This is a genomic window from Couchioplanes caeruleus (assembly GCF_003751945.1).
In the GTDB taxonomy this organism is placed as follows: domain Bacteria; phylum Actinomycetota; class Actinomycetes; order Mycobacteriales; family Micromonosporaceae; genus Actinoplanes; species Actinoplanes caeruleus.
In genome coordinates this window covers 4221916-4452601 of the sequence record NZ_RJKL01000001.1, presented here as the reverse complement: position 1 = coordinate 4452601, position 230686 = coordinate 4221916, and the positions used below count along the sequence as shown (strand labels likewise).

The following is a 230686-nucleotide window of genomic DNA, read 5'->3' as shown; positions in this document are numbered from 1 at the left end:
GGTGGCGGGGCTGGACCTGGCCGGGGTGAACGATCTCGGTGGCGAGGCCGTGGGCGACGGCCCCGACTTCGAGCGGGCGCTCGGTGACCGGGATCCCGCGCGGCCGGTCGTCCTCATGGCGCACCAACCCATCGCCGCTAAGGACGCCGCTCCGTTCGGGGTCGATCTCCAGGTCTCCGGGCATACGCATGGCGGACAGATGGCTCCCTTCAACCTGCTGGTCAAGCTGGAACAGCCGGTGGTGAGCGGGCTCGGCAAGGTCGACGGGGTGCCGGTGTATGTGACCAACGGCGCCGGCTTCTGGGGGCCGCCGGTCCGGGTGGGGGCGCCGCCGCAGGTCACCGTCATCGAGCTCCGCACCCCCTAGATCCAGCCAAGCCGACAAGGCCAGCCACGCTCAGGCCAGCCACGCTCAGGCCAGCCACGCTCAGGCCAGCCGGGAAAGGGCCACCGGGAAAGGGCCAGCCGAGGAAGGCCGGACGAAGAGGACAGGGCGGAGAGGTCCGGACCGGCCTGAAGCCTGGCGCCGTTACTCAGTGCGACCGCCGTACCTCTTGGAAGTGAATCTCAGAACGATCCGCCGAGCCACAGCAGCGACCTCCCCAGGAATCAATCGTGGATCGGTTATGTCACTTCGCGCGTGGCGGCTTCTGACGCGCGGCGCGCCCATGACAGGATGCAGCGTGCCCTCGGACAGCGCAGGGTCCTCGGTTGCCGCGGACACGGACGTCGCGGACACGTACGTCGCGGATCTCCACATCCACTCTCGGTATTCGCGTGCCTGCAGCCGTGACCTCACCCTTCCCAACCTGGCCTGGTGGGCCCGCCGTAAGGGCATCGCCCTGCTGGGCACCGGTGACTTCACCCATCCCGCCTGGTTCGACCACCTGCGGGAGAACCTGCGTCCCGACACCGCTCCCGGCCTCTTCCGGCTGAGCCCCGAGGCCGAGCAGGACGTCACCCGCCGCCTTCCCGGCACGCTGCAGGGCACCAGCCCCGCCCGGTTCATGCTCAGTGTCGAGATCTCCACGATCTACAAGCGCGATGACCGTACGCGGAAGGTGCACCACCTCGTCTACCTGCCCGACCTCGACGCCGCCGCGCGCTTCAACGCCGCGCTGGGGCGGATCGGGAACCTGACCGCCGACGGCCGGCCCATTCTCGGGCTCGACTCGCGGGATCTGCTGGAGATCGTGCTGGAGGCCAGCCCGGACGGCTATCTGGTGCCGGCGCACATCTGGACGCCCTGGTTCTCGGCGCTCGGCTCCAAGTCCGGCTTCGACGCGATCGCCGACTGCTACGCCGACCTCGCCGAGCACATCACCGCCGTCGAGACCGGGCTCTCCTCCGACCCGGAGATGAACTTGCGGGTCTCCAGCCTCGACCGCTACCGGCTGGTCTCCAACTCGGATGCGCACTCGCCCGCCGCGCTCGCCCGGGAGGCCACGCTCTTCACCGGCACGCCGGACTACTTTGCGGTCAAGCAGGGAGAAAGCCTCGCCGGCACGATCGAGTTCTTCCCGGAGGAGGGCAAGTACCACGCCGACGGGCATCGGGCGTGCGGGGTGAACTGGGAGCCGGCGCGTACCCGCCAGGCCGGTGGCCGTTGCCCCGAGTGCGGCAAGCCGCTGACCGTCGGCGTGCTGAGCCGGGTCGAGGACCTGGCCGACCGCGACACCGCACCCGCCCGGCCGCAGACCGTCGAGCATCTCATCCAGCTCGCCGAGATCGTCGGCGAGATCAACGGTATGGGTCCGAAGTCCAAGACCGTCGAGGGGCAGTTGAACCACCTGGTGGCGGCCCTCGGTCCCGAGCTGGACATCCTGCGCAAGGTGCCGGTCGACGAGATCGGTCGGCACGGCGGGGAGAACCTGCGGGAGGCGATCACCCGGTTGCGGCGTGGCGACGTGCGGCGCATCGCGGGCTACGACGGCGAGTACGGCGTCATCACCCTCTTCGAGCCGGGTGAGCTGCGCACCAAGCAGAACGCCCCGCAGGCCGAGACCCTGTTCGACATGGTGCCGGTGCCGGTGCCGCAGCAGCGCAGGACCGAGCCGGCCATCGGGCGCGCGCCCGTGCCGAAGGCCGAGCCGGTCCGGAAGAAGGCGCCGCCGATCCAGCCGCCGGCGTCGCCGCACGAGCCGTTCGAGCCGATGCTCGCCGGCATGGAGGAGGTCGGCACCGGGCTGCTCGACCGGCTGGACGCGATGCAGCGGGTGGCCGCGTCGGCGCCCGGGGGACCGCTGCTCATCGTGGCGGGGCCGGGCACCGGCAAGACGCGGACGCTGACCCACCGGATCGCGTACCTGTGTGCCGAGATGAATGTCTTTCCGCACCGCTGCCTGGCGATCACCTTCACCCGGCGGGCGGCCGAGGAGATGCGGGCCCGGCTCGACGCGCTGATGGGCGATGTCGCCGAGGACATCACCGTCGGCACCTTCCACTCGGTCGGCCTGACCATCCTGCGGGAGAACGCGAAGGCGGCCGGGCTGGGCGCCGGGTGGCGGATCGCCGACGACGCCGAGCGGGCGGCGGCCCGGGAGCAGGCGGGGGACGACGACGCGGCGTACACGAAGCTGCTGCGTCAGCAGGATCTGGTCGATCTCGACGACCTGCTCACGGTGCCGGTGGCGCTGCTGCGCGACGATACCGCGCTGGTCGAGAAGTACCGGCGGCAGTGGCAGTGGATCTTCGTGGACGAGTACCAGGACGTCGACGACACCCAGTACGAGCTGCTGCGGCTGCTGAGCCCCGCGGACGGCAACCTGTGCGCGATCGGCGACCCCGACCAGGCGATCTACTCCTTCCGGGGCGCGGACGTCGGCTACTTCCTGCGCTTCGCCGAGGACTTCACCGATGCCCGGCTGGTGCGGCTCACCCGCAACTACCGCTCTTCCGCGCCGATCCTCGCCGCCGCGGTGCAGGCGATCGCGCCGACCTCGCTGGTCAGCGGCCGGCGGCTGGATCCGGCCCGGGTCAATCCGGAGTCGCCGCTGGTCGGGCGGTACTTCGCCGCCAGCGTGGCGGACGAGGCCGATTTCGTCGTGCGTACGGTGGACGAACTGGTCGGTGGGCTGTCGCACCGCTCGCTCGACTCGGGCCGGGTGGACTCGCGCGCGGTGACTCCGCAGACGCTGTCCTTCTCGGACATCGCGGTGCTCTACCGCACCGACTCGCAGGCCCAGGCCGTGGTGGACGCGCTGTCGCGTGCGGGCGTACCCGTGCAGAAGCGCTCGCACAACCGGCTGCGGGACCGCCCGGGGGTGCAGGTGATCGCGCGGGAGCTGCGTCACGCGGACGGCCCGGCCGGTTCGCTCGCGACGCGCGTCAGGGCCGGCGCGACGCTGCTGGCCCAGCGGTATGCCGCGCCGACGCTCGACGCCGAGCAGCTCGCCCCGGAGGACATCTGGACGGCGGCCGACCTGCTCATTCCGCTAGCCCAACGGCTCGGCGACGACCTGCCGCGCTTCCTGCAGGAGATCGCCACCGGCGCGGAGGTGGACGCCCTGGATCCGCGGGCGGAGGCGGTCAACCTGCTCACCCTGCACGCGGCGAAGGGCCTCGAGTTCCCGGTGGTGTTCCTCGTCGGTTGCGAGGACGGGCTGCTGCCACTGCGCTGGCCGGGCACGACGCCGTCGGACGACGACACCGCCGAGGAGCGCCGGCTCTTCTTCGTGGGCCTCACGCGGGCGCAGGACCGGCTCTACATCAGCCACGCGGCCCGGCGCTTCCGGCACGGCCGCGAGCGGGAGCAGTCGCCGACGCCGTTCCTGGACGCGATCGACGCGGGCCTGTTCGAGCGCATGGGCGACACCGTCCCGGCGCGCCCGAAGGACCGGCAGTTGCGCCTGCTCTAGGCGAGCGTCACGCCGATCAGGGCTCCGGCCAGGAGGGCCGGTCCGAACGGCAGCGCGGTGTCTCGGGTCGCGCGGCGGGTGAGCAGCAGGGCGAGCGCCACCGGGCCGTTGATGAGGTGCGCCGCCGCCAGGCCGGCCGCCACCGCCGGCCACCCGGCGAAGCCGAGGACGAAGCCCAGGACGGTCGCCAGCTTGACGTCGCCCAGGCCCAGGCCGCGGCCGGGCAGCAGAGCGATGATCAGGTACGCCGCCCCGCACAGCACCGCCGCCACCCCGGCCCGTCCGAGCCGCTCCGGCTCCCCGGCGATCAGCGCCCCGGCGCCGAGCGGGAGCGCCGTGCCGGCCGCGAGCGCGGCCACCAGCGGGTCGGGCAGGCGCCGGCAGCGTAGGTCGATCATCGCGAGCAGGAGGCCGAGGACCGCGGCCGGCAGCAGGACCGGCAGCAGCAAGGTCGGGCCGATCGTGACACCGAGGAGGGTAGCCGTCAGCGCACCGACGAGGACTGTCCAGACCGGTCGGCCGGCGCAGGCGCAGGTCGCTCCGGCGCGTACCCAATCGGGGTAGGGCTCGGCGCAGTCGGCGCAGGTGGACCGCGGCGGTGTGCCTCGCGGCACCGCGAGACGGTCCGCGACGCGGGGGAGGAAGGCGGCCGTGGCCGCGCCGAAGACGGCCGCGCAGACGGTCACCGCATCGGACATGGGGCGCAACGGTATCCGCGGTGAAGGCGGTCCCGCGCGTCTTGTTGCCGACAGTCGCGGACCGCGACCTCCTGCCCGGGCCGTTGAGCATGGGTAGGCGCGCTTGGCGCGGGAGGGAGCGCCACGACTGTCCACGCTACGGTGGCGTACAGCGAATCCCGCCTGGAGGAAATCCCGATGTCGCAGAACGGCCCGTACCCCGGCCAGGGCTGGCCGCCGACCGGCGGCTCGTCGGGGTCCGACGAGCCGTACACGGAACCGTCCGATCCCTGGGGTGAGGCGGAGACCGCCGCGTCGCCCGGTTGGGGTGAACAGTCGACGTCGGTGCCGTCCTACCCGCAGCCGTCCTACCCCGGCACGCCGCCGCCGGCCTGGCAGCAGCAGCAGCCGCCGCAGTTGCCGCTGCCGAAGAAGCGGCGTAACGCGCCGATCGTCGCTCTGGTCGTGGTGCTGGGCCTGCTGATCTGCGGTGGGCTGGGCACGACCGCCGTGCTCGTGTCCCGGGCCGAGAAGCCGGTTGTGGGGCAGAGTCCGACCGTGCCGGCCGCCACGGCGACCAGTCAGGTCGCGGCTCCGGAGCCGAAGACCAGTGAGGACGCCCGCTTCGTCCGCAAGGGCCAGTGCGTCCGCAACCAGGGCAACGCCGACGACCGTCCGGATCTGAAGATCGTCGAGTGTGCGAGCGGTACCTACGAGGTGCTCAAGCGGGTCGACGGCCGTACGACCGGCGAGGCGGACGCCGAGGACAAGTGCGGAAAGGTCGCCAAGTACACCAAGTGGTACTTCTACGACAGCGAGCTGGACAGCCTCGACTTCGTGCTCTGTCTCCGCGAGTATGGGGCCGACTAGCGCTTTCTAGCTAATTCGCTAGAGAGCTTGATACGGTGCTATCCGTGGATCCGGTCCGGAACCCGTACGCACCCGGCGCCGGCCAGCGCCCACCCGAACTGGCCGGACGCGGCCGCGAGCTGGACGCCTTCGACGTCGTCCTGGAACGGGTGGCCCGCGGCCGGCCCGAGCGCAGCCTCGTCCTCACCGGCCTGCGCGGCGTCGGCAAGACGGTGCTGCTCAACACCCTGCGGTCGGCGGCGATCGGCCGGCTCTGGGGCACCGGGAAGATCGAGGCACGGCCGGACCAGTCGCTGCGCCGTCCGGTCTCGGCCGCCCTGCACATGGCGATCCGGGAGCTGACCCCGCACCACCGCAATCCCGACCGGGTCGACGAGGTGCTCGCGGTACTCAAGGCGTTCGCCTTGCGCGCCAACGACGCGAACGCCAAGCTGCGCGACCGGTGGACGCCCGGCATCGACGTGCCGGCGGCGCGGGGCCGCGCCGACTCCGGCGACATCGAGATCGATCTGGTCGAGCTCTTCACCGACGCCGCGTCGCTGGCCACCGACGTCGGCACGGGCATCGCCCTGTTCATCGACGAGATGCAGGACCTCGGCCCGGCGGACGTGTCCGCGCTCTGCGCCGCCTGTCACGAGCTGTCGCAGCTCGGCGCGCCGCTGATCGTGGTCGGCGCCGGCCTGCCGCACCTGCCCGCCGTGCTGTCCGCCGCGAAGTCGTATTCCGAGCGGCTGTTCCGCTACCAGCGCATCGACCGGCTCGACCGCATCGCGGCGGACCTGGCGCTGTGCGCCCCGGCGGCACGCGAGGACGTCGATTACGACGCCGAGGCGCTGGACCTGCTCTACGAGAAGTCGGGCGGATATCCGTACTTCGTCCAGGCGTACGGAAAGGCGACGTGGGACCACGCGCCGACCTCCCCGGTGACCGCCGAGGACGTCCGGGTCGCCGCGCCGGAGGCCGAGGCCGAGCTCGCCGTGGGCTTCTTCGGCTCCCGCTTCGAGCGCGCGACCCCGGCGGAACGGGAGTACATGCGGGCGATGGCGGCGCTGTCCGGCGAGGGTGGCCACGACATGGACGCGGCGGTGCCCACCTCGGACATCGCGGCGTCGCTCTCCCGCCGACCGGCGAGCCTGTCACCCGCGCGGGACGCCTTGATCAAGAAGGGGCTCATCTACTCGGGAGAGCGCGGCACGGTCGCGTTCACGGTGCCGCACTTCGGCCGCTACCTGCGTACTCAGCCTTAGAGCTCGTGCCAGGGCGCCGGGTAGCGGGCCTCGACGTCCCTCAGGACCAGGAGCTGCCAGGCGTCGCCGAGGCCGGACCACGGGCTGTGGATTCCGTACGGCGCCGCCGGCACGAACCCGAAACGCCGGTAGTAGGCGGGATCGCCGAGCACTAGCACGAGCCGCTCGCCGGCGGCGGTAGCCAGCCGGAGTCCCTGGGAGATCACCGCCGCACCGAGGCCGCGCCGCTGCTCGCTCGGCAGCACGGCGACCGGTCCGAGGGCCAGCGCCGGCTCCGCGCCCACCGTGATCCGGCTGAGCAGGGCGTACGCGACAACCCGACCCTCCTCCTCGGCAAGCACGGACATGCCGGGCAGCCACGCGTCGGTGTCCCGGAGGCTGTCGACCAGCCGCGCTTCCGCGTCGGTCTCGAAGGCCGCGGTCAGCACCGCCCAGACGGGACCGGCGTCGCCCGGGCGCTCGACTCGAAGATTCATGTAGGCACCCTAGTCAGCCACGAGTTGGGCATCGGACAACGCGGGTATAACGGTGCTATGAAGCCCGTACGCGCCGCCGCCCGTGCCATGCTCGGTGCCATCTTCGTCGTCAGCGGAGCCCGCATCGTGCTCAACCCCGACTCCAAGGTCGCCACCGCCAAGCGGGTGACCGACAAGGTCGGACCGATGATCGAGAAGCTGGATCCGCGCCTGCCGAGCGACGCGCGCGCCCTGGTCCGGCTCAAGGCCGGCAGCGACGTCGCCGCCGGGCTGCTGCTGGCCACCGGACGGTTCACCCGCCCGGCCGCCGCGGTGCTCGCCGCCGGGCTGGTCCCGACCACCGTCGCGGGGCACTCGTTCTGGACCATGCCGCAGCCCGAGCGCGAGCAGCACCAGATCCACTTCCTCAAGAACCTGGGGCTGCTCGGCGGCCTGCTGCTCGCGGCGGTCGACACCCAGGGCAAGCCCGGCCTCAAGTACCGGACCACGCACGCGATCGGTCGCTCGCAGCGCTCGGTGAGTCACGCGGTCGAACGCTCGCAGCGGTCCGCGCGGCGGGCGATGCGGACGGCGAGGCGCGAGGCGAAGATCGCCGCCCTCTCTGCCACCGCCGCCCGCAAGCTGCCCGGATAGCCGCCTGCGGGGCCCGCCCGGCGGATGCATCCCACATCAAGAGCTCAATCACCAAACGGGCCGTCCCGGCGTTAAGCACGCAGAGCACCGAGCGGATGAGCCACGGGGGGTGGGGCATGCCCGCGATGACACCGGCGCGCCCCGCGACCTCCCGGTCCGTCATGGTCGCCCTCGCCTGCCTCGGCCTGCTGGCCGCGATGACCACGATCGCCCAACGGTACGGGTTCAGCGGACTCGCCCTCGACCGCGAGGCCGCGATGAGCTGGCTGGGCGACGACTGGCTGTACGCGTACCGCGCCGCCGGCAGCCACCTCGGCACCGCCCTGCCGCCGTTCGCCGCGCTGCTCGTCGCGCCCGCCGCGCTCCTGCCGCTCGCCGTCGCGGGGTGGTCGCTCGCCCTCGCCGGGGTCGCCGCACTCGCCCTGGCCCTGATCGTGCTGGCCGGCCCGGTCGCCCGCCGCTACGGCCGCCGGCCGTGGCCGGTGGTGCTCGCGGCCGGCGCCCTGGCGCTGACCGCCGAGCCGGTCCGTGCCGCGCTCGGCCTCGGCACGCTGGATCTGCTGGCCTTCGGTCTCCTCACCGCCGACATCGTGGCGCTGCGCCGCAGTGCGTGGGCCCGCAGCCGGGCGCGCTGGTGGCCCTCGGGAGCGGCACCGGAACCGTGGCCGCGCCGCATGTGGACCGATGGCGGCTGGGCCGGGGCGGGCGTGGGGCTCGCGACGGCGCTGACGGTGAGCCCGGTCCTCTTCCTCGCGTACCTCGCCGTCACCAGGCAGTGGCGGGCGGCGCTGACCGCCGTCGGCACGGCCGTCACGGCCGCGGTGACCGCCGCGCTGATCGCGCGGCATGAGACGGCGGCCTGGTTCGGCGAGGTGCTGTGGCGCATCGACCGGACCGGACCGGTGGATGCTCCGGCCAACCAGTCCCTGGCCGGCGTGCTCGCCCGGCTGTACGACTCGGCCACCACGCCGGTCCTGCTCTGGTTCTCGTTCTCGCTGCTGCTGGTCGCGGTCGGGCTGATCCGCGCCCGGTCGGCGCACGCCGACGGGGACGAGATCACGGCCTTCACCCTGGTCGGGCTGACCGCGGCGATCGTCGGCCCGGTCACCGACACGCACGAGCTGGTGTGGCTGTTGCCGGCCGTGCTGGTCCTCGTCGACGCGGCCGCCCGGCGGCGCGCCTCGGCGCGGCGCTCGCTGCCGGGCCGTCCGCGGCATCCCGGCGCCGGCCTGGCCGTGGCCGCCGGGTCGGTCTACCTGCTGGTGGTGCTCGCGCCGATGGGCAGCTTCGCCGACCCGGTGTCGCGCAACTCCTACGCGCTGGCCCTGATCCTGCTGGTCAACGCCCTGCCGTGGCGGCCCGGAGCGGCGCCGGCCGTGCCGGTCGACCGCTGGGAGCGCCGTCGCGCGAGCCGCCGGGCGATGACCATCCCCCCGCCACGGGAGCCCCTCGTCAGGGGCAGTTGACCCATTCCTCGGTGCCGTCGGTGAAGACCTGGCGCTTCCAGATCGGCAGCCGGGCCTTCGCCTCGTCGACCAGCCGGGCGCAGGCCGCGAACGCCGCCGCCCGATGCGCCGTACTCACCGCGGCCACCAGCGCCACGTCGCCGATCCGCAGGGTGCCCACCCGGTGGGAGACGGCGACCGCGTACACGTCCGGGTCGGCGGCGATCTCGTCCGCCACCTCGCGAAGCACCGCGGCGGCGCTCGGATGTCCCTCGTACTCGAGCAGCGTCACGCCCCGGCCGTGATCGTGGTCGCGGACGACGCCCTGGAAGGAGACGACCGCGCCCGCCCGGGGATCGGCGACGGCCCTCTCGTGCGCCGCCAGGTCCAGGGCGACGTCGCCGACCTCGGCGATCCGTACGGTGTCCAAACTGGTCATGGGCGTTCTCCGGGCGACAGCGGCAGGGGCAGGAACGGGACGAGGTCGCCGGCCGCGGCCCGCTGCTCCGGGCGGACGACGACGAAGCCGTGCGCCCGGGCCAGGCCCCGCAGCATGGCCGAGCCGGCATGCCCGACCGCCGTGGCCCGCCGGCCGTCGGCGTCCAGGACCGCGAGCGCCAGGTGGGTGAAGCCGCCACGACCCGGGACGTCCGCGGTCAGCTCCACCCGCGGGAGCGCCGGCAGCTCACGTCCGTGCAGGCCGGCGAGGAGCGGTGCCACCAGGGACACCAGCGCGATGACCGCGGACTGCGGGTTGCCCGGTAGCCCGGCGAGGAACCGCGGGCGTCCGTCGGGGCCGGTCAGGCGGGCGAGCAGCATCGGAAAACCCGGGCGCACGGCGACCGTGTTCACCACGTACTCGGCGCCGAGGGCGGCGAGGGCGGGATGAAGGTGATCGACGGGACCGTGCATGGTGCCGCCCGTGGTGCAGACCACGTCGGCGACGGACAGCCCGTGCCGGATCGCCTCGACGTGGGCGTCGAGGGTGTCGCGCACCGGGCCCTGGATCGCGCCGGGGTCCACTGTGGCCCCGGCGCGGCGCAACCAGGCCGGGACCAGGGGGCTCAACGAGTCACGGACCCGCCCCTCGCCCGGCGGTCCACTGGTCAACAGCTCGTCGCCGAAGACGAGAAGCGCGGCGCGGGGCGTCGGGCGTACGGGAACCGTGTCGTAGCCGCAGGTGGCCGCCATGCCGAGCACCGCGGGGTCGACCGGCGTGCCGGCCGGCAGCAGTTCCTCGCCCCTCCGCGCCTCCTCGCCGGGTAGGCGCCACTCCGGCTGGGGGCGCGGTGTCCCGGCGACCAGGCCTTCGGCGTCCCTCGTGGACTCCTCGACCCGGACCAGCGCCTCGGCACCCTGCGGGACCATGGCGCCGGTGGCGATCTCGACGCAGGTGCCGTCCTCGGCGAGCGGCCGAGGCGTGCCGCCGGCCAGGACCCGGCCGACCGGTCGCCACGGCGCACTGCCGCGCACCGCCCATCCGTCGATGCTCGAGGTCGGGAAGGCAGGCAGATCGGTGAGGGCCACCAGAGGCTCCGCGAGCGTACGACCGTCCGCGGCGCTCAGCGGCACCGACTCCGCCGGTCCCGCCGCCGCCCGGCCCGCCTCGTACACCAGGGTGCGAGCCTTGTCCCAGTCGATCGGCATGCTCTGCGCGCTCATCGGTGCAGCCTATGGTCGCCGCCGCGGATCTGCTCCACCGCATGGGCCAGGATCGGGCCCAGCACGGCCAGCCCGTCGCGGGCGCCGCCGGTGGACCCCGGCAGGTTGACGATCAGCGTGCGGCCGGAGACCCCGGCGAGCCCCCGGGACAGCGCGGCGGCCGGCACCTTGTCCCGGCTGTACGCGCGGATCGCCTCGGCGATGCCGGGAACCTCGAAGTCGAGCAGCGGACGGGTTGCCTCGGGCGTCCGGTCGGTGGGCGTGACGCCGGTACCGCCGCTGGTCAGCACGACGTCGATCCCGTCGGCGAGCGCCGCGCGCAGCGCCTCGGCGACCGGCGGTCCGTCGCTCACCACGACCGGCGCCGGATCGACCTGGCACCCGAGATCGGCGAGACCCGCGACGAGCAGAGGTCCGCTGGTGTCCTGGTAGACGCCGGCGGCGGCCCGGTTGGAGGCGACGATCACCCGGGCGCGGATCACGGGCGGTCCTCCGGGCGTACCCACTCTCCGGTCTTGCCGCCCTCTTTGCGCAGGACCCGGATGGCCTCGATGCTCGCCGCCGGGTCGACGGCCTTGACCATGTCGATCAGGGCGAGCCCGGCCGTGGCCACCGCGGTGAGCGCCTCCATCTCGACACCCGTGCGGTCGGCGGTCTTCGTGGTGGCGACGATGTCCACCCCGGTGTCGGTGATCGCGAGGTCCACCGTGACGCTGTGCAGCCCGATCGGGTGACACAGCGGCACCAGATCGGGTGTCCGTTTAGCGCCCAGGATTCCGGCGAGGCGGGCGACGGCGAGGGCGTCGCCCTTGGGGAGGCCGTCGCCGCGCAGCAGGGCTACGACCTCCGGCGTGGTGACCAGCCGGCCGGCGGCGACGGCCCGGCGGACGGTCACGGTTTTCGCCGATACGTCGACCATCCGGGCCGCCCCGTCGGCGTCGACATGAGTCATTTTCGCTGCGTTCGTCACAAGGGCCAGAGTATCCACCGACGGGATGGTCTTCACATTCGCCGCGCCCGGCATGGGCAGCCCGTCAGCGCACCTCTACTTTCCGTAGCCATTTGGTTTCGCAATCCGTTCTACGCGGTGAATTGGTCCATAGCACGCTTTAGGTTTTCGGCCCCTTCATCCGAAGAGTCGTAACATTCGTTACCGATAGCGACGCCGGCAGCAGGACATTCCAGGTGTTTGATAGTCGCTGAAACAGGGGACGCGCCGAATGCGGAGCGTCAGCATTCCGTCACAGATTTGGTATAAAGCGCTCCAACCTAGCAATTCATGAAACGACCGACAAATCATTCTTCCGCAAGCGCCGTTCGGTTCCTAATCTGTTGCCTACGAAACGGAACCGAGATGGAGCTGGATTCACTCGGAGTCGATCGCACGGGGGAACGGTTCTCCATTCCTGAAAACGGAGGTTCGCGATGCGTGAGTACGACTGGGGCTGAGCCAGACCCGCAAGATCGATACCGAGCGACAATCAGGCATTGACAGGTTGTGCGGGCAACGGGGGACCATGGGAGACATGGGGTGTCCGCAGTGAACGACGCGAAGACCGACAAGCAGCTCCGGCTGTATGTCGGTCTAGTCGCGTTTGCGGGTTCCGGCTGCCTGCTCGTCTCGGCGAGATCGGCGCCGGCGGTGCCGTCGGGCAAACTGCTCTTCCTCGCCGCGTTGACGGTCATCATCGCCGCCGCCAGCGGGCCGGTCATCAAACTGCGGGTACGGTCGGACAATCGGGTGTTCCCCGCGACCTCGGGCTCGATCCTGCTCGCCGTCGCGACCGTGCCCCTTCCCTGGGCGATCATTTGCACCGCGCTCGGCGCCCTCGCATCCAAAGTCTTTCTCCGGCAGCCCATAAAGGTCACCTTCAACGTCGCCAAGGACGTCGTCGCTGCGACGGCCGCAGCCTCGGTCGCTTTCGTGATCGGTATCCGGCCCGCCGCGGATCTCGAGATCCGCGCTTCCGGCGTTCCCATGTTGATCCTCGGCCTCGTCGGGGCGGCATTGGCGTATGCGATCGTGGACGATCTCCTCGGCAGCACGGTGATGCATCTGGCGACGCGTACCCCCTGGCGGCAGGCGCTTCGCCACAACCGGGACGTGGTGATGCGGATCCGGAGCGTCAATGTCGTGCTGGCGCTGGGCACTGTGCTGGTGGTGGAGCAGGAGGAGCTGCTCATCCTGACCATGGTGCCGACCGTGCTCGCGCTGCAGCTCGCGGCCAAGAACAGGATTCGCCAGCGGGCGGATCAGGAGGCGTGGCGCCGCCTCGCCGGGACCACCGACCGGCTCAACGTCACCGACCTGGCCGCCGTGCTGCACGCCGCGGTGACCCTCGCACCGGAGCTGTTCTCCGCCGACGAGGCCGAGATCGAGCTACGCGGCGAAGACCGCCTGGTCCGCGGTTCCGCCGGGCACCTTCGCTACGAGGGAACGGTGACCGGCGCGCCCGCCCGCGACGGGTCGATGATCGAGGCCGAGCTCGACGGACCGGACGGCCCGGCGGGAACCCTGCGCCTGCGGTTCCGCAAGCCCGTCAAGCTGAACGAGTCCGAGCGGTACAAGCTGCAGACCTTCGCTTCGTCGCTGTCCACCGCGGTCGGCAACGCCCGCGCCTACGCCGAGCTCAAGCGGATCAACGCGGAGAACGCGTACGCCGCCACCCACGACCCGCTGACCGGCCTGGCCAACCGCCGCGAGCTGCTCGACCAGGCGAACCAGATCTTCGCCCGGCGGGCACCCGAGGGCATGTTCGCCATGCTGCTCATCGACCTCAATCACTTCAAGGAGGTCAACGACACCCTCGGGCACACCGCCGGTGACGAGGTGCTGCGCGAGGTGGCCCGCCGGCTCGAGGACGCCACCCGCCCCGGCGACCTGGTCGCCCGGCTCGGCGGCGACGAGTTCGCCGTGCTGCTGACCGGCCTGCCCGCCCCGGCCGTCGCCACCCACCGCGCCGCCGACATGCTCGCGATCCTCGAGCAGCCCATCGAGGTCGACGGCATGCAGCTCACGGTCGAGGCGGCCGGCGGCATCGCCCTGGCGCCCGGCAGCGGAGGCGTGAGCGAATTGATGCGCCGCGCCGACGTCGCCATGTACCAGGCGAAACGCAGCGGGCAACGCACCGCGACCTACGCACACGCCCGCGACACCGCCGACGTCGGCCGGCTCGTGCTCGGCGGCGAGTTGACCCGGGCGGTGACCCACCGGGAATTCGTCGTCGACTACCAGCCGATCGTCGACCTGGGCAGCGGCGAGGTCGTCTCCGCGGAGACCCTCGCCCGCTGGCACCACCCCGAGCACGGCGACCTCACCCCGATGCAGTTCCTGGACACCGTCGAGCGCTCCGGGCAGCTCCCCGCGTTCGTCGACGCCGTACTGGAACAGGCGCTGACCTCGGTCGGCGCCTGGCGCGAGGCCGGCTTCGATCTGCCCGTGGCCGTCAACGTCTCGCCGCGCAGCCTGCTCGACCCGACGTTCCCGGCCGCGGTCCTGGCCCGGCTCGCGGCCCACGCCGTACCGGCCGACCGGCTCGTGCTGGAGCTCGCCGAGACACTGACCCTCAGCCAGCTCGAGGTGGTCGAGCGGGCGCTCACCGAGTTGCGCGACGCCGGCGTCCGGCTGGCCCTGGACGACTTCGGCACCGGCGTCTCGTCGCTGTCGGTGCTTTCCCGGATCCCGGTGCACCAGTTGAAGGTCGACCGGGAATTCGTGGTCGCCGTCGAGACCTCGCCCGAGGCGGCCGCGGTCGTCCGTTCCACCGTCGACCTCGCCCGCAGCCTGCACCTCACCGTGGTCGCCGAGGGTGTGGAGAGCGAGCCCCAGCGGCACGCGCTGTGGGAGCTGGGCTGCGTCGCGGGCCAGGGTCACCTCTTCGCCCGCCCGATGCGGGCCGGCCGGTTGCTGGCCACGCTGCAGCGCGGCTCGGACGGCAAGCCGGGGTTCCTCGCCAGTCCGCTGCACAAGACCGGCTCGGTCGTCCGGATGCCGCGCCGCCGAAACCCGAGATCGCCTCTGCCACACTTGCCTGCGTGAGTGTGCTCGCCCGCCTGAACCGGGCCGCCGACGGCCTCGCGGGCGACGTCCTGCTCTACGGGCTGTCCGCCGTGTTCGCCCTGGTCACCGCCCTCACCTCGACGCTGCTACCGCACCGCGCGTGGGGCGCCGTCGCGGCGTGGGGCTATCTCGCCGCGTTCCTGCTCGCCGTCGTCCAGCTCGTGCGGCGCCGGCCCGCCCTGCGGATGGCGCTGACCTGGGTCACCTGGGGCGCGGCGGCCCTGCTGCCACTGCTCGTGCAGGCGGTGCAACGCGCGGGCGGCCGCACCGACCGGGCCCAGGAAGAAGTGCTCGTGGCCGAGCACATGGGTGAGCGGCTCGCGCACACCGGCACGCCGTACCTCGGGCCGGAGGCGATCGGCGCGTTGCCGCCGGGGGAACAGTTGCTGGGCTATGCCCCGTACCAGCCGGGGATGGCCGTCTTCGGCCTGCCTCGGGCCGCCTTCGGCGACGCCTGGATCACCGACGCGCGGATCTGGTTCGCGCTGGTCACGGCGGCGGCGCTGGTGGCCGCGGTACGCCTGGCGGGCCCCGGCCCGGTCCGCGCGGTGCAGTTCGCGACCGTCCTGCCGATCTGTGCCCTGACCCTGGCCACCGGCGGCGACGACCTGCCTGTTCTCGCCCTCTGCCTGCTCGCGCTGGCCTGCTGCGCGGCCGGCCGGTTCGGTGCCGCCGGTCTCGCGGTCGGGGCGGCGGCCGCGCTCAAGCTCTTCGCCCTTCCGGTCGTGGCGGTGCTGCTCGTGCTCGCCTTCACCACGGGCAACCTCCGCCGGTTCCTGCCCGGTGCGCTCGGGCTGCCCGTCCTCGCGCTGGTGCCGGCCTTCCTGGTCGACGGCGACGCGTTCGTCGAAAACGTCATCCGCTTTCCGCTCGGGCACGGCATCGTGACGAGCCCGGCGCAGTCGCCGTTCCCCGGCTACCTGATCGCCCAGACGCTGCCGGGCGGACGGTACGTCGCGGCCGGCCTGCTGGTCGCGGCCGCGGTGACGATCGCCGTGCTGCTCGTACGGCGCCCGCCGGCGACGGCGGCGACCGCGGCGCTCTTCTGCGGGTGGGGCCTGCTGACCGCGATCCTGCTGATGCCGACCACCCGCTTCGGCTACCTGCTCTACCCGCTGGCCCTGCTCGCCTGGTCCTCCGCGCTGGTATTCAGCAGACCCACAGGAACAACGGCACCACGGAGTGACCCGGCCTTGTACCGTTTGTGAGATGCAGATGACCTGTCCCAAGTGTCACGGCGATATGCGGGTGTACGAGCGAAGCGGCGTCACCATCGACCAGTGCACCGAGTGCCGCGGCATCTTCCTCGACCGTGGCGAGCTGGAGAAGCTCTTCGAGGCCGAGGCCAACTGGAACAACCGCCAGGCGCCGGCAGGCGCCCCGCCGCGGCCGGCCCAGGCCCCCGGCGCGCCCGCCCCGGGCGGATACGCGGCCCCGCCGCCCCCGCCGGCTCCCGGCGGTGGCTACGCCGCGCCGCCCCCGCCGCCGCCCGGCTACGGCCACGGCCAGCCCGCCTACCCACCGGCCGCGGCGGCGTACGGCGCCCCGCAGTACGGACGCCCCGGCTATCACGGTCACTACCGGCAGGGCCACGGTCACCACGGCCACTACCGGCGCCGCAAGAGCTTCCTCAACGAGCTCTTCGACTGATCCACGCCGCGCGCGACGGCGGCCGGCGTGCCGGGCTCAAGCCTTTCGCCCCGGCCGCCACGCGCGACGCTGCCCGGTCCGGCATCACCGACCTGCTCGGCTGATCACCAGGTGCCGTCGTCGCGGACGCGCTCGGCGGGGCCGTCGCCGGTGAGCAGGCTGATCAGCCCCTCGTCCAGGTCCTCGCCGAGATACCACTCGCCGCCCTGATCCAGCGCGAACAGCCGGCCGCGCTCGTCGATCGCCACGATCGCGTCGCCCCTCGCCTCCACGCCGAGCGGGAACAGCGGCGCGCCGAGCACCTCGGCGAACTCCCCGAGCGTGTCCGCCGTGTGCGCCGCCGCGGACGGTTCGAGAGCCAGCCAGCGGACCTGGCGGCGGATCCCCGGAGTCCGCAGGCCGCAGAAGATCCCGGGGAAGTCCATGATCGCGGCGCGGGCCGCCGGAGACGGCCGGTGCCGGTGCCGGCGGCCGGTGATCGCGACGACGTCGGCGATGATGCCGTCGGCGAGCGCCTCCGCCACCATCCGGTGCGTCGGCCGCCAGCCGGCGTCCGCCAACGCACCGGCCATCCGGTCCGGGAAGCGGCCCGGTTGCGCCACATTCTCCGAGTACGGCCGGAGCGGCTCGATGAACGCCAGGTGCGGCCACGGCAGCACCGCGAGGTCGACCAGCGTGACCAGGCAGGACTCGCACGGACGGGCCGGCGTCCCCGCGAGCGGATCGCCCTGCTCCCGCACCAGGAACGCCTGGAACTCGGCCGCGCGAAGCCACTCGCGAGCCTCGTCCGGGGTCAAGGGCGCGGAGCGTGCGCGGTCCGCTTCGTAGAGCGCGTCCGACACCACGATCAGCTCGGCGTGCCGCTCGGTGCCGCGTACCCGTGCTCCCGGCTCGATCGCGCGCAGCCGGTCCGCGACCAGCGGATGGTGGTCGAGGCGTTGATCGCCCTTGGCGCCGCGGGCGATGAAGACCCGGCCGTCCACAGTGAGGTGTGCGGCCGTGGTGGGCGCCGGCCGGCGTCGCACCCCGCGGCGCAGCTCGACCTCGGGATCCGCGGTCCGGCGCCGGGCGGCCACATCGGGCCGCCGCTGCCGGTAGAGCTCGGCGACGACGGCGACGGACACACCCGGGTACGTCGACAGGGCACCGGTCTCGCGGTCGATCACCGTACGCACGCCGTCACCGGGAACCGGCAGGACGAACGACGGCTGCATCGTCCAGACCACGAAGCCCAGCTCGAACTCGCTGACCATGGGCTTGCACTCGTACCCGCGGCGCTCGGACTCGCCACGTGCCCACCCGGCGGCGATCTCCTCGGCCTCGGCCAGCGTGATCATCGCGCCTCCTCGTGTGCCAACCGAAATTACCGGACCACGTGGCGTCCCGTCTGCCGCTAAGGTCGAAGGTTGTCGATAGATGCGAGGAGGCACGACGGTGGCGCAGACTGCGGACCGCGACGGCAACCGAGCCCTGCGAGCGCGCCTCGACGACGTCTACGGCCAATACCAGCGGCTGCGGTCCGATCTGGACCAGATTCAGCGGCGCCTCACCGACCTGCGGGCCACCGCCGAATCGGCGGACGGATTGATCCGAGCGACCGTGGGCCCCCGCGGCCAGCTCGTCGACCTGCATCTCGACCGCCACATCCACCGCGACCTCGACCCCACCGAACTGAGCCGCGAGATCGTGGCAACCACGGCCGCCGCCGCGGCCAAGGCGACCGCCGAGATCGAACGCCTGATGGCCGGCTACCTGCCCGCCGACTCGGGACCGATGCGGTTCCTCCGCGACGACGACCTCGGTTCCCTGCTCAGCCGGCAGGACGCGGCAGTGCGGGAGGCGGGAAGGGACGGTGAATGAGCTGTGGCTGGATCCCGCGCAGGCGGCCGGAGGAGGCCGAGACCTGGCAGCGGCGGGACGGCACCTCGGCTCGCAGCACGCTGAGGCCGGGTCCGAGGTGGCGGAGATGAGCGCCGCCCGGCCATGGGGCACCGACGACATCGGTCGGGCCTTCGAGCGCAATTACCGCCCGATCGAGCAGCAGGTGCTGCAGGCCTGGGAAAGGCTCGGCGCCTACCTCGAGGGGCTCGGCGACGCGTCGGTCCAGGCCGTCCGCGAGTTGCGGCACACAGACGAGGCCGCATCGGTACGCGTGGAGCAGTCGTACGGGAAACGGTCGTGACTGTTCTTCCCAGCCCGGTTCCGCATCCGCTCGACTACTGCCCGTTCGATGTGCCCGGGTGGGCGTACGAAGCGCTCGAATGGGTCGTCGGCTTCGACTGGCCGGAGGGAGACGAGAAGGCGACCTGGGATGTCGCGGACCGGTGGTATGCCATCGCGGGCCTGCTCGCGATTCCACGGGAGGAGGCGTACGACGCGGCCGGCCGAGTGATCGCGGGCTTCGGCGGTGCCGGGGTGAGCGGGGTCGCGGAGGCCTTCATGGGTGCGTGGGGCCGGGTCGCGGCGGGGGAGGAGGCGCCCCTGGAGGGGCTGGTACAGATTGCGGACGAGCTGGGCAGGCTCGTCGAGGAGTGCGGCTGCGACATCGAGGGAGCGAAACTCGAAGCGTGGGTCGAGATCGGCCTGTTCCTCATCGAGCTGATCGGCATGGCGGTCGCGGTCACCCTGACGCTGGGCGCGGCCACCCCGGCCGCGGGCGGCCTGATCGCGGCGACCCGCCTCGCAATCCAGCAGATCTTCAGACGCCTCGTCGAGCGGCTCGGCCGAAAGACGATCAGGAAGACGCTCAAGGAGACGGCCGAGCGCGCGGTTACCCAGATGACGACCAAGGAAGGCCTTCGGCGGCTGGGCCGTGAGGGACTGACCGAGGGCCTCGACGAGATGCGTGAGGAGCTGGCGACCAACGCCGGCATCCAGCTCTACCAGAACACGACAGGGCGAGCGGACGGCCTGGATCTCCAGGATCTGAGCACGTCGGCGGCCGGAGGCTTCGCGGGCGGCTTCGCCGCCTCCGGCGCCGGGATCGGGCGCGGCTCCCGCACTGGCATCACGCGCGGAACGAGCGCGGAGGTGCTGGGCGAGTTCGGCGCGGCGGCGGTCAATGGAGAACTGCCGGACCTGGAGGGCCTGGCGAAGTCGGCCAGCTCAGGAGCGGCGGGGACGGCCATGGAGTCGGCGGGCTCCGGCTTGACCGCATCGCTGCAAGGTCGATTGGCCGGGATGGAAGCCCTGGATCTACCTCGACTGTCCGACACGGATCCGCTTCAGCTCTCTCAGTCCGTCAACCCGGCTACTTCACCGCCCTCCTCGTCACCGCCCTCCTCGTCACCGCCCTCCTCGTCAACGGCTTCCTCCTCGCCGCCGTCCTCGTTGCCGCCCCCACTACCCTCCGCCACGGAGTTTCCGTCCCCGTCCACTACTTCCGACGCACCGTCGCCCCCACCTTCGTCCGCCGTGGTGCCTTCACCTCCGCCACCGCCGGCCACGACACCGGCACCTCCCCCACCGCCGGCTACGACACCGGCACCTCCGCCACCGCCGGCCACGACACCCTCGCCTCCGCCACCGTCCCCCATGGAACCTTCTCCGCCCCCACCTCCGGGCACGGCACCTGTCTCTCCGCCACTTACGCAGTCCTCGCCGCTTCCGTTGGCATCGCCGGAAGGTTCGTCTTGGGACAATCCGGCCTCGTTGCCGGTCGCCGGTCCGACGTCGAGCGGTGTCCCCGAGGCGCGCAGCGGTCCAGAACTATCCGCGAGCACGCCGTCGACCTACTCGCCACTACCGCTGCGAGATCCTCATGGATCTCCCATACCTCCGGCAACAGACGGAGGTATCGGACCCCTCCCGCAGGACCGAACTGACGGATCTGCGAACGGAACCAATACGTCCCCCTTGCGGGCCGACACCAGCGCGTCTCCAACGCAGGCCGACACCAGCGCGTCTCCGTCGCGGGCCGACACCAGCGCGTCTGCGTCGCGGGACGGAAGCGGGGTTGGCACGCCGCGGCGGCCCGTCCCTCCGGGAGCGGCCTTCGGTTGGGCTCCCGGTTCGGACCGCCAGAGCTCAATGGACCGTGCTGTGGGCGTACCCGCAGATTTTGCCGCGGCCATGGGGCCCGGGGTGAGCGATCCGGGGGTACCTTCGCCGGAGGAGAGCCGTTACTTTGAGTTTGCACGACTGCAGCGGGCCGCCTACGCGCAGTTTCGTCGGCAGGATGCGATCGATGCGCTCGGCCAGAAGGCCGAGAGCGCCCGGCGCCGAGCCCGCCGCGCCCGGCGGTCCGCCCGGATCGCCAGATTCGTCAAGTTCGACTCCGGCCTGGCGCAGTTCTTCCATGCGGACTGGGCGGCGGCCACCATGGACGCCGACCGGGCCGAGGCGCAGCGCGAGGATCTGCGAAACGCTCGCCCTCCAGCGGCGGAGTCCGTCACCACCGTCGAGCCCCAGGACTGGCACCGAGCCAACCGTGACAGCGGCCATTTAGCACCCGGCGGCCTCTCGTTCGGTAACCGGTCCAGACTTACGGGCAGTGACCGTCCGCCCTCGATCGACCGCACGCGCCGCTACGGCGCATGGGCCGGCCTGCGGGCACCGCTCGCCCGCCACCAGCTCGATCTGGAGAACGCCGTTCCCCGCGACGTTGGCGGCGACCCGGTCCGAACCGCCGATCCGCGTACGCCGTACTTCCGCCTGATCAACGACGGCGGCCCGGCGGCCGACCCGACACGCGCAATCAACTGCCAGGACTGCGTGCTGTCCTTTTTCGACACCTACATGCACGGCCGTCCGCGAGTCTCGGCACCGCGCACCTTCGACGCATACCGGGACGGGGACCCGCAAAGGCCACAGTACGGCGAAGAGATCGGCTGCGAGCGCATCGAACACGCCACCGGCGGCCGGCTCCAGTCCGTGTGCCCGCCGGTCGACCCGCACGACCCACCGGCCGCGCGCCAGCAGGTGGAACAGGCACTGGTCGCCGTCTCCGCGCAACTACTCGCCGGCGGCCACGGCTCTTTCGCCTTCCTGATCAACGCCTGGGAAGGCGGCGCCGCCCACGCCTGGGCCGCGGTGAACCAAAACGGCGAAATCCTGTTCGTCGACCCGCAATCGGGCCTGATCGCCCCACCCGGCACCAGCTTGTACGGCCACTACGGCGCTCCCCACCCCGGCAATGTCATCGCCATCGACGCATTGGTAGTCAACGGCGCCGGAGCACCAATGCCCTTCCCCACCCACCCGGACGGCCTGTGGCGCCCGGGCCGGACAACGTTGGAACCGGCACCAATGCACCATCCGTCGGTCCCTCGCCCGCAATCGCGACCGGCCCCCGAGCCCTCACCGCGCCCGTCACCCGAACCTTCGCACCGCCCAGCGTCGCAGCCGCCACCCGAACCTTCGCACGGCCCGGCACCGCAGCCACCACCCGAACCTTCGCCGCAGCCTTCACCCGAACCCCCACCCCCGGAGCCCGGACCGTCGCTACCCACCCCGGCAACGCCCACGCCGGCACCGGACCCACCCACACCGGCTCCGGCGCCGATCGAGCCCCGCATCCCGGCCCCACGCCGCCCGGTCGACCACAGCACCGACGCCACAGACCTACCACCGCAGACAATCAATGCCCTGAACCCAACGGGCACTCCAGATCCCACAGCGCGAGCCGCCGAACACAAGCTCCTGGCCAGCCTCACACCGTCCCAGCGCGAAGCCTTGCAACACGCGGTCCGCGAAGCGGAGGCAGTAGCCCAGACAGAACTGACAAGAATGCACACCCTCGCCGACGAAGTGGGCGGCCAAGTGGTGGACGAGCAACACCGAGTCAAGTCGCTGCCATCCCTCGCCCGAAAGTTCGCGAAGCGCGAGGCCACCCGGGCCACCGACATTGAGCGGTTCCTCCGGACGTCGAACGATCGGGTGCGCTTCTCCATACAGATTCCCGAGCTCGATTACGCCCAGGCTCTCCGCCGCCTACTCACCCGCCTTGGCAGTCAGGGATACCAAATCCTCGAGGTGGCTAGCTTCTGGGGCGAAGGCCGAGGTCGCCACAATGGCCTGAATGTCACCATGACCAATCCGGACGGTTTCCGGATGGAACTCCAAGTTCCCACCGGGAAGTCACGTCGCGTCGGCAAGCTGACCCATGACCTCTACGAGATCGTGCGTCTCAGCTCGGAAGACGTCACGGGAATCGAGCGGGTCGAGGCTTTCTTGGCCATCCTAAGCATCAACAAGTTGCACGGGATGGCCGCACACCAACCCACCAGCCTCGACGTGGTGGAGGAGATCTTCCATGTCGACACGTCACTGGAGCGATGGGCGACGCGCAGCGCCGGCCGAGAACCATGGATCGAATACCGTAGGGCCCTAGCGTCAGACGACATGACACTCCATGAGGCATTGCACCATTGGAACCTCGACCCGCGAGACATACCGGGCATAGAAAGGTTGGATACAGCCGATGAGCGAGCCGACCTTCGCATACCGAGCATTCCTCGAGTCAGCAGGATCGAAGGAGGTGACGAGCCTCATCGCCTTTCGGAGCCGGGCGACGGAACCACTCAGAGCGGTGATGTGGCACGCAGCGCGGAAGCAGTGGATATACGCCCCCGCGCTGGCGGCGGGTCTCCTGTTCGACGATTCATACGCAGACGAGTCGACGAGTGTCGACCGGGCAGCGGCGGAGGATCTGGCGCGGGAGCAGTTGCACACGGAGCTTCCGAGTCCGGAGAGACTGGAAGCGATGTGTGAGGAAGGGGCACGGATGGGCTGGTCCTACGGCCCGCCCCGGGAGTAGCCACCGCACCGAGAAGCGTTCGATGCGCACGATCCGACAGGACGGCCAAAGGTAGGAAGCGCCTTAGACGATGGCCATGTCGACGAAGCGGGACAGGTGGAGTTGTGCTGCCACCGTCACCGTGTCTGTCGGTCCGTTACGGTGCTTTGCCACGATGAAGTCCGCTTCGCCGGCTCGCGGTGATTCCTTGTCGTAGTAGTCGTCGCGGTGCAGGAGCAGGACCACGTCCGCGTCCTGCTCGATGGAGCCAGATTCTCGCAGGTCGGACAACTGGGGGCGCTTGTCCGTACGTTGTTCGGGGCCTCGGTTCAGCTGGCTCACCGCGATCACCGGGCATTCGATCTCCTTGGCGAGGAGCTTCAGACCCCGGGACAGGTCGGCGACCTCCTGCTGGCGGCTTTCCGTGCGCTTGGGGGAGGTCATGAGCTGGAGATAGTCGATCACCAGGAGCTTCAGGTCATGGCGCTGCTTGAGGCGGCGGGCCTTGGCTCGGATCTCCATCAGGTTCATGCTCGGGGTGTCGTCGACGAAGATGGGTGCCTCGCTGATCTCGCCCATGCGGCGGGCGAGTTTGGTCCAGTCGTCGTCGGAGAGTTGGCCGGAGCGCAGGGTGTGCAGGGGCACCCGGGCCTCCGCGGACAGCAGGCGCATCACCATCTCGATCTTGCTCATTTCGAGGGAGAAGATGGCGCTGGCGCAGTTGCTGCGGATGGCCGCGTTGCGGGCGAAGTCCATGCTGACCGTCGACTTACCCAGACCGGGACGGCCCGCGACGATGATCAGCTGGCCGGGGTGGAGACCGTTGAGGAGCCGATCGAGATCGGAGAAGCCGGTGGGTACGCCGGTCATCACGCCGCCCTGGGCGCCCACGGCCTCGATCTCGTCGAGGGTGGGCTGGAGCATGTCGCCGAGCGCCGCGAAGTCCTCGCTGACCCGCTTCTCCGTGACGTCGTAGATGGCCTGCTGGGCGAGGTCGACGATGTCGTCGACGTCCCTGCCACCGTTGCCGCCGGTGCCGTACCCCAGTTGCACGATCTTGGTGCCCGCCTCGACGAGCCGGCGCAGCACGGCGCGCTCCGAGACGATGCGGGCGTAATACGACGCGTTGGCCGCGGTGGGCACACTCTCGATCAGGGTGTGCAGGTACGGCACTCCGCCGACGCGCTGCAGGTCACCGGAGTCGGCGAGCGCCGCCGCGACCGTGACGCCGTCAGCGGGTTCGCCCCTGCCGTACAGGTCGAGAATGATGTCGAAGATCGTGGCGTGCACCGGGCGGTAGAAGTCCGGGGTTTTGAGGATCTCCACGACGTCGGCGATGGCGTCCTTCGACAGCAACATGCCGCCGAGCACGCTCTGCTCGGCGGCGATGTCCTGGGGCGGCGTCTTGTCGAACCCGCCCTCGGCCGGTGGTGGGGCGCCGCCGCCGGGAGGCCTGCCGCCGGTGGACGGTCGCCCGCCGGCAGCCTGCGGGCGGGACTCGGGCCGTGCGTCATCGGTGATCGACACTCCGACCTCCCCCTCCTCGGTACCTCACGCCATTGCCACCCCGTCCGTGCCGGTCGGGGCGGTACTCCTGCCGGGCCGAGCTCGGCGCACCCCGCCGAGTCGGCGCGGCCGCCGCGGACCTCACGCCCATCCGAGCAATCCACCCACAAGCCATCCATCCGCCCGGAGCCGGCTAGTCCGCCGCCAAGCCGACCACCCCCACCCCAGAGCCGGCTAGTCGGCCGCCGAACCGACCAGCCCGCCCGAGCCGGACATCCCACCCGGGAGAAGGCCCGCCCGCTTAAGACCGCGGCCCGAAGCAGCCCGAACCACCCGAGCGGCTTCGATGCCGTTCAGCCCGTCGGAACCCCCAACCAGTCGATCAAACATCCTGGGTACGACACTTTCGGGTGAGCGCAGCCCCGGCCGGGTGACCCGATCACGGGCCCCGCCGGCGCCGGCAGTTTCCGGCCGAATCGGCCCGGGGACGCGGTCCGGCGCGGGTAACCATACGAACCCGCACGTCATCGGCCCAAGCAGCCCGGTGGACGAGCCTCGGGACAACCTGTGGACAACGCCTCCGGTTCTGTGTGCGGCCCTGTGCACAGCCTGTGTATAACGCCTGGGGAAGCCTCCGGACGTACCGTTCTGACCAGCACTTTTGCCATCCCCACCGTGTGGAGAGAACAAAAAGGTGCCGCTCGTGACGAAGCCATCGCCCCAGGGCGTTGCAGATCCGCTGAACGCACGTCACGCTTTTCAGGTGGACCAACGGGAGTGGGACTTCGGCGCCCGCCTGCCGCGCGAGAGGAGCGGTGCGGACCCTTGGTCAACCTCGAACGGCCCGGAAAGTCCTGATTCGTCCCAGCCTGTGGAACCCGGTGCGGTCGTCTGGGGCACGGGATCGGTCGCCGACACCGGCAGCATGCAGCCCATTCCCGAGGCAGTCGCCTGGTCGCTGCGCGCCGAGGCCTGGGCGCAGAACGAGGACCAAGCGGTCGAAAGGTCCAGTTCGGGCACGGTGAGCCGGTGGTCCGACGTCGCGGCGACCGGGCGTCCGGCGATTCCCGCCGATGGCGTCGGCTGGCGTACGTCGACCTCCGAGTGGCGTGCCACCAGCGACACCGCCCGCTGGAGGCAGACGACCGAGTGGCGATCCGCCTCGGGGACCCACGGCTGGCGCCAGACGACCGAAGCGTGGCAAGCCGGCGACAGCGAGAACTTCCGCCCGCCGGTCGACCCGCCGTCCTCCAGCTTGCCGGCCATCTCCGGCACCGCCTGGCCCACGCCGGAGACCATCGACCAGCCGTCCAGCACCCCGCCGACCTCGGCCGTTCCCGGCTGGCAGCAGTCCACGACCGACGCACCCCCGAGCTGGCAGCAGACATCCGCACCGGACACACCGTCCTGGCAGCAACGCCCCGCCGACGCCGCCCCCAACGGGCAGCAGCGCCCCGCCGACGCCGCGCCGAGCTGGCAGCAACGCCCCACCGACGCGCCGAGCTGGCAGCAACGCCCCGCCGACGCCGTGCCGAGCTGGCAGCAGCAGCAAGCCGGCGAGGCCTGGCAGCGCGGCGAGGACGGGCCCTCGTGGCAACAACGTCCCGCGGACGCCGCCCCGTCCTGGCAGCAAGGAGCGGATGCCGCCCCGTCCTGGCAGCAAGGACAGGCGCCGACCGAACCGGCAGCACCCTGGCAGCAGCGCCCCGCCGACGCCCCCCCGAGCCGGCAGCGCGACGACCGGCCCTCGTGGCAGCAGTTCGCCACGCCGTCGGCGGCTCCTCCGTGGGAAACCTCAGCGCCGTCCCCGCAGCCGGCCGACGCACCCCGGCCCCGCACGGGCCGCCCCTCCTGGGACAGCCCTCCAAGCTGGCAGCAGTTCGCCGGCTCCAGCCGGTCCGAGTCCATCGGGCCCCGCGAGACGGGCGACTGGCAAACCGGGTCCACCGGGCCGCGCGAGACGGGCGACTGGCAAACCGGCCGATCTGCGCGGAGCGGCGCCCCGGGCTGGGAGACGGACCCGCCGGGGAGCAACGGCGCGCCCCGGTGGCAGACTCCCGCCGATCGACCGGGAGAAAGCTCGCCCAACCGGCAAAACACGCAGCTTCCCGTGGAGCCGGTCTCGTACGCCGGTAGCTGGTCCGACGACGGCCGCCACCTTGTCCGCGAGGACGACCGCGCCCAATGGCGCCGCGAGTCGGCCGCCGGCCAAGCGGGCCACCGCCGGGCCGGCGAACCCGGATCCCGTACGAGCGGAGGTACGGGCTGGGCGGACCGCTCGGACGCCGACAACTGGGCCGGTCACACCGACACGGGCAGCATCCCGAGGTTCCCGGACCCCGCGACCGACAGTTGGCGCACCAGCTCGACCACGAACGGCTGGCAGGGCGCACCTACGACGGACAGTTGGCGCACCGCCAACCCGGCCGCCGACAACTGGCGCAGCGGCGACCAGGCCGGCGCTGGCACCTGGAGCGGCGACCAGGCCGGCGACAACACCTGGCGCAGCGGCGACCAAGCAGGCGGGGATAGCTGGCGCAGCGGCGACGAAGCGGGCGGGGATAGCTGGCGCAGCGGCGACCAGGGCACCGGTGACGGCCGGCGCAGGGACGACCGGACGAACGGCGCGGAGGCGCGCGACGGATGGCGGGACACCGGTTCCCGGCGTCGGGACGCCGAGATGCCGCCGCCGGCCGACCCGTGGGACCACGGCGCCGCCGAGACAGGTGTCATCCCGCTTCCGCTCCAGCCGCGTGAGGGCGACACGGGTGCCTGGCGGAACCGTACGGACACGGGCTCATGGCAGCGCGAGACCGACGCGGACCGGGAGCAGCGCGGCGACGGCCGGCGCAGCCGGGCGGATCGCAGCGACACCGGTTCCTGGCAGCGCGAGGCCGAATCAGGCCCCGGATCATGGCAGCGCGACGACCGGCGCTCCGACGCCGGCTCCCGTGCAAGACGGCGCGACCTCGACCCCAGCGAGGGCCGTGGCGACGCCGGGCCGGGCGAGAGGTGGCGTGGCGAGGGGCGGCGGGACGACGGTCCCGGCGACAACAGCGGGTCGTGGCGGCGTGACGCCGACAGCCGGGACGGCGGCGCACGGCGACGGGACGCCGACCCTGGCGATGGCACCGGCGGCTGGCGACGTGATCCCGAGGGCGGGCGCGGCCGCCGCTCTGGACGCCCGCGCGGCCCGGAAGCCCAGCGTGAGCCGCGCCGCGGCCTGGACGCCCAGCGAGGCGCGGGCATGCCTCGCCGCGAGGGCGGCGCGGCATACGCCCGCAGGCGCGAACCCGACACCAGTTGGCAGCGCGAGCTGGAGTCCGGCCAGTGGCACCGCGACCCGGAGTCGGACGTCTGGCTCCGGGACTCCGACACCGGTCAGTGGCACCGTGCCGAGGTCGACGAAGACGAAGACGACGAGGACGATCGGGACGACGAGAGGCCACGCCGGCGGTCCCGCAGTGGCGGCGTGCCGGGCGGGCCGCTGGCGATCGAGAGTGGAAAGCGCCGCGAGGACGAACCCGGCCGACGGCGCGGAGCCGCGGACAATGAGGACGACGACCCTCGTCGGCAGGGCGGCGGTCGCCGGCGGGCTTCCGAGGGCCCACTGCAGCTCGGCGCCCGCGCGGAAGCCCCGCTCGACCCGGAGGTGTACCGCCGCGACGACAACCGCCCGGTCTCGGCGCCCTCCGAACGCTGGGACGACGACCGCCCGACCTCGGGGCTTCCCGGACGCTCAGACGACCGTCCGACCTCGGCACCCCCCGGACGCTGGGACGACGACCGACGGGCCTCGGCACCTCCCGCGCCCGGAGACGACGACCGGCCGGTGTCGGCGGCCCCTGCGGCCTGGCATCGGGAAGCCGCGCCCTCGGACGACGATCCCGTTTCGGCGCCGCCGGCCGGCCGGCGACAGGGTGGCGGCCCGGGCGCGGCCCGTCCGGTGTCCGCCAGGCCCTCAGGCAGGCGCGGCCCGGACCACGACGACGAGCGCACCTCGGAGCCCGACGAGCGCAGCCCTCGCCCCGTCGACGAGCGCGGCCGCGACCGCGGCGGCGAGCGAGGATACGGCGGTGGGCAGCGCCGAGGGCTCGGCGCGGCTCCGGAACCTGGCGCGTGGCGTGCCGAGGCACAGGCGACGGCCCGCACCGACTCGTGGCGCAGCAAGCTGCGGGCGGAGCAGGGCGGCCAGGAGGCTTACGGCGAGGGACTGACGGAGATCCGGCAGTCCGAGCCGACAGCGTCATGGCGGGACCAGCCGGCACGCGGCGGGGCCAGCTACCGCGAGGGCAGCTCGGGGGACTGGCGGAGCGAACTCAAGGCCGAGAGCAACCTCGCCGACGGTGAGTCACGGCGCTTCGGGACGAGCGACTTCGTGCGGTTCCGGCCGCCGTCGAAAGACGGGGCCTCGGCGTCGGTCAAGGTGCCGGTCGCCAACTCGGCCTCCGAGGGCATCACCGAGGTCATCCAGCGTACGGGCGCAAACTGGCAGAACCCCCCGGACACCGAATGGCCGCCGCGAGGCGCGGTGATGGCCAGCTCCGCGGGGACGTACGAGCGGCGCCCCGTCAAGACGTTCGCGGCGACCACCGCCCGGCAGAGCGACCTGCTGGAGCCGGAGGAGGAGTTCGAGGAGGAAAGCGGCGGTCCGCTGGCGGCGGTCGGTTACACCGTCGTCTGGTACGGCGTGCCGGTCGTTCTCTTCGTGCTCTACATGCTGGTGCTCAACGGCAACCAGCGGGCGCACGCCCTGGGCACCCTCGCGGACGCGGCGCCGCAGTTCAGCCTGTCGCTGGTGCTGAGCATGCTGGTCGCGGTCGGCCTGCGCTGGGCGAGCGGCTCGTGGAAGGCGGCGAGCGTGGGCCTGGCGGCGGCGGTCGTGGGCGGCGGCCTCGCCACGGTGTTGACGTCGGCGATCACCGGCCAATCCCTCAGCTAACGAGCAAATCCCGACCCGCCACCAAGCAAGACCCGAAGCCCGGGCTCACAAACGGCCGGGCGGACGAGCAGCCCGCGCACAAGCCACCTAAGCGCACAGCCGCCGGGCAGACGAACAGCTCCCGCGCACAAAGCCGCCCAAGCCCCCAAGCAGCCAACCCACACGAGCCGCCGAGGGTGCACAAGCAGCCCAGGCGGACAGGCCCGGCGCCCCGGCACGATGCTGTCGTCACGACGGGCGGGTGGATCGAGTCCTGAGGCATCCGGCCACGGCTCGGGAGACGGGGTTGTGGCGCCGTACATGAAAAAAGCGCGTCACCCCCGGAGAGGGTGACGCGCTTTTCTAGAGCTGGTGTTACTTGGCGGCCACGACGTTCACGGGGAACTTCGCGGTCACCTCGGGGTGGAGCTTGACCTGGACCGTGTACGAGCCCGTGGTCTTGATGTGGCCGGGCAGCTCGAGGCGGCGCCGGTCGAGGGACGGACCGCCGGCGGCCTTGACCGCGTCGGCGATCTCGGTCGGGGTGATCGAGCCGAACAGGCGGCCGCCGTTGCCGGAGCGCGCGGTCAGCGTCACCTTGAGGCCCTCGAGCTGGCCCTTGACCTCGGTGGCCTGGCCCAGGTCGCGGATCTCGCGGGCCTCGCGGGCCCGCTTGATGACCGTGACCTGCTTCTCGGCGCCCTTGCTCCACTGGATCGCGAAGCCCTGCGGCAGCAGGTAGTTGCGGCCGTAGCCGTTCTTGACCTCGACGATGTCGCCGGGGGTGCCGAGGCCCGACACCTCGTGGGTGAGGATGATCTTCATCTCGGTGCCTCCCCTCAGCGCGCCGTGGCCGTGTACGGCAGGAGCGCCATCTCGCGGGCGTTCTTGACCGCGCGGGCGATCTGCCGCTGCTGCTGGGACGTCACACCGGTGACGCGGCGGGCACGGATCTTGCCGCGGTCGGAGATGAACTTCCGCAGCAGAGCGGTGTCCTTGTAATCGATGTAGGTGATCCCGTCCTTGTCGAGCGGGTTCACCTTCTTCTTCGGCTTGCGCAGTGCCGCAGCCTTCGCCATTGCTCTAACTCCTGAACTCAAGAAAGCCCGTTACGGGGCTCAGAAAGGTGGCTCGTCGTCGAAAGAGGAGCTGCCGCCGCCACCGCCGGAGCGGTTGCCGCCGGAGGCCGGGGCCGCCGTCGCCCACGGGTCGTCGAAGGAGGAGTTGTTGTTGCCGCCTCCGCCGCCACCGCTGGGCTGCCGGTTGCCACCACCGCCGCCGAAGCCGCCTCCGCCGCCACCGGACCGGCTCATCTTCTGCACCTTCGCCGTGGCGTAGCGCAGGGACGGGCCGATCTCGTCGACCTCGAGCTCGTAGACGGTGCGCTTCTCGCCCTCGCGGGTCTCGTAAGACCGCTGGCGCAGCCGGCCCTGCACGATCACCCGAGCGCCACGCTGCAGCGACTCGGCGACGTGCTCGGCGGCGTCACGCCAGATGTTGCACGCGAGGAAGAGTGGCTCGCCGTCTTTCCACTCGCCCGACTGCCGGTCCAAGGTCCGCGGCGTCGACGCGATGCGGAACTTGGCGACCGCCGCACCCGAAGGGGTGAAGCGCAGCTCAGGGTCGTCGGTCAGGTTGCCGACGACCGTGATGGTGGTTTCTCCTGCCATGATCTTCTCCTCGCCGCTTCTCTCGTTCGCAGAAGGCTCTCAGAGCCCTACGACAAAAACGAGGGTCAGCGGGTCTCCGGCCGGATGACCTTGGTACGCAGGACGGACTCGTTCAGCTTGAGCTGACGGTCCAGCTCCGCCACCGCCTCGGGCGTGGCCTGCAGGTCCGCGACGGCGTAGATGCCCTCGGACTTCTTGTTGATCTCGAACGCGAGCCGGCGCCGGCCCCACACGTCGAGCTTCTCCACCGAGCCACCCGCGTTGCGGATCACGTTCAGGAACGTCTCGAGCGACGGGGCGACGGTGCGCTCCTCGAGCGAGGGGTCGAGGATCACCATGAGTTCGTAATGACGCAAGACGTCTCACCTCCTATGGGCTGAACGGCCACGGTCTCTCCGTGGCAGGAGGTCTTGTGTCGATCGCAGAAAGAAACCGTGGGCGGTCGTCCCACGGCGGGCTACTGCGAACCGAGCCAGCATACCCGCGCCGAGCTGGGCAACCAAAAAGAGAGCCCCGTCCGTGGACGGGGCTCTCTTCACCGAAAGCCGCGGGGCGTCCGGTCCGCATTCGCTGGGTGGGACCTGGGGAGGAACGACCACACCGATGAGGTTGGAACGGCCGCCCCGCGGAGCTTGTGCCGATGAGTCTACGCGACAGTTGCCCGAGATGCACGTTGCGACACGATTGCCCGAATTGCCCCTACTGTGACGCCGAGCACTGCGATCGCCGCGACCAGCGCGAGCAGCCCGATCGGCCGCGAATCGGACATGGGTCGCATCGCCGCCACCGGCTCCGCCGCGGCGATCTCCGTCGCCGGCCCGGCCACGTGGGCAGGCACGGCCTCGGTCGTCGCCCCCAGATCCGCCGACGGTACGCCGGGAAGCAGCGTCTTGTCCCCACCCGGCGGCATTCCGGGCGCGGCGCCTCCCGCCGTGTCCTGCATGGTGGTGATCTTTGTCCGCGCCGCGTGACCGCCCAGGGGCATCGATCCGGCCTGGAAGCCGGCAGGACCGGTAGCCGCCGCCGGACGCGCGTCGGGCCGCAGGACGACCGGGCCGGCCGCGCCGGGCGCCGCCGGGTGCTCCGTGGCGGGGAAGCCGCCGCCCGGTTGCGACTGCCCGCCGCCGGAGGTGGGCGCCGAGCCCGGCCCGGACGGCGCCGCGGTGCTGCCGCCGGTGGCCCCGTCCGAAGGCGACGGAATCGGGTCGGGCGTCGCCGGGGAGGTGGACGGCGTGGCCGTGACCAGCACGGGTGTTGCCTGGTCGGTGATCGCACAGCTCGGGTCGAGCATCACCGCCGTCGTCCCGCGCCGGAACACCACCTCGGTGGAGCCCTCGTCCGGGATGGATCCCTGTTTTGCGCCGTTGAGTAGCAGGTTGGCGCCGTGACCGGTGCGGTTGACCATCCGTACGGTGCTCTCCGCCGGCACGGTCATCGAACCCACCGACGGCGTGGACTTGCAGGACAGACCCAGCACCCCACCGCCCTCGAAGACGACCTGCCGGCCGGTCTCGCCCGCCTGCTCGGCGTTCGCCGTACCCGTCGTGACGATCGCCGCGCCCAGCAGGAACCCGCCTAACACGCTCGCTGTCACCCGGTGTCGGACTTGCCGCGACATGCCACCATCCTCAAGCTTTCGGGTGCAATACCCTCGAATAACGACGCCTTGTTCGGCGCGGTGACGCACTCGGTGGCCGCTCCGCGACAATGGGTGAGCGTCATACCCGCGTCGTAGGCTCGTTTCCATGCGCATCGGAGCCCATGTCGACCCCACCGACCCCCTCGCCGCAGCCGCCGCCCGCGGCGCCGAGGCCGTCCAGTTCTTCCTGGCCGACCCGCAGGGTTGGAAGGCCCCGGCAGCCCGCGCCGACACCGAGGCGCTCAAGGCGTCCGACGTGGACATCTACGTCCACGCGCCCTACGTGATCAACGTGGCGACGCTGAACAACCGCATCCGCATCCCGAGCCGGAAGCTGCTGCTCACGCACGCCCGCGCGGCCGCCGAGATCGGTGCCCGCGCGCTGATCGTCCATGGTGGTCACGTCAACGCCGGCGACGACCTGGCCGTCGGTTTCGACAATTGGCGCAAAACCTTTGCGTACGCGGAGAAGGAAGGCGGCCTACCCCTCCCGGTCCTGATCGAGAACACCGCCGGTGGGGACAACGCGATGGCCCGCCGCTTCGACAACCTCGCCCGCCTCTGGGACGCGGTCGGCGAGTTCGGCGCGGGATTCTGCCTGGACACCTGCCACGCCCACGCCGGCGGCGAGGAGCTGCTGGACATCGTGGACAGGGTCAAGTCCATCACCGGCCGCATCGACCTGATCCACGCCAACGATTCCAAGGACGCTTTCGACTCGGGACGGGACCGCCACGACAACCTCGGAAATGGCAAGATCGACCCAGAGCTGGTCGTAGCGGCGATCCGGGCGGCGGGCGCCCCGGCAATCGTCGAGACCCCCGGAGGGGTCGAGGGCCAGTCCGCGGACATCGCTCTGTTGCGGGAACGGGCAGGCAGCTAACCAGCGGCACGAGGGAGCGGGATGACGACCGAGCGGTCGCGGGTCGAAGCCCCTGGGAAAGCAACATCTCCCAGGGACGGCGAACCCACCACACCCGACATCGAGAAGCCAGCCGCCCCCGACAGCGCCCCCGCAGGCGGAACTGGGAACCCGGCCGGGACTGGGGCAAGTGGAGCGGTGGCCGGCGGAGGAAGGCGTGGAACCGGGACCGGCGAGGCGGAGGCCGGGACCGGCGAGGCGGAGGCTGGAGTCGCCGGGGTCGAGGAGCGGATGGCGGATCGGCCCAGGCTCCGGCGGTGGGCCGGGTTGCGTCGCGGCCGCAGCGGGAGGGCGATCAACCCGGTGGAGATGGGACGAGGCCTCCGGCCCGCCGTGCCACCTCATTCCTCCGGCACCGCTGGTCAGGCGACCACCGCCGACGGGCACGTGACCATCTCTGACGGCGAGACCGTCGACAAGTCGGCGGCTGCCAACGCCACCGCCACCGCCGACGGCACCGCACCCGTTGACTCAGCCCTGCCCGCCGGCTCGACCACGCTCGCAGATTCGCCCGCATCCGGTGGCTCGGTCGCACTGGCCGAGCCGGCCACGCTCGGTGATTCGGCGCGGGGCGGGTCCGTCGCGCCGGGCGGGCGCTTCGGGCGCCGGAAGGGTGCGCTGCCGACGGCTCGTCCTCCCGGTGCACCGCCGGATCCTTGGACCGCCTTCGCTCAGACCCCCGACCGCCGGCCGGGCCGCATCCGTGGCGCCCTCCGCGCCGTCGGACGCGCGCTCATCCACGAGTACGCCCTGGTCATCTACGGTGGGCTGGTGCTGGCCGTGGTGCTGACCTGGCCGACACTGCGCTATCCGATGTACACCGTCCCGCAGGACGTCTGGGATCCGTCGCGGCAGGCGTGGCAAGTGTCCTGGGCAGGGCATGTGCTCCTCAACGAGCCCGCGCGCTTGTGGCAGGCCAACGCGTTCTTCCCGGAGCGCTACAGTTTCGCGTTCGGCGACAGCCTGCTGGGCTATGCGCCCGCCGGCATGCTCGGCAGCGGCCCGCTCGCCGCCGTACTGAGGTACAACATCCTGTTCGTGCTCGCCCACGCGCTGCTCGCGATCGGCGGGTATGCGCTGGTCCGGCAGCTCGGCGCCGGGCGGACGGGCGCGGTGGTCGGGGCGGTCGCCTTCGCCTACGCACCGTGGCGACTCGCCCAGGAGGGGCACCTCGACATCGTGTCCGCCGGTGGAATCCCGCTGGCCCTGGCGATGCTGGCGCGGGGACACGGCTGGTCCCTGCGGTACGGCTTCCGCCCCGCTCGGCGGCACGCCGGATGGGCGGCGGCCGGATGGATCGTCGCTACGTGGCAGATCAGCCTCGGGTTCTCGCTCGGACTGCCGTTCGCCTACGTGCTCGGCTGCCTCATCGTGATCGTCGCGTGCAGCGTGCTCCTGCGTCAGCTCGGACGACTACTACGCCGACTACGACTCCGCCGATCGCCGAAGCCAGAAGCTGCACCAGCCCCAGAACCGGGACCAGCACCAGCACCAGCGCCAGCGCCAGCGCCAGCGCCAGCGCCAGCGCCAGCGCCAGCGCCACAACCAGGATCAACGTCAACACCGACGCCGGTCGCCGCATCAGCGCCACAGCCGGAGCCGGCGTCGGCTCCGATCTCGGGATCGGTGGCGACCTCGGGATCGGTGCCGGAGCCGGCGGCCGTGCGCGGGTTCGGGTGGCGGTTGCTGGTCACCGACCTGCTCGGGGTTCTGATCCTCGCGGGCGTCGGGGCGCTCATCGCGATTCCCTACCTCCGGGTGGCGGACACCGCGCCGGCGGGCAGAGAGATCGCGTTCTTCTCGCCGCCGATCCACAGCCTGCTCATCGGACCGGCGGAGTCGCGGATCTGGGGTGCGCCGCACGCCGTCGCCCGGGAGGCCCTGGTGTGGCCCGCCGAGATGACCCTGCTGCCGGGCTTCGTGCTGTATGCCCTCGCCCTGGTGGGGCTGGTCTTCTCGGTCTGGCGCGTGTGGCAACGGCTGGTCCTGCTCGCCGCCGTGCTGGTCAGCGCCGCCCTCACTCTCGGCACGACATTCTTCGACGGGCGCTGGAGCTATCTGCCGCTCTTCGGGCAGCTTCCGGCGTCCTTCGGCGTTCGCATCCCCGGTCGGCTCATGCTCTGGGTCACGCTGTTCCTGGCGATCCTGGCCGCGGGGGCGGTGGCCGAGTTCGTCCGCCGTGCCGAGAACCTGGCGGCTTCCCGGGTGCCGCCTCGGCCGGGCCCGTGGCTTCGGCTGGCGACGCTCGTACCGTTGCTGCTGGTGCTGGTCGAGGGATGGAATGCGACCGCCCATCCGGTGGTTCCGGCCCAGCCCGCGGCGATGCGTACGGTGACCGGCCCGATGCTTGTCCTGCCTACCGCCGCGTTGACCGACCACACCGTCATGCTGTGGTCGACCAGCCGCTTCCAGGCGATCGCCAACGGTGGCGGCGGTTTCGCGCCGGGGCGCCAGGCGGAGCTGCGCCGTTCGGTGGCGAGCTTCCCGGATGCGACCAGCGTGCAATATCTCCGCTCGCTGGGCATCGGAACGGTGCTTCTGCTCCGGACCCAGGCCTCCGGCACACCGTGGGATCGCGCGGGCGACCGGACGGTGGACGCACTCGGCATCACCCGCGAGGACCTCGACGACAACTCGGTCCTGTTCCGCCTGAACTGAAGCGGGCAAGCGCCACCCCACAGGCATCAACGCCCGAAGCGAAGCCACCCCTGAAACAGGCGACCGTCACCCCCACACGCATCAACGCCCCAAGCGAAGCCACCCCTGAAACGGGCAAACGCCAGAGACAGCCGAATGGCACCTCCACGGAGGGCGGCCCAAGGAACGGGCGAACGTCATCCCACCGGCGTCGGTGCTGCGGGCGGCCGGTTCTCCGATGGAGACGGCTCGCGGGGATCCGCGATGAAGGTCTTGCGCAGAGTGGTGATCCACCAAGCGTCGGGCGCACCGGCGAAGACGCCGCCGTCCGGGTCGTCCGGGTAGGTGTGGCGGACCACGTCGAGTTCGGGCCGCCAGATCTCGCGGATCACCAGCGTGCACAGGACCACGAGTGTGATCAGCCGCAGGCTCGAGGCCAGCACGAACGTGCCCTCGGGGATCACCGGCTTGCCGCCCGCGCCGAGCAGTTCGGCGTAGAAGGCGGCGAAGTAGCCGATCTCCGCGACCGTCCAGGGAATGATCGCGCCCCAGCGCGGGCGGGCCAGCACGACCAGCGGCAGGAGCCAGAGGACGTACTGCTGCGACCACACCTTGCTGAAGATGAGGAAGGCGGCGACCACGAGGAAGACGAGCTGGGCCAGGCGGGGGCGGCGGGGGGGCGAGCAGGCAGAGGATTCCGATGCCGGCGCACGCGAGGATCGTCAGGGCGTACGACAGGTTGTTGAGGGCTGGGATGTTGTCGCTGAGCCACTGGAACGGGCCCTTGTCGCCCGCGCCGGTGTTCCATTTGCCGTCGAGGTAGCGGCCGATGTACCAGAGCGTGCCCCAGTCGATCGGCCGGGTGTCGTTGAGCTCGAAGAAGCGGCTCCAGCTCGTCGGGTAGAGGACGGCGACGGGCAGGTTGGTGGCCAGCCAGGCCAGCACCGCCGTGCCGGTGGCGTACAGGAAGGCTCGCATCCGCTGCGAGCGCAGGGCCAGGACGAACAGCGGCCCGAGGATGAACAGGGGCCAGAGTTTGGCGGCGCCGCCGAGGCCGAGCAGGAGTCCGGCGATCAGCGGCTGCCGCCGGGCCCAGGCGTAGAGGCCGAACATGGCCAGCGCGATGGCGAGCAGGTCCCAGTTGACCGTCGCGGTGACCAGCAGGATGGGGGAGAGGGCGAAGATCGCGGCGTCCCACGGCCGGCGGCGGCGCAGCGCGAGCAGCACCGCGGCGGACGCCACGGCGAGGATAGAGAGGACCAGCGCGTTGGCGTTGTAGAACCACCGGCCCTGGTTGATCTCCGGGAACCGGTCGCCCAGCGCGTGCACCGGCAGGCCGAGCGCGCCCATGAAGTAGCCGGTGACGACCGGATACTCGACCGGGTGGTCGCGGTAGGGGACCTTGCCCTCGTTCAGCCCTTCCGCGTAGTAGAGCGCCAGCACATCGGTGTAGCAGAAGCGCGTGTACTGGACGTTCTTCTGCCAGTCACCGTCCTGGCAGGGCGACTTCTGCACCCAACTTGCGGCCAGGGTCAGGCAGACCAGCGCGAGGATGATGCGCTGCGCCGTCCAGAAGCGGCCGCGGCGGGACAGCGGCGGGACGGCGTGCTCGCCGACCGGCCCGCCGATCGCCTGGGAGAGGCCGCGGATGAACCCGTCGGAAGCGGCGGGTAGATCAGTCCGGTCGGTCGCAGGCGTTGGCGCGCTCATGACTCCGCATCATGCCGCATCCACCCGTTCCGTGGTCTTTCAGCACAGCGACACACGTGGTCTTTCCGCACAGCGACGCACGTGGACTTTTCGGCGCAACGAGATCCAACGGGAAAGGCCCGTCGCCGGGCGACGGGCTTTCCCACCATGTCTCGGGCGACGGATCAGCCTCCGCCGTCCACCCGGTCCGCGTCGACCTGGCCTCCGCCGGTGCCGGTGTCATTCCCTTCCCCATCGGGGAAGGTGATGGTTCCACCGTTGCCCGGTCCGCCGTTGTCCTGGCCGTCGCCGTCGTTCTGGCCGTCGCCGTCGTTCTGGCCACCGCCGTTGTTCTGGCCACCGTTGCCCGGGCACAGCGCGGGCAGGGTCGTACAGATCGGGTTCTGGCCCTGGCCCGGGTTGGGCGGGAGGTTGATCTCCGGCGGCGCCACCGGCTTCTTGCCGTTGGCGGCTTCGTGGTTCGGGTCGCCGGTCTCGACGCGAGGCGGGAACCGCTCCTGATCCATGTCCTTGGCCTCGGCCACGGCGTTGATGAACTTCTCCCAGATCTTCGCCGGGGTGCCGGAGCCGAACATCTCGCCGCCGTTGGGCTCTTTGAGCTTCACCTTGTTGCCGGCGCCGCCGACCCACACGGTGGCGGCGAGCTGCGGGATGCCGCCGACGTACCAGCAGTCACCGCTGCCGCCGTCGAACTCCCAGGTGCCACTCTTGGCCATCGACTGACGGCCGCCGTCCAGGTTGTTCCCCGACTGACCGGGAATCTTCGCCATGACCGCCGAGAGGTTCGACATGTGGTCCGGCTCGAAGACCTTCTTCGGCTTGGCCTTCGCCTGCCAGACAGTCTCCTTCTTCCCCGTCTTCTGGCTGACGGCCTGCACCTTCTCGATGAAGTGGGCGTCGTTGCGCACACCCTGGTTGACGATCGTCGCCACGCCCTGGGCGTGCTCCAGCGGTGAGACGTGGTACTGGCCGAAGGCGACCTCGTTGTCGAAGTAGCCCTTCTGCTTCCAGGTCGAGGCGTCGGTCTTGGTCAGGTCGACGGGATCGCCTTCGTCCGGCCACAGGTGCTCGAGACCCGCGTCCCGGGCCGCCTCGATCACCTTGTCGCGGCCGATTTCGTCCGCGATCCAGTAGAACGGGAAGTTGTACGAGTTGATGGTCGAGGTCTCGAGATCGCAGGACTCGATTCTTCCGCGGCAGATATCGCCCGGCGTTCGGCCGGCATTACTGATCTCTGTCCCGTTCGCGCGCTTCTTCGTGCCGTCCCAGGTGGTCTTGAAGGAGATGTTCTCCCGGAGGGCGGCGGCGAGGGTGTAGATCTTCGCCGACGAGCCGGGCGACTGCCCGCGACCGCTGAAGCCGGTGCCGTCGCCGTTCACGTAGCTGCCGTAGTCGGTGCCGGTGGGGTTGTCGCCGCCGTAGTAGCCGAGCACGCGCCCCGTCTTCGGGTCGATGCCGATGACCGCGGCCTGGACCTTCTTCTTGTTCTGCTTGTTCATGGGGGACGACTCGCTGTCGTGCGAGCCGGCCTCCTCCGCGGCCTTCTGCACCTCGGGGTCGATCGTCGTGGTGACCGTGTAGCCGCCGCGCTTGAACTCGGTCTCGGAGATGCGCAGCGCCCGCAGCTCGGCCTTGACGTGGCGCATGATCATGCCGACCGGCTTGTCGTCGGCGCAGGTCTTGCACCGGGTGTCCTTCAACGGCTGGATCTTCGGGTACTTACGCGCGGCGGACACCTCGGGAGTGATCCACCCCTCCTCGAGCATGTTGTTCAGCGTGTAGTCCCAGCGGTCCTTGGCAGCCTGGAAGTTCTCTCTCGGGTTGTACCCCTTGTGACCCGTGTTGGGGTCTGCCTCCGGCTGCTTGATGATCGACGCCAGCACCGCGGCCTCGTACGGCGTGATCGCGTTCTTGCTGCCCGGAGCCGTCAGCACGGACTTTTTGAAGTAGTTCTGGGCCGCCGCCTCGATGCCGTAACTGCCGTCACCGAGGTAGATGTAGTTCAGGTACCTGCCCAGGATGTCCTCTTTTTCGTACCTGTCCTCGAGCTTGCGGGCGATGACCGCCTCGCGGAGCTTGCGGTTGACGTCGATGCCCTTGAGGTCCGCGGCATAGCGGGCGTACTGCTGGGTGATGGTCGACGCGCCCTGCAGATCGTCGCTGACGAAGTTGTTCCAGGCGGCGCGGACGATGCCCTTCATGTCGATGCCGTTGTGCCGGTAGAAGTTCTTGTCCTCGGCGGCGACCACGGCGTGCTTGACGATCGGGTTGATCTTCCCTTCCGGGACGATCGTGCGGTTCTGGTCGCCGAGCTGCGCCAGCGTCTTGCCGTTGGCAAAGAGGATGACGTTGTTCTGCACCTCTTGGCGATCGGCCGGCAGCTCGACGTCGTCGAAGAACCACGTCCCGCCGACGACGCCGACGCCGAGCAGGATGACCAGCACGGCCGCCGCGGCGGTCAGGATGTTCGTCCGGCGGCGCTTCTTGGCGACCTTGGTGAGGATCTTCTGGGCTTCGCCCCGGCGGCCGTGCGGCTCGTCGGGGCCCGCGCCGAGCGGGGAGGGAGACACCGGCCGGACCGCGGCCCGGGCGACGGAGGCCCGGCCCGGCGCACCGACGGATGCGGAGGCGCCCACCCGGGCGGAGCCCACGGGTGCGGCGCCCACGGAGGCGCGGCCACCCACCGAGGCCCGGCCGCTGCCCACCGAGGCGCGGCCGCCCACCGAGGCGGAGCCCACGGATGCGGCGCCGCTCACCGCGGCGCGTCCTCCTGCCTGGCGACGGTACGCGTCGGGCGGGGGTCGATCGTCGTAGCCGGACGGGTCGTCGTCAGGCGTGGAAGCAGCGGACGGCCCGGGCACTCTGGCCCGGGCTCGTGCAGACTGCGAGTCGCCGTACGAGTTCATTCGGTTACACCTACCGGTCGCGGTGGCGCGCCCGGAGAGCCCTGGAGGGGCTCCCGTCGGCAGTGCCACGAGCGGACATTTTGGGCTGCATCCCCGCAGCCGCCCTGACGGATGTCGAAAATGACCGATCGCGGCGCTGGATGCCCGTGTCGGTCGGGGTCGTCTCCACGTTATCGACGTTGAGAGCCATCACTGTCGACCCTCCCGGCGCAGCGACGACCCTGTCTCGCGGTGGCGGCCCGAGGCGGACGAGGCGGCGAGCGCCGCGCCCTGGAGTGGTTCGTCGGGGTTGAGCGCGTCCCTGCCGAGCAGATACTGCTCGGTCAGGTGGTTCCACGCGCAGGTCTGGCACACCTCGACCACGAAGACCTGGAACTCACGCAGTGTCATCGCCAGGACCGGCAGCTCGGCGAGCTTGCGGGCCTGGCCGGCGGACTGCTTCAGCTCGTCACCATAGATGTAGTGCACCAGGGTGAGGTTGTCGCGGCGGCACACCGGGCAGCGCTCGTCGGTCGGCTCGCCGTGGAACCTGGCTGCGTTTTTCAGGTACGGCGAGGCATCGCAGACTTCGAGCGTTCCGATCTTGCCGTTGTGCAGGTCACGCAGCAGCGCTCGCTTCTGTAGCGAGTAGTCGACGATCTGCCGCTGCGTGCGCATGGCGAAGAGAGTACGCGGTCGGCACCCGAACGGCGACCGCCACTACACAGCGTGGCGCAGCGACCGCGAGTCATCACCGGCCGCACCTCGGCGAAGCGGGGCCAGGCGGGCATCCCGGGCAAGCAGCGCCACACCGCCTTGCCATCCTTCGCGGCCCGATCTACGGTGACGATGTATCGGCCCGATACATCGTCTCAAAGGAGGTGGCCGCGATGCTCGAACTGGCGATCCTCGGCCTTCTCCAAGAGGCCCCGATGCACGGGTACGAGCTGCGCAAAGAGCTCGCCACCAAGCTCGGCACCATCCGTGCGGCCATCAGCTACGGCACTCTGTACCCGACGCTGAAGCGCCTGCACGCCGCCGGCTGGATCAGCGAACAGGCCACCGAGACCGACATCGTCCCGCCGATGACGAGCAAACGGGGCCGGGTTGTCTACAAGATCACTGCCGAGGGCAAAGAACGGTTCGCCGACCTGCTGGCCCAGGCCGGTCCCGAGACGTACGACGACGCGGGCTTCGGCGTGCACTTCACCTTCTTCTCCCGGACCGACCGGGCGACCCGGCTGCGCATCCTCGAGGGCCGCCGGCGTCGGATCGAGGAGCGCCGGGAGGGCCTGCGGGACATGCTGTCGCGCGCCGGGGACCGGCTCGACGCGTACACGCTGGAATTGCAGCGACACGGACTGGACGCCTGCGAGCGCGAGGTTCGCTGGCTGGAGGAGCTCATCACCAACGAGCGCTCCGGCCGTACTCCCTCCGCCGCCGAACAGGCGGCGGATGCACCCCCCGTAATACCGGCTCCGCACCAGGACCGGCCGTGATGAACAAGGAGGCAAACGCGATGGGCTCCGTCCGCGTCGCCATCGTCGGTGTGGGTAACTGCGCCTCGTCCCTCGTGCAGGGCGTGGAGTACTACCGGAACGCCGACCCCAACGACCGCGTTCCGGGTCTCATGCACGTGACCTTCGGCGACTACCACGTCTCCGACGTGAAGTTCGTCGCGGCGTTCGATGTGGACGCCAAGAAGGTCGGCATGGACCTGTCCGAGGCGATCGTCGCCAGCGAGAACAACACCATCAAGCTGACCGACGTGCCGCCGACCGGCGTCACCGTCCAGCGTGGACCGACGTTCGACGGCCTCGGCACGTACTACCGGGAGATCATCGAGGAGTCGTCGGCCGAGCCCGTCGACGTGGTCCAGGCGCTCAAGGACGCCCAGGTCGACGTCGTGGTGTGCTACCTGCCGGTGGGCTCCGAGGAGGCCGCCAAGTTCTACGCGCAGGCCGCGATCGACGCCGGCTGCGCGTTCGTCAACGCCCTGCCCGTCTTCATCGCCTCGGACCCGGCCTGGGCGCAGAAGTTCACCGACGCGGGCCTGCCGATCGTCGGCGACGACATCAAGAGCCAGGTCGGTGCGACGATCGTGCACCGCGCGCTCGCCAAGCTGTTCGAGGACCGCGGCGTCGAGCTGCTGCGCACGTACCAGCTCAACTTCGGCGGCAACATGGACTTCATGAACATGCTGGAGCGCAACCGCCTGGTCTCCAAGAAGATCTCGAAGACCCAGTCGGTCACCAGCCAGATCCCCCACGAGATGTCGAAGAGCGACGTGCACATCGGCCCGTCGGACCATGTGCCGTGGCTCGACGACCGCAAGTGGGCCTACATCCGGCTCGAGGGTCGCAGCTTCGGCGACACCCCGCTGAACGCCGAGCTCAAGCTCGAGGTGTGGGACTCGCCGAACTCGGCCGGCGTGATCATCGACGCGGTGCGCGCGGCGAAGATCGCCAAGGACCGCGGCATCGGCGGCCCGATCCTCTCGGCCAGCTCCTACTTCATGAAGAGCCCGCCGGTGCAGTACAACGACCACGACGCCCACGCGGCCGTCGAGGCCTTCATCAAGGGCGAGATCGAGCGCTGACCAGCTCGCTGGAATGAGAGGCCGGGCCGCCCAGCGGTCCGGCCTCTGTCAGCTCCAGGCCCGTTCGAGCGCCACGCGGGCCTCCAGCTCGAGCAGTTGCCGCTTGCGCGGCAACCCGCCCCCGAAGCCGACCAGCTTGCCGCCCGCACCGACCACCCGGTGGCACGGCACGATCACCGGCACGGGGTTGCGGTTGCACGCCGTCCCGACCGCCCGTGCCGCCCCCGGATCGCCGAGCGCCGTCGCGACAGCCCCATAGGTGCGCATCTCGCCGTACGGAATGCGGGCGATCTCGCCCCACACCGCGCGCTCGAACTCCGACCCGCCGCGCATCTCGACCGGCACGGTGAAGTCGGTCAGCGTCCCGGCGAAGTATGCGGCGAGCTCGGCCACGACCGGATGGGAGCCGCCCGTCCACGTGGAGGACGCGGCGAAGCGGACGCCGATCACCGTCCCGGCGTCGAGCTCCACGCCGAGCGGGCCGATGGGTGAGTCCACGAGAAGCCGCACCAGAGGATTGTGCTCCCCGGGTACGACAACTACGAGATGTGGCCGTGCTCCCGGGCCCAGCGCAGCAGCTCCGCCTCGGCCTCGTCGCGGTCGAGCGGGCCGCGGTCCAGCCGCAGCTCCTTCAGGTGCCGCCAGGCCTGACCCACGATCGGACCGGGTGGCACGCCGAGCAGCTCCATGATCGCGTTGCCGTCGAGGTCGGGCCGGACGCGGGCCAGATCCTCCTCGGCCTGGATGCGGGCGATCCGCTCCTCGAGCGCGTCGTAGTCCGCGGCCAGCGCCGCCGCCTTGCGCCGGTTGCGGGTGGTGCAGTCCGACCGGGTCAGCTTGTGCAGGCGGGGGAGCAGGTCGCCGGCGTCGGTCACGTAGCGCCGGACGGCGGAATCGGTCCACTCGCCCCGGCCGTACCCGTAGAAGCGCAGGTGCAGCGCGACCAGCTCGACCACCGCGGAGATCACGTCCTTGGGGTACCTCATGGCCTTCATCCGCTGCTTGGTCAGGCGCGCGCCGACCACCTCGTGGTGGTGGAAGCTGACCCGGCCGTCGCGGCCCACCGCCTTGGTCGCGGGCTTGCCGACGTCGTGCATGAGCGCCGCCATGCGCAGGATGAAGTCCGGGCCGCCGTCACCCTCGAGGCGCACGGCGTTGGAGACCACGATCAGCGTGTGCTCGTAGACGTCCTTGTGCTGGGCGTGCTCGTCGATCTCCAGCTTCAGGCCGGAGATCTCGGGGATGAAGCGGTCGGCGAGCCCGGTGTCGACCAGCAGGCGCAGGCCGCCCACGGGATCCTGACCGGACAGCAGCTTGGTGAACTCGTCGCGGATCCGCTCGGCGGTGATCCGGTCCAGATCCGCCGCCATAGCGCGCATAGCGGACAGAACGGCCGGATCCACAGTGAACCCCAGCTTCGCGGCGAATCGGGCGGCTCGCAGCATCCGAAGTGGATCGTCGCCGAACGACTCCTCGGGCCGCGCGGGCGTCCTGATCACGCCGGCGGCCAGATCCTCCAGGCCGCCGTGGGGGTCGGTGAAGACGTGCCCCGGCAGGCTCACCGCCATCGCGTTGATCGTGAAGTCGCGTCGGCGCAGGTCGTCGAGGAGGTTGTCGCCGTACTCGACGACCGGGTTGCGGGTGACGCCGTCGTACGCCTCGGCGCGGTACGTGGTGATCTCCAGCCGCAGGCCGTTCTTCTGGATGCCGATCGTGCCGAACTCGCGGCCGGTCTCCCAGATCGCGTCGGCCCAGCTCTTGACCAGCTCGAGCGTCTGCTCGGGGCGCGCGTCGGTGCAGAAGTCGAGGTCGTCGCCGAGGCGGCCGAGCAGCGCATCGCGCACCGATCCGCCGACGAGGTGCAGCTCATGGCCGGCGGCGCCGAAGCGGCGCCCCAGCTCGTCGGCGACGGGAGAGACCCGGAGCAACTCCTGGACGGCGTTGCGTTGGGCCGTATTCAAGACTGACATCAGGCGACCAGAGTATCCAGCCAGTCGGGCGGCGGTCGTGGCGGTCCCCAAGGGCAGCGGGCAGGATGGGCGTCGTGCCCGTTACCGAGGCGCTGCGCCGCCTCAGCGAGGACCCCGGATTCTGGGCGCTCCTGCGGGCCGAGACCGGCGCGGCCGAAGATCCCGAGCCCGCCGAGCTGCGCGTCTCGCTGCCGGTCACCGGCGGGTACGGCCTCGTGCTCGATCTCGACCTAGTCACCGGCGAGCAGACGCTGGGCCTGCGCGAACCGGCGACCAGCGAACCGGTGCAGCTCGGCTGGGCGGCGCCCGGCCGACCGTGGCCCGCGGCGCTGCGCTGGCACGAGCTCGAGCTCTGCGCCCGGGTGATCGCGCTGGAGGACCCGACGCTGCCGCACCCCGGCCTGGTCGTGGCGCTGCTGGGCCCGTTCGCGCCGGTCACCGCCGAGGATGACGGGACCACGGTTGCGGCGGTGCGCGAGGCGGCGTACCGGTCGCTGCGCCGCGACGTGCCGCCGCCCGCGCCGACCGGCCCGGAGCAGACACCGCTGCCGCTGTTCGCGGACGCCGACTGGTGGCCGCGCCCGCCCGCGCCCTCCCCGCAGGTCCTCGACGAGGCCGCGATCGCGGCCTACACGCTCCCGGCGCCCGCGCATCTCCAGGTCCGCGGCGGCGCGCGCTTCCCGCACGAAGGGCTTTCCGAGCTGGTACGCCGCGCAGCGGGCCGACTGTCCCGCCTCCCCGAGGAGCAGTGGTACGCCGGGGTCCGCCCGCTCGCCCGGAACATGGCCGACACCGGCGATCTGCGTCCCGTCGGCACGCTGCTCGGGAAGCTGACCGAGGCCGGCTGCGACCACCCCACCGTGCTGGACGCGCTGAGCGAGCCCCTCGTCCCGCTCGAGGCCTGCTGGATGGTCGAGACGCTCGCCGGGGTGGCACCCGGCACGCTGGTGCGCCACCACGTGTGACCGGCACCGTTCGCCGCGGGACCAGCCTGGCTAGGGTGGCTTCTGTGTCCGTACCCCTGGGGAGGTCTTGGTGAGCGGCGGCCTGTACCGCAGCGCCCACGCCGCGCCCGACGGTGAGCCGGAGCCGTCCGACGGCGCCAAGCTGATCTCCGTCGACGGCACGGGCGTCCTCCCCACCGCGGCCGCCGACCAGGCACTGCCCCCCGAAATCATCCCGCCCACGAACGCCGGACCGACCGGCGGCACTGTCTACGGCAGGGGTAGCAGTAACAGCGGCGGCAGCGGCAGCAGCAGCGGCACTGTCTACGGCAGCAGCGCGACCGCCCGGACCGAGGGCACCGCACCCGGTGCGGACCCGGCCGGCGCACCGCGGGAACGCCCCGCCGAGGAGAGCCGCAGCACGGCCGGCAACAGCGTCATCATGGCGGCCGGCAGCCTGGTCAGCCGCCTCATCGGCTTCGTCCGCAACATGCTCATCGGGATGACGCTCGGCAAGGCGATCGGCGACCCGTACACCAGCGCCCAGTTCCTGCCGATGCAGGTCTACGAGATGCTGCTCGGCGGCGTCCTGTCCAGCGTCCTGATCCCGCTGCTGGTACGCCGCAGCAAGGCCGACCCGGACGGCGGCGAGCTCTTCACCCAACGGCTGCTGACCCTGGCGGTGGTGGCGCTCGGCGCGGCGACGGCGCTGGTCACCGTGGCCGCCCCGGTGATCACCGCCGTCCAGTCCAGCTCCCGGGCGCCCGCCGGGTACCAGGACCTGGTCACCTCGCTGTCGTACCTCATGCTCCCGATCATCTTCTTCACCGGATTGTCGGCGCTGATCGGCGCGGTGCTCAACGTGCGCGGACACTTCGCCGCGCCGATGTGGGCGCCGATCCTCAACAACCTCGTCGTCATCGCCACCTGCGGCGCGTTCATCCTGTTCTTCGGTACGGCGGACGGCCTGACCCCGGAGGAGATGACGCCCGGGCGGATCGCCCTGATCGGTGGCGGGACCCTGCTCGGCATGGTGGTGCAGGCGGCCGGTCTGGTGCCCGCCCTGCGCAAGGTGGGCTTCACCTGGGGCTGGCGCTGGAACCCCCGGGCGCTCGGCCTCGGCGAGGTCGGCGGCCTGGCCGGCTGGATGCTGGTGTACGTCGGCGTCAACCAGATCTCGGTCTTCCTCGTCGCCCGGGTGCTGAGCGGCATCGGCGGCGACGGCAAGGCGAGCCTTCTGGCGTACAACAACGTCTTCCTGCTGACGATGATGGCGCACGGCATCATCGGCGTGTCCGTGATGACCGCCCTGCTGCCGAAGATGAGCGCAGCCGCCGCCGAGGGCCGGTACGCCGATGTCAGCGCCGACCTCAGCCGCGGCATCCGGCTCACCACGACCGCCCTGGCCCCGATCTGCGTCGTCTACGGCGTGCTCGGGGTGCCGATCTCGGTCACCCTGTTCCAGGGCGGCGCGCTCAGCTACGACCAGGCCTTCGCCACCGGCGGGGTGCTCGCCGTCGCGGCGTTCACGGTGATTCCGCTGTCGGTCAGCTACCTGTGCACCTATGCCTTCTATGCGCTGCAGGGCAACCGTACGGTCGCACTGATCAACGTGCCGGTGGTGGCGTTGCGGATCGTGGGCTACCTGATCGTCGCCGAGGCGCTCGGGCAGTCGCTCACGGCGGCGGGCATGACCGGCGCGAACGCGGTCTCCTACCTGGTCTCGGCGCTGATCTCGCTGACCGTGCTGCGCCGCCGGATCGGCCGGCTGAACCTCGGGTCCGTCGCCGCCGCCCTGCTGAAGGTGCTGGCCGCCGCGGCGGTCGCGACCGCGGCCGGCCTGCTGGTCGTCAAGGTGCTGCCGGGGGGCGACACGCCCGAACGCCCCGCGGCGGCGCTGCAGGTCGTGATCGGTGGTGGGGTGGTCATGCTGGCCTACCTCGGGGCGGCCCTGCTGCTCAAGGTCCGCGAGGTGCATCAGGTCATCGGGATGGTGCGTCGCAAAATCGGGCGCTGATCGCTGTGGACAACGCTGTGGATAACCCACTGAACAGCCGAATCCGCCACGCCGACCGGCCCGGACCACGCCCGTGTACGGCCTCGGACGGGTGCCCGGCGCGGGGATGACCTGTGGGACCTGGGGCGTGGGCGGGTAAGGTCGGGGGCAACACGTGCGGACCACCGAGGGAGGTCGGGTGACCCAGGTCGGCGAAGGCCACGAGACCGCGGCCGACGAGGCCGGACCGGTCATGACCTTCGGTGCGCCCACCGTCGGAGAGATCCTGGCCGAGCGCTACCAGCTCGAGGAGCACGTCAACAACGACAGTGCGGGACGCCAGGTCTGGCGGGGCATCGACGTCATCCTCCGGCGGCCTGTCGCGGTCGTGCTCCGGTATCCGGGCGGCGAGTCCGCCGCCGAGATGCTCCAGGCGGCGGTCGACGCGAGCCGCGTGATCCACCCCAATCTGGTCGGCGTCTACGACGCCATCGACGAGGGCACCCGAGCCTATGTGGTCCGCGAATGGGTCGACGGCGAGGCGCTGCGCGAGTTCGTCTCGCGGGAAGGCCCCCTCGACCCGGCGCGCGCCACGGCGATCGCGCACTCCATCGTCGATGCACTCGCCGCCGTGCACGCCACCGGCATGGTCCACGGCAACGTGCACCCCGGCACGACCCTGATCGCCGACGACGGCCGGGTGGTGCTGGCCGACGCCCGGGCCGACTCCGCCGACAGCATCGAGTCGGACATCCGCGCGGTCGGTGGCATCCTCTACTACTCGCTGACCGGGCGCTGGCCGCATGCGGAGGCCGGCACCTCGGCGCTGCCCGACGCCATGCGCGACGGCGACGGCGCCGCCTCCACGCCCCGGCAGATCCGCGCCGGCGTCCCGGCGTATCTCGACGATCTGACCATGGACCTGCTCGACAAGGGCATCACGGCCCCCGAGGCCGATGCGCTCACCGCCGAGCTGGCCCGCCTCGACGCCGCCGACGAGGAGTACGAGGAGGCCGGGCCGCTGCGCTTCACCCAGGGCACCGCGGCCGAGCCGGTCCGCAGCACCCGCCAGATCGTCGTGGGCGTCGCGGCTCTGGTCGTCATCGCGCTGATCGGCCTCGTCTTCGGCATCCGGGCGATCAGCAACTCCGGCAAGGAGCAGGCGCCCGGAAGCACCCAGGCCAACACCGCGCCGCAGGGCGGCACTCAGGGCAACGGTGACGGGGGCGGCCCGGGTTCCGGCCCGCAGGGTGCACTCAAGAAGATCGCGCTGACCGAGAGCATGGTCCGCATCGTCGACCCGCCCAACGGCGAGGGCAACGACTCCGGCGAGGCCAAGTTCACCGTCGACGAGGACAAGGAGACGGGCTGGGAGACGCAGCGCTTCCGGAGCTCCGACTTCGGCAACCTCAAGGACGGCATGGGCGTGCTGATCAACCTGGGCTCGCCGCGCCACGTCAGCGAGATCCGGGTCGAGGCCTCGGCGCCGGGCGTCGCCATGGACATCCGGACGGGCCCGAACGACCCCGGCGACACCAGGTCGGGCGACGACCAGATCGTCAAGACCTACAAGAAGATCGGCGACGAGGACACCCCCAAGACCACCGGCACCAAGGCGATCTTCCCCGTGTCCGACGGCACCCAGACCTTCCAGTACCTGCTGGTCTTCCTCAGCGACCTGCCGCCGGCCGACGACGGCGAGGGCGGCTTCAAGGTCGAGGTGACCGACATCCAGGTGTACGCCGCCGACTGATCCGAGCCGGATCGTCCACGAAGCCCTCCACCGGCATCCGCGGTGGAGGGCTTTTCCGTGCCGGCGCCCTCGCAGTGACCGCGACGCGGCGGGTATCGCCCCGGCGGGCAGCGCGAGGCCGACGCACCTCGGCTACATTGCTGGCGTGACTTCCGGCGACGCACTCGGTGCCGCGCACGGCTCTGCCCCGGCCGACGCCGAGCTGTTGCGTGCCCACGTCGACGGCGATCCCCACGCCTTCACCGAGCTGGTACGGCGCCACCGCGACCGCCTCTGGGCCGTCGCCCTGCGCACGATCGGTGACCGTGAGGAGGCCGCCGACGCCGTCCAGGACGCGTTGTTGTCCGCGCACCGGAGCGCGGCCCGCTTCCGGGGAGACTCCGCCGTCACCACGTGGCTGCACCGCATCGTGGTGAACGCGTGCCTCGACCGGATGCGGCGTCGCCAGGCCCACCCGACCGTGCCCTTGCCGGACGGTACGCACACCGACGACGGCGGGCTCGGCAGCCGCCCGGAACCGGCCGCGCCGGCGCAGGACCACGACACCGCGCTTGTGGTCCGGGCCGCGCTGGCCGCACTCCCGCCGGAGCAGCGCGCCGCGCTCGTGCTCGTCGACGTGCAGGGCTACCCGGTCGTCGAGGCGGCCGAGATCCTGGGCGTCGCGGAGGGCACGATCAAGAGCAGGTGCGCCCGCGGCCGAGCCCGCATGGCGCTGGCCCTGGGACACCTGCGAACGGGAGCCGAGCCGAATGCTTCCGGGAAGCGGGGATCGAGCGGTTCGATGAACAACTCGTTCTTCGAAAAGTCTGCGGGAGAAGACGGTCACGGTGGGAACCCCGGCAGTCCGGGGCGCGTCTCATCGGGGTCGGGTGCGACGGTGCCGCTCCCGGGTTCGAGGCCGCTTCCGGCCTCCGGTGACAGAGGAGAGCAGGCGTGACCGGGGCAGAGTTCAGCGAGGTCGACTTCGACCTGCTGGCCGACTATGTCGGTGGCGCGCTGGACGGCACCCCGGACGAGGCCGTGGTCTCCGCCCTGATCGTGGGGCATCCGGCCTGGCGCCGCGCGCACGCCGAGCTGTCCGGCGCCGCCGAGGCCATGACCGCCGCGCTCGGGGCGTGGGGCGCCGAGCCGGAGCCGATGCCGGCCGACGTCGCCACCCGACTGGACGTGGCGCTGGCCGCGGCGAACAGCAGCATCGAAGCAGGCGCGGCGGCCAACAGCATCAACGCAGGCACGGCGACGAACGGCGTCGACGCAAGCGCGGCGGACAGCAGCGTCGAGGCGAGCGCGACGGCCGGCGACGGCCTGATAGCCGTGGGTGCCGACGCCGGGTCCGGGGGCGCGGAGGTCGGCGGTGTCACTTCCGGGGCCGACCGCGTGGAGCCGGGTGGCGACGGTGTTGCTCCTGTCCGGCGCCTGGTCGCCGTACAAGATGGGGATGAGCGAGCCACGGCGACCCGGAAGCGGGCCCGGCGGATGAGGTGGGCCGCGCCGATCGGGATCGCCGCCGGTCTGGTGGCGTTCCTGGGGTTCGGCATCCCGCAGTTCGGTGGCGGGGAGACGCAGGAGGCGAGCACGTCGGCGGGTTCGGCGGCCGATCAGGCGGCGCCTCAGTCGGAGGCGTTCGGGTTGCCGGCCGGACCGGCTCGGATGCTGGCCAGCGGCATCGACTACACCGCGGCGACGCTCCCGCAGGCCGCGCCGTTGACCGGCCCGGAGGACGCCGCGGCAACCGTCGTGCCGCAACCTCCCGGCACACAGGGCGTCACGCCACCGTCCGGCGCGGCGCAGTCCGGTGCTTCACAGCCCGTCGGGCCGGCGGTCGACGCGTCGCAGAAAGTACGCGGCATGACGGAGGAGCCCCGGTCCGGCGTGATGATCAGCGGTGACGACCCGCTCCAGCGCCTGCGGGTGCAGGAGGCGCTGCTGGCCTGCATCGATGCGATCGGCGTGGCCAACCGGGCCGGGGCGATCACCGCGCAGGGCATCGACTATGCGCGCTTCGAGGGGGCCCCGGCGCTGGTCGTGCGGTTCACCGCGGGCAACGGGACGTGGGTCTGGGCAGCCGGGGCCGACTGCGGCACGCCCGGTTCCGGCGCCGACAAGCTCGGGGCCGTGAAGGTAGGCTGACCCGACGCCCGTCCGTCGTGAGGACCCCCACTATGCCGGGGCCCACAGGAGTATGACGTGCGGGAATGTTGCTCTCCTACGATGACGTTCTAGCGTGCGATGTCGCCGGGGCACCGGCGAACCCCAGACTGAGGAGTCGGCAGTGGACGAGGTCCGGAACCTGATCATCATCGGCTCGGGACCGTCCGGCTACACCGCGGCGCTGTATGCGGCCAGGGCGAACCTCAAGCCACTGGTCATCGAGGGTGTGCAGTCGGGCGGCGCGCTCATGACCACCACCGAGGTGGAGAACTTCCCCGGTCACCCCGAGGGCATCATGGGCCCGGAGCTCATGGACAACATGCGCAAGCAGGCCGAGCGGTTCGGCGCCGAGTTCATCACCGACGACGCGACCCGCGTCGAGCTGGGTGACAAGCCGACCGAGGCCGGCACCGAGGGCCTCAAGACGGTCTGGGTCGGCGACAAGCAGTACTTCGCCCGTGCGGTGATCCTGTCCACCGGTTCGGCGTGGCGGCCGCTGGGCGTGCCCGGCGAGCAGGAGCTGCTCGGTCACGGCGTCTCGTCGTGCGCGACCTGTGACGGTTTCTTCTTCCGCGGCCAGCACATCATCGTGGTCGGCGGCGGCGACTCCGCCATGGAGGAGGCGACGTTCCTGACCCGCTTCGCCGAGAGCGTCACGATCGTGCACCGGCGCGACTCGTTCCGGGCCAGCAAGGTCATGCAGAAGCGGGCCCTCGACAACCCGAAGATCAAGGTCGAGTGGAACTCCACGGTCGAGGAGATCCTCGGCGACGACGGCAAGGTCGTCGGCGCCCGCCTTCGCGATGTGAACACGGGGGAGACCAAGGTTCTCGACGTCACCGGCGTGTTCGTCGCCATCGGTCACGACCCCCGCAGCGAGCTGTTCAAGGGCCAGATCGAGCTGGACGACGAGGGCTACGTCAAGGTCGACCACCCGAGCACCCGGACGAACCTTCCCGGCGTGTTCGCCGCCGGTGACCTCGTCGACCACACCTACCGTCAGGCCATCACGGCGTCCGGGACCGGCTGCGCGGCCGCGCTGGACGCCGAGCGCTTCATCGCATCGTTCATCGAGCTGTAGTTCGTCAAGCTGTAGACCTGGAGGTCCTAGTGGGAGCAACCAAGGCCGTCACCGACGCCACCTTCGCGAGTGACGTGCTGCAGTCGGACAAGGTGGTGCTTGTCGACTTCTGGGCCGAATGGTGCGCACCGTGTAAGAAGGTCGACCCGCTGCTCGCCGAGATCGCCACCGAAATGGGTGACAAGGTGGAGATCGTCAAGCTCAACATCGACGAGAACCCGGAGACGGCCCGCGCCTACCGGGTGATGTCGGTGCCGACGCTGACCCTCTTCAAGGGCGGCGAACCGGTGAACTCCGTGGCCGGCGCCAAGCCCAAGGGCGCCCTGGTGAACTTCATCGAATCCGCCCTCTGAGCAGCAATTCCCCAACGCCCCGCGTCCCGGTCGGATGCGGGGCGTTGCCCGTCGGAGGACGACGCACGGAGCCGGCATCGACGCCGGGCCGCCCGGAACCCCGCGGGGTACGCTCCGGGGGTTGCCCTCTTCACCTTCCCCACTTCTAGGGAGCCGCGCGTGCGCTCGATCCGACGTGGAGACACCGGGCCGGCCGTCGAGGAGATCCGGTCGATCCTGGTGGGGCTCGACCTGCTGGAGATCGGCGGCACCGAGTTCGACGACGCGACCGAAACCGCCGTACGAGCCTTCCAGCAGAGCCGCGGGCTCAGCGCCGACGGCGTCGTCGACACCGAGACCTGGACGGCGCTGGACGGTGCGCGCTGGAAGCTCGGCGCACGCACGCTGTTCCACTCCGTGCCGACGTCACTGGTCGGCGAGGACGTCCGGGCCCTGCAGGAACGGTTGCTCGAGATGGGCTTCGACACCGGGCGGGCGGACGCCATCTACGGCCCGCGTACGGCCCGGGCGGTCGCCCAGTTCCAGCGGGAGGTCGGCCTGACGCCGGACGGCTCGTGCGGGCCGCAGACCATGAAGGCGCTGCGCCGGCTCGGCCGCAAGGTCGTCGGCGGGCGACCCAACTGGCTGCGGGAGGCCGAGGCGTTCCGGCAGTCCGGTTCCAGCCTCGTCGGCAAGACCATCGTCATCGACCCCGGCCACGGCGGCGAGAAGGACCCGGGGATCGTCGTGCCCGACGGGCAGTTGCGCTGGACCGAGGCCGACCTCGTGTTCGACATCGCCGCCCGCCTCGAGGGCCGGCTCGGCGCCGCCGGCATGCGCGTGCACCTGACCCGCGGCCCCAAGCCGGCCCAGACCATGTCCGGTCAGGAGCGGGCGACGCTGGCCAACAGCCTCGGCGCGGACCTGCTGATCTCCCTGCATCTCGAGGGGCAGGAGTCGCCGGCGGCGGACGGGGTCTCGACCTATCACTTCGGCACCGGCACGGGCGCCACCTCGACGGTGGGGGAGCGGCTGGCCAACCTGGTCCAGCGGGAGATCGTCGTCCGCACCGGCATGCGGGACTGCCGTACCCATGCCAAGACCTGGGAGCTGCTGCGGCTCACCCAGATGCCGGCCGTCCACGTCGAGATGGGTTACCTCACCTCCCCGGTGGACCGGGAGCGGCTGGTGGATCCCCTCTTCCGGGACCAGCTCGTCGAGGCGATCCTCGCGGCGGTGCAGCGGATGTACTACCCGGTCGAGGCGGACGTGCCCACGGGCTCGATCGACGTGCGGCAGCTCCGGCTCGCCCTGGCGTCCCGCAACAACCCCTAGCCCTCCGTGGAGGTCGTCGCGGTCACCGGGCGGACCGGGCGGAGCAGCGTTTCCGGGCTCATCGAGCCGAGCAGCTTCTCCAGCGCGTACTCGACGTCCGACTTCCACGACAGGGCCGTCCGCAACTCCAGTCGCAGCCGCGGATAGCGCGGATGCGGGCGCACGGTCTTGAAGCCCACCGACAGGAAGAAGTCGACCGGCGCGACGCAGCCTTCCTCGCCCTCGCCGGCCTCGCCGAACTTCGCGTCGCCGAAGGCCTCGATCGCCTTCACGCCCCGCTTCGTCAGATCGCGCGCCACGCCCTGCACGAGCATCCGGCCCAGCCCGCCTCCGGCGAACGCGGCGACCACGTGCGCGGTCATCAGCAGGGCCGCGTCGGCGCTGACCGGCGAGGTGGGGAAGGCCATCGACCGGGGCACGTACGCCGGCGGGGCGAACATGACGAACCCGGCCGGCATCCCGTCGACGTACGCGAGCTTGCCGCAGGATCCCCACTCCAACAGCGTCTGGGAAACCCACGCCTCCTTCTCGAGGCCGGGGTCGCCGGTGGCGCACGCCCGCTCGGCGGAGACCGGATCCAGCTCCCAGTAGACACAGCCCCGGCACGGCCGGGGCAGGTCTTCGAGCGTGTCGAGGGTCAGGTTGACCAGCCGTCGCGACATGGGCGGGACCCCTTGAGATCGGTGAGCTTTCCGGACTCGCGGCACGGTCCTGATCACGTGCTTGTCCGCGCCCCCGGTCGGATCCTACGCCGCAATCGCCTTGAACGGGAGCGGATCGGACTCCATCGGGTGTGCCACGCTCGAAGCATCACACATAACATTGACGCATGACTGGCACAACTCAAGACGACTACACAGATCGCTATGCGCGCCGCGTCCGAGGGATGACGACCTCGGAGATCCGCGCCCTCTTCGCCGTCGCCAGCCGTCCGGAGGTGGTGTCGCTCGCCGGCGGGTCGCCGTACATCGCCGCGCTGCCGCTCGACGCGGTCGGCGAGATGATGGGACGGCTCGCGTCCGAGCTCGGCACGACCAGCCTCCAGTACGGCATCGGCCAGGGGACGATCGAGCTCCGCGAACGCATCTGCGAGGTGATGGCGCTCTCCGGCATCGACGCCTCCACCGGCGCGTCCCCCGACGACGTGGTGGTGACCGTCGGCGGCCAGCAGGCGCTCGACCTGGTCGCACGGCTCTTCCTGGACCCGGGCGACGTGGTGCTCGCCGAAGGCCCGACGTACGTCGGCGCACTCGGCGTGTTCCAGGCCGCCCAGGCACAGGTGCGGCACATGGCCATGGATGCCGACGGCCTCATTCCCGAGGCACTCGAGGCGGCCATCGCGGAAGCGGGCGGCCGCGCCAAGTTCCTCTACACGATCCCGACCTTCCAGAACCCGGCCGGTGTCACCCTCACCGACGAGCGGCGCGAGCGGATCCTCGACATCTGCGAGCGGCACCGGCTGCTGGTGATCGAGGACGACCCGTACGGAACGCTCAGCTTCGAGGGTGAGGCGCCGCGGCCGCTGCGCGCCCGCCGTCGCGACGGCATCCTCTACCTCAGCACGTTCTCCAAGACCTTCGCGCCGGGGCTGCGGGTGGGCTGGATCCTGGCTCCCCATGCCGTACGGGAGAAGCTCGTCATGGCCAGCGAGGCGAACATCCTGTGCCCGAGCGCGTTCGCCCAGGGCGCCGTCACGCAGTATCTGTCGACCATGCCGTGGCGCCAGCAGATCAAGACGTACCGCGAGGTCTACCGTGAACGTCGCGACGCCCTGCTCGACGCCCTCGCCGATCTGATGCCGGCGGGCACCACCTGGACGCGCCCCGGCGGCGGCCTCTTCGTGTGGGCCACCCTCCCCGAGGGCCTCGACTCGAAGGCGATGATGCCGCGCGCGATCGCCGCCCGCGTGGCCTACGTGCCGGGCACCGGGTTCTATGCGGACGGCACCGGCGGCGGCAACATGCGGCTCAACTTCTCCTTCCCACCGCCTTCGCGGATCCGCGAAGGCGTCCGCCGGCTCGCGGGCGTGATGGAGCAAGAACTCGCCATGCGAGCCGTCTTCGGCCCGACCACCCCCCACCGCCGTCGTGGCCCGGCCGCCGCGGACGCTCCCGGCCCCGACTTGGCATGATCACTCCCATGGGTACGTCCACAGAACCGCACATCCTCGTCCTCGCCGGCGGCCTGTCCTACGAACGCGACGTGTCGCTGCGCTCGGGCCGCCGGGTCCTGGACGCATTGCGAGCCGTCGGCATGTCCGCGGAGATGCGCGACGCAGACGTGACCCTGCTGCCGACACTCCGGGACGACCCCCCGGACGCGGTGGTGATCGCCCTCCACGGGGCGACCGGTGAGGACGGGTCACTGCGAGGGGTCCTAGACCTGTGCGAGGTGCCGTACGTCGGTTGCACGGCGGCGGCATCCAGGCTCGCCTGGGACAAGCCGTCGGCCAAGTCGATGCTGCGCGAGCAAGGCATCCGCACCCCCGACTGGGTGGCGTTGCCGCACGACCGCTTCTCGGAGCTGGGTGCGGTCGCGGTCCTGGACCGGATCGCCGACCGCCTCGGCCTACCGCTGATGGTGAAGCCCGCCCAGGGCGGCTCGGGCCTCGGAGCCTCCGTCGTCCGCGAGGCAGCCGACCTCCCGGCGGCGATGGTGGGCTGCTTCGCGTACGACTCGACGGCGCTGGTCGAGAAGTACGTGTCGGGGATGGACGTGGCGGTGTCGGTGCTGGACCTGGGGGAGGGGCCGTTCGCCCTGCCGCCGGTCGAGATCGTGCCGAAGAACGGGGTGTACGACTATGCCGCGCGGTACACGGCCGGTCTGACCACGTGGCACACCCCGGCACGACTCCCGGAACCGGTAGCCGAGGCGGTGGCATCGACGGCGCTGGCGGCGCACCGGGCCTTGGGGCTGCGGGATCTTTCGCGGGTGGATCTCATCGTGGATGCGGAGGGTGTACCGCATGTCCTGGAGGTCAACGTGTCGCCGGGGATGACGGAGACGTCGCTGTTGCCGTTGGCTGTGCAAGCCGGCGGTTTGGATTTCGGGAAGGTGCTCGGGACGTTGGTGGGGCGGGCGGTTGCTCGCGGAAGCGGCTGACCCTGGCGCTTGCGCCTGACTCGCCGATCGTCACCGCGCCCTGTTCGCCGGGCGATGCCGGCTTGTCCTGCCCGGGGTCGTCTCTGGAGCCCTGACCCGTTGACCGCCGTGACGCCCTGCCCCTTATCCCTGCGAGTCACGGCCGCCTGTCGTTGACGACCATCGCGCCGGTTGCCCTCACCGACGCTTCACCGTCCCCGGCGCGGTCGACGCTCTCACTTCCCTTGCCCGTTGTCTGGGCCGCCTCCTCCTCATCCTCGGCACGGCCGCCCTCGTCATCTGTCCCGACCGCCAATTCATCATCCTCGGCGCGACCGTCGTTCCGACCGTCCTTGCTCTCGGTCTCGACATCCGCTTCCTCGCCTACGGCGCAGCCTTCGTTCCGAGCGAGACTGACCTCTGCGCCGACCACCGCTTCATCGCCTGCGGCGCAGCCGTCATTCCGGCCGGGCTCGGACTCAGTCCCCACCACCGCTTCATCGCCTGCGACCCTTCGCAGGCCCCTAGCGATGTCGTCTGCCGAATCGGCCGTCGGCTCAGCCTCGGGACCCTCCAGCGGAGAGGCGTTCACGGACTCGCTGAACGTGGCCGGCGACTGCCAATGGATGTGCGGAGGCTCGGCAATCGCGCGGCCGCCGAAGTCCGCAAGCCATGCCGCGACGAGGGCAAGGTCCTCCCGCCATCTCTCCTCTGGGACGACGGGCAGGATGTCGTTCCAGAGCGAGAGAAAGCCGCCCCGCAGTTGAAGACGCCCCTGGGGCCGCGCCAGGAACCGTACGTGGAGGTGCGCCGATCCGTCCCCAGACCACTCCACGCCCACCCGGGCGACTCCGTCGAGAGAGCGGATCGCCCGCTCGAGGCGGACGGTCATAACGCCGAGCTCGGCGGCGAGGAGATTGGGAAGGTCTCCGAGGTTGAGGTGCGACCTGCATTCAAGGACGAGGACCATCGGCAGTCCGGACGGTCGATCCGCGGTCCGAACACGCCAGCGCTCACTGACCCAGACGCAGGCCTCATCGGAGGTGTTGCAGGCGACGCAGTCGGCGGCATCCTCGCCGTCACGCGGATGCTCGAGGTCCACGGGCGGATCGAGCTGCTTGACCCACATGTCGCCCTCGAACGGGAAGGAGGGCCATGAAGTGAGGTCGGGAGGCCGGGAGGGGTTCTCTGACACGTGCCGACCCTAGTGCAGAGACGACACACTGTCCCGGGTCAATTTGTAGCCGATCCCGAAGCCCCGCCATCCCCAGAGTCAGGCAGGCCGCAGAAGTAGACATCCATCACCAGAAGCGCGGGGAGCGAAGTCCCCAAAGTTATCCACAGAAGTTATCCACAGCCCGCCCGGTTTCACGGGAAACGCCTTGTGACAGGCGTGCCGGCCCTGTGGATACCGCCGTGGACAACCAGCAGCCCATCGGCGTTGTTTCACGTGAAACGCCCAGCCCTGGATCGTCAACAAGTCCTGCACACACCTTGTGGATACTGCAGCCCACCAATCCCTCGCCTCCGCACGCCGCCTCCCCGCCGCTTGGCCCACCTGCGCGGCACATGCCATCAGAACACCGTCATCACGGCGGGGAGCCGGCCGATCAGCGGCTCCGAGAAGCTTCTGCTTCACACCGGGCCCGCCCCGCCGGCCCGTCTGAAACCAGCCCTTACCGGCCTGCCTGGGAAACCCAGCCGCCGCCTCCTGGCTCGGGCCCGTCGGCTCCGACTCTCCGTCCTTGGCCACGCGCTGCTGAGCCACCTTTGAGCCACCTCCCTGTCCCCGCGTCGACCCCTCGCCCTAGGTCTTGCCGTTCGACTCTTCCCGTTGAGACTCCGGTCAGGGCCTCTGGCGAGGAGGAGTGGTTGCGGTAGGCCCGTTCGACCGCGGCCGAGCTCGCCTTCGAACCGGACTAGGGTCCCGTCGCCGAGTCCTACCACCTCAACTCTCGAGGGATGATTCCGTCGACGGTTTCACGTGAAACCCGGCTCCCGGCTCCCGGCTCCCGGCTCCCGGCTCCCGGCTCCCGGCTCCCGGCTCCCGGCTCCCGGCTCCCGGCTCCCGGCTCCCGGCTCCCGGCTCCCGGCTCCCGGCTCCCGGCTCCCGGCTCCCGGCTCCCGGCTCCCGGCTCCCGGCTCCCGGCTCCCGGGCTCCCGGCTCCCGGCTCCCGGCTCCGATGGAGGATCCCTCGTTGGGCACGAGCGAGAAAGTGGCATCCCGGAGCTTGCCGCCGACACGGCGACGCCTTGGTCGTCGGTGCCGTTTCACGTGGAACACCGCCAGCAAGACGCAGTGCGCGAAGGCGCATAGCCGCGCCCCCTAGCCATCCCGGCCGGGAGCACCCAAGCCCACCACCTCCGCCGCCGAACCCGTGAAGAGTGGCTGCACCGAACATTCCGTTCTAAGCGCGTCGGTTTCACGTGAAACGAGATCCCCGGTCTCCGGTCTCCGGTCTCCGGTCTCCGGCCTCCGGCCTCCGGTTTCCGGTTTCCGGGAGAGGATGCCAGATCGGCGTTTCACGTGAAACGACCGCACCGCCGATTGCAGCGATCGCGGGACGCCCGGAACCCCCAAGTCACACGTACTTGGGGGTTGGGATTCACCCGTCCCACGCACTCAGGACCGGCGCCAGCACCGCGCCGCCGACCGCTCGACCCATTTCGACACGGTCAGGTAATAGCGCTGCGGCGCCAGCCGGATCGAATCCGGCTGGCGGCCGAGTCGGGGTCGGCGTTGATCCGGACCCGGCGGATGGCGGCCACGAGGGCGGCTCTCGGTACCCAGAGGCCGTGTTTGTTCTCCAGGGCGGGCGGCAGAGGAATCTTGCGAAGCACGGTCGAGTCTTCTGTGAGCGGCGAAGCTCAATGAGGCCCGCGGCACAGCCGCGAACCGCTGGACACCCACCCCTGCGCGGCACGGGCCAGGAAGGCTCCGCGCGGTACCGGCCGGAAGCGCACCCGCGGAAAGGGTTCGGCCCTTGCGCGGACAAAAGAGAGCTCGGCGCCAGGCACGGGCCCAAAGACGGCTCGGTGCGGAGTCGGCACAGAAGAGAGCTCGGCCCCGGGCACGGACTGAAAGCGGGCTCTGCGTGGATACCGGCTTGAAGAGGGCGCGGTGCCGGCATGGGCTGAAGCGAGCTCGTGCGGGGCTCAGTCTCCATGAAGGGTCAGCCGACCTACAACGCCGGCCGAATCTGGTGCCTACTCCGAACTAATGCGGCCGCGCATCCGCTTCAAAGACTGTCCGTACGGGATAGGGACATCGGCTTCGAGAACGCACCGCTGGGAACGCCAAGGGCATTCATCCCGCGCGTGGGCCGATCCCGTGGACACGGGCAAGGCAGGCGGTGCGACAGAGGTCGAGGGATCAAAGTCCCAAGCGGAGCGGCCGCTCACACACACTTCCTACGGCTGCAGCCTTACTCCGCCCTATGCCCACACCCCACACCCCACACCCCACACCCCACGCCAACGCCACCGCCACCGCCACCGCCACCGCCACCGCCAACGCGATCACTTCTCACGTTGCATCGCAAGTCAGGTCTGATTTCCGGGTCGGGCCCCAAAACAGGCCAATTCCGGCGTCGAGATTTCGGTCGTTCGAGAAATCTCGGTGGACTGAAATCCCAGGAGAATCGTTCTGACAGAACCGATTTAGGCGGAGCCCGCCCGGTCTGGCCGTCTCATGGAAGGTGGAGTCAGCTCTCGCAGCGAGCCTCGACCTTCGAGGGCAGACCTTCCACCCAAGTGAGCCGCTCGCTCAGGGCAACTCTTTGGTACTCCAAGATCGATTCACAGAGCGAGCGCGTCGACGGGCGACTGCCGGGAGATTGCTGGATATGAAGAAGGCACGTGATCCGCCGAATCACGTGCCTGTCCGTTCGTCATCGCGTAGCGCCGCCGACCGGCGGCTGATCGTCCTCGTTGCGCTTTCCGAGAAGTCCTCCTGATCGGTTCCGAACCGACCGGACTTCGTCAGTCCGCGGATCCAGCGCCGCCCTCGTCCTCGACGCCGATCATTCCGACGATTCGCTCCAGATCGTCCACCGTCGCGAACTCGATCGTGATCTTGCCCTTGTTGCGGCCGATGTCGACCTTCACCCGAGTATCGAATCGATCCGAGAGCCGGTCCGCGAGATCGTTCAGTGCCGGGGCGTGAACCTTGGCCCGGCGAGCCGGTGCGGACTTCTTCACCGGCCCGTCCGCGATGGCGAGCGACACCAGTTCTTCTGTGGCTCGTACGGAAAGACCCTCGGCCACGATGCGAAGCGCGAGTTGCTCCTGGGCGTCGCTGTCTTCCAGGCCCAGCAGTGCCCGGGCGTGGCCGGCCGACAGCACGCCGGCCGCGACGCGCCGCTGCACCGGTGCCGGGAGGTTGAGAAGCCGTATGGTGTTCGAGATCTGCGGACGGCTGCGTCCGATCCGGCGGGCGAGTTCCTCGTGAGTCGCGCCGAACTCGTCGAGGAGCTGCTGGTATGCCGCCGCTTCTTCCAGCGGGTTGAGGTTGGCGCGGTGGATGTTCTCGAGCAGCGCGTCCCGAAGCATCGCGTCGTCGCGGGTCTCGCGGACGATCGCGGGGATCGTTTCCTTACCCACCGCCTGGGCGGCGCGCCAGCGGCGCTCGCCCATGACCAGCTCGTAGCTGCCGTCGCCGATGTCGCGGACGACGATCGGCTGGAGGAAGCCGACCTCCTGGATCGAGGTCTTCAGCTCCTCGAGCGCCTCTTCATCGAAGACGTGACGCGGTTGCTTCGGGTTCGGCACGATCGCGGTGACGGCGAGCTCCGCGAAGCGCGCTCCCGGCACAGGGGCCAGGCCGTCGTCTACCGGCTCCGGCTCAGGTACGGCGGGAGCTGGCGTCGGCGTCGGATCCGAGGCCTGCACCTGCTCCGCGGATGCCGAAAACTGGGTTGGAGCCGGCGCGGCAGGTGGCGGCGGCGTGTCGTCGACAACCGCCGTACTGGCCGGCGGCGCAGTGGGGATCAGTGCCCCCAAGCCACGACCGAGGCCACCCCGTGGACGGTTCTTCATGCCGTGCCTCCCGTGTTGACCCCGCGCATAGCGATCTCCAGAGCAGCCTCGAAGTAGCTCGTGGCGCCCCGCGAACCCGGATCGTAGGTCATCACGGACTGGCCATAGCTCGGTGCCTCCGATACCCGTACGTTGCGGGGAATCACCGCCTCGAGCACCTTCGCACCAAAGTGGTTCCGCACGTCCTGCTCGACCGCGTCCGCCAGGCGCGTTCGACGGTCGTACATGGTCAGCAGAATCGTAGAAACGTCCAGGACCGGGTTGAGGTGCTGCCGGACCAGGTTGATGTTGTTGATGAGCTGGTTCAGGCCTTCCAGCGCGTAGTACTCGCACTGGATCGGAATGAGAACCTCCTGCGCCGCGCACAGAGCGTTGACCGTCAGAAGACCCAGCGACGGCGGGCAGTCGATGAAGACGTAGTCGAACTTCTCCGGATGCGCGGCGATCGCCCGAGCCAGCCGCGACTCACGGGCAACAACCGAAACGAGTTCGATCTCCGCGCCCGCCAGGTCGATGGTGGCGGGTACGCAGAACAGGTTGGGGATGCCCTCGACAGGCTGCGCCACCTCAGCGAGCGGCACGTTGTCGATCAAGCAGTCGTAGACGTCGGGCACACCGGCGTGGTGCGGCACGTTCAGGCCGGTGGAGGCGTTGCCCTGAGGGTCGAGGTCGACGACGAGCACCCGATTTCCGTGCAGCGCGAGGGCCACGGCCAGGTTCACCGTCGTGGTCGTCTTGCCGACGCCACCCTTCTGGTTCGCTACGCAGAGGACGCGCGGTTGGTCCGGCCGCGGCATGGTGATCTCGCCGCTCGGATTGAGGATCTGCACAGCTCGCAACGCTTCCATGGCGAGCGGCGGATCGTCCTCATCCCGACCCGGCGTTTCACGTGAAACATGCTCGCCTGGCGCAGCGTCGCCGGACTGGTGCTCCGTTGCCGCCGCGGCCGGAGCGCCCGAGGCGGGGGCGAAGGAAGGAGAGGCCGACGAGGTGGGGGCGAAGGAGGGAGCCGAGGTGGGGGAGGCCGGAGACGACGATCCCGGTTCACCCGAGCCAGCGGAGGTCACGTAAGGATCAGACGCCGGCTCACCCGACACCGACGTCGCGGGCGAACCAGATACCGATGTCGCGGGCGAACCAGATACCGGCGAGCCAGACATCGCAGCCGCTCCGGGCGATCCATACACCGGGGCACCAGAGACCGCCGCCGTTCCGGGCGATCCCGACACCGGAGCACCTGACGCCGTCGGCGTCCCGGGCGATCCGGCGGGCGCGCCCGACATCACGGGAGATCCCGATACCGGCGCATCCGACACAGACGCGGGACTCGGCGAAGAAGAGATGGGCCGCCCTGCGTAATCCTCACCGGACCTCACCGGCACCGCCGCAGCCGACGGTACGGACGCAGAGCCGGAGATCGGAGCGGCGGGCGGGCCGGATCGAGGCACGGGAGCGGGGCGTCGCGGCTCGGAGGAACCGGCTTCGGGGTTGCTCACGGGCGTGCCATAGACCTGCCCGCCGTTGCCGGTACGCGGCTGAGGCACGCCTTGATCCCCACTGTTGAAGCTCACACTCAGGCTTCCGCTCCGCTCAGGCCCGGCTTGTGGATCGGTTTCACGTGAAACACCGTCCCAGCCGGGGTCACCGTCAGGGCCCCTGCCATACTCATGCACCGTTTTATCCCTGCCTGGTTGGATTGAGTCGGCACCGCGAGCGTGCGGTCCGGCAGGAAACGGAGGCGCAACCGCGCTCACCGTCCGGTCCACACTATCGACGCGCGGCCAGCCTACGGCCGCCGGGCGAGCGTTGCCACGGTTGTCCGCCACTTGAGTCGAGACCGACAGGATTGGGGACGCCTCGAAGGTCATGAATCCGGGTGCGAGACATAGCTTGGCGCCGTACTCCCGGACTCGATCGGGCCAACCGAGTCCGGAAGGCGACCGACGAGCGGGGGACAGGGCCAGCTCCGAGGGCTGTTGATCGATGCGCGATGACACGAGCCCGGAGGAGGGACCGGGACCGATTTCGGACACGATCGCCGGCGAAGGCTGAGCGAGCTCATCACGTGAAACACGACGCTGCGCCGGCTCATCCCTCGGTCGGGAAGGTGACCCATCAGCCTCCATCAAAGGCCATCCTGTCGGCGCGGCCGATGACAGCGCACCCGCCGAGGAGGACGACGAACGCGACGCAGGCAGAACTACACCAAGCCCAGCACCGCCAGACCCGGCACCGCCAGACCCGGCACCGCCAGACCCGGCACCACCAGACCCGGCACCGCCAGACCCGGCACCACCAGACCCGGCACCACCAGGCCCACTGCCACCGGATGCAACACGAACCACGGAAGTAGCGACAGGCGGGGCATCGACCGGAGGCGCCTGCGGCTGGGAGGAAGCCGCCCGCGGTGACGGTCGTGGGAGTTTCCCGGATCGTTTCCGCGCGCCCCGCCTGGCCATCTATCTCCTCCGCGATCTCCTCTTCCCGGAGCCGCGCCCGCCGGCGTCGCCGGCGGAGCGGCCCGGGGCGGCCGCCCGCTTGGACGACCTCGGCCGTGATGCCACGACGTCGCGTTCCCGCACGATCTCCACGACCGTGGAGGGCGGGTCGATCAGACCGGCCCCGCAGAGCCGGACGACCGGCTCACCTCCGCCGAGACGGGCGACCGCCTCGCGGTGCTCCGCCACCTCTTCGTCGGCCGAGGCGCCCTTGAGCGCCAGCAGCCGGCCGCCGACGGCGGCGAGGGGCAGGCACCAACCGGCCAGCCGGTCCAGCGGCGCCACGGCGCGGGCGGTGACGACATCGGCGGGGGCGGGGGGTCCACCGGCGAGGTCTTCCGCTCGTCCCCGGACGACCGACACGGTCGCGTCGAGGCCGAGCGCTGTCACCGCTTCGGACAGGAAAGCGGTACGTCGTGCCAGCGGCTCGACCAGCGTGATCGTGAGATCGGGCCGGGCCACTGCCAGCACGATACCGGGCAAACCGGCACCAGACCCCAGGTCAATCACCGAAGCGCCGATAGGGATGATCTCCGACATGACACCGCAGTTGATCAGGTGTCGTTCCCACAGCCGTGGCGCTTCCCGGGGGCCGATCAAACCCCGGACCACGCCGTCGGTGGCGAGGAGCTCGGCAAACCGGCCCGCCAGTGCAAGCCTCTCGCCGAAGACGGCCTCGGCGGCAGCCCGATGCTCCGCCGGAGGATCCATCACGCCCTCCGCGACGGCACGACGCTCAGCCGGAGAATCGATCACGCTCTCGTCAGAAGAAGAAGAAGAAGAAGAAGAAGAAGCGGAAGACGAAAACGGCCCGGGCACCGAAGCACCCGAGCCGCCATCCCCCGCCTCGAAGCGGGACTCAGTCATGACGCCCGTTCACTCAGCCGGCCGGACGATGATGCGCCGATTCGGCTCCACGCCCTCCGACTCGCTCTCCACGCCCGCGATCGCGTTCACCACGTCATGTACGCACTTGCGCTCGAAGGCCGACATCGGCTCGAGCCGTACGGTCTCGCCGTGCTCCTTGACCTTCTCGACCGCGTTCCGGGCGACCGCCGTCAGCTCCTTGCGGCGGGTCGCGCGGTAACCGCCGATGTCCAGCAGCAGACGGCTGGGTGACCCGGTCGCGCGGAAGATGGCCAGGCGGGTCAGCTCCTGCAGCGCCTCCAGCGTCGCGCCGCGCTGGCCGACGAGCGGCTGTAGCCGGCCGCCGACGACCTCGACCATCGGCCGGCCGCCCGACACGAGCTCGTCGATGTCGCCGTCGTAGTCGAGGATGTCGAGCAGACCCTCCACGTAGTCGGCGGCGATCTCGCTCTGCCGGAACAGGTCGGAGTCGGAGGCTACGCTCTCCGACTTCTTGGTCTCCTCCGTACCGGTCGACTCCGCGGTGGCGGCGGTCGTCTCCTCGGCGCTGGGAGTGCTGGTGTCGGTCACGGTCTCATCTCCGTACTCTCGGGCCGGACCTGCTCGGTCCGCTGTTTCCCGTGCCGACGTCGTCCGTCGCCGGCACGGGGAGGTCTTTGTCGCCGCCCGCCGGGGCCGCGCGCGGGCAGGCCGGTGGCCAGGCCGCTGCTGCGTTCCGCCGGCGAGGGCGGAACGGCGAAGTCATCCCTTGGGTTTGCTGGCGGGCCTGGCGCCCTTCTTCGGGTTGACCGGCTTGGCGCCGGGCTTGGGTGCGAGCGCCTTGGTGTCGACGACCGGGCTCTGCGGCTCCGGCTCGGCCTGCTTGCGACCGAACAGGCCGCGGGTGGCGGGCTGCACCGGGTTCTTCGCACCGCTCTTGCCGGCGGCGCCGCTCGCGGGGCGCGCGGAGGAGCCGGTCTTGGCGTTCGCCATCGGCGGCGGCGGGAACTTGCGAAGCACCCACTGCTGCTGGGCCAGGCTGAACAGGTTGTTGACGACCCAGTAGATGACCACGCCGATGGGGAAGAGCGCGCCGGAGATGAGCAGCGACGCCGGAATGCCGTACAGCATCAGACGCTGGATCATCTTCTGCTGCGGGTCCTCGGCCCAGCCGGTCTTGAGGATCATCTGGCGGCTGGTGAGGTAGGTGGTCGCCATCATGATGAGGACCAGCACACCAGCGATGATCTTCACCGTGACGCCGTTGGAGGCGCCGAGCTGGGCCAGGTCGCTGTCGGAGTGACCGAACTGGCCCGGCAGCGGCGCTGTGAACAGCGCAGCCTCCGCCGCGCTCCTGAACTGTTCCTCGGTCCAGCCGTACAGGGTCTTCAGGTCGTTGTTCGGGCTGAGCCGGCGCAGGACGTGGAAGAGACCGAGGAAGACGGGGATCTGCAGGAACATCGGAAGGCAGCCCATGAGCGGGTTCGCCTTCTCGGTGCGGTACAGCTCCATCATTTCTTTCTGGAGCGTCTCGCGGTCACCCTTGTGCTTCTCCTGCAGTTCCTTGACCTTGGGCTGCAGCGCCTGCATCGCCCGCTGGGACTTGATCTGCTTGACGAAGACCGGGAACAGGATGACGCGCAGCGTCACCACCAGGAAGACGATCGCGAGAATCCACGACCAGTTGGTGCCCAGCACCCGGTCCTCGGAGATGCCGATGCTGTCCCACAGGGCATGCCAGCGCAGGAGGATCCACGAAATGGCGTAGTAGATCCAGTCGAGACTCAATTCATGCTCCAGTCACATCGGCAGGACGGTGACGGATCGGGTCGGGCACCGGGTCGAACCCGCCAGGGTGGAAAGGGTGGCAGCGCAGCAGCCGCCAGATCGCCAAGCCGGTCCCGTGGAGCGCGCCGTGCTTCGCGAGCGCCTCCTGGGCGTACGCGCTGCACGAGGGGTAGAACCGGCAGCGAGCCGGCAGAGCCGGGCTCACATACCGACGGTACGCGACGACCGCCGCCGTCAGCAGCCGGGCGAGCGGTGTCATCGCCGCCGCCGGGGTGAGCGCGCGGCGGCGAGGGCGGAGTCGAGGTCTGTGCCGAGGGTCTCGGACGAGGCGGTCGCGGCGGCCGGCAGCGCGCGCACGACGAGCGACGTCCCCGGGGGTAGCGCGCTCAGCCGCGGGCGGACCAGGTGACGCAGCCTCCGGCGGACCTTGTTGCGTACCACCGCGTTGCCCACCGCCTTGGACACGACAAAGCCGGCGCGCGCCTCGGAGGCTTGCGCCGGCTCATCGACGAGCAGATGGACGACCACGGTCCCGCGACCGGCGCGGCGGCCACCGCGAACCGCTGCGGCGAACTCGGTGCTACGCCGCAGCCGTTGCGAAGCGGCCAGCACGACTACCTGGCATCCGACCCGGCCCGCGTCGGCTCAGGCCGACAGCTTGCCGCGGCCCTTGGAACGGCGGGAGGCGAGGATGGCGCGGCCGGCCCGGGTGCGCATGCGCAGCCGGAAACCGTGGGTCTTGGCGCGCCGGCGGTTGTTCGGCTGGTAGGTGCGCTTGCTCACGTCAGAACTCCGTCTTCGTACTACGGCCAGGGGGCATCAGCTGCAAGACGCCACTCTAGCAGAGCGCGGCGGAGCAACCGCTCGACCCTACGCAGGGGCTCCGCGGCGGTCAACCATCCGACGGGCGGCGCGCCGACGCCGACGGCGACGCCCGTCACTCACGCCGGTCGTTGCGCGTACGGAATGAATCTTTTCGTGCCAGGACGGGCCCGAGGTGGGTACCGCCGGTTGATGCGGACCCAGCCGCGCTGTTAGCGTGCCCGTTTGCTGGTCTTCAGCGCTGTTCGCCAACCGCCTTCGCCGGGAACCCGAGAGGAACCGACGCGGCGGTGAATCGTTCGGCACGGTGAGCCTGTTTTCCCGCGCCAGCACAGGCTCCGGGAAGTCTGCCGACCATCCGGCCGGGGAGCGACCGCCGACGAGTGCACAGGTTGTGGATAACCTGTGGACAGCCGGTGGCGCCGTGCATGTTCAGCACGTTGAATGTGCTGGGTTGGGGGGAGCCGGTCCGTCGCCCGTACGGGTGACGGCGGGCAAGGGCGGAAGCCGAACAAGGCCACCGGGCCGGTGGCGATGGGGGTGGCGCGGCGGTGGCCGATACGGTCGACCTTGGCGGGGTCTGGGCTGCGGCGACGGACGAGCTGGCGGACGAGATCGCGTCCGCGCAGCAGCGTGCGTACCTGCGCCTGACCCGCCTGCGCGCCATCGTTGAGGACACCGCGCTGCTCTCCGTGCCGGACACCTATACCCGGGACGTGATCGAGTCCCGGCTGCGGCTCGCGATCACCGAGGCACTCTCGCGCCGGCTCGGCCGCCCGATCCAGGTCGCGGTGACCGTCCGCCCGCCCGAGGACGGCTCCGGCCGCCCCGGCACCGTCTACGGCAACCCGCCGCCCGAGCCGTCGACGCCGCCGCCGGCCCATTACTCCGAGGCCCCGCCCCCGCCGTACCCGGATCGTTATCCACAGCCCACCGCCTACAGCGACCCGTACGAGCAGGAGGAAGCCCCGACCGGGTCGGCGCAGGCGCCGTTCACCCGCGGCGTGCCGGCGGCGCGCGACGGTCAGGACGCGCTCTTCGCGGCGCCGCTGCCGATGGGGCAGCCCGAGCCGGCCAAATCCGCCCTCGCCGAGGAGAAGAAGGCGAAGGCCGAGCCGCCGCGGCAGCTTCCGCACTTCGGTGACGTCCCGAACGAGGCCGGCGGGCACCGGATGGCCACCGAGCCGGCTCAGTTACGCGAGAACCAGCGCCGCCCGGACGACCGCCCCGCCCTCGTGGGCCAGGACCGCCGCGACGACACCCTGCAGATGCGCCACGGCGGCGACAACGGCCCCGGCCGCACCCCGGTCGACATGCGCGGCGCCCAGCCCGGCGCCCGCCCCGGCGGCAACGACGGCAACCGGCTCAACCCGAAGTACATGTTCGAGACGTTCGTCATCGGATCGTCCAACCGCTTCGCCCACGCGGCGGCGGTCGCGGTCGCCGAGTCGCCGGCGAAGGCGTACAACCCGCTGTTCATCTACGGCAGCTCGGGGCTGGGCAAGACCCACCTGCTGCACGCGATCGGCCACTACGCGACGACGCTCGGGCACGCGCGCAGTGTGCGCTACGTCTCCACCGAGGAATTCACCAACGACTTCATCAACAGCCTGCGCGACGACAAGACCCAGGCCTTCCAGCGCCGCTACCGCGACGTCGACATCCTGCTGATCGACGACATCCAGTTCCTGGAGAACCGCGAGCGGACGCAGGAGGAGTTTTTCCACACCTTCAATACGCTGCACAACGCCAACAAGCAGATCGTGATCAGCTCGGACCGCTCCCCGCGCCAGCTCGCCACCCTCGAAGACCGCATGCGCACCCGCTTCGAGTGGGGCCTGCTCGCCGACATCCAGCCGCCCGACCTGGAGACGCGCATCGCGATCCTCCAGAAGAAGGCCGCCCAGGAGCGCATGTACGCCCCGGACGACGTTCTGGAATTCATCGCCAGCCGCGTCTCCAACTCCATCCGCGAACTCGAGGGCGCACTCATCCGGGTGACCGCGTTCGCCAGCCTCACCCGCAGCTCGGTCCAGCTCTCCCTCGCCGAGGAAGTCCTGCGCGACTTCATGCCCGACGGCGCCGGTCCGGAAATCACCGCCGACCAGATCATGGTCTCCACCGCGGACTACTTCGGCGTCAGCCTCGAAGACCTCCGCGGCCACTCCCGCTCCCGCGTCCTGGTCAACGCCCGCCAGGTCGCGATGTACCTCTGCCGCGAACTGACAGACCTGTCCCTACCCCGCATCGGCCAGGCCTTCGGCGGCCGCGACCACACTACGGTCATGCACGCCGACCGCAAGATCCGCCAACACATGGCAGAGCGGCGCTCCCTCTACAACCAGATCGCGGAACTGACAAACCGCATCAAACAAAACACCTGAACCGGGCGCCCGCAAACCGTCAGACCCGGGCCTTCTCCGTCAGACCAGGAAGCCTTCTCCGTCAGACCAGGAAGCCTTCTCCGTCAGACCAGGAGCATTCCTCGTCGGACCAAGCGCGGAACCTCTTCGCTAAACCCCGCTCCCAAGCCCTCGATGACGCCGTCGCCGGACCCGTCCGGCATCGCGACCTGTCCGCCACTGCGACCTTCCAGCCTCGCAAGCAGTGTGGGATCGCGAGCAATCTGGCGTTGCAGCGTGGGCCTGGGAGGGCAGCGACATCCGCGGCTCGCCCGGGCTTCGGAAGCCCGTCCGGGATCGACTTCTCCACAGGCCCGACACCTCGCCGACATCCTGAGCGTCCGGGCTCTTCCCTGGTCAGAGCCGTGCCGTTCCCGACCGGAGCATCAGTCATCCACAGGGCCACCGGGCGATACCCGGGCGAACCCCGGTCGGGTGCCCCGCCACGCCGCTCTGGGGTGCCGGTTCGGTCCGCACGCGTCGCTCATGCACAGGGCCGGTTTGTCAACGTCGGGACGTGACTGTTTCGTGCCAACGTTTTCCACACTAATCCACAGCTCTTCACAGGCTTCATCCCCAACAGTGGACAACCGGCGAGGGCGCTCCTCACAGATGTGGAGAAGTCCTGGGGAAATCGATGTGGACAGACACGGAGCGTCATAACTGTCCCCACACCCTGTGGACGAGTGTGGATTTCCTGTTGAAGGTTCTGGGGACGACGAGCCGGCGACGTCCCGACGTTATCCCCAGGCCGGGGGACAAACCCCGTGGATATCCGGTGGATAACCGGTGGACGACGGTGGACAACCGCCGCCGGCTCGGCGTCTGTGGACACAGACCGGGGTTTGTACCCCGGTTGCCCACATGTGAATCACCGGTGGATAACCCTCTGAGCTGCACAGACGTGAGTTCTCCACACTGTGCACAGGCCCGATGATTACGACTGATATCTCTCTCGGAAAATCTAAAAGGCAATCATCAGCGTTGGGGAAGGTGTGGACGAGCCGCTCGCGGCCCGATCCACCCCTGGCTCGGGCAACCCCGCACCGGGGGCCGGGCGGACGAGGCACCCACCCGCGCCATAGAGTTCAGTGGGCTCATCAGCACATCCGAAGTTTCCCCAACTGGTACGTCGAGGAAAGTGACGCGGAGGGCATGGCATGAAGTTCCGGGTGGAGCGAGACGCACTCGCCGACGCGGTGGCGTGGACGGCCAAGAGCCTCCCCAGTCGGCCGTCGGTGCCGGTTCTCGCCGGCGTCATGCTGCGCGTGACCGACGGCAGGCTGCACGTCTCCGGTTTCGACTACGAGGTCTCCAGCCAGGTGAGCGTGGAGGTGCAGGCCGACGCCGACGGCGCCGCGCTGGTCTCCGGCCGCCTGCTTGCCGAGATCACCAAGGCGCTGCCGGCCAAGCCGGTGGACATCGCCGCCGTCGGCTCGCACCTGGAGCTGGTCTGCGGCAGCGCCCGATTCACCCTTCCGGTGATGCCCGTGGAGGACTATCCGACGCTGCCGGAGATGCCGTCCAGCGCCGGCACCGTCGACGCGCAGGCCTTCGCCGTCGCCGTCGCCCAGGTGGCTGTCGCCGCGGGCCGTGACGAGACACTGCCGATGATGACCGGCGTACGGATCGAGCTGAACGGCTCGACGATGGCGATGCTGGCGACCGACCGCTACCGGCTGGCCATGCGCGAGCTGGAGTGGAACCCGGACGACCCGGAGATCAGCCTCAACGCGCTGGTGCCGGCGAAGACCCTCAACGACACGGCCAAGGCCCTCGGCCCGATCGGTGGCGCGGTCACCCTCGCGCTCGCCCAGGGCAACGCCGGCGAGGGCATGATCGGCTTCGCGGGCGGGACCCGGCGCACGACCAGCCGCCTGCTCGACGGTGCCAACTACCCGCCGGTCCGTTCCCTCTTCCCGGCGAGTCACAACGCCGAGGCCCGGGTCGGCGTGGCCGCGCTGGTCGAGGTGGTCCGCCGCGTCGCCCTGGTCGCCGAGCGCACCACGCCGGTGCTGCTCAGCTTCGGCGAGGACGGGCTGGTGGTCGAGGCCGGCGGCACCGAGGAGGCGCGCGCCAGCGAGGCCATGGAGGCCACCTTCACCGGCGAACCGCTGACGATCGGCTTCAACCCGCAGTACCTCATCGACGGCCTGCAGAATCTCGGTGCCCCCACCGCGGTCCTGTCGTTCGTCGACGCCTTCAAGCCCGCCGTGATCTCCCCCGCGACGGACGAGGGCGAAATCGTGCCCGGATACCGCTATCTGATCATGCCCATCCGGGTAACTCGCTGATACTGGGCTAAGAGACACACACCTAGGGGGAATCATGCAGCTCGGCCTTATCGGTCTAGGCCGGATGGGCGGCAACATGCGCGATCGCCTGCGCGCCGCCGGCCAGGAGGTGGTCGGCTACGACCACCACAAGGAGACCACCGACGTCGCCAGCCTCGACGAGCTTGTCGACAAGCTCGCCGCGCCCCGGGTGGTGTGGACGATGGTCCCCGCCGGCCAGATCACCGAGAAGACGATCGACGAGCTCGCCGAGCTGCTCTCCGAAGGCGACATCATCATCGACGGCGGCAACTCCAAGTTCACCGACGACGCGCCGCGGGCCGAGCGGCTCAAGGCCAAGGGCATCAACTATCTCGATGTCGGCGTCTCGGGCGGCATCTGGGGCAACACCAACGGGTACGCGCTCATGGTCGGCGGCGACGCCGAGATCGTGGCGCACTGCCAGCCGATCTTCGACGCCCTGAAGCCGGCCGGCCAGTTCGGCTTCGCGCACGCCGGCCCGCACGGCGCCGGCCACTACTCCAAGATGGTCCACAACGGCATCGAGTACGGCCTGATGCACGCGTACGCCGAGGGCTACGAGATCCTCGAGGCCTCGGAGCTGGTCCAGAACGTCCCCGCCGTGATCAAGAGCTGGCGCGAGGGCTCGGTCGTCAAGTCCTGGCTGCTCGACCTGCTGGACCGCGCGCTCGACGAGGACCCGCAGCTGGCCAACCTCAAGGGTTACGCCGAGGACACCGGCGAGGGCCGCTGGACGGTCGACGAGGCCGTGCGCCTGGCCGTACCCGCCAATGTGATCGCGGCGTCACTGTTCGCCCGTTTCCAGTCCCGCCAGGAGGACTCGCCGGCCATGAAGGCCGTCGCCGCGTTGCGCAACCAGTTCGGCGGCCACGCCGTCAAGCGCTGATTCATGTACGTGCGCCGGGTCGAGCTGACCGATTTCCGTTCGTACGAGCGGGTGGCGGTCGACCTCGACCCGGGCGTCGCGGTGCTCGTCGGCCAGAACGGCATGGGCAAGACCAACCTTGTCGAGGCCCTGGGGTACGTGGCCACTCTGGACAGTCATCGGGTGGCCACCGACGCGCCGCTGGTCCGCGCCGGCGCCACCGCGGCGGTGATCCGCTGCGCGATCGTCCACGAAGGACGCGAGCTGCTGGTCGAGCTGGAGATCGTCCCCGGCAAGGCGAACCGGGCGCGGCTCAACCGTTCCCCCGTACGCCGGTCCCGGGAGGTCCTGGGCGCTCTGCGCATGGTGCTCTTCGCGCCGGAGGATCTCGAGCTGGTGCGCGGTGACCCGTCCGAACGGCGCCGCTACCTCGACGAGCTGCTCGTGGCGCGCCAGCCGCGGTATGCCGGGGTCCGCGCCGACTACGACCGGGTGGTCAAGCAGCGCAACGCCCTGCTGCGTACGGCGTACCTGACGCGCAAGGTCGGCGGCACCCGTGGTCAGGACCTGTCGACGCTCGCGGTCTGGGACCAGCATCTCGCGCATCACGGGGCCGAGCTGCTGGCCGGCCGGCTCGAGCTGGTCGCGGCGCTCGGCCCGCACCTGACGAAGGCATACGACGCGGTGGCGGCCGGGCGGTCGTCGGCGACCATCGCGTACGCGTCGCGTCTCGGCGACGGCCTGGCCCCGGACCGCCCGGCGCTGGAGGCGGCCCTGCTCGCTTCGCTCGCCGACCGGCGTCAGGCGGAGACCGAGCGCGGGGTGACCCTCGTCGGCCCGCACCGCGACGACCTCACGCTGACGCTCGGCGACCTGCCGGCCAAGGGGTACGCGAGCCACGGCGAGTCCTGGTCGTTCGCGCTGGCGCTGCGGCTGGCGGCGTACGACCTGCTCCGCACCGACGGCATCGAACCCGTCCTGATCCTCGACGACGTCTTCGCCGAGCTGGACGCCGGCCGCCGTGAGCGTCTCGCCGCCCTGGTCTCGGACGCCACCCAGTTGCTGGTCACCTGCGCGGTGGCGCAGGATGTGCCGACGGCCCTCCAGGGCGCCCGCTACGACGTCGGAGCAGGAACGGTGACCCGTGTCTGAGGAAACCGCCGAGAAGGGCGCAGGGGCCGCCTCAGGGCCGGCGGAGGGTCAGACGGGTCCGCAGCTCGCCCGGGCGGTGCTCGACGCGGCCCTGGCGAAGCGCCGTTCCGCGCAACAGGCGCCGCGCCGCCGTACGGTCGCATCGGAGGGAGAGGGCCGACGACTGCGCGGCTATTCGGGCCCGGGCCCGGACCCGCGCGATCCGCAGCTCTTCGGCGCGGTCCTCGAACGGATCATGAAGCAGCGCGGCTGGCAGCAGCCCAAGGCGGAGGCCACCGTCTTCGGCGCCTGGGAGAAGGTCGTCGGCCCGGACATCGCCAAGCACAGCAATCCGGTCAAGCTCGACGGCGGCGTGCTGACGGTCGAGGCGGAGTCCACGGCCTGGGCCACCCAGTTGCGCCTGCTGGCCGCGACCCTGCTGCGCAGCATCGCCGCCGAGGTCGGCCACAACGTGGTCACCAGGCTCAACATCCACGGCCCGGCAGCACCCTCGTGGAACAGAGGCCCGCGTCGCGTCCAGGGACGAGGTCCCCGCGACACCTACGGGTGACTCCTAGTAATCGGCGAATACCGCATAGCCGCGGTCGGCGCAGCGGCGGTAGAAGCCGGCCAGGATCGCCAGTTCGGTGCGGGCGAAGCTCCAGTGCGGCGCGTTCCCCGCGTCGTCGCGCAGGGCCGCCAGGCGCTGCTCCAACCACCGGAGCTGCTGCTCGGCGAGGCGCCCCGCGGCCACCGCCGCCCGCATCACCTCGGCCACGCTGTCGAAGGTCACCAGGTCCCCGTACGGCTGGTGGCCCTCCACGAAACGCTCCAGGCCGCCGGCGATCCAGGCGCAGCCGTCGGGGTCGATGACCGGGTCCTCGTCCTCGGCCGCGGCGTCGGTCGCGTACAGGACGCCCTCGAGCCCGAGGAGCAGGTCGACGAGCTCGGTGTACGCGGTCGCCCGTACCGTGCCGGTCTTGGCGATGTGCAGGGCGAGCGCGCCGGTGGGCGCGGCGATGTCCGGCGCGTCCGCGACGGCGCCGAAGTCGACGAACTCCGCCGGGGCGACCGGGTCGTAGAACCGGTTCGTCCGCGGCCAGTGCACGGCGACGTTGTCCAGCCCCTTGTCGTGCGCCATGGGGCTCCCACCTCTCCTCGACTGCCGGCTGCGGATCCGCCCGGTGGGATCGCTGCCGCGCGGTTGCGGACCGCCCGGCCGTGCACCGGCCCGCGCGGGCGAGGTTACGACACTCCCGTCCGCCGGTGTGAGGCAGTGTCGCAGCGCGTGGCGCCGAGGCGGCGCCGACGCGCTCAGGCGGGTATCCGCCGGATGGTGCACCGTTGCACGGAGGGCTCCGGCCGTGTAGGGGGACTCGTGGGAACGGCCCTCCGGGGCGCTACGGCAATCTGAGGCGCCCGTACGAGGGTGCCGGACCCTCGATAACTCGCTCGGACGGAGTAGAATCGCCGGAGACCGGGAAAGTGCGACACGTGCCGAACTCCCCACCGCGGCGAGCCCTCGTCACGCTACGCGTTTTTCCAGCCGATCACGATCCGCGGGACGACCGCGGCGACCGGCGCGCTCGGCTCCACCGGTGGTCCGCCTCGTTCTCGCGGCTCGCTCGTCCGTGGTCCGCCGTGCCCGCCGGCTGCCCGTCCGTTCCCGCCAACCCCGTGACCGGGCCCGCGCGGGACCGGTGCGAGAAAGTGGCCGAGGGTGGCAGAGAAGAAGCAGGAATACGGTGCCGAGTCCATCACCGTGCTCGAAGGCCTCGAGGCGGTTCGCAAGCGTCCCGGTATGTACATCGGTTCGACCGGCGAGCGCGGCCTGCACCACCTGGTCTGGGAGGTTGTGGACAACGCGGTCGACGAGGCGCTCGCGGGCCACTGCGACACCATCGACGTGGTCCTGCTGGCCGATGGTGGCGTCTCGGTCACCGACAACGGCCGTGGCTTCCCGGTCGATCTGCACCCCAAGCTGAAGAAGCCGGGCGTCGAGGTCGCGCTCACCGTCCTGCACGCGGGCGGCAAGTTCGACGGCAAGGCGTACGCGGTCTCCGGCGGTCTGCACGGCGTCGGCGTCTCCGTGGTGAACGCGCTGTCCACCAGGATGGCCGTGGAGATCCACAAGTCCGGCAATGTCTACCGGCAGAAGTACAACGCCTCCAAGCCCGGCCCGCTGGAGAAGGGCGAGGCGACCGACACCACCGGCTCGACCGTCCAGTTCTGGCCGGACCCGACGATCTTCGAGACGGTCGAGTTCGACTTCCAGACGATCTACCGCCGGATCCAGGAGATGGCCTTCCTCAACAAGGGGCTGACCATCAACCTCGTCGACGAGCGGCCGGTGTCGCTCGACGAGGAGGGGAACCCCCGCCGGGTCACTTTCATGTACGAGAACGGCATCGCCGACTTCGTCCGTCACCTGAACCACACGAAGAGCCCGATCCACAAGTCCGTGATCGAGTTCGAGGCCGAGGCCAACGACGAGGGCATGGCTCTCGAGATCGCCATGCAGTGGAACGAGTCGTACGGCGAGTCGGTCTACACCTTCGCCAATACGATCAACACCCACGAGGGCGGCACCCACGAGGAGGGCTTCCGGGCCGCACTGACGAGCATCGTCAACCGGTACGGCGCGGAGAAGAAGTTCCTCAAGAGCGACGAGAAGCTCTCCGGCGAGGACATCCGCGAGGGCCTCGCCGCGATCATCTCGGTGAAGCTGGCGAACCCGCAGTTCGAGGGTCAGACCAAGACCAAGCTCGGCAACACCGACATGAAGGGCTTCGTGCAGAAGGTCGCCAACGAGCAGATCGCCGACTGGTTCGACCGGAACCCCGCGGACGCGAAGCAGATCATCACCAAGGCGTCGCAGGCGGCCCGGGCCCGGATCGCCGCGCAGCAGGCCCGCAAGCTGGCCCGGCGCAAGTCGCTGCTGGAGTCGGGTTCGATGCCGGGCAAGCTGGCGGACTGCCAGTCGACCGACCCGCGGGTCTCCGAGTTGTTCATCGTGGAGGGCGACTCGGCCGGCGGCTCGGCCAAGCAGGGCCGCGACAGCCAGATCCAGGCGATCCTGCCGATCCGCGGCAAGATCCTCAACGTGGAGAAGGCCCGGATCGACCGGGTGCTGAAGAACAACGAGGTGCAGTCGCTGATCACGGCGCTGGGCACCGGCATCCACGACGAGTTCGACATCGCCAAGCTGCGCTACCACAAGGTCGTGCTGATGGCCGACGCGGACGTGGACGGCCAGCACATCCAGACGCTGCTGCTGACCCTGCTGTTCCGTTTCATGCGGCCGCTGGTCGAGGTGGGCCACGTCTACCTGGCCGCCCCGCCGCTTTACAAGATCAAGTGGAACAAGCGCGGTGACGACGCCCAGTATGCGTACTCCGACCGGGAACGTGACGGTCTGATCGCGCTGCGCCAGCAGAAGAAGCCGAACGCCAAGCCGGACGACATCCAGCGCTTCAAGGGTCTCGGCGAGATGAACTTCCACGAGCTGTGGGACACGACCATGGACCCGGCCACCCGCACCCTGCGTCAGGTGACCCTCGACGACGCTGCGACGGCGGACGAGCTGTTCAGCGTCCTCATGGGTGAGGACGTGGAGGCCCGCCGCTCGTTCATCCAGCGCAACGCCAAGGACGTGCGCTTCCTGGACATCTGATCCGCCAGGTGAGCGGTGCCCACAAGTGCCGCTCACCTCGGGTTATGCACAGCGTTCCACTGCTTTCCACAGCGTTATCCACAGCGAAATGCGTAGCTCGGACCCGTTTGTCGGGTTTCGACCGTAAGTAAGGGTTAACTGTGACGGATACTCCCGAGATCCCCGCCGAGGAGCCGCAGGACGACACCGGCGGCGGCGTGGGCCAGCGCGTCGAACCGGTCGGCCTCGAGGTCGAGATGCAGCGGTCGTACCTCGACTACGCGATGAGCGTGATCGTCGGTCGCGCCCTGCCGGACGTGCGTGACGGCCTCAAGCCGGTGCACCGCAAGATCCTCTATGCGATGTACGACTCGGGCTTCCGCCCGGACCGCGGCTACGTCAAGTGCGCCCGCGTCGTCGGCGACGTCATGGGTAACTACCATCCGCACGGCGACTCGTCGATCTACGACGCCCTCGTCCGGATGGGGCAGCCATGGTCGCTGCGCTACCCGCTGATCGACGGCAACGGCAACTTCGGCTCGCCGGGTAACGACCCGCCGGCCGCCATGCGCTACACCGAGTCGAAGCTTTCGCCGCTCGCCATGGAGATGCTGCGGGACATCGACGAGGACACCGTCGACATGCAGGACAACTACGACGGCCGGGCCAAGGAGCCCACAATCCTGCCGGCGCGGTTCCCCAACCTGCTCGTCAACGGCTCTGAGGGCATCGCGGTCGGCATGGCGACCAAGATCCCGCCGCACAACCTGCGCGAGATCGCCGGGGCCGTGCAGTGGTGCCTCGACAACCCCGAGGTCGACGAGGCCACGACGCTCGATGCGCTGCTGGAGATCGTCAAGGGTCCCGACTTCCCGACCAAGGGCCTGATCGTCGGCCAGTCGGCGATCCAGGACGCCTACCGCACCGGCCGTGGCTCAATCCGCATGCGGGCCGTGGTCGAGGTCGAGGAGGATCAGCGCGGCCGACCCTGCCTGGTCGTCACCGAGCTGCCGTACCAGGTGAACCCGGATAATCTCGCCGAGCGCGTAGCGGAGCTGGTCAAAGAGGGCAAGCTCACCGGCATCGCCGACATCCGGGACGAATCTTCCGGGCGTACGGGCATGCGCCTGATCTTGGTATTGAAGCGTGACGCGGTCGCGAAGGTCGTGCTCAACAACCTCTACAAGCACACCCAGCTCCAGGAGACGTTCGGCGCCAACATGCTGGCGCTCGTCGACGGCGTGCCCCGGACCCTCAACCTGGCGCAGTTCATCCGCTACTACGTCGAGCACCAGATCGAGGTCATCCGCCGGCGGACCGCCTTCCGCCTGCGCAAGGCCGAGGAGCGCGCGCACATCCTGCGCGGCCTGGTCAAGGCCCTCGACGCGCTCGACGAGGTCATCGCCCTGATCCGTCGCTCGCCGACGGTCGAGGATGCCCGGCAGGGCCTCATCCAGCTTCTCGAGATCGACCAGGTGCAGTCGCAGGCGATCCTGGACATGCAGCTCCGGCGCCTCGCGGCCCTCGAACGGCAGAAGATCATCGACGAGCTCGCGAGCATCGAGATCGAGATCGCCGACCTCAAGGACATCCTCGCCAAGCCGGAGCGGCAGCGGGCGATCGTGTCCGAGGAGCTCGCCGAGATCGTCAGCCGCTTCGGCGACGACCGGCGTACCCAGATCATCCCGTTCGACGGCGAGGTCTCGATGGAGGACCTCATCGCGCGCGAGGACGTTGTGGTAACGATCACAAGGACCGGGTACGCCAAGCGCACCAAGGTCGACCTCTACCGCTCGCAGAAGCGTGGCGGCAAGGGCGTGAGCGGCGCATCGCTGCGTCAGGACGACATCGTCAGCCACTTCTTCGTGATCTCGACCCACTCGTGGATCCTGTTCTTCACGAACAAGGGTCGGGTCTACCGCGCGAAGGCCTACGAGCTGCCCGAGGCCAACCGCGTGGCCAAGGGCCAGCACGTCGCCAACCTGCTCGCCTTCCAGCCCGACGAGCACATCGCCCAGGTCATCCAGATTCCGAACTATCAGGTGGAGCCGTACCTTGTGCTCGCCACCAAGAATGGTCTCGTGAAGAAGACCCGGCTCGAGGAATTTGACTCCAACCGCAGCGGTGGCATCATCGCCATCAACCTGCGGGAGGATGACGAGTTGGTGGGTGCCGCGCTGGCCGCATCGGAGAACGACCTGCTCCTGGTGTCGAAGAAGGCCCAGGCGATCCGGTTCAACGCGACCGACGAGGCGCTGCGGCCGATGGGCCGGGCCACGTCCGGCGTGATCGGCATGCGCTTCGGCGACAACGACGAGCTGCTCGCGATGGAGGTGGTTCGTGAGGGCATGGACGTTTTGGTCGCTACCGACGGCGGGTATGCCAAGCGGACGCCGATCGAGGAGTACCCCGTACAGGGGCGGGGTGGTAAGGGCGTGCTGACCGCGAAAATCACGGAGCGTCGTGGTGGCCTGGTCGGAGCGCTCGTGATCAGCCCGGAGGATGAGCTGTTTGCCATCACCAGCAATGGTGGTGTCATCCGGACTCCCGTGAAGCCTGTACGGCGCACGCGGGATCGGAACACAATGGGGGTCAAGCTCATGGACCTCCCAGAAGGTGTAACCATCGTGGCGCTTGCTCGTAATGCCGACGAGCCTGACGAACAGGACTAGTTGATGCCGGAGACACAGGCGAAGTCGGGAGGTTCGGGGGCCTCGGCGACTCCCGTCGATGAGGAGCCGAAGAAGGACGGCGCCGCATCGAACGGGCGAGACGCCGCGGGCCGCGCCGCGGTCCCCGCGGAATCCCCGTCCCCGCCGAAGTTCACCCGCGCCCCGGGCATGGCCCCGCCGCCGGGGGAGCCGAGTGCCGACGACGACGGCCAGACCGACGGCAAGCGCCCGGCCGCCTCCGCGGCGGCCAAGGGCTCGGCGAAGGGCTCGGCCACTGTGCCCATCGTCACCAAGGGCAAGGGCGGCGGGGCTCCGGCACAGCCGGCCCAGTCCGGCCGCGCGGGAGTGACACCGCCCCCGGCCAAGCCCGCCACGGTCCCGCAGCGCCCCGGCACGACCGCCAAGGTCCCACCCGCCGCCGGTACCGGCACCGGCGCGGCGCCCGCGGCCGGCGCCGCTGCGGTCGGCGCGGCCCGGGTCTCCGAGGCCGTCCGCACGGCGCGTTCGCCCGTCACGTCGGCCGGCCGCGGCCCGCGTCGGGCCCGGCTGAACCTCAAGCGGATCGATCCGTGGTCCGTGATGAAGTTCGCCTTCGCCGTCTCCGTGGTCCTGTTCATCGTCGTGGTCGTGGCCACCTCGGTGCTGTACCTCGCCTTGGACGCCATGGGCGTGTGGAAAGAGGTGAACACCAGCCTGCAGAGCCTGGTGAACGCCAGCGGCGGCACCGGAGCCACCAGCGGCGGCTTCCGCATCACGGCCTGGGGCGTCATCGGCACGTCGATGCTCATCGGGGCGGTCAACGTGGTGCTCTTCACCGCACTGGCCACCCTCGGAGCGTTCATCTACAACGTCTGCGCCGACCTGGTGGGCGGCGTCGAGCTGACGCTCGCCGAACGGGATTGACCGGACACGTACGCAGGCAGCGGCCGCCACCCTCCGGGGAGGCGGCCGCTCTCTTTGTCCCGGAGATCCGCCGCCCTCAAGTGATCGGGACACGAGATCCGGCGCGGCGGGCGCCCCCGATTTGAGCCACCGGATGCGGGTGCGGTAACCTTCGTGTCGCTGTCATGGGGCTATAGCTCAGTCGGTTAGAGCGCAGAGCTGATAACTCTGAGGTCGCTGGTTCGATTCCAGCTAGCCCCACCGTGCACGTCCTCCGCCGCAGATCAAAAGGGGACCCGGCAATGCTGAAGAAGCTCCTGATCGTCGCCGGCATCGTCGGCGCAGCCGCCCTGGTCGTCAAGAGGGTCAAGGCCTCCAGCGACGAGCGCGCCCTCTGGCACGAGGCCACCACGGCGCCCGACCTGCGCTGACCCCTGTAGTTCCAGGGGCCCTAGCTCAACTGGCAGAGCACCGCCTTTGCAAGGCGGGGGTTAGGGGTTCAAGTCCCCTGGGCTCCACTCTTCTCACCTCTGACCTGCGCAAACGCAAGTCCAAGAGCGCCTGGCCCACTTCGGGCCCACATCAGCCGCAGCGCCACCGCCTGGCGGTCACTGACTTCAGCACCTCACCGACGACTCCACGGCGGCGCTCGAGCGTGGCCAGAAGTGCACGTAGGTCTCCAAGGTGATCCGAAGCGTGGAGTGCCGCAGCGCCCGCTGGACCTCCTTCGGGTCCGCATGGCTCGTGATCAGCGTGGTGCGAAGAAGTGGCGCAGCGCGGGGAATCCGCTGAGTGTCGAAGAGAACGGAACCCTGTCGCTGAGCCTTGAGGGGCAAGGAACCGCAACGCGGCCGGTGAGCCTTGCTGCGGGTCGCGTGAGGGGCCGTCTCAGCGGTGGAGCCAGGCCAGCAGGTCCGTGGAAGCCAGCTCGGACGCTCGTGTCTCGTAGCGCGCGAACTCCTCGTCGCTCAGCAACTCCCGCCCCGAGCCCAAGCCGCCCCGTCGGAAGAAGGCGGCGCGGTCCTTCAAGATGCCGACCGGGTCGGGGGCAAGCTGGTCCGCCCGGGCCCTCATCTGGGCGAACTCGGCGGCATCGACGAGGACCGGCCAGCGCTCCTCGGGCACCTCGACGCCGAGCCGGTCCGCGAGCCGACGCATCTCGCCGCCGAGATCGCTCACGAGGTCGGCGTAGTGCACCAGGACGACGGCGGGATCGTTGCGGCGCCGCCAAGCGTCGGAGAGATGCCACATCACGCCGGGCAGGGAATCCAGAGCGTCGGCCGGGGCCACGTCCCGTTCGATCCAGGCGATCAGGGAGTCGTGCAGCGAACGGGGTGACCCGGCCGGGGCGGGTCCGACGGAGGTGCCCAGAAGCTCGGCCATCCGGCCGCGGTCGAGGTTGTCGCCCTGGTGGAAGAGGGAAACCGCCATGTCGAGCGGATGCCTGGCCACCACGACGTAGGTGGCACGGGCATCCCGCGGGATGCCGTCCAAGGGAGTGTGGGTCTTGATGAAGCGCCGGTGCGGCTGGGCTTCCAGGCGTGCGAATACGTCGTCGCGAGGGAGGACGAGCCAGTCCAGCCAGGGGGAAAGCTCCGAGAGCGGGGCCGGCAGCTCGGGATCCTGGAACACGAGCAGGGCGCAGATCATCTGAGCCCAGGTCGTGCCGCTCTTCGACCTGGTGCTGATCACGATGTCGCCCTCACGGAACGGGAAGCCGTCCCAGCGGGCGCTGTCCTCGTCAGGGGAGCGGTAGCGCATTCGGGTCAACTTAGAAGAACCTGAACCGCGTTGCCATGGAATAAGGCACCTCGGAGATCGAGCGGGTTTCGTCGGTGGTTGCTGGCCCTTCGAGTGAAGTCGTGCCGGCGTGAGTAGCCTTCATTCGTGAGTGGACGGAGACGAGCCGCGGCCATCATCGTCCGGGATGGGCGCGTACTGATGGTGCATGAGCGGAGTCGGCGCGACGGGGGCCGGGAGTGGTGGACGCTGCCCGGCGGTGGGATCGACCCCGGCGAGACGGCGGAGGATGCGGTACGCCGCGAGGTGCTGGAAGAGGTGGGCCTCGTGGTGAAGGAGGCACGCTACCTGCAGGACTTCCCGTATCCCTCGGGGATGACCTCGGTCTTCGCCTGCACCGTGGGCGATGGAGAGCCGCAGTTGGGACCGCACGTGACCGGGCCGGAGCCGATCGGGCTGTACTGGGTGCCGCTGCCGGACGTCGGTCCCGGCGGCGCCGATCTCGTGCCCGTCTTTCCGATGATCGTGGCCGTGCGGTTGGAGTGAGAAGCCCGCCGAGGGCGGCTGCGCGGTGGAGTGAGAAGCCCGCCGAGGGTGCCGTGCCGTGGGAGTGGGAAGGCGCCGACAGTGGCCGTGCGGTGGGAGCGGGAAGCTGCGGGCGGTCGCGGTGACGCAGCTCAGCCGGGTTCAGCAGCCGCCGGGACTTCCGCGGTTGGTGTGGCGATGCGGGAGATCGTGCGGCGGCGTTCCGTGACGAAGTAGGCGGTGCTGAGCGCGTACCCGAGGGTTAGCAGGAGTCCGACGGCTCGGACCGGTAGTGGCACGGCGGCCAGGACCGTGCCGGTCAGGGCGAGCACCGACCAGGCCGTCAGCAGAATGGTGTTGATCGTGTCCGGGGCGGTCCAGCTCACGGTGTGCCGGCGCGCCTGGCGCTGGATCTCGGTCAGGAGGGCGTGGCCCAGCCCGGTCGCGAGCATGCCGAGCAGGATGGTGGAGAAGATCGAGTGGGCGCCGCCGGCGACGGCCGCGATCGCGGTGCCGCCGACGAGTACGGCGAGGCCGCTGACGGTGCCGACCCTTGCGCCGCGTCTCTCCCTCACATTCCCTGACGGTCGGCAAGATCGCGCCATGGCTGAGCGGACGGCGCTTTCACGATCCGGCGACGGCTTCGAGGTTCAGGATCGTGTCGGCGTGGACCGTGTGCGCGTCGCGTACCAACGGAGTCGTTGATGTTGGCAGCTTGCCCCGAACGAGGCGGTTGTTGCCGGTGATGTGGATGTCGCGGCGGGTGACTGCGGTTAGGCCGCGGCGATCGGGGGGAGGATGACGGCGTGATCGGAACTCTGAGACTCGAACCCGCGCTCTCCCGGCTCGATCTGCTCGCTCCACCCGTGGCGGCCGCGCTCGAGGTGTGGCCGGCGGAGGCGCCCATCGACGGCGACCAGGTGCTGGTCGCGCCGATCGATGCGGAGCTGGCGGATACCGCCGCGTTTTGCGAGGCGTACGCGGTGGGGCTCGAGCAGTCGGCCAACTGTGTGATCGTGGCAGGCCGGCGCGGCGACGTGACCCGCTATGCGGCGTGCGTCGTGCTGGCCACGACCCGGGCCGACGTCAACGGGATCGTGCGGCGGCAGTTGGACGTGCGCAAGGCCAGCTTCGCGCCCATGGCGGAGGCGGTGCGGCTGACCGGCATGGAGTACGGCGGAATCACCCCGATCGGGCTGCCGAAGGACTGGCCGGTGCTGGTCGATGCCCGCGTGGTCGCGATGCCCCATGTCATCGTCGGCTCGGGGGTGCGGCACAGCAAGATTGCCATCGCGGGTCCGGCGCTGGGGGCGTTGCCCGGAGCCGAGGTGATGGAAGGGTTGGCGCGGGAGGTCTAGCCGGTCCCCAAGGTGTTAATGGCTGGACGGCGACGGACGCGGCTGATTCCCTCGGTGGGTGGAGATTCGGGCGATGCGTGTCGATGATCTAGAGGGCGTCCGGGGAATCGAGTCACGGGCCGGCGCGCTGTTCCACGACGTCGGCATGCCCGACATCGCGGCGCATCCGGTGCCGCCGGCCGGTGCGCTGGCGCGGTTCGTGCACGCCGGCAGGAGCTGGGTCGTCGCCGGGGACGCCGATGCGCCGGTCGCCTTCGTGCTTGTCGAGCTGGTGGACGGGCTCGCGCACATCGAGCAGGTCAGTGTCGACCCTCCGTACGCTCGGAATGGTCTTGGTCGCGACCTGATCGACCACGTGGGTCGTTGGGCTGCCGCCCGCGATCTCCCCGCCTTGACCCTGACAACGTTTTGCAGCGTGCCGTGGAACGGGCCGTACTACTCGCGGCTGGGCTTCGTCGAGTTGACGGCGGAGGAGCGGGGTCCGGAGTTGGCGCGGCTGATGGAACGGGAGGCCGAGCACGGGCTGGATCCGGTGGAACGAATCTCCATGTGTCGACCCGTGGGGACGGGCGTGAGGCATGTTTCACGTGGAACGTCATTGAGTGGCGTCGACGCCCTCCCGGCGGGCGATCTCCTCCAGAGCTGACTGGAGAACCGACGCCTCCTGGGCTCCCTGCACCACGTACTTCCGGTCGATCACGAACGTCGGGACGCTGATGATGCCGAGGTCGCGCGCCTCCGCGAGGTCGGCGTTGACGGCATCCGTACCCGCCGGAGACGCCAGGTAGTCGAGCGCGGCCCGCTCATCCAGCCCGACGGATCCCGCCAGGCGTGCCAGGGTCGCGTGCGAGCCGATGTCCTCGCCCTCGGCGAAGTGTGCCCGCTGTAGCGTCTCGATCATCATCAGCTGCAGATCCTGCCCGGCGGCCCACGCGATGAGCCGATGCGCGTCGAAGGTGTTGGCGTTGACGGCGCGGGCGAAGTCGAGGGTCAGCCCGTCACCCGCGGCCACCGCGGTCACATGAGCGAACATCTCCTCGGCGCGCTGGACCCCGCCGAACTTGGCGGCAAGGGCCTGCTTGAGCGGCACCGGCTCGGGGACCGGCGACGCATCCAACTGGTACGCGCGGAAGGTCACGGTCACGTCGCCCCCGAAGCCCCGCATCGCCGCCTCGAGCCGGTGCTTGCCCAGGTAGCACCACGGGCAGATGACGTCGGACCAGACCTCGACGTTCACGCGCGGGTCCCCTCCTGCTCGCGGATCTGGCGTTTGAGCCTCGCCAGGATCGCCGTACCGCCTCGGATGCGCAGTGGGCTGATCGCCGTGGCGAGCCCCATCCGACTGTAGAGATCCTCCGGAACCGCAAGGATCTCCGAGGCCGACGCCCCTTCCAGGCCCTCCGCGAGAATGCCGGCGAACGCCCGCGTCGTCGGCGCCTCCGGCGGGCAGTCGAACCACGCCTTCACGGTGTCGTCTGGCTGCACCTCGGCACGCAGGAAGAACGGTGTCTGGCACTCCGGCACCTGCTCCATGCCCTCGTGCGCCTTGAGTCCTTCGGGCAGCGGCGGCACGGCATCGGAGAACTCCAACAGCATTTCGAGTACGACCTCACGCGGCGCGGAGGCGAACTCGTCGACGATGTCGGCCAGCTTCTCAGGCATGTCACTCACGGTTGCGACCCTACGCGCCGGAAACCGCTCCCGCCGGTTCCGCCGAGCTCATCCACCGTGCCTGGTGGTGGTGTGCTTCCGCTCGGTGGGGAATCGCGGCCGGATGTGCGGTGGGGCATCAGGCAAGGTGCGGGGTGAGGTCATCGCCGGACGCACGGATGGGGACGCTGCCGGATCGCGGGCGGGACTGCTGCTGCCGGGCGTCTGGGGGGGCCGGTCGCTCAGGCCGGTGCCGAGGTGGGCATGAGTGCTACGTCGCTGAGGCTGATGATGCCGACCACCTTGCGGTCGGCGTCGCAGACGAGCAGCCGGCGAACTCCACGTTCGCGCATCGCCTCGACCGCGTCCTCCACAGTGGTCGTCTGCTCCACCATGATGAGCTCGAGCGACGCGATGGTTGCCAAGGTCGTCGTGCGGGGTGGAAGACCTTCCGCAAGCGCGCGCACCACGATGTCGTGATCTGTGACCAGGCCGGCCATCGTCGGTCCGTTGGTCACCACCACATCGCCGATGCCTTGATCCCGCATGACCTGCGCGGCCTCGTCGAGCGTCGTGTCGCCCGGCAGGTAGACGACCTTCCGGGTCATCACGTCCGCCACTGCCGTCCTCGCCACGGCTGTACCTCCCCGCGTTCTTCCCCGCCCGTCACGCAGGCGGGTACCCGGCCGTCGCACCGATTACACCCGATGGCCCACGCCGCGAACACCCTGAACTCACCCTGATAGCGGCGCCGGACAGGCCTCATTCGCGCCGCGTCGGGGGATGAGCTCGAGGCCGTTAGGAAAGTGCCACGCGTTGACCTTCGTACGTGAGTTGTCGTCCCGGTCCGGGAAGCGAGCTCGATGCCATCGAGCTCACTTCCCGGGACGTCGGTCACCGGTTCATCAGTCACCCTCAGAGGGCGACACGGTGTGGCGGTCGCCGGGTTCGTCGGTCACCTCGGAGAGGGGACGGTGGGGGCGCCGGTTCGTCGGTCACCTCGGAGGAGGGAACGGTGGGGCGGTCAGCGGCTCATCGGTCACCTCGACGGGCGAGACGGTGCGGCGGTCACCAGTTCTCCGGTCACCTCCGCGAGCGGGAGGTCGCGGCGTTCGCCTGTGCGGCGGTTGCGGAGTTCCGCGTACCCGTCGGAGAGGCGGCGGCCGACCACGACGCAGCGGGGGATGCCGATCAGCTCGGCGTCGGTGAACTTCACGCCGGCCGAGACGTTGCGCCGGTCGTCGACCAGCACCCGCAGGCCCGCCCCGGCCAGCTCGGCGGCCAGCGTCAAAGCCGCCTCGATCTGGCCCTCCTTGCCCGCGCCGACGACGTGCACGTCCGCCGGTGCCACCTCGTCGGGCCAGACGATGCCACGGTCGTCGTGGTGCTGCTCCACGATCGAGGCGACGGCGCGGGAGACGCCGATGCCGTAGGAGCCCATGGTGGGACGTACCGGCTTGCCGTCGGCGCCGAGCACGTCGACCTTGAACACGTCCGTGTAGCGGCGGCCGAGCTGGAAGATGTGGGCGATCTCGATGCCGCGGCGCATGGTGAGCTCGCCGGTGCCGCATTCGGGGCAGGGATCGCCGGCGCGGACCTCGGCCGCCTCGATCGCGCCGTCGGGGGTGAAGTCGCGGCCGGCGACCACCGAGGTGGCGTGGCGGCCGGGCTCGTTGGCGCCGGTCAGCCAGGCCGTGCCGGGGGCGATGCGGGGGTCGGCAAGGTAGCGGACCTTGATGCCCTGGGGGCCGATGTAGCCGCGGACCAGGTCGGGGCGCGAGGCGAAGTCGTCGAACATGGTGGCGGTGGACGGGCTCAGCACCGCGTCCAACCGCTTGAGATCCACCTCGCGGTCGCCGGGAACGCCGATGACGAGGAGCTCGTCCTCCTTGCCCGGGTGGTGGACCGTGACCACGACGTTCTTGAGGGTGTCGGCGGCCGTCCAGTCCGTGCGGCCGTCGAAGGCGCGGGCGTTCGCAAGGTCGACCAGCGAGGCGATCGTCGGGGTGTCGGGAGTGTCGTGCACGGTCAGCGGGCCGTGCTCGCGGTCGTCGGCGGGAGGCACCGGGGTGACCACGGCCTCGGTGTTCGCCGCGTAGTCGCACCCGGTGCAGCCGACGAAGGTGTCCTCGCCCACCTCGGCCGCGGCCAGGAACTCCTCCGAGGCGGAGCCGCCCATGGCACCCGACATGGCGGACACGATGGTGTGCTCCAGGCCGAGGCGTTCGAAGATGCGCTGATAGGCCGCGCGATGCTTCCCGTACGCCTCGATCAGGCCTTCCTCCGAGAGGTCGAACGAGTAGGCGTCCTTCATCAGGAACTCGCGGCCCCGCAGCAGCCCGGCGCGCGGGCGTGCCTCGTCGCGGAACTTCGTCTGCACCTGGAAGAGGATCAGCGGGAAGTCACGATAGGAGCTGGTCATGTCCTGCACGAGCAGCGTGAACATCTCCTCGTGCGTGGGCGCGAGCAGGTGGTCCGCGCCGCGCCGGTCCTTCAGCGTGAAGATGCCGTCGCCGTATTCGGTCCAGCGGCCGCTGAGGTCGTAGGCCTCGCGCGTCAGGAGCGACGGGAAGCCGACCTCCTGGCCGCCGATGGCGGACATCTCCTCGCGGATGATCCGCGTCACCTGGTCGAGCACCAACTTGCCGAGCGGAAGCCACGTGTAACCGCCCGGCGCTGCGCGACGGATGTAACCGGCACGCAGGAGGAGCCGATGGCTCGGCACCTCCGCCTCGACCGGCTCCTCGCGAAGGGTCTTGAGCAGCATCGTGGACATTCGCAGCACCATGACCGTGATCGTAGGGAGCCGTTCCGACAGAAACACCCGGTTATCCACAGGCCCGTCGATGTCGTCATCGTCACGTCCCATCGGACAGCCCGCAGTGGAAAACTCGGGTGGGTCCGGCCAGGAAGCAGGCGTTCAGGAGGTGCCATGGCCTGGAAGAACTTCGTCGCGATGGGTGACAGCTTCACCGAGGGCATGGATGACAGCTATCCCGACGGCACCTATCGCGGGTGGGCCGACCTGGTGGCCGCGCGCCTGGCCGTCGAGGCCGGCCCCGATTTCGGGTACGCGAACCTCGCCGTGCGCGGCAAGCTCCTCGACCAGATCATCGGCGAGCAGCTCGAGCCCGCCCTCGCGATGCAACCGAGCCTCGTCAGCCTCGCCGCGGGCGGCAACGACGTGCTGCGGCGCAAGGTGGATCCCTGGGCCTTGGTGGAGAAGCTCGACTCCGTGGTCGGCCGGATGCGGGCGACCGGCGCCGACGTGATCCTCTTCCGGTTCGCCGACGTCACCGCGGTCCTGCCCGGCCAGCGCATCGTCGGCCCCCGCGCCGCCGCGCTCAACGACGGAGTCGGGCAGATCGCCGAGCGCCACGGCGCTCACTTGATCGATCTGTTCGCCGACAAGACCTTCCACAACCCGTTGATGTGGAGCGCCGACCGCCTGCACATGTCGGCCGCCGGGCATCGCCGCGTCGCCGGGCACGTGCTGAAGGCGCTCGGCGTCGGCGTCAAGGAGGAGTGGTTGCTCGTCCCGCCGATGCCTGCGCCCACCCCATGGCTCCTGGCCCGCGGCGCCGACCTGCGCTGGGCCGGGCAGCATCTGGCGCCCTGGATCAAGCGACGTCTGGCCGGTGCCTCGTCGGGCGACGCCGTCACGGCGAAGCGTCCCGAGCTCACCCCCGTCAAGGCGATAGCGTGAACGCCATGCCCGTTGCGAACGATCCGGCGCCGTCCCTACAGGCGTACGCCCATCCCGACAAACTGGTCACCACCGAGTGGCTCGCCGCCCACCTCGACACCCCCGGCCTCGTGATCGTCGAGTCGGACGAGGACGTGCTGCTCTACGACACCGGGCACATCCCGGGTGCGGTGAAGGTCGACTGGCATCTCGAGCTGAACGACCAGCTCACCCGCGACTATCTCGACCCGGAGGCCTTCGCGGCGCTCTGCGAGGCCAAGGGCATCGGCCGGGACGACACGGTCGTGTTCTACGGCGACAATTTCAACTGGTGGGCCGCGTACGCCCTCTGGGTCTTCAGCCTCTTCGGGCACCGCGACGTCCGGCTGCTCGACGGCGGCCGGCAGAAGTGGGTGGCCGAGGGCCGCGAGATCACCCGGGAGAAGACCGTACGCCCGCCGGCGACGTACCCGGTGCCGATTCGTGAGGACGGCCCGATCCGCGCGTTCCGCGACCAGGTCATGGGGCACATCTCGGCCGGGCGTCCCCTGGTCGACGTCCGGTCCCCGCAGGAGTACACCGGCGAGCTGACGCACATGGAGGCATACCCGCAGGAGGGTGCGCTGCGCGGTGGCCACATCCCGGGAGCCGTCAGCAAGCCGTGGAAGTCGGCTGCCAATGAGGACGGCTCCTTCAAGCCCGCCGACGAGCTCGCCAAGATCTACCGCGACGAGCTGGGTCTGGAGACCGGCGACGACATCATCGCCTACTGCCGGATCGGTGAGCGGTCCAGCCACACCTGGTTCGTGCTGCGCCATCTGCTCGGTTATCCACAGGTCCGCAACTACGACGGTTCGTGGACCGAATGGGGCAACCTGGTGCGCGCGCCGATCGTCAAGGGATCGGAGCCCGGCGGGCTCGCCTGACCTTCCGCCGCCCCCACCGGCCCTCGGCGGGTCGGCTCCGAGGGCGGCCGCGGCGGTCGAGCTCGGGAGCCGAGTTCCGGCGGGGCAGGTCTGAGGTTGGCCGCGGTGGTCGAGCTCGGGAGCCGAGCCGCGGCGGTCAGCTCGGTGCGCGAGCTCCGCGGGATGGGCCGTGCCGGCTGGCGGCGTGAAGGAACGCTGTCGGCTGGGCTGCGGTGGGGAACGTTGGGGGCCGGCCCGGGGGAGAAGGCCGGGTCAGCGGCAGAGCTATGCGTTGCGGCCGCGTCCGTCCCGGCGCGTCGCGGTCTCTCGGGCGTGTCCGCCAGCCGGGCGCGGGCGCCCGGTCGGAGGCGTTCACGCGACCGGTGGGTATCCGGAGCCGTGACGCTGTGTTTCTCAGCACAAACCGCGGAACGTCATACAAATCATCACCGCCCGGCGAGCCGCCCGGCGCGACCAGCGGGGACGCCGCTCAACCCCGGTGAAGCGAGCCGCGAGCCGACCGGCATCGGACGGAAGTGCCTGAACGGCCGTTAAGGGGAGGGCTTGACAGCGGGTTAGAGTTGCCAGGTGACGGTAGATCAGCAGCAGCGTCCCGGACCGCCGGCTCCGCGCCGGCGTTCGCGCCGGGACGAGATCCTGGAGATCGCGGTCGGCCTCTTCGCCGCCCGGGGATATCACGGTGTGTCGATGGATGACATCGGCTCGGCGGCAGGTGTCACCGGCCCGGCGCTCTACCACCACTTCGCGGGCAAAGAGGCCATGCTGGTGGCTGCCCTCATCCCGGTGAGCGAGAGCCTGCTGCACGGCGGCAAGGACCGCGTCGCCCGCCATCCGGACGATGCGCGGGCCGCGCTCGCCGACCTGATCGAGTTCCACGTCGAGTTCGCACTGGCCCACCCGGCGGTCATCGCTCTGCACCTGCATGAGCTGGACCGGCTGCCCGAGGAGCCGCGCCGGCAGATTCGCCGCCTCCAGCGCCTCTATGTCGAGGAGTGGGTCGCCGTGCTCGCCACGCTGCGCCCTGAGCTCGATGCGGCCGAGGCCCGCGTGCTCGCCCACTCCGCCTTCGGCCTGATGAATTCGACGCCATTCCTCGGCGGCGAGGTGGACCGGCGCCGGCGGGCGGTCCTGCTGCGAGAGGCCACCGTGCACGCCCTGATCGGCCGCTGACCAAGCCCAATCCCCGTGGGGTGAGTGGAACGGCCGAAGGCCCGGAACGCGAGAACGCCGAGCAAGGCCGGAACGCCAGCCGGGAACGCCAAGCAAGAGCAAGGCCGGGAACGCCAGCGCGGCCGGGAACGCCAAGCAAGAGCAAGGCGGAGAAGGCCGGGAACGGCGAGCACGGCCGAGGAAGGCCGAGGCGGAGCAAGGCCACGGAAGGCCGACCCACCTCGAGCTGTCACCAAGATTCCACCAGGTAGAGAGACCAAGAGAAAGAGCGAAATGATCGAGTCGCTGCTCATCGCCAACCGGGGCGAGATCGCCCGCCGGATCATCCGTACCGCCAAGCGGCTGGGGATCCGGTCGATCGCGGTCTACTCCGAGGCGGACGCGGGCATGCCGTTCGTCACCGAGGCGGACGAGGCGGTGTGCGTCGGACCGGCCAACCCGGCCGAGAGCTACCGCAACACCGAGGCCATCCTCGCCGCCGCGAAGTCCACCGGCGCGCAGGCCATCCACCCCGGCTACGGCTTCCTGAGCGAGAACGCCGACTTCGCCCGTACGGTCGAGGCCAACGGTCTGGTGTGGGTCGGACCGTCCGCCGATGCGATCACCGCGATGGGCGACAAGATCAATGCTCGGAACCTGATGGCCGCGGCCGGCGTGCCGGTCGCGCCCGGCACACAGGACCCGGCGGCCTCCGTGGAGGCGGCGATCGAGGCCGCGACCGGGATCGGCTACCCGGTGATGGTCAAGGCGGCCGCGGGCGGCGGTGGCATGGGCATGGCCGTCGCGAACGACGAGGCAGGCCTGCGCACCGAGTACGACAAGGTCCGCGGGTTCGCCGAGCGCATGTTCGGCGACGGCTCGGTGCTCATCGAGCGCTACTTCCCGCGGGTACGCCACGTCGAGGTGCAGATCCTGGGTCTGGCGGACGGCCGCGTGATCGCCCTCAGCGAGCGTGAGTGCTCGGTGCAGCGGCGCAACCAGAAGCTGGTCGAGGAGGCGCCGAGCCCGGCGGTCGGCCCCGAGCTGCGCGCGCGTTTCCTGGCCGCGGCGGTGAAGGCCGGTGAGGCCGTCAGCTACCGCAACGCCGGCACCGTCGAGTGCCTGCTCGACCCCTCTACCGGCGAGTTCTTCTTCCTGGAGATGAACACGCGGCTGCAGGTCGAGCACCCGATCACCGAGCTCATCCACGGCATCGACCTGGTCGAGCAGCAGTTGCGGATCGCCTCCGGCGAGGCGCCCACCTTCGACGTGGACGCGCTCACGACGACCGGGCACGCGATCGAGCTCCGGGTCAACGCCGAGGACCCCAAGCGGTTCCTGCCGGGTCCCGGCAAGGTCAGCGCCTGGGTGGAGCCGACCGGCGAGGGCGTCCGGGTGGACTCCGGCTACGCGGCCGACACCACGGTGACGCCGTTCTACGACTCGCTGATGGCGAAGCTGATCGTCTTCGGCGCCGACCGGGCGGACGCGATCGCCAAGGCGCGGACCGCGGTGGCCGGGTTCGAGATCGCCGGGCCCAAGAACAACCTGCCGTTCTTCGCCGAGCTGCTGGAGAACGACGAGTTCCTGTCCGGCGACTATGACACGGGCATCGTGTCCCGGATGCGCTGACGAGGGGGATACAGACATGACGACGGCGGTCTCGATCCGGGAAGTGGCTCCCCGCGACGGGCTCCAGAACGAGGAACCCATCCCGACCGACGACAAGGTGCGGCTGATCGACGCGCTCTCGCGGACGGGTGTGAAGCGGATCGAGGCCGTCTCTTTCGTCCACCCCAAGGCCATCCCGCAGATGGCCGACGCCGACGAGGTATGGGCGCGGGCCTGGCACAATCCGGACATTCGGTATTCCGCGCTCATCCCCAACACCCGCGGCGCCGAGCGGGCGATTAAGGCCGGTTTCGGGGAGATCGAGGTTGTGGTCTCCGCCAGCGACACGCACAACCGCCGCAACCTCAATCGCTCCACCGAGGAGTCGCTCGACGACATCGCCGGGCTCATTCCGCTGGTCCATGAGGCCGGGGCGACGCTCGAGGTGATCGTCGCCACCAGCTTCGGCTGTCCGTTCGAGGGGGACATCGACCCCGACCGGGTCGCGGCCATGGTCGAGCGGGTCCGCGCCGACGGCGCGGACCGCGTCGCGTTCGGCGACACCACCGGCATGGCGACCCCGCGCCGGGTCCGTGACCTGCTTTCGGCCGTACGCCCGGAGCTGCTCCACTTCCACAACACCCGGGGTACGGGGCTGGCGAACGTCCTGACCGCCCTGGAGCTCGGCGTGACCGAGTTCGACGCGAGCGTCGGCGGAATCGGCGGGTGCCCGTACGCGCCCGGCGCCTCCGGGAACATCGCGACCGAGGAGGTCGTGCACATGCTTGAGGACATGGGCATCGCCACCGGCATCGATCTGGAATCCCTGATCAACGTGGCCGAGATGGCCGAAGGTCTGCTGGGTCGCACGCTCCCGTCGGGCGTTCTTCGGGCCGGACCGCGTACCAGATTGGTTTGATCACCGGACCCATTCCTGAGAATCCGCCGGAAAACGTCCGATCGATTTTCTCCATTCGCCCGCGTGACCCTGACTGTGTCGCTTCGTTACCAATATCGAGTGGCCGATCAATCGGCCGCCGGTCACGAGTCGACGACGAGGGGCGGGACCAATGACGGGGTGGGGGGTCGAGCGCAGGCCGCGCCCGGCACGCCGTCCGTCGGCCGTCTTGTCCACCGGCTCCGCGCTCATGCCGCCCCACAGCCAGGGGGCGGAGCGGCGACGGGGACGGTCCGGATCCCGATGGGGTCTGCGCGCACTGGTCGTCGGCGGTCTCGCCGGCGCGGCCTGGTTGCTCTCCGGAGCCGCCGCCCACGCCACCGACCATGATCCGGCGACCGATGTGCTCTCGGCCGGTTCGTCGCTGCTCGGCGCCGTGGTTCACGGCGGCGGAGCGGACGCGCCGGTGGCCGACCGGATCCTCAAGACGGCCGTGAAGCCGTGGGAGTCCGGCGGCGATCGCACCGGGGCTCACTTCGGTGAGCTGCTCCCGCAGCCGGTGCGCGACCTCGGCACGGCGGCCACGATCCACGGGGTTGTGGGCGCGGTCGGCGAGGTCACCCAGGTCGGCAAGGACACGGGCTCCGCCCTGGGCGGGGTCGACCGTGTCGTCCGGGGCATCACCGCCCCAGTTCGCCTTACCGGCGAGGCGGTGGACACCGGTCCGCTCGCCCCGGTGACCGCTCCGGTGACCGATCTGCTGCATGACGTGGCGGAGCCGGAGCCGGCGGCACCGCAGCGGGAACGTCCGGAGCCGGGCGCGGGCACCACAAAGCCTGCCACCGTGCCCACGGATCCGGCCGTCACGGCACCGGCGTCCGGCAGGCCGGGCGCGGACGTGGCCGCGGGCGAGCAGAAGTCCGCACCGGTCCTCACGACGGACCTGGTGTGGCACAAGGTGGGAAAGACCGTCACGGCCGCTGTGCCGACGACGGTCCGCGAAACACCCGGTGGTGATGGACCCGCACCGCTGCGGGTCGACCCCGGGGCAGCGAACGGGATCCCGGCCTCCGGATCGGGAACCTTGACGGACGGTGGTCCCTCCGCGGCCGTCCTTCCGTCAGCGGTCGCGGACAGCACGACGGCTTGCCGCCGGCTGCCGATCGCGGCCGATGTCGAGGTCCGGCGCGATGACGCCGAGGCACCGACCGTCTCACCTGACTAGTGGCGGCACGCCGGGCGCAGGAGCGCCCCAGGCGATGAGGCCCGATTCCTGGAACCGTTTGCGAACAAGCGGCGAATCATCACCAGGCCCGGGCCGTCACATGACCGCGAGCGAAAGCGCCGGTACGCGGATGAGGGTTGTTCACGACCTCCCTCGAATTGCGCGAAAGCGTAATTCGGACGGATGTTCTCCACCGTCGTGAACCATTCTCACTGGGCGCATGTCGACGAGCGGGGTCAGGGCAGCCGATAAACAGCCAGGGCACCGCTGCGCCCGGAAGCACCATTCAACTGAATACGCGACTCACCATTTCTGACAATTTCCGAAAGGCTCTTCTCTCCATGAAGACTTGGGTTCGTAAGACTCTGAGCGTCGGTGTCCTGGCCGCGGGCGCCCTGCTGCTGGCCCCGGCCGCCGCGCACGCCGACCAGAACAGCTCCGGCAACGTCGGCGTCGCCAACGGCACGCAGGTGCTGACCAAGGTGGCCGTGCCGCTGAACGTGGTCGGCAACTCGATCGGTGTCGCCGGTGAGTCGAACGCCGCGGGCCAGGGCATCAACTGGGTCGAGAGCGGCAAGCACGGCAAGGGTGGCAAGTACTCCCAGAACAGCCACGGCAACGTGGGCGTGCTGAACGGTACGCAGATCCTCGTCCCGGTCACCGTGCCGGTGAACGTGGTGGGCAACGCGGTCTCCGTCCTCGGCGTGGCGAACGCGGCCGGCACCGGCGTCAACAAGACCGAGAGCACCAGGACCGAGCACACCAAGGTCGACCAGGACTCGTCCGGCAACGTCGGCATCGCCAACGGCACCCAGATCGCCGCGCCGATCGACGTGCCGATCAACGTCTGCGGCAACTCGCTGGCGGTCCTGGGCCTGGCCAACTCGCAGGCTGCCTGCATGAACGGCGGTCGGCACACCGAGGGCATCCGGCAGGACAGCTCCGGCAACATCGGTGCCCTCAACGGCACGCAGATCGCGCTCCCGATCCACGTCCCGCTGAACGTGACCGGCAACGCGGTCTCCGTCCTGGGCGTGGCGAACGCGGCCGGCGCCTCGCAGAACGAGTCGGGCCACCAGGGCGGCGGCATCAAGCAGGACAGCAACGGCAACGTCGGCCTGCTGAACGGCACGCAGATCGCCGCCCCGATCACCGTTCCGATCAACATCTGCGGCAACGCGCTCGCCGTGCTCGGTGTGGCCGACGCGGCGGCTGCCTGCTCGAACGGCACCGGCGGCAACAACGGCGGCCACCACGACGACGACGACAACGACGGTGACGGCGGCAACGACGGCGACAACGACGGCGGCTACCCCGGCGACGACGATGACGTCGCCGGCGACGGTGGCGCGGTGGGCAACGACGACGACGCCTACGGCGACGCGCCGCGCAAGGCCCACAAGGCCGAGGCCACGGCGGTCGACGGCCTCACCCAGAGCCTGAGCAACGCGGGTGGCGTCAACCTGGGCGGCCTCGAGGTCTCGAAGCTGCTCAAGTAACACCCGAGCGGGACCCGGGTCACGCCGGTCCCGGGCGTGGCCCGAGCGGCGCCATCCGGCGCCGAGCAGGGAAGAAACCGGTGCTCCTCCACAGCACCGGCACCATCGGACGGGAGTTCTCGCAGCCGCGGGGGCTCCCGTTCGCGTCTGGTCCCAGAGTCTGGAATGCGCTAGCCTAACGATCGTTCAGGACGCAACGAGGGGGCCACGTGGCATTCGACGAGGAAGCGCTGGCGCAGGCGCGCAAGCGGGCGGCCGCGGGCGGCGCGGAGAAGTACCACGCCGCGAACGCCGCGAAGGGCAAGCTCTTCGCCCGGGAGCGGATCGCCCTGCTCGTCGACGACGGCTCCTTCGTCGAGGACGGGCTCTTCGCCAACAGCCTGGCCGAAGGACTTCCGGCGGACGGCGTGATCACCGGAAATGCCCGGATCGACGGGCGCGATGTGTGCATCATGGCGAACGACTCGACCGTGAAGGCGGGGTCGTGGGGCGCCCGTACGGTCGAGAAGATCATCCGCATCATCGAGCGGGCGTACGCGACCGGCGTACCCATGGTCTATCTCGTCGACTCGGCGGGCGCGCGCATCACCGACCAGGTCGACCTCTTCCCGGGCCGGCGCGGAGCCGGCAAGATCTTCCACAACCAGGTCAAGGCCTCCGGGTCGATCCCGCAGGTGTGCGCCCTGTTCGGGCCGTCCGCCGCGGGCGGCGCCTACATCCCGGCCTTCTGCGACGTGGTCGCCATGGTCGAGGGCAACGCCAGCATGTACCTCGGCTCCGACCGCATGGTCGAGATGGTCACGGGGGAGAAGACGACCCTCGAGGCGATGGGCGGCGCGCGGGTGCACTGCGCCGAGTCGGGCGTCGGGCATTTCCTCTGCAAGACCGAGCAGGAGGCCCTGGACGCCGTCCGCTCGTACCTGTCGTATCTGCCGTCGAACTACACGCAGCAGCCGCCGGCCGCGGAGGCGGGCGCACCGGCCAAAGTGGATCTCGGCGCGCTGGTCCCGGAGAGTGAGCGGCAGGCGTTCGACATGCGCCGCTACATCAAGGGCATCGTCGACAAGGACTCGTTCTTCGAGATCCAGGCGCTGTGGGCCAAGGAGCTGACGGTCGGCTTCGCCCGGCTGGACGGCGAGGTCATCGGGGTCGTCGGCAACAACTCGATGTTCAAGGGCGGCGTGCTCTTCGTCGACTCGGCCGACAAGGCCAGCCGCTTCGTGCAGCTCTGCGACGCCTTCAACGTGCCGCTGCTCTTCCTTTCCGACGTGCCCGGCTTCATGGTCGGCTCGGCCGTGGAGAAGCAGGGCATCATCCGCCACGGCGCCAAGATGATCACCGCGATCTCCGAGGCGACCGTGCCCAAGATCTGCGTCGTGGTCCGTAAGGCGTACGGCGCCGGCCTGTACGCGATGGCCGGTCCCGGCTTCGAGCCGGACGCGACGATCGCCCTGCCCACCGCCAAGATCGCGGTGATGGGTGCGGAGGCGGCCGTGAACGCCGTCTACGCCAACAAGATCGCGGCGCTGCCCGAGGAGGACCGCGCCGCCTTCATCGCCGAGCGCCGCGCCGAGTACGAGCGCGACATCGACATTCTGCGGCTCGCCAGCGAGCTCGTGATCGACGCCATCGTCGAGCCGGGTGACCTGCGCGCCGAGCTCGTCCGGCGGTACAGCGCCGCCCGCGGCAAGGACCGCGCCTTCTCCCGTCGCCGCCACGGCGTCACCCCTGTCTAGTTCCACCGTCTCGAAGGGACACGCCATGGTCGACTTCCGGCTCAGCGAGGAGCAGGAGGCACTGCGCGACAGCGTCCGGGATTTCGCCCGCGAGCAGGTCGCGCCCGTGATCGCCGAGCACTATGAGCACAAGACCTTCCCGTACGACGTGATCCGGCAGATGGGCAAGATGGGCCTCTTCGGCCTGCCCTTCGCCGAGGAGCACGGCGGCATGGGCGGCGACTACTTCGCGCTCTGCCTGGCCCTCGAGGAGCTGGCGCGGGTCGACAGCAGCGTCGCGATCACCCTGGAGGCGGCCGTCTCGCTGGGTGCCATGCCGATCTACCGCTTCGGTACGGACGAACAGAAGGCCCGCTGGCTCCCGCAGCTCTGCAGCGGCGAGGCCCTGGCCGCGTTCGGTCTCACCGAGCCGGGAACGGGCTCGGACGCCGCCGGGACGACCACGCGCGCCGTGCTGGACGAGTCCACCGGCGAATGGGTGATCAACGGCTCGAAGGCCTTCATCACCAACTCGGGCACCGACATCACCAACCTGGTGACCGTCATGGCGGTGACCGGGACGCGGCCGGACGGCTCGAAGGAGCTGTCCACCATCATCGTGCCGTCGGGCACCCCCGGCTTCACGGTCGCGCCCGGATATTCCAAGGTCGGCTGGTGCGCGTCCGACACGCACGAGCTCGCGTTCGACGACGTCCGCGTGCCGGCGGCGAATCTGCTCGGCGAGCGGGGCCGGGGCTTCGCCCAGTTCCTGCGCATCCTCGACGAGGGACGGATCGCGATCGCGGCCCTCTCCACCGGCCTGGCCCAGGGCTGCGTCGACGAGTCGGTGAAGTACGCCAGGGAGCGCCACGCGTTCGGCCAGCCGATCGGCAACTACCAGGCCGTCCAGTTCATGATCGCGGACATGGAGATGCGGGCGTACACCGCGCGGCTCGGCTACTACGACGCGGCGGCCCGCATGCTCGCCGGCGAGGACTTCAAGCGGTACGCGGCCGCCGCCAAGCTGAACGCCAGCAACGCCGCCATGGAGAACAGCCGGTGGGCCACCCAGGTGCACGGCGGCTACGGCTTCATGAACGAGTCCGCGGTGGGACGCTTCTACCGCGACGCCAAGATCCTCGAAGTCGGCGAGGGCACCTCCGAGGTGCAGCGCATGCTGATCGCCCGGGGGCTCGGACTGTAGAACGTGGACTCCGCGGCAGAGCTTGGACTCCGCGGCAGAACCGCGGCAAAACCGGCGGCGGTTGCGTCGGTTTGTCGACAAACGGGGACGTGAACTCGGCATTCATCGCCATGTCTGCCTAGGTTCGTCTTCATGACGTCCGATCACGGGGCGGACCAGGAAGGTCCGGGATTCGACGCCGTGCTGCGCAGTTACCGGCTGCGGGCGACGTTGACCCAGGAGGAGCTCGCGGCCCGAGCGGCGGTCGGGGTGCGTACGGTCCGCGACCTGGAGCGTGGCCGGGCCTCCCGGCCGCAGCGCACCACGGCGGAGCTGCTCGCCGCCGCGCTGGGTCTGGCCGGTGCCGACCGGCTCGCCTTCCTCGCCGCCGCTCGCGGGCACTCCTCACGAACGCAACCTCCGCCGCGCTACGTGCGGCTGCCGCCGGCGAGCGACCTGATCGGCCGGGACGACGAAGTGACCCAGTTGGTCACCCGACTGTCCCGGCCGCCGGGCGACGGGTCCCGCGGCATCACGCTCGTCGGCCTGGCCGGGGTCGGCAAGACCAGCCTGGCACTGACCGTCTCGCATCGGGTGACGCAGGCCTATCCGGGCGGCGTCGCCGGCGTCGTGGTCACCGACGGGTCGACCGCGGGTGAGGTGCTCGGCGGCGTCGCCGCGGTCTTCGGGGTCGGCCGCCCCGACGACCTCGCTCCCCGCTTCGCCGGACGCTCGGCACTACTGCTCATCGACGCCGTCGACCGTGCGCCCGAGGCGCTCGCCGAGGCCCTCGGCCGGCTCCTGACCCAGCATCCGACGCTGCGCTTCCTCGCCACCGGGCGCCATCCCATCGGCCTGCCCTCCGAACGCGTCCAGCCGGTGGCTCCGCTGGTCGCTCCGCCCGAGGCCGCCGGGACAACCCTCGCGGAGGCGGCCGGTTACCCGGCCGTGGCGCTCTTCCTCGACCGGCTCGCCCAGGTCCGTGGCACACCCGTCGATCCGGACGAGGTGGGCCCGCTGGTCGCGCTCGTCCGCCGCCTCGGCGGTCTGCCCATCGCCCTCGAGCTGGCGGCGGCCCGCGGGCGGGTGCTGACCGTCGCGGAGATCCTCGATCGGTACGGCGACCGCGTGCTCGACCTCTCCGGCCGCCCGGCCGACGGTGGCGTGGTCGGCGCCCGCGACCTGGAGGGCCGCCCCACGGACACCGGCGTCGTCTCGGTCCGCGACGCGGTGGCGGCCAGTTACCGCCTGCTCTCGATCGCCGAGCGGAAGGCGCTGCACCGCCTCGCGACGTTCCGCAACCGGTGGTCGCTGGACCTGGCCGAGAAGATCATCGACCGCGACCCGACGGTCGACGTGGTGCATCTTCTGGACCGCTTCCTCGAGCTCGGCCTGCTCAGCGCCCGCGGCGCCCGCGCCTTCCGGTTCCGGCTGCTCGACGTGGTGGGGGACTACGCCTGCGAGCAGGCGGCGGCCCTGGGTGACCTCCCGTCGGCGCGCCGACGCCACGCCGAGGTGATGGCCGACCTGGCGCTGTCCATCGCCCCGGACCTCAAGGGCGCCCATCTCGCGGAGGCCGCCGCCCGCCTCGACGACGTCTCGGGCGATCTGGGTGCGGCTCTCACGTACGCGGCCAAGGAGGACCCGCACACGGCCCTGCACCTAGCGGCCTGCCTGCCGCGCTGGTGGCGGTTCCGCGGTCGGGACGTGACCGGCAGGCAGTGGCTGCGGCGGCTGCTGGCCGACCCGCGTACGGCGGACGCCGACCCGGCGATCCGGGCCTGGGCCAAGGTGGGGCTGGCACAACTCGCGCTGGAACACGGCTCCGGCGCCGAGGAGATCGGCTCGGCGCAGGCGGCCCTGACCGAGTTTGCCGCGCTCGGCGACGTGGCGGGCCAGCTCATGGCCCACACCCAGCTCGCCGCGCTGTGGATGACGGCGCACGGCTACGACCGGGCGCGTGCCCACGGCGAGGCGGCGCTCGAACTGGCCCGGCGCAGCGGCCGGATCCGCGACATGGCGGTCGCCGAGAACAATCTGACCTGGCACGAGATCCGCGAGGGAAACCTGCCTGCGGCCCGTGCCCGGCTGGCCGAGGTCGACAAGCTGGCCGGCCGCTGCGGCGAGCACCGGCTCCGGGCGGTCGCCGTGGCCAACCTCGCCGAGGTGGAGCGGCTAGACGGCCGGTGTGACGAGGCCGCCCGGCTGGGCCGGCACGCGATCGCGGAACTGGAGGACGTCGGTGACCCGGGTCACCGACGCCGCGTCCTGGCCACGATCGGGCTGGCCTTGGCGGAGGCCGGCCGCACGCGGGAGACCGAGGGCGTTCTGGCCGAGCTGCGGCCGGCGGACGCGGGCGCGCCGGCGGACGGCCCGGTGGCCGTGGTCGAGGGGGCGCTGGCTCTGCTGCGGGGAGACGAGCGGAAGGCGGCCGAGCTCTTCGAGGTCGCGGCGGCGGCGTACGAGGGCGGACACGACCCTCGCGACACGGTGGAGGCGGTGGTGGGTCTCATCCGGTGCACGCGGGAGGCCGAGAAGCGGGCCAAGATGGTGCACCGGCTGCATGAGATGTGCCGTACGAGTGGAATCGCCCTGCTGCCCCGGGACCTGAAGCTGATCGGCGCGTCGGCGGAGTGAGGGGTGTTCCGCGCCGCGGCCACCGTGGCGTGGACGACCGGCGCTTTCCGTGCCCCCCACAACGCCGGTCGTCGCATCGCCCCGGTAACGCGGCGTGAACGATGACTCCCCCGATGTTCCCGCCCTGCCTCGGCCGCGCCGCGTCCCCCTTGCGGAGATCACCCTAGCGGGATAGACCTGCGGAAATGCGTAGATAGACGGGTTTCGACCCCGGGTGGTGGCGGTTCTGCCGGTACTTCTGCCGGTTACCACCCGGTGTTCACAAGCAGGTAGTCAGCACCTCACCCTACGTAGCGCAGCCGCCTTTCAGTGGGCGGCTGGAGCCGGTTCGGGGTCGGTGGTGCCGGCCGTCGCGCACGGGTTCACCGCATCGCGGATGGTGCGCAGCGACTCGGTGAACTCGGTGAGCTGCGCGGGCGAGAGCTGGCCGATGAACCACCGCTGCATGAGCTCGAGGTGGCCCGGCAGGACCTCGTCCAGGCGGGCGAGACCGGCGTCGGTGATCACCGCGTACGAGCTGCGGCGGTCGCTGGGACAGGCCTCTCGCCGGACCAGGCCCTCGCGGTCCATGCGGTCCACGACGCGGGTGACGCCGCTGGTCGACAGGGAGGTCTGCCCGGCCAGGTCGGTCATCCGCAGCCGGTTCTGCGGGGAACGCGCGAGCCTCAGCAGCACCTCGAACTCGACCGAGGAGAGCCGGTGCTGCTCGAACTGGGCGGCGAAGCGGTTGGTCAGGCCGGTGAAGGCCTCGGCGAAGAGGCCGAAGGCCGTGAATCGGGGGTCGTCGAAGTTGATTCCCACGCCACCATGCTAACAGCGTTCGCTTGACAACGGGAATATTGCTGGGTTTATAGTTGCTCCGTCAGACAAATACTTGCTCAGCCTCCGAGAGGACACGTCATGACCGACACCGCCGCCACCGGTACCCGCGAGTTCCAGGGCCTCCAGATCCCCGCCGCCGGCACCTACGAGCTCGACGCCGCGCACAAGCGGGTCGGCTTCATGGTGCGCCACCTGATGGTCAGCAAGGTTCGCGGCAGCTTCGCCGAGGCCACCTCGACCATCACCATCGCCGAGAACCCGCTGGAGTCCTCGGTCTCCGCCTCCATCCAGACCGCCAGCGTGCACACCGGCCAGGCGGACCGTGACAACCACCTGCGCACGGGCGACTTCTTCGAGGCGGAGAAGTACCCGACCATGGACTTCCGCAGCACCGGCATCAAGTCGTTCGAGGGCAACGAGATCGTCCTCGACGGCGAGCTCACCATCAAGGACGTCACCAGGCCGGTCGAACTCCTCGTCGAGTTCGAGGGCGCGACCGTCAGCCCGTACGGTCAGCAGGTCTTCGGCTTCAGTGCCACCACCGAGATCGACCGCGAGGACTGGGGTCTGACCTACAACATGGCGCTGGAGTCCGGCGGCGTCATGATCGGCAAGAAGGTCAAGATCGAGATCGAGGGCGAGGCCATCCGGCAGGCCTGAGCCCCGCACCGGGGGCGGAAATGCCCGGAATTCTCCGCGCGGTTCCCGAACCTCCCGAGGCCTTTTCAGGAAAGCCTTCCGGGGAGGTCGGCACCTACGCGGATTCGCTGACGAGAGGCGCCACCGATGCGGGCGGCGCCTCTCGCGCGTCCGCGGCCCGGTTGATCGCTGCGTTGTGGCCGATGTGCGCCGCCCGGCGAGAGCATCCCGCCAGGTGGGCGATCGTCCGCGCCAGGCGGGTTCTCGGCGATGCGGGCCGTAACCGGTTTCGACGTCCCGGTGGTGTCCTGCTCCACCGCCGGACGCATCCGTTTCCTCGTGCACCGCCAACCCCTCCGACCAGCACTATCGCCTCCGCCGCACCACCCTGTGGCACTCCGCTGGCGATAGGAACCGGGGAGTGCGATGGTGGACCGAGCGCGTCCGCACGCTCACCCAGAGCTGATGAGTGTCCGTTTCGTCCCTGGCCACGGTTACCGGGCCCACATAACGTGAGAGCGTCACGCGAACGTGCCAGGAGGATCGATGGGTAAGGACCTCTCCGGTTCCGTCTTCTCCAACGAGGACCGGGTCCACTACCGGCAGAAGGTCCGACGTTGCCTGGACGTCCTCGCCCTGATGCTGGACCGCCGCGTCGCCTCCGCCGGCGAACGACCGCGCTCCCTCTGCGACGAACGACCCGGCCCGGTCCGGCACCAGTCCTCGGCCGAAGGCCTCCGCCCGGGCGGCGCCGATGGGCCGCGAGCCGGTGGCGACGCTGCGCATGCGGGATCACCGGGTCCGATCCCGTTCGACACCGACAGCCGGATGACCGGCCTCGAGATCGAGCTCAACCTCATGGACGCCGAGGCCGAACCGGCGATGCGCAACGCCGAGATCCTCGCCGACCTCGCCGACCCGATGTTCCAGACCGAACTGGGTCAGTTCAACCTCGAGCTCAACGCCCGGCCCCGGATGATCTGCGGCGACGGCTTCGCCGACTACGAGCGTGACCTGCTCGAAAGCCTCGCCCGCGCCGAGGAGCGGGCCCGCAAGTCCGACGCCACGATCGTGCTCATCGGCAGCCTGCCGACTCTCAAGCCGGACCATCTCGTCTTGGCGAACCTCTCGGCGAACGAGCGGTACCGCGCCCTCAACGACCAGATCGTCGGCGCCCGCGGCGAGCAGTTCAGTGTGGACATCCGCGGCGTCGAACGGCTGCAGACCGCCAACGACTCGATCGCACCCGAGGCGGCGTGCACGAGCGTGCAGTTCCACATGCAGGTTCCGCCGGACAGGTTCGCCGCGTACTGGAACGCCTCCCAGGCGGTGGCGGCGATCCAGGTCGCGATCGGGGCGAACTCCCCGTACCTGCATGGCCGTCGGCTCTGGGCCGAGACCCGGATCGCGCTGTTCGAGCAGGCCACCGACACCAGGCCGGAGGAGCTCAAGGCACAGGGAGTGCGCCCCCGCGTCTGGTTCGGCGAGCGATGGATCACCTCGGTGTTCGACCTTTTCGAGGAGAACGTCCGCTACTTTCCGCCGCTGCTGCCCATCCTCGACGAGGAGGACCCCATCGCGGCTCTTCAGCGCGGCGAGGTGCCGAGCCTCGGCGAACTGCGCCTGCACAATGGCACGGTCTACCGCTGGAACCGGCCGGTCTACGACGTCATGAACGGCCGCCCCCACCTCCGCGTCGAGAACAGGGTGCTGCCCGCCGGACCGACCGTCGTGGACATGCTGGCCAACGCGGCCTTCTACTACGGCCTGACCCGCCAGCTCGCCGAGGAGGAAAGGCCCATCTGGAGCCGCCTGCCGTTCCCGGCCGCCGAGGACAACTTCCACGCGGCGGCCCGCAGGGGGATGGAAACCACGATCCATTGGCCGGGTACGGGAGAACGCCCGGTAACCACCCTCGTCCGCGACATCCTCCTCCCCAAGGCACACCAGGGCCTGGCGAAGTTCGGCGTCGGCGCGGCGCACCGCGAACGCCTGCTCGGCATCATCGACGGCCGCTGCCGCACCGGCCGTAACGGCGCGACCTGGCAGACGGAGGCGGTGTGGCACGCCGAGCACCACAAGGGCCTCGACCGCTACGGCGCCCTCCACGACATGCTGCTGCGATACAGCACCCACCAGCAGACGAACGAGCCGGTCCACACCTGGCCGGCCGACTAGCCGAAATCGGCCGAGGGCTGTGACGCGAAGGCGGAAGCCCGCCTGTCACGTGCCTGGCCGGCTCTAAGCCGGACCGTCGTTCGGGTCCTCGGGCGCGGGCTTGGACCGTGACGCCGGCTTTGTTCCGCTCGCCCGCTTGGCGGGCGCCTTCCTGGCCGCCGAGGCCGACTTGCTCGGGCCCGCCGCGGGCCGCTTGGTATTCGCGGCCGGCGAAGGGGTGTCGCCGACGGTCGAGGGTGCGGTGCCGGGAACCGAGGGTGCGGCGCAGGATGCGCGAGGCGTCGGCCCCTCCGCCGTCGACGGATTGATCTTTACGACGTCGGGGCTGGCCGGCGGCCGAGCGACCGTTTCCCGCGAAGGTGCTGAGGCCCGCGAGGACGAAGGTGCTGAGGCCGGCGAGGGTGGAGCGCCCGAGGGCGGCGAAGGTGAAGGTGCGGTGGCCTGTGGGGACGATCGAGCGGACGCGGGCGCTTGTGCGCGCCCCGTCGCTACGGAAGCCGGGTCTCCGACCGGTCGCTCCGCCCCGTTTCGTCCGCGGCGCAGCCGACCCAGCAGCGACGGCTTCTGCCGCTCAGCAGACGGCCCGGCGATCTCCGCAGCGGCGGAGTCTTTGCCCGCCCGCGCGGCGATCTCAGATAAGGGCCCGCGCGATACTCCCGATTGTGCGGATTCCGCAGGCGCACCCGCCTGCGCGGACTTCGAAGGCGCGCCCGTACCTGCGGATCCCGGAGACGAGTCCGTCCGCGTGGATCCCGACGAGGTTCCCGTCTGTGCGGGACGGGCCGCGTCCCGGCCGGAGGTGAGTGCGGGGCGCTGCGCCGGAATGCCGGATGCAGCCGCGGTCCGGGCCGTGCGCCGGGTGGCGCGCCGCTGGGCGAGGGCGACCGTCGCCGCCGAGCCCGCGAGTCCGGCCAGGACGGCATACGGTGCCGTCAGGTAGGCGGAACCGAGCGGGCCGAGAGCCGGCGTGAACTGCGGTGCCAGGCAGAAGAAGGCGGCCGCGACCAACAGCGGGCCCACCGCGCCCGAGGAGGCCGCGCCCACGCCGAGGTTTCCGCGCCGGGCGGCGGGCCATGCCCCGGCGACGCCGAGGATGAAGGCCGCTAGCAGCGTGAGCAGCGCTTCTCGCCAATGGATGGTGCCACTGTCCGCCGCGACGAACTGCCAGCTCGACAGGTAGGTCGCCGTCGGCCGGTGCCAGAAGACGTCCGCCGCGACCGCCGCGACGGCCAAGGCCCAGAGCCAGCCGGCCGTGGCGATCAGGTTGGTCGCCGCCGGGTAGGAGACCACCGCCCAGTACGCGAGGACGAGTCCCACCAGAACCCCGATGACGGCGTACCCTCCGGCCACCGTCTCGGGGGAGAAGGTGTCCGCGCGTACGGAAGCTCGTGCGGGAAGCGCGATCAGCGCGACCGTCAGCAGGGCGCCGACCGCCGCGGACGCCGCCAGCGCGAAGCGCCAGGGTCCCCCGGCCGCCCGGCCGAGCCGTCCCGCGATGACCGCGCCGAACACGGTGGCGGTCGCCGCCGTCCAGGTCGCCCAGCCGAGGCTGCTCAGCCAGACGCTGCCGTCGGTTGTGACGCCCGTGGGCCAGACCACCACGCCCAGGCCGTATCCCAGACCGAGCTGGGCGGCGCCGGTCCCCGCGGCCACCCCGGCCGCGGCTCCCACCTGCGCTGTCCAGCCCCTAGCGGCCATGCGGGGCACTGTAGCCGTCGAGGACGATGCCTGCGAATCGATGAGCCAAGGCTTCAAGATTGGTTAAGTTGATTCTGAGGAACCGGCCGAGGGAAAGGTACGGCGATGTCCGACGACACCGGCGAGTTCTTCCCTTTCCGCGACGAAGCCTCCGGTGAGGGAGAAAAACACCCGGATGGGGGTCCCCGAAAGGGGGACGATTCAACACAGGGGATACCGCGGAAGCCGGCCGGACCGGACCGTACGGCGATGTTTCCGGCCGTCAACGATGCGACGGCCGTCCATCGCGGCGGCGACGATGATGTGACGAGCGTCTATCGCGCCGGTGGTGATGATGCGACGACCGTCTATCGGGCCGGCGGCGATGACGCCACCGCCGTCTATCCACCGGCGAGCGGTGGGGAGTGGGCGGACGACGATCAGATCTGGGCGGGTCGTGCCGGGGTGCGCCGGCCGCGGTCGGGCGCCGATGCCGCCGGGGACTGGGCTTTGGTGCCCGGCGATGAGCCGCAGGGCAGGTGGTGGATGCCCATCGTCGTGGGCCTGGTGGCGCTTCTGCTGCTCGGCACGCTGAGCTGGGGAGTCTGGCTGATCGCGCAGTCCACCCGCGACGATGAGGAGCAGGTGCCGGTCACCGTCCCGACGAGGTCGGCCACCCCGGCGAAGACGACGGAGCCGACCAGTCAGCCGCCGTCGACGGCGCCCACGACCGCGCAGCCGTCGAGCGATCCGCCCAGTTTGCCCAAGGATGTGGCCATTCCCGCGCTGCGCGGGCTGTCACTGGATGAGGCCAGGGGCGCACTGAACCGGAGCGGCCTGAGCTACCGCCTGCGGTACGTGACCAGCACGGAGGCCCCGCCCGGGACGGTGATCGACAGCGATCCGAGCGAGGGCCGCCAGGTGCCCGCCGACACGATCGTCAACCTGATCGTCGCGTCGGCACCGACCGCGACGACGGCATCGTCGACCAATCCGGACGGCGGCGCGGATCAGGGCGCCGACGAGGACTGACCAGGCGTTTCAGGCGATCCGGGTGCGGCCCGGCTCAGCGGTTGGCGCGCATGGCCCGGGCGGGGACGACGCCCGAGCTCATGCCCGGCTGTCGGCCGTTGCGGGTGCGGGGGTCGGGTGCCTTGCCGACCTGGCGAAGGCCACTCAACTGCACGAAGATCGATCGGCGCTCCACCGCGTCGCCCGAGGAGTTGAGCTCGTAGCCGTCCAGCCAGATCCAACCCTCGTACGTCGGCCAGTCGTGAACGCGGATGACCCGGAAAAGCATCGGCGCCGAGAATTGGACGCTCGCCGCCTTCGTCACGTGTATGACATCGCCGGACCGAGGAAGCACGTCAACTCCTGTCCTGAAACCAGTCTCGAGGCAAACACCGTTTTGCCGTTACCGAACACAGATGTTCCAGTGTGCCCGGCTCGTACGCCTTGGCAACGTCGAGGGGATGCCAATCCCACCACTGTGCCGGGCGCCGCCGTCGGTCCCCGCCAGGACCCCGCGACTTCGTGAAGTCCACGTAGGACATCGGTCGGAGCCGACTCCCGCGAGGGGCGGGTTGTCGGGCTGGCGTCGTCACCGGGGGCATTGAGTGACTTCCGCCATACCGAAAGATTGCACCACGCCTGGGATCGATGCAAGTTGCATGTCAGCCGTCCGTGACTAAGTGATCACTGTCGACGCTTGAAGGATCAAGAGATCAACAGAGAGACTGAGACCCGACAGGCATCGTACGGCGGAGCGCGTCGTCGTTCCCGCCGCACCTTCGGAGGTAAGCGTGAATCCGCGCCGCAGCCCCACTATCCGTCGTCGCCGACTCGGTGCTGAACTGCGCAGATACCGCGACGCCGCGGGCGTGACGATCGAGGTGGTCGCCGATCGGCTGGGCTGCTCACCGTCCAAAGTGTCCCGGATCGAGACCGGGCACACCAGCGCCACCCCGCGCGATGTCAAGGACATGTTGGACATTTACGGCATTAATGGCGCGGAATCCGACGAATTAGTGCAGATTTCACGGGAGGCGCGGCAAAAGGGATGGTGGCATCCCTTCAGCACGGTGCTGACCGGCGCTTATGTGGGGCTCGAGGCGGCGGCCAAGTCGATCCGGGCGTATGAGCAGCAGGTCGTGCCCGGACTTCTGCAGACCGACAGGTATGCAATTGCCATGATTCGGTCCGCCCGATTGGGTGACAGCGAACAGGAAATAGAGCAACGGGTACGAGTCCGAATGGCTCGCCAAGCGTTATTGATTCAGGACGATCCGATCGATCTTTGGGTGGTGCTCGATGAGGCGGTGCTGAGCCGGCCGGTCGGCGGCGACGAGGTCATGCGAGATCAATTGCTGCGATTGGCCGAGATGACCGAGCTGCCGAACGTGACCCTCCAGATCCTGCCGTTCGCGGTGGGCGCCCACGCCGGCATGGACGGCACCTTCGCGATCCTCGACTTCCCCGATGCCGAGGACCCGAATGTGGTGTTCGCCGAGAACGCGACGGGCGGTCTGTTCCTGGAGAAGACCGACGAACTCCGCAAGTACAACTCCATCTTCGACACCATCCAGGCGACGGCCCTCTCACCTGAGGAGTCCAAGAACATGATCGTAATGCTGGCAGAGGAGCCATTGTGGAAGTCGAGACCAAGGGTTTCCGGATCGATCTGAGCCGCGCGGAGTGGTTCAAGAGCACGCGCAGCGGCCCCAACTGCGACAACTGCGTCGAGGTGGCCTTCGTGGACGAGGCCATCGCCGTACGCGACTCGAAGAACCCGACGGGACCCGCATTGATCTTCACCGCGGAGGAATGGGACGCCTTCGTCGGCGGCGCCAAGGACGGCGAGTTCGACCTGTAGGCGGCCGAGCGCCGGGTTGTGGCCCTGCGGGGGGACGGCGCCGGACCGGCCGACGACCGCTCTCGCTCCGTCGGCGGAGCGTGGTCGCCGACCGGTTCGGCCCACCCGTAGCCCTCGCCGAGAGGGCACTCGTAGCCCTCGCCGAGAGGGCAGAGGGCATCCGCGGCATTTCGCCGTATTTGCACCGTCGCCCCTCGGGGGTCTCCTCGTTGAACGCCTTAAGCGCGGACCGGACCGCGCCGGCGTAACGCTGCTTTGCCCGTACGGCTGACCGTCCCCCTCGCGTGACGGTGCGGGCAGGGTCAACTCAACGAGCGAGGCAAGGCGAAAACAATGACGATGGGTTCCGACAATCTGAGCAACGGGACGTCGACCGCGCAGGACCGCTTCAGCGGCGGCGTCAGCGCGTACCGGCAGAACCGGCGCGAGGCCGCGCTCGCGGCCGAGAACGGCGACGGCGAACTGGTGTCGCGCAGCAGCGGGCCGAGCCTGTCCCCGTCGGGCCTGCCGACCCGTACCCCGATCGAACCGACCAGCGCGCTGGACCGTGCGGCGAAGCTGCCCTCGCTGGACATGCAGGGCCTCACCGAGCCGGTGTTCTCGCCGGGCGGCTGGGTCGACGCGGCACCCTCACAGTCGATGGCGGATCACCCGCTGCTGCGTGGTCTGCTGCTGGAGCTTCCGGTCCGGGGTGCGTTGCCGCCGTCCGAGTGGCTGGACCGCTGGTTCGAGGCGGCCCGCTCGATTCTCGAGCTGCTCTACGTGCAGGAAGCCAAGCGCCAGTAGCGCCGGCTAACCGACCATGACCTCCGGGGCGGCCGGCACCGGCGGTGAAACTTCGACCTCGGCCTTCGGCTGCGCCGTCGGCCGGGCGTGAAGCCGGCCATGGGACAGCGGCGCGAGCGCGGCCACGCTGAGCCGGCTGTGCCGCACGGCGTGGCGCGCCGTGAGCACGACCACGATCACGGCGGCCGCGGTGAGCGCTCCGCCGGTGACACCCGTTCCCGGCACCTCGATCACACCGGCCACCGATGCGACGCCGATCGTCGCTGCCAGGCCGGTCACCTGCAGCGGCGCGGCGACCAGCGGATGGGCGGCGGCGGCCAGCAGTGCCGGCGGCGCCGGCGCCAGCGGCGCCGTGGCGAACGCATTGACGCCGCGCCGGATGTGAGTGAGCCGCCGCGCGGTCACGGTCACCACCAGAAGCGCGGGTACGGCGGGGAGCAGCGCCGCCGCCGGCGCCGTGGACTCGCCCGGCGCCAGAACCGTCACCAGGAGCACGGCGACGAACACCGCGACCCCGGCACCGGCCATCATGGACAGCGCGCGGGTCCGTTGCCGGAGCGCGCGGGCCGTGTGTGCGCCCGGGAGCACGTCGGCGACCAGTCCGGCGGCGAGCCAGACCGCGGCGAGGGTGCCGGCCAGGATGAGGTCCGTCGTGGTGTTCACATCGACAGACTTCACCAGTCGCGCAACCCGCAAAACCGGGATATCACCGGATCGGCGTCCCTTAGGGGCATCGCCGTGACGTGGTGTTGTCGAGACGTTACGGCGCGTTCTCATTCCAATGGGCGAAGCGGACAATGCCCCCTGTTGCGGCCGTGATGCGTGTCCTAGTGTCGGGTGCCAAGACACCGGCGACGCAGAGGGACTCAGGCCAACCAGGGGCCGCACGCCGGAGGCGACGGGCACGACCTGGGGAGGTCGGCCGGGATCCCACCCGCGACGCGGCGGGGATCCCGGCACCGCCCGGTTCCACCCGGCCGCGGATGGGCCCTCAGACGGCGAAGGTCTGCACCGGCTCGCTCGTTCCGGCCGGCGGCGCGGCCTTCCACACGCCCGCCTTCTGCACGGCGAGCCGCGAGAGGTAGGCCGGGTTCAGCAGGAGGTAGCGCTTCCACAGCCGCTTGGGCTCGAGCCCGAGCCGCCACAGCCACTCCAGCGAGTACTTCTGCATCCACGGCGGCGGGTTCTTCAGCAGGCCCGCGTGGTAGTCGAAGGCCGCGCCCACCGCGAGCAGCGGCATGTCCAGCAACGGCCGCATCGCGTGCGCCCAGACCTCCTGGCGCGGGCAGCCGAGGCCGACCAGGACGATCCGAGCCCCCGACGCCTTGATCCGGTCGGCGATCTCGGCCTCTTCGCCGGGCCGGTTGCTGCGGAACTTGGAGGACTCGACGCCGGCGATCTTCAGCGCCGGAAACATCTTCTCCAGCGCGGGGATCAGTTTGTCCAGGGTGGATTCGGTTGACCCGTACAGGTAGACCGGCAGGCCCTCATCCGCGGCCTGACGCAGCACCCGCAGGGTGAGCTCCGGGCCGTAGACGCGGTCGCCGAGGCCGGCCCGGTGCAGGAGGTTGAGGGCGCCGCGGACGGGCTGGCCGTCCGGCGTCACGAGGTCGAACGAGTTGAGGCGGGCGTTGTGCGCTTTGTCCTGGACGCCGGTCATCACGCCGTGCACGGCGAGCGCGGTGACGGCGTAGTGCCGGCGCTCCCGGGCCGCCTCGATGATCCGGGCGGTGGCGGCCTCGTAGTCGACGGCGTCGACCAGGACGCCGAGGACGTTGCGCTTGCCCTGGTCGATCATGAAGCCGGAACCCACTTGTCGACGTTGGCCTCGTAGATCTCCTGCAGGATCATCGGTACGTCGTAGACCTGCTTCCACTCCGGGTAGTCGTCCTGGAAGGCGGCCATCGAACCGATCCACCACTGGTGGTCGCCGATGCGGTTGTCGTCCACGTACTCCGTGATCATCGGAGTGCCGCTGATCTTCTCCGCCAGGGCGAACGCCTCGAGGTTCGAGCAGTTCGAGTGCCGCCCACCGCCGAGGTTGTACACCTTCGCCGAGCCCGGATTGCGGAAGAACGCCTCGAACGCGCTCAGCACGTCGTGGCTGTGGATCGCGTCGCGGACCTGCTTGCCCTTGTAGCCGAAGATCCGGTACGTGCGCCGCTCCATGTTCGCCCGCATGACGTAGCCGAGGAAACCGTGCAGCTCGGTCGCGGAGTGGGCCGGCCCGGTGAGCGTGCCCCCGCGGAAGATCGCCGTCTTCATCCCGAAGTAACGGCCGTACTCCTGGGCCATCACATCGGCCGCGACCTTCGAGGCGCCGAAGATCGAGTGCAGACACGCATCGATCGACATGCCCTCGGTGATGCCGTCGTAGTACGGATGGGCCGGGTCGAGCTCCCACCGCGTCTCCTGCTCGACCAGCGGCAACCGGTTCGGGGTGTCCCCGTACACCTTGTTGGTGGAGCAGTGGATGAACGGCGCCTCGATGCAGTGCTCCCGCGTGTTCTGCAGCATCGTCAGCGTCCCACCGGCGTTGACATCGAAGTCCGTGTACGGATCCCGCACGGCCCAGTCATGCGACGGCTGTGCCGCTGCATGGATCACCACGGCGATGTCCTTGCCGTACCGCTGGAAGATCCGAGCCACCGCATCCCGGTCCCGGATGTCCACCCCGTGGTGCTCGTACGCCGATCCCAGCTCGGCGGTCAACCGCTGCACATTCCACGCCGTCGAAGCCTCGGCCCCGAAGAATTCCTGCCGCATGTCGTTGTCGATCCCGACAACATCAAGCCCCAGCCCGGCGAAGTGCCGCACCGCCTCGGACCCGATGAGCCCACCTGATCCGGTCACCAAAGCAACGGCCACGAGCGAACTCTCCAGAGGGTCTCGACACCAAAAAACCAGACGAGAGCATAACCCGCCCAACCCCACCCCCCAACGAACTCACCGCCAAGGCAAGAGCTCAGAGAGCACCCAGGGGACAAGGGAGCGGGGCAAGGGAACAAGGGGGCAAGGGGCGAAGCCCCAACCAAGCTCCCGAAGCCCGAATCAAGGGTGGCGCAGCCGCACGAGTCACCCAGAGTGACCAACCCCACCAAGGCGGCCACCGCACCGTGGGGCTTCCGGGGGCTCGGCCCCGGAGCAGATATGACGAGTGGCCCCAGGTCCGCGCGTTCTGCGGACAGGGACCACCCGGACACTCGTGGGGATGGGGGGAGTTGAACCCCCACGTCCTTTCGGACACACGGACCTGAACCGTGCGCGTCTGCCATTCCGCCACATCCCCGTGGCACTGCATCAGCCGGAACAGATTACGCTGTCCCTCGTTACATCGCGAGCAAGTACCGCCCGTGACGCCAGGGAAGATTAGCACGGCGTCAGGGGCCGCTATACGAGGGTCAGGAGCGACCGGTCGCTCGTCGCGAAGATGCGCAAGCGGCGGCCGGATACCATCATGTCCTCGGAACCCGAGGAGGAGCCGGTGAGCGTGCTGCAGCGCTTTGAGAAGCGGTTGGAAGGCCTGGTCGAGGGGGCCTTCGCGAAGGTGTTCAAGGGTGTCGTGCACCCAGTGGAGATTCTGAATGCCATGCAGCGGGAGGCCGAGGCACACAAGGCTATCCTCGCCGGTGGCCGGACTCTCGTGCCGAACCGTTACGTGATCGATCTTTCGCCGTACGACCACAGCAGGCTGGCGCCGTATGCCGCCGCGCTGGCGCAGGAGCTGGCGCAGTCGCAGGCGGAGTTCATCGGCGAGCAGGCCTGGACGGTGTACGGCGACGTCATCGTCGAGATCGAGCGCGGCGACGGGCTCGACACGGGCATGTTCCGGGTGACGGCGGAGGTGTACACCGGCGGCGAGGTCGCCCCGGTGCAGCAGCCGGCGTACGACGCCCAGCCCGCCTACTCGCCGTACGACCAGCAGCCGGGCGGATACCAGCACGGGCACAACGGTCGTAACGTCGGCCTGGTCTCGGGCGACGGGCGTACCTATCCGTTGCAGATGGGTTCGACCGTCATCGGCCGAGGTGACCAGGCGAACCTGCGTCTGCCGGATGTCGGCATCTCGCGCCGGCACGCCCGTCTGGACTACGACGGCAGCCAGGTGGTGCTGACCGATCTCGGTTCGACGAACGGCACCATGGTCAACGGCCAGCGGGTGTCGGCGGTGGCGCTCAACCCGGGCGACATGATCCAGTTGGGCACCACCACGTTGACGTTCCGAGTGGACGGCTAGCCACCTTGCCCGAATTCGTCCTCACCGTCGCCCGTTTCGGGTTCCTCATCCTGCTGTGGATCTTCGTGTTCACGGTGGTCGGGGTCATCCGGAAGGACCTTTTCGCCGGTGTCCGGTCCAAGAGCATCGTCGCCTCGCCCCGCGGGGTCGGCGGGGTGATGAGTCCTGGCCGGCCGGCGAAGGCGAAGCGGGGCAAGGCGGCGCGGCAGCTTGTCGTGACCGCCGGGCAGTTGGCCGGCACACGGATCACGCTCGGTGAGGCACAGATCACGATAGGGCGCGCCGAGGACTCGACGCTCGTCATCACCGACGACTTCGCGTCCGCCCGCCACGCCCGGCTCGTACCCCGTGACGGACAGTGGTTCGTCGAGGATCTCGGCTCGACGAACGGGACCTATCTCGATCGGGGTAAGGTCTCCGGACCTACTCCCGTCCCCCTTGGCGTGCCGATCCGGATCGGCCGCACTTCTCTCGAGTTACGGCCATGACCCTGACCCTGCGCTACGCCGCCCAGAGTGACCGCGGTCTGATCCGAGACGGAAACCAGGATTCCGTCTACGCCGGACCGCGGCTGCTCGCCGTCGCCGACGGCATGGGCGGCATGGCCGCCGGTGACGTCGCGAGCAACATCGTCATCGCCGCCATGGCCCCGCTGGATGAGGACGTGCCGGGCGATGCCCTCGTCGACGCCCTGCGCCACGCGGTCGGTGCGGCCAACCAGCAGCTCCGGGACACCGTCGACGCCAATCCCCACCTGGAGGGGATGGGCACGACGCTGACCGCCGTGTTGTTCTCCGGCAGCAAGATCGGCATGGTGCACATCGGGGACTCCCGTGCCTACATGCTGCGCCAGGGTGAGTTCTCACAGATCACCAAGGACGACACGTACGTCCAGATGCTCGTGGACGAGGGCCGGATCAGCCCGGAGGAGGCGAGCAGCCACCCGCAACGCTCCCTGCTCACCCGGGCTCTCGACGGCCGCGACATCGACCCGGAGTATTCGGTCCGCCAGGTGCTCAAGGGCGACCGCTACCTGATCTGCAGCGACGGTCTTTCCGGCGTGGTCAGCGCGGAGACGATCGGCGAGAGCATGCGGGACATCGCGGATCCGCAGGTCTGCGTGGAGCGTCTGGTGCAGCTCGCGCTGCGCGGCGGCGGCCCCGACAACATCACCGTCGTGGTCGCCGACGCGACCGACGCGGACATCGTCGAGCAGGCGCCCATCGTCGGTGGCGCGGCCGCCCGGGACCGTGGCAACGCGACCGTGGCCGACAGTTCCAGCGCGGCGGCGCGTGCGGCCGCGCTGCAGTCGCCGCCCCGGCCGGCGCAGCCCGAGAACGCGGCGTACGAGCGAGACGAGCCGGAGCCGCCCAAACGGCACCCCGTCCGCACGGCCGTCGTCGTCCTGCTGCTCCTCGCCTTCCTGGGCGGCGGCCTCTGGACAGGCTGGAAGTACACCCAGGAGCAGTACTACGTCGGCGCCACGGACGAGGGACAGCTCGCGATCTTCCAGGGCGTGCCCGGACAGATCGCAGGCCTCGACCTCTCCAGTGTCCACGAGACCAGCACCGCCCGCCTGGACGACCTCACCACGGTCGCGCAGGACCGGGTCAAGCAGGGCATCCACGCCGACAGCAAGCCCGACGCCCAGCGCCGGCTGCTCGAGCTGACCAGCGAGGACGCGTCCAACCCGAACCTCAAACCGGTGTGCGCGCCGAGCACTGCACCGCCCACGCTCACTCCGACGGCGAACCCTCCGGTTCCGTCCGCCAAACCCTCGGCTCCCGTCCGTGGCACCACCCCGTCGGTACCCGCTCTCGCGCCTGCCACCACGCCGGACGCCCAGCCCTCGGCCTCGACCCAACCGGTCACCAGCGACCCGGTCGGGTGCCGGCCCGTGGACTGAGCGACCCGCCCGACCGAAGTCTGGGGATCACCTCTTGACCGCGCCCGCCCTCCCGGCTCCCACACCCGCACCCACGGGTGAGATGCCGCGCATCCCGGGCTCGAGCACGAGGCGCAACGCGGAGCTCGGTCTGCTGCTGTTCGCGATGGTGATCGTGGCGATCTTCGCCGCCACCGTCGAGGCCAGTCAGCTCGACACGCTCACCTCCTCATTCTGGGTGCCGCCCGCGCTGCTCGGGATCCTTTTCGTCGGGTTGCACTTCGTCGTGCGCTTCACCGCGGCGCACGCGGACCCGATCCTGATCCCGACGGTGGCGCTGATCAACGGCCTGGGCGTCGCGTTCCTGCGCCGGCTCGACCTGGGCCGGGCGATCGTCCTGAAGGAGCCGATCCCGGGCGTCTTCGGCGGCACCGGCGGCAAGCAGCTCATGTGGACGCTGCTGGCGCTGATCCTGGCCTCGGTGCTGCTGCTCGTCGTCCGCGATCACAAGGTCGTCTCGCGGTACGCGTACACGTTGGGCCTGATCGGTATCGTCCTGGTGATGCTGCCGGCGGTCCTGCCGGCGTCCATCTCCGAGATCAACGGCGCCCGCCTCTGGATCAAGGTGGGCGGCGTCTCGATCCAGCCGGGTGAGTTCGCCAAGCTGGCGCTGGTCTCCTTCTTCGCCTACTACCTGGTCCGCAAGCGCGAGGTGCTCTCGCTGGCCAGCCGCCGGTTCCTCGGCATCGACTTCCCCCGCGGCCGCGACCTGGGCCCGGTCGTCACCGTCTGGCTGCTCTCGCTGCTGGTTCTCGTCTTCGAGAAGGACCTCGGCACGGCGCTGCTGTACTTCGGGCTGTTCGTGGTGACCCTCTACGTCGCCACCGAGCGCGCGAGCTGGCTGATCATCGGCCTGGTGATGTTCTTCGGCGGCGTCTACGTGGCGTACCTGCTGGGTGCGTCGGTGGGCGGGCCCTTCGCCAACTTCTACGACCGGGCGTCGGTGTGGCTCGACCCGTTCAACTCGGAGTTCTACTACCGCGAGTTCGGCAGCAGCTTCCAGCTCGTCCAGGGGCTGCTCGGCCTCGGCACGGGTGGGATGTTCGGCACCGGCCCGGGCTCCGGGTCGCCGCTCCTGGTCCCCGAGGTGCGCACCGACTTCATCTTCGCCGGCATGGGCGAGGAGATCGGCCTCTTCGGCCTCTCCGCCCTGCTCATCTGCTACCTGCTGATCGTCGAGCGCGGCCTGCGCGCGGCTCTGGGCGTACGCGACTCGTTCGGCAAGCTGGTGGCCGGCGGCCTGGCGTTCACGCTCGGGTTGCAGGTCTTCGTCATCCTGGGTGGTATCACCGGTTTGATCCCGCTGACCGGTCAGACCACGCCGTTCCTGTCCGCCGGAGGCTCGTCGCTGATGGCGAACTGGCTGCTCGTCGCGATGCTGCTGCGGATCTCGGACGCCGCCCGCAGGCCCGCGACGGGTGGACCCGCGGCGCAGCCCACCGGGCCGAAGCAACCGCCCGTCCAGTTGCACGGCGCCATGACGGAGGTGATCAAGCCGTGAACGCACCCCTGCGCAAGGCCGGCGTGGTCATCCTCGTCCTCTTCGGTCTGCTCTTCGCCAACCTCAACTGGGTCCAGGCCTACAAGGCGGACGACTACCGCACCAGCGACTACAACGGCCGCGTGCAGGTCGCCGAGTACGAGGTGCCGCGCGGGGTGATCGAGGCCGGCAAGCAGCCGCTGGCCCAGAGCAAGGCCACCGACGGCGCCCTCAAGTACCTGCGGGTGTACCCGGAGAAGGAGTTGTACGCGCCGGTCATCGGATACAAGCCGGTCAACATCGGCGAGGTCGGCATCGAGCGCAGCGAGAACGACTTCCTCTCCGGCGCCAGCGACAAGCTCCTCGCCGACCGGATCAGCGCCATGTTCACCGGCGAGCAGCCCGGCGGCGGCAACGTCGTGCTGTCGCTGATCCCGAAGGCGCAGGAAGTCGCCTGGAAGCAGCTCACCAAGAATAAGTCCGGGGCGACGAAGGGTTCCGCGGTCGCGATCGACCCGCGGACGGGCGCCATCCAGGCGATGGTGTCGATGCCGAGCTTCGATCCCAACCCGCTGGCCTCCCATGACAACAAGGCGGCGACGGCGGCCTACAACGAGCTCGACAAGGACAAGGACAAGCCGCTGCTCAACCGGGCGACGTCCGAGAACTATCCGCCCGGCTCGGTCATGAAGGTCATCATGGCGTCGCTGGCGCTGAAGAACGGCTACCAGCAGGACACCGCGATCCCGGCCAGCGCTTCCTACACCGCGCCGGGTGCGGGCAAGCCGATCAAGAACGCTGCGCCCAGCGTGTGTCCCGAAGCCCAGGTGACCCTCAAGCAGGCGCTCACCGAGAGCTGCAACACCGGCTTCGCCCGCCTCGGCGTCAAGCTCGGCGGGGACAAGGTCAAGCAGGAGGCCCAGGAGTGGGGCTTCGAGCAGGACGACCTGTCCATCGGCAACCTGAAGGGCGGCGGGCTGCCCGTGGCGGCCAGCCGCATGGGTGAGATGCAGAACCCGGACGGCAGCACCGACCAGGCGGCTCTCGCCCAGTCGTCGATCGGGCAGAACGAGGTCCGGATGACCAGCGTCCTGGGCGCGATGATGGCGGCCACCGTCGCCAACGGCGGCCAGCAGATGCGGCCGCACCTCGTGAAGCAGCTGCTGAGCGCCGACCGGCGGGCGATCTACAACGCCAACCCGGAGACACTGCGGACGCCGATCAGCGACGACGTCGCCAGCGACCTCAAGGACATGATGGTCAGCGTCGTCGAGAACGGCACCGGCACGCAGGCGAGGATCGACGGGTTCGAGGTCGGCGGCAAGACGGGTACGGCGGAGAACGGCGAGGGCGAGGACCCGCACGGCTGGTTCATCGGCTTCGCCTTCGACGACAAGGGTCAGCCGGTCTCCGCGGTCTGCGTCATGATGGAGCGGGTTCCCGCCGCCCACGGCAGCTCCGAGGCCGCCCGGATCGGCGGGCTCATCATGAAGGCCGCTGCCGGCGGGGGAGGGGACTGAGATGATCAGCCCTGGGGTGACCCTCGGTGGCCGGTACCGCCTGGACGAGCGGATCGCCGGCGGCGGCATGGGTGACGTGTGGCGTGGCACCGACGAGGTGCTCGGCCGTACGGTCGCCGTGAAGATCCTGCTGCCCGCCCTGCTGGACGAGCCCGGCTTCGCCGAGCGTTTCCGCGGCGAGGCCCGGACCATGGCCACCATCAACCACCCCGGCGTGGTGGACGTCTACGACTACGGCAGCGACCAGCAGCTCGCCTTCCTGGTGATGGAGTACGTCGAGGGCGACGCGCTGTCGCGGACCCTCAGCCGGGTGGGCCGCCTCACCCCGGCGCGCACCATGGCCCTCGTCGCCCAGGCGGCGGACGCGCTGCAGGCCGCGCACGCGAACGGGATCGTGCACCGCGACGTCAAGCCCGGAAACCTGCTGGTACGCCCGAACGGCACGCTGGTGCTCACCGACTTCGGCATCGCCCGATCGGCGCTCGTCGGGCAGCTCACCGTGGCCGGGTCGGTCCTGGGCACCGCCTCCTACATCTCTCCCGAGCAGGCCTCCGGCGCCGTCGCCACGGCGGCCTCCGACGTGTACGCGCTCGGCGTCGTCGCGTACCAGTGCCTCTCCGGGCACCGACCGTTCGACGGTGCGACGCCGATCGAGATCGCGATGAAGCACGTCCGGGACAACCCGCGGCCGTTGCCGGCCGACATCCCGCCCGCCGTACGCGCGATCGTCGACCGGGCGATGGCCAAGGATCCGGGCGCCCGCTGGCCCACGGCGTCCGCGATGGCCTCGGTGGCGCGGCAGGCGGCCTCCTCGTTGACCACTCAGGTGCATCAGCCGGCGGTCAACGGCTCCGCTCCGGTCAGCCGCCCGCTGTCGGGCGGGCCCGCGCCGAACCGGCCGCACTCCGGCGGTGCGGCGGTGCCCCACCGGCCGCATTCGGGCGCGCCGACTCCCGGCTCTCCCGCACATCCGAATTCCGGACAGGCGCGACCGCCGTATCCGCCCGTGCCCCGGCCGGTGTCGGGTGGGCAGGGCGCGCGGGGCGCGGCTTCCGTGCCGTCGGTGCAGCAGCCGTACCGGCACCCGTCGGCGCCGCCGATGCAGCATCCGCAGGCGACGCCCGGCAATCAGTCCGACAGTTCGGGCGGGCGGCAGGTCCTGATCGTGCTGGCGGTCGTTCTCGCCCTGCTGGTTCTGCTCTGCGCCGGGGTGATTTCCTTCCTGCTGAAGTCGGGGAACCCCACCGCTGCCGGCACCGTCGAACCATGTGCGGCGGCACCGTCGTACCGTCTTACGAAGCAGGTTTGTGTTCCGCACATTCCGAATCCCGCGACCGAAGGACGACAGACGCTATGACGGCGCAGGCCCGCCTGCTGGGTGGCAGGTATCAGGTCGGCGAGCTGCTCGGTTACGGCGGCATGGCCGAGGTGCATCGTGGCCGTGACCTCCGGCTCGGTCGTGACGTGGCGATCAAGATGCTGCGGTCCGACCTCGCCCGGGATGCCACCTTCCAGGAGCGGTTCCGGCGGGAGGCGCAGAATTCCGCGGCTCTGAACCACCCCGCGATCGTCGCGGTCTACGACACCGGCGAGGAGACGTCGTCCACCGGTGAGAAGCAGCCGTTCATCGTCATGGAGTTCGTCAACGGGCGCACCCTCAAGGAGGTGCTCGCGGCCGAGCAGCGGATCCAGCCGCGCCGCGCCCTCGAGATGATCGCCGACATCTGCGCCGCCCTGGAGTTCAGCCACCGGCACGGCATCATCCACCGCGACATCAAGCCCGGGAACGTGATGATCACGCAGAACGGGCAGGTCAAGGTCATGGACTTCGGCATCGCCCGGGCCCTGGCCAGCGGCGCCACCACCATGACGCAGACCAGCGCCGTCATCGGCACGGCCCAGTATCTCTCCCCGGAACAGGCCCGCGGCGAGTCCGTCGACGCCCGTTCCGACGTGTACGCGGCCGGCTGTGTCCTCTTCGAGCTCCTCGTCGGCCACCCGCCCTTCGTCGGCGACAGTCCGGTCAGCGTGGCGTACCAGCACGTCCGCGAGGACCCCAAGGCACCCAGCGACATCAACCGCGAGGTGTCCCCGGACATCGACGCGATCGTCCTGAAGGCGCTGGCCAAGAATCCGCTGAACCGCTACCAGAGCGCGCAGGAGATGCGCGCGGACGCGCTGCGCGCCGTCTCCGGCCGTCCCGTCATGGCGACCCCGGTGATGAACGAGGCCGAGACCATGGCGATGAGCGGCCCGATGGGCCAGGCGCCGACCGCGATGACCCGCCCGATCCCGGCCGCGGCGACCGGCCCCGGCGGCCCGCAGCCGCCGGAGCGCAAGACGTCGTCGTGGGTGATGGCGGTGCTGGCGGCCCTCGGCGTCCTCGCCGTGGTCGCCCTCGGCATCGGCCTCGCCATCTCCAACCGCGACAAGGAGTCGGACGCGCCGCCTCCGCAGGCGATCGTCCCGGCGGTGACCAAGATGTCGGAGGAGGACGCGAAGGTCGCGCTGAAGCAGGCGGGCTTCACGAACGTCGTCACCGGCACGCCGAAGACGACGAACGACTGCAAAGACACGGTCGTGGAGCAGATTCCACCGGCGAAAAGCTCGCTGAGGATCGATCAGCAGATCACCCTCATCATGTGCCAGAGTCCGAAGAAGGTCACCGTTCCGAGAAATCTGGTGGGAGGCCAGCAGGACGCCGCCGAGACGGCCCTGAGGAAAGAGGGGCTGGTGCCGGTCATCGAGTACTTCGACGACGATGCCCGCGAGGGAGCAGTGATCTTCGTCGAGTCCGAGGGCAAGGAAGTCAATCCCGGCACGAAGATCACGGTGCGGGTGTCCAAGGGCAACCTGGTCGAGGTCCCCGACGTGCTGGGTAAGGACGAGTCGGGGGCCAGGGCGCTTCTCGAGGACCGTGGTTTCACCAACATCAAGGTGGAACCGACGAACGAGGACGGTGCCGTGCCGGGCAAGGTGTTCAGGCAGACGCCGGCCGGCAAGGAGAAGCGGCCGACGTCGTCGGCGATCACTCTCTTCGTCGGTGCCCCGGACACGCCCGACCCGAGCGGCTCCCAGTCGCCCGACCCGGACGTCCCGCCCGGCGGCGGCGACGCCGGCGGCACCGGCACGGGCATCGGGGACATCATCGGCAACTAGGGAGTCTCTCGCGAGAGACTCCCTAGGGGTCAGGCCGTGGCGAAGGCGGACCGCCGGCGGGTCTCCACCTCGGCCGCCAGCTCGGGGGCCCGCAGCAGGGCCTCCGGGAGGCCGCACGCCGCCAGCCAGTTGGCCAGCATGGTGTGGCCGCCCTCGGTGAGCACCGACTCGGGGTGGAACTGGACGCCCTCGATCGGCAGCGAGCGGTGGCGCATCGCCATCACCACGCCGGACTCCGTCCAGCCGGTCGCCTCGAGCTCCTCGGGCAGGGTCTCCGGCACCACCGCCAGCGAGTGGTAGCGGGTCGCGGTGAACGGGTCGGGCAGTCCGGCCAGGACGCCCTCGCCCTTGTGCCGCACCGACGACGTCTTGCCGTGCAGCAGCTCGGGGGCGCGGGTCACCGTGGCGCCGAACGCGGCGCCGATCGCCTGGTGGCCGAGGCAGACGCCGAACATGGGCAGCTTGCCGGCGTACTCGCGGATCACGTCCATGGTGATCCCGGCTCGCTCGGGCGTGCCCGGGCCGGGGGAGAGCAGAATCCCCGCGGCGCCGAAGCCGCCGACCTCGGCGACCGAGATCTCGTCGTTGCGGCGCACCTCGCACTCGGCGCCGAGCTGGCCGAGATACTGCACCAGGTTGAAGACGAACGAGTCGTAGTTGTCGATCACCAGGATGCGCACGCGGGACACCTAACTCGCGGACGGTTCGGGATTGTTCGTGTGCAGGTCGTACGGGATCTCGTCCGGTCCGAGGTCGGCGCCGCCGCCGGGCACCGGACCCTGCTGCTCCGTGCCGGTGCCGACCTGCACGTCGTCGAAGGGCAGCAGCGGCGTCGCCCACGGGAAGACGACGTACCAGAGCAGCGCGCCGGCGGTCAGGGCCAGCACGAGCGAGCCGGTCAGCTTGCCCCACAGGCCGAAGGGGAGTTTGCGCCAGATCCAGGCGTACACGGGCCCTCCCTACGCCTTCATCTCGGCGGGCTTGCCGGCGTCGGGCAGCGTGGGATCCCGCTTCAGGCTGTCCACCAGCTCCGCGTGCACGATGAGCCGCTCATAGTTGTTGTACTTCGGGTTGCACGTGGTGAGCGTCAGCATCGCCTTGGTGGCCTTCTTGCCGGGCTGGCCGGGCACCGGCGCGACCACCTCGACCTGGTTCGGTTTGACGACCTCGCTGGCGGTGACCTTGTAGACGTACCAGTTGTTGCGGGTCTCGACGCCGATCACGTCGCCGGTCTTGAGCTCGTCCAGGCGCCAGAAGATCTTGCGGATGCGGTGCCCGGCGACCGAGAAGTTGCCGATCCTGCCGGGCTGGGCCGTGTCCGGGTAGTGGCCGGGCGCGTACCGGATGTCCTGCGGGCGTACGCCGTCGACGACGACCCACTTCATGTCGAACTTGGGAATGTAGAGACGTCCCACCAGGCCCTTGCCCGGTGCCGCGGGAGCCTTCGCGGTCGGCCCGGCGCTCGGCGCCACCGTGGGGTCGTTCCACTGCTCGTCGAGCTGGGTGGCGAGGGTGTCCTGCTCGTTCTCGACCTTGGCGGAGTTGCCGAACACCTCGTAGCCGGCGAAAAGCAGCACGACCAGGCCGAAAGTGATCATCAGCTCGCCGGTGACGCGGATGCCGGTCCGGATCCGCGAGCCGAGCGTGGGCCGGGTCAGCTCGGAATACACGCTCTTGTAGCCGTCACCTGTCTGTTCGGGCCGCAGCTTGACGACTCGCTCGCCACGCTTCGGCTGGGCCTCCTCGGCCGCCGTCGCGGCTTGGGGTGTTTTCACGGGTACGGAGGAGGGCAAGCGGGCAGCCACGTCGGGGGCCCGGAGCACCGCGGTCGCGGCGGGATCCTGCGCGCCGCCGCTGAAGCCCTGCGCGCCCGTGGAAGTGACGCCCTGGGCGCCTGCGGCGGTGATGCCCTGGACGACGCCGTTCGCCTGGGCGGGCACCCGCCGCTGCCGGCCGTCGTTCCGGTCGTCCGCCGGTCGCTGCGGGGCCTCGTTGCGCGGCCGGGGGGCGGCATCGCCCGGATCGTCATGGCGTCTCGGCCGGACGACAGCCTCCTGCCGAGCGCCGGCGCTCGGTGCCGCATCCGCCTCGGGGACTCCGCGCCGGCGGTTTGCGCCTACCGAAGGTGTCGTGGCCCGGGCCGCGGCCCGGGCCACGACCGGGTCGGTGTGGGGAACGGCCGGACCGCCCAGTCCGATCGGTGGCTCCAGCGGACCTCCCGGCACGCCGTCCGGGGACGCGTCCGTGATGCGGGGGATGAACGCCGTCTGTGCGTCGCCGTCCGGTGCGCGGTGCCGACCCGAGTTCGCCCAGCTCTCGGGGGTATCCGGCGGCACCATCACTCGATGACCTCGGCGGATCGGAGGTCACTCGACCCGTCGTAAGCCCCCACAGTCACGTTCCTCTCGACGGTTTCCGTGTAGCCGAGGCCGAAGTCGGCGACGGCGTCGCGGAATTGCTGGACTCCCTCTGCGGACTCCAACGCCCGACGCAGCGCCGTGGGTTCGCCGATTGCCGTGATCTTGAAGGGCGGCGAGAAGACCTGGCCGTGTAGTAGCAGCGTGTTGCCCACACAGCGTACCGCGCTTGTGGAGATGACGCGGACATCCATGATTGACATTGCCTCGGCCCCACCAGCCCAGAGGGCGTTCACCACCGCCTGGACGTCACCCTGGTGGACGACCAGATCGTCGTTCTGCGGTGCGTTCGTGCCGCCGTCGGTGGTACGCCGGGAGGAGTCGTTGAGCGTCACCGTGACGCCGGGACCGCGCAGTCCGGTGAACCCCGCCGGTTCCCGCATGCCGTCGGCGCGCTGGCGGGCCTCCTTCACCGGCTCGTCGACGTCGGCGAGCCGGGCGGCGTCCTCGTCGACCGCCGCGCGCAGCGTCCCGGCCTGCCGCTCGCGGGCCTCCAGGCGTACCCGCTTGTCCGCGATGAGCTGGGCGAGCTGCGGCCGGCGATCGTCGCGCAGGGCCGTTCCGTCGGCGGTGGTGGCGGAGGTGGTGAAGAGCAGACCCGCCGCGAGCGCGATCAGCGGGACGCCCACCGACCAGCCGCGTTGCCGCTGACCCCGCCGTCGCGGCCGAAGTCCGCCGAGGGCTCGGCGCAGGACAAGTCGCCACGAGGGCGTCCCCGTGGTGTACTCCACGTCGGTCTTCCTCTCGTGCTGGTCCGAAAAACCCACCGGCGGGTGCTTGCGTGCGCGCCGGCTTGACTACGCTAGCTGTCGAACAGTATTCGCCACGGGCAGCGTTCGGGGTCCCCGGAGCCGCTCAGGGGTGGGTTGTTCACCACTTGTCGCCCTCAGGAGAGCGCCGTGCCGAAGTCACAGGTTCGCAAGAAGAAGGTCTACACGCCGCCGACGGATGTCCGTCCCGCAGTGGCGGCCGCGTCCAAGAAGCCGAGTCCGGTCTGGGTGCCTTTCTCGGCGGTCTTCTTGATCGTGTTCGGCATCGCCTGGTTGGTGGTCTACTACCTCTCGGAGCAGCAGTATCCGGTCGAGGCCTGGCGCTTCTGGAACCTGGCCATCGGCTTCGGTTGCATGGTCGCCTCTCTGGGAATCCTCTCTCGCTGGCGATAGCCACCGTAAAGTCTGCTTTGATCCGATCGCGCACCCCCAAGGCGAGTCCTGCCTGCGGGGTGCGCTTTCGGCTGAGGTGACGCCGGACAGTCGCCGGACGCCGGGTGAGACGAACTCAACCGTCATGCCCGCATGCAGATTGATTACCCGTGGGTAACATAGGTCGGCACCACCGACCGAGGAGGCACAAGGCAGATGGGCATCGCGCAGATCGTCGCCACCGTCCTGGCGGGCGCCGTTACCGTCGTGGCGGTCGCCCTGGCGGTGCGGGCGGTCATCTCCATGACCGCGGTGATCCGTCAGGGTCAGCCGGACCCGTCGCGTTTCGACAACAAGGGCACCCGGACCCGGACCATGCTCATCGAGACGCTGGGCCACACCCGGATGCTCAAGTGGGGCGTGGTCGGCGCGGCGCACTGGTTCGTGATGGTCTCCTTCATGATCCTGTTCCTGCTGGTGCTCGAGGCGTACTTCGAGATCGTGGATCCGGAGGGCGGCCTTCCCCTCGTCGGCCACTGGGTGGTCTACGGCCTGGTCACCGAGTGGATCGGCATCCTCGGCCTGGCCGGCATCCTGGTGCTGATCGTGATCCGCCAGCTCCACAAGCCCGGGCGCCGCAAGCTGTCGCGCTTCACCGGCTCCACGATGTGGCAGGCGTACTTCGTCGAGGCCGTCATCGTCGGCGTCCTGATCTGCGGCTTCCTGATCCGCGGCTTCAAGGTCGCCAACGACCACTTCGAGTACCCGGCCTGGGCCACCCCGCTCAGCCACGGCGTCGGCGCGCTGCTGCCCGCCGCGAAGGACGGCCCCACCTGGGTCGGCCTGGTCAAGGTCTGCATCTCCATGGGCTGGCTGATCACCATCGCCCTCAACGTGACGATGGGCGTCGCCTGGCACCGTTTCCTGGCCTTCTTCAACATCTTCTTCAAGCGCAGTCCGGAGAAGCCGGCCGGCTCCGGCCTCGGTGCGCTGAAGCCGATGATGAGCGACGGCAAGCCCCTCGACTTCGAGGAGGCGGACCCCGAGAAGGACCAGTTCGGCGTCGCCCAGGTCGAGCAGTTCACCTGGAAGGGCCTGCTGGACTTCTCCACGTGTACGGAGTGCGGCCGCTGCCAGTCGCAGTGCCCGGCCTGGAACACGGCGAAGCCGCTGTCGCCCAAGCTGCTGGTGCTGTCGCTGCGCGACCACGCGTACGCGAAGGCGCCCTATCTGCTCGCCGGCGGTGGCAAGGACCTGACGGGCGAGGAGAAGGGGACCGAGGAGCAGCTCAAGGGCGTCGACGTGCTGGCGCTCGCTGAGGCCGACCGGCCGTTGATCGGCGGCGTCGACGAGAACGGCATCATCGACCCCGACGTGCTGTGGAGCTGCACCACCTGCGGTGCCTGCGTCGAGCAGTGCCCGGTGGACATCGAGCATGTCGACCACATCGTCGACATGCGCCGCTACCAGGTGCTGATCGAGTCGAACTTCCCGGCCGAGGCCGGCGTCATGCTGCGCAACCTGGAGAACAAGGGCAACCCCTGGGGCGCGCCGCAGAACACCCGCGAGGACTGGACCAAGGGCCTCGACTTCGAGATCAAGCGGGTCGGCGAGGCCGACTTCGAGTACCTGTTCTGGGTCGGTTGCGCCGGCGCCTTCGAGGACCGCGCCAAGAAGACGACCCGGGCGGTCGCCACGCTGCTGCACGAGGCCGGCGTCGACTTCGCCATCCTCGGCGAGGGCGAGACCTGCTCCGGCGACCCGGCCCGCCGCATCGGCAACGAGTTCATCTTCCAGATGCTGGCCCAGCAGAACGTGGAGACGCTGCAGGAGGCCGAGGTCAAGAAGATCGTCGCGACCTGCCCGCACTGCTTCAACACCCTCGGCAACGAGTACGAGCAGCTCGGCCTCAAGGTCGAGGTCGTGCACCACACCCAGTTGCTGGCCCACCTGGTCGCCGAGGGCAAGCTCACCCCGGTGCAGCCGGTGGACGGCGGGGTCACCTATCACGACCCCTGCTACCTGGGCCGGCACAACCGGGTCTTCGAGGCGCCCCGCGAGGTCCTCGGCAGCGCCATCGAGGGCGGCCTCACCGAGATGCCGCGCAACTCGGAACGCTCCTTCTGCTGCGGCGCCGGCGGCGCCCGCATGTGGATGGAGGAGAAGATCGGCAAGCGGATCAACGTGGAGCGCACCGAGGAGGCGCTGGCCACGGGCGCGAAGACCATCGCGGTCGGCTGCCCGTTCTGCTACACGATGATCGGCGACGGAGTCACCGGCAAGGGCGAGCAGGAGAACGTCGAGGTCGTCGACGTGGCCAGCGTGCTGCTGCGCAGCATCAAGGGCGACAAGGCGCAGGCTTAGGCCGACTCACGAGGATGCGAGGACGGCGGTCGTCGCCGCCATAGGGGACATGAGCGCCACGGCGGCTCCGGAGAGCCGTCGTCACGGCGGGCGAGCAACGCGAATTCCTCGGCGATGTTCATCCGTCCACGCCGACTCCGGCGCGCATCCGGGCACCGCGGACGCCGATGAGACGGGCGGTTCCGGCACAATGAGGGCCGAGGTGAACCGATCATGGACGGCCTGCTCCTGACCGCGGTGCTCCCGCTGGCTGCCTTCGCGCTGCTGACCGCAGGCAACGCGTTCTTCGTGGCCGCCGAGTTCGGGCTGGTCACCGTCGATCGGGTGGAGATCGACAAGCGCGCCGACGCGGGCGAACGCCGGGCCCGGACCGTACGCGACGCGCTGCACGAGCTCTCCTTCCAGCTCTCCGGCACGCAACTCGGCATCACGCTGACGGCCCTGCTGACCGGCTATCTCGCCGAGCCCGCGCTGTCCCGGCTCTTCACGCCGGCCATCGCGCCGATCGGCGGCCGGCACACCGACACCATCACCCACCTGCTCGCGCTGGTGCTGGCCACGCTGGTGTCGATGCTCTTCGGCGAGCTCGTACCGAAGAACGCCGCCCTGGCCCGCCCGATGAAGGTGGCACTGGCGACCGCGGCGCCGCTGCGTACCTTCTCGAAGCTCTTCAAATGGCTGATCAGCGCGCTGAACGGCTCCGCCAACTGGCTGGTCCGCCGCATGGGGATCGAGCCGCAGGAGGAGCTCGCCAGCGCCCGTTCCCCCGAGGAACTGGGGTTGCTCGCCGCGATCAGCGCCCGCGCGGGTGCCTTGCCGGACGAGACCGCGACGCTGCTGCGCCGCACCATCCGCTTCGGCGAGAAACGCGCGGCCAAGGCGATGACCCCGCGGGTCGACGTGGTCGGCCTCAAGACCACCGCGAGCGTCGCGGACCTCATCACGGTCGCGCGCGAGACCGGACACACCCGGTTCCCCGTGTACGAGTCGACGCTCGACCTCGTCATGGGCGTCGTCGGCGTGTCGGACGCGCTCGGGGTGGCGCCCGATCGCCGGGCTGCCACGCCGGTGTCGGCAGTGGCCCGCGAGCCGGTGTACGTCCCGGAGAGCCTCGGCCTGGACAAGGTCCTCGCGGCGCTGCGGGCCGCCGACGCGGACCTGGCGATCGTGGTCGACGAGTACGGCGGCACCGACGGCGTCGTCACCGTCGAGGACCTCATCGAGGAACTGGTCGGCGAGATCGCCGACGAGCATGACGTGGACGTGGTCGAGGCCGCCAGCGAGGAGCTGACCGCGCCCGACGGCGGACGGACGTTCCTCGTCGACGGCCTGCTGCGCGAGGACGAGCTCGCCGAGCAGACCGGCTTCCGGCTGCCCGAGGGACCGTACGAGACCCTCGCCGGCTTTCTGCTCGCACGCCTCGGTCACATCCCCAAGGCCGGCGAGTCGCTCGAGGAAGAGGGCTGGGAGTTCACCGTGATGCAGGTGGACCGGCACCGCATCGAACAGGTCCGCGTCGTCGCACCGCCGGAGCCCGCCGATGGCTGAGCTGCTGGTCACGGTGATACTGCTGCTGGGCAACGCGCTCTTCGTGGGCGGCGAGTTCGCGCTGATCGCGTCCCGGCGTACGGCCCTGGAGCCGCTCGCGGAGACGTCCCGCCCGGCGCGTTGGGCCCTGTCGGCGATGAACCAGATCCCGTTGATGATCGCGGGCGCGCAGCTCGGCATCACGATCTGCTCCCTGGGCCTCGGCGCGATCGCCGAGCCGGCGCTCGCGCACCTGATCGAGGGCCCGCTCACGACGGCGGGCCTGCCGGAGAAGGCGATCCACCCGGTCGCGTTCGTCCTGGCCCTCGGCGTCGTGGTCTTCCTGCACACCGTCGTCGGCGAGATGGTGCCCAAGAACATCACGCTGGCCGGCCCGGAGCGCTCGGCGCTGATCCTGGGCCCGTTCATGCTCGCCTTCTGTACGGCGACCCGCCCGGTCCTGACGGCGATGCGCTGGGCGTCGCGCATGGTGCTGGCCCTGTGGAAGATCGAGGCGACGGACGCGGTCAAGACGGTGTTCACCGCCGAGGAGCTCGCGGGCATGGTCACCCAGGCACGGTCGGAGGGGCTGCTCGGCACGGAACAGTACGAGCGCATCCACGCGGCGCTGGGCCTCAGCGAACGGACGGCGGCCGACACCCTGCGGCCGTGGTCCGGGGTGACGACGGTGGCGGACGACGCTTCGCCGGCCACGATCGAGGCCGTGGCGACCCGCAGCGGGCGGTCCCGGTTCCCGGTCGTGCAACGCGAGTCGAGGCGCGTGCTGGGCTTCGTACACGTCAAGGACGTCCTGGGTTACGCGGGCGCGCAGCGCCGCCTGCCCATCCCGGCGGAGATCATCCGGCCGTTGGCCGTGGTGCCGCCGGACCGCAACCTGGCCGATCTGCTGCTCACGATGCGCCGGGACCGGCGCCACATCGTGCTGGTCAGCGACGGCCGGCGCCCGCTAGGGGTGATCGCCCTGGACGACGTGCTGCACGCGGTGATCGGAGAAGCCGCGGCTCCGCGTGCCTGACCAACCGGGCAGGTGGTTGCGGGTGCAAGAAGTATTTGGGCCATTCGGCGGACCCTCTTTGGGGTGGTTTACGCCACTTTTGCGCCGCCCCGGAGTTTGAGACCACCACTTTTCCCCGAGTTTCGGACAATAACCGCATGTTCGACACTCGCCGGTCATGGATCAGCCCGCTCGGCGCGCTCACGGCCACCGCCGTCTTCGGCGCGGGCCTGCTGGCCGTCGCCCACTTCGCCCAGCGCAGCGACGCCGCCCCCCGGCTCACGCCACTGATCATGCCCCGCCCGTCGGGGGGCGTCCTGACGCCCGCCGCCTTCGGCTTTGCGGCACCCGCGCAGGCGGGAAAGATCGGCGTTGCGGCGACCCCGGTCACCATCCGCTACACCTTCGACGGCGGCGTCACGGCACCGATCACCGACGTACGCGGCGGCTTCGAACTGCGGCCCCTGGGCCAGAACGGCGGCACGCTCAGCCTCGTCCCGCAGGGCGCGGGCCTGGCGGTGCAATACCCGGATCGCTGCACCCTGCTGCGCGAGCGCGAATGCCCCCGGGCGATCCTCGAGGGCGTCCGCGACGACAGCCTCAACCCCGGCACCCGCCCGATGCGCTACGGCGCGTCGGTGCTGATGACCCACAGCGACCTCGCGGACGGCGCCAACGTCCTCCAGAAGGGGTACTCGGTCGGCGGCATCAGCCAGTTCAAGCTCCAGGTCGACCACCGGCAGGGCCACCCGAGCTGCGTGATCGCCGGCCGCAACCGCATCTACCGCGCGGAGCCCCTGATCGACGTGGCCGACGGCACCTGGCACCAGTTGGTCTGCACCCGTACGGCCGACCGCCTCGAACTCGCCGTCGACGGCGTACGTCGCGCATCGGTGCCCGTGCCGCCGCGCCTGTCGATCGCCAACGCCGAACCGCTGCGCGTGGGCGGCAAGGGCACCAACAACGGCAACGACCAGTACGCCGGCCAGATCGACAACGTCTTCCTGTCGATCGACTGACCCTGGCGCTCGTCACAGGACTCGCCCGGCCGCAGGGCCGGGCGAGGATCCGTCGGTGCCGTCAGGCGTTGGGGTTGAGCAGGACCCGGCCGAGCTGGTTGGAGCAGGTGCCCCACTTGTTGCTGTTCGTGATCTTCAAAACGTAGGCCCGCGCCGGGTCGAGACCGGTGAAGCTCTGCGTCCGGGGAGCGGTCCAGTTGCTCGAGGTGTACGTAGTCGTGGAGACGACCTTGTTGTCCGCGACCCGGACGAGCTCGGCCGTGCTGGTGAAGCTCATCTTGGGGTTGTCCTTGTCGTCCTGCGTCGCCCCGCCGGTCGGACCGCCCAGGTAGCCCTTCCACTGCGGCGGGGAGTAGGTGAAGGTCGCCTTGGTCGGGTCACTCGACCGCACCGCCTTCGCCTTGATCACCGCGGTGGGCGCCAGGGACTTCTCGATGATGTACCGGCTGGTCCCCTGCCCCTGCGCGTCCCGCGAGGCAACTGTGATCCGGTACCGCGAGCACTTGTTCGGCGTCGACACCGTCAACTGGTGCGTCCCGCCGGCGTTCAGCTTCTGGGTGGCCGCGACAACGTACAGCCGGGTGATAGTGCCATCGCTGACCGTCACCTGGTAGTTCGTGGCCCCGGCGACGGGCTTCCAGTAGACCAACGTCTCAGCGGCCTTCACGTGCGACCGCACATTCATCAGGCCCATCGGCGGACCCGGCACGTGCGTCGCCGCGGAAGCCGCTTGCGGAGCCACCAGGGTGGTGGCGACCATCGCCATACCCAGGACCGCGACCAGGCGTGCCAGCTTCATCTCTGTGTTCCTCCACCTTGCGTTCGTGACTCGAGAACCTTGACACCGCACCCTCAAGCCAGCCGCAAGACGACATGAGCGTTCCCGCAACCCCGCCGAGAGACTCCGCGGACATCAACTCTGAGTGACCGATCCCGGCCTCTTCGCAGTGGCGACTCGCATGATCACACTCAACAGAGCGTGAGGATCACTGAGTGTCACATCGAAGGGGCCGCAGCCGGCTCTGCATCCCGTGATCTGGCCGGGCCGGGGTATCCATAGGTAGCGGTCTCGGTTAGTGTCCCGGGTCGAGCAGTCTCGGCCATGCTGCGGAACGCGGAGGGGCACATTCATGGACGGGCTACCAGCATCCCGGCTCGGCCGACCGACCAGGCGCAGCGTGTTGGCCGCCGGCGTGGCCGGGGCGGGCGTGCTGCTCGTTGCGGGGGCCGCCGGACAGGGACAGGCCGCGCACGCCGCCTCGGCCCGCCGGAACCTCACCTTCAACACCCTCGGGCGTACCGGCGAGCGACTTCCGGCGATCGGGCTGGCCGCCACGGTGAACGTCGACAAGCACCCCGCGGCACAGCGGGCACATCTGCGGGACGTTCTGAAGGTGTACTGGGAGGCCGGCGGCCGGGTGGTCGACACCTCTCGGCTGAACGGCGACTCCGAACTCCTGTTCAGCGAGGTCGCCACCGATCTCGGCATCACCAGCGGCATGTTCTTGACCCATAACCTCCGGCCGGCCGCCGGAGACCTGAACGAGGGCCGCGTGTCGCGTCAGTTGCAGGCCTCCAAGGAACGGCTGCGCCGGAACCAGATCGACGTGCTCCAGGTGGGCGACCTGACCGACGCCGAGGCTGTGGTGCCGATGCTGGGCCGGTGGAAGAACGAAGGAAGGGTCCGTTACGTCGGCGTCAGTCACCGCGAGACCCAGTACTATCCGGCCATCGAAGTGCTGATGCGGAACTTCGAAGTCGACGTCGTCCAGGTTCGGTACTCGATCCTCACCCGGTCGGCCGAGGAGCACGTCCTGCCGCTCGCCGCGGAACGTGGCATCCCCGTCATCGCCACCATGCCGTTGGAGACGGGCCGCCTCCACAAGCTGGTCGAGGGCCGTCAGGTGCCGGGCTGGGCGAGCGACTTCGGCGCTACGACCTGGGCCCAGTTCTTCCTGAAGTACGTCCTGGCTCACCCGGCCGTCACGGTCGTCCTCCCGTCCACCGGCAACCCGGCACACGTGAAAGAGAACATGAAAGCCCTGCGAGGACCCCTTCCCGACGACGACCAGCGTGCGCGGATGGTGGAGCACCTCGCAGGGCTCGGCGGCTTCACTCAGCTCGAGGAAGACGCGGCGGGTTCCCTTACTGCATGACCTCGCCGACGGTCAGCACCGGCATGCCTCGGGAGTTGATGGCCCGCATGATTGCCGCGAAGTCGTCCTTGTGACATTCGGCGTCGTTCGTCGGGGTGGTGGTGACGACGCGGTGGAAGCACAGGATGAGCCAGCCGCCGGAGAGCTGCGCGCGGTCGAGCAATCCGCCCGGACCGGTCAGGTTGGCGGGGTTCGACTGGCCGGGGGCGATTGAACTGATCCCCGTGACGGACCGGAGCCGGTGCGGCATCGGCGGCGGCGTGGACTCGCGGTTGTCGGCGGAGATGATGGACCGGCCGGTGGAGAAGTAGCGCGCCACGATCTCCTCGACGCTCACCCCGTCCGTCGTCTTTCCGAACCGCCCGCCCGGGTAGGCGAACGAGTCACTGTGGAAACCGTTGTTGACCATCCACGCCCGGAGGTTTCCCGCGTCGGCGTCGACCTTGTCCGCGGTCACACCGTCGTACCGTGCCGCGTGCGCGGCGCCCTGGTAGGCATGTCCGGCGACCTCCCACCCGGACAGGTTCTGCGCCGCCTTCAACTGGGCCAGGTTGTACCGCCCGGCCGTACCGATCTGGTCGGCGATCGTGTACGTGGTCCCGCGGAACCCGTAGGTGTCCATCGCCGGGCGCGCGTTGTCGAAGACATCCGACCAGGAGTCGTCGAAGGTGATCGACACCAATCCCTTCGGATAGTCCACCGACGTGTCCTCGACGAGTTCGACCGACTGCAGCCGGACCGTGACGGGACCGGTGCCGGCGTCGAGCACCTGGAACCGGAGGTCGGTGAACCCGGTCCTCGTGGACGGGACACGGGCGGCCGAGAGAGACATGCTTCCGCCGGCGGAAAGGACGTCACCCCACTGCAGGGTGATCAGCACCCACTCGCCGGATTGCACCCAGTTCTGGGTATTCGTATGGGTGTGTACCCGCCACCGGAAGTAGTTGGCCAGGCCGGCCGTACCGACGTAGAAGTTGATGTGCCGCAGCTTGGAGACATCCGAGACCTTGAACATCAGGCGGATAGCCTTGCCGGTCAGGTTGAGCGCCTGGCCCCCGAACTTCTGGATGTTGGCCTGGTCCACCGTCGCCCCGTTGGCGGTGGCACGCCCGGCCGTGGTGACCGAGACCGACTGCGTGCCCCGCACGAACTCGGTGGCGTCATTGAGGTTCGACGACCCCACGTTGCCGCCCGTGACGCTCCAGTCATGACCGGTCTGGAAATTCTGCGTCCACTTTGCCGGAGCCCACTTAGGGACCGATCGCGGTGCGATGATCGGCATTGAGAACAGTCCTCCACGCTCGGTTGATCCGCGGACGCCATCGACACACGTCCGACAAACGGCGTCACGCTACCCGACGATCTTGCCGATCGACACAGCCGAACGCGCCCCGAACCATCCCACCATCGGCTCAAGGAACTCGACCCCCAAGGAACAAGCAACGCAGTACGTGAGCCGAAGCCAGAGTGACCACTTCCTCGAGCAACCACCGCAAGGTGGGGTCTGGTTCTGAGGGCTGACCACCGCACCGTGGGGTCTGGGGGCTCGGCCCCCAGGCAAACATGCGAAAAGGCCCGGTCCTCCCCAGCGCCGGCCCGCCCGGTGTCGTGCCGTGCCAGGGCATCCCGCGCGAACGAGGTTGAGGCGAATCGCCAACGCCGTGGCCGCAGCGTGGATAACGTGAAGTCGATTCACCGCTTCCAGCTCCCCCGGTTGGTGCCCATTCCGACGACGATGGGGAGCCCGTGTCAATGCGTCCGTATGCCCATGACCTGGAGCGCCGCCCGTGGCGGTGACTTGGACGGGCTACGGGTCGGTGGCGCACGAGGCGCTACGCCGGACGGTGGCGGACGCTAAGGACGGTGACCTGCTGACGCCGGTGACCGTGCTGGTGCCGACGAATCTCGCGGGCGTGCTGGCGCGCCGTTCCCTCGCCGGTGGTGTCCACGGCCGGCCGGGGATCGCCGGCCTGGCAGTACTCACGGTCGATCGTCTGGCCGAGCAGGTCGCGGCTGCAGCCCTGGTGGGGGCCGGTCGCCGTCCCGCGACCGAGGCCGTGCTCGCCGCCGCGTGGCGGCGGGCCCTCGCCGAGGAGCCAGGGCTGTTCGCGCCGGTAGCGCAGCATCCGACGACTGTTCGGGCGCTTGCCGCAGCGCATCGCCAGCTACGGGAAGTCGATGAGGCGGGTCTGTCGGCGATTAGCGCCAACGGTGGCCCGATTGCGGCGAACCTTGTCCGCCTGCACCACCGAGTCGTCACCACCCTCGCGGCAGGTTGGTACGACGTTTCCGACCTGCGCCGCGCCGCCACCGAGGCGCTGGGTCGAAATCCTAGGGTCGCCGACGAGATCGGTACGGTCGTCTTCTTCCTTCCCGACGAGCTGCCGCCAGGGGCCGTCGCGTTCCTGGCCCAGCTGGCGTCCGTTACCGACCTGCATGTCGTCGCAGCCCGCACCGGTGACACCCGCGTCGACGCCACCACCATGTCGTCGCTCCGATGGCTTGGCCCGGCGGCGCGCATGGCAGAGTTCCCTCCGCCGATCGCGGCCGGGGTGCTGCACGCGTCGGACGCCGATGACGAGGTCCGCTGCGTTATCCGGCTGCTCACCGGCGCACTGCAGCAGGCTCCCGCGCACCGGGTGGCGGTGCTCTACGGTTCCGCCTCCCCGTATGCGCGGCTGCTCGCGGAGCATCTCGACGCGGCCGGGATAGCCTGGAACGGCACCGGCGTCCGCCCAACCATCGAGCGCAGCCTGGCCCGGGCGTTCCTGGATTTGCTGGCACTGCCGGAGCACGGCTGGCGCCGCGACGAGGTGATGGCGGTACTCGCGTCCGCGCCGGTACGCGACGCCGCGGGCCGACGGGTTCCGGCGGCGCGCTGGGAGCGGATCTCCCGGTCAGCGGGGGTGGTGGCCGGCGATGACTGGGACATCCGGCTCAAGGCGTACGCCACCCAGGAGCGCCTGGCGGCCGGCACCGAACGGGCATGCGAGGCCCCTCGGCAAGAGGTGATTTCACGCCGGGAGAGCGACGCCGATATCGCCGACGCCCTGCGGCAGTTCGTCGGTGAGTTGCGCGAGCGGCTGCACGAGGGGGAAAGCCTGACCGCCTGGCCGGCGTTGTCGGCCTGGGCACAGCGCACCTACGGCGCCCTGGTCGGCAACCTTGATGCCGAGGCGTGGCTGCCCGAGGACGAGCTACGCGCCGCGGACAAGGTAGCCCGTTCGCTGGCCGGCATGGCCGGGCTCGGGGCGGTAGCGGCGGCCGCCGACCTGACCGCGCTGCGGCTGACCCTGGAGCTGGAGCTCGCGGCGGACCTTCCCCGCCACGGCCGCTTCGGCGAGGGAGTCCTGGTGGCGCCGCTGTCGGCGGCGGTCGGCCTGGACGTCGACATCGTCTACGTTCTCGGGCTAGCCGAGGAACTGGTGCCCGGACGGCTCGGCACCGACGCCCTGCTCCCCGATGAGGTACGCGCGTTGACCGGTGGACAGTTGCCGCTGCTACGCGACCGCGTCGACCGGCAGCACCGGCACCTGCTCGCGGCACTGGCCGCCGCACCCGAGGTGGTCGTATCGTTCCCGCGCGGCGACCTACGGCAGAGCACCACACGATTGCCGTCGCGGTGGCTGCTGCCGACCCTTCGCAGCCGCTCCGGCAACGGAAGCGTCGACGCCACGCGTTGGCAGTCGGCGCGCGGCGACTTCCTGGTTGGCTCGCCGTCGTTCGCGGCCAGCCTCACCGGCTCCGACGAGCTCGCGACACTGCAGGAATGGCGGACCCGGGCCGCCGTGGCCGCCCACACCCGCGACATCCCGCTCGAGCAGACCCTGCCCGGCGACGACGTGGTGGCAGCAGCGCTGGACATGCGGCGCGGCCACGCAAGCGACCGGCTCACCCGCTTCGACGGCGACCTCGCCGGGCTCGACGTGCCCGACCCGACCGCCGGGGCGGTGCTCTCTCCGACCGCGCTGGAGGCGTGGACTCGCTGCCCACACCGGTACTTCGCCGCCCGACTACTGCGGGTCTCCCCGGTGGAATCGCCCGAGGAACTGCTGCACATCAGCCCCCTGGAAGTGGGCAACCTCATGCACCTAGCCCTGGACCGGTTCTTCGCCGCCCAGGCCGAGGCCGGCGCCGTCCCGGCCGGCAACACTCCTTGGAGCGACGCCCAGCGGGCCGACCTGCAGCGTATCGCCAGTGAGGTCGCCGCTGAGCTGGCCGTGCGCGGGGTGACCGGGCACCGGCTGCTGTGGCGGCAGGAACTGACCCGCATCCTGGCCGACCTCAACCTGTTCCTCGACGACGACGAGCAGTTACGCGCCGCGACCGGCCGCGGCCAGGTCCGCTCCGAGCTGGCCTTCGGTATGCGCGGCGCACTCCCGGTCGAGGTAGCGCTGCATGACGGCCGCACCGTATTCCTGCGCGGAAGCGCCGACCGCGTCGACCGCGCCGGTGACGCGATCGTGGTGGTCGACTACAAGACCGGCAGCAGCCGCAGCTTCGCCGACCTCGACCAGACCGACCCCACCGCGCGCGGCACGAAACTGCAACTACCCGTGTACGGCTACGCCGCCCGCGCCGCCCTCGACGCACCCCAGGCCGCGGTCACGGCTGAGTACTGGTTCCTGCGCAAGGACCGAGGCCGGCGCATCGCCCTCGTCCTTGACGAACCCACCGAACACACCTTCGCCGAGACACTCGGGGTCATCGTCGACGGGATCGCGGCCGGGCTGTTCCCGCACCGGCCACCGGACGAGGACGGCTGGGGCGGCCACGTCGAATGCCCTTACTGTGACCCGGACGGCCTCGGCGTCGCCGAACTGCGCACCCGGTGGTCCCACAAACGATCCGACCCTCGGCTGGCCGCCTACCTGTCCCTGATCGACCCGGACGTGACCAGGTGACCGCACCGTTGGGCGACGCCGACGCGCGCCACCGCATCACGGACCGCCTCGACGAAACCCTGTTCGTGGAGGCCGGCGCCGGCTCCGGCAAAACCAAGTCGTTGGTCGACCGCGTCGTCGCCACCGTGCTCAGTGGCATCCCGCTACCGCAGGTCGCCGCGGTCACGTTCACCGAGAAGGCCGCCGCCGAACTGCGCGACCGGCTCCGGGTCGCCTTCGAAGCCCACGCCGCGACCGCCGCGCCCGACGCCCGCTGCGCCGGCGAGGCCGTGGACGACCTGGATAAGGCGGCGATCGGGACCCTGCACTCGTTCGCCCAGCGCATCCTGGGCGAACACCCCATCGAGGCCGGGCTGCCGCCGCTGGTGGAGATCCTCGACGAGGTGACCTCAGGGGTGGCGTTCGACAACCGCTGGACCACCCTGCGCGCCGACCTGCTCGACGACCCGGAGCTGGCCGACACCCTGCTACTGGCCATGGCCGCCGGAATGCGCCTGGACGACCTGCGCGCCTTGACCATGGCGTTCACCGCCAATTGGGACCTCATCACCGACCGGGTCCTCGCCGCCCCCGGCGATCCCCCGCCGCCGGTGGACGTGGACACCCTCCTCACCGAGGCCGAACGCATCCTCGTGCTTCGCGCGCACTGCCGCGCCGACGACGACAAGATGCTCGCTCGCCTGGAGCATCTGGCCGACTGGGCACGGCAACTCGCCGCCGCACCTGACGAGGCGGCCCGGCTCACCGTGCTCGGTCTCGCGCTGGGCGGCGCCTGGCGGCACGGCCGCGCCGGCAACTGGCGCCCCGTCGACCTCGACGAACTGCGCGGCGCCTGCCGCGACTTGGCGACCGCCGCCACCAGCCTGCGCGACCGGGTCCTGGAGGCGACGCTGCGCCGCCTCGCGCACCGCATCGGCCGCGCCACCCTCGACGACGCCGCCGCCCGCCGGGCCGAGGGCCGCCTCGAATTCCACGACCTGCTCGTCCTCGCCCGCGACCTACTACGCCACCCCCAGCACGGCGCGACGGTGCGGACCTCGCTCCAGCAGCGCTACCGGCGGCTGCTGCTCGACGAGTTCCAGGACACCGACCCCATCCAGGTCGAGCTGGCCGTGCGCATCGCCGGTGGCGCCGACGCCGACGCCACCGACTGGACCGACGTCCACGTGCCGGCCGGCAGCCTGTTCGTCGTCGGCGACCCCAAACAGTCGATCTACCGATTCCGCCGCGCCGACATCGCCACCTACCTGCGCGCCCGACAACACCTCGGCGCTCCCGTCGTGCTGGACACCAACTTCCGCACCGGCGCACCGATCCTCGACTGGATCAACACCACCTTCGGCACCCTCATCGTCGCCGAACCCGGCTCCCAACCGGCCTACCGCCCGCTGAACGCCGTCCGCCCGACACCCCCGACCGGACCGCCGGTCATCACCCTCGGCGCCCAACCCCACGGCGACGACCCGGACGCCGATGAGCTGCGCACCCGCGAGGCGGCCGACGTCGCCGCCACTATCCAAACGATCCTGGCCGAGCGGTGGCAGGTCTCCGACGGCGACGGCTGGCGCGACGCCGGACTCCGCGACATCGCCGTCCTCGTCCCCGCCCGCACCAGCCTGCCCCACCTGGAAACCGCCCTCGATGCCGCCGGCATCGGCTACCACTCCGCCGCCAGCTCCCTGGTCTACCGCACCCGCGAGGTCCGCGACCTGCTGACCGCCGCCCGCGCCGCCGACGACCCCAGCGACGCCCTCGCCTTGCTCACCGCCCTGCGAACACCGCTGTTCGGCTGCGGCGACGACGACCTCTACACCTGGCGGCGGGCCGGCGGCCGCGTCCATTTGCTCGCCCCGGCACCGACCACCCTCGCGGACGACCATCCGGTCGGCAGAGCGATCGCCTATCTGCGCCGGCTGCACGACGACCGCGCCTGGCTCGCCCCCAGCGAAGTCCTTACCCGTTTGATCGACGACCGGCGCATGTACGAGGTCGCCGCCGCTTCCCCGCACGCCCGAGATATCTGGCGCAGGCTGCGCTTCGTCGTCGACCAGGCCCGCGCCTTCACCGACGCCGAACACGCCAGCCTGCGCGGCTACCTGAGCTGGGCCGCCCGCCAGGCCAGCGAGACCGCCCGCGTCGCCGAGGCCATCCTCCCCGAGACCGACACCGACACCATCCGCATCATGACCATCCACGCCGCCAAAGGCTTGGAGTTCGGCATCGTCGTCGTCTCTGGCATGACGAGCCGGGCCGGCGGCGCCCGCGCCGGTGTCGAGGTGCTCTGGCCCCGCACCGGCGGCTACGAAGTGCGCCTGCGCAAAGAATTGCAAACCACCGCGTTCGAGGCCGCCAAACCCCTCGACGAACAGATGGGCCACCACGAACGCCTGCGCCTGCTCTACGTCGCCTGCACCCGCGCCCGCGACCACCTCGTCGTCTCCCTGCACCGCAAGACCCGCACCGCACCCCGCACCCCAGGCGGGTTCACCAGCGCCGAACTGCTCGCCGACGCCGCCCCACCCGCACCCGACCTCACGCCGACCACGACCGCCGACGGCCACCGCCCAACGCCCCCGGCCGTGACACCACCACCGCCGTACGACCAGTGGCATGACCGAATCAGCCAGGCGCAGACAGCCGCAGCACGCCCCTCCGCCGTCAGCGCCTCCCACCTGGAAGGCACGCACACCACCGTCCGCCCGGCCGAGGCCGACCGGCTCGGCGAACCCCGCGACCCAGGCCTGGCGAAGAACCCCCGCGACCTCGAACTACCACCGTGGAACAAGGGCCGCTACGGCACCGCCATCGGCCGCGCCGTCCATGGCGTTTTGCAATCGGTCGACCTGGCTACCGGCTCCGGGTTGCAGGACGCTGTAGCCGCCCAGGCCCTCGCCGAAGGCGTCGCCGACCACACCGAACTCGTCACCCAGCTCGCCCACGCCGCCCTTGACTCCGACGTCGTGCAGCAGGCAGCCACCCGACCCCATTGGCGCGAGACCTACGTCGGCACCACCCTCGGCGACCGCATCCTCGAAGGCATCATCGACCTGCTCTACCGCGACGACGACGGCCTGGTCATCGTCGACTACAAGACCGACGCCGTACCCACCGCAGCGTTCGACGCACGCATCGACTACTACCGGCCCCAGATGGCCGCGTACGCCACCGCTGTGCACGTCGCCACCGGGGAGACGGTCGCCCGTTGCATCCTGCTCTTCCTCACCCCGTACGGCGCCCATCCGCAGCCGGTGACGGACCTCGCCGAGGCCGCCGCCCAGATACGCCACACGGTCCAGTACGAGTCCGCCATGACTTCCTGACAACTTGTCACTGAGGACGTACTGAGATGGCGTAAGAGCAAACCTGTTCAGCCGCACTTCCGGTCAGCCTGAAATTCTTCCTGTGGGGCCGTGGCGCAGAAATCTATTGGGAGGCGCTGGTCCAACTCGCGAATCTTCGCCTCGGCGAGGTCCAGGTACTGCTGGGAGACGTCCACGCCGATCACGCGCCGACCGAGCGTGAGCGCAGCCACGGCAGTGTTGCCGGACCCGATGAAGGGATCGAGGACGATGTCGTTCGCATTGGTCGAGATCGCAATGCAACGTCCGGGCAGCGCCAGCGGAAACTGTGCCCCGTGTCCGTCGCCCCCGGACGAAACGGGAATCACCCAGACGTCGGAGAGCTTGTCGCCCTCGTATAGTGCGTTGCGTCCGCCGAGGTTGGCACCTAGCCTGCGGTATGCGCCCTTGTCGAACTTTGGTGCGCGCTGGGTCGAGAGGTGCAGCACGTACTCAAGGTTGCGGCTCACGCGGGAGTTCTGGGGCTCAGGCAAGCTGTTGATCTTCGCCCACGTGATGATGCTCTTGGTGTAGTACCCGATGCGACTAGCTCGCTCTGCGACCAGAGCCGGGATACCGCACTGCTCGCCATCTTTGATGTAGGAATGGCCGGCGCTGTAGCGGTGGTGCTCGTGGTCCCCCCACTTCATCCGGTTCCGGCCGTCCATGGCCTGGAGTGCTTCGTAGGCGTTGCTACGAATCTGGGTCCGCGTCATGTAGGTGTCCATAAGGTTCCACCAGACCGACGCTGACTCCGTCAGCACTGGGCGCAGCCGATGCAGAATCTCGATCGTATGCCGGATGAAACCCTCTGGCGTCTGTTCGTGGCCGAAGGCGCACTCTTCGCCATCTGCCCAGCGCACGAGGCAGGCGTCCTTGTAGATACGCATGCCCCAGTACGGCGTCGAGGTCACGACGCACTGGACGCTAGCCTTGGGCAGCGCGCCAACGACCTGCAGGAAGTCGCCGTTGATGAGGTCCCACTTTTGGTCCTGGGGGAACTCGATCGAGCGCACGCTGGCGTCGAGCTCAGACAGCAGATAGTCCAGAACGCGGCTACGAGGAACGAAGGTTTCCGAAAATGCGTCCTGGTCGAGGAGCTCGAGGACCTCGTCGACCGTGAGCTTCCTCTTGTTGCCGAAGATCCGTCGGATGAATGACTCGGCCATCCCCACGACGGGTGCCACGTCCTCGACGGGGAGCGTCTCGGGTCGCCCCTGGTAGGACTTGCGGTCCAACTTCGCGATGGCGGTACGCGGGTAGATGTTCGGCAGCTCGGGGGTCGTCGGCTGAGGCACACGCCTCCGCCGTTGTGGGGCAGGGGGGAGGCCTTCGGTGCTCATGCCGCGAACTCTAGAGCCCGCCTCCGACAGGAGGGGTGGCGGCTCACCGATTTGATCCTAAGAGCACTGATCACGGGTTCAGTCCGTCACCCCGCGCCTACCTAGCGCGACGAGATCTGGCAACATGCACCTGACATCTGGCTGCTGCCCGAGAGGATCCTGCTGGGATGCGACTCAGCGCTGAGGCGATGAACGCGGCGCTCGCCGACTTCCAGGGACTCAACTACCAGACGAAGGTGGCGTCGGCGTACGACGTGTTCCTTACCATGAAGTGGGTCGGTGCGAACGGCGATGGCCAGGACCCGTGGCATGTGGTTCCAAGGGCTGTGGATGAACTTTTCGGCGTCTTCCCGAATCACAAACTCGGTCGGCTCCGCCCATGTCGTTACGACTGGTTAAAGCTCGAGGACTCTGGGCGAAAGACGGTCTGGAACAACAACACCCGTGCGGTCAAGCTTTCGACGTCACTGCTCGTGAACAACGACATACGGAACGGTCTGCTCCCGAACGCTTCCACGATCCTCGGACCGGCGCTACCTCCTCAGCGTCCTTCCTGGCAATCCTTGGCTGTGCTCGTGCTGCGCAACAATGACTTCGCGCCAGGAGACGACTGGGCGACGGCACAGATGGAGTTGCTCAACAGGCTCGGAATGACTCAGGCCGAGCTATCGCACATCACCTCGCCTCAGTCCCTTGGGGTCCCGCTGCTCGGCGCCATTGAATGGGACGAAACCACGATCCCCGAGGCACTCCAGCCCCCAGAGGCCGTGGTCGTGCAAGCGCCCGCAGCGCAGCAAACGCCGACTCCCGGAGCCCAGGTGGCTCTCCCGGCCGCCGCCGCAGTCTCGATCAGCGTGGATGCGCGAGTCGAGCGCATGCTTCGCCTCGCACTCAAGACGACGTCCTCGATCCTCCTGGTTGGCCCGCCCGGCACCGGGAAGGGAACACTTCTCAAGTGGGTGTTGGGTGAGGTCGCCGCTACCCCAGAGCGCTACGGCTTCGAGGCCGGCTTCGATCCCAACCCGCTCTGGCGCACGCCAGATGAGAGCTGGACGGCGTTCGACCTCATCGGCGGCATGGCCCCCAATCCCGACGGAGTACTCACTTGGTCGTCGGGCGCCCTCCTGAACGCCATCGAGGACAATCGGTGGCTCATTCTCGACGAGACCAACCGTGGCGACATGGATAAGATCATGGGACCACTAATGACGTGGCTTTCGGACCAGGAAGTCGAAGTCGGCCGCTCCGCGGCTCACGAGGGCCAGCCCCAGCACGTGGGGTGGGGCGTTGGGCGCCAGTCGACAGTAGATGAGAACGCCGACGTTCGCCGCTATCTCGCGGGCACGGAATTTCGCCTGCTCGGAACCTACAACCCCCAGGACGCACAGCGAGTCTTCCGTTTCGGTCAGGCACTCTCTCGCCGCTTCGTCGTCATTCCGGTTCCAGCGATTCGACCGGGACAATTTACCCAGCTGCTCGAGGAGTCGTTTCCTGATCTCGGCGCGGACGCGGTCGCCGCGATTTCGGGCCTTTACTCAGCACACCTGGCGGACGACAGCACCGCGCTTGGACCGGCAGTATTTCTTAGAATGGCCAAGTACCTGCTTGCCGGGCTGTCGACGATAGCGCCTCACGCTACGGCCCCTACGGGGCCAGCCGACCCAGAGGAGGAAGCACCGGAGGCTGAGGAGACGCCGCTTCTCGCGGAGCTCCTCGCTGAGGCCTACGTCATGGGCATCGGCCGGTACCTGGCCGGCTTCGACGACCGCACCTTCGATGCGCTCGGCGAACGGATCGTCAACGATGAAGCCGCGCTACCACAGGGACAGTGGACATGGGTGAGCTCGCAACGGAACGTCCTGAGCTGACGGCTCTGACCCTTCCACGGCGTGGCCTAGAAGTGCTGCTCCGCGGATGGAACAGCGACGGCCAACTCTTTGACGCGCTAAGCGCTGTCACGGGCGTCGAGATGGACGTGCATTGGTCCGCGACAGCCATTGAGCGGCGAGCGGCACGTGTCCTGCTAGAGAAGATGGAAAGTGCCCTTCTCCTCCTCCCGGATAACGAGGCGACGTGGCGCGAGAATTTGCCGGTTATGACGACGTCGGCTCGGGAGGTGTCGAGTCGCCCGCTCCGGCCCATAGACTGGGCAACGACAGGCAGGCGCTATGGCTGGCCACCGAAGGCATTCGTCGGGCATCCTCGGTCGCGGGTCAAGGACGAAAGCGCACTGCAGGCGCTGGCGTGGACAGCGCGACACCTCGAGCGAATGGTGCGGGACGTGCGCACCGCTGCCCCGCTCCTCGTCGGTCGCATCGAGCGTCCTGTATTTACCATGATCGAAGTGGTGAAGACCGATCTAGCCGATGTCGAGGCGCTCTGCCCGGACCGTCTCGATCTCCGCTCGCTCGCCAGCTCTGGTCGCCCCTGGTCCACACTTGCCATGGTGGCGGCGTCACTCCTGCGAGCCCAAACCGACCTAGACTTCCTCGCGTTCGAGCTCATAGAGCCGGATCCCGAGCTGGAATGGCGTCTCTTCCACCTCTCGGTCTTGGGAGAGGTACTCGCGGCTGTTCGGTCGCTCGGAGGGCGCGTCTTATGGAGAGCGCCCCTGAGCGCAGGTGAGTCGTCAGGACCCCAATTCGAACTCAGGATCGGGCCCCATGTCTGGGACCTGTGGTTCGAGGCCTCGGGGGCGGCCCGTCACTACCGGGTGGCATCGCCGTACAAGGCAGCAACGGCGGGCGTGAGTAGGAACCAGAGGGCCATCGGGGCAGACATCATGCTGTGCCTGCCTGGTAAACGTGCCCTGATGCTGGAATGCAAGTGGAGTGGTCACGGAAGCTATGTGGGTCGAGACGGTTATCACCAGGCGTCGTCGTACCTGGTCGAGGCGCGATCAGGGATCGCTGACGAGGCGTGGTCCTTCGTCATAGGACCCGAAGAGGTCGTGAGAAGCCAAAGCGAGACCGTGTTGGATTGGCCGGGTGGGGCTGCCGTCGTGGGTGCCGGCAGCATCAACCATGTCCGAGGTCTAGTGCGCTTACTGATTGTCGATTCTCTATGACATTTCTATTCGAACGGGTGGCCTATGCAACGGGCGACCACGGTTTGTGCCGAGCCCGGGGGATATGCCGCCTCTGAACCATCCCGTCCACCACGAAGAACCCGTTGGGGGTCACCAGGTCCCCGAGCGTCGCGGACATGGCGAGCCGGGCCGTGGCGCCGCGTACGGCGGCCGGGCGGGGCAGCGCGTCACCGCGTCCGGCCACCGTCGTCGCACCGATGGGGCCGACGGTCTACCACCATGACTGCGAGCCGGGCCGCTGGTAGGTCTCGTGGGGTGAGTCTCATGAGTTCGCCGGCCACGACGGACGCCGTGAGGCGGGCACCGGTAGGGGCAGAGCTTGAAGTGCTAGTGTGCTGCGCCGGAAATTCGCCTGATAAGTCGGTGTAGGGTGGGTTGATGGCACGTACCGGGCGCCCGACTGCACCGCTGGTGTTGACCGATGAGGAACGCGCGACGTTGACCCGGTGGTCGCGTCGGGCGAAGTCTTCGCAGGCCCTCGCTGTGCGATCGAGGATCATCCTGGCGTGCGCCGAAGGTGCCGCGAACACTGATGTAGCAACGGCTCTGGGCGTACACCTGTCCACTGCGGGTAAGTGGCGGCGGCGGTTCCTGGCCGAACGTCTCGACGGTTTGATCGATGAACAACGTCCGGGCCGGCCGCCGTCGATCGCCCTGGACAAGGTCGAAGAAGTCGTCGTCGCCACCCTGGAACAGACACCGCGTAACGCCACTCACTGGTCACGCGCGTCGATGGCGGAGAAGTCCGGGCTGTCGAAGTCGACGATCGGCCGGATCTGGCGCGACTTCGGCCTCAAGCCGCACCGGGCTGAGACGTTCAAACTGTCCACCGACCCGCAGTTCATCGAGAAAGTCGTCGACGTCGTCGGCCTCTACCATCATCCGCCCGAACGAGCCGTGGTGCTGTGCGTGGACGAGAAGTCCCAGATCCAGGCCCTCAACCGCTCCCAGCCGGTCCTGCCGATGATGCCCGGCATGCCCGAACGCCGCACCCACGACTACCACCGCAACGGCATCACCAGCCTGTTCGCCGCGTTCGACACCGCCGACGGCACCGTCATCAGCGAACTGCACCGCCAGCACCGCGCGACCGAGTTCAAACAGTTCCTGATCACCATCGACAAGACCGTCCCGGCCGACCTGGACGTGCACCTGATCTGCGACAACTACGGCACCCACAAAACCCCCGCCATCCGGGCCTGGCTGACGAAACATCCCCGCTTCCACATGCACTTCACCCCGACCGGCTCGTCCTGGATCAACCAGGTCGAACGCTGGTTCGGCTTCCTCGCCGACCAGAAGATCCGCCGCGGCACCCACAACAGCGTCCAGGCCCTGGAAGCCGACATCCGGTCCTGGATCGCCGACTGGAACAGCAATCCGCGACCGTTCATCTGGACCAAGACCGCCGAAGAGATCCTCGAATCACTCGCCCGATTTTGTAGGCGAATTTCCGGCGCAGCACACTAGTAGGAGTGGTACCTCTCATCAGTCGGTTCCGTTCCACCAGTCCTCCTCCGCGTGCGTGACGTGCGCGTACGACATGTCATAGGGGGTGTTCACCGGCGTGTTCGTCGCCGTGAGCCGCCTCGTGAGGCGTCATCTGAGGGCTCATCAGTGACCGCTCGGGGTGCAGCGCGAAGTCGTTCGGTTCCAGCGGCGGCTGCACCATCGCCGCATTGGCCTGCTCTTCCTCGTCGGCCAGCGGCGCCGTGCTGGCGACGCCGAGCAGCTCCCGCCGGTCCTTGTGGGACAGGCTGGTGTGCCTGCGCGCTGCCTTGCGCAACGCAGCGGAGCGGCCCTTCTGCGCCGGCGGCGGAGGCTCGGTGTCAGCGGTCGCCGGTGGCACCACCCGGCCTCCTGCGACCGGCCGCAGCGGGGGCTGCCCGAGGTCCCGCTCCACCACATGCGGCACGGAGCAGCGTCGCTGCACATCCAAGCCGGCGTCGACATCGCCGTCATCTCCAAGCGGCTCGGTCACTCCGGGATCAGCCTGACCAGCGACACCTACGGACACCTGATCGAAACGGTGGACAAGACGGCGGCGGAAGCGGCGGCGACGGTCGTTCCGTGCCGTCTCAGGTGGGGTATAAAACCCCGCTCTCCAGCAAATCCCTAGCAAAAACGGCCCGGCCATCGAAATCTCCCGATGGCCGGGCCGTTTCTTAGTGCTGTGACCTGCGGTGGAACTGTGGAGCGGGTGACGGGAATCGAACCCGCACTGTCAGCTTGGGAAGCTGATGTTCTGCCATTGAACTACACCCGCGAGCGGCCCCACTGTACCCGATTCGCGGGCGTTGTGGCGGAGCCGCCCTGTGTAGGTGCCGGCCGGACGTGGCGCGGCCCAGTTCCCTCCTGGCCTGGCAGCGCCCCGCGAACGCAGATCGCGGTGTCCGGCCGGCGCCTACGCACTGGTGGTGGCCCGGGTGAGGTCCTGGAGAAAGACGCCGGCGGCCTGCAGGCTGCCGCCGTTCTCACGGCTGGGTGATCGGCCCGTCACGGATGCACGCTCCTTCTCGGATGGACGTGAACGATCCTCCTCGGGCTCGCGGGGCCGGTCCTTGTCAGGCGCGTGGGACCGCCCGCTGCCGGCGAAGGCCGGGTGTGGCGGTCGACCGATGGCGGGCGGCGTGGAGGCGTCGCCGCGCAGGTGGACGTGGAGTGAGGCTGCCGCGGGAGAGGTCGCCGCCGGCTCGGTGCGGTTGGCGGCGGCCGCGGGCGGGCAGGGGGCGACGACATCGGCGTGGCCGATGGCGACTGCCGGTGGTGGGGCCGGGTGGGGTTTCGCGGGGTCGACCGTGGGTGTCGCCAGGGTCGCCGTCGTGGCTGAGGTCGCGGTGGCCGTCGGTGCCGAAGCGAGCCACTTGAGGGTGATTGGCGGATATCGAAGGGTCATCGCCAGTGGTAGGGCGCCGGCGGGACCGTGGCGTCGGAGCATGGCTGTGTCGATGGAGAGCTCGAACAGGCGCCAGTCGATGCGGGGTGAGGCGCGCAGGGCGTCGGCGAGCCGGCTGACGGTGGCGTGGTCGGTGACGGGGTGGGCGTGACCGGTCAGGTACGCCTCGTCGTCGCTTTCCTCCGGTGGATAGGAGTGGAGGGCGTACCGGCCGTCGCGTTCCAGGTCGTGGCGTTTCGGCGAGTCGACGATGAAGCAGTAGAGGCCCTCGTCGGTGATCACCGGCGAGACCGGGTGCACGCGCGGGCCGCCGTCCGGGCGCACGGTGGCGAGGTAGCCCATGCCCGGGCCGTACTGCTGGAACAGCGCACGGATGGCCGCGGCGAGGTCGGGCTCGGCGGCGGCGAATTCGGACCAGGAAGCCATGGCGACATCATATAGAACATATGTACGAGACGACCACTCGACACGCCGTAGAGTGCAGGTCGGTATGGTGTGCCGATGCTGCTCTCCGACCGTGACCTGGTGTCCGAGATCAAGTCGGGCAACCTCGCACTCGAGCCCTTCGAGCCGGAGCTGATGCAGCCGTCCAGCATCGACGTGCGACTGGACCGCTACTTCCGGGTGTTCAACAACCACCTCTACACCCACATCGACCCGGCCGAGCAACAGGACGAGCTCACCGCCGAGGTCGAGGTCGGCGATGGCGAGCCGTTCGTGCTGCACCCGGGCGAGTTCGTGTTGGCGTCGACGCTCGAGGTGATCACTCTCGGCGACCAGCTCGCGGGCCGGCTGGAGGGCAAGAGCAGCCTGGGCCGGCTCGGCCTGCTGACGCACTCGACGGCCGGGTTCATCGACCCGGGCTTTTCGGGGCATGTCACCCTGGAGCTGTCCAATGTGGCGAATCTCCCGATCAAGCTGTGGCCGGGAATGAAGATCGGTCAGCTCTGCATCTTCCGCCTGTCCGGCCCGGCCGAGCATCCGTACGGCTCCGCGGTCTACGGCTCGCGCTACCAGGGCCAGCGGGGGCCCACGCCCAGCCGCAGCTCGTACAACTTCCGCACCTGGCCCACCAGCTAACGCCGAGGGAAACCGCGATGTACCTGATGATCTCGACGTACCTGGCCCCGCTCGACGAGGTGGACCGGGCCCGGGACGACCATCTGGCCTTCGTGGCGGGCCTGGAGCAGCGGGGCCTGGTGGTCTCGGCCGGCCGGCAGGACCCCGCGGTCGGCGGCGTGGTGCTGCTCGGCGTCGACACCGAGGCTGAGGCCCGCGAGCTGATGGCCGACGACCCGTACGTGCTGCGTGGCCTGGCCGAGTACGCCGCGATCGGGTGGACCCCCACCCGCGGCATCCTGGCCGACTGGCGCCGGCCCGCCTGATCGCCCGGCCCGATCAGCCGAGGGCCGAGCGGGCGCGGGCCACCTACGCTGCTCACATGATGATCGCAGGGATGGTGGGAGTAGTGGTTCTCGCCGCCGCGCTGGTGGCCGTCGTGGGGCGCCGTAGCAGCGCACCCAGCGGGATGCGGGGCGGCCCCGGCCCGGCCAGCCGAGCCGTGGGCTTCGGCCACTACGACAATGGGTCGAACGGCACCTACTGAGGCGCACGGCACGGCCACCGATAACGAACGCGGCCCGGCCGCGGCGCCGCCGCCCGGCCGGTCGGACGCAGCGGCGGCGGCGGTAAAGCTCGCCGACCTCGCCGACGATGGGCCGGTCAGGCGCGGCGGCGGTAGAGCTTGCCGACTTCGCCGACGATGGGCCGGTCAGGCGCGGCGGCGGTAGAGCTTGCCGACTTCGCCGACGATGGGCCGGTCAGGCGCGGCGGGAGTGGAACTTGCCGACCTCGCCGACGATCGTGTTGATCAGCAGCGTGTTGAGCAGGACGCCGGCCGCCACGCTCAGCCACAGCATCGCCGTGGCGGTCCAGCCCTCGCCGAGCAGGGCGACGGGCGCAAAGATCACCGAGACCGGAGCGGTCAGACCGATCAGGTACACCGCCGCGAAGGACGGTTCGTGGTCGCCGGTAGCGAGGTTGGAGCCCAGCAGGATGGCCGCGGCCATCGCGACGGCGAACAGATAGCCCCGCGTGACCCAGTTGCCGAAGAAGAATCTGGTCATGCGGACCATCCTGGTGAGCCGCGTACGCCCGCTCCTGAGTAGCGCTACCTAGCCACCACCGGGTGCGCTGCTCAGATCGACGCCGGTGAGCAGACCGCGGATGCCGAGCTCGGCGGCGACCGGCGGCGGGCACTCGTCCACGATCACGGCCGTGCCGACCACGGTGGCGCCCAGGGTGGACGCGAGGACGTGCAGGCCCCGCGCCTGGGATCCGGTCACGGCCCAGTCGTCAACCACGAGGACGCGGTCGTCCACGCCGATCAGGTGGGTGCGTACGCCGAGGTGCTGGGCGTCGCCGCGGTGGTCGGCCGGGACCTCCGCCCAGGTCATGGGTTCGGCGATGGGCCGGCGGGCACCCGCGCGGTACGCCTCCACGAAGCCCACCCCGAGCGCGCGTGCCACGAGCGGGCCCAGTATGAATCCGGTCACCTCAGGCGAGACCACGACGGTCGGCCGGGCGTCCGGGAAGAGGCCGGCCAGGCCCGCGCCGAGGCCGTCCAGGATCCGGGCGTCGCGCCACCAGCCCGAGCGGTCGCTGACGAGCAGACCGCTGCCCGGTTCGGGCTCCGTCCAGCGGAACCCGGCACGCAGAAGATCACGCAGGTCCGATGTCACGCGGAGATGGTGTCACCGCGGTGCGGGGGGCGGACCACCGAGTGGACATAACGCGGTCAGACTAGGGGTCAACTTGATGCAGCCGCTGGTCTCGATCAGGCATGCTGTTCGGCGTAACCATGCCTAAGTTGCCGTCGGGCCGTCGCCCGCTCAGTCCCGGATCCCGCGCCGGTCTCGGCGCGGCCCTCGTGCTGCTCGCCGCGGTGTCGGGGTTGGAGCTGACGGACGGCGAAGAGGCCAATTTCGTCGGACTCTTCGCGGCCGTGCCGTTCCTGGCGGCGGTCTTCGCGTACTGGCGGGCGGTGCTGGCCGTGGGCGGGCTCGCCACCATCGCCGGCCTGATCTTCGCGACCGCGAACGGCTCGTTCGGGTCGGTCGGAATGATCAATGTGCTGGGTCTGGTGCTCGCCACCGGCATCGCCGCCACGGTGGCGACGATCCGGCAGCGACAGGCCACCCGGATCGCCGAGTTGCTGCGGCTCGCCGCGGTGGCCCAGCAGGCGGTGCTGCGCCCGCTGGGTCCGAAGGTCGGCGCGCTGGCCGTCGCGGGTCGCTACATCTCGGCGTCGGCCGCCGCGGACATCGGTGGAGATCTCTACGAGGCCCTCGACACCCCGTACGGGGTCCGCATCATCATCGGCGACGTCCGGGGCAAGGGCCTCGACGCGGTGCGGCTGGCCAGCATCGTGCTGGGGTCGTACCGGCACGTCGCGTACGAGCGGGCCGACCTGCGCGCCATCGTCGCCGACCTGGACCGGGCCGTGGCCCGCAGCGTGGGCGACGAGGACTTCGTGACCGCCGCCCTGGTCGAGGAGCGCGGCGGCACACTGACCATCGTCAACTGTGGACATCCGGCTCCGCTGCTGCTGCGCCGCGGGCAGGTCATCGCCCTCGAGCCGCCGGCGCCCGCGCCCCCGCTGGGTTTCATGCCGGTCGCTCAGCCCCGGGTGGAGCGGTTGGAGCCGGGCGACCGGTTGCTGCTCTTCACCGACGGCCTGGGCGAGGCCCGCCGCGACGGCGAGTTCTTCCCGACGGCCGACCGGGCCTGGCGGCTGCTGGGACACGGTACGGTCGGCGACGGCCTGGCCTCGCTGGAAACCGCCCTCGTCGACTGGGTGCACGGGCAACTGGACGACGACATCGCCCTGGTGCTGCTCGAGTACGCCGGGTCCGACGGCGGGCCGGCCGTACCGATGCCTAGCTGGGAGGTCGGCGCGGCCGGCAGCTAGCCGGCCGGCGGCGCCTACTTCGCGGAGGCCTCCTCGGCGCATGCCGGCGGCGTGACAGCCGGTTCTGCGTCGGCCTCATTCGCCGGGCCGGGGATCACCGCGACGCGGGCGGCGATCGGCTCGGGCTGACGGTGCCGCCCGATGTAGTGGCGGGGCTGGTCGGCCTGGCGCGGCTCGGGAATAAGGCTCTTGATCGTGGTGAACATAAAGACCTCCCCGGGTCTATGTACGTCCTGCGCGTACACCCGGAGCAACGACGCGGCGCAGGCGTCGATACGTGCCCGCGCCGCGACGGCCGCCAAATGACCGAACGGCTGTCAGCCCTCCCACCCGATCGGAGACGTTTGACCCCCAACACGACGGACAACCGGCCGCGCGGCTCAATTCGGGCCTCCGGCACCCGATTGATCGGCAGTGACTTGTCGGAGCTACCGATGGGTAATACAGTGGTGGTTACTGACGGGTAACTCGCGTCCGGAGAGCGGGGCCAAGAACACATGACTCACTACAAGAGCAATCTGCGCGACCTGGAGTTCAACCTCTTCGAGGTCTTCGGGGCGGATCGCGCGTTCGGCCAGGCGCCGTTCGACGGCATCGACGCCGACACCGCACGCGACGTGCTGGCGGAGGTGAACCGGCTCGCCCGCGAGGACCTCGCGGCCAGCTACACCGACGCGGACCGCAACCCCCCGAAGTTCGACCCGGCGACTCACACCGCGCCGCTGCCCGAGTCGTTCAAGAAGTCGTACGCCGCCTTCATGGCGTCCGAGTTCTGGCGCCTCGACCTCCCCGAGCACCTCGGTGGCACCTTCGCGCCGCGGGCGCTCTGGTGGGCCATCGCCGAGCAGATTCTCGGCGCCAACGCCCCCATCTGGATGTACTCCTCCGGTCCCTCCTTCGCGCACGTCGTCGAGGTCGAGGGCACCGAGGAGCAGAAGAGGTGGGCGAAGCTCTTCGTCGACAAGCAGTGGGGTTCGACGATGGTGCTGACCGAGCCCGACGCGGGCTCCGACGTCGGTGCCGGCCGGGCCCGGGCCATCCCGCAGGCGGACGGCTCCTGGCACATCGAAGGCGTCAAGCGCTTCATCACCTCGGGTGAGCACGACCTCAGCGACAACATCATCCACTACGTGCTCGCCCGCCCCGTGGGCGTCGAGGGCGTCGGCGGCCCGGGCACCAAGGGCCTGTCGCTGTTCATCGTGCCGAAGTTCCACTTCGACGCGGAGACCGGCGAGCTGGGCGAGCGCAACGGCGTCTACGCCACGAACGTCGAGCACAAGATGGGCCTCAAGGTCTCGAACACGTGCGAGATCACGATGGGCGAGCACGGCACCCCGGCGAAGGGCTGGCTGCTCGGCGAGGTGCACGACGGCATCCGGCAGATGTTCATGATCATCGAGTATGCCCGGATGATGGTCGGCACGAAGGCGATCGCCACCCTCTCGACGGGTTACCTGAACGCGCTGGAGTACGCGAAGAACCGCGTCCAGGGCGCCGACCTGACCGAGAGCTCGAACAAGGCCGCCCCGCGCGTCACGATCACCCACCACCCCGACGTACGCCGCTCGCTGATGCTGCAGAAGTCGTACGCGGAGGGTCTGCGCTCCCTGGTCATCTACACCGCGACCTGGCAGGACAAGGTCGCCATCGCGCAGGCGGCGGGCGATGACAAGGCGGCCAAGACGGCGGCCCGGGTCAACGACTTCCTGCTCCCGCTGGTCAAGGGCGTGGGTTCGGAACGGGCGTACGAGCTGCTCGGCCACGAGTCGCTGCAGACCTTCGGCGGCTCCGGCTTCCTGCAGGACTACCCGCTCGAGCAGTACGTCCGCGACGCCAAGATCGACACCCTGTACGAGGGCACGACGGCGATCCAGAGCCTCGATCTGATCTTCCGCAAGATCGTGAAGGACAACGGCCGCGCGCTCGCCACGGTCGCCGGCGAGATGCAGGAGTTCATCGAGAGCGAGGCCGGCAACGGTCAGCTCAAGGAGGAGCGACTGGCGCTGGGCAAGGCGCTCGGCGAGCTCCAGGCCATCCTCGGCGTGCAGATGGGCTGGCTCCAGGCGGTCCAGGGCGGCGAGTCCCGCGAGCTCTACAAGGTGGGCCTGACCTCGCGGCGGGTGCTGCTGGCGCTCGGCGACGTGGTCGTCTCCTGGCTGCTGCTGCGCGGCGCCGAGGTGGCGCTGAAGAAGCTCGGCACCGAGCTGAGCGCGTCGGACAAGTCCTTCTACGAGGGCAAGGTGGCCGCGGCCCGGTTCTTCACCCGGGAGATCCTGCCCCGGATCGGCGCGGACCGCCGGATCATCGAGAACACCACGCTCGACCTGATGGACCTCCCCGAAGAGGCCTTCTGAGCTTCGCTCTCCCCTGAGGGCGTAAAAGGCTTCGCTCTCTCCTGAAGACGGAAAACCGGCGGACAAGGATGTCCGCCGGTTTTTCGTATGCTCAGCCGCGGGCGGTGTGCGTCGTCACGAGCGGCATCGAGCCCGGCTCGGTGGTCGACCACCAGCCTCCCGCCCGGTGTACGGCGACCCCGGACGTCGCCAGGCCCTCGCGGAGCGACGTCGTGCCGTCCGCGAGCAGAATGGACACATCGGACACGGTGGGGTTGTGCGCCACGACCAGTACGGTTCCGATCGAGTCCGGCACGGCCCTCAGCAGGTCGATCATCTCGGTGCGTCCGCCGTCGTAGAGGCCGTCCTCGTAGCGGACCTCCGGCGCGGGGCTCGTGTCGTCCCGGCCCAGTGCCACCGCCACGCCATGCCAGGTCTGCCGGGTACGCGTCGCGGACGAGCACAACACCAGCCCGGGGCGCAGACCCTCCGCGGCCAGCCACGCCCCCGCCGCGCCCGCGTCCCGGCGGCCGCGATCGGTCAGTTGGCGTTCGAAGTCGGTCAGCTCACCGGGATGTTCCGCCTTGGAGTGGCGCATCAGGACGAGGGTACGTGCGGTCATGGGAAGAGCATGACTGATTGAGCCCCGGGCCGGATGGGTAGACACACGCATCGACAAATTGCCGCGGCTCGGAGCGGCAGCACGAGCCAGGGAGGTCCACGATGGGCATCGGCGGAAGCATCTTTCTCCTGGCGCTGGGGGCGATCCTCGCGTTCGCCGTCAACGCCGAGATCAGCGGTCTCGACATCAACGTGGTCGGCTACGTACTCATGCTGGCCGGCCTGATCGGCTTGATCGTCACGCTCTGGTACTGGAACAGCCGGCGCCGGCCCGCCACCGTGGTCGAGCGTCCGGTGGTCCGCGACGACGCCGCCTACCGCGACGGTCATGTCGTCGAGGAGTACCGCCAGACCACGCGGCAGCAGCCCCCGCCGCCGCCGTCCTACGGTGCGTGACCGCTTCTACGCATAGAGCGCGAAGTAGATGGCGATGTGGTGGCAGATCGCCGCGATCAGGGTGCAGGCGTGAAAGAACTCGTGGTGACCGAATACGGTCGGCCACGGGTTCGGCCTGCGCAGTGCGTAGAACACCGCACCGGCGCTGTAGATCAGGCCGCCGGCGGCGAGCAGGACCAGATCGGCGACGCCACCGTTGCGGGTGATGTCCGGCAGGATCGCGACCGCGCCCCAGCCGAGGGCCAGATAGAGCGGCGCACCCACCCAGCGGGGCAGGTGCGGCCAGATGCTCTTGAGAGCGACGCCTCCGATGGCGCCGGCCCAGATCAGGCTCAGCATCACCGTGGCCTTCCCGCTGTGCAGCAGCAGGATGCAGAACGGCGTGTACGTCCCCGCGATGAAGATGAAGATCATCGAGTGGTCCATCCGCCGCATGATCTGGTAACCGCGCTCGCTCCAGATCCGGCGGTGGTACAGCGCGCTGATGCCGAACAGCCCGCACACGGTCAGGCTGTAGACGAGGCAGCTCAGAAAGGGCGAGACCCCCGGTCGCGAGGCGGCGATCGAGCACAGTACGACGCCGCAGACGAGCGCGACGTAGAACGCGTACTGGTGCAGCCGGCCGCGCATCCGCGGCTTGCCGAGGTCGGCCGGCTTCATCCGGAACGGAGTCGAAGTCGTCACAAGCTCCAGGTTACGGCACCGTAGGTTACTAGCAAGTAGTAGCGAGATGGCCAACGGCTGTGACCGCCGCGGTTCAGGCGTCCAGCCCGCGGAGAATCAGCGGCAGGCGGTCGGGGCCGGTCGGGTCGACCACGACCGGGACGCCCCAGTCCTGCCGGGTGAGATGGCAGGCCGCGTGCTCGACGTCGGCATCGCAGGTGGCGGCCTGCGCGACAACCTGCAGGATCCCCTGGGGTACGGCCGGATTGAGCACCAGCCGCCGCGAGAGGGCGGTGCCGGTGCCCTCGCCCTCCAGCAGCAGTTCCGGCGGCGCCGCCGAGACGACCAGGCGCGTCGACGGGCCGTACGTCGTGTCGAGCTTCTGACCCGGGGCCGGCGTGAAGACCACGTCCAGGGTGACCTCGCCCGGCGCCAGCGGCGACGGCGGCCGTTCGGTGCGGTGACGCTCGCCCTCGACCGTCTTGACCGTGCCCGGCGCCAAGCGGACGAGGCGGTGCGCGCCCGACTCGACCACGAACACGTCCCCGGCACGGGTGACGAGGACGTCGCTCGGCTCGGCCAGACCGGAATCGACGGTGGACATCTCGTCGGTCGCCGGGTCATAGCGGCGTACCGCACCGTTGTAGGTGTCCGCGACCAGCACCGACCCGTCCGGAAGCGCGCCGACGCCCAGCGGGTGCTGCAACAGCGCCTCCTTGCCGGCGCCGTCGACGTGACCGAAATCGAAGAGCCCCTGACCGGCCGCGGTGTGTAGTTCACCGGCCTCGATCCAGCGCAGCGCGGACGTCTCGCTGTCGGCGATCCAGAGCTTCTCCCCGTACGCGGACAAGCCGGACGGTTGCGCCATCCAGACATCCGGGATCGGGCCGTCCCGCAGCGACTCGACCGTCGTGCCGGCGTAGACGCCCGTGTCGCCGCTCGCCGGGTCGAACCACCAGAGCTGGTGGATGCCGGCCATCGCGACGACGACCCGGTCGGAGAACCAGGCGACGTCCCACGGCGACGACAGCGAGACACCGTCGTCGTCCACGGACCGCCACTGACGGCCGGTGCCGGCGAGCGTCCGCACCTCGCCGGACTCCAGATCGACGCCGCGCAGCAGGTGGTTGACGGTGTCCGCGACGACGACCGTCCGGCCGTCGGGAAGCAGGCAGAGTCCCTGGGGCTCGGAGAAGCTCGCCCGGTCGGCCGGGCCGTCGGCGCGGCCGCGCTCGCCGGTGCCGATCCGGCGTACCAGGGCGTCGCCGTCCGGGGTCAGCTCGGCCACCGAATGCCGCGCCGAGTCGGAGACCAGCAGGTTGCCGCTGGGCAGCTCGATGACCTTGCCGGGGAATCGCAGCAGCGTGTCATCCGCCGTCGCGGCGACGTACGGCCCGTCGCCGCGGCGCAGGGTGCCCTTGGCCTCGTGGGTGGCGATGAGTTCGTCGAGCAGCCTGCTCAGCCCCTCGGCGTGACCTTCGCCGGCCATCGAGGCGACGACGTATCCCTCGGGGTCGATGACGCTCAGGGTGGGCCAGGCCTTCGCGGCGTACTGCTGCCACATCACCATGTCGGCGTCGTCGAGGACGGGGTGATGCACGCCGTACCGCTCCACGGCGGCGGCCAGGGCAACGGGGTCGCGCTCATGCTCGAACTTCGGCGAGTGCACTCCGATGACGACGAGGGCGTCGCCGTACTTCTCTTCCAGGGGACGTAGCTCGTCGAGGACGTGCAGGCAGTTGATGCAGCAGAAGGTCCAGAAGTCGAGCACCACGAGCCGTCCCCGAAGGTCGGCGAGCGTCAACTCCCTGCCACCGGTGTTCAGCCAGCCTCGGCCCCGAAACTCGGGCGCCCGCACGCGCGCAGTCATGATCCCATCGTGCCTGACGGGCAGAGCCGGACCCGCCCCGAACACAGTGGGGCTCGGCACACGACGATCGTCAGCTTCGGCGCTTCAGGCAGAGGACCTGGGTCTTGTTGTCCTTGGTCGGGTTCAACACGTAGGGCTGGCCCGGGTCCGAGCACTTCTCCTTCGCGTCGACGACGGCCGTCACCTCGTAGGCGTCCGCGTCGCTGCACTTGGCGGTCACCGCCTGGGTGCCGTCCCGCTTGACGCAGTCGCCGGTGCTCACGGAGAAGCCGCCGGTGTCCGAACCCCGGGCGATCAGCCAGGTGATGCCGAACGTCAGCCCGACCAGCAGGCCGGCGCCGAGGATGACACCGAGGAGCACCGGCAGCATCCGTACGTGCGTGGTCTCGGGCTTGGCCACCTCGGTGGTCGGCACATCCGGCTGGAACGAGTTGAACCGGTCCTGGTCGTCGTCCTGGTCCGCGCTGCCCGGCCAGCTCGCCGTCGTCTCGGCGTCGGGCGGCATGACCGTGGCCCGGCTGGCCGCACCCGTCTGCGGCCGCTCCCCGAAGGGCTGCGTGGAATCCGCTGCTGCCGGCCGAGGCCGTTCCCCGAACGGCGGGGTGGGACTCGGCGCCGCCGCGTAGGCGTTGGCTGTGGGCGGCCGTTCGCCGAAGGGCTGCGTGGAATCCTGCGCGGCGTCCCGCGGCGGCGCGGAGTGCATCGCCGAGGAGTAGGGCTGGTCCGGCCCGTGTCCGCGGCCCGCGACATCGGTCGTGTGCTCGCTGTAGTCCTGTGAGGTGGTACGGGCGGCGGCACTTCCCGGCATGGATCCGGGCTGGTCGGGATACCCGGGCTGCTCGGGATACCCGGGCCGTTCGGGGTACCCGGGACGGCCACGTCCCGCGATGTCCGTCGTGAACTCGCTGAACGCCGCGGCGCCGGGGCCGTCATGGGTGCCGCTCGCAGGTGGACCCGCAGCCGGCGCTCCCGGGAACAGCGAGCCCGCGGACGGCGAGCCCGGAGCCGGTGATCCCGGAGTGTACGAACCCGGAGCCGGTGATCCCGAAGTGAAGGAGCCCGGCGTCGGGGAGCCCGGGGCGTACGAGCCCGGGGCCGGGGAGCCCGGGGTGAACGAGCCCGGGGCCGGGGAGCCTGGAGTCGGCGCGAAGGGCTGGACGGGCGGCGAGACCCGGGCGCTGGCCGAGGCGCGTCCCGCTATCCGGCCGGACGGATCCCCGCCGGAGACGGGAGCCGCGCCGAACGGGCCGCCGGTGGGTGGCGTGGTCTCCGGCGGACCGGAGGGCGGGGTGCCGTAGGTTCCCGGCCGGTTCGGCGGAGGGCTGAAGCGATCCGGCGCCTGGTCGTCGAAGGCTCCCGAGGCGGGGCCGGCGCTGCCCGCACCGAACGGACGCTCACCGCTGCCCGTGCCGAACGGGCGGTCGTCGCTGCCGGCGTCGAAGGGGCGGTCACCGGGTTCGGTGCCGAAGGGGCGGTCGTCACCGTCGTTCCTGCCGAAGGGACGGTCGTCGCCGCTGCTGCCGAACGGGCGGTCGTCGCCGTCGTTCCTGCCGAAGGGGCGGTCACCGGGTCCGGTGTCGAAGGGGCGGTCGTCGCCGCTGCTGCCGAACGGGCGGTCGTCGGGCGTCTGGCCGAAGCCGTCGCTGACGGGGCGGGCGCCGCCGCCGTTGGGATCGGAGCCGGATCCGGACGTCGCCGCGGTGCCGAATTCCCGGCCGGCCGATGAGCCGGAGGCCGGTCGTTCGCCGAACGGGCGCTCGGTGGTGGGTGGACCGGTGGCGGACCGTGCGCCGAAGGGGTCGTCCTCGGCCGGGGAGCCGGCGGTGGGTCGGGCGCCGAAAAGGCCGTCGGCGGCCGGTGAGCCCGCCGTGGGGCGGGGGCCGAAGGGATTCTGCGTGGCCGATGCACCGGTGGCGGGCCGAGCGCCGAAGGGGCCGTCCGGGGGTGCCGCGCCGAACGTGCCCGGCCGGACCGTGCCGTCAGCGGCGCCGGACGTCGGTCGTGAGCCGTAGAGGCCGTCGGGGTTGTCCGAGCCGGCGCCGCCCGAGGTGGGTGCGGTGCCGAGGTTGCCGTCCGCCGGGGATTCGTCGTCGCGGTAGTCGGCGTTGTCCTGCTCGGGCGCCGAGGCGGGACGTCCGTAGACGCGGGACTGTGCCACGGGAGGCGGCGGCGGGAGCTCTTCCGGCTCCAAGGGTGCGACGCGGCTGGCTGCCGGCACCGATGCGCTCGCGGACACCGGGCGCGCCGAACCCTTCGCCGGGGTGGTGTGTTCCGCACCAGGCTCGGCGGCGGCATCGGAACGCTCGGCGGAGTCGCGGGGCTGCGGCACCGGGCCGGAGTCGCGGGGCTGCGGCACCGGGGCAGAGTCGCCTGCCTGAGAGGTGAACCCGGAGTCGCGGCCTTGAGGCGTGAACGCGGAGTCGCGGGCCTGAGGCAGGAACGCGGAGTCGCGGGCCTGAGGCAGGAACGCGGAGTCGCGGGGCTGGGGTGCCGATGCCGAGTCGCGGGGCTCGGTCGTGACGGGAGCGGCGCCGGTATTCAGCGAGGCGCCGCGCACACGTTGCGGGTAGCTCGGTGATTCCGGACGGGCCGCCTCCGGTGATTCGAAGGAAGCCCCGGGGACGCGCTGGGGGTATTGGGCCACGTTCTCCGGGCGGTCAGTCCGATGAAGAGGTGCGTCGTCCTCCGCGTCATTCCGTCCGAAACTTCCCGATTCGGATCGCTGAAGAGGGGCCGCCTCGCCGGCGTTCTGCTGGCGGGTGTCGAACGGCTGACGCGAGGATTCCGGCTGGCGGGTATCGAACGCCTGGTGTGGGGCTTCCGCCTGGCGGCTGTCGAAGGGCTGGCGTGCGGCTTCCGGTGGCGACGAGAACGACGGAGCACGGTCCGCGCGGCGGCCGAAGCCTCCGGTGTCACCCGAAGAGCTGCCTCGGAGCGGGAAGCTGGCGCCCTCGGGCGCTTGGCCGCGTACGGGAAAACCGACGCTCTCGGGTGACCCACCGCGGCCGGGACCGGTGCTGCGGGGCGGCGCACCCTCCGGAAGGTCGGTCAGCGTGGCGCCCGGAACGCGGATGCTCTGGTCGCCGAAGGCCGAGACGCCCGCCGGCCGGCCGGCTGACTGCTGGTCGTCGGCCGCCGCAGGAAGACGCCTCGGCATGTCGGCGGGTGCGTTCGACGCCGGCCGGGCGGGGGTGAAGCCGTTGAACTCGCCGACCGGGCCGGAGAGCGGACCTCCCGCGACGCCGGGGGAGCGCTGGGGGAGCTGGCCGCCCTGCGCCTGACGGTACGGGTGCGGCTCGAACGGATTGGCCTCGTCGGACGGCCGCGCGGGTGGCGGCGGCGCCCATGCCGAGTGCTGTTCGGCGTGGCCCGGAGGAGTCTGCGGGGCGGCGGGCGGCTGGTGAGCGGGAGGTTGCTGACCGCCGGCGGAGCCTCGCGCCTGGGAGTTGCGGGTGGGCAGGGCCGAGCCGTGTGACGGACTCTCGGAAGTCGACGCTTGCGGCAAATCGGGCGCGGAACCCCGCGCGGGGCCCGATGAGGAAGCGAACTGGGCGGCTCCGGGGCCGAACGCCGGACCTTGCGGCGACGCGGCCTGCCCGGCCGGCGGCACGGCGGGAACCACGAACGGCGAGCCGCCGTTCGGCGTCGCTTGCGGCGGCGGGGCGTAGGCACTGGGGAGCGAGCCCTGGGCGTGCGGATACGACGGACCCGGTTCGGACGCACCGGGCTGAGACGCGGCCGGCGGGAAGGCGCCGGGCTGGGAGGTGCCCGGCGAGAAGGCGCCAGGCTGGGAAGCACCGGGCTGGGAAGCGCCGGGCGGGGACACGTCTGGCGGGAACGCGCCCGGCAGGGAGGCATCCGGCGGGAACGCGCCCGCGGGAAGGCTCTCATTGCCGAACGGCTCGGTGCCGCCGCCCGACATGGCCCCCGGCCGGCGACCGGCTTGCTGGCCCTCGGACGTCATATCCGCCTCCTCCATGACTGTCGGCCGTGCCACCTTACGCACGGACGCGGCCGACTTGTAGAGCTGGGCGTGACCCTGGCCGCCGCCCTGGCCGGCCGAGCCGGGGCGGATGACCGTGCCCAACCGTACCGGTCGAGGCCGACTGTCGGAATCCCGGTGTACGCCGTCCGGAGCGGTTCACGTGCCAGGAGACCACCGAACGTGATCATGCACACGCCGCTCGGTGCCGAGACTACAGGCCTAGAGAATTGTCCTAAGAGTCGGACTTGTGCTGCGAGAATGCGACCGACCTCGACGGTCCTATCAGGAGAGGAGTTCGTTGTCCGTTCTGCGGCTCTGACCGTTACTGCCCGCCCAGGGCAAACAGCGACAACCTCCGCGAGGCGGTCTGCGGGCCATGGACGAGAGGAACATGACCGGATGCGACAAAGCCCCGACCGGCGTGCCGGTCGGGGCTTTGTGCGCGTCCTCGATCAGCGAGGTGATCGAGGACGCTGTGGGTTGGGGACGGAGGATGTCCCACTGAGGACACAACCCCTCGCTGGCGGGCGAGAAGGCGGTCCCGGAGTCGAGCAGCGGGCTGTCCGAGTCGAGCGAGCGACAAGCGGACGGCCCGCAGTCGAGCAGCGGGTCGCCCGAGTCGAGCGAGCGACATCGGGCGTCCCGGAGCCGGGCGGACGGGCGGTCGGCGAACGCGAGCGATCGGAGACCGGGCGTCGAGGCCCGTCGGGATCAGAAGACCCGCTGCTGGGCGAAGATGGCGATCTCGTTTCGCATGGACTGCGTCGGCGCCGTCTTCCACGCCCGGTCGATGGCACGGGCCTCGCGCTTGGCGAGCCGGCGGCTACGAATGCGGTCGAGGGTGCTCATGGCGGTACTCATCTCCCCTGGCCTTGTGGGCCTCGTTGGTGGTGGTCTGTGTTCCGGCCTTGAATCCATTTAACCGCGCCGGAGCACAGGCCACCAACGAATCATGGGGTGATCCCGCTTACCTACCTAAGAATCTAAGGTTGGGCGGTCGCCCTGCCGAATAACTACGTCCAGGAGAGCAGGGCGCCCTCCGGGTCCTCCAGGAAGCGGCCGATGTCGCGGAGGAACTTCGATCCGAGCTCGCCGTCCACGATCCGGTGGTCGAACGAGAGGCCCAGCGTGGTGACCTGGCGGATCTTGATCTTCCCCTTGTGCACCCACGGCATCGGGCGGATCGCGCCGAAGCACAGGATCGCCGACTCGCCCGGCGGCAGGATCGGCGTGCCCGTGTCGACGCCGAAGACCCCGACGTTCGTGATCGAGAAGGTGCCACCGGACATGTCGGCGGGCGGCGTCTTGCCCGACTTGGCCACCTGCACCAGGTCGTTCAGCGCCTCGGCCAGTTCCCGCAGGGTGAGCCGGCCGGCGTCCTTGACGTTCGGCACGATCAGCCCGCGGGGTGTCGCGGCCGCGATCCCCAGGTTGACGTAGTCCTTCACGACGATCTCGTTCGTCTGGCCCGCCCAGGTCGAGTTGATCATCGGGTGGCGCTTGACGGCCAGCAGTACCGCCTTGGCCACGAGGAGCAGCGGCGAGATCCGCACGTCGCGGAACTCGGGCCGGCTCTTGAGCCGCTCCAGCGACTTCATCGACCGCGTCACGTCGACGGTGAGGAACTCCGTGACGTGCGGTGCGGTGAAGGCCGACGCCACCATGTTCTCGGCCGTGAGCTTCCGGACGCCCTTGATCGGGATCCGCTGCTCGCGCGAGGCGTCGAACACCGCTGCCGCCGCGCCGTTGACGGGCGCGACAGCCGCGGGAGCGGTGATCTCCCGAGCGGCCGCGGCGTGCACGTCATCGCGCGTGACGGAACCCATCGGACCGCTTCCCACGAGGGAGAACAGGTCGACCCCGAGGTCCTTGGCGAGCTTGCGCACGGGCGGCTTGGCGAGCACCGGCCCGCCGGCCCGTCCCACGCCCGCCGGGGGCGGCGCGGCCACGGGAGCCGGCGCGGCCACGGGAGCGGGAGCCGCCGGCGCCACGGGAGCGGGCGCGACGGGAGCCGAAGCCACGGGAGCGGGCGGCGCTGCGGCCGTACCCGTGCGGGTCCGGCGCTTGGCAGCCACCGTGCGCGGGCCGTACCCCACCAGAATGGCCGTGCGCCCACCCGGCGCCGGACCACCGATCAGGCCGGGCTCGACCGCGCCCTCCTCGGGCGCGACCTCCACCGCGGCCAGCGACTCCGCCGACGGCACGGGCAGGTTCGGACCGGCGGCCGCACCGGAACCGGACGCGTCGTCGGGCAGCGGGCCCGCCGACGGGTCGGTGTCGATGGCGACGATCGGCGAGCCGACCTCCACGGTCGTTCCCGCCTCGTGGAAGATGCGGGTCACGACCCCGCCCCACTTGGCCGGGATCTCGACCGCGGCCTTGGCCGTCTCGACCTCGACGATCGGCTGGTTCAGCTCGATCGTGTCGCCGACCTTGACCAGCCAGGCGAGGATCTCGCCCTCGGTCAGGCCTTCGCCGAGGTCGGGCAGGGTGAATTCCTTGATCCGCGACATCGGCGTCACCAGCCGAAGGAGCGGTCGACGGCGTCCAGGACGCGGTCCAGGTCGGGGAGGTATTCCTCCTCGACGCGGGACGCCGGGTACGGCGTGTCGTAGCCCGTCACGCGCAGGACCGGCGCCTCGAGGGAGTAGAAGCACTCCTCCGTGATCCGGGCGGCGATCTCGGAGCCCAGGCCCAGGTTGCCCGGCGCCTCGTGGACGACCACGGCGCGGCCCGTCTTGCGAATCGACGCGTAGACCGGGTCCAGGTCGAGCGGGGAGAGCGTGCGCAGGTCGATGACCTCGAGGTTGCGACCGTCCTCCGCGGCGGCCGTGGCGGCGTCGAGGGCCACCCGGACCATCGGGCCGTAGGCGATCACCGTGGCGTCCGTGCCCTCGCGGGCCACCCGGGAGGCGTGCAGCGGGTACGCGCCGGCCAGGTCGATGTCGAGGTCGACCTCGCCCTTCTCCCAGTAGCGGCGCTTCGGCTCGAAGAACACGACGGGGTCGTCGGAGGCGATCGCCTGCTGGATCATCACGTACGCGTCCGTCGGGTTTGCGCAGGTCACGACCTTGAGGCCGGCGGTGTGCGCGAAGTACGCCTCGGGCGACTCGGAGTGGTGCTCGACCGCGCCGATGCCGCCGCCGTAAGGAATGCGGATGACGATCGGGATGCGGACCTTGCCCATCGAGCGGTAGTACATCTTCGCGACCTGGGCGACGATCTGGTTGTAGGCCGGGAAGACGAACCCGTCGAACTGGATCTCGCACACCGGCCGGTAGCCGCGGATGGCCAGGCCGACCGCGGTGCCGACGATGCCGGCCTCGGCCAGCGGGCTGTCGATGACCCGGTCCTCGCCGAAGTCCTTCTGCAGGCCGTCGGTGATCCGGAACACGCCGCCGAGCTTGCCGACGTCCTCGCCCATGATGACGACCTTGGAGTCGTTCTCGAGCGCGCGGCGCAGGCCGTGGTTGAGGGCCTTGCCGAGAGTGATCGTCTCAACCATCAGTGGGCGCTCCCCTCGAACGATGCCTGGTAATCGGCGAACTGCTTGCGCTGCGCGTCGACCTCGGGCGAACCGTTCGGGTAGACGTGGTCGAACATGGAGACCGGCTGCGGGTCCGGCATGGCGAGCACCCGCTCGCGCAGGTCGAGGGCCAGCGTCCGGGCGGCGTCATCGACCTCGCCGAAGAACGTGTCGTCGGCCAACTGCTGCTTGGTCAGGAACGCCTTCATGCGGCTGATCGGGTCCTTGGCCTTCCAGGACTCGACCTCGCTGGCGATGCGGTAACGCGTCGGGTCGTCGGAGCTGGTGTGCGCGCCCATCCGGTAGGTGTAGGCCTCGATCAACGTCGGGCCCTGCCCGTTGCGCGCGTTGTCCAGCGCCGCCCGGGTCACCGCGAAGGTGGCCAGCACGTCGTTGCCGTCGATGCGGATGCCGGGGAAGCCGAAGCCGTCGGCCCGTCGGTAGAGCGGGATGCGCGTCTGCCGCTCGAGCGGCTCGGAGATCGCGTACTGGTTGTTCTGGCAGAAGAAGACCATCGGTGCGTTGAACACGCCGGCCCAGACGAACGACTCGTTGACCTCGCCCTGGCTGGTGGCGCCGTCACCGAAGTACGCGATGACCGCCTCGCCGTCGGGGCTGCCGGTCTTGCCGTCCATGGTCACGCCCATGGCGTAGCCGGTCGCGTGCAGCGTCTGTGAGCCGATGACGATCGTGTAGCCGTTGAACTTGTACTTGTTCGCGTCCCAGCCGCCCTGGTCGACACCGCGGAACAGGCCGAACGGCATGATCGGGTCGATGCCACGCGTGTAGAGGACGCCGTGCTCCCGGTACGTCGGGAAGGCCATGTCCTGGGGGCGCAGCGCGCGCCCGGAGCCGACCTGCGCGGCCTCCTGGCCCAGCAGGCTGGCCCAGATGCCGAGCTCGCCCTGCCGCTGCAGGGCGGTCGCCTCGGCGTCGAGGCGTCGCACCGTGACGAGGTCCTTGTAGAGCTCGCGGTACTCGTCGTCGGTGAAGTCGACCGAGTACGTGGCGCCGTCCGCCGTGGTGACGCTATCGATCCGCTCCCCTTCGGGGGTGAGCAGTTGAACGAAACCGCCGGCCGGGGCGTCTGCCCCGACTTCGCTTTCGCCGTTCGCCATCCGTGTCTCCCTGTTTCATCTCTGCGCCCACGGCGGGTGTTGCCCGTCCGCGCGGCTGACCGCTGGTACGCCGCGCCTGGCCGGGTGAGGTTCCGCGCGGTTTGGTCGGCGGGTCTCGACCCGGCCGGGGAGTGACGGCCCCGACCGCGCCCCGCCGGTTGGCGAGGGGCGACGGCGGCGCCGTCGCACCCATCCTCGCAGAGAACGTGAGTGGCGCCACAGGTCAGGTCGATCACAGATCCGAAAAACCTAGCCGAGTAATCGTTGCCCAAATTTGTCCGAGTAAGCCGTTTTCGTACCGTCACTTCCGTCTGAACGGAGGATTTTCGCCGCTGCCGAACGGCACGTCCGTCGTTCTCCCCAGCAGCCGAGGGATCCATCTGGATCTTCAACTCTGGGGAGGGTGCCGGCCGTGTCGGAGCAGCCGAACGACGACGGGCTCGTGCCACCGATCAAGGTGCTGCGCAGGCGCCTCAATGGTGTCTACAGCGCGGAGGGCCTGACCGGACCGACCCGGCGATACGTGCTCCTCGTGGTCATGCTGGTGGGTCTCGCCTCGCTGCCGACCCTGGCGGCGATCACCGCCGGCTCCAATGAGCTGGCCGACGGCCGGACGACCGTCACCGACGTGCCGTTCATCCCGCCGGCCTCGGCCGGTCCGGTCCGCACCTCGCCGCCGGCCTCTGCCGGCACGGGCTCACCCTCCCCGGTCGGCCCGGCCCCGATCCAGGGCCAGGCCCAGAAGAGGAAGACCAAACCGCGCGGGTACGGCCACAGCGCCCCCAACGGCACCACCACCTCCAACAAGTCAGGCATCCCGAGCGGCGTGAAGAACCGGCCGTGGCCCGCGGGCCACGGGGTCGTCGAGAAGCCGAGCCGGCCCGGGAAGCCCTCCCGCCCCGAGCCGCCCGCCGGGTCGCAAGGTCCGACCTGGCCGGGGGCGCCGCCGGGGTGGCAGCCCGGGCCGACGTGGCCGGAGGAGCCGTATCAACCGGACGAATCTGACCACACCGACCCCGACGATTCCGATGACGGCGGTGACGCCGACGATCACGACGGACACGGCGGCGGCGGTCACGACGGACACGGCGGCGGCTATGGCTCCGGTCAGGGTGATCCGGATGGTTCGGAATCCCCGGCCCGGCCGCCGATGAAGCCGGCCCGTCCGCCGTGGTGCGCCGACCGGACCCACTGCTCGTCCCGGCCGTCGCACCACCACCGCCCCGACCGCTCGCCGCACAAGCACTGCGAGGACGTCAACCACCGTGCCCACTGGTCCCATCACCGGGCCGGCAACAGCCGAGTGATCACCGTCCACATCGAACCGGTCGGCCGCCACGGCCGCGGGGCGACCGTCACCGAACACCGGCGCGCCGAGCAGCCGAAACACCTTAAAAAGGTCGTCATTCATCGTTGGGCGCGCGCCGTCCGTACAGACAGCAGGAAGATCGTCAGCCATCGCCGGGCCGAGTCCGCCCGCACCGACAGCAGCCGGAGGTCGGCAGTGACCGAACGCCCGCAGAACCTCAAGACCGACCGTGCCCCGGGCCGGACCCACAATGGCCACCGCCACCAGTTGGTGGCGGACCAGGCGGACGGCACCCAGTTCGCCGCCCGTTCCTACCGGGGAAGTCACCGCGCGGAACGCATGCACCGGGCGGACGACAACCGCATCTCCCGCGTGGGCCGGCACCACGCCGACCCCGGTCACACCAACCGCTGGTGACTCAGGAGTCGTCGGTGAGGCGGTGGCGGTTGGTCTCGATCCAGGCGTCGATGGCCTCGGCGTCGTTCGGGTCGACGCCTTCGGAGATCAGTTGCGCCACCGCGGCCGTGGCCGGGCTGCGCTTCTCGCCGGTGGCGTAGAGGCGGGCGAACTCGGGGATCATCTCTTCGACCACCGCGTCCGTCTGCCCTGTGGCGGCCTCCGGCAGCCCCTTCATGCGCATCGCGTAGGCCGACCAGGCCCGCGTCACCCGGGGCAGCATCGCCGCATCGTCCATGTCCAGGACCGCGCGGCGGTGGACCCAGTCGAGCAGGAAGAGTCCCGCGACCGCCGGGCTCCAGCGCAGTGGATCCGTGTCCGGCAGGCTCGCGGCGTGGTCGAGCAGCAGGCTCAGGCAGAAGTGCAGTGAGGCCAGTTCGTCGTCGGCCGCGACGGCGTCGAGGCCGAACCGTGCGGCTTCGGGAGACGCCAGGAAATCGCGGAGCAGCCGCTCACGGTCCGGCCCGCTCAGCTCGGGCGGCTCCGGCAGCGGGGGAACCGTCGACGTCGGCAGCAGGGCCAGGCGCGCGGTGGCCAGCGCGCGGTCGGTCGCCAGGTTGCCCTCCCGGGGCAGGTCGCTCAGCTTGTCGGTCATCTCGAGATGGCGGCTGACCTCGCTGCGCAGCCGGCCCGGGTCCTCCTCGCGGAACCAGGTCAGCTCGTCGGTCGCGCACATCTCGCGGACCTGGCCGAGGATGCGGTCCGCGGGGCCGCCCACGAAGACGTCCTTGGTGATGCCGATGTTGTGGTCCACCAGGGCGACGACCGCGTGCTCCGGCCCGCCCTCCTCGGCGTCGTCGTAGGCGAAAGTGACCAGATAGGACGTCTGGTCGCCGTAGACGTCGCCGTACGCGTAGCAGCCCGTCGCGCGCACCCGGCCGAGCTGGTCCGTCCAGGGCGGGGCCTGGGCGCCGCCGCGGACCTCGGCCGCGCCCTCGGCCTCCGGCACGAGGGTCGCGAAGACCTGGCGGATCGTCGTCGCCGAGGCGGAGCGCCGGCGGATCGTGGTGGCGAGGAACTGGCCCACGAACTCTCGGACCGCTGCCGCACGGCCCGTCGCGGCGACCGAGTAGACGCTGCCCAGCAGGGCGGTGCCCAGCATCTCGGCGTCCAGGGCACAGTCGAGCTTCGCCACGTCGCGGGCCGCGTGCAGGACCGCGTCGTACGGATTCTGAGGTGCCGCCATGCCGCCGAGCCTACCGGTACCGCAGGCCGCGGGCTCTATTCCGATCGGACGACCGTCAGCGCCTCGCGGGCCTGCGCATACCCGTTGAGCACCTCGCGTACGGGCGCGACGACGTACTCGCGGCCGACCTCGGTGACCGATGCGCGCAGCCGCTGCTCGGCTCGGCGTCCCGCGCGTGTGGCCCCGGCGTTGACGAGCGGCCGCAGCAGCACGGCCAGCAGCAGCCCGAGGACGAGGCCGCCGAGCAGCAGCAGGGTGGGCAGCGGCACCTCTCCGACCTGGGGATTGTCGAATTTGGGCAGACCCAGGGCACGCACCGCGTATCCGGCCAGGAGCCAGCCGAGCCCGGCCACGGCGGCGATGGTGAGCAGCCATTGCAGCAGGCCGACGGCCGTCCACCAGAAGGGCTTGCGGCTCATGCCGAGGTCGGTCTTGGCGACCGCCCGGTCGAGGGCGTCGGGCAGGTCACCGAGCCGGGACCGGGCGGCCACGGTCAGCGCCGGCGCCCAGACGTCGGGGATCGGCGCGGCGGCTCGCGCGGCCACCGCGCGCACGGAGAGTCCGACCGCCGACTTCTGCGCGGCGTCGGCCTCCGGCAGCGAGGTCCGCGGGACGGGCGCGATCTCCTGGGCAGGCGCGTTCCCGGCAGGCTCATCCGCGACAGGCTTGTCCGAGGAGATGTGCAGTCGCTTGAGCGGGTCCGGCCGCAGCTTACGAACGCCACGGAGTAGCGGCCAGCCGGTGCTCGCTAGCGCCCGGTGCCGGTACGCGCCCGCGGTCGCCGCGGACACCGCCGGAACTCCCGCGGAGGCGGCGAGCGCGTCGGTGAGCTGCCGTACGGTCGCGCGGTCGATCTCGTCCTCGGCGGCGGGCGGCCCGATCGCGGCGCTGAGCTGCTCGGCGACCGTGTCGAGGTCACCGGCGAGCCGGCGCAGGGCGGCCTGCCGCTCGGCGACCGTCTTCTCCAGCGCCGAGCGCAGCTCGGTGAGCATCCCGGGCTGCTTCGCCGAGGTGGCCATGGCGGGCACGCCGGTCAGGCCGTCCTCGTCGAGCAACCGCTTGAGGTCGGCCAGGACGAGCTCGGTGTCGGCGGGCGAGAGCCGGTCGGCCTGGTTGAGCACCACGATCGTCACGTCGCCGTGCGAGCGGAACTGGCGCAGGTAGGCGTTGTGCAGGATGCGGTCGCCGTACTTCTGCGGGTCCACCACCCACACCACCTGGTCGACCAGGCCGAGCAGGCGGTCCACCTCGATCCGGTGGCCGTGTTCGACGGAGTCGAAGTCGGGAAGGTCGAGCAGCACGAGCCCGCGCAGCGCTGCCTCGTCGTCGCCGTCCAGGGCGCTCTCCCGGATGAACCGCTGCCGGGGGAGTACGCCGACCCAGTCGAGCAGCCGGTTGGCCGGCTCGAGCGGACCCCACACGCAGGCGTGGGCGACGCCGGTGGTCGGCCTGCGCACGCCCACCGGCGACAGCTTGAGCCGGGCGAGGGCGTTGAACAGGCTGGACTTTCCACTGCCCGTGCTGCCGGCCAGCGCGACCACCGTGTGGTCCTGTGAGAGCGAGAGCCGGCTGCCCGCGCGTTCGACCAGCGTGTGCGCGGCGACGAGATCGCTGTCCGGCAGGTACGGGTCGGTGACCCGCAGGAACCGCTGCAAGGCGTCGAGCCGCTCGGCGAGCTGCTGGGCGTCCACCCGGTCGTCGCCGGCCAGCGCGCGCTTGACCTTCTCGGCGAGGCTCATGACGGCGTTCCGGTCAACGCGAGTTCCTCCCTGGACTGCTTCACGTCGGCCGCGGCCCGCCGCAGGGCGGTACCCGGTTCGAGCTCGAGCCCGGCGGCGGCGGTGCGGTCCGTGAAGCGGGCCGCCTCGGCGTCGAGCAGCTCGTCGACCCGGGACACCAACTCCTCGCGGGCCCGGGCCGCCAGGGTGCGGATGGCCTGGTCGCCGAAGATCGCCTCGAGCACCTTCTGGGCGGCCACCGACGTGCCCGCCCCGACCGCCACCTCGGCGCCGGTGGGGATGAAGGCGGTGGAGGTGAAGACCGCGATCATCACCGCGAGGCCGACGCCGTTGACCGCGTACGCGGCGCCGCGAGCGACGAAGCGTTTGTCGGCGGCTTCGGTGCGGACCAGGTCGAGCACCCAGAGCTGCCAGTCACGCACGACGCGCTCGGCCCGTTGCGGCAGGTCCGGCGCGGGTCTCTGCAAGCCCGGCTCCAGCAGCTCGGCGCCGGCGGGATGGGCCTGCCACGCCCCAAAGGCCTGCTCGGCGGCGTCCGCGGCGACGCCGCGCACCAGCGTGACGAGCTGGGACTCCAACGCCAGTTGCAGGTTGCGTCCGGGCACCGGCCGGCCCGTGACCGCCGCGACCAGCCTGTCGCGGAGCTGGCCGATCCGCGACTCCAGCGTCCGCAAAAATTCGCCGGTGCCGATGAATTCCTGCCAGCGGGCGAGCACCTCACCGCGGAGCAGGCGTCCGTCCCGCAGGCCGTCCTGGAAGGTCCGTCGAGCGTGGCGATAGGCCGCCGTCACCCGCTCGTCCAGGGCCTTCGCCGCGACCGCCTGCTCGTCGGCGGCGGCGGCCAGGCCCTCGACGGCCGGGCCGAGCGCGGCGAGGGCGCCGTCGAGCGTCTGGCGCACGACGGCGGCCCGGGCGTCGGCGTCGGCCGCGAGCTGCGCGAACCAGTCGTGCAGCGGGCGGGTCTCGTCCTCGGGCAGCAGACCCTGACCGTCCAGGGTGGTCTCCGGAAGCACGAACAGCGGTGCGGCGCCCATGTCGTGCTCGGTGAGCATCTCGGCGAGGTGCGCGGAGACCTCACCCGCGGCCTCCTCCGGCACGCGATCCAGCACCAGCGCGATCACGGTGCCGCGCAGCCGGGCCGTCTTCAGCAACTCCCACGGTACGGCGTCCGCATAGCGCGCGGCGGTCGTGACGAACAGCCACAGATCCGCCGCGGCCAGCAGTTGCGCCGCGAGCTGCCGGTTGCGGTCGACGACCGAGTCGATGTCGGGTGCGTCGAGGAAGGCCAGGCCGGGTCCGAGCGCCGGGGCCGAGACCAGTTGCAGGGTCTCCGGGTGGGAGCCGGCCTCCGCGGTGCGCGTCAGGCCCGGCAGCAGCTCGCCCTTGCGGAACCACGAGGAGTCGTCGGGGTGGCTGACCAGCACCGGGGACCGGGTCGTGGGGCGCAGCACGCCCGCGGCGCTGACCGGGGCCCGGACCAGGCTGTTGACCAGCGTGGACTTGCCGGCACCGGTGGAACCCCCCACGACCACGAGCAGCGGCGCGTCGAGCCGCGCCAGGCGGGGCAGGAGATAGTCGTCGAGCTGCGACACCAGCGCGGCGCCGATCCGGCGGGCCTCCTCGGCGGAGGGCATGACCAGCGGGTACGTGGCGCCGCCGATCGCCGCCCGGAGCTGGGACAGCGCGGTGGCGAGGCGGCCCAGCGCCGGGGGCGGCTCGACGGGCTCCGGCAGCCCCGGGGGAGCGCTCTCCGTTGCCGTTTCGGGGGGAAGGTCGTCGAGCGTGGCCGGATTGGTCTGAGTGGTGACGACGTTGCCCGTGGTGGACGCCTTGACCGGCGGCCATTCCGGGGTGGCCGGCCCCTGTTCACGTGCAGCTCCGGCGTCCTCGGCGGGCGCCGCGGTGGCCTCAGGGGGCTCGGAGGGCACGGCAGTATCCCGCTCCTCCGGTTCGCCGTTCTCTGCCATGGATTCTGTCGGCGGCCCGTCGGCTACGGCGGGCGTGGCCGACGGACCGACCGCGTCACCGTGCGTCGTCACGGGTAAAGCGTGCCCGATCTATGCATCGCAGACAACAGGTACCCCACCCGTCGTGACCGGACAGGGACCTTCTTCCCGGAAGTTGGACCTTCTTCCCGGAAGTTGCGCCGGGTTGACTCAACTTCGGCTTGCGGTCTGGCCACGCCGTGGCATCATTGAGTCCGGTCCGCTCAACTTGTGGGCCCGCAATCGTGTAAGACAGCAGTAAGACGCCCGGTGAGAAGCGAGGAAGCGAACATGGCACGAGCGGTCGGCATCGACCTCGGCACCACGAACTCCTGCGTCAGCGTTCTGGAAGGAGGCGAGCCCACCGTCGTCGCCAACGCGGAGGGTGCCCGGACGACCCCGTCCATCGTCGCCTTCGCGCGCAACGGCGAGGTGCTCGTGGGCGAGGTCGCCAAGCGTCAGGCGGTGACCAACCCCGACCGGACCATCCGTTCGGTCAAGCGCGAGGTCGGCACCAACTGGTCGATCGACATCGACGGCAAGAAGTACACCCCGCAGGAGATCTCCGCGCGGGTGCTCATGAAGCTCAAGCGTGACTCCGAGGCCTACCTCGGCGAGACGGTCACCGACGCGGTCATCACCGTCCCGGCCTACTTCAACGACGCCCAGCGCCAGGCCACCAAGGAGGCCGGCGAGATCGCGGGCTTCAACGTCCTGCGCATCGTCAACGAGCCCACCGCGGCCGCGCTCGCCTACGGCCTGGACAAGGGCTCCAAGGAGCAGACCGTCCTGGTCTTCGACCTCGGCGGCGGCACCTTCGACGTCTCCCTCCTGGAGCTCGGCGAGGGCGTCATCGAGGTCAAGTCGACCTCCGGCGACAACCACCTCGGCGGCGACGACTGGGACCAGCGGATCATCGACCACCTGGTCAAGACCTTCCGCGGTGAGAACGGCATCGACCTGTCGCAGGACAAGATGGCGCTGCAGCGGCTCCGCGAGGCCGCCGAGAAGGCCAAGATCGAGCTGTCCGCGGCGACCACGACCAGCATCAACCTGCCGTACATCACGGCCGGCGCGTCGGGCCCGCTGCACCTGGACATGAACCTGTCCCGGGCCGAGTTCCAGCGCATGACGCAGGACCTGCTGGACCGGTGCAAGGCGCCGTTCGAGCAGGCGATCAAGGACGCCGGCGTCAAGGTGTCCGACGTCGACCATGTCATCCTGGTCGGCGGCTCGACCCGTATGCCGGCCGTGTCCGACCTGGTCAAGTCGCTGACCGGCCGCGAGGCCAACAAGGGCGTCAACCCGGACGAGGTCGTCGCCGTCGGCGCCGCCCTGCAGGCCGGCGTGCTCAAGGGCGAGGTCAAGGACGTCCTGCTGCTCGACGTGACCCCGCTGAGCCTGGGCATCGAGACCAAGGGCGGCATCTTCACCAAGCTGATCGAGCGCAACACCACGATCCCGACCAAGCGCTCCGAGGTCTTCACCACGGCCGACGACAACCAGCCGTCCGTGCTGATCCAGGTGTTCCAGGGCGAGCGGGAGATCGCGGCGTACAACAAGAAGCTCGGCACCTTCGAGCTGACCGGCCTGCCGCCGGCGCCGCGCAACGTGCCGCAGATCGAGGTCACCTTCGACATCGACGCCAACGGCATCGTGAACGTCCACGCGAAGGACCTGGGCACCGGCAAGGAGCAGAAGATGACGATCACCGGCGGCTCCGCGCTGCCGAAGGACGACATCGAGCGCATGATGCGCGACGCCCAGGACCACGCCGACGAGGACAAGAAGCGCAAGGAGGACGCGGAGACGCGCAACCTCGCCGAGCAGCTTCAGTGGCAGACCGAGAAGTTCCTGGCCGAAAGCGGCGACAAGCTGCCCGAGGACGCCAAGAACCAGATCAGCGAGGCGCTGGGCGACCTGCGCGGCGCGCTGGGCGGCAGCGACATCGAGAAGATCAAGACCGCCCACGAGAAGCTGGCCTCGGTTTCTCAGCAGGCCGGCTCCCTGCTCTACGCGCAGCAGCAGCAGGAGGGTGCGGAGGGTGCCCCCGGCCCCGACGGTGCCCAGGGCGCGTCCGCCGGTGCCGCCGGTGGCGCGGCCGGTGCGAGCGCCGGTCCGCAGGGCGGTGCCGACGACGTCGTGGACGCCGAGATCGTCGAGGACGACAAGAAGTGAGCCGGGCGGACGACGAGAACGACGGTCAGGCGACCGAGCGCGTCGTCATCCGCGATCGCCGCAAGATCGATGTGAAGGGTAAGGACACCACGGTGACCAAGGAGGCCGAGGAGTCCGCGGAGACCAGGGGCGGTGCGCACCGTGCCGCCGAGGAACCCGAGGACCAGGTGACCGCCACGCCGGGTCTCGGTGCGGAGCTGGCAGCTCTGCGTACCGAGCTGGAGGAGCGCACCCGCGACCTCCAGCGGGTGACCGCCGAGTACGCGAACTATCGCAAGCGTGTCGACCGGGATCGCAGCGCGGCGGCGGAGCAGACCACCGGTGCGGTGCTCACCGCCCTCTTGCCGGTGCTCGACGACCTCGACCGGGCCCGTGAGCACGGCGACCTGGTCGGGCCGTTCGCCACGGTGGCCGAGTCGCTGGGCGCCGTGGTCGGCAAGCTCGGCCTCGTCGCCTTCGGTGAGAAGGGCGACCCGTTCGACCCCACCCGCCACGAGGCGGTCGCGCACCTGACGTCGGCCGACGTCACCGAGCCGACCTGCGTCGAGGTCATGCGTCGCGGCTACATCCTGGGCGAGCGGCTGCTGCGGCCCGCGATGGTCGCGGTCGCCGACCCCGCGTGACGATGTCCCGTCCCGTCCACCGTCAGGTGGGCGGGACCCGTCGCATCCGTAGGAGGAGGTGGGCCGGATGAGTTCGAAGGACTGGCTGGAGAAGGACTTCTACGCCGTTCTCGGGGTGGGCAAATCCGCCTCCGCCGATGAGATCAAGAAGGCGTACCGGAAGCTGGCCCGGGAGAACCATCCCGACCACAACCCCGGCAACACCGACGCCGAGGAGCGGTTCAAGGCCGCCTCCGAGGCGTACGACGTGCTGTCCGACGACAAGAAGCGCAAAGAGTACGACGAGATGCGCTCGTTGTTCGGCTCCGGCGCGTTCCGCCGGGGCGCGCGGGCCGGCGGCAGTTCCCAGTTCGACCCCTCCGACCTGTTCGGCGGGTTCAGTGGGGCGGGCGCGGGCGGCGGCGGTGCCGGTGACCGGCGGTTCGGCGGCGCCGGCTTCTCGGACATCTTCAGCTCGATCTTCTCCGGCGGCGGCGCGGGTGGCGGTCCCCGCCGTGGCCCGCAGCGCGGCCGGGACGTCGAGGCCGAGGTGACGCTGGACTTCGCGCACGCGGTGCAGGGCACGACGCTGCCCCTCACCCTGCGCTCGCCCGGTGTCTGCGACATCTGCCACGGCAACGGCGCCAAGCCCGGCACCGTGCCGCGGACCTGTCCGCAGTGCCAGGGCTCGGGGCTGATCTCGCGCAACCAGGGTTCGTTCAGCTTCTCCGAGCCGTGCCGCGAGTGTCAGGGCGCGGGTTCCATCGTCGAGCAGAAGTGCCCGGAATGCCGCGGCACCGGCGGGGTCACCAAGAACCGCACGATCAACGTCCGCTTCCCGGCCGGGGTCGCCGACGGGCAGCGGATCCGGCTCAGCGGCCGGGGCGAGCCCGGCGAGCGCGGTGGTCCGGCCGGCGACCTGTACGTGCAGGTCCGGGTGCGCCCCGACGACCTGTTCGGGCGCGTCGGCGACGACATCACGATGACCGTGCCGATCACGTTCGCCGAGGCGGTGCTCGGCACCGACCTGCGAGTGCCCACCCTCGACGGCTCGGTGACGCTGCGGGTGCCGCCGGGCACGCCGAGCGGACGGAAGCTGCGGGCCCGGGGCAAGGGCGTGCAGCGCCGCGACGGTCAGGTCGGCGATCTGCTGGTCACGGTCGAGGTACAGGTGCCCACCGGCGTCTCGGACGAGGCCCGGGACGCGCTGGAACGGTTCGCCAAACTCACGCCGAACGCGGAACGCGGACGTATCGACGCCCGGCTGCGCCGGGGATAACCGGCGAGTCAGGAGCCTCCGGGAGGTGGCACATGTATGAAGAGATCAGCATCTCGATGGAGCAGGCCTCCGACGCGAAGGTCCTGATCATCTCCGTCGCCGCGCGGCTGGCCGGGATGCACCCGCAGACCCTGCGCCAATACGACCGGCTCGGCCTGGTGCAGCCCGGCCGGGCCGGTGGCGGTGGCCGGCGCTACAGCGAGCGCGACGTCGCCCTCCTGCGCGAGGTGCAGAAGTTGAGCCAGGAGGACGGCGTCAACCTGGCGGGCATCAAGCGGATCATCGGCCTCGAGCAGCTCGCCGGCGAGCTTCAGGAGCGGATCGCCGAACTGGAGTCCCAGCTCGACGCCGCATACCAGCGGATCGCCCAGCTCGAGGCCGTGGCGTCGTACCCGAGCCGCGACCTGGTCCGGCAGGAGCGCCCCTCGACCGCGCTGGTCGTGTGGCGCCCGCGCCGCTCAGGGCAGGGATGACCGTCCGGCCGCCGCGGTTCAGCGGCGGCCGAAGAGGGCCAGGCGGCGGGGATGGCGCACCAGGCCGCCCTCGATCCAGTCCTGGTAGTCGAAGAGCTCGGGGCGGGTCATCAGCACCCGGCAGTTGTGCGCCCAGATGGACATCGGCTCGTCGCCGACCTCCTCCGCCCGCTCCACGTACTTCTTCAGGCGGCGCTTGCGCTGCGAGGACGCGTTGGGACGCACCCCGTCCGCCGCGTAGATGTACATGCAGTGCTGGGCGAAGCGCCGGGCCGGGCACTGCCTGTCCATCGCCAGCTCGAACAGGGTCGGCGCGAGCACGTCACCCGCGATCAGCAGGTCCCAGTCCGACGGCATGGCGTCGAGCGGGACGGCCTCCGGGTGGTAGGCCCACGCTTGCAGCTCCTCCGGCCGTGGGTCGACCGGGTTGGCGAATCCGAAGAACGTCGACTCACGCACAGTCACGACGCCGCCCCATCACTCTGGATCATCCGCCTGTCCTCCTGAAGACTCAGGGCCCGCGCCTGCGCCGTGAGCTTCCTCGGATCAGGCGTGTCGCTGGTCACCCTGATAACTCGTTGTTGTCGCGGCGACACGTTAGCGCGTGAGATCGCCCCGGCGGAAGTGATGAGTTATCACTTTCGGATACCGGTCAGTAGCATTGCGCAGCCCAGAGGTTCCCTGGTCAGTCCGCTGCGGGCACCGGGCCGGCCGGTGGGCGCACCGGCATCCGCCGCCGGATGGCGGTCTTGAACCAGGAGTAATCAGGCAAACGGGCCAGGAGCGGCCCGCTTACCACCGTGATGAGGACGTACGCCGTCGCGAGCGGGGCCAGCTCGGGCTCCACGCCCGAGGCCACCGCCAGGCCGGCGATGACGATGGAGAACTCGCCCCGGGGCATGAGGGCGAGGCCGGCGCGTACCTGGCCCGGCAGGGCGATGCCACGGCGCCGGCCCCCGAAGACGCCGGTCAGGACCTTGGTCAGCATCGTCAGCGCGGCGAGGCCCAGTGCGGGCAGCAGCACCGGCGGCATGGCGGCGGGGTCGGTGGAGAGGCCGAAGAACACGAAGAACACCGCGGCGAAGAGGTCACGCAGCGGTGACAGCATCTGCACCGCGCTGTGCGCGACCTGGCCCGAGAGCGCGATGCCGACCAGGAACGCGCCCACGGCGGCGGAGACGTGCAGCTCCGCGGCCACCCCGGCGACGAACAGGGTCAGCCCCAGCACGCTGAGCAGTAGGGCCTCGGGGTCCTTCACCGACACGAAGTTCGAGATGGCGTTGCCGTAGCGGATCGCCACCACGAGGACCGCGACCACCGTGAGCACCGCGACGGCCAGGGCCTTCGCCCCGCCCAACAGCCCGGCCCCGGCCAGGACGGCGGTGACGAGGGGCAGGTAGAACGCCATCGCGAGATCCTCGATGACCAGCACCGACAGGATCACCGGGGTCTCGCGGTTACCCAGCCGGCCGAGATCCGCGAGTACCTTGGCGATCACGCCGGACGACGACACCCAGGTGATGCCCGCCAGCACCACCGCCGCCTCCCAGCCCCAGCCGAGCAGCAGAGCGAAGCCGGCGCCGGGCAGGGCGTTCAGCAGAGCGTCGATGAGCCCGGCAGGGGCCGCCGCGCGCAGGTTGCCGACGAGCTCGCTCGCCGAATACTCCAGGCCCAGCATCACCAGCAGCAGGATGACGCCGATCTCGGCGCCGACCTCGATGAACTGCTCGCTGGCCGAGAGCGGGACCAGGCCGCCGTGGCCGAACGCGAGCCCGGCGAGCAGGTAGAGCGGGATGGGCGACAGCCCGATGCGACGGCCGAGCCGCCCGAGCATGCCGAGCGCGAAGAGGAGCGCGCCGACCTCGATCAGAAGGATCGTCGTGCTGTGCACCGGCGCCTCAGTCGCCGGTGTCGCCGGCGAGGATGGCGGTGAGGCCACCCAGGCCGTCGCGGGTGCCGACGGCGACGACCACGTCGTTCGCCTCGAAGACGATTGACGGGCCGGGCGAGGGGATCACCTCACGGTCGCGCAGCACCGCCACGATCGATGCACCGGTGCGGGTGCGGGCCCGGGTGTCGCCCAGCCGGCGGCCGACGAAGGGTGAGCCGGCGGGCAGGGCGATCTGTTCGGTGAGCAGGCCCGCGGCCTGCTCCCGCAGGCCGGAGAGCTGGCCCAGCATGAGCGACGCGCCGAGCACGTCGGCCAGCGCCTCCGCCTCGTCGTCGGTCAGCGGTATCGAGGCGAGGCACGAGTCGGGGTCGTCCACGTCGTAGAGGACCAGGTCGCGGCGGCCGTTGCGGTGTGAGACCACGCCGACCGTACGCCCGGACGAGGTCACCAGATCGTGACGGACGCCGATGCCAGGAAGGGGAGTCTGCTCTACCCGTACACGCACACGGTCAACGGTAATGGTTGCGGGCTCGCGAGACCGGTGACGGGGCATGGACTCGCCGGCCTAGAGTTGAGTGGAATACGCTCAAGTCTCAGATCGCTGTACCACTCGGATGCTGCATCTCTTGGAAGATCCGATCAGGGGAGCAAATGAACGCCGAACGTCTAACCACCAAGAGCCGCGACGTCATCACGGGTGCGGTCGCCGACGCCAACCAGCGGGGGCACGCCACGGTCGAGCCGTGGCACCTGCTTCTCTCGCTGCTCGACACCGGCGGCTCCACCGCCCCGGCACTGCTGCGCGCGGCCGGTGCCAACCCCGCCGACGTGCGGCGCGCCGCCGCCCGGGCGGTCGAGCAGCAGCCCTCCGCGCGGGGGGCGAGCACCGCCGAGCCCAGCCTCTCGCGAGAGTTCGTCAACGCCATCGGCGAGGCCGAGCTGATCGCCAAGCCGCTCGGCGACGAGTACGTCTCCACCGAGCACCTCCTCGCCGGCCTGGCCCGGGTCGGCGGCGCCGTCGGCACGGCCCTGCGCGACGTGGGCGCCACCGAGGAGGCCCTGGTCGCCGCGTTCCCGTCGGTGCGCGGCGGCGAGCGCCGGATCACCAACCAGGACCCCGAGCAGACCTACAAGGCGCTGGAGAAGTACAGCGTCGACCTGACCGCGCTGGCCCGCGAAGGCAAGATCGACCCGGTCATCGGACGGGACGCGGAGATCCGCCGGGTGGTGCAGGTGCTGTCCCGGCGTACGAAGAACAACCCGGTTCTGATCGGTGAGCCCGGCGTCGGGAAGACGGCGATCGTGGAGGGCCTGGCGCAGCGCATCGTCGCCGGCGACGTCCCCGAGACGCTGCGCGACAAGAAGCTGGTCTCGCTCGACCTCGGCGCGATGGTCGCGGGCGCGCAATACCGCGGCCAGTTCGAGGAGCGCCTCAAGAGCGTCCTGGAGGAGATCCGCAACTCCAACGGCCAGGTCGTCACGTTCCTCGACGAGCTGCACACGGTCGTCGGCGCCGGCAAGGGCGAGGGCTCGATGGATGCCGGCAACATGCTCAAGCCCATGCTGGCCCGTGGTGAGCTGCGCATGGTCGGCGCGACCACGTTGGACGAATACCGCGAGCACATCGAGAAGGACCCGGCCCTGGAACGCCGCTTCCAGCCGGTCGTCGTCGGCGAACCCACCGTCGAGGACACCATCGGCATTCTGCGCGGCCTCAAGGGCCGCTACGAGGCCCACCACCGGGTGCAGATCACCGACGCGGCTCTGGTCGCGGCCGCGGCGCTCTCCGACCGTTACATCAGCGACCGGTTCCTGCCGGACAAGGCCATCGACCTGATCGACGAGGCCGCCTCCCGGCTGCGCATGGAGATCGACTCCCGCCCGGTCGAGCTGGACCAGCTCCAGCGGCAGGTCGACCGGATGCGGGTCGAGAAGCTGGCGCTGGAGAAGGAGACCGACCCGGCCTCGCTCGCCCGCCTCGAGCGGCTCGAGCGCGACCTCGCCGACCGCGAGGAGGAGCTGACCGCCCTCAACGCCCGCTGGGAGCGCGAGCGCGGGGGCCTCAACCGGGTCGGCGAGCTCAAGAAGCAGCTCGACGAGACCCGCGCAGAGCTGGAGCGGGCGCAGCGCGACGCCGACTGGGAGCGGGCGTCCCGCCTGCAGTACCAGGAGATCCCCGCGCTGGAGCGGGAGATCGAGAGCGCGTCGGCGGCGGAGGACGAGAAGACCGAGCCGCCGATGGTCAAGGAGGAGGTCGGCGCCGACGACATCGCCGAGGTCATCGCCTCGTGGACCGGCATCCCGGCCGGCCGGATGATGGAGGGCGAGACCGCCAAGCTGCTGCGCATGGAGGAGTCGCTGCAGGCCAAGGTGGTCGGCCAGGCCGAGGCCGTCGCGGCAGTCTCCGGCGCCGTACGCCGAGCCCGCGCGGGCGTCGCCGACCCCGACCGTCCCACCGGCAGCTTCCTGTTCCTCGGCCCCACCGGCGTCGGCAAGACCGAGCTGGCCAAGGCCCTGGCGGGCTTCCTCTTCGATGACGAGCGGGCCATGGTCCGCATCGACATGAGCGAGTACGGCGAGAAGCACTCCGTCGCCCGCCTCGTCGGTGCCCCGCCCGGGTATGTCGGCTACGAGGAGGGTGGCCAGCTCACCGAGGCGGTGCGGCGGCGGCCGTACAGCGTCGTGCTGCTGGACGAGGTGGAGAAGGCCCACCCGGACGTCTTCGACGTGTTGCTGCAGGTCCTCGACGACGGGCGGCTCACCGACGGGCAGGGCCGTACGGTCGACTTCCGCAACGCGATCCTGGTGCTCACCTCCAACCTGGGCTCGTCGGTCATCTCCGACTTCACCCTCGGCGAGGAGGAGCGGCGCGAGGAGGTCATGGCGACCGTGCGCGGGCACTTCAAGCCGGAGTTCCTCAACCGGCTGGACGACATCGTGGTGTTCCACGCGCTGACCGCGCAGGACCTCGCGGCCATCGTCGACATCCAGCTCGGCCGGCTGCGCAACCGGCTCGCCGACCGGCGGCTCAGCCTGGACGTCACCGAGGCGGCCGTGCAGTGGCTGGGTGAGCACGGGTACGACCCCATCTACGGTGCCCGGCCGCTGCGCCGCCTGGTGCAGTCGGCGATCGGCGACTCGCTGGCGAAGGCACTGCTCGCCGGGGAGATCGTCGACGGAGACACGGTCCTGGTCGACCTCAGCGATCAGAAGGACGGGTTGCGCGTCGCGCGAGCCTGAGCACGAAGAAAGGCCCCGAGCTTGCTCGGGGCCTTTCGCCGTCTTCTCTAGCTGGCTTTCGCCTCCCGCTGCCGGTAAGCGTGGGTCATGAGAATGTCCGTGAAGGCATGTTCGCCTTCCTCGGACCAGATCCTGATCCCGTCGCGGTGGAGCTGATACCGGACGTCTGTGTAGCGGGTCCTCGTGTCGTCATGGTGGACGACGGTCAAGGTGTCTGCGTGGGGCATGGGACTCACCGGTCCTTAAGGGTCTTGGGGCGGCCGCGGCATGGACACACGGCACGCGCGATCTAGGGTGCTCTGATCCGGTCTGTCTCGGCCCCGGCTATGGGTGAGCGGGGGCGGCGACTCGGTCGGGCACAGGACGACGCCGAGGGACTTTGGTGCCTGCGGCGCGCCACGAGATGGAAGTGTATGGGGCGGGATCGACTCCTGTCGCCCCTCAAACGAGCGACCTATTTCATCCGATTTCGTCCTACGTTGGGCGATGTTGCCACACATCCGGCGTCCCGTCCTCGGGTCCGCGGATCTGGCGTCAACCCGATACCGTGAGTGGATCTAGGAGGGAGCGCCGATGTATCCGGCAGCACCGGCACCGAGTTCACGTCCCACGGTCGTCACCGTCTCGTCGTACCTGCTGTACTTCAGCGCCGCCGCGTCCATCCTCAGCGCGGTGCTCTCACTGTTCACGGTCTCGACGATTTCGGACGTCTACCGAGACCTGTATGCGAACAGCAGCCAGGACGGTTTCGAATCCCTCGTCGTCGTCTCGATCGTCGTCGCGGTGGCCATCAACATCCTGATCGGCGCCGGCCTGGCAATCCTCGGGATCTTCAACAACCGGGGACGCCAGGGTTCCCGGGTCACCACCTGGGTGATCGGCGGCATCTTCCTCTGCTGCAACGGCTTCGGCCTGCTCAGCAACGCTGCCGGCAGCGGCATGAACTTCGACACCGGTTCCACCGGCGGGCCGAGCCAGCAGGAGGTGGACGAGCGGCTCGCCGAGGAGCTGCCGGGCTGGTTCACGCCGATCACGGTGACGCTGACCGTGCTGCTGGTGCTGGCGATGCTCGCAGCCCTGATCCTGCTGATGCTGCCGGCCGCGAACACGTACTTCCGCAAGCCGCAGTCGACCTGGGATCCGTCGATGCCGTTCCCCTACCCGTACCCCGGGCAGCCGGGATACCCGCAGCAGCCGGGCTACCCACAGCCGGGTTATCCGCAGCCGGGTTACCCCCAGCCGGGGTATCCGCAGACCGGGTATCCACAGGCCGGATATCCGCAGCAGCCTGGTTACCCGGGGCCGGGCGCATTCCCGGCTTATCCGAGCAGCCCCGAGCCGTCGACTCCGCCGCCTGCCGCGGGGGAGACTCCGCCGCACACCGGCACTGTCCCGGCAACGGATCCCTGGGGCGTGCCCTCAGCCGCCCCTGACGTCCCACAGCAACCCACGCCCTCCACCCGGTCCTCGCAGCCGGCCTCGGAGACTCCGGCCGGGACCGACCCGTCCGCGGGCTCATCGCAGTCGCCGTCTCAGCCGCCGTCCGGGTCGGAGTCGCCGTCCGGGTCGGAGTCGCCGTCTCAGCCGCCGTCCGGGTCGGAGTCGCCGTCCGGGTCGGACTCGTCGCCGGATCAGCCGGGTCGTCGGCCCACCGATCCGGCCTGACATCCGTTCACTCACGCGCCGCCGGGTAAGCCCGGCGGCGCGTGTCGCGTCCGGGTAGGTTCGTCCGCAACGGATCACCCGGGAGACCTCCATGACGTACGCAGCGCAGCCCCCGGTCGGGGCCGCCCCGCTACCCACGCCCGCCGCGACGCCGCGCCGGCCGGCATCGGTCGGCATCGCATCGGCCCTGCTGATCGTCATGGCGGTGGTGGGCCTCGCGTACGCGGTGGCGACACTTGCGACCGCTCCCGGCACGGTCGACCGGTTCCGCGACACCGCCGGCAACAGCGAGGACGTCGACGGCTTCGTCACCGTGCTGTGGATCGGTGCGGCCATGAGCGCGGTCCTGGCGGTCATCCTGTTCGCGCTGTACATCGTGCTCGCGATGGGACTGCGCCGCGGCAGCAACGGCTTCCGCATCGCGACCCTGGTGGTGTGCGCTCTCGGGCTGGTCGCAGGCTGTGCCTCGACGGTGACGGTGGCGCTCCAGCGCGATGGCGACTCGTCGCCGGGATCCCTCGGGCAGGCGCTGGTCGAGGCGTACCCGGATTCCTGGATCGCGCTCAACGTCGGGCTGGGTATCGCGCAGATGATCGGCTATGTGCTGGTGGGCGTGTTGCTGCTGGCCGCGCCCCGGGAGTTCTTCGGGCGGGCGCCGAAACCGGCGCCGGCGGATCCGTTCGCCGCGCCCGCCGGAGTGCCGGTCGGCTACGGAACCGTGCAGGGTGGATATCCGCCGCCGCCGACGTATGGTGCGCCGTATCCGGGAGGTCCACCGCCGTATGTGGGAGGGCCGGCCTCGCATCCGACGGGCCCGGCGCCGTTTTCCGCGGGCCCGGCGCCGTTTTCCGCGGGCCCGGCGTCGCATCCCGCGGGCCCGGCGCCGTATGCGGGAGGCCCGGCCCCAGCGACGCCGGCGCCTGTGGCGGGGGAACCGGACGGGCCGAGCCCGTGGGCAGCGCCGCCCCCCACGACGCCTACCGCACCGATGCCTTCATCTACCGCAGCCCATCCTCCGTCGACCGTTCCGTCGGCACCCCACGACCTTCCGCCGGGCGGCGTGGCGCCTTCCGAGGGTGCGGAGGGTTCAGGGCAGTGGCGGGATTCACCGTCGCCGGATCAATCCACGGGTGCCGCTGCGCCCGGCTCTACCGTCAATAACCCGGGAGAGTCCTCTCCGGACCCCCGGTCGAGCTGAAGAGGGACGCGATATAGACGGTTGTACGTCACCCGAACGGGTAGCGTTGTGCGACAAGGGTCTCTTTGCTGACGCTGTCCGGCCGGGCTTTCGCCGAGGACGGACAGATGTGGATGGATGACATCGGTGTCAGTCCGTACTCGGTTGATGACCGTCGTTGTCTCGGTCCTCGGGAGCCGAGGCTGCCAAAAGCGCTTTGAGCTGCATCTATGCCGATAGTCACGAGGTGGCTGGAGAGGGTTCAGTTAACAATATTTCCTGTTACCGGCTAGTTAACTACGTGCGTCAATCGTTCCTTTCCGCCCCGGCAGGGCAGATCGTTCCGGTTTTCGTCGAGCCAGTACCCTCGATGTCATGGAAGCCCACCACGACCTGCGTAAATTCATCACTGAATTGCCCGTCGCGCAGCGTTGTGCCGTGCTTTCATCGGGTCGTGAAGGCGACTGTGGCGCACAACCTCACCGTGTAACCGTGCCATACACGGTGGGTTCAGTGAGCGGGCGGCCGCTGGTCGGTCGGCGTACTGATCGCGAAATCGAAATGTGGGGTCCCTCACTCCCGGGGTGGGGATCGAGGAGCTCGACGGTGTTGGACAGCGACCAGACGGCGACTGAGGCGTTGCAGGAGGCAGAGACCGAAGTCGGTGTCGCGGGAATGGTGGATCGGGGTGCGGACGCTGCCGTGCGGGGGTGCCGGACAGACGTACCGATCGCCCTACCGTTCGATCGACTTCGGCCTTACGGCCTGAAAGTCAGCCGGTTCGTTCCTGCGCACATGCAGGAGAATCGATGCAGTTGGTGGAAGGATGGAGATCGTGGGAACTGCGTTGGCGGAAATGACAATGCCTCAGATCTCGCCGCTGGCCGGCGAGCCTATTGAACGTGCCGATGCGGAGCGGTTGGCCGGGGTGCTCAAGGCACTCGCGGATCCCGCCCGGCTTCGGCTGCTCAGCCTCATTCAGTCCGCTTCGGATGGCGAAGCGTGCGTCTGCGACCTCACCGCACCGCTGGGGTTGTCGCAGCCGACCGTGAGCCACCACCTGCGGATCCTGACCGAGGCGGGCCTGCTCGAGCGCGAGAAGCGCGGAGTGTGGGCCTACTACCGTCTGGTCCCGTCCGCGATCGCCACGATCGCGGACCTGCTCACCCCGCCGCGCAAGCGGGCCACGAAGAAGGCCCGCTGACGCCGGGCCGATTGCGGGGAAAGCCCGTCCTGACCGGACGGGCCTCGCGAGAGATCCGCTGACGGGACACCTGCCCACCAGGCCCGTACGGCGGTCTTCCAGGGACTTGACCGGTGTCGGCCGGATCGCGAAGGGTTCGTTTCTTCAGGGCGGACCAGGAAGCGATCGCGCCGGCGCCGGGCCATCGCGGGAGATGCCCGCTCCGACCTGACGGGCCACGGGCAGGCCCGCTCAGGGAGGGCGGGCGGCGCGCTCTCCAGGTGCTGCCCATCGGCTCCCAGCCCACCTGGGAGCGGGCCGACCGGCAGAAAAGAGCCGGCAACCGGCAGGAAGAGTGCCAAGCCGGTCCAGGCCGGTGGAAAGGCACACCGGTCGGCAGGGCAGCCCTGATACAACGACAGAAGTGGCAAGGCCGCCGGGCAACGGCGGACAGGTGCCTGGCGTCACCGATCATCGAGCGTGACGCCAGGCGGGACACCTCCATCAGGATCCACCCCCGAGGACCCGAGGAGTCAACGGTTGAACTACGTGCCCGGTGATCTGCGCGATCAGCTCGCGCATGTGGGCTACGACGTGGTCCAGGCCGGAATGGTCTGCGGATCGGGCGGAAACCTGTCCGCCCGCATCCCCGACGAGGACGCCTGCTGGGTGACCGCGAGCGGCGCCTGGCTGGATCGGCTGAGCCGGTCGTCGTTCGCGCCGGTGCGCATCGCCGACGGTTCACCCGCAAACCTGGGCACCGGCGGCGTGCCGGTGCCGCGGCTGACGCCAACGAGCGAGCTGGCGCTGCATCTGGCGCTCTATCGGGCGCGTCCGGACGTCAACGCGATCGTTCATCTGCATCCGCAGACGGCGTTGCTGCTGGATGCCCTGGGTGAGCACATCAGGATCGTGACCACGGATCACGCCTACTACCTGACGCGAGTGTCGACGGTGCCGTTCCGGCTGCCCGGAAGCGTCGAGGTGGCGGCACTGACCGCGGCGATGGCCGCCGACGGGACGAACTGCCTGGTCCTGAGCCAGCACGGCTGTGTCGTCATGGCGGACAGCGTGGAGCTCGCCCACAAACGGGCGCGCAACCTCGAGGAGGCCGCCCGGCTCACCTATCGGGCGCTCACCCTCGGTCGTCTGGACAGCCTCCGCGAAGTGCCGGAGGAGTTTCTGGATCGGCTGGCCGGCACCGAGCCGGTCACCGTCTGAGCGACGAATGCCGGCCCGGACGGGCCGGCCTGGTCCGCCTTCTCAGGCCAAGTGGCGCGGCCTCAGGACGAGACGCGCGGCCTCAAGGCGAGACGCGCGGCGTCAGGCCGAGTGACGCGGCCGGTGGTGCCCGTGGTCGTCCTCGCCGGCGTACCCGCGGTCTTGTCCGTGGCCGTCGCCCTGGCCGGGCCCGGCCTCATGGTGGTGGCCCGGGACATGGTGGGCCACTTCGTCCGCGAGGTGAGCCACTTCGTGGGCCACTTCGTCCGCGATGCCGACCACGCTGGCCGCCGCGACCACGCCGATCGCGGTCGCCGGACCCGCCGTCTCGGCAAGGCCCTTGACCGCGGCGCGCTTCTTCGCCTTCCGCTCGCGGATCACCTCGATGATGATCGGCAGGACGGAGATCAGGATGATCAGCGCCACAACCGGCAGGATGTAGCGGTCGATCTTGCCGCCGATGGCCTTGTAGATCCGGTCGGCCAGCAGGTAGCCGATCAGGATGATGCCGTCACACCACAGGATCGCGCCGACCACGTTCCAGAGGAAGAACTGCCGGGCCGGCATGCCGAGCGTGCCGGCGACCGGGTTCAGGAACGTACGGACGATCGGGATGAACCGGGCCAGTACCACCGCCTTCGCCGGGCCGAACTTCTCGAAGTAGTACTCCGCCTTCTCCACGTACTCCCGCTTGAACAGCTTGCTGTCCGGGCGGTCGAACATGCGGCGGCCGTACTTGGCGCCGAGGACGTGGCCGAGCTGGGCGCCGACGATCGCGCACAGGGGCGCGCCGATCAGCAGACCCATCAGGGACATCCGGGTGCCGTCGCCGAAGATCGAGTCGGCCACCGGCGACGCGGCCACGCCCGCCAGGAACAGCAGCGAATCCCCCGGAAAGAAGAAACCGACGAGAAGGCCGGTTTCCGCGAAGAGGATCACCCAAACGCCGATCAGCCCGAAGGTCTGCAGCAGGTCCTTCGGGTCCATCGGGTTCAGAGCAAGCTGCTCGGTGAGCGCACGGTAGGTCACGAGAAGGAAGGGTACCGGCCGCCGGCATGCCGAAACCTGTACGAATGCTGTGGATTACAGTCGGGGATCGACCGGCTCCGATTCCGCAGCCAGGATGGCGAAGACCAGCTCGTGGACGCGCCACAGCGGCGCACCCTCGGCCAGCCGGTCCAGCGCGGCCAGACCCAGCCCATGCTCACGCAGAGCCAGACTCCGCTTGCGGCCGAGCTGGCGCTGCCGGAGCCGGGAGAGCTGTTCGGGACGGGTGTACTCGGGGCCGTAGATGATCCGCAAATACTCCCTTCCACGGCATTTCACCCCCGGCTGCACCAGCCGTCCCTTGGCGTCGGTCGCGCCGAGCCCGGCGTACGGCTTGACGACCATGCCCTCACCACCCGCCGCGGTCAGCCCGAGCCACCAGTCGGTCGCCGCCCGTTCCGCCTCCGGATCGCCGAGGTCCACCACCATCCGCCGGGTCGGCGTGAACAGCTCCGGATCGGCCGCGACGAGCTTGTCCGCGATGCCCAGATGCCAGCCGTGGTCCTTGTCCTTGTGGCTGACACCGGGACCGGCGAGGACCGCGAAAGGCGCGAGGGTGACGGCGGTGTCGACGGGCCGTACATACGCCCGGTAGGCGGCCGAGTAGCCGGCGATCTCCGCCGACCGCAGCGCGATCCGTTCGCGCAGACCGCCCACGTCGAGCCCCCGGGCCGCGACGCGGTCGAGCACCGACAGGGCCGCCGGCAGCGCGGCCCGGCCCGCCGCCCCGACGCCCGCGTAGCGCTCGCGGATCAGGCCACCAGCCTTCGCCGACCACGGCAGCAGCTCGGTGTCGAGCAGCAGCCAGCCGTCCTCGAGCAGCCCCGCCCCGATCGCCGCGGCACGCGTCCGGGCCAGCAGCGCCCCGGTGCGGCCGGCGTCGAAGAACGGCCGTCCGGTGCGGGTCCAGATCGCGTCGCCCGCGCCGTCCTTCGAGATCCGTACGACCGCCCGCGAACCCATGTGCTTCTCCTCGCACACGACCGTGCCGACGCCGGCGGCCCGCAGGTCCGCGAACGCCGTCGACGGGTGCTCGAGGTAGCCATCGACCGTTGCGGTGGAGCAGGGCGCCATCGTCGGCGGTAGCCACACCAGCGTCTCCGGCGCCAGCGCGAAGCGGCTCATCACCTCGAGCGCCGCGGCGGCGTTCTCGGCGGCGACCGTGGTCCGGCCGTACCCGTAGCCGAGGTGGCGCCGGCCGGTGACGTCCGCGAGGTCCAGTCCCTCCTCCGGCCGGGTGGTCTCGGCGACCAGCGGCCGGGCCGGGGCGTAGTACTCCCGCGCTGCCGGGACGGATACGAGCTCGCGGGACGGCCAGCGCAGGGCGGTGAGCTTGCCGCCGAAGACGCAACCGGTGTCGAGGCAGATGGTGTTGTTGATCCACTCCGGGTCCGGCGTCGGGGTGTGGCCGTACACGACCGCCGCCGAGCCGCGGTAGTCGCGCGCCCAGGGGTAGCGGACCGGCAGGCCGTACTCGTCGGTCTCGCCGGTCGTCTCGCCGTAGAGCGCGAACGAGCGCACGCGGCCGGACGCGCGGCCGTGGTAAGCCTCCTTCAGGCCGGCGTGCGCGACCACGAGCTTGCCGCCGTCGAGCACATAGTGGCTGACCAGGCCGTCGATGAAGGTGCGCACCTCGGCCACGAACTCGGGAGTCTCCGCTTCGAGCTGGGCGAGTGTCTCCGGCAGGCCGTGGGTGAGCTGCACGTTGCGTCCGTTGAGCTTGCGCGCGAGCTTCTGCTCGTGGTTGCCCGGCACGCAGATCGCCGTACCGGCCTTGACCATGCCCATGACCAGGCGCAGCACCCCCGGGGAGTCGGGGCCGCGGTCGACCAGGTCGCCGACGAAGACCGCCGTGCGCCCCTGCGGATGCACGGCGTTGTCGCGGGTCACGGCATAGCCGAGCGTGGTCAGCAGGGTGTCCAGCTCGGCCCGGCAGCCGTGCACGTCGCCGATGATGTCGAACGGGCCGGTGAGCTCACGCTTGTCGTTGAACAGCTTCTCGTAGCGGATCGCGGCACCGGCGATCTCCTCGGCGCCGCGCAGCACGTGCACCTTGCGGAAGCCCTCCCGGGCGAGCTGGCCGAGGGAGCGGCGCAGGTCGCGGTGCATCCGGGTGAGGACCTGGCGGCCGAACGTACGGTCCTCGCGGGCCTGCGTACGCTCCCACGCCAGCGCCTCCGGCACGTCGAGCACCACGGCGACCGGCAGCACGTCGTGCTCCCGGGCGACCTTGACCAGCCCGGCCCGGGCGTGCGGCTGGAGGTTGGTGGCGTCCACGACGGTGAGCCGGCCCGCCTTGAGCCGCTTGGCCGCCACGTAGTGCAGCACGTCGAACGCATCGCCGGACGCCGACTGGTCGTTCTCGTCGTCGGCGACCAGGCCGCGGAAGTAGTCCGAGGAAAGCACCTGCGTCGGCGCGAAATGCTGCCGGGCGAAGGTGGACTTGCCGGATCCGGAGATGCCGACGAGCGCCACGAGCGCCAGCTCCGGGATGTCGATGTCGGTCATGCCGCCTCCTTCCGGGTGAAGATCGCCAACTGGGTGGGGGTTCCATGTCGTTCGTCGGTGTCCCCGACGCCGTGGAGCGTCACGTCGTAGCCGTGCGCGCTCGCCGTGCGGGCCGTCCAACCGGCGAACTCGGCGCGCGTCCACTCGAAGCGGTGGTCGCTGTGCCGCATGCCGGTCAGGCCCTCGTAGAGGACGTTGTATTCGGCGTTCGGCGTGGTCACGACCACCGTCGCGGGCCGGGCGTGGCCGAATACCGACGCCTCCAGCGCGGGCAGCCTCGGCGGGTCGAGGTGTTCGATCACTTCCATCAGCACCGCGGCGTCGTACCCCTTGAGCCGGTCGTCGCGATAGGTGAGCGCCGACTGCCAGAGGGTGACGCGGCCGCGCTGCCGCTCCGGGACGCGGTCCAGGTGCAGCCGGCGGTGGGCCAGCTCCAGGGCGCGCGCGGAGACGTCCGTGCCCACGATCTCGGTGTAGCGCTTGTCCTTGATCAGGGCACCGATCAGGGCACCGCCGCCGCAGCCGAGGTCGAGCACGCGGGCGGCACCGGAGTCGGCGAGCGCGGCCAGGACGGCCTCCCGGCGCTGCTCCGCGAGCGACTGCCGGCGTGGCACCGGCAACTCGGCGTCCTCGTCGGCGGCCGTGTCCACGGGGACGTCGACGGAGTCCGCGTCATCACCGTCGAGCCGCTCCAGGGCGCTCGCGGCCAGCGACCGGCGGTGCGCCAGGTAGCGGCGGGTGATCAGCACCTTCTCCGGGTGTCCCGCCAGCCAGCCCTCCCCGGCGCGGAGCAGCTTGTCGATCTCGTCGGGCGCGACCCAGTAGTGCTTGGCGTCGTCGAGGACGGGCAGCAGCACGTACAGATGGTTGAGCGCGGCCGCGACCGTGAGCTCACCCATCAGCCGCAGGTCGACGTAGCGGCTGTCGCCACCGAGCTCGGGCTCCAGCGGGATCGGCGCCGCCGTCACGGCCCAGCCGAGCGGCTCGAACAGGCGGGTGGCCAGCTCGGTCGTGCCCCGCAGCACGGGTACGTGGATCTCCAGCGGCAGGGGCGTGCCGACCAGTGCCGGGCGGTCCTTCGACTCCCCGCGCAGGGCGCTGCGGAAGACCTTGGCGAGCGCGCTCGCCACCAGGCTGGAGGCGGCGTACGGGCGGTCGTTGACGTACTGGCCCAAGGTGAACGACTCCGGCGCGGTCTGCTGTCGCCGGCCGCCGCGGGCGGCGCTGAGCCGCTCGGGGTCGACGTCGAGCAGGAGCGCGGCCGTGCACCGGTCGTCGGCGGCGTCCGGGAACAGGACGTGGGCCGTGCCGGTGGGGACGTCGAACGAGTGCACCTTGTCCGGGTGCTTGACCAGCAGGTAACCGAGGTCGGTCGCCGGCCGGTGGGTGGTCGTCACGGTGAGCAGCACCGACCGATGATCGCAGTGCCTGTCGGGCGGAGCGAGGCGATTTCGTGCTACTCAGCCGGCGCGGGGGGAGCAGCAGCGAGCGTCGGCCATGGTCGCGGTGACGCCCCGCGGCAGGGTCAGCCAGGTGAGCGTCTGAGTGTTGCGGAACAGCTCGGCGTAGAGGGTTCCCGGCCCCCGGTTGGTCAAGCCGATCCGGATCGTCGTGGTTCCTCCGGGTTCCAGCGTCACGGCCGGTGCGGAGGCGGCGAGGTCGGGCCGTTGCGGTCCTTTGACGACGAGCCCCGCCGAGCCCCAGTTGTTGTCCCCGCCGACGTCCACCTGCGGAACGCCGGCGGAGGCGGCCTGCGGCACCAGGGTGAGCGGCGCGCCGTGCCCCCGCTCGCCCCGAAACTCCCGGAAGACCACCTGCTGGTCCTCCCACAGCGAGGGGGTGGAACACGGTGCCCCGCAGGGTGCAGGGGGACTCGTCGGCGTCAGCCGCGCGACGACGATGTCGTCTGCGAAACCCCCGAACTGAAGCTCCACCAGGTCGGCGACCTCGGTCACGTCGATCGTGTACGCGATGCGGTGCGGGCGGGCCGGCAGCTCCGGCTGAGCCAGCACTCCGGAGAGGTTCGCCGTGTAAGTCTCGTCCTCGGTCTGGGGCGCGATCGTGATCGGGTCGAAGACCGTGTTCAGCCGTGGCGGCGCCGGAGCCGCATCGGACGGCGTCGGGGCCACGAGGGCGGCGAGAACCGCCGCCGTGATCAGGGTCCCAAGGCGGCAGAGGCGCATGATCGGAGCTAAGTGTCCGGACCATGCGATATGGGAGCTTTAGCGGTAGTCGTCCTCTAGTTCGACGATTCGGTTCTCTTCACTCGCGGCCCAGGCAGACGCTTCGGTCACCCTGGGCACTTCCGTGTCGTCGCGTTCGGCGTCGAGCCAGCCGGGTGCGGCCTCGGTGGCCTGTTCGGCCGCGTCCACCTCCGGCGTCTCCAGATCGGGTTCGTTGCTCGGGTACGTCATCGCCGACTCCTTTCCGCAGTCGCGGGCACCATCAATGGTGCCGCGTCCCCGATTGTCACGGTGCGTAAACCGGCACGCGATTTCCCCCACCCTCTCGGCTGCGCGATACTGCCTGCTGGAGCCCTCTCCCGTCAGCACGATCAAGGAGCGCACACCGATGCCCATCGCTTCCCCTGAGGTCTACGCCGAGATGCTCGACCGCGCCAAGTCCGGCGCGTTCGCGTACCCCGCGATCAACGTCACGTCCTCGCAGACCCTCAACGCCGCCCTCCAGGGCTTCGCGGAGGCAGGCAGCGACGGCATCATCCAGATCTCCACCGGTGGCGCCGAGTACGTCTCGGGCCCGACGGTGAAGAACATGGTCACGGGTGCGGTCGCCCTCGCCGAGTTCGCCACCGAGGTGGCCAAGCACTACCCGGTCAACATCGCGCTGCACACCGACCACTGCCCGAAGGACAAGCTCGACGGGTACGTACGCCCGCTGCTGGCCATCAGCAAGGAGCGCGTCGCCAACGGCAAGGCGCCGCTCTTCCAGTCGCACATGTGGGACGGCTCCGCGGTGCCGCTCGACGAGAACCTCCAGATCGCCGAGGAGCTGCTGGCCCTGGCGGCCGACGCCCACATCATCCTCGAGATCGAGGTCGGCGTCGTCGGCGGCGAGGAGGACGGCGTCTCGGCCGCGATCGACGACAAGCTCTACTCCACCGTCGAGGACGGCCTGGCCACCGCCGCCGCCCTGGGCCTGGGCGAGAAGGGCCGCTACATGACGGCCCTGACCTTCGGCAACGTGCACGGCGTCTACAAGCCGGGCAACGTCAAGCTGCGCCCGGAGATTCTCAAGGAGATCCAGGAGGCCGTCGGCGCCAAGTACGGCAAGGAGAAGCCGTTCGACCTGGTCTTCCACGGCGGCTCCGGCTCGCTGCTCTCGGAGATCCACGGCGCCCTCGACTACGGCGTGGTGAAGATGAACATCGACACCGACACGCAGTACGCGTTCACCCGCCCGGTGGCCGACCACATGCTGCGCAACTACGAGGGCGTCCTCAAGGTCGACGGCGAGGTCGGCAACAAGAAGATGTACGACCCGCGCGCCTGGGGCAAGCTGGCCGAGAACGGCCTTGCCAAGCGCGTCGTCGAGGCGTGCGAGCACCTGCGCTCGACGGGCACCACTCTCGCGAAGTAGCGACTCGTCGGTGGCCGGTCCCCGTACGTGGGGCCGGCCACCGTTGTGTTGCAAGGCCACGCCGAGGCGTGGGTACGATCGTCGTCCTCGGCTCACGGAGGCGGTGATCTTGCTCGGCATCGAGGGATACGAACCGGAGTGGCATTACGACGCCGGTGCCCTCGCCGCCGTCCACCGAGGACGCTTCTCGCAGCTCATCGGCCGCAGACTGCTGCACGGCTGGCTGATGTGGGACCTGTCGGCGCGGGGCTGGTTCGCCGACGGCCCGGTGATCCTCGGCTTCGGCGGCACCAACGTCGAGATCACCCACCGCAAGTTCGACGAGTGCGCCATCACCTGGGACCAGGTGGACATGAGCGCCCCCATCGACTGGTACGCGACCGGCATCCAGCTCGACTGGCGCGCCGACCCGCATGCGGCCCTGCGTCATGCCCGGGGCCGGATCCTGCGCGAGGTCAACATCGTCGAGCGCACCACCGTCGCGGAGTGGCGACCCCGCGTCCTGCACGCGGTCGAGTTCCTCTTCGAGGGGGCGCGGCTCGCGGTCTACAACGCGATGGACGAGAACGGGCTGACGGGCGTACCCGAAATGGACCTTCCGGTGTCTAGCTGGCGCCGGGTCCGCGTCGCTTGACCGTCAATCGCCGCCGCCGCCGCCGCCACCACCTCCGCCGCCGCCGCTGTCCGAGCTGCCGCCGCCGTCACCCCACGAGCCCCACCCGCCGTCGGTGGAGCTGACCCAGCCGTCACCGCGGTGGGAACGCCGCGACTTGCCCTTGTTGCGAGACGCCAGGGCCAGGGCCGCGATGAGGAGGACACCCACGAGGAACAAGACCATGATCTCCATGGCCGCAGTGTGACCTACCGGTGCCACACCGTGGCGAGTAATGGCTTTGTGCTGGTGGCGGCGCTGGGCTTCAATGCCAGGCATGGATCTCCGCAGCGTGGACCTCCGCGCCCTCAACTCGATGACGAAGTACCCGTCGATCCCGACCTACCACCTGCTGGACCCGCGCAACGGCGGGCTGCAGGAGGAGGCGGTCAGGTTCTCCGGCACGGTCATCGGCACCGAGAAGGTGGACGGCACCAACGCGCGGATCATCCAGGTGCCCGGTGGCGGCTGGCTGCTCGGCTCGCGGGAGGAGCTGCTGCACGCCCGGGGCGACCTCATCGCCAACCCGGCGCAGGGCATCGTCGCCGCGCTCAAGCCCGTCGCCGAGCGCCTCGCCCCGGTCACCGCCGACGAGATCCGGGTCTTCTACGTCGAGCTGTACGGCGGCAGGATCGGCGCCGCGGCGAAGCAGTACACGAGCGACCCGGCCACGTTCGGCTGGCGCCTGTTCGACGTGCTCGTCCAGCCGGACCCCGCCGAGCCGCTGGCCTGGCCGGCCGAGCGCATCGCGGCCTGGCGGGACGCGGGCGGACAGCCGTTCCTGCCCGAGAACGAGCTGGTCGCCGCCGCGGAGGAGGCCGGTCTCGAGCTCACGCCCCGGCTCTTCACCTGGGACGCCGCCGCGCTGCCGGTCGACCTCGAGAAGACGGACGCCTTCCTGCGCGAGCTGCTGCCGCACACCCGCGTGCCCCTCGACGACACGGCGGGCCGCGGCCCGGAGGGCATCGTGCTGCGCAGCCCCGACCGCGGTGTGATCGCCAAGGCTCGCTTCCAGGACTACGCCCGTACGCTCAAGCGGCGGGCGAAGCGCTGAGGGCCTCCATCGCCTCGTCCAGGGAGTCCGTCACCACGAGCAGGTGTGACTGGTCGCCGTGCGGTGACTTCGCCAGCAGGGGCCTGAGCAGGGCTTCCACCGGTAGGTCCGCCCAGTGCGCGACGCCGAGGAAGACAAAGGCTCCGGACGGTCCATCCGTACGGTAGAAGGTCTTCGTCGCGGCCTGGAACACCTCCTGCACGGTGCCGGCCCAACCCGGCGCGAACACGATCCCGCCGCGGGACAGCCGCAGGATCGAGTCCTCGCGGACCGCGTTGGAGAAGTACTTGCCGATCTGGCCCGCGAAGAGGTTCGCGGGCTCGTGGCCGTACAGCCAGGTCGGCAGCGCCAGACCGCCCAGGGTGAGATGCCCGACCACATCGCCCGCGGCGGCGGCCGGCGCCGGGAACTCGGCCCGGACGGCGAGCGCTGCCGCGGTAAACGGATCGTGATCCCGGAAGTCCGGGGCGGGCGCGAGCCGGTCGATCGCGAGGGACAGCTCGGCCTCGGTGCGGGTCGCGAAGTACGCGCCCAGGTTGGCCGCCTCCATCACGCCCGGCCCGCCGCCGGTCACGATGAGGCGGCCCGCCGCGGCCAGGCGGTGCGACAGGGTCGAGGCCATCCGGTACGCGGCGGAGCCCCGCGGCTCCGCATGCCCACCCATGATGCCGACCGCGCCCTGAGTGCCGTGCGCGTCGATCCACGCGGCGAGCGCCTTGCCGAGCGCGTTGTCGATGCCGGCGTCGTGCAACCGCTGCGAGATCGCCTCCCGCAGGTCCGGAGCCGCTCCGCCGTGATCGAGGAAATGCTGGTAGACCCGGGTATCGAACATCCCGGCGAAGCCGTCCTGGGCGAACCCGAAGGAGAGGTCCTCGGGCGTGTAGAGCAGGGCCGGATGCGTCGGATACGGCCGGGCGTCGAACGGCGGGATGAGGTGAGCGCCCCGCCGGATCAGGTCCACCTCCACCTCGGCCGAGGCCAGCTTGCACCCGACGAACAGCGTGCCGGACACGTCGACGTCGGTGAGGTCCGGCACGTCGAGATCGAGCCGCAACCCAAGAACGATCAGCCCCGCCAGCGACCGCTTGGCGAGATGCACCTCGAACTCGGCACGCGACTCCACCTCGAACTCGGTGGCGTCGAAAGGATGAGAAGGGTCCCCGAACATCCCCGTAGGGTAGCCACCGTGCGAAACGCCTCAGGATCTTTGTTCGGCCTGGCCTACGGGGATGCGCTGGGCAAGCCGACCGAGTTTCAGACGTACGAGTCCATCGTCGCGCGCTACGGTCCCGGCGGTCCTCGCGACCTCGAGGGCGATCCGGCACTGGTGACCGATGACACGCAGATGATGCTCGCGGTCGGAGAAGCGCTGGTCGAGGCGGACGCGATCACCCCCGACGCCTACGAACCGGTGCTGCGCCGGGCATTCCTCGACTGGGCGGCCAGCCCCGACAACAATCGAGCGCCGGGGATGACCTGCCTGCGAGCCTGCGCCGACCTGACCGACGGCCGGCCCTGGCAGCGTGCCTCCCAGCTTCACTCGAAGGGGTGCGGCGCGAACATGCGCGTCACACCGCTGGGCCTGATTCCGGGGCTGACCGAGGACCAGCGCGCCGGCGCCGCGCAGTTGCAGGCCGGGCTCACCCACGGGCATGCGACCGGGTTGGCGGCGAGTGAGGCGACCGCTTTCGCCGTACTCTGGCTCGCCGACGGTCTTGATCCACAAGAGCTGGTGGGCGCTCTGCGTGATCGCTGCAACGCCCAGCGCGGGACCTATCGGGAGGAATGGCTCGGCGATCTCTGGCAGCGGCCCGGAGTGGACAGCCCGGCGCAGTTCATCGCGGAGGGCTGGGACGAAACGGACGCCGCGCTCGCGCGGGTGGAGGCAGCGCTACGGCGCGGCACCCTCGAGGGCGACCCGTGCCTGGCGACCGGCGAGGGCTGGGTGGCCGAGGAGGCGCTGGCCACGGCCCTGTACTGCTACCTGATCTCGCCGGAGGAGCCGGTGGCGGTGCTCGGCCGGGGCGCGGCCACGTCCGGCGACTCGGACTCGATCGCGTGTCTGGCGGGAGCCTTCGCGGGCGCGGCGCTGGGGATGGCGGCGTGGCCGGACGAATGGCAGCATCGGATCGAGTACGCACAGCGGCTGCGTGCGCTGGGTGACGCCTGGTCCGGTTGAATAGGGGCATGCAGAATCTCCTTCCCGAGCCTCCGGCCACGTACCTGCCCGCCGACGAGGCGGCTGACACGGCGCTGGCCGAGGCAGCGAAGACCGGCACCGACGAGGCGTACAAGGAGGTGGCGGCGCGGTTCCCGGCGTACAGCGGGGGATGGGCGGCGCTGGCCCACAGTGCGCTGGCCGACAAGCAGCCCGTGACCGCGTACGCGTATGCCCGTACCGGCTACCACCGGGGCCTGGACGCACTGCGCCGTAGCGGCTGGAAGGGGCACGGGCCGGTGCCGTGGGCGCACGGGCCGAATCAGGGATTCCTGCGCTGTTTGCACAGCCTGTCGCTGGCGGCGGCGGAGATCGGTGAGGCGGACGAGGCCGCTCGTTGCGCCCAGTTCCTGCGCGACAGCGACCCGGCCGCCGCCGACGCCCTCGCCTGAGTTTCTTCCTTCCCGGCGGCGGTAGCCCGTCCTAGTGGCGGCCGTCTGTTTCAGGCGGCCGCCGCTACAGGCCTTCCGCGACTGCGGCGGCTATCTTCAGCCACGAGTCGCGGGTGCCGTTCGACAACTGTCCGTAGCGGATCGGCTCACCTGAGTCGATCAGCTTCTCGTAGGGTGCCAGCAGCACGGCCCGGGTCCGGGCGGCGAAGTGGCGCTGAATCGCCGGCAGGTCGATGTCCTTGCGGGTCGGCGGCATGGTGACCACGCTCACCGCCTGCCGAACCAGCCGCTGCCGCCCACTCTGCTCGAGATGGTCGAGCATGCGCGCGGCGGTCTCCGCGGAGTCGTTACGGGCCGACATCGTGATCACCAACTGGTCGGTGGCGTCCATGGCCGCCTGCCAGTTCTGGGCGCGCACGTTGTTCCCGGTGTCCACGAAGATCAGCTTGTAGAACCGGCTGACGATCTCCCGGATCTCGGCGAAGGCGCTGGCCGTGAGCATCTCGCCCGCCGTCGCGGACTCGTCGGACGCGAGCACGTCGAACATGCCCTCGCCCTGCGCCCGCACGTACTGCGACAGGTCGCCGACCCGCCCGTGCGACCCGCGGAACTGGTGCAGGTCCCGCATCATGTCGCGCACCGTACGGGCATGGAAGTCCTGCTGCGCCCGCATGCCGAGGGTGCCCTGGGTCTCATTGTTGTCCCAGGCCAGGACGTACCCGCCGCGCTTCTGTCCGAAGGTCATGGCGAGCAGCAGCACGGCGACGGTCTTGCCGGCGCCGCCCTTCGGGTTGACCACGGTGACCTGCCGCAGCCCGCCGAAGTTGCGCCGGACCATCTCGACATCCTGCTTGTATTCCTGCTCGCGCTTGCCGGGCGCGAGCCGTAGCAGGCCCATCGTGCCCTTCTGCACCATTGCGCGCGCACCCATGGTCGCCACCGGCTCGGCCGGCTTCGCCAGCCGCCGCCGTGCGAACTCCTCGGCGGTCGGCGTGCCATCGGAAACCCACGGCAGTTGCTGGTAAGGGTCCACCGGCGGCGGATTCTGCGCGGGCTGCTGCGGGGCGCTGCGCTGCGGGGCGCTGCGCTGCGGGGGCACGACGGCCGGCGGGTAGGGACCGGGCATCGTCGGCTGCACCTCGGCGGGCCAGGGCGCGGGCGATCCGGGCTGTGCCGGATCCGGCCGCCCCTGATGCATGCCGGGCTGGCCGGGGTGCGCGGCCGGCATGCCGTAAGGAGCGCCGAGCTGACCGTGCGGCGTGCCGGGGCCGTGCGGCGTGCCGGGGTGACCTGGGTGCGTGCCGGGGTGACCGGGGTGCGTGCCGGGCTGGCCGGGGTGCGTGCCGGGCTGGCCGGGACGGGCGCTGGCTTGGCCGTGCAGCGTGCCGGGGCCGGGGCCGGGGCCGGGGCCCGGGTGCGGGCCGCCTTGCTGGACGGGGTGCCGTTCGGGTGACGGGTTGCCTGGGAGGGGGCCGGGTGGAAGTCCCTGACTTGGCCCGGGACCAGGCGGGACGGCCTGGGGCGATGCGGATACCGGCGGCAGAGGGCCGGGCGGGGTCACCGGGGCCGGGATCGCTGACGTGGGACCTGGCTGGTGAGGAATCCGGGACAGGGTTGCGCCGTCCTGGGCGGGTTCCGCAGTCACCGGGCCGGGGCGGTATACCGCTCCGATGCTCTTCGGCTCGCCTCCGTCGCCGTCCTCGTCGCTCTGCCGCGACGAGACCGTCGGATAGAAGATGAGTGCCTCGGAAGACGGGACGCTCGCCCCGGACACGGGCCTGTTCGCCTCGGGCAAGGAGGTGCCGGCCCCGGACACGGGGTTGCTCACTGCGGGCAACGGGGTGCCGGACCCGGACCGCGGACCGTCAGCCCCGGATGTGGGGGCGGTTGCACCCGGCGTGGCCTGGGGGAAGGCGCGCAGGGGCGGCTGGGCCCACGGGGAGTCGGCGGCATGTGCCGGCTCGGGCGAGATCTGGTTTGCGCCGCTTTCGAGCCTTTTCGGCTCGATGGGCGGTCCCGGAGGCGGGATCGGCGAAACCGGACGGACGGGCGTGGGACGGTCCATCGGTCGATAGATGCCCGAGTCGCCCTGCTGTGCCGGTGCCGGTGCCGGCGTCAGAGTCGGAGGCGGAGTCGAAGCCTGCGCCGGAATCGGAGCTGTGACCGAGGCCCGAGCCTGCGCAGGGTCCTGAGCCGGGGCTGGGGCCTCGGCCGGCGGCGGGAGCGCTGGCGCCTGGGCCGGAGGTGGGGGGAAGGTCGGCGCCTGGGCCGGAGGCGGGGGGAATGCCCGGGCCGGCGGGAGCGGGAAGGCCGATTCCTGGGCCGGCGGGAGCGGGAAAGCCGGCGTCGCCTCGTGCGGCACCGGCTTGCCGCCGTGCACCGGGGCGCTCAGCTCCTCCGGCGGCCAGAACGGCTCGACGTCCCGGTCGGGCGGTGAGCCGTTCGTGCCCGGGACGTAGACGCGATCGGCGTTCTCGTCCTCCACGGATGCGTCCTCCCGTAATGCGTTTCGTACCTGCGTGCTATCCCAGACTCGCACAGAGGCTCATGCTGCGTACACCGCCCAGGCTCCGGGTTCGGTCCACCACGAGCGTTTGCGGCTCATGGTTCCGGCGACACCGTCGTCGAGGAACTGGAGTTCGCCGTCGCGGGGCAGGACGGCGACCGCCCGGCCGCGCGCACGACGCACCTCGACCCTTACCTTCGGCTTCTGGAAGCGTTTCTTGACCACTACCGGGACTGCTACCGCGACCTCGACCCGGCCGTCGGTCGGGTCGCCGTCGGCGAGCAGCCGGAGGCCATCGAACTCTGCGTAGGCCCCACCGTTACCGATCGCACATGCGAGGACGCCCTCGCCGCCGTCGGTCAGGACCGCGTCGTCGACCTCCACCCGCCCGCGCCACGGGACCGCCCGCCCGGCGTCGTCGACCCCGCCGACCAGTGCGCCGTCCACAGTGACCGATCCGCCGTCGTTGCGCAGCAGGTCGAGGCGGCGTACGCGGCCACCGAGCACCGCCGCCGCAACCTCAGCAGGCTCCCGGGGCAGACCTAGTTGGGCGGCCAGGTCGCCGGTGTGGCCCGGGTCGAGCGGCAGGATCGCCACGGGCGGCAGGTCCGGCACCGTACGGTTGGCCGCCAGGTCGCCGGGGCGTTTGCTGGGTGGTGGTGCGTACCGCCGGACCAGCCGGCGCACGACGGCCCGGAGTTGGCCGTCCGTGGCCGTGGCGACGACGAGCCGGACCTTGCTGTCCGGATCGGGCCAGGCGAGCCCGTCCGGCCGGGGCGCGGCGTCGAAGCGCGAGATCACGGCGTCGATGTCGGCATCCGAGGCGGCCACCACGACCTCCACTCGCGCTCCGGCCTCGGTGAGCGCGTCCGCGCACTTGAGCACCGGAACCCGGGGTGTGTCGCACGCCGCCGCCCCGGCCGGCCCGCAGCCCGCATCGTCCGGCCCGCTCCCTGTTCCCGCCGCCTCGCGAGCGCCGTCGGCCAGGCCGCTTTCCGTGCCCGAAGACTCGCGAGTCGCGTCAGGCAGACCGTCCTGCGAGTCCGCCGGGTCGGGGCCGGTCCCGCCCGGGCCGTCGCTCGTGCCGGCCGAGCCGCAGCCGCCGCAGGCCGCACCGCAGGCGCCGGCGGTCGAGCCGCCGCCCTCGGCCAGGCTGAGCAGGATCACGTCGTACACGGGTCAGGCCTCGCTCAGCACCGAGTGCCGCTCGATGACCTCTTCGCGGCCCGGGCCGACGCCCACCACGGAGATGCGCGCGCCGATCCGGCTCTCCACGAACTCCACGAAACGCTGGGCGTTCTCCGGCAGGTCGTCGAAGTTGCGGGCGCCGCTGATGTCCTTCTTCCAGCCCGGCAGGGTCTCGTAGATCGGTACGGCGTGGTGGAAGTCGGACTGGCTCACCGGCATCTCGTCGTGGCGCACGCCGTTGACGTCGTACGCGACGCAGACCTGGATCTCGTCCAATCCGTCGTAATTGTCCAACTTGGTCAGCACGAAGTCGGTGACGCCGTTGATGCGCTGCGCATACCGGCCCATCACCAGGTCGAGCCAGCCGATCCGGCGCGGGCGGCCGGTGGTGGTGCCGTACTCATGGCCGACGTCGCGCAGGTAGTCGCCGGTCGCGTCGTGGAGCTCGGTGGGGAACGGGCCCTCGCCGACCCGGCTGGTGAAGGCCTTGAGCACCGCCACGACCCGGTCGACCCGGGTTGGCGGGATGCCGGAACCCGTGCAGGCCCCGCCGGCCGTGGCGTTGGAACTGGTCACGAACGGGTACGTTCCGTGGTCGACGTCGAGCAGCGTCGCCTGGCCCGCCTCACAGAGCACGACCTTGCCGGCGTCGAGGGCCTGCGACAGCTCCAGCGCGGTGTCAGCGACCATCGGCCGCAGCCGCTCGGTGTACGACAGCAGCTCGGCGATGACCTCCTCCGGCTTGATGGCGTTGCGGTTGTAGATCTTCGACAGCACCTGGTTCTTGAACGACAGGGCCGCCTCGACCTTCTGCCGCAGGATCGACTCGTCGAAGAGGTCCTGGATGCGTACGCCCAGGCGGTTCATCTTGTCGGCGTAGGTCGGGCCGATGCCGCGGCCGGTCGTGCCGATCCGCCGTGCTCCGAGGAAACGCTCGCTGACCTTGTCGAGCGAACGGTTGTAGGACGCGATCACGTGGGCGTTGGCGCTGATCCGGAGCCGGGACGTGTCGATGCCGCGCGCCTCGAGCCCGTCGATCTCCTGGAACAGCACGGCGAGGTCGACCACCACGCCGTTGCCGATCACCGGGATCACGTCCGGGGTGAGGATGCCGCTGGGAAGCAGGTGCAGGGCGTACTTCTCGCCTTTGATCACCACGGTGTGCCCGGCGTTATTGCCGCCGTTGAACTTGACCACGTAATCCAGCCGGTCGCCCAGCAGGTCCGTCGCCTTGCCCTTGCCCTCGTCGCCCCACTGGGCGCCGACCAACACGATCACCGGCACTTGACTGACGCCTTCCGTTGAAACACGTCGTACACGGAGAGGCCCGGGTACTGCCGAAGTTTACGCGACCCCGTCCCGCGTCGCGGGCGGGTTGTCCACAGGCCGGACTGGTTATCCACAGCCTGCAGAAGTTATCCACAGGGGGTTAGCGCCGCGTCGCAGCGCGTGCACTGTGGAGCTGTGGACGACCGCGAGCGTGATCGGCGGCGGCCCGTAGGATCTGCGGCGTGCGCGTACTTCTGATCGGATCCGGCGGGCGCGAGCACGCCCTCGCCGTCGGCCTGGCCGCCGACCCCTCGGTGGAGGAGCTCGTCGCGGCCCCCGGCAACCCGGGCATCGCCTCGGTGGCAACACTGCGTGATGTCGTGGCTACAGACCCGGTGGCGGTGGCCGAGTTGGCCGTCGAGCTCGGCACCGACCTGGTCGTGATCGGCCCCGAGGCGCCGCTGGTGGCGGGCGTGGCCGACGCCGTGCGGGCCAAGGGCATCGCCTGCTTCGGCCCGAGCGCGGCCGCGGCCCGGCTGGAGGGCTCCAAGACGTTCGCCAAGGACGTCATGACCGCGGCCGGGGTGCCGACCGGGCGCTCCTACACCTGCGTCTCCGCCGAGGAGGTCACCGCCGCCCTCGAGGAGTTCGGTCCGCCCTATGTGGTGAAGAACGACGGGCTCGCCGCCGGCAAGGGCGTCGTGGTCACCGACTCGCTCGCCGAAGCACGCCGGCACGCGGAGGACTGCGGCCGGGTGGTCATCGAGGAGTTCCTGGACGGGCCCGAGGTCTCGCTGTTCGTGGTCACCGACGGGACGGCGGCGGTGCCGCTCATGCCCGCGCAGGACTTCAAGCGGGTCGGCGACGGCGACACCGGACCGAACACGGGCGGCATGGGGGCCTATGCGCCACTGCCCTGGGCCCCGGCCGACCTGGTCGAGCGGGTGATGGCCGAGACGGTGACCCCGACGCTCGCCGAGATGCGCGAGCGTGGGACGCCGTTCGCCGGCCTGCTCTACGTGGGGCTGGCGCTGACGAGCAAGGGCCCGAAGGTCATCGAGTTCAACGCGCGCTTCGGCGACCCGGAGACCCAGGTGGTGCTCGCGTTGCTGGCATCGCCGCTCGGCGGGCTGCTGCGGGCCGCGGCGACCGGCACGCTGGCCGACTTCCCGGCACTGCGCTGGCACGGGGGCGCCGCGGTGACGGTCGTGGTGGCCGGCCACAACTATCCGGGCACACCGCGCACTGGAGACGTGATCGAGGGCGGAGAGCGGCCCGGTGTCATCCACGCAGGGACGACCCGCCGGGAGGACGGCGCTCTGGTGTCGTCGGGCGGTCGCGTCCTCAGCGCGACGGCGACCGGTGCCGATCTCGCCGGAGCCCGCGCGGCGGCCTACGAGCTGGTGAACGGCATCACTCTGGAGGGCTCCCACCACCGCACCGACATCGCCCTCGCCGCGGTGGAAGGCCGCATCAAGGTCTGACCGGCGGCCGGCACATGCCGCCACGGGGAAAGCGCGACGCCGGCCCGGATTCGAGGATCTGGACCGGCGTCGGGAAAGGGCCGGTTCAGCCCTTCGGAATGTCGAAGAGCTTCGCTACCTGGGCCGCCAGGGCGAGGTCGCCCTTCGCCTTGATCTTGCCGGTCATGAACATCATCATCGGGTTGCCGTCGCCCGAGACGACCTTCAGGAACGTCACCGGGTCCATCGTCATGGCGAGCTTGGGCTCGCGGACGGGCTGGTTGGTCACGGTGCAGGCACCGTTCTCGATCACCGTCTCGTAGCTGTCGGTGCCACCGCCGGCGCCGCCGGTGATGTTCCAGTGGATAACCGCCTGGGTGGCGCCGGCCCGGTCCGCGCGGAACAGCGCGGGCATCCGGTTGAAGACCTCGTCGAGGACCTTGGTGCGGCTGTCCGAGCCCATGACCTCGGCAATCTTCGAGTCCGGGGTGGACTTCACCAGGGCGGCGAACTCCTTCGGACCGATCGAGGCGAGCGTCTCGGGGTTGAATTCAGTCATCGGTGACCTTTCGGGATGAGCGCCAGACCTACTCACGAGTAACCTTAGCGATAACCCGCGTTTAAGTGCAGTGTCTCAACCCCCCAATAACCGTTGGATAGTGAGCCCCGTCTCTCCTAGACTCCCCAACATGTCTTTGGGAGATGCGCAGGCCGCCCTGCGGGCCATGGCCCATCCGGTGCGGCTGCGCATTCTGTCGCTGCTCACCGGCTCGGCGCTCACCGCCGCGGACGTGGCGCGCGAGCTCGGCCTCACCCATGCCAACGCCAGCTACCACCTGCGCACCCTGCTGGCCGGCGGGCTGATCGTGCCGGACGGGGAGGAGCGGATCCGGGGTGGCGTCGCCAAGCGTTACCGCTACGACGCGGTCCGCGACCGGGAACGCGATCACAGCACCTACAAGGCCACCGGCGCGGATACCCAGCGGGCGCTCTTCGCCGCGCTCGCCAACGAGCTGATCCGGCGCACCGCCGAGGCCGACTGGTCCGTCGGCGGTGCGATGACCGACGCCGAGCTGTGGGTCGAGCCTGAGGTGTTCCGCGAGGTCCGCGATCGCATCAGCCAGGCGAGTCGCGACCTGCACGACGCGGCGCGTGCACCCCGCACCCCCGGCACCATCCGTACGAGCACCACGATCGCGATGTTCCGGATGGACGCGTCGTGAGCACCCTGGCACCCCTGCGTCACGTCCAGTTCCGTTACCTGCTCGCCGGCCGCACGGTCACCGCGCTCGGCAACGCCATCGCCCCGGTCGCACTCGCCTTCGCCGTGCTGGACCTGACCGGCTCGGCCGGCGATCTGGGCCTCGTCGTGGGCTCCCGGATGCTCGCGCACGTGCTCGTCCTGCTCGTCGCGGGCGCCCTGGCCGACCGTCTGCCCAAGAGCCTGCTCATGGTCGGGTCGGGCCTCGCCGCGGCGGTCACCCAGGGCGCGGTGGCGGCGCTGGTGCTGACGGGTACGGCGACGGTGCCGCTGCTGATCGCCCTCTCCGCGGTCAACGGCGCGGTAGCCGCCGTGGCCCTACCGGCCTCCTCGGCGATCCTGCCCCAGCTCGTCCCGGCCGAGCATCGCCAGCAGGCCAACGGTCTCAACCGGCTGGTGTTCAACGGTGCCTACATCGTCGGCGCTCCGGTCGGCGGCATCCTCGTGGCCACCACCGGCCCCGGCTGGGGCATCGCCGTCGACGCGCTGAGCTTCGTCTTCTCCGCCGCCTGCTTCGCGTTCCTCCGCACCGGCCCGGGCCGGGGCGCACGGCAGGCCGACGAGGAAGCGGCGGCGCGGAGGACCGGGATGGTGAGGGACCTTCGAGAGGGTTGGACCGAGTTCCGGTCCCGGACCTGGCTGTGGGTCATCGTGGCCGCCTTCTGCCTGATGAACGCCTGCCTCAGCGGCGGCATCAACGTGCTCGGCCCGCTGGTGGCCGACCAGACCGTCGGTCGTCAGGCGTGGGGCTTCGTGCTCGCCGCGCAGACCGCCGGCATGGTGCTCGGCGCGGTCGTGGCGATGCGGGTCCGGGCGCGGCGGTTGCTGCTCATCGGCGTGCTCTGCACCGGCTTCCAGGTGCTGCCGCTGCTCGCCCTCGGGATCGCCCCGCGCCTCGGCCTGCTGCTCGCCGCCGCGTTCGTCGCCGGGTTCACGATCGAGCAGTTCGTCGTCGCCTGGGAGACGAGCGTGCAGGAACATGTGCCCGCGGACCGGCTCGCCCGCGTGTACTCGTACGACATGGTCCGGTCCTTCGTCGCGATTCCGGTGGGTCAGGTCGCCGCCGGGCCGATCGCGGAGGCCGTCGGCGTCGCGCCGACGCTGGTCGGCGCCGCTTGCCTCGTCGCGCTCGCCGTGCTCGGCATGCTGAGCAGTCGCGAGGTTCGCGACCTGCGCCACGGCCGTCCACAGGGCGCTCCGAGCGCGGCGGAGCCCATGGAAGAATTGGCCGCGTGAGCATCCCGAATGTCCTCGCCAGCCGCTATGCCTCCGCCGATCTCGCCGGCCTCTGGTCGCCCGAGGAGAAGATCCGGATGGAGCGCCGGTTGTGGCTCGCCGTCCTGCGCGCCCAGCGCGACCTCGGCGTCGCGGTGCCCGACGGGGTCGTCGAGGCCTACGAGCGGGTGGTGGACGACGTCGACCTGCGCAGCATCGCCGAGCGTGAGCGGGTCACCCGCCACGACGTCAAGGCTCGCATCGAGGAGTTCAGCGCACTCGCCGGGCACGAGCATGTCCACAAGGGAATGACCTCGCGCGACCTCACCGAGAACGTCGAGCAGTTGCAGGTCCGCGCGTCGCTGGAGCTCGTCCGCGGTCGCGTCGTCACCGCCCTCGCGCGGCTCACCGAGCGTGCGCTCGAGCACAGCGACCTGGTCATGACGGGTCGTTCGCACAACGTCGCCGCGCAGGCCACCACGCTGGGCAAGCGGTTCGCCAGCGCGGCGGAGGAGCTGCTGATCGCGTACGAGCGCCTCGACGATCTCATCGCGCGCTACCCGCTGCGTGGCATCAAGGGTCCCGTGGGCACGGCCGCCGACCAGCTCGACCTGCTCGACGGCGACGCGGAGAAGCTGGCGGAGCTGGAGCGCAAGGTCGCCCAGCACCTGGGCTTCGAGCGGGTGCTGACCAGCGTCGGCCAGGTCTACCCGCGCTCGCTGGACTTCGACGTGGTGTCCGCGCTGGCACAGGTCGTGGCCGCGCCGTCGTCGCTGGCCACCACGATCCGGCTCATGGTCGGCCAGGAGCTGGTCACCGAGGGCTTTAAGCCCGGCCAGGTGGGTTCCTCGGCGATGCCGCACAAGATGAACACCCGGTCCTCGGAGCGGGTCAACGGGCTCGCCGTCATCGTCCGCGGCTACCTCTCGATGATCGGCGAGCTGGCCGGCGACCAGTGGAACGAGGGCGACGTTTCCTGCTCGGTCGTGCGCCGGGTCGCCCTGCCGGACGCCTTCTTCGCCACCGACGGCCTGTTCCAGACTTTCCTGACCGTCCTCGACGAGTTCGGGGCATACCCGGCGGTGGTCGCCCGCGAGCTGGACCGGTTCCTCCCCTTCCTGGCGACCACGAAGATCCTGGTCGCGGCGGTGCGCAAGGGCGTGGGCCGGGAGGTCGCACACGAGGTCATCAAGGAGCACGCGGTCGGCATGGCACTGGCCATGCGCGAGAAGGGCGCCGCCGAGAACGACCTCTTCGACCGCCTCGCCGAGGACGGCCGGCTGGGCCTGTCCCGCGCCGAGATCGACGCCCTGGTCGCGGACCGCGCGGCCTTCGTGGGCGCCGCGCCCGCGCAGGTCCGTGCCGTAGCCGACCGGATCGCGCAGATCGTGGCGGCACACCCCGAGGCCGCGAGTTACCGGCCCGCCCCGATCCTCTGAGCGTTACCGGGCCCGCCCGGTCCTCCGAGAGTTACCGGCCCGCCCCGATCCTCTGGTCGGAGCGGGCCTCGGGGACGGCGAGGGGCCGTCCCCGAGGAATCCGTTCGGTGATACCCGTCAGACGCCGGCGACCGAGCGGATCCACGACCTGTTGTAGGCAACGCTGCCGTAGTACTGCCGGCTCACACCGTCTGCGGTCGAGGCCACGCCCACCTGGGCGCCGTTGTAGAACTGCGGGCCGCCCGAGTCGCCGCGCCACGCGGCGCCGTCGATGCCGGAGCTGCCGATCGCGCGCCCGCCGTACGCATCGGTCTGCCGGGTCGTGGTGACCTCGACGTCCGCGGTCTTCAGGATGGTCGACGCGTCGCAGCCGCTGTAGCAGGTCCGGCCCCAGCCGAAGAGCGAGTTCGTCGACCCCACCGGCGGATACGAGCTGGACAGGGACACGTAGCTCGTCGAGACCGAGCTGCTCAGCCGCATCAGCGCGAGGTCGTAGCGGGTCTTGACGGAGGTGACCGTGCGGGTCACGCCGCCCGAGGTCCGGTTCACGCTGCCGATGCGCACGGACATCGAGCCCTCGATGCAGTGGGCCGCGGTGAGCACGTAGTTCGGCGAGATGATCGTGCCGGAGCAGAAGAACTCGCCGTCACTGAAGACCGCGGCGGCCCACGGCGCCGAGGAGACCGCGCTGCCGCCGATGATGTGCTGTGGGCCGTCCGGGGCGGCACCGGCGGCGGTGGGGACGGCGAGGATGCCGGTCAGGGCGGTGGCCAGAGAGACGACAGCGGTGCGGATGCGCACGCCGGGCTCCTTCCGATTCCGTCGATGCCGAGTGGCATCGAGCTTGATCGAATGAACGTAGGGTGGCCATCGTTTTGCAACAACATTTCAATTGAGACCTATCACCGTGTGATGACACGGATATGACGAAAAGTCGTTGAACGGCTGCGGTAAGTGATCATCGGGTGGTAGAGATCACCATCCAGATCCCCAGCTCAGACCCGTTAGCGTCAAGCTGCCGACACCGGCCGATGGGTCGATCGGCGGCCGTACAGGGTAGGCTTTGGCCGCTCGCCCCTTAGAGGGCCACCCAACTGCGCGCCTATACAGTCAGGAGTGCCCGTGGCTCGCGTCGTCGTCGACGTCATGCTCAAGCCGGAGATCCTCGATCCGCAGGGCCAGGCGGTCGCCAACGCGCTGCCGCGCCTCGGCGTCAGCGAGGTCTCCTCCGTACGCATCGGACGCCGCATCGAGATCGAGTTCGCCGGTGAACCCGATCTCGACACCGCCCGCGAGATCGCCGACAAGCTGCTCGCCAACCCGGTCATCGAGGACTTCTCGATCCGGGTCGAGGAGCCGGCCGGCGACGCCGCCCAGATGAGCGCGTGACCATGCGGATCGGAGTCGTCACCTTCCCGGGTTCGCTCGACGACGGCGATGCCGCCCGCGCCGTCCGCATCGCCGGCGGTGAGGCCGTACACCTCTGGCACGGCGACCCGAACCTGCACGGCGTCGACGCCGTGGTGCTGCCCGGCGGCTTCTCCTACGGAGACGCCCTGCGCTGCGGAGCCATCGCCCGGTTTGCGCCGGTGATGGAGACCATCGCCGACGCCGCCCGCGGCGGCCTGCCCGTGCTGGGCATCTGCAACGGCTTCCAGATCCTGTGCGAGGCCCACCTGCTGCCCGGCGCGCTCACGCGCAACCAGCACCTGCACTTCCGCAACCGCGACCAGTATCTGCGCATCGGCGGCGCGGCGACGGCGTGGACCAACAACTTCGCCGACGGCCAGGAGATCCTCATCCCGGTCAAGAACGGCGAGGGCTGCTACGTGGCCGACGAGCGGACACTCGACGAGCTCGAGGCGGAGGGCCGGGTCGTGGCCCGCTACATCCGCGGCAACCCGAACGGCTCGCAGCGCGACATCGCCGCGATCACCAACGAGGCCGGCAACGTCGTCGGCATCATGCCGCATCCGGAACACGCGGTGGAGGCGCTCACCGGCCCGTCGCTCGACGGACTCGGCTTCTTCACCTCCGCCCTGCGGCACCTGGCCGGGACGGCCGCGGGCGGGCAGCTCACAGGGGGAGCCCACCGATGACCACCCAGCCCGACACCGCCACCAGCGGCGCGGTGGCGCCGAGCGCGGTGCCGACCCAGCCGCCCGCACGCAGCGGCTTCGCCGCGACCGACGTGCTGGTCGACGAGTTCGGATCGGTGGATACCGTCCAGCAGGCGTTCGACACCCCGGACGACCTCCAGCCGCACACCGAGCTGGGCCTCAAGGACGACGAGTACGACCGCATCCGGCAGATCCTCGGACGCCGCCCGACGGCGTCCGAGCTGGCGATGTACTCGATCATGTGGAGCGAGCACTGCTCGTACAAGTCGAGCAAGGTGCACCTGCGCCAGTTCGGCGAGAAGGCCCCGAAGAACACCCGGATGCTCGCCGGCATCGGTGAGAACGCCGGCGTGGTGCAGATCTCCGAGGAACTCGCCGTCACCTTCAAGGTCGAGTCGCACAACCATCCCAGCTACGTCGAGCCGTACCAGGGCGCGGCGACCGGCATCGGCGGCATCGTGCGCGACATCCTCGCCATGGGCGCCCGCCCGGTCGCGGTGATGGACCCGCTGCGCTTCGGCGCCGCGGACCACCCCGACACGGCCCGCGTGCTGCCCGGCGTCGTGGCCGGCATCGGCGGGTACGGCAACTGCCTCGGCCTGCCCAACATCGGCGGCGAGATCGTCTTCGACCCCTGCTACCAGGGAAACCCGCTGGTCAACGCGCTGTCCATCGGCGTGCTCCCGGTCGAGCGGCTGCAGCACAAGGAGGCGGCCGGCGTCGGCAACGTCGTCGTCCTGCTCGGCGCGCGTACGGGCCGTGACGGCATCGGCGGCGTCTCCGTGCTCGCCTCCGCCACCTTCGACGAGGGGGCCGAGCAGCGCCGCCCGTCGGTGCAGGTCGGCGACCCGTTCATGGAGAAGCTGCTCATCGAGAGCTGCCTCGAGCTGTACGACGCCGGCCTGGTCGTCGGCATCCAGGACCTCGGCGGCGCCGGCCTGACCTGCGCGCTCACCGAGACCGCCGCCGCGGCCGGCACCGGCATGCGGGTCTGGCTGGAGCGGGTGCCGCTGCGCGAGGCGTCGATGTCGCCCACCGAGATCCTGGCCAGCGAGTCGCAGGAGCGCATGCTCCTGATCGTCGCGCCGGAGAAGCTCGAACAGGTGCTCGCCGTCGCCGAGAAGTGGGGCGTCTGGGCCACCGCCATCGGCGAAGTCACCCCGAGCGAGGCTCCGGGCCAGCCCGGCCGCCTGGTGATTAGCTGGAACGACCACGTCGTCGTCGACGTGCCGCCCGGCTCGCTCGCCGACGACGGCCCGGTCTACGCGCGCCCGATAAGGGAGCCGGCCGACCTCATCCTGCTGCAGGCCGACCGCGCCGAGACGCTTCCACGTCCGGCGACGCCCGAGGAACTGCGCGAGACCGTGCTGCGCATGATCGCCTCGCCGAACCTGTGCGACAAGTCGTGGGTCACCGAGCAGTACGACCGGTACGTGCTCGGCAACACCGTGCTCTCCCAGCCCGAGGACGCCGGCGTGCTGCGCATCGACGAGCGCACCGGCCTCGGTGTCGCGCTCTCCGTCGACGGCAACGGCCGGTACGCGCGGCTCGACCCGTACGAGGGCGCCAAGCTGGGTCTCGCCGAGGCGTACCGGAACGTCGCGGTGACCGGCGCCGAGCCGATCGCCGTCACCGACTGCCTCAACTTCGGATCCCCCGAGGACCCGTCGGTGATGTGGCAGTTCGCCGAGGCCGTTCGCGGCCTCGCCGATGGCTGCCAGCAGCTCGGCATCCCGGTGACGGGCGGCAACGTCAGCTTCTACAACCAGACCGGCGCCGCCGCGATCCACCCGACCCCGGTGGTCGGCGTGCTCGGCGTCCTGCAGGACGTGGCGCGGCGCGTGCCGATGGGCTTCCCGCCGCCGCCGTCCACGGACGGCGACCTGCTGTTCCTGCTCGGCAGCACGGAATGCGAGCTGTCCGGCTCCGAGTGGGCGTGGGTCACCCACGGCCACCTCGGCGGCCGCCCGCCGAAGGTCGACCTGGCCCACGAGCAGCGGCTCGGCCGGCTCCTGGCCCAGGCCTCGGAGCGCGAGCACGTGGTGGCGGCGCACGACCTCTCGGACGGCGGCCTCTCGCAGGTCCTGGTCGAGTCCTGCCTGCGCCGCAACGTCGGCGCCCGCATCGCCCTCCCGGAGCACGAGGCGACGACCCCCTTCGTCTGGCTGTTCAGCGAGTCGGCGGGCCGGGTCCTGGTCGCGGTGCCCCGCGGTCACGACATGGCCTTCGTCGCCCTCGCGGCGGAGCACGGCGTGCCGTGCACCCCGATCGGCGTGACGACGAACGAGCCGGTCCTCGAGATCAAGCACCAGTTCACGATCGGCCTGGACGAGCTGCGCGAGGCGTTCACCTCGACGATGCGCAACCTCTTCGGTGGACCGGCCGAGCTCGGCCCGCTCCCGGCGTCGGCCGGCGACGAGCTGATCGCCGGCAACGAGCCGGTTGTGGGCGACGAGATCGAGACGGCCCGCTCGGTGACCCTGGAGATCAGCGAGCCGCTGTCCGCGCCGGCCTCGGCGGCTGACGGCCCTCGCGCCGAGGAGGCCTCCGCCGGCCCGGCGGCCGAGGTCGCGGAGATCCCTGCGGCGACCGAGCACGAGCAGGCCGCAAAGGACCCGGCGACGGAGTCACACGCCCAGGACGGCGAGCGCACGAACTCGGCGGCCTCGCCGGATGGCGCGACCAAGCCGCTGGCCTCTAAGCCGGACGTCGAGCCGGCACCGAGCACCAAGGCCACCGACGCGCCGAGTGCCAAGGCCACCGATGCCAGGGGCACCGACGCCGAGTCCGGCGACCCGGAGGTTAGGGCCTGACACCGGCGACAACCACGAAACGCCACGGCGAAGCATCGCCGTGGCGTTTCTGTTTCCTCGTAGCGAAGGCATGAAGGAAGGCCGGCCCTGTCATTTCCGACAGGACCGGCCCGCTTGTCTCTCGGCTCAGTCGCCGCTCAGCCGTCCATCCATTCGCCCGACCGGCGCTGCCCGGGGTGTGATCCCTCCGGGTGCTGCTCCCGCGGTGCACCGCCCCGCCCCTGGTCGCCGCCGTAGGAGCCGCCGCGCTGGTCGTAGCCGCCCTGGTCGCCGTAGCCGCCTTGCTGGCCGCCGCCGTAGGTGCCGCCGCCGCCATAGGTGCCACCCTGCGGTGCGCCACCGTAGGCGTTGCCACCCTGCGGTGGGCCACCATAGGCGTTGCCACCCTGCGGTGCGCCGGTGTAGGCGCTGCCACCCTGCGGTGCGCCACCATAAGCATTGCCAGCCTGGTCGCCGTCGTCGTAGCCGCCGCCGTAAGCACCGCCCTGGGCGCCGCCGCCATACGTGCCGTCGCCACCGTTCCCGCCTTGGCCACCGCCGTAGGTGCCGCCGCCTTGGCCACCGCCGTAGGTGCCGCCGCCCTGGGCGCCGCCGTAGGTGCCGCCGCCCTGAGCGCCGCCGTAGGTGCCGCCGCCCTGAGCGCCGCCGTAGGTGCCGCCGCCGGCCCGCGGTCCGTAGGCGTTGCCGCCGCCGGCCGGGGGACCGTAGGCGTTGCCGCTGTCGATGCCGCCGCCGGGGCCGTCCCAGGCGCCGTAACCGCCCTGGTCGCCGGGCTGCTGGCCGTAGCCGCCCTGGTCGGCGGCCTGCTGACCGTAGGCGCCGCCCTGATAGCCGCCGCCCTGGTGTGCACCGCCGCCCTGCTGGTCCCGGCCCGTGTAGTCGCCTCCGCCGGCGTAACCGTCGTCGTAGCCCTGGTTGCCGTAGCCACCGCGCTCGTCGAAGCCGTCCGCGGGGCGGTACATGCCGGTGGGCTCGTCGTAGCGCTGCTGGTCGCCGGCGCCCTGGCCGAAGCCACCCTGGTCGTCGTACCCGCCGTAGCCGTCGGCCTGGCGGTCGTCGTAGCCACCGCTCTGGGCGGGCACCGGCGCGCCGCCGTACTGGGTCGCCGTGCCGTACGCGCTTGCCGCTCCGGCCGCGCCCGCCATTCCGGCCGCGCCCATTCCGGCCGCGCCCATTCCAGCCGCGCCCGCCGTTCCGGCCGCCGGGGCGGCTCCCCAGCCGCCGGGGGCGTTGAACGCGCCGTTCTGCGGCAGCGGGGCGCCGTACGGGTCCGGGAACTCGTCGACCGGCTCCACCGGAGGCGTGCGGTGGATCATCGTCGGAGCGTCCACCATGGAGGGTGCGCCGGAGCGCGGCGCGACCATCGTCGCGTCGCCGCCACGGCCACCGGCCGCCGATGCCATGCGGGTCTCGTCCAGACCGCCATAGCGGCCCTGGTCCGGCGGCAGGGCACCGCCACCGCCCTTGATGCCCGCGTCGTCCGCCTCATCCGGGTTGTTCTTTCGGCGCATCACCACGAGGACGATGGCGCCGATGCCCGCCGCGACAAGCAGACCGCCGAGGATGATGAAGAGCAGCGAGCCCGAGCCCTCGTCCTCGCCCGCCGTCTTCTCCGCCTGGAAGGTGGTGGCGGTCTCCTCGGCGGCGGCCGTGGCCGGTTCGTCGGTCGCCTCGGTACTGGGCGTCGCCGTGGGGCTCGCCGCGGCCGACGGCGTGGCCGTGGTCGGCGCCGCCTTGAGCTTGATGATCAGCGAAAGGGTGACGGACTTGCCGGCACCGCCCTGCGCATTCGCCGTCGCGGTGTCGTAGCCCTCCTTCGTGGCGCCGACGACCAGCGGGCCCGTCGCGATGGGAGTGCTGTCGGACGACGTGAAGAAATAGCCGCCGTCGCCGTTGGTCGTCGCGTTGTACCTGCGGTTCTGGCTGTCGCCCAGCGCCACGATCGCGCCGGCGACGGCCTTGCCGTCCTGGTCCTTGACCTTGCCGCTGACCTGCCGGACCGTCTGGGGCTTGTCCGGGCCGCGCACGGTGACGGCGCGACCGGCGGTGCCGACATCGTTGCCGATCGTCGCGGTGATCTGCACCTGGACGCTCTTCGACCGTCCTGGCTCGACAGGTCCCGCGGTGAGCGTGGCCTTGAATACCTTGTCGTCTCCGGGCGGCACCGTGTCGTTGAAGTTGCACTGGCCGGAGCAGGTCATGCCGTCGGCCTGGATCTCCACCGCGACGCCGTCCGCGGCGCCGGGGGTGGGCGGGTTCCGGTTGGCGATGGTGAAAGTCAGTTCCGTCTTGCCCCCGGCGGGGATGTCACCGGACGACAGGCTGTTGATCGAAACCTGTGGTTCCACCGCGAGTGCCGCCGGAGGCGCGGCGACGAGGAGGCCACCGACCACAGCCAGGAACGCACCGGCCTGGACAGCCCGGGCTCGTAGGTGCGTTGTCACGTCCACCGCCTTCCGGTCGCGCGGTCCCCGGGCTGAGAAGGTGCCCTGGATTCCGCGACGAGTACACACCGTCGGCCACTATGCCCTGTCGGAGGTCGTCTGCGCGACCCAGGGCCGCCGGGTTGTGTCCATTCGCCGGGTCGTATTGTCCCGACGTGTCTCCTGCGCACAATAAATCCGAGTCGGTCGGCGCGGCGTTGGACGCGCTGGACGGCGGCGTCGAACCCGACCGTACGGTGCTCCGTGACGCTGTGCGAGCGCTCCTGTCCGAGCTGGCACGGACCGCCCCGGGCCGATCGGTGGAGGTCCGTATTCCACCTTTCGGTGCTATTCAGTGTGTCCCCGGTCCGAGGCACACCCGCGGCACACCGCCCAATGTGGTCGAGACCGATCCGCTGACCTGGCTTCTCGTCGCAACGGGCCGTCTGGGCTGGGCCGATGCGGTGGATTCCGGTCGCGTACGGGCGAGTGGAATACGCACCGATCTGGCTCCGTACCTCCCTGTGCACCCGAGCTGAAGCCTCGTCCCCTCGCGTACACTGGGCGGTCGGAACAGACCAGCAAGTCCGAGCAGATCAGCATGAGGGAGCAAGCGCGTGCCCCGAGGCGACGGCCGGTTGACCGACGATCTCGACCCACAGGACCGCGGACCCCAGGATGCCTGCGGCGTCTTCGGCGTCTGGGCCCCCGAGGAAGAGGTCGCAAAACTCACCTATTTCGGCCTCTTCGCACTGCAGCACCGGGGCCAGGAGGCCGCCGGCATCGCCGTCAGTGACGGCTCGGGTGTCGTGGTCTACAAGGATCTCGGCCTGGTCTCCCAGGTCTTCGACGAGCCGACCCTGGCGAGTCTGCGCGGCCACCTCGCCATCGGCCACACCCGTTACTCCACCACCGGCGGTTCCAACTGGGAGAACGCCCAGCCGACGATCCGTGCCACCACGGCGGGCACGACGATCGCGCTGGCGCACAACGGCAACCTCGTCAACACGGCGGAGCTGGCCCGCGAGGTCGCCGAGCGTGGGCTCGAGGCCGACAGCGCCGCGACCTCGGACACCGCCCTGGTGACGACGCTGCTGGCCAGCCGCCCCGACCTGTCGGTCGAGGCCGCGGCCATGGAGGTGCTGCCGCGGCTGCGGGGCGCGTTCAGCTTCGTCTTCATGGACGAGAGCACCCTCTACGCGGCGCGTGACCCCCAGGGCGTGCGCCCGCTCGTGCTCGGCCGCATGGAACGCGGCTGGGCGGTGGCCAGCGAGACCGCCGCGCTCGACATCGTCGGAGCCAGCTTCGTGCGCGAGGTGGAGCCCGGCGAGATCCTCGCGATCGACGAGCACGGCCTGCGGTCGACCCGGTTCGCCGTGCCCGAGCCCAAGGGCTGCCTCTTCGAGTACGTGTACCTTGCCCGCCCGGACACCACGATCGCCGGCCGCAACATCTATGCCGCCCGGGTGGAGGTCGGCCGCCGCCTGGCGAAGGAGCATCCCGTCGAGGCCGACCTGGTCATCGGCGTGCCGGAGTCCGGCATCCCGGCCGCGATCGGATATGCGGAGGAGTCGGGCATTCCGTACAGCGCGGGCTTCATGAAGAACGCGTACGTGGGCCGCACCTTCATTCAGCCCTCGCAGACGATCCGCCAGCTCGGCATCCGGCTGAAGCTGAACCCGTTGCGCGAGGTCGTCCGCGGCAAGCGCATCGTCGTCATCGACGACTCGATCGTGCGCGGCAACACCCAGCGTGCTCAGATCCGCATGCTGCGTGAGGCCGGCGCGCTCGAGGTTCACGTCCGCATCTCCTCTCCGCCGGTCAAGTGGCCCTGCTTCTACGGCATCGACTTCGCCACCCGCGCCGAGCTCATCGCCAACGGCCTGGAGATCGACGGCATCCGCCGCTCGATCGGCGCGGACAGCCTGGGATACGTTTCGCTGGACGGTCTGGTTCAGTCGACCGAGCAGCCGAAGACACGACTCTGCATGGCCTGCTTCGATGGGCAGTATCCGATCGAGCTCCCGGCCGGCCACCTGATCGGCAAGCACCTGCTGGAAAGCGTCGGCAAGCGGGCCTCGATGCCCGATGCCTCGCCGGAGGCGGCCTCCGCGGCGGTGGCCGGACTCGAGCAGGAGTACGAGGATGAGCAGTACGCCGAGAGCGAGCGAGAACCGGCGCCACCGCTGGTCGGCAGCCCGGGCGGGGTCGACGCCCTGCACCGCCCGTAAGCTTCCGGGCCCGTACGGAACCATCGCACTACCGTCAGACGTCGAAACCAGCGGCCCAGCCGAGCACCACCACCAAAGGGGAGAACCGTGACGCACGTGTCCGAGCGCAGCAGTGCCGGATCGAACGGCGCCGAGGGCGGCGACCGTCAGCCGTGGTCGGCGGGTTCCAGCCGCAGCGTCCGCAAGCGCACGGTGACGTACGCGGACGCCGGCGTCTCGATCCACGCCGGTGAGCGCGCGGTCGAGTTGCTCAAGTCGAAGGTCAAGAAGACCACCCGCCCCGAGGTGATGGGTGACCTGGGCGGCTTCGCCGGGCTCTTCAAGCTCGACACCCAGAAGTACAAGAGCCCCATCCTCGCCTCGTCGACCGACGGCGTCGGCACGAAGCTGGTCATCGCCCAGCAGCTCGACATCCACGACACGATCGGCATCGACCTCGTCGCGATGGTGGTCGACGACCTGGTCGCCTGCGGCGCCGAGCCGCTCTTCCTGCTCGACTACATCGCCTGCGGTCAGGTCGTGCCGGACAAGGTCGCGGAGATCGGCGCCGGCATTGCCGACGGCTGCCGCTACGCCGGCTGCGCCCTGCTCGGTGGCGAGACGGCCGAGCACCCGGGCGTCCTGCGCCCGGACGAGTACGACGTCTCCGCGACCGGCGTCGGCGTGGTCGAGGAGAGCGAGATCCTCGGCGCCCACCGCGTCGAGATCGGCGACGCGGTCATCGCCATGCGCTCGTCGGGCCTGCACTCCAACGGCTATTCGCTGGTGCGCCACGTGCTGCTCGGCGCGGGCCGCATGCGCCTCGACACGGTCGTGGAGGACTTCGGCAAGCAGCGCACCCTCGGCGAGGAGCTGCTCACCCCGACCAAGATCTACGCCAAGGACTGCCTCGGCCTCATCGAGGAGACGGACGTCCGCGCGTTCTCCCACGTCACGGGCGGCGGCATCCCGGGCAACCTGGTCCGGATCCTGCCGGAGCACGTCGATGCGGTGGTGGACCGCTCGTCGTGGCGTCCGCAGTCGATCTTCGACCTGATCCAGGCGAAGGGCCGCATCGAGGACGTCGAGATGGAAGCCACCTTCAACATGGGCGTGGGCATGTTCGCGATCGTCTCCTCCGACGACGCCGACCGCGCCATGGCCTATCTGACCGGCCGGGGCGTCGAGGCCTGGCAGGTCGGCGAGATCATCGAGGGCACCGGACAGGTGCAGATGATGGGCCAGTACACCCGGGGCTGAGCAGGCGAAGAATGCGCCGGTGTCCCGCGGTGGGCACCGGCGCAGGCATGCCTGGCCGATCCGGCGCGACGACCACCGCCGGGTGACGCCGGGGGGCCTCGAATCGGAGGTTTCTCGCGCTTCGTATGGAATGATCCGCGTGTGTCGATGTAATGGTGCCCGTGGAACTTTCGGTCGTGGATGAGAGGGGCAGGGCAGACTCGGGTGGACATCGGCACTTAGCCTGGCCTGAGTCGACGACGGCGTGGACGGAGGTGGCCGTGGGACTTCCCTGGAGTGGCATGCGGGGGATCGCCCGGGTTCCCACCTACGTCGTCATGCAGCCCACTACTCTGTGCAACCTTGACTGTTCCTACTGCTACCTGCCGTTGCGGCGGGTGGACCGGAAGATGTCCGTCGAGGTCGCCGGCGCCGTTGCTGCTGGTGTGGACGACTGGGCCCGTACCGGAAGATTCTCGGTGGTGTGGCACGGCGGTGAACCGCTCGCCGCGGGCCGGGAGCATCTGGCCGCGTTGATGCGGCCTTTCGCCGCAGGCGTCGAGCACCACATACAGACCAACGCGACCCTGATCGACGACGCCTGGTGCGAGTTCTTCGCCGAGCACCGGGTGCGGGTCAGCGTGAGCGTCGACGGTCCCGAGACGCGTAACCGCGACCGCGTCACTCTGGGTGGCAAGCCGGCCTACGACCGGATCGTCCGCGGGGCGGACGCGCTGAAGCGGCACGGAATTCCGTTCTCGGCGCTGTGCGTGGTCGGCCGTCCCGCACCCGGGCTGGCGACCGAGCTCTACGAGTACTTCCTCGATCTCGGCTGCGACGTGCTCGGTATCAACGTCGAGGAGTTGGAAGGCGTCAACGTCCGCACCAACCGGCACCCCGAGCGGGACGTGACCGCCTTCTGGGCCGAGCTGGTCGGCGCCTGGCGCCGCGACCCCCGCATCCACCTGCGGGAGATCGAATGGTCGCTGCGCTACGCGGCGGCGGTCCTGGACGGCACCGCCGACGACGTGCTGCCCCGGCGCCTCGACCCGATACCAACGGTGGCCCACGACGGCAGCGTGGTGCTGCTCTCGCCCGAGCTGGCCGGCTTCTCGGACCCCCGCTACGGCGACTTCAGCAGCGGCAACGTGCTGACCACCCCGCTACCGGAGATCCTCGCCGGTGCGAGCGCGACGCCGTGGATCCGCGAGTTCCTCGACGGGGTGGAGGCCTGCCGGGTGCAGTGTCCCTACTTCGGCTTCTGCGGCGGAGCGCATGCGGCCAACCGCTACTTCGAGCAGGGCCGGTTCGACGTGACGACGACAGACCACTGCCGGAACAGCAAGATTCGCCTACTTGAGGGAGTGCTGGACCATGCCCGAGATCACGAGCCCACGGCCGTCTGATCGCGCGGAGACGGATCCCGTGACGGCCCGGGTGCGTGACACCCGAATGGGCCTGGCCGCCCTGATCGAGGAGGCCGAGGAGGCTCGGCAGCAGCGTGCCGAGTCGGACGGGTCGGCGGTGTGCGCCTGGAACCACTTCGAAAACATCCCGACCTTCTACAACTGGAACAATAGGCCGCGGTGATTTCTGGGCTCTTTATATAAGTACGGGCACAGTGAGGTCCCGTGGCACACCGCCCGGGCGCTGCCGTCCCGGCCCGGTCACGCCGCCGCCGGGCGAAGTGGTGGGTCACGCGGACGTAGGCGGGACGGTCGACCGCGCTGACGTCGCGGGCCCGTTCGGACATCGCCGACGTGCGTGCGGGACGCTCGGATCCCGCCGACGTGGCGGGACGCTCGGATCCCGCCGACGTGGCGGGACGCTCGGATCCCGCCGACGTGGCGGGACGCTTGGACACCGCTGACGTGGTGGTCGGCCTTGCCGCCGCCGGTGGGCTGGTGGGGCTCGGCGGCGTGGTGGGGTGGTCGGCCCTGACGGCGCGGCCGCGGCCCGGTCAATAGCGGCGGTGACTCCGGTGGGAGCGTACGCCGGGCATGACGAACGGGACATTGGCGTAGACCGATTCCGCACATGTCTCGGCACGGTGAGGTCGCAGTGCGAACCGCTGCCGGATGCGGGCCGCTGCCGGACGCGGGCGAACCGGTGCCCCGACGCAAGCGCCCTGCCGACGCGGGCCGCTGCCGGACGCGGGCGAGCCGCTTCCCGACCCGCGAGCGGGACGGGTAAGCCCAGGCCGGACGCGGGCGAGCCGCTTCCCGACCCGCGAGCGGGACGGGTAAGCCCAGGCCGGACGCGGGCGAGCCGCTTCCCGACCCGCGAGCGGGACGGGTAAGCCCAGGCCGGACGCGGGCGAGCCGCTGCCCTGACCCCCTGGGTGTGCCGGTGCCGCATCCGGGGAGCCGCTGCTGGTTCCGGGTGGGCGCCGGGGGCGTGCGGGGGGCCGGGGTGGCGGTGGCGTGGAGGGAGTCGGCTACGGGCCCGGCATGATGCCCGTGCGGTTAGCCCGCGCGGGCATCATGAACTGCCGGAACGACCGCGACACACGGGAGCACGCGGGAAGCCGCGTGCTCTGTGCAATACGGGTCAGCGCCTCGAAGGCGACCAGCTATCGTGCTCGTCGTCCGCATCGTCATCGTCATCGTCGTCGACGAAGTCATTGTCGTCGTCGACGAAGTGATGGTCGGACTTACCAGCACCCGCCAGTTCGCGCTGCAAGGCGGTGAGGTCGGTGTTCGGGGAGTGGTACTTCAACTCCCGGGCCACCTTTGTCTGCTTGGCCTTAGCACGGCCGCGCCCCATGGCTCGACCCCCTCGCACAGAATTCGGGGCAGCCCGAAGGCGGGCCCCGATGACGTCAGGCATCTCTCGTGGGTCTTACGGTACATGGACGATGCCGCCTTCGGCACCTCGGGTTACGTGTACCACCGTCGCGCGTCGCGGCCTGTCGTGGACGCGGCGCGCGACGGCGTACAAATCCGTCAACCCAGGTAGATGCTACGGAGCCGTCCGACTTCGGCCATACGGCGCTCGGCGAGACGGTCCGCGGCCACGGCCGGCGGCACACCCTCGTCGTCCGCGAGGCGCAGGATCTGTCCGGTGGTGTCGAAGATCTTGGTGGCCCGGAGCTTCGCGCGCTCGAAGTTGAAGCCCTCGATCTCGTCGGCCACCTGGATCACGCCGCCGGCGTTGACCACGTAGTCCGGCGTGTAGAGGATGCCGCGCTCCTCGAGGAGCTTCTCGATGCCCGGATGGGCGAGCTGGTTGTTCGCACCGCCGGTCACGATCTTGGCGCGCAGCACCGGCACCGTGTCGTCGTTGAGGGCGCCGCCCAGCGCGCAGGGCGCGTACACGTCGATGTCGCTGGTGATCAGCGCCTGGGTGTCCGGGACGAGATCGATCTGCGGGTACGTGGCCCGGGCCCACTCGAGCGCGGCGGCGTTGACGTCGGTGGCGACCACCGTGGCGCCGTCCTCGATCAGGTGACCCGCCAGGTACTTGCCGACCTTGCCGAGGCCGGCGATGCCCACCCGGCGGCCGGCCAGGGTCGGGCGGCCCCAGGTGTGCTCGGCGGCGGCGCGCATGCCCTGGAAGACACCCCAGGCGGTCAGGACGGACGAGTCGCCGGCGCCGCCGTGCTCCACGCTGCGGCCGGTCACGTAGCGGGTCTCGCGGGCGATGACATCCATGTCCGGCACATACGTGCCGACGTCACAGGCGGTGTAGTAACGGCCCTTCAGCGTCTCGACGAAGCGGCCGTACGCGCGCAGCAGCGCCTCCGACTTGTCCAGCGCCGGGTCGCCCCAGATCACCGCCTTGCCGCCGCCGAGGTCGAGGCCGGCCAGGGCGTTCTTGTACGCCATGCCGCGCGAGAGGTTGAGCACGTCGGTGACGGCCGCCTCCTCGCTCTCGTACGGGTAGAACCGGGTACCGCCCAGCGCGGGCCCGAGGGCCGTGGAGTAGATACCGATGATCGCCTTCAGGCCGGTGTGCCGGTCCTGACAGAAGACGACCTGCTCGTGCCCGACGGCATCGATGCCGTCGCTGCTTACGAACACGCCCATGACTGCTCTCTCCTGAGTGTGTTGGGGGTGTGCGCCCTCGTGGGACGCCCTGCCTGGTCCGGCGGGGTGTTGCCGGACATCCGCGAGCCTAGCCGTGCATGCTGCCACCCGATTTGGCCGCGCGCGAGAAGTCAATCGGCGGCGATTTCGTGAAAGGATCGCGCCGTGCCGTCACTGTTCGCGTCGTACCTGCGCGTTTATGAACCACTGACCGCCTTCGACCGGGACCGCCAGCTTTTCTGGCGGCGGTACGCGCGGGAGGGGCGAGCGTTGGGCCCGGTCGAGGGTCCGGTCCGGC

The 230686-nt window shown here is 70.4% G+C and carries 188 protein-coding genes, 4 tRNA genes and 4 pseudogenes (2 of these 196 running past the window's edge); 110 read left to right on the top strand and 86 right to left on the bottom strand.

The features are described from left to right. A protein-coding gene (locus EDD30_RS19905) for a metallophosphoesterase (RefSeq protein WP_071805588.1) crosses the window boundary here: on the top strand, window positions 1-367 show its final stretch. Its footprint begins 1085 nt before the window's first position; 367 of the gene's 1452 nt are visible here — the last part of the coding sequence; its start codon lies beyond the left edge, outside the window; the stop codon is at window positions 365-367. Window positions 368-668: 301 nt separating this feature from the next. After that, complete coding sequence (locus EDD30_RS19900) at window positions 669-3857, top strand: UvrD-helicase domain-containing protein (RefSeq protein WP_123678825.1); 3189 nt, start codon at window positions 669-671, stop codon at window positions 3855-3857. Here the strand turns inward: EDD30_RS19900 and EDD30_RS19895 are convergent. Next, a complete protein-coding gene (locus tag EDD30_RS19895) occupies window positions 3854-4555 on the bottom strand; it encodes a prepilin peptidase (RefSeq protein ID WP_071807881.1) in 702 nt (233 codons plus the stop codon). The two genes, EDD30_RS19900 and EDD30_RS19895, sit on opposite strands and share 4 nt — an antisense overlap. Before the next feature lie 177 nt (window positions 4556-4732). Between EDD30_RS19895 and EDD30_RS19890 the strand changes: the two genes are divergently transcribed. Beyond that, window positions 4733-5404 carry an LppU/SCO3897 family protein gene (locus tag EDD30_RS19890; RefSeq protein WP_084556915.1) on the top strand — a complete coding sequence of 224 codons (672 nt, stop codon included), beginning with the start codon at window positions 4733-4735 and terminating at the stop codon, window positions 5402-5404. Between the two features lie 44 nt (window positions 5405-5448). Then, entirely contained in the window at window positions 5449-6651 is a 1203-nt protein-coding gene (locus tag EDD30_RS19885) for an ATP-binding protein (protein WP_071807880.1), read from the top strand. Here EDD30_RS19885 and EDD30_RS19880 read toward each other — a convergent pair. Next, a complete protein-coding gene (locus tag EDD30_RS19880; RefSeq protein ID WP_071807879.1) occupies window positions 6648-7127 on the bottom strand; it encodes a GNAT family N-acetyltransferase in 480 nt (159 codons plus the stop codon). The two genes, EDD30_RS19885 and EDD30_RS19880, sit on opposite strands and share 4 nt — an antisense overlap. A gap of 57 nt (window positions 7128-7184) precedes the next feature. Between EDD30_RS19880 and EDD30_RS19875 the strand changes: the two genes are divergently transcribed. Next, the gene (locus EDD30_RS19875; RefSeq protein ID WP_071807878.1) at window positions 7185-7760 is read left to right on the top strand and encodes a DoxX family protein; all 576 of its coding nucleotides are present in this window, start codon (window positions 7185-7187) and stop codon (window positions 7758-7760) included. 116 nt (window positions 7761-7876) lie between these two features. Next, window positions 7877-9226: a glycosyltransferase 87 family protein gene (locus tag EDD30_RS19870; protein WP_071807877.1), complete on the top strand. Its 1350-nt coding sequence runs from the start codon at window positions 7877-7879 to the stop codon at window positions 9224-9226. Here EDD30_RS19870 and EDD30_RS19865 read toward each other — a convergent pair. The 4 genes from EDD30_RS19865 to moaC are packed head-to-tail and all read right to left on the bottom strand — an operon-like array spanning window position 9213 to window position 11819. Beyond that, window positions 9213-9644 carry a molybdenum cofactor biosynthesis protein MoaE gene (locus EDD30_RS19865; RefSeq protein WP_071807876.1) on the bottom strand — a complete coding sequence of 144 codons (432 nt, stop codon included), beginning with the start codon at window positions 9642-9644 and terminating at the stop codon, window positions 9213-9215. The two genes, EDD30_RS19870 and EDD30_RS19865, sit on opposite strands and share 14 nt — an antisense overlap. After that, window positions 9641-10867, bottom strand: a complete 1227-nt coding sequence (locus EDD30_RS19860) for a molybdopterin molybdotransferase MoeA (RefSeq protein ID WP_071807875.1) — start codon at window positions 10865-10867, stop codon at window positions 9641-9643. Before EDD30_RS19860 ends, EDD30_RS19865 begins: the two co-directional genes overlap by 4 nt. Then, window positions 10864-11349, bottom strand: a complete 486-nt coding sequence (locus EDD30_RS19855) for a MogA/MoaB family molybdenum cofactor biosynthesis protein (protein ID WP_071807874.1) — start codon at window positions 11347-11349, stop codon at window positions 10864-10866. The genes EDD30_RS19860 and EDD30_RS19855 overlap by 4 nt, the downstream gene beginning before the upstream one ends. Continuing rightward, window positions 11346-11819: a cyclic pyranopterin monophosphate synthase MoaC gene (gene moaC / locus EDD30_RS19850; protein ID WP_394328294.1), complete on the bottom strand. Its 474-nt coding sequence runs from the start codon at window positions 11817-11819 to the stop codon at window positions 11346-11348. The genes EDD30_RS19855 and moaC overlap by 4 nt, the downstream gene beginning before the upstream one ends. Window positions 11820-12407: 588 nt before the next feature. On the opposite strand from moaC, the gene EDD30_RS19845 reads away from it, so the two are divergent. The 3 genes from EDD30_RS19845 to EDD30_RS19835 are packed head-to-tail and all read left to right on the top strand — an operon-like array spanning window position 12408 to window position 16577. Continuing rightward, a complete protein-coding gene (locus EDD30_RS19845) occupies window positions 12408-14906 on the top strand; it encodes an EAL domain-containing protein (protein WP_084556911.1) in 2499 nt (832 codons plus the stop codon). Further along, window positions 14903-16135 carry a glycosyltransferase 87 family protein gene (locus EDD30_RS19840; RefSeq protein WP_244945319.1) on the top strand — a complete coding sequence of 411 codons (1233 nt, stop codon included), beginning with the start codon at window positions 14903-14905 and terminating at the stop codon, window positions 16133-16135. The genes EDD30_RS19845 and EDD30_RS19840 overlap by 4 nt, the downstream gene beginning before the upstream one ends. A 1-nt stretch (window position 16136) precedes the next feature. After that, window positions 16137-16577 carry a TFIIB-type zinc ribbon-containing protein gene (locus EDD30_RS19835; protein WP_123678366.1) on the top strand — a complete coding sequence of 147 codons (441 nt, stop codon included), beginning with the start codon at window positions 16137-16139 and terminating at the stop codon, window positions 16575-16577. Window positions 16578-16681: 104 nt separating this feature from the next. On the opposite strand, the gene EDD30_RS19830 is transcribed toward EDD30_RS19835, so the two are convergent. Continuing rightward, a complete protein-coding gene (locus tag EDD30_RS19830; RefSeq protein WP_071810282.1) occupies window positions 16682-17914 on the bottom strand; it encodes an SUKH-3 domain-containing protein in 1233 nt (410 codons plus the stop codon). Between the two features lie 97 nt (window positions 17915-18011). Between EDD30_RS19830 and EDD30_RS19825 the strand changes: the two genes are divergently transcribed. The 3 genes from EDD30_RS19825 to EDD30_RS19815 are packed head-to-tail and all read left to right on the top strand — an operon-like array spanning window position 18012 to window position 23288. After that, complete coding sequence (locus EDD30_RS19825; protein ID WP_071810281.1) at window positions 18012-18437, top strand: YbaB/EbfC family nucleoid-associated protein; 426 nt, start codon at window positions 18012-18014, stop codon at window positions 18435-18437. After that, a complete protein-coding gene (locus tag EDD30_RS19820; protein WP_071810280.1) occupies window positions 18430-18759 on the top strand; it encodes a hypothetical protein in 330 nt (109 codons plus the stop codon). Before EDD30_RS19825 ends, EDD30_RS19820 begins: the two co-directional genes overlap by 8 nt. Further along, window positions 18756-23288 carry a toxin glutamine deamidase domain-containing protein gene (locus EDD30_RS19815; RefSeq protein WP_084558052.1) on the top strand — a complete coding sequence of 1511 codons (4533 nt, stop codon included), beginning with the start codon at window positions 18756-18758 and terminating at the stop codon, window positions 23286-23288. Before EDD30_RS19820 ends, EDD30_RS19815 begins: the two co-directional genes overlap by 4 nt. Before the next feature lie 109 nt (window positions 23289-23397). Here the strand turns inward: EDD30_RS19815 and dnaB are convergent, their stop codons facing one another. Continuing rightward, window positions 23398-24840 (bottom strand): replicative DNA helicase, encoded by a 1443-nt coding sequence (dnaB, locus tag EDD30_RS19810; RefSeq protein WP_071810277.1) that lies wholly within the window; start codon window positions 24838-24840, stop codon window positions 23398-23400. A 904-nt stretch (window positions 24841-25744) separates the two neighbouring features. Between dnaB and EDD30_RS19805 the strand changes: the two genes are divergently transcribed. Further along, a complete protein-coding gene (locus EDD30_RS19805; protein ID WP_148088145.1) occupies window positions 25745-29761 on the top strand; it encodes a hypothetical protein in 4017 nt (1338 codons plus the stop codon). A 354-nt stretch (window positions 29762-30115) separates the two neighbouring features. On the opposite strand, the gene rplI is transcribed toward EDD30_RS19805, so the two are convergent. From rplI to EDD30_RS19780, 5 genes are all read right to left on the bottom strand, one after another. After that, window positions 30116-30565: a 50S ribosomal protein L9 gene (gene rplI, locus EDD30_RS19800; protein ID WP_071810081.1), complete on the bottom strand. Its 450-nt coding sequence runs from the start codon at window positions 30563-30565 to the stop codon at window positions 30116-30118. 14 nt (window positions 30566-30579) lie between these two features. Continuing rightward, window positions 30580-30819, bottom strand: coding sequence for a 30S ribosomal protein S18 (rpsR, locus tag EDD30_RS19795; protein WP_007073789.1), 240 nt, complete (start codon window positions 30817-30819; stop codon window positions 30580-30582). Window positions 30820-30858: 39 nt separating this feature from the next. Then, the gene (locus tag EDD30_RS19790; protein ID WP_071810082.1) at window positions 30859-31410 is read right to left on the bottom strand and encodes a single-stranded DNA-binding protein; all 552 of its coding nucleotides are present in this window, start codon (window positions 31408-31410) and stop codon (window positions 30859-30861) included. 65 nt (window positions 31411-31475) lie between these two features. Then, a complete protein-coding gene (gene rpsF / locus EDD30_RS19785) occupies window positions 31476-31766 on the bottom strand; it encodes a 30S ribosomal protein S6 (RefSeq protein ID WP_071810083.1) in 291 nt (96 codons plus the stop codon). Window positions 31767-32056: 290 nt separating this feature from the next. Continuing rightward, window positions 32057-33028, bottom strand: a complete 972-nt coding sequence (locus tag EDD30_RS19780; protein ID WP_143163069.1) for a hypothetical protein — start codon at window positions 33026-33028, stop codon at window positions 32057-32059. 127 nt (window positions 33029-33155) lie between these two features. On the opposite strand from EDD30_RS19780, the gene EDD30_RS19775 reads away from it, so the two are divergent. After that, on the top strand, window positions 33156-33932 hold the full coding sequence (locus tag EDD30_RS19775) for a deoxyribonuclease IV (protein WP_071810085.1): 777 nt from the start codon (window positions 33156-33158) through the stop codon (window positions 33930-33932). 657 nt (window positions 33933-34589) lie between these two features. After that, the gene (locus EDD30_RS40720; protein WP_244945619.1) at window positions 34590-36629 is read left to right on the top strand and encodes a hypothetical protein; all 2040 of its coding nucleotides are present in this window, start codon (window positions 34590-34592) and stop codon (window positions 36627-36629) included. 176 nt (window positions 36630-36805) lie between these two features. Here EDD30_RS40720 and EDD30_RS19755 read toward each other — a convergent pair. The 3 genes and pseudogenes from EDD30_RS19755 to EDD30_RS19745 form a co-directional block, all read right to left on the bottom strand. Continuing rightward, a pseudogene (locus EDD30_RS19755) lies at window positions 36806-38318 on the bottom strand (glycosyltransferase family 87 protein). A gap of 164 nt (window positions 38319-38482) precedes the next feature. Next, entirely contained in the window at window positions 38483-41074 is a 2592-nt protein-coding gene (locus tag EDD30_RS19750; protein WP_244945318.1) for a transglycosylase domain-containing protein, read from the bottom strand. A gap of 339 nt (window positions 41075-41413) precedes the next feature. Further along, window positions 41414-41881 (bottom strand): DUF5318 domain-containing protein, encoded by a 468-nt coding sequence (locus tag EDD30_RS19745; RefSeq protein WP_071810087.1) that lies wholly within the window; start codon window positions 41879-41881, stop codon window positions 41414-41416. Between the two features lie 212 nt (window positions 41882-42093). On the opposite strand from EDD30_RS19745, the gene EDD30_RS19740 reads away from it, so the two are divergent. Both EDD30_RS19740 and EDD30_RS19735 read left to right on the top strand, forming a co-directional pair. After that, window positions 42094-42702, top strand: a complete 609-nt coding sequence (locus EDD30_RS19740) for a PadR family transcriptional regulator (protein ID WP_071810100.1) — start codon at window positions 42094-42096, stop codon at window positions 42700-42702. Between the two features lie 20 nt (window positions 42703-42722). Further along, window positions 42723-43802 carry an inositol-3-phosphate synthase gene (locus EDD30_RS19735; RefSeq protein WP_071810099.1) on the top strand — a complete coding sequence of 360 codons (1080 nt, stop codon included), beginning with the start codon at window positions 42723-42725 and terminating at the stop codon, window positions 43800-43802. A 48-nt stretch (window positions 43803-43850) separates the two neighbouring features. Here the strand turns inward: EDD30_RS19735 and EDD30_RS19730 are convergent, their stop codons facing one another. Together EDD30_RS19730 and EDD30_RS19725 are read right to left on the bottom strand one after the other, a co-directional pair. Beyond that, a complete protein-coding gene (locus tag EDD30_RS19730; RefSeq protein WP_244945618.1) occupies window positions 43851-44252 on the bottom strand; it encodes a methylated-DNA--[protein]-cysteine S-methyltransferase in 402 nt (133 codons plus the stop codon). Window positions 44253-44341: 89 nt separating this feature from the next. Beyond that, window positions 44342-45772: a CCA tRNA nucleotidyltransferase gene (locus tag EDD30_RS19725; RefSeq protein WP_071810088.1), complete on the bottom strand. Its 1431-nt coding sequence runs from the start codon at window positions 45770-45772 to the stop codon at window positions 44342-44344. A gap of 65 nt (window positions 45773-45837) precedes the next feature. Here EDD30_RS19725 and EDD30_RS19720 point away from each other — a divergent pair, with 65 nt between their 5' ends. The 8 genes from EDD30_RS19720 (at window position 45838) to EDD30_RS19685 (ending at window position 55364) form a co-directional block, all read left to right on the top strand. Continuing rightward, window positions 45838-46737, top strand: a complete 900-nt coding sequence (locus EDD30_RS19720; RefSeq protein ID WP_071810089.1) for a hypothetical protein — start codon at window positions 45838-45840, stop codon at window positions 46735-46737. Window positions 46738-46945: 208 nt separating this feature from the next. After that, the gene (murJ, locus tag EDD30_RS19715; protein ID WP_394328333.1) at window positions 46946-48733 is read left to right on the top strand and encodes a murein biosynthesis integral membrane protein MurJ; all 1788 of its coding nucleotides are present in this window, start codon (window positions 46946-46948) and stop codon (window positions 48731-48733) included. A 178-nt stretch (window positions 48734-48911) separates the two neighbouring features. After that, window positions 48912-50465 carry a protein kinase family protein gene (locus tag EDD30_RS19710; RefSeq protein WP_071810090.1) on the top strand — a complete coding sequence of 518 codons (1554 nt, stop codon included), beginning with the start codon at window positions 48912-48914 and terminating at the stop codon, window positions 50463-50465. A gap of 145 nt (window positions 50466-50610) precedes the next feature. Continuing rightward, entirely contained in the window at window positions 50611-51402 is a 792-nt protein-coding gene (gene sigM / locus EDD30_RS19705; protein ID WP_084557981.1) for an RNA polymerase sigma factor SigM, read from the top strand. Then, window positions 51399-52595, top strand: coding sequence for a hypothetical protein (locus EDD30_RS19700; RefSeq protein ID WP_071810091.1), 1197 nt, complete (start codon window positions 51399-51401; stop codon window positions 52593-52595). Before sigM ends, EDD30_RS19700 begins: the two co-directional genes overlap by 4 nt. Before the next feature lie 142 nt (window positions 52596-52737). Then, complete coding sequence (gene trxB, locus EDD30_RS19695) at window positions 52738-53697, top strand: thioredoxin-disulfide reductase (protein WP_071810092.1); 960 nt, start codon at window positions 52738-52740, stop codon at window positions 53695-53697. A gap of 29 nt (window positions 53698-53726) precedes the next feature. Next, a complete protein-coding gene (trxA, locus tag EDD30_RS19690) occupies window positions 53727-54050 on the top strand; it encodes a thioredoxin (RefSeq protein WP_071810093.1) in 324 nt (107 codons plus the stop codon). Between the two features lie 159 nt (window positions 54051-54209). Beyond that, window positions 54210-55364 (top strand): N-acetylmuramoyl-L-alanine amidase, encoded by a 1155-nt coding sequence (locus tag EDD30_RS19685; RefSeq protein ID WP_071810094.1) that lies wholly within the window; start codon window positions 54210-54212, stop codon window positions 55362-55364. Here the strand turns inward: EDD30_RS19685 and EDD30_RS19680 are convergent. Then, entirely contained in the window at window positions 55361-56026 is a 666-nt protein-coding gene (locus EDD30_RS19680) for a GNAT family N-acetyltransferase (protein WP_071810095.1), read from the bottom strand. The genes EDD30_RS19685 and EDD30_RS19680 overlap by 4 nt on opposite strands. A gap of 167 nt (window positions 56027-56193) precedes the next feature. On the opposite strand from EDD30_RS19680, the gene EDD30_RS19675 reads away from it, so the two are divergent. After that, window positions 56194-57495 carry an aminotransferase-like domain-containing protein gene (locus tag EDD30_RS19675; protein WP_071810096.1) on the top strand — a complete coding sequence of 434 codons (1302 nt, stop codon included), beginning with the start codon at window positions 56194-56196 and terminating at the stop codon, window positions 57493-57495. An 8-nt stretch (window positions 57496-57503) separates the two neighbouring features. Next, window positions 57504-58466 (top strand): D-alanine--D-alanine ligase family protein, encoded by a 963-nt coding sequence (locus tag EDD30_RS19670; protein WP_071810097.1) that lies wholly within the window; start codon window positions 57504-57506, stop codon window positions 58464-58466. A gap of 136 nt (window positions 58467-58602) precedes the next feature. On the opposite strand, the gene EDD30_RS19665 is transcribed toward EDD30_RS19670, so the two are convergent. The 10 genes from EDD30_RS19665 to rpmH all read right to left on the bottom strand — a co-directional run bounded on the left by EDD30_RS19665 (window position 58603) and on the right by rpmH (window position 69397). Then, the gene (locus tag EDD30_RS19665) at window positions 58603-59415 is read right to left on the bottom strand and encodes a hypothetical protein (RefSeq protein WP_084557985.1); all 813 of its coding nucleotides are present in this window, start codon (window positions 59413-59415) and stop codon (window positions 58603-58605) included. Window positions 59416-62426: 3011 nt separating this feature from the next. Continuing rightward, entirely contained in the window at window positions 62427-63482 is a 1056-nt protein-coding gene (locus tag EDD30_RS19645) for a ParB/RepB/Spo0J family partition protein (protein ID WP_071810285.1), read from the bottom strand. Then, complete coding sequence (locus tag EDD30_RS19640; RefSeq protein ID WP_280526158.1) at window positions 63479-64549, bottom strand: ParA family protein; 1071 nt, start codon at window positions 64547-64549, stop codon at window positions 63479-63481. Before EDD30_RS19640 ends, EDD30_RS19645 begins: the two co-directional genes overlap by 4 nt. A gap of 1133 nt (window positions 64550-65682) precedes the next feature. Then, window positions 65683-65808 carry a hypothetical protein gene (locus EDD30_RS41495; protein WP_280526157.1) on the bottom strand — a complete coding sequence of 42 codons (126 nt, stop codon included), beginning with the start codon at window positions 65806-65808 and terminating at the stop codon, window positions 65683-65685. A gap of 133 nt (window positions 65809-65941) precedes the next feature. Next, on the bottom strand, window positions 65942-66691 hold the full coding sequence (gene rsmG, locus EDD30_RS19635) for a 16S rRNA (guanine(527)-N(7))-methyltransferase RsmG (RefSeq protein WP_084558054.1): 750 nt from the start codon (window positions 66689-66691) through the stop codon (window positions 65942-65944). 165 nt (window positions 66692-66856) lie between these two features. Then, the gene (locus EDD30_RS19630) at window positions 66857-67417 is read right to left on the bottom strand and encodes a Jag family protein (protein WP_123678364.1); all 561 of its coding nucleotides are present in this window, start codon (window positions 67415-67417) and stop codon (window positions 66857-66859) included. Window positions 67418-67588: 171 nt separating this feature from the next. Then, a complete protein-coding gene (gene yidC / locus EDD30_RS19625; RefSeq protein ID WP_071803963.1) occupies window positions 67589-68614 on the bottom strand; it encodes a membrane protein insertase YidC in 1026 nt (341 codons plus the stop codon). 1 nt (window position 68615) lies between these two features. Then, entirely contained in the window at window positions 68616-68873 is a 258-nt protein-coding gene (gene yidD, locus EDD30_RS19620) for a membrane protein insertion efficiency factor YidD (RefSeq protein ID WP_071803965.1), read from the bottom strand. Next, window positions 68870-69226 (bottom strand): ribonuclease P protein component, encoded by a 357-nt coding sequence (gene rnpA, locus EDD30_RS19615; RefSeq protein WP_071803967.1) that lies wholly within the window; start codon window positions 69224-69226, stop codon window positions 68870-68872. The genes yidD and rnpA overlap by 4 nt, the downstream gene beginning before the upstream one ends. A 33-nt stretch (window positions 69227-69259) precedes the next feature. Further along, the gene (gene rpmH / locus EDD30_RS19610; protein ID WP_071803970.1) at window positions 69260-69397 is read right to left on the bottom strand and encodes a 50S ribosomal protein L34; all 138 of its coding nucleotides are present in this window, start codon (window positions 69395-69397) and stop codon (window positions 69260-69262) included. Window positions 69398-69987: 590 nt separating this feature from the next. On the opposite strand from rpmH, the gene dnaA reads away from it, so the two are divergent. The 5 genes from dnaA (at window position 69988) to EDD30_RS19585 (ending at window position 76720) form a co-directional block, all read left to right on the top strand. Next, the gene (gene dnaA, locus EDD30_RS19605) at window positions 69988-71820 is read left to right on the top strand and encodes a chromosomal replication initiator protein DnaA (RefSeq protein WP_071803972.1); all 1833 of its coding nucleotides are present in this window, start codon (window positions 69988-69990) and stop codon (window positions 71818-71820) included. Between the two features lie 1178 nt (window positions 71821-72998). Further along, complete coding sequence (gene dnaN / locus EDD30_RS19600; RefSeq protein WP_071803973.1) at window positions 72999-74132, top strand: DNA polymerase III subunit beta; 1134 nt, start codon at window positions 72999-73001, stop codon at window positions 74130-74132. A gap of 34 nt (window positions 74133-74166) precedes the next feature. Next, a complete protein-coding gene (gnd, locus tag EDD30_RS19595) occupies window positions 74167-75039 on the top strand; it encodes a phosphogluconate dehydrogenase (NAD(+)-dependent, decarboxylating) (RefSeq protein WP_071803975.1) in 873 nt (290 codons plus the stop codon). Window positions 75040-75042: 3 nt separating this feature from the next. Beyond that, window positions 75043-76170, top strand: a complete 1128-nt coding sequence (gene recF / locus EDD30_RS19590) for a DNA replication/repair protein RecF (RefSeq protein ID WP_071803977.1) — start codon at window positions 75043-75045, stop codon at window positions 76168-76170. Beyond that, the gene (locus tag EDD30_RS19585; protein ID WP_071803980.1) at window positions 76163-76720 is read left to right on the top strand and encodes a DciA family protein; all 558 of its coding nucleotides are present in this window, start codon (window positions 76163-76165) and stop codon (window positions 76718-76720) included. Before recF ends, EDD30_RS19585 begins: the two co-directional genes overlap by 8 nt. Window positions 76721-76723: 3 nt before the next feature. Here EDD30_RS19585 and EDD30_RS19580 read toward each other — a convergent pair whose 3' ends face one another. Then, window positions 76724-77290: a hypothetical protein gene (locus tag EDD30_RS19580; RefSeq protein WP_071803982.1), complete on the bottom strand. Its 567-nt coding sequence runs from the start codon at window positions 77288-77290 to the stop codon at window positions 76724-76726. A gap of 579 nt (window positions 77291-77869) precedes the next feature. On the opposite strand from EDD30_RS19580, the gene gyrB reads away from it, so the two are divergent. The 6 genes from gyrB (at window position 77870) to EDD30_RS19555 (ending at window position 83873) form a co-directional block, all read left to right on the top strand. Next, complete coding sequence (gyrB, locus tag EDD30_RS19575; RefSeq protein WP_071803984.1) at window positions 77870-79822, top strand: DNA topoisomerase (ATP-hydrolyzing) subunit B; 1953 nt, start codon at window positions 77870-77872, stop codon at window positions 79820-79822. 140 nt (window positions 79823-79962) lie between these two features. Further along, window positions 79963-82473: a DNA gyrase subunit A gene (gene gyrA, locus EDD30_RS19570; RefSeq protein ID WP_071803986.1), complete on the top strand. Its 2511-nt coding sequence runs from the start codon at window positions 79963-79965 to the stop codon at window positions 82471-82473. 3 nt (window positions 82474-82476) lie between these two features. After that, on the top strand, window positions 82477-83376 hold the full coding sequence (locus tag EDD30_RS19565; RefSeq protein ID WP_071804054.1) for a DUF3566 domain-containing protein: 900 nt from the start codon (window positions 82477-82479) through the stop codon (window positions 83374-83376). Window positions 83377-83542: 166 nt separating this feature from the next. Continuing rightward, a tRNA-Ile gene (locus EDD30_RS19560) sits at window positions 83543-83616 on the top strand. 41 nt (window positions 83617-83657) lie between these two features. Then, a complete protein-coding gene (locus EDD30_RS39925; RefSeq protein WP_211277715.1) occupies window positions 83658-83786 on the top strand; it encodes a DLW-39 family protein in 129 nt (42 codons plus the stop codon). A 14-nt stretch (window positions 83787-83800) separates the two neighbouring features. Next, window positions 83801-83873, top strand: a tRNA-Ala gene (locus EDD30_RS19555). 370 nt (window positions 83874-84243) lie between these two features. Here EDD30_RS19555 and EDD30_RS19545 read toward each other — a convergent pair. Next, a complete protein-coding gene (locus tag EDD30_RS19545; RefSeq protein ID WP_071803988.1) occupies window positions 84244-85116 on the bottom strand; it encodes a sulfotransferase domain-containing protein in 873 nt (290 codons plus the stop codon). A gap of 126 nt (window positions 85117-85242) precedes the next feature. Between EDD30_RS19545 and EDD30_RS19540 the strand changes: the two genes are divergently transcribed. Then, window positions 85243-85641, top strand: coding sequence for an NUDIX domain-containing protein (locus EDD30_RS19540; protein ID WP_071803990.1), 399 nt, complete (start codon window positions 85243-85245; stop codon window positions 85639-85641). A 131-nt stretch (window positions 85642-85772) separates the two neighbouring features. On the opposite strand, the gene EDD30_RS19535 is transcribed toward EDD30_RS19540, so the two are convergent. Continuing rightward, window positions 85773-86195: a hypothetical protein gene (locus tag EDD30_RS19535; RefSeq protein WP_071803992.1), complete on the bottom strand. Its 423-nt coding sequence runs from the start codon at window positions 86193-86195 to the stop codon at window positions 85773-85775. A gap of 234 nt (window positions 86196-86429) precedes the next feature. Between EDD30_RS19535 and EDD30_RS19530 the strand changes: the two genes are divergently transcribed. Beyond that, window positions 86430-86978, top strand: a complete 549-nt coding sequence (locus EDD30_RS19530) for a YbaK/EbsC family protein (RefSeq protein WP_071804055.1) — start codon at window positions 86430-86432, stop codon at window positions 86976-86978. 58 nt (window positions 86979-87036) lie between these two features. Continuing rightward, window positions 87037-87624, top strand: coding sequence for a GNAT family N-acetyltransferase (locus tag EDD30_RS19525; protein ID WP_244945317.1), 588 nt, complete (start codon window positions 87037-87039; stop codon window positions 87622-87624). On the opposite strand, the gene EDD30_RS19520 is transcribed toward EDD30_RS19525, so the two are convergent. The 4 genes from EDD30_RS19520 to EDD30_RS19505 all read right to left on the bottom strand — a co-directional run bounded on the left by EDD30_RS19520 (window position 87574) and on the right by EDD30_RS19505 (window position 91416). Next, entirely contained in the window at window positions 87574-88215 is a 642-nt protein-coding gene (locus tag EDD30_RS19520; protein ID WP_071803996.1) for a DsbA family oxidoreductase, read from the bottom strand. The two genes, EDD30_RS19525 and EDD30_RS19520, sit on opposite strands and share 51 nt — an antisense overlap. After that, complete coding sequence (locus tag EDD30_RS19515) at window positions 88212-88649, bottom strand: SufE family protein (RefSeq protein ID WP_071803998.1); 438 nt, start codon at window positions 88647-88649, stop codon at window positions 88212-88214. The genes EDD30_RS19520 and EDD30_RS19515 overlap by 4 nt, the downstream gene beginning before the upstream one ends. A 221-nt stretch (window positions 88650-88870) precedes the next feature. After that, a complete protein-coding gene (locus EDD30_RS19510; RefSeq protein WP_071804057.1) occupies window positions 88871-89236 on the bottom strand; it encodes a CBS domain-containing protein in 366 nt (121 codons plus the stop codon). Between the two features lie 431 nt (window positions 89237-89667). Then, a complete protein-coding gene (locus tag EDD30_RS19505; protein WP_071804059.1) occupies window positions 89668-91416 on the bottom strand; it encodes a proline--tRNA ligase in 1749 nt (582 codons plus the stop codon). A 144-nt stretch (window positions 91417-91560) separates the two neighbouring features. On the opposite strand from EDD30_RS19505, the gene EDD30_RS19500 reads away from it, so the two are divergent. The 10 genes from EDD30_RS19500 (at window position 91561) to EDD30_RS19455 (ending at window position 105156) form a co-directional block, all read left to right on the top strand. Next, window positions 91561-92334 (top strand): SGNH/GDSL hydrolase family protein, encoded by a 774-nt coding sequence (locus EDD30_RS19500; RefSeq protein ID WP_071804000.1) that lies wholly within the window; start codon window positions 91561-91563, stop codon window positions 92332-92334. Between the two features lie 5 nt (window positions 92335-92339). Continuing rightward, the gene (locus EDD30_RS19495) at window positions 92340-93239 is read left to right on the top strand and encodes a sulfurtransferase (protein ID WP_071804061.1); all 900 of its coding nucleotides are present in this window, start codon (window positions 92340-92342) and stop codon (window positions 93237-93239) included. A gap of 567 nt (window positions 93240-93806) precedes the next feature. Beyond that, entirely contained in the window at window positions 93807-94409 is a 603-nt protein-coding gene (locus tag EDD30_RS19490; protein ID WP_071804002.1) for a TetR/AcrR family transcriptional regulator, read from the top strand. Between the two features lie 273 nt (window positions 94410-94682). After that, on the top strand, window positions 94683-96020 hold the full coding sequence (locus tag EDD30_RS19485; protein WP_071804004.1) for an acetyl-CoA carboxylase biotin carboxylase subunit: 1338 nt from the start codon (window positions 94683-94685) through the stop codon (window positions 96018-96020). Between the two features lie 16 nt (window positions 96021-96036). Next, complete coding sequence (locus EDD30_RS19480; RefSeq protein ID WP_071804006.1) at window positions 96037-96918, top strand: hydroxymethylglutaryl-CoA lyase; 882 nt, start codon at window positions 96037-96039, stop codon at window positions 96916-96918. A gap of 229 nt (window positions 96919-97147) precedes the next feature. Beyond that, window positions 97148-98122, top strand: a complete 975-nt coding sequence (locus tag EDD30_RS19475; protein WP_143162594.1) for a hypothetical protein — start codon at window positions 97148-97150, stop codon at window positions 98120-98122. A gap of 341 nt (window positions 98123-98463) precedes the next feature. After that, entirely contained in the window at window positions 98464-99621 is a 1158-nt protein-coding gene (locus EDD30_RS19470; protein ID WP_071804010.1) for a chaplin family protein, read from the top strand. A gap of 209 nt (window positions 99622-99830) precedes the next feature. Further along, entirely contained in the window at window positions 99831-101357 is a 1527-nt protein-coding gene (locus tag EDD30_RS19465; RefSeq protein ID WP_071804012.1) for an acyl-CoA carboxylase subunit beta, read from the top strand. Between the two features lie 25 nt (window positions 101358-101382). Then, the gene (locus EDD30_RS19460) at window positions 101383-102540 is read left to right on the top strand and encodes an acyl-CoA dehydrogenase family protein (RefSeq protein WP_071804014.1); all 1158 of its coding nucleotides are present in this window, start codon (window positions 101383-101385) and stop codon (window positions 102538-102540) included. A 132-nt stretch (window positions 102541-102672) separates the two neighbouring features. Further along, entirely contained in the window at window positions 102673-105156 is a 2484-nt protein-coding gene (locus tag EDD30_RS19455; RefSeq protein WP_071804016.1) for an ATP-binding protein, read from the top strand. Window positions 105157-105462: 306 nt separating this feature from the next. Here EDD30_RS19455 and EDD30_RS19450 read toward each other — a convergent pair whose 3' ends face one another. After that, complete coding sequence (locus EDD30_RS19450; RefSeq protein WP_071804018.1) at window positions 105463-105957, bottom strand: MarR family winged helix-turn-helix transcriptional regulator; 495 nt, start codon at window positions 105955-105957, stop codon at window positions 105463-105465. Between the two features lie 99 nt (window positions 105958-106056). On the opposite strand from EDD30_RS19450, the gene EDD30_RS19445 reads away from it, so the two are divergent. Next, window positions 106057-106638, top strand: a complete 582-nt coding sequence (locus EDD30_RS19445) for a YceI family protein (protein WP_071804020.1) — start codon at window positions 106057-106059, stop codon at window positions 106636-106638. Window positions 106639-107442: 804 nt separating this feature from the next. After that, a pseudogene (locus tag EDD30_RS19440) lies at window positions 107443-108795 on the top strand (glutamate-cysteine ligase family protein); the annotation flags it as partial. Window positions 108796-108858: 63 nt separating this feature from the next. On the opposite strand, the gene EDD30_RS19435 reads toward EDD30_RS19440, so the two are convergent. After that, complete coding sequence (locus EDD30_RS19435) at window positions 108859-110493, bottom strand: Hansenula MRAKII killer toxin-resistant protein 1 (protein ID WP_211277716.1); 1635 nt, start codon at window positions 110491-110493, stop codon at window positions 108859-108861. 249 nt (window positions 110494-110742) lie between these two features. On the opposite strand from EDD30_RS19435, the gene EDD30_RS19430 reads away from it, so the two are divergent. Further along, the gene (locus EDD30_RS19430; RefSeq protein WP_071804024.1) at window positions 110743-111504 is read left to right on the top strand and encodes a PASTA domain-containing protein; all 762 of its coding nucleotides are present in this window, start codon (window positions 110743-110745) and stop codon (window positions 111502-111504) included. Window positions 111505-111538: 34 nt separating this feature from the next. Here EDD30_RS19430 and EDD30_RS19425 read toward each other — a convergent pair whose 3' ends face one another. After that, window positions 111539-111838 carry a hypothetical protein gene (locus tag EDD30_RS19425; RefSeq protein ID WP_071804026.1) on the bottom strand — a complete coding sequence of 100 codons (300 nt, stop codon included), beginning with the start codon at window positions 111836-111838 and terminating at the stop codon, window positions 111539-111541. 436 nt (window positions 111839-112274) lie between these two features. Here EDD30_RS19425 and EDD30_RS19420 point away from each other — a divergent pair, with 436 nt between their 5' ends. The 3 genes from EDD30_RS19420 to EDD30_RS19410 all read left to right on the top strand — a co-directional run bounded on the left by EDD30_RS19420 (window position 112275) and on the right by EDD30_RS19410 (window position 114130). Continuing rightward, window positions 112275-113156, top strand: a complete 882-nt coding sequence (locus EDD30_RS19420) for a helix-turn-helix domain-containing protein (RefSeq protein WP_071804028.1) — start codon at window positions 112275-112277, stop codon at window positions 113154-113156. After that, window positions 113120-113344: a DUF397 domain-containing protein gene (locus tag EDD30_RS19415; RefSeq protein WP_071804030.1), complete on the top strand. Its 225-nt coding sequence runs from the start codon at window positions 113120-113122 to the stop codon at window positions 113342-113344. The genes EDD30_RS19420 and EDD30_RS19415 overlap by 37 nt, the downstream gene beginning before the upstream one ends. 333 nt (window positions 113345-113677) lie before the next feature. Next, on the top strand, window positions 113678-114130 hold the full coding sequence (locus EDD30_RS19410) for a hypothetical protein (protein ID WP_071804032.1): 453 nt from the start codon (window positions 113678-113680) through the stop codon (window positions 114128-114130). 6 nt (window positions 114131-114136) lie between these two features. Here the strand turns inward: EDD30_RS19410 and EDD30_RS19405 are convergent, their stop codons facing one another. From EDD30_RS19405 to EDD30_RS19390, 4 genes are all read right to left on the bottom strand, one after another. Further along, window positions 114137-114793: a hypothetical protein gene (locus EDD30_RS19405; RefSeq protein WP_071804034.1), complete on the bottom strand. Its 657-nt coding sequence runs from the start codon at window positions 114791-114793 to the stop codon at window positions 114137-114139. A gap of 328 nt (window positions 114794-115121) precedes the next feature. Then, window positions 115122-115943: a WecB/TagA/CpsF family glycosyltransferase gene (locus EDD30_RS19400; protein WP_071804036.1), complete on the bottom strand. Its 822-nt coding sequence runs from the start codon at window positions 115941-115943 to the stop codon at window positions 115122-115124. Next, on the bottom strand, window positions 115925-116998 hold the full coding sequence (locus EDD30_RS19395; protein WP_071804038.1) for an NAD-dependent epimerase/dehydratase family protein: 1074 nt from the start codon (window positions 116996-116998) through the stop codon (window positions 115925-115927). The genes EDD30_RS19400 and EDD30_RS19395 overlap by 19 nt, the downstream gene beginning before the upstream one ends. 338 nt (window positions 116999-117336) lie before the next feature. Continuing rightward, a tRNA-Leu gene (locus EDD30_RS19390) sits at window positions 117337-117419 on the bottom strand. A 168-nt stretch (window positions 117420-117587) separates the two neighbouring features. Here EDD30_RS19390 and EDD30_RS19385 point away from each other — a divergent pair. The 7 genes from EDD30_RS19385 (at window position 117588) to pknB (ending at window position 126471) form a co-directional block, all read left to right on the top strand. Beyond that, the gene (locus EDD30_RS19385) at window positions 117588-118367 is read left to right on the top strand and encodes an FHA domain-containing protein (RefSeq protein ID WP_071804065.1); all 780 of its coding nucleotides are present in this window, start codon (window positions 117588-117590) and stop codon (window positions 118365-118367) included. Between the two features lie 5 nt (window positions 118368-118372). Continuing rightward, the gene (locus EDD30_RS19380; RefSeq protein ID WP_071804040.1) at window positions 118373-118855 is read left to right on the top strand and encodes an FHA domain-containing protein FhaB/FipA; all 483 of its coding nucleotides are present in this window, start codon (window positions 118373-118375) and stop codon (window positions 118853-118855) included. Beyond that, a complete protein-coding gene (locus EDD30_RS19375) occupies window positions 118852-120273 on the top strand; it encodes a PP2C family protein-serine/threonine phosphatase (RefSeq protein WP_071804042.1) in 1422 nt (473 codons plus the stop codon). Before EDD30_RS19380 ends, EDD30_RS19375 begins: the two co-directional genes overlap by 4 nt. 82 nt (window positions 120274-120355) lie before the next feature. After that, window positions 120356-121813: an FtsW/RodA/SpoVE family cell cycle protein gene (locus tag EDD30_RS19370; RefSeq protein ID WP_123678363.1), complete on the top strand. Its 1458-nt coding sequence runs from the start codon at window positions 120356-120358 to the stop codon at window positions 121811-121813. Further along, complete coding sequence (locus tag EDD30_RS19365) at window positions 121810-123312, top strand: peptidoglycan D,D-transpeptidase FtsI family protein (protein ID WP_071804046.1); 1503 nt, start codon at window positions 121810-121812, stop codon at window positions 123310-123312. Before EDD30_RS19370 ends, EDD30_RS19365 begins: the two co-directional genes overlap by 4 nt. A gap of 1 nt (window position 123313) precedes the next feature. Next, window positions 123314-124669, top strand: a complete 1356-nt coding sequence (locus EDD30_RS19360; RefSeq protein ID WP_071804048.1) for a serine/threonine-protein kinase — start codon at window positions 123314-123316, stop codon at window positions 124667-124669. Further along, window positions 124666-126471 (top strand): Stk1 family PASTA domain-containing Ser/Thr kinase, encoded by a 1806-nt coding sequence (gene pknB, locus EDD30_RS19355; RefSeq protein WP_071804050.1) that lies wholly within the window; start codon window positions 124666-124668, stop codon window positions 126469-126471. The genes EDD30_RS19360 and pknB overlap by 4 nt, the downstream gene beginning before the upstream one ends. 29 nt (window positions 126472-126500) lie before the next feature. Here pknB and EDD30_RS19350 read toward each other — a convergent pair whose 3' ends face one another. From EDD30_RS19350 to EDD30_RS19335, 4 genes are read right to left on the bottom strand one after another with little or no spacing between them, the layout of a single operon-like run. After that, window positions 126501-127151: an aminodeoxychorismate/anthranilate synthase component II gene (locus EDD30_RS19350; protein WP_071804067.1), complete on the bottom strand. Its 651-nt coding sequence runs from the start codon at window positions 127149-127151 to the stop codon at window positions 126501-126503. 9 nt (window positions 127152-127160) lie between these two features. Further along, entirely contained in the window at window positions 127161-127421 is a 261-nt protein-coding gene (locus EDD30_RS19345) for a hypothetical protein (RefSeq protein WP_071804052.1), read from the bottom strand. Window positions 127422-127430: 9 nt separating this feature from the next. Next, a complete protein-coding gene (locus tag EDD30_RS19340) occupies window positions 127431-128810 on the bottom strand; it encodes a class E sortase (protein ID WP_123678362.1) in 1380 nt (459 codons plus the stop codon). Next, window positions 128810-129619, bottom strand: coding sequence for a DUF881 domain-containing protein (locus tag EDD30_RS19335; RefSeq protein WP_071805040.1), 810 nt, complete (start codon window positions 129617-129619; stop codon window positions 128810-128812). The genes EDD30_RS19340 and EDD30_RS19335 overlap by 1 nt, the downstream gene beginning before the upstream one ends. Window positions 129620-129787: 168 nt before the next feature. Here EDD30_RS19335 and EDD30_RS19330 point away from each other — a divergent pair, with 168 nt between their 5' ends. The 5 genes from EDD30_RS19330 to EDD30_RS19310 all read left to right on the top strand — a co-directional run bounded on the left by EDD30_RS19330 (window position 129788) and on the right by EDD30_RS19310 (window position 135955). Then, entirely contained in the window at window positions 129788-130051 is a 264-nt protein-coding gene (locus EDD30_RS19330) for a cell division protein CrgA (protein WP_071805039.1), read from the top strand. A gap of 195 nt (window positions 130052-130246) precedes the next feature. Continuing rightward, a complete protein-coding gene (locus EDD30_RS19325) occupies window positions 130247-132394 on the top strand; it encodes a (Fe-S)-binding protein (protein ID WP_071805038.1) in 2148 nt (715 codons plus the stop codon). 213 nt (window positions 132395-132607) lie between these two features. Further along, window positions 132608-133942 carry a hemolysin family protein gene (locus tag EDD30_RS19320; protein ID WP_071805037.1) on the top strand — a complete coding sequence of 445 codons (1335 nt, stop codon included), beginning with the start codon at window positions 132608-132610 and terminating at the stop codon, window positions 133940-133942. After that, window positions 133935-134957, top strand: a complete 1023-nt coding sequence (locus tag EDD30_RS19315) for a hemolysin family protein (RefSeq protein WP_071805036.1) — start codon at window positions 133935-133937, stop codon at window positions 134955-134957. Before EDD30_RS19320 ends, EDD30_RS19315 begins: the two co-directional genes overlap by 8 nt. 137 nt (window positions 134958-135094) lie before the next feature. Continuing rightward, window positions 135095-135955 (top strand): LamG-like jellyroll fold domain-containing protein, encoded by an 861-nt coding sequence (locus EDD30_RS19310; protein WP_071805035.1) that lies wholly within the window; start codon window positions 135095-135097, stop codon window positions 135953-135955. 61 nt (window positions 135956-136016) lie between these two features. Here the strand turns inward: EDD30_RS19310 and EDD30_RS19305 are convergent, their stop codons facing one another. After that, window positions 136017-136754: a hypothetical protein gene (locus EDD30_RS19305; protein WP_071805034.1), complete on the bottom strand. Its 738-nt coding sequence runs from the start codon at window positions 136752-136754 to the stop codon at window positions 136017-136019. Window positions 136755-137133: 379 nt separating this feature from the next. On the opposite strand from EDD30_RS19305, the gene EDD30_RS19300 reads away from it, so the two are divergent. Next, on the top strand, window positions 137134-138111 hold the full coding sequence (locus EDD30_RS19300; protein WP_071805033.1) for an aldo/keto reductase: 978 nt from the start codon (window positions 137134-137136) through the stop codon (window positions 138109-138111). On the opposite strand, the gene EDD30_RS19295 is transcribed toward EDD30_RS19300, so the two are convergent. After that, a complete protein-coding gene (locus EDD30_RS19295) occupies window positions 138101-139393 on the bottom strand; it encodes a polysaccharide deacetylase family protein (RefSeq protein WP_071805032.1) in 1293 nt (430 codons plus the stop codon). The genes EDD30_RS19300 and EDD30_RS19295 overlap by 11 nt on opposite strands. Window positions 139394-139898: 505 nt before the next feature. Between EDD30_RS19295 and EDD30_RS19290 the strand changes: the two genes are divergently transcribed. Beyond that, window positions 139899-143015, top strand: a complete 3117-nt coding sequence (locus tag EDD30_RS19290) for a PD-(D/E)XK nuclease family protein (RefSeq protein ID WP_071805031.1) — start codon at window positions 139899-139901, stop codon at window positions 143013-143015. Beyond that, window positions 143012-146335, top strand: a complete 3324-nt coding sequence (locus EDD30_RS19285) for a UvrD-helicase domain-containing protein (protein ID WP_071805030.1) — start codon at window positions 143012-143014, stop codon at window positions 146333-146335. Before EDD30_RS19290 ends, EDD30_RS19285 begins: the two co-directional genes overlap by 4 nt. A 47-nt stretch (window positions 146336-146382) precedes the next feature. On the opposite strand, the gene EDD30_RS19280 is transcribed toward EDD30_RS19285, so the two are convergent. After that, the gene (locus EDD30_RS19280; protein ID WP_084556336.1) at window positions 146383-147696 is read right to left on the bottom strand and encodes a DNA methyltransferase; all 1314 of its coding nucleotides are present in this window, start codon (window positions 147694-147696) and stop codon (window positions 146383-146385) included. 167 nt (window positions 147697-147863) lie between these two features. On the opposite strand from EDD30_RS19280, the gene EDD30_RS19275 reads away from it, so the two are divergent. After that, entirely contained in the window at window positions 147864-149564 is a 1701-nt protein-coding gene (locus tag EDD30_RS19275) for an AAA family ATPase (protein WP_084556335.1), read from the top strand. Next, window positions 149531-150763, top strand: a complete 1233-nt coding sequence (locus EDD30_RS38355; protein WP_143162645.1) for a hypothetical protein — start codon at window positions 149531-149533, stop codon at window positions 150761-150763. Before EDD30_RS19275 ends, EDD30_RS38355 begins: the two co-directional genes overlap by 34 nt. Before the next feature lie 91 nt (window positions 150764-150854). Here EDD30_RS38355 and EDD30_RS42060 read toward each other — a convergent pair. Beyond that, window positions 150855-151028, bottom strand: a pseudogene (locus EDD30_RS42060) (replication-relaxation family protein); the annotation flags it as partial. Between the two features lie 134 nt (window positions 151029-151162). Here EDD30_RS42060 and EDD30_RS19260 point away from each other — a divergent pair. Then, window positions 151163-152254 (top strand): IS630 family transposase, encoded by a 1092-nt coding sequence (locus EDD30_RS19260; RefSeq protein ID WP_123678074.1) that lies wholly within the window; start codon window positions 151163-151165, stop codon window positions 152252-152254. A 76-nt stretch (window positions 152255-152330) separates the two neighbouring features. Here the strand turns inward: EDD30_RS19260 and EDD30_RS19255 are convergent, their stop codons facing one another. The 3 genes and pseudogenes from EDD30_RS19255 to EDD30_RS19240 all read right to left on the bottom strand — a co-directional run. After that, entirely contained in the window at window positions 152331-152765 is a 435-nt protein-coding gene (locus EDD30_RS19255) for a hypothetical protein (RefSeq protein ID WP_170208275.1), read from the bottom strand. Between the two features lie 211 nt (window positions 152766-152976). Next, window positions 152977-153050, bottom strand: a tRNA-Gly gene (locus tag EDD30_RS19245). Window positions 153051-153578: 528 nt separating this feature from the next. Continuing rightward, window positions 153579-154106 (bottom strand): annotated as a pseudogene (locus EDD30_RS19240) (pyridoxamine 5'-phosphate oxidase family protein); the annotation flags it as partial. 75 nt (window positions 154107-154181) lie between these two features. Here EDD30_RS19240 and dcd point away from each other — a divergent pair. The 3 genes from dcd to EDD30_RS39220 are packed head-to-tail and all read left to right on the top strand — an operon-like array spanning window position 154182 to window position 155286. After that, a complete protein-coding gene (gene dcd, locus EDD30_RS19235) occupies window positions 154182-154760 on the top strand; it encodes a dCTP deaminase (RefSeq protein WP_071807522.1) in 579 nt (192 codons plus the stop codon). A gap of 17 nt (window positions 154761-154777) precedes the next feature. After that, entirely contained in the window at window positions 154778-155065 is a 288-nt protein-coding gene (locus EDD30_RS19230) for a YciI family protein (protein WP_071807521.1), read from the top strand. 56 nt (window positions 155066-155121) lie between these two features. Further along, complete coding sequence (locus EDD30_RS39220; protein WP_170047482.1) at window positions 155122-155286, top strand: hypothetical protein; 165 nt, start codon at window positions 155122-155124, stop codon at window positions 155284-155286. A 214-nt stretch (window positions 155287-155500) separates the two neighbouring features. Here EDD30_RS39220 and EDD30_RS19225 read toward each other — a convergent pair whose 3' ends face one another. Continuing rightward, window positions 155501-155806 carry an SCO4225 family membrane protein gene (locus tag EDD30_RS19225; RefSeq protein WP_071806402.1) on the bottom strand — a complete coding sequence of 102 codons (306 nt, stop codon included), beginning with the start codon at window positions 155804-155806 and terminating at the stop codon, window positions 155501-155503. A gap of 48 nt (window positions 155807-155854) precedes the next feature. After that, window positions 155855-156421, bottom strand: coding sequence for a phosphoribosyltransferase (locus EDD30_RS19220; RefSeq protein ID WP_071806403.1), 567 nt, complete (start codon window positions 156419-156421; stop codon window positions 155855-155857). Between the two features lie 101 nt (window positions 156422-156522). On the opposite strand from EDD30_RS19220, the gene EDD30_RS19215 reads away from it, so the two are divergent. Continuing rightward, window positions 156523-157650 (top strand): PP2C family protein-serine/threonine phosphatase, encoded by a 1128-nt coding sequence (locus EDD30_RS19215; RefSeq protein ID WP_071806404.1) that lies wholly within the window; start codon window positions 156523-156525, stop codon window positions 157648-157650. Between the two features lie 14 nt (window positions 157651-157664). Here EDD30_RS19215 and EDD30_RS19210 read toward each other — a convergent pair whose 3' ends face one another. Beyond that, window positions 157665-157856: a hypothetical protein gene (locus tag EDD30_RS19210; protein WP_143162747.1), complete on the bottom strand. Its 192-nt coding sequence runs from the start codon at window positions 157854-157856 to the stop codon at window positions 157665-157667. 291 nt (window positions 157857-158147) lie between these two features. Here EDD30_RS19210 and EDD30_RS19205 point away from each other — a divergent pair, with 291 nt between their 5' ends. Then, entirely contained in the window at window positions 158148-160004 is a 1857-nt protein-coding gene (locus EDD30_RS19205) for an acyl-CoA dehydrogenase (protein ID WP_071806406.1), read from the top strand. Window positions 160005-160095: 91 nt separating this feature from the next. On the opposite strand, the gene EDD30_RS19200 is transcribed toward EDD30_RS19205, so the two are convergent. Then, on the bottom strand, window positions 160096-160605 hold the full coding sequence (locus EDD30_RS19200) for a SixA phosphatase family protein (protein WP_071806407.1): 510 nt from the start codon (window positions 160603-160605) through the stop codon (window positions 160096-160098). A 101-nt stretch (window positions 160606-160706) separates the two neighbouring features. On the opposite strand from EDD30_RS19200, the gene EDD30_RS19195 reads away from it, so the two are divergent. Further along, entirely contained in the window at window positions 160707-161000 is a 294-nt protein-coding gene (locus EDD30_RS19195; RefSeq protein WP_071806408.1) for a DUF6458 family protein, read from the top strand. Window positions 161001-161006: 6 nt separating this feature from the next. Here the strand turns inward: EDD30_RS19195 and trhA are convergent, their stop codons facing one another. The 7 genes from trhA to pdhA form a co-directional block, all read right to left on the bottom strand. Continuing rightward, window positions 161007-161684, bottom strand: a complete 678-nt coding sequence (gene trhA, locus EDD30_RS19190) for a PAQR family membrane homeostasis protein TrhA (RefSeq protein ID WP_071806409.1) — start codon at window positions 161682-161684, stop codon at window positions 161007-161009. A gap of 73 nt (window positions 161685-161757) precedes the next feature. Further along, window positions 161758-163536 (bottom strand): NHL domain-containing thioredoxin family protein, encoded by a 1779-nt coding sequence (locus tag EDD30_RS19185; protein ID WP_071806410.1) that lies wholly within the window; start codon window positions 163534-163536, stop codon window positions 161758-161760. A 67-nt stretch (window positions 163537-163603) separates the two neighbouring features. Next, entirely contained in the window at window positions 163604-167497 is a 3894-nt protein-coding gene (locus EDD30_RS19180; protein WP_148088143.1) for an LppU/SCO3897 family protein, read from the bottom strand. A 732-nt stretch (window positions 167498-168229) separates the two neighbouring features. Beyond that, a complete protein-coding gene (locus EDD30_RS39215) occupies window positions 168230-168367 on the bottom strand; it encodes a hypothetical protein (protein WP_170047543.1) in 138 nt (45 codons plus the stop codon). A 164-nt stretch (window positions 168368-168531) separates the two neighbouring features. Then, window positions 168532-170031, bottom strand: a complete 1500-nt coding sequence (locus EDD30_RS19175) for a dihydrolipoamide acetyltransferase family protein (RefSeq protein ID WP_071808105.1) — start codon at window positions 170029-170031, stop codon at window positions 168532-168534. A gap of 5 nt (window positions 170032-170036) precedes the next feature. Continuing rightward, window positions 170037-171026 (bottom strand): alpha-ketoacid dehydrogenase subunit beta, encoded by a 990-nt coding sequence (locus tag EDD30_RS19170; protein ID WP_123678358.1) that lies wholly within the window; start codon window positions 171024-171026, stop codon window positions 170037-170039. After that, window positions 171023-172162, bottom strand: coding sequence for a pyruvate dehydrogenase (acetyl-transferring) E1 component subunit alpha (pdhA, locus tag EDD30_RS19165; RefSeq protein WP_071808107.1), 1140 nt, complete (start codon window positions 172160-172162; stop codon window positions 171023-171025). The genes EDD30_RS19170 and pdhA overlap by 4 nt, the downstream gene beginning before the upstream one ends. 412 nt (window positions 172163-172574) lie before the next feature. Here pdhA and EDD30_RS19160 point away from each other — a divergent pair, with 412 nt between their 5' ends. Further along, window positions 172575-173888, top strand: coding sequence for a hypothetical protein (locus EDD30_RS19160; RefSeq protein ID WP_143162896.1), 1314 nt, complete (start codon window positions 172575-172577; stop codon window positions 173886-173888). A gap of 1 nt (window position 173889) precedes the next feature. On the opposite strand, the gene EDD30_RS19155 is transcribed toward EDD30_RS19160, so the two are convergent. The 3 genes from EDD30_RS19155 to EDD30_RS19145 are packed head-to-tail and all read right to left on the bottom strand — an operon-like array spanning window position 173890 to window position 178486. Further along, window positions 173890-175113, bottom strand: a complete 1224-nt coding sequence (locus tag EDD30_RS19155; RefSeq protein ID WP_071808111.1) for a hypothetical protein — start codon at window positions 175111-175113, stop codon at window positions 173890-173892. Window positions 175114-175148: 35 nt separating this feature from the next. Next, window positions 175149-176852 carry a GTPase gene (locus tag EDD30_RS19150; protein ID WP_084557003.1) on the bottom strand — a complete coding sequence of 568 codons (1704 nt, stop codon included), beginning with the start codon at window positions 176850-176852 and terminating at the stop codon, window positions 175149-175151. Next, window positions 176849-178486, bottom strand: coding sequence for a GTPase family protein (locus EDD30_RS19145; RefSeq protein ID WP_123678821.1), 1638 nt, complete (start codon window positions 178484-178486; stop codon window positions 176849-176851). The genes EDD30_RS19150 and EDD30_RS19145 overlap by 4 nt, the downstream gene beginning before the upstream one ends. 642 nt (window positions 178487-179128) lie before the next feature. On the opposite strand from EDD30_RS19145, the gene dnaK reads away from it, so the two are divergent. The 4 genes from dnaK (at window position 179129) to EDD30_RS19125 (ending at window position 183369) form a co-directional block, all read left to right on the top strand. Then, window positions 179129-181015: a molecular chaperone DnaK gene (dnaK, locus tag EDD30_RS19140; RefSeq protein WP_071807699.1), complete on the top strand. Its 1887-nt coding sequence runs from the start codon at window positions 179129-179131 to the stop codon at window positions 181013-181015. After that, complete coding sequence (gene grpE / locus EDD30_RS19135; RefSeq protein WP_084556835.1) at window positions 181012-181638, top strand: nucleotide exchange factor GrpE; 627 nt, start codon at window positions 181012-181014, stop codon at window positions 181636-181638. Before dnaK ends, grpE begins: the two co-directional genes overlap by 4 nt. A gap of 67 nt (window positions 181639-181705) precedes the next feature. Beyond that, window positions 181706-182896 carry a molecular chaperone DnaJ gene (dnaJ, locus tag EDD30_RS19130; protein WP_071807697.1) on the top strand — a complete coding sequence of 397 codons (1191 nt, stop codon included), beginning with the start codon at window positions 181706-181708 and terminating at the stop codon, window positions 182894-182896. 32 nt (window positions 182897-182928) lie between these two features. Further along, complete coding sequence (locus EDD30_RS19125; RefSeq protein WP_071807694.1) at window positions 182929-183369, top strand: heat shock protein transcriptional repressor HspR; 441 nt, start codon at window positions 182929-182931, stop codon at window positions 183367-183369. Between the two features lie 18 nt (window positions 183370-183387). Here the strand turns inward: EDD30_RS19125 and EDD30_RS19120 are convergent, their stop codons facing one another. From EDD30_RS19120 to EDD30_RS19110, 3 genes are all read right to left on the bottom strand, one after another. Beyond that, on the bottom strand, window positions 183388-183834 hold the full coding sequence (locus EDD30_RS19120) for a hypothetical protein (RefSeq protein ID WP_071807692.1): 447 nt from the start codon (window positions 183832-183834) through the stop codon (window positions 183388-183390). 220 nt (window positions 183835-184054) lie between these two features. Then, window positions 184055-185260 (bottom strand): cation:proton antiporter, encoded by a 1206-nt coding sequence (locus EDD30_RS19115; protein WP_071807691.1) that lies wholly within the window; start codon window positions 185258-185260, stop codon window positions 184055-184057. 7 nt (window positions 185261-185267) lie between these two features. Continuing rightward, window positions 185268-185765 carry a cation:proton antiporter regulatory subunit gene (locus EDD30_RS19110; protein WP_071807689.1) on the bottom strand — a complete coding sequence of 166 codons (498 nt, stop codon included), beginning with the start codon at window positions 185763-185765 and terminating at the stop codon, window positions 185268-185270. Between the two features lie 146 nt (window positions 185766-185911). Between EDD30_RS19110 and clpB the strand changes: the two genes are divergently transcribed. The 5 genes from clpB (at window position 185912) to EDD30_RS19080 (ending at window position 193746) form a co-directional block, all read left to right on the top strand. Then, window positions 185912-188500, top strand: coding sequence for an ATP-dependent chaperone ClpB (clpB, locus tag EDD30_RS19105; protein WP_071807687.1), 2589 nt, complete (start codon window positions 185912-185914; stop codon window positions 188498-188500). A gap of 573 nt (window positions 188501-189073) precedes the next feature. Further along, window positions 189074-190165, top strand: a complete 1092-nt coding sequence (locus EDD30_RS19095) for a hypothetical protein (protein WP_071807683.1) — start codon at window positions 189074-189076, stop codon at window positions 190163-190165. A 91-nt stretch (window positions 190166-190256) separates the two neighbouring features. Then, on the top strand, window positions 190257-191363 hold the full coding sequence (locus EDD30_RS19090) for a hypothetical protein (protein ID WP_071807681.1): 1107 nt from the start codon (window positions 190257-190259) through the stop codon (window positions 191361-191363). Window positions 191364-192168: 805 nt separating this feature from the next. Then, window positions 192169-192546: an ArsR/SmtB family transcription factor gene (locus EDD30_RS19085; protein ID WP_071807679.1), complete on the top strand. Its 378-nt coding sequence runs from the start codon at window positions 192169-192171 to the stop codon at window positions 192544-192546. 528 nt (window positions 192547-193074) lie between these two features. After that, window positions 193075-193746 carry a class II aldolase/adducin family protein gene (locus EDD30_RS19080; RefSeq protein WP_244945616.1) on the top strand — a complete coding sequence of 224 codons (672 nt, stop codon included), beginning with the start codon at window positions 193075-193077 and terminating at the stop codon, window positions 193744-193746. A gap of 102 nt (window positions 193747-193848) precedes the next feature. On the opposite strand, the gene EDD30_RS19075 is transcribed toward EDD30_RS19080, so the two are convergent. Genes EDD30_RS19075 through EDD30_RS40715 form a run of 5 tightly spaced genes read right to left on the bottom strand, consistent with a single transcriptional unit; the run spans window position 193849 to window position 199880 of the window. Further along, a complete protein-coding gene (locus tag EDD30_RS19075; RefSeq protein ID WP_123678357.1) occupies window positions 193849-194775 on the bottom strand; it encodes a DedA family protein in 927 nt (308 codons plus the stop codon). Window positions 194776-194829: 54 nt separating this feature from the next. Then, window positions 194830-197301, bottom strand: a complete 2472-nt coding sequence (locus EDD30_RS19070) for a polynucleotide kinase-phosphatase (protein ID WP_071807675.1) — start codon at window positions 197299-197301, stop codon at window positions 194830-194832. Then, window positions 197298-198710 carry a 3' terminal RNA ribose 2'-O-methyltransferase Hen1 gene (locus EDD30_RS19065; RefSeq protein ID WP_071807673.1) on the bottom strand — a complete coding sequence of 471 codons (1413 nt, stop codon included), beginning with the start codon at window positions 198708-198710 and terminating at the stop codon, window positions 197298-197300. Before EDD30_RS19065 ends, EDD30_RS19070 begins: the two co-directional genes overlap by 4 nt. Before the next feature lie 51 nt (window positions 198711-198761). Then, window positions 198762-199484, bottom strand: coding sequence for a hypothetical protein (locus EDD30_RS19060; protein WP_071807671.1), 723 nt, complete (start codon window positions 199482-199484; stop codon window positions 198762-198764). Window positions 199485-199523: 39 nt separating this feature from the next. Next, a complete protein-coding gene (locus EDD30_RS40715; protein ID WP_244945315.1) occupies window positions 199524-199880 on the bottom strand; it encodes a hypothetical protein in 357 nt (118 codons plus the stop codon). Here EDD30_RS40715 and fbaA point away from each other — a divergent pair. Both fbaA and EDD30_RS19045 read left to right on the top strand, forming a co-directional pair. Then, window positions 199873-200898, top strand: a complete 1026-nt coding sequence (fbaA, locus tag EDD30_RS19050; protein WP_071807667.1) for a class II fructose-bisphosphate aldolase — start codon at window positions 199873-199875, stop codon at window positions 200896-200898. The two genes, EDD30_RS40715 and fbaA, sit on opposite strands and share 8 nt — an antisense overlap. Window positions 200899-201001: 103 nt before the next feature. Continuing rightward, window positions 201002-201532, top strand: coding sequence for a hypothetical protein (locus EDD30_RS19045; protein WP_244945314.1), 531 nt, complete (start codon window positions 201002-201004; stop codon window positions 201530-201532). A 3-nt stretch (window positions 201533-201535) separates the two neighbouring features. Here the strand turns inward: EDD30_RS19045 and EDD30_RS39210 are convergent, their stop codons facing one another. After that, window positions 201536-201745, bottom strand: coding sequence for a hypothetical protein (locus EDD30_RS39210; protein ID WP_071807665.1), 210 nt, complete (start codon window positions 201743-201745; stop codon window positions 201536-201538). A gap of 82 nt (window positions 201746-201827) precedes the next feature. Between EDD30_RS39210 and EDD30_RS19040 the strand changes: the two genes are divergently transcribed. Next, a complete protein-coding gene (locus tag EDD30_RS19040; RefSeq protein ID WP_071807663.1) occupies window positions 201828-202604 on the top strand; it encodes an RNA ligase family protein in 777 nt (258 codons plus the stop codon). On the opposite strand, the gene EDD30_RS19035 is transcribed toward EDD30_RS19040, so the two are convergent. Then, window positions 202582-203772 carry an LOG family protein gene (locus EDD30_RS19035; RefSeq protein ID WP_071807661.1) on the bottom strand — a complete coding sequence of 397 codons (1191 nt, stop codon included), beginning with the start codon at window positions 203770-203772 and terminating at the stop codon, window positions 202582-202584. The genes EDD30_RS19040 and EDD30_RS19035 overlap by 23 nt on opposite strands. On the opposite strand from EDD30_RS19035, the gene EDD30_RS19030 reads away from it, so the two are divergent. Both EDD30_RS19030 and EDD30_RS19025 read left to right on the top strand, forming a co-directional pair. Beyond that, window positions 203752-204783, top strand: a complete 1032-nt coding sequence (locus EDD30_RS19030) for an ADP-ribosylglycohydrolase family protein (RefSeq protein WP_071807659.1) — start codon at window positions 203752-203754, stop codon at window positions 204781-204783. The genes EDD30_RS19035 and EDD30_RS19030 overlap by 21 nt on opposite strands. A gap of 8 nt (window positions 204784-204791) precedes the next feature. Beyond that, the gene (locus EDD30_RS19025; RefSeq protein WP_071807657.1) at window positions 204792-205214 is read left to right on the top strand and encodes a DUF3151 domain-containing protein; all 423 of its coding nucleotides are present in this window, start codon (window positions 204792-204794) and stop codon (window positions 205212-205214) included. 64 nt (window positions 205215-205278) lie between these two features. On the opposite strand, the gene EDD30_RS40710 is transcribed toward EDD30_RS19025, so the two are convergent. From EDD30_RS40710 to EDD30_RS19005, 3 genes are all read right to left on the bottom strand, one after another. Next, window positions 205279-207042, bottom strand: a complete 1764-nt coding sequence (locus EDD30_RS40710; protein ID WP_425321271.1) for a MinD/ParA family ATP-binding protein — start codon at window positions 207040-207042, stop codon at window positions 205279-205281. Window positions 207043-207759: 717 nt separating this feature from the next. Further along, window positions 207760-208707, bottom strand: a complete 948-nt coding sequence (locus EDD30_RS19010; protein WP_071808823.1) for a diacylglycerol kinase family protein — start codon at window positions 208705-208707, stop codon at window positions 207760-207762. Window positions 208708-208899: 192 nt separating this feature from the next. After that, window positions 208900-210192, bottom strand: a complete 1293-nt coding sequence (locus EDD30_RS19005; RefSeq protein ID WP_071808808.1) for an adenylosuccinate synthase — start codon at window positions 210190-210192, stop codon at window positions 208900-208902. 227 nt (window positions 210193-210419) lie between these two features. Between EDD30_RS19005 and purD the strand changes: the two genes are divergently transcribed. Then, window positions 210420-211661: a phosphoribosylamine--glycine ligase gene (purD, locus tag EDD30_RS19000; RefSeq protein WP_071808809.1), complete on the top strand. Its 1242-nt coding sequence runs from the start codon at window positions 210420-210422 to the stop codon at window positions 211659-211661. An 85-nt stretch (window positions 211662-211746) separates the two neighbouring features. On the opposite strand, the gene EDD30_RS18995 is transcribed toward purD, so the two are convergent. Next, a complete protein-coding gene (locus EDD30_RS18995; protein ID WP_071808810.1) occupies window positions 211747-212199 on the bottom strand; it encodes an SCP2 sterol-binding domain-containing protein in 453 nt (150 codons plus the stop codon). A gap of 130 nt (window positions 212200-212329) precedes the next feature. On the opposite strand from EDD30_RS18995, the gene EDD30_RS18990 reads away from it, so the two are divergent. Genes EDD30_RS18990 through purB form a run of 3 tightly spaced genes read left to right on the top strand, consistent with a single transcriptional unit; the run spans window position 212330 to window position 215555 of the window. Continuing rightward, entirely contained in the window at window positions 212330-212863 is a 534-nt protein-coding gene (locus tag EDD30_RS18990; RefSeq protein WP_071808811.1) for an ArsR/SmtB family transcription factor, read from the top strand. After that, window positions 212860-214137 (top strand): MFS transporter, encoded by a 1278-nt coding sequence (locus tag EDD30_RS18985; RefSeq protein ID WP_071808812.1) that lies wholly within the window; start codon window positions 212860-212862, stop codon window positions 214135-214137. Before EDD30_RS18990 ends, EDD30_RS18985 begins: the two co-directional genes overlap by 4 nt. Then, window positions 214134-215555: an adenylosuccinate lyase gene (gene purB / locus EDD30_RS18980; protein WP_071808813.1), complete on the top strand. Its 1422-nt coding sequence runs from the start codon at window positions 214134-214136 to the stop codon at window positions 215553-215555. Before EDD30_RS18985 ends, purB begins: the two co-directional genes overlap by 4 nt. Before the next feature lie 117 nt (window positions 215556-215672). Here the strand turns inward: purB and EDD30_RS18975 are convergent, their stop codons facing one another. Continuing rightward, entirely contained in the window at window positions 215673-216356 is a 684-nt protein-coding gene (locus EDD30_RS18975; protein ID WP_071808814.1) for a S1 family peptidase, read from the bottom strand. 321 nt (window positions 216357-216677) lie between these two features. Here EDD30_RS18975 and purS point away from each other — a divergent pair, with 321 nt between their 5' ends. From purS to purL, 3 genes are read left to right on the top strand one after another with little or no spacing between them, the layout of a single operon-like run. After that, on the top strand, window positions 216678-216944 hold the full coding sequence (purS, locus tag EDD30_RS18970; RefSeq protein WP_071808815.1) for a phosphoribosylformylglycinamidine synthase subunit PurS: 267 nt from the start codon (window positions 216678-216680) through the stop codon (window positions 216942-216944). Beyond that, the gene (purQ, locus tag EDD30_RS18965) at window positions 216941-217654 is read left to right on the top strand and encodes a phosphoribosylformylglycinamidine synthase subunit PurQ (RefSeq protein WP_071808816.1); all 714 of its coding nucleotides are present in this window, start codon (window positions 216941-216943) and stop codon (window positions 217652-217654) included. The genes purS and purQ overlap by 4 nt, the downstream gene beginning before the upstream one ends. Further along, window positions 217651-220488 carry a phosphoribosylformylglycinamidine synthase subunit PurL gene (gene purL, locus EDD30_RS18960; protein WP_244945313.1) on the top strand — a complete coding sequence of 946 codons (2838 nt, stop codon included), beginning with the start codon at window positions 217651-217653 and terminating at the stop codon, window positions 220486-220488. Before purQ ends, purL begins: the two co-directional genes overlap by 4 nt. Before the next feature lie 137 nt (window positions 220489-220625). Here the strand turns inward: purL and EDD30_RS18955 are convergent, their stop codons facing one another. Continuing rightward, window positions 220626-222932: a carboxypeptidase-like regulatory domain-containing protein gene (locus EDD30_RS18955; protein WP_143162988.1), complete on the bottom strand. Its 2307-nt coding sequence runs from the start codon at window positions 222930-222932 to the stop codon at window positions 220626-220628. Window positions 222933-223087: 155 nt separating this feature from the next. Here EDD30_RS18955 and EDD30_RS18950 point away from each other — a divergent pair, with 155 nt between their 5' ends. From EDD30_RS18950 to EDD30_RS18925, 6 genes are all read left to right on the top strand, one after another. Next, complete coding sequence (locus EDD30_RS18950; protein WP_071808818.1) at window positions 223088-223450, top strand: sterol carrier family protein; 363 nt, start codon at window positions 223088-223090, stop codon at window positions 223448-223450. A gap of 78 nt (window positions 223451-223528) precedes the next feature. Further along, a complete protein-coding gene (purF, locus tag EDD30_RS18945) occupies window positions 223529-225142 on the top strand; it encodes an amidophosphoribosyltransferase (RefSeq protein ID WP_071808819.1) in 1614 nt (537 codons plus the stop codon). Between the two features lie 87 nt (window positions 225143-225229). Further along, on the top strand, window positions 225230-226381 hold the full coding sequence (gene purM / locus EDD30_RS18940; protein ID WP_071808820.1) for a phosphoribosylformylglycinamidine cyclo-ligase: 1152 nt from the start codon (window positions 225230-225232) through the stop codon (window positions 226379-226381). A gap of 281 nt (window positions 226382-226662) precedes the next feature. Continuing rightward, window positions 226663-227766 (top strand): cyclophane-forming radical SAM peptide maturase AmcB, encoded by a 1104-nt coding sequence (gene amcB, locus EDD30_RS18935; protein ID WP_071808821.1) that lies wholly within the window; start codon window positions 226663-226665, stop codon window positions 227764-227766. After that, the gene (gene amcA, locus EDD30_RS18930) at window positions 227735-227950 is read left to right on the top strand and encodes a multiple cyclophane-containing RiPP AmcA (RefSeq protein ID WP_071808822.1); all 216 of its coding nucleotides are present in this window, start codon (window positions 227735-227737) and stop codon (window positions 227948-227950) included. Before amcB ends, amcA begins: the two co-directional genes overlap by 32 nt. A 170-nt stretch (window positions 227951-228120) precedes the next feature. Then, on the top strand, window positions 228121-228327 hold the full coding sequence (locus tag EDD30_RS18925; RefSeq protein WP_123678355.1) for a hypothetical protein: 207 nt from the start codon (window positions 228121-228123) through the stop codon (window positions 228325-228327). A gap of 583 nt (window positions 228328-228910) precedes the next feature. Here EDD30_RS18925 and EDD30_RS18915 read toward each other — a convergent pair. Both EDD30_RS18915 and EDD30_RS18910 read right to left on the bottom strand, forming a co-directional pair. Further along, window positions 228911-229126 (bottom strand): DUF3073 domain-containing protein, encoded by a 216-nt coding sequence (locus EDD30_RS18915; protein WP_071803350.1) that lies wholly within the window; start codon window positions 229124-229126, stop codon window positions 228911-228913. 179 nt (window positions 229127-229305) lie between these two features. Beyond that, window positions 229306-230388: a Glu/Leu/Phe/Val family dehydrogenase gene (locus EDD30_RS18910; protein WP_071803351.1), complete on the bottom strand. Its 1083-nt coding sequence runs from the start codon at window positions 230386-230388 to the stop codon at window positions 229306-229308. Between the two features lie 165 nt (window positions 230389-230553). Between EDD30_RS18910 and EDD30_RS18905 the strand changes: the two genes are divergently transcribed. Continuing rightward, window positions 230554-230686 carry the beginning of a DUF8083 family protein gene (locus EDD30_RS18905; protein WP_071803352.1) on the top strand. It continues 707 nt past the right edge of the window, so 133 of the gene's 840 nt are visible here — the first part of the coding sequence; it begins with the start codon at window positions 230554-230556; the stop codon falls past the right edge of the window.

Excerpts from the sequence above, each read along its gene's own strand:
- EDD30_RS19775 (WP_071810085.1), top strand. The coding sequence starts at position 33,156 with ATGCGCATCGGAGCCCATGTCGACCCCACCGACCCCCTCGCCGCAGCC.
- EDD30_RS18995 (WP_071808810.1), bottom strand. The coding sequence starts at position 212,199 with ATGACTGAATTCAACCCCGAGACGCTCGCCTCGATCGGTCCGAAGGAG.
- EDD30_RS19150 (WP_084557003.1), bottom strand. The coding sequence starts at position 176,852 with ATGAGCCTCGCCGAGAAGGTCAAGCGCGCGCTGGCCGGCGACGACCGG.
- EDD30_RS19875 (WP_071807878.1), top strand. The coding sequence starts at position 7,185 with ATGAAGCCCGTACGCGCCGCCGCCCGTGCCATGCTCGGTGCCATCTTC.
- rplI (WP_071810081.1), bottom strand. The coding sequence starts at position 30,565 with ATGAAGATCATCCTCACCCACGAGGTGTCGGGCCTCGGCACCCCCGGC.
- EDD30_RS19780 (WP_143163069.1), bottom strand. The coding sequence starts at position 33,028 with ATGTCGCGGCAAGTCCGACACCGGGTGACAGCGAGCGTGTTAGGCGGG.
- EDD30_RS19665 (WP_084557985.1), bottom strand. The coding sequence starts at position 59,415 with ATGGTCCTCGTCCTTGAATGCAGGTCGCACCTCAACCTCGGAGACCTT.
- EDD30_RS19870 (WP_071807877.1), top strand. The coding sequence starts at position 7,877 with ATGCCCGCGATGACACCGGCGCGCCCCGCGACCTCCCGGTCCGTCATG.
- EDD30_RS19030 (WP_071807659.1), top strand. The coding sequence starts at position 203,752 with ATGAGAAGGGTCCCCGAACATCCCCGTAGGGTAGCCACCGTGCGAAAC.
- EDD30_RS19725 (WP_071810088.1), bottom strand. The coding sequence starts at position 45,772 with ATGTCAGTCTTGAATACGGCCCAACGCAACGCCGTCCAGGAGTTGCTC.
- moaC (WP_394328294.1), bottom strand. The coding sequence starts at position 11,819 with ATGACTCATGTCGACGCCGACGGGGCGGCCCGGATGGTCGACGTATCG.
- EDD30_RS19735 (WP_071810099.1), top strand. The coding sequence starts at position 42,723 with ATGGGCTCCGTCCGCGTCGCCATCGTCGGTGTGGGTAACTGCGCCTCG.
- EDD30_RS19505 (WP_071804059.1), bottom strand. The coding sequence starts at position 91,416 with ATGGTGCTGCGAATGTCCACGATGCTGCTCAAGACCCTTCGCGAGGAG.
- EDD30_RS18990 (WP_071808811.1), top strand. The coding sequence starts at position 212,330 with ATGTCTTTGGGAGATGCGCAGGCCGCCCTGCGGGCCATGGCCCATCCG.
- EDD30_RS19510 (WP_071804057.1), bottom strand. The coding sequence starts at position 89,236 with ATGACCCGGAAGGTCGTCTACCTGCCGGGCGACACGACGCTCGACGAG.
- EDD30_RS19740 (WP_071810100.1), top strand. The coding sequence starts at position 42,094 with ATGCTCGAACTGGCGATCCTCGGCCTTCTCCAAGAGGCCCCGATGCAC.
- EDD30_RS19295 (WP_071805032.1), bottom strand. The coding sequence starts at position 139,393 with ATGCCGATCATCGCACCGCGATCGGTCCCTAAGTGGGCTCCGGCAAAG.
- EDD30_RS19145 (WP_123678821.1), bottom strand. The coding sequence starts at position 178,486 with ATGCCCTCCGCCGAGGAGGCCCGCCGGATCGGCGCCGCGCTGGTGTCG.
- EDD30_RS19430 (WP_071804024.1), top strand. The coding sequence starts at position 110,743 with ATGTTTCCGGCCGTCAACGATGCGACGGCCGTCCATCGCGGCGGCGAC.
- EDD30_RS19060 (WP_071807671.1), bottom strand. The coding sequence starts at position 199,484 with ATGCGCCTCTGCCGCCTTGGGACCCTGATCACGGCGGCGGTTCTCGCC.
- dcd (WP_071807522.1), top strand. The coding sequence starts at position 154,182 with ATGCTGCTCTCCGACCGTGACCTGGTGTCCGAGATCAAGTCGGGCAAC.
- EDD30_RS19280 (WP_084556336.1), bottom strand. The coding sequence starts at position 147,696 with ATGAGCACCGAAGGCCTCCCCCCTGCCCCACAACGGCGGAGGCGTGTG.
- dnaJ (WP_071807697.1), top strand. The coding sequence starts at position 181,706 with ATGAGTTCGAAGGACTGGCTGGAGAAGGACTTCTACGCCGTTCTCGGG.
- EDD30_RS19865 (WP_071807876.1), bottom strand. The coding sequence starts at position 9,644 with ATGACCAGTTTGGACACCGTACGGATCGCCGAGGTCGGCGACGTCGCC.
- dnaK (WP_071807699.1), top strand. The coding sequence starts at position 179,129 with ATGGCACGAGCGGTCGGCATCGACCTCGGCACCACGAACTCCTGCGTC.
- EDD30_RS19090 (WP_071807681.1), top strand. The coding sequence starts at position 190,257 with ATGACGTACGCAGCGCAGCCCCCGGTCGGGGCCGCCCCGCTACCCACG.
- EDD30_RS18915 (WP_071803350.1), bottom strand. The coding sequence starts at position 229,126 with ATGGGGCGCGGCCGTGCTAAGGCCAAGCAGACAAAGGTGGCCCGGGAG.
- EDD30_RS19495 (WP_071804061.1), top strand. The coding sequence starts at position 92,340 with ATGCCCGTTGCGAACGATCCGGCGCCGTCCCTACAGGCGTACGCCCAT.
- EDD30_RS19790 (WP_071810082.1), bottom strand. The coding sequence starts at position 31,410 with ATGGCAGGAGAAACCACCATCACGGTCGTCGGCAACCTGACCGACGAC.
- EDD30_RS19565 (WP_071804054.1), top strand. The coding sequence starts at position 82,477 with ATGCCGGAGACACAGGCGAAGTCGGGAGGTTCGGGGGCCTCGGCGACT.
- EDD30_RS19315 (WP_071805036.1), top strand. The coding sequence starts at position 133,935 with ATGGCTGAGCTGCTGGTCACGGTGATACTGCTGCTGGGCAACGCGCTC.
- EDD30_RS19860 (WP_071807875.1), bottom strand. The coding sequence starts at position 10,867 with ATGAGCGCGCAGAGCATGCCGATCGACTGGGACAAGGCTCGCACCCTG.
- clpB (WP_071807687.1), top strand. The coding sequence starts at position 185,912 with ATGAACGCCGAACGTCTAACCACCAAGAGCCGCGACGTCATCACGGGT.
- EDD30_RS19360 (WP_071804048.1), top strand. The coding sequence starts at position 123,314 with ATGATCAGCCCTGGGGTGACCCTCGGTGGCCGGTACCGCCTGGACGAG.
- EDD30_RS19460 (WP_071804014.1), top strand. The coding sequence starts at position 101,383 with ATGGTCGACTTCCGGCTCAGCGAGGAGCAGGAGGCACTGCGCGACAGC.
- EDD30_RS19275 (WP_084556335.1), top strand. The coding sequence starts at position 147,864 with ATGCGACTCAGCGCTGAGGCGATGAACGCGGCGCTCGCCGACTTCCAG.
- EDD30_RS18910 (WP_071803351.1), bottom strand. The coding sequence starts at position 230,388 with ATGGGCGTGTTCGTAAGCAGCGACGGCATCGATGCCGTCGGGCACGAG.
- EDD30_RS19485 (WP_071804004.1), top strand. The coding sequence starts at position 94,683 with ATGATCGAGTCGCTGCTCATCGCCAACCGGGGCGAGATCGCCCGCCGG.
- EDD30_RS19445 (WP_071804020.1), top strand. The coding sequence starts at position 106,057 with ATGACCGACACCGCCGCCACCGGTACCCGCGAGTTCCAGGGCCTCCAG.
- EDD30_RS19645 (WP_071810285.1), bottom strand. The coding sequence starts at position 63,482 with ATGAAGAACCGTCCACGGGGTGGCCTCGGTCGTGGCTTGGGGGCACTG.
- amcB (WP_071808821.1), top strand. The coding sequence starts at position 226,663 with ATGCGGGGGATCGCCCGGGTTCCCACCTACGTCGTCATGCAGCCCACT.
- EDD30_RS19085 (WP_071807679.1), top strand. The coding sequence starts at position 192,169 with ATGGAGATCGTGGGAACTGCGTTGGCGGAAATGACAATGCCTCAGATC.
- pdhA (WP_071808107.1), bottom strand. The coding sequence starts at position 172,162 with ATGGCGAACGGCGAAAGCGAAGTCGGGGCAGACGCCCCGGCCGGCGGT.
- EDD30_RS19375 (WP_071804042.1), top strand. The coding sequence starts at position 118,852 with ATGACCCTGACCCTGCGCTACGCCGCCCAGAGTGACCGCGGTCTGATC.
- yidD (WP_071803965.1), bottom strand. The coding sequence starts at position 68,873 with ATGACACCGCTCGCCCGGCTGCTGACGGCGGCGGTCGTCGCGTACCGT.
- EDD30_RS19320 (WP_071805037.1), top strand. The coding sequence starts at position 132,608 with ATGGACGGCCTGCTCCTGACCGCGGTGCTCCCGCTGGCTGCCTTCGCG.
- EDD30_RS19325 (WP_071805038.1), top strand. The coding sequence starts at position 130,247 with ATGGGCATCGCGCAGATCGTCGCCACCGTCCTGGCGGGCGCCGTTACC.
- rsmG (WP_084558054.1), bottom strand. The coding sequence starts at position 66,691 with ATGGATCCTCCGGCGGAGCATCGGGCTGCCGCCGAGGCCGTCTTCGGC.
- EDD30_RS19205 (WP_071806406.1), top strand. The coding sequence starts at position 158,148 with ATGACTCACTACAAGAGCAATCTGCGCGACCTGGAGTTCAACCTCTTC.
- EDD30_RS39220 (WP_170047482.1), top strand. The coding sequence starts at position 155,122 with ATGATGATCGCAGGGATGGTGGGAGTAGTGGTTCTCGCCGCCGCGCTG.
- EDD30_RS38355 (WP_143162645.1), top strand. The coding sequence starts at position 149,531 with ATGGGTGAGCTCGCAACGGAACGTCCTGAGCTGACGGCTCTGACCCTT.
- EDD30_RS19340 (WP_123678362.1), bottom strand. The coding sequence starts at position 128,810 with ATGGTGCCGCCGGATACCCCCGAGAGCTGGGCGAACTCGGGTCGGCAC.
- EDD30_RS19410 (WP_071804032.1), top strand. The coding sequence starts at position 113,678 with ATGACGATGGGTTCCGACAATCTGAGCAACGGGACGTCGACCGCGCAG.
- EDD30_RS19200 (WP_071806407.1), bottom strand. The coding sequence starts at position 160,605 with ATGACCGCACGTACCCTCGTCCTGATGCGCCACTCCAAGGCGGAACAT.
- EDD30_RS19225 (WP_071806402.1), bottom strand. The coding sequence starts at position 155,806 with ATGACCAGATTCTTCTTCGGCAACTGGGTCACGCGGGGCTATCTGTTC.
- EDD30_RS19180 (WP_148088143.1), bottom strand. The coding sequence starts at position 167,497 with ATGACGTCCGAGGGCCAGCAAGCCGGTCGCCGGCCGGGGGCCATGTCG.
- EDD30_RS19455 (WP_071804016.1), top strand. The coding sequence starts at position 102,673 with ATGACGTCCGATCACGGGGCGGACCAGGAAGGTCCGGGATTCGACGCC.
- EDD30_RS19215 (WP_071806404.1), top strand. The coding sequence starts at position 156,523 with ATGCTGTTCGGCGTAACCATGCCTAAGTTGCCGTCGGGCCGTCGCCCG.
- fbaA (WP_071807667.1), top strand. The coding sequence starts at position 199,873 with ATGCCCATCGCTTCCCCTGAGGTCTACGCCGAGATGCTCGACCGCGCC.
- EDD30_RS19470 (WP_071804010.1), top strand. The coding sequence starts at position 98,464 with ATGAAGACTTGGGTTCGTAAGACTCTGAGCGTCGGTGTCCTGGCCGCG.
- pknB (WP_071804050.1), top strand. The coding sequence starts at position 124,666 with ATGACGGCGCAGGCCCGCCTGCTGGGTGGCAGGTATCAGGTCGGCGAG.
- EDD30_RS19745 (WP_071810087.1), bottom strand. The coding sequence starts at position 41,881 with ATGCGCACGCAGCGGCAGATCGTCGACTACTCGCTACAGAAGCGAGCG.
- EDD30_RS19385 (WP_071804065.1), top strand. The coding sequence starts at position 117,588 with ATGTCCTCGGAACCCGAGGAGGAGCCGGTGAGCGTGCTGCAGCGCTTT.
- EDD30_RS19580 (WP_071803982.1), bottom strand. The coding sequence starts at position 77,290 with ATGGCGCACGACAAGGGGCTGGACAACGTCGCCGTGCACTGGCCGCGG.
- EDD30_RS19155 (WP_071808111.1), bottom strand. The coding sequence starts at position 175,113 with ATGGCGGCACCTCAGAATCCGTACGACGCGGTCCTGCACGCGGCCCGC.
- EDD30_RS19880 (WP_071807879.1), bottom strand. The coding sequence starts at position 7,127 with ATGAATCTTCGAGTCGAGCGCCCGGGCGACGCCGGTCCCGTCTGGGCG.
- EDD30_RS19720 (WP_071810089.1), top strand. The coding sequence starts at position 45,838 with ATGGGCGTCGTGCCCGTTACCGAGGCGCTGCGCCGCCTCAGCGAGGAC.
- gnd (WP_071803975.1), top strand. The coding sequence starts at position 74,167 with ATGCAGCTCGGCCTTATCGGTCTAGGCCGGATGGGCGGCAACATGCGC.
- EDD30_RS19680 (WP_071810095.1), bottom strand. The coding sequence starts at position 56,026 with ATGTCGCGACGGCTGGTCAACCTGACCCTCGACACGCTCGAAGACCTG.
- EDD30_RS19175 (WP_071808105.1), bottom strand. The coding sequence starts at position 170,031 with ATGTCGCGGATCAAGGAATTCACCCTGCCCGACCTCGGCGAAGGCCTG.
- EDD30_RS19040 (WP_071807663.1), top strand. The coding sequence starts at position 201,828 with ATGGATCTCCGCAGCGTGGACCTCCGCGCCCTCAACTCGATGACGAAG.
- EDD30_RS19035 (WP_071807661.1), bottom strand. The coding sequence starts at position 203,772 with ATGTTCGGGGACCCTTCTCATCCTTTCGACGCCACCGAGTTCGAGGTG.
- EDD30_RS19370 (WP_123678363.1), top strand. The coding sequence starts at position 120,356 with ATGCCGCGCATCCCGGGCTCGAGCACGAGGCGCAACGCGGAGCTCGGT.
- EDD30_RS19070 (WP_071807675.1), bottom strand. The coding sequence starts at position 197,301 with ATGACCGACATCGACATCCCGGAGCTGGCGCTCGTGGCGCTCGTCGGC.
- EDD30_RS19500 (WP_071804000.1), top strand. The coding sequence starts at position 91,561 with ATGGCCTGGAAGAACTTCGTCGCGATGGGTGACAGCTTCACCGAGGGC.
- EDD30_RS40715 (WP_244945315.1), bottom strand. The coding sequence starts at position 199,880 with ATGGGCATCGGTGTGCGCTCCTTGATCGTGCTGACGGGAGAGGGCTCC.
- EDD30_RS19895 (WP_071807881.1), bottom strand. The coding sequence starts at position 4,555 with ATGTCCGATGCGGTGACCGTCTGCGCGGCCGTCTTCGGCGCGGCCACG.
- EDD30_RS19125 (WP_071807694.1), top strand. The coding sequence starts at position 182,929 with ATGTATGAAGAGATCAGCATCTCGATGGAGCAGGCCTCCGACGCGAAG.
- EDD30_RS19195 (WP_071806408.1), top strand. The coding sequence starts at position 160,707 with ATGGGCATCGGCGGAAGCATCTTTCTCCTGGCGCTGGGGGCGATCCTC.
- EDD30_RS19890 (WP_084556915.1), top strand. The coding sequence starts at position 4,733 with ATGTCGCAGAACGGCCCGTACCCCGGCCAGGGCTGGCCGCCGACCGGC.
- EDD30_RS19805 (WP_148088145.1), top strand. The coding sequence starts at position 25,745 with ATGCAGCCCATTCCCGAGGCAGTCGCCTGGTCGCTGCGCGCCGAGGCC.
- dnaN (WP_071803973.1), top strand. The coding sequence starts at position 72,999 with ATGAAGTTCCGGGTGGAGCGAGACGCACTCGCCGACGCGGTGGCGTGG.
- EDD30_RS39215 (WP_170047543.1), bottom strand. The coding sequence starts at position 168,367 with ATGAGCACCCTCGACCGCATTCGTAGCCGCCGGCTCGCCAAGCGCGAG.
- EDD30_RS19095 (WP_071807683.1), top strand. The coding sequence starts at position 189,074 with ATGTATCCGGCAGCACCGGCACCGAGTTCACGTCCCACGGTCGTCACC.
- EDD30_RS19025 (WP_071807657.1), top strand. The coding sequence starts at position 204,792 with ATGCAGAATCTCCTTCCCGAGCCTCCGGCCACGTACCTGCCCGCCGAC.
- EDD30_RS19305 (WP_071805034.1), bottom strand. The coding sequence starts at position 136,754 with ATGAAGCTGGCACGCCTGGTCGCGGTCCTGGGTATGGCGATGGTCGCC.
- EDD30_RS19670 (WP_071810097.1), top strand. The coding sequence starts at position 57,504 with ATGGGTACGTCCACAGAACCGCACATCCTCGTCCTCGCCGGCGGCCTG.
- EDD30_RS19675 (WP_071810096.1), top strand. The coding sequence starts at position 56,194 with ATGACTGGCACAACTCAAGACGACTACACAGATCGCTATGCGCGCCGC.
- rpsR (WP_007073789.1), bottom strand. The coding sequence starts at position 30,819 with ATGGCGAAGGCTGCGGCACTGCGCAAGCCGAAGAAGAAGGTGAACCCG.
- EDD30_RS19230 (WP_071807521.1), top strand. The coding sequence starts at position 154,778 with ATGTACCTGATGATCTCGACGTACCTGGCCCCGCTCGACGAGGTGGAC.
- EDD30_RS19475 (WP_143162594.1), top strand. The coding sequence starts at position 97,148 with ATGCCGCCCCACAGCCAGGGGGCGGAGCGGCGACGGGGACGGTCCGGA.
- EDD30_RS19900 (WP_123678825.1), top strand. The coding sequence starts at position 669 with ATGACAGGATGCAGCGTGCCCTCGGACAGCGCAGGGTCCTCGGTTGCC.
- EDD30_RS39925 (WP_211277715.1), top strand. The coding sequence starts at position 83,658 with ATGCTGAAGAAGCTCCTGATCGTCGCCGGCATCGTCGGCGCAGCCGCC.
- EDD30_RS19435 (WP_211277716.1), bottom strand. The coding sequence starts at position 110,493 with ATGGCCGCTAGGGGCTGGACAGCGCAGGTGGGAGCCGCGGCCGGGGTG.
- recF (WP_071803977.1), top strand. The coding sequence starts at position 75,043 with ATGTACGTGCGCCGGGTCGAGCTGACCGATTTCCGTTCGTACGAGCGG.
- purL (WP_244945313.1), top strand. The coding sequence starts at position 217,651 with ATGACCACCCAGCCCGACACCGCCACCAGCGGCGCGGTGGCGCCGAGC.
- EDD30_RS19480 (WP_071804006.1), top strand. The coding sequence starts at position 96,037 with ATGACGACGGCGGTCTCGATCCGGGAAGTGGCTCCCCGCGACGGGCTC.
- EDD30_RS19835 (WP_123678366.1), top strand. The coding sequence starts at position 16,137 with ATGCAGATGACCTGTCCCAAGTGTCACGGCGATATGCGGGTGTACGAG.
- amcA (WP_071808822.1), top strand. The coding sequence starts at position 227,735 with ATGCCCGAGATCACGAGCCCACGGCCGTCTGATCGCGCGGAGACGGAT.
- EDD30_RS19210 (WP_143162747.1), bottom strand. The coding sequence starts at position 157,856 with ATGTTCACCACGATCAAGAGCCTTATTCCCGAGCCGCGCCAGGCCGAC.
- EDD30_RS19310 (WP_071805035.1), top strand. The coding sequence starts at position 135,095 with ATGTTCGACACTCGCCGGTCATGGATCAGCCCGCTCGGCGCGCTCACG.
- EDD30_RS19545 (WP_071803988.1), bottom strand. The coding sequence starts at position 85,116 with ATGCGCTACCGCTCCCCTGACGAGGACAGCGCCCGCTGGGACGGCTTC.
- EDD30_RS19830 (WP_071810282.1), bottom strand. The coding sequence starts at position 17,914 with ATGATCACGCTGGCCGAGGCCGAGGAGATCGCCGCCGGGTGGGCACGT.
- EDD30_RS19260 (WP_123678074.1), top strand. The coding sequence starts at position 151,163 with ATGGCACGTACCGGGCGCCCGACTGCACCGCTGGTGTTGACCGATGAG.
- EDD30_RS39210 (WP_071807665.1), bottom strand. The coding sequence starts at position 201,745 with ATGGAGATCATGGTCTTGTTCCTCGTGGGTGTCCTCCTCATCGCGGCC.